The sequence below is a fragment of the Pseudonocardia yunnanensis genome (genome assembly GCF_039534065.1).
Taxonomy (GTDB): Bacteria; Actinomycetota; Actinomycetes; order Mycobacteriales; family Pseudonocardiaceae; genus Pseudonocardia; species Pseudonocardia yunnanensis.
Genome location: NZ_BAAAUS010000043.1, coordinates 209,114 through 439,799 on the forward strand (window position 1 = coordinate 209,114; position 230,686 = coordinate 439,799).

Below are 230,686 nucleotides of genomic sequence, written 5' to 3' on the forward strand. Positions count from 1 at the left end.
GAGGGGGGTACGCCCGGGCCGGTCCTGGACGGGCGGCGCGGTGGCCGCCCTGGTCGGATGGGGTCAGCCCCCGCTGCCCGTGTCCGGCTTGTCGTCGACCACCGCGCCGGTGGCCGCGTCGAGCGTCAACGGCTGTGCCTTGTCCTTGCCCGTGAAGTCGAACATGTTCGACAGGTCGCCCGCGCGGTCGTCGTACGACGAGTCACCGATCCGGCCCGTCGACCAGTTGTCCTCGATGAACTTCAGGATCGAGGTCTGGTCGGTGCGGGTGTGGTCGACGAAGTTCACCTTGCTGAAGGGCGAGATCACCTCGAGCGGGAGCCGCGGGCCGTAACCGCAGCGGTCGGCGTACCCGCCGGGCCCTGCCGCCGCGCCGGTGCAGATGGCCGAGTCCTGCGCCGGGTCGTTCGAGCCGCTGACGACCGCGTCGGCGTGGTCGTACCAACCGTCGGAGTCGTCGTAGGCCAGCACGATGGCGGTCGAGTTCCACTCGGGCGACTGCTGGATCTTGTTGACCTCCTCCACGACGAACCGCTGCTCGTCGATCGGGTCCGAGTTGGCAGCGTGCCCGTCCTCGTAGGCCGGGGCCTTCAGGAAGCTGACCGCAGGCATGCTGCCGGCCTTCAGCGCGTCGTCGAAGTCGGCCGTGTCGTACTGGTGGTTGGCCTGGTCGGTCTGCCCGATCGCATCCACGGAGGACGGCGGGAGGTGCTTCGGGTTGGCCGTCGACTCGTAGTACTGGAACGGCTCGTGGTGCGGGCTGTAGTCGACGACGCTGATGCCCCCGACGTTCTGGTGCGACTGTCCGCACACCGCGTATCCGTTGGCGTTGCCGGTGGGGCGGAAGCCGCCCTGGAACCAGCCCCAGGTGATCCCTTTGTCGTTCAGCAGGTCACCGATGTTCTTGCCGTCCTGGAACGCGAGGTTGTCGGTGGCCGTGTGGTTCTTGTCCGAGCAGTCGTCGTACGCCGGGTCGGGGTCGCTGGTCACGGTGCCGACCCCCTTCTCGTCCGGGGACATGACGAAGGAGTCCGACGTCGGGTCGTGCGTCACCGACGTGACCGCGTGCGTCCCGTGCGTCTGGCCGGAGATGAGGTTGATCGCCCCGGGCGTGGACGGACCGAACGTGGTGTTGTACGAGTTGTCGCTCATCGCGTAGTGCTGCGCGTAGTTCCACATCGCGGTGACGGTGTTGCCGTCGTAGTAGTCCATCACCAGGCCCGGCTGGCCGAAGAGGATCGGCTGGCCAGTGCACTTGTCGGCCTCGGTCTTCTGGACGAACATGTCCATCTTCCCGCCGTTGAACGCCGCCTGCTCGGCGTCGTACCCGTGGTTCTGGTCGCAGGTCAGAGCCTGCGCAGGCGAGAGGCGCTGCGGGTTGTAGGCGTTCGGGTTGTGCTCCAGGAGATCGGGTGTGAGCCCGTCGACCTTCGGGGTTTTCTCGTCGGCCGTGAAAGGAGTGCCGTCGGCGTTGGTGGCGTTGGGGTACGTGCCGAAGTAGTGGTCGAACGAGATGTTCTCGCCGAAGATCACCACGACGTGCTTGATCGGGGTGGCTGTGTCGTGCTGGTCGCCGTGGTCGCCGGCCGGTGGTGATGTGTCATTGGCGTTCGTCGGGGACGCACCGCACGCGGCGAGCACGACGACCGCGGCCAGCGCGAACGCACCGAGTAGTGAACGCTGCAGGCGCCACCTGCTGGCTCTGCTTCCCACTTGTCCTCCTGTTTCGGGAATTCTCCTGGGGGGAGAATCAGGCGAGCATTGCCCGGCCGTAGTGGTCCGTCGGGTCGGTCACGCCGGGCAATGCGAAGAAGTAGCCACCGCCGAACGGTGAGACGTAGTCGACGAGGGGCTCGTCGGCCAGCCTTTTCTGCACGGCCTCGAACTGGCGCCGGAGATCCTGCTGGTAACAGGTGAAGACGAGTCCCATGTCGAGGTTCCCGTTGCTGTCGATTCCGCGGTCGTAGTTCGTCGCGCGGCGCAGTATTCGGCTCGCATCGGTTTCCTGCGTGCGTGGGTTCGCCCGGCGGATATGGCTCGTCAACGGGATCACGGTGCCCACCGGATCGTCCGCGTACTTGGGGATGTCGGCCTCCGCCGCCCCGTCGAGCGGGGCGCCGGTGTCGCGACGGCGGCCGAACATGTTCTCCTGCTCGCCGAGCGACACACGGTCCCAGAACTCCACGAGCATGCGGATCACACGAACCACCTGGTAGCTGCCACCGGCGGTCCAGGCGGGCTCGTCCGGTTGCCCACTGCCCACCCACACCAGGCGGTCCATCTCGGCGGCGTCCTCCACATCGGGGTTCGCGATGCCGTCCTTGAAGCCCATGAGGTTGCGGGGGGTGCCGGACGGGCGGGGCGGCGAGGTGAACCCGTCCACGCGCCAGCGCAGTTGCATGCCTCCGCGGGTGGCGCGGGCGATGTCGCGCAGGGCGTGCGCCACCGTGTCGCGGGAGGACGCCGAGAGCGTCAGGCTCAGGTCGCCGTGGCACTGGGCCTGGTCGAGCGCGTCGTTGGGAAACATCGGCATCGTCGTCAGCCGGGCAGGCCTGCCGGCGGCGAGCCCGAAGCGGTCGTCGAAGAGCGACGCGCCCACCCCGACGATCACGGCCAGGTCGCCGGGTGGCACCACCGGCCCGAGCACGCCGGAGTCCGGCGGAGGTGCCGTGATGCCCAGCGCAGGCGGCTCGCCGCCCGCGGTGAGGAACCGGGCCCGATCGGTGACGGCGCGCAGCAGGTCGGTCAGTTCCGCCCGGTTCGCGGCGATGACGTCGAACGCCGCGACGGTGCCCTCCTCGGCCGGCGGACGAAGGATCGCCGCCTGACGGGGGCCGTGGAACGGCACCGCCGGGACCCCGCCGTCGCCATCGGCAGCAGCGGCCACTCCGCCTCCGGCCACGGCGGCGGCCGTGAACCCGGCCCCGACCAGCGCCCGGCGCAGGAACGAGCGGCGCGGCAATCCCGCGCTCACGAGACCCGCCTCGGTGCGACGATGCCGGCGATCGGTGCGAGCTGTTCGGCCAGCTCCGCGATCGTGCCGTCGATCTTCTCGCGCTCGCCGCGGTCGACCGCACCGACCGGCGTCCAGGTCCCGTCGGGACGGCGGGCGGCCTGCACGGCCGCGGTGGCGCGGTCCAGCCACGAGTCCACTGTGGGGAGCGCGGGCATCCGCGGCTGGAGCACGGGCCGCAGCACGTCCAGCACGGTCCGAGTGCCCTCGATGTTGGCGAGAGTGGTGGCGAGGGTGGTGCCGCTGCCGTAGTCGGTGCGGCCGCTGACCTCGAACTGGAGCGCGTCCTCCATGATCTCGTGGGCGCGCAACGCCATGTCGTTCGGATCGATCTGCGCGGCAGGGAAGGTCTGCCGGAGGTCACGTACGTCGGCGTCGAGCCGGTCGGCCACTGCGGCCAGCGCGCCCATCGGTTCGTCGTGCCAGAGCCCGAACTCCAGACGGTGGAAGCCGGTGAACCCGGGATCCGCCGTGCCGCCCGCGAGACCGGCGGTGGTGCCGTCGATCGCTGTGGCGGCGTCGCCGAAGGCGCCGTAGGCGGCACCGAGACGCTCGTAGGACAGGTGGGCCGTCAACCAGGCCGTCTCGCTCGCACCGCGGTCCCCGCGATGGACGGCTTCGGTGAGCAGGCCGGAGTCGCGGACGAGCGCGTCGATCCCGGTGAGCACCTGCGCCTCGTAGGCCTTCGTGGGGCCGTAGAGGTCCTCCTGCGTCACCGGCACGACGGCGGGGTTCGACGGCAGGCCGCTCCCGCTGATCCGGACCGTCGGTCCCACCACGGCGTCGGCCTCGTCCGGGATGCAGCGGAAGGCGTACTCGCCGTCGCCGAGGCTCACCGGCAGGGCCCGGGTGGTGCCGGAACCGACCCCCTCGACCTCACCGACGACCGCGCCCGTGGCCGGTTCGATCAGATCGACGGTGGTCGTGACCGCGCCGGTGTTGTGCACCTGGAACGTCTGCGGCCCCGGCCGGGGACGGGTCCAGTCCTGGCCGCACGACGACCGCGACACGGAGACCACCGGATCGGACGTCGGGGGCGGGGCGGGCGAGGCGGAGGGTGCGGGCCACAGCGTGGCTGCCCCGGTCACGACGAGTGCGACCACTGCGAGCCCGGCGAGCGGCCAGCGGGCCTCTCGTGAGGCAGGCACCGTCTTCTCCTGCTACTCGTTCGGTCCGGCGAGAGCGGTATGGAGCGGAAGAGCGTGCGAAGCGAACCCGCCGAGTGTCCAGCGGGCCTCTCGTGAGGCGGGCACGGTCGTTCTCCTGCTACTCGTTCGGTCCGACGTGAGCAGTATGGAACGGAAAAGAGCGGGAAAACGGGGAATAAGACGCTTTCCCTGCGAGTTCACGAATCATTCTACTCCGGGTCGACGACAGGTCGTCAATCCGCAGTACGGTTGCCTGCAATATCTTGTTTCGTCCGTATCGGGTATTTACTCCGCTTTTCCTGTGATCATCCGAATCGGTTCATCAGGTCCATCACCAGAAGTACGAAGAACAGTGCCGACGCTGCGGTGAGCATGATGTTCGACAGCCATCCGGAGCGGCCCTCCGGGGCGACGAGCTTCGAGTTGAGCAGCATGAGCAGGGTGCCGCCGAGGAACGGCATGAAGGCGGCCCCCATCACGCCGTAGACCAGCGTCAGGGTGAAGGGCCGGTCGAAGAACAGCAGCGCCATCGGCGGCAGGGTGAGCCAGAGCAGGTACGCGCGGAACGGGAGGCTCTTCTCGGCCGCGGCGGCCTGGTAGCCCGTGGAGGTGACACTGGCGGCGGCCGCGCCGGGAGAGTCCGCGCTCGCGCCGATCCGGGCCTTCGCCCCGTGCGGCAGTCGGATCGTGCGCGTCCAGTCGGTGAACAGCAGGCTGACCCCGTTCCACGTGCCCAGCAGCGACGTGCTGGTGACGGCCAGGAAGCCGACGAGGAACAGGATCCGTGCCCATTCGCCGTACCGGGCGCCGAGTTCCGTGCCGAGGGTGAGCAGCCCCGTGTCGCTCTCGGTGAGATCCTGGCCGAGCAGGATCTCCGCACCCACGATGAGCATGGCGATCACGAAGATCGCGGTCATGATGTAGCCGATCGCGTTGTCCAGCCGCATCGTCGCGAGCCAGCCGGTGCCCTTCCAGCCCTTCGCGATCATCCAGTAGCCGTAGGCCGCCATCGTGATCGTGCCGCCGACCCCGCCGATGAGGCCGAGCACGTAGATCAGTGACCCCTCGGGAAGGCGGGGGACCAGCCCGTTCGCGAGCTCGCCCAGGTCGGGGGAGACGAGGAAGGCGATCGACACCACGGAGACGAACTTGATCAGGACCAGCACGGTCATGAACTTCTCGAAGACGTGGTAGCGCTGCGCCCACACGAGAACGAGGCCGACGACACCGGCGATCATCGCCCAGTACCGCACCGACAGCCCGCCGAACAGGGCGTTGAGCGGCAGGCCGACCGCGGACATCGCCGTGGCGCCGTAGACGAAGCCCCAGATGACGATGTAGATGCCGAAGAAGACGGTGGCCCAGTACCCGAGCCGCCGCCAGCCGTCGAGCAGGGTCGCTCCCGAGGCGAGGTTCCAGCGGCCCACGCCCTCCCCGAGTGCGAGCTTCAGCGCCGCCCCGAGGACGGCGGCCCAGAGCAGCACCGTGCCGAAGCGGGCGCCGGCCACCATCGTGGCGACCAGGTCACCGGCACCGACACCCGTGGCCGCGGCGAGGAGACCCGGTCCGACCTGTTTGACCCTGGCCCCGAATCCAGTAGGCGGTGTCGTCGTTGTGGCGATGTCGGATGCCATGCGCGCCCTCTCCATGCCGGAAGTTCTCGTCAGGAGGTTTTGGGACGAACGTACGGGTCTGAAGCGATCGCGACCAGGGCCGAGACCGGTCACAGCCCGCACGCGCCCGGTAGCGGCCGCGCGACTAGATTTCTCGGTGTACAAGCAGTACAGGCACGACGGGGAGTGCGGTCATGGCGAGCATCGAAGAGGTCCGAGCCGGTATTGCGCTGGCCAACGACAAGGCCTCCGAGAGCCTCGGTGCACTGCAACAGGCGCACTCCTCGCTAGAACAGGCACAAGGCGCGCTGCTGCGGGTCACCGAGGGCAGCGCGCAGGCCGATGTGTCGGAGGCGAACGGGCTGCTGGCCCAGGCCGTCGGCAGCATCAGCGATGTGCAGCAAGCAGTTCACGCAGCGATCCAGGCCTCCGAGGGCGTTGCGAACCGTCTGTGACGATGCCGTGAGTAGAACGCCGTGAACGAGATGACGCCCGACACCGGGGCCGATCGCGATGAGTGAGCTCGGCGAGATCCGTGCCGCCCTGGCCGGCGTGGCCGCACAGATCACCAGCGCCTACGAGCAGGCCGGCATCGCACGCACCCGGATCGCCGACGCCGTCGCCGTGCTCTCGGAGCTCGGTGAGCAGCACTCCGAGCCGTTGGTCCCCGACGAGCTCCGGCGCGCCGCCGACGAGCTGGAGCGCGGGCTCGGGCTGATCTCCACGGGCGCCGCGGTCGTCTCCGACATCGACGCACGGCTGTAGGCCGGCGTGGCACGTGGGCTGAACCGGCGCCAGCAGCGGATCACCGAGGCCTTCGACGCGCTGTGCGACGCGGTGGCGTCTGCACTCGGCGCGGCCGAGGGCCGCCGCGAGTCCACCATCCGGGCGCACGCCGAGGCCATGGTGGAGATGTGGCTGCGCACCGAAGGTCTCGACGCGGTGCAGGCCGACGCCGGGATGCGACCGCTGCTCTCCAACCCCGCGTTGTCCGGCCCCCTGGAACGCGTCCGGGCCGACCGCAGGGAGGCGTTCGCCGGGTGGCTCGACGACGGGCCGCGGCAGCTCGCCGACATCCTCCAGGAGGCCGCGCCCGGTGCGGCAGGCCTCGCGCCCGAGCACTGGCTCGCCCGGGTCGGTGGGGTTGACGGCTCGGGACCGGTCCCTTCCTTGTGGTCGATCGGCACCGGCCGGATCGAGGACGCGGCGCCCGTCGACTTCCCTGTGGCGGTTCCGCTGCTCGACGAGTCGCACCTGCAGGTGAGCTCCGGGCATGACGGCCGTGCGCGCGCGGAGGCGCTGGTGGAGGGCCTGCTGCTGCGCGTCATGAGCTACTTCCGGCCCGGGATCGTTCAGCTGCACGTGTGGGACGTCGGCCAGTTCACCGGAGCCCTGCCGGGGCTGTACCCGCTGACCCGCACCGGCCTGCTCACGGTGCACGACCCGGCCATGCTGCCGCAGCTGCTCGACGAGCTCTCCGACCGCATCCGGCGGGTGCACACCCGCCTGCTCGTCGACGGTCATCCTTCGCTGCGCGCCCTCGCCGAGTCGACGGGCGCCCGCAACGAGCCCTGGATCGTCGCCGTGCTCGTCGGCAACCGGGCACCACTGAAGGACGACGAGCACCGCCAGCTGCAGCGGGTGGCCCGCGGCGGGCTCGCCTGCGGGGTGCAGCTGGTGCTGCTCGACGTGCCGATGACGATCAACGCGCCGGTCGAGAGCGTGCGCGTGGACGATGCCGGCACGGCGGTGTCGTCGATGACCGGGCCGCACGTCGCCGTGGATCTGGAGCCGCCGTTGCCGCCTGCCGAGGTCACGCGGGCGAGCCACGCCATCGCCGACGCGTACGAGGGCTGGCGCAGCCGGATCGGCACCTTCGCCGACGTGCTTCCGCCGCCCGCGCAGTGGGGGAAGACCCCTTCGGTGTCGAGCCTGCACGCGCCCGTCGGGTTCGCCGACGGGCTGCCCGTGGAGATCGCGCTCGCCGACTCCTCGCCGCACGCGCTGATCGGCGGTCCGAGCGGCTCGGGAAAGACGAACCTGCTGCTCACGATGATCAGCGCGCTGGCCACCCGGTACGACCCCGACGAGCTGGAGTTCTACCTGCTCGACTTCAAGGAGGGCGTGTCCTTCGCGCAGTTCGCACCCGGTCGCCGGGACCGCACCTGGCTTCCGCACGCCCGGCTCGTCGGGGTCAACATCAACACCGACCGCGAGTTCGGCCTGGCGCTGCTGCAGTTCCTCGCCGACGAGATGCGCCGCCGCGCCGAAGCCGCGAAGGCGTACGAGGTGACCAAGCTGGAGGAGCTGCGCGCGGCCGATCCCGAGGGACGCTGGCCGCGCATCGTCGCCGTGATCGACGAGTTCCAGTACCTGTTCGCCGAGCGCGACGCCGTGACGCGGGCGGCGACGCTCCTGCTCGAGGACGTCGCCCGGCGTGGGCGATCCCAGGGGATCCACCTGGTGCTGGCGAGCCAGGACGTGTCGGGCATCGAGGCGTTCTGGGGCCGTCCGGCGATCTTCGAGCAGTTCGTGCTGCGGATCGCCCTGCCGCGGGCCCGCCGGGTGCTCGCCGAGCTCAACGACGCCAGCCTCGACCTGCCGCGCTGGCACGCGGTGATCAACCACGAGTCCGGGATCAAGCACGGCAACGAGATCGTCCGGCTCCCGGACGCCTCCGGGCAGGGCGCGTCGGCCGGCGAGGCCGCCACGTCGAGCGTCGGAGCGGTGCAGCGCGTCCTGCACGAGAGGTACGCCGAGGGCCGCCCGCAGCCGCGTCTGTTCGACGGGAGCAGCTCACCGCGGTTCACCGACCTCGCGGCCGGCCTTCCGCGTGACGGCGTTCCCCGTGCACTCGTCGGGCAGAGCATCGACGTAGCAGGGAGCGCGGCCGCCGTCGGGTTGCCGGATGCACCGGGCCGCAACCTGGGCGTGCTCGCGGCCGTCGGGCGCGAGGCGGTGCGGGTGCTCGGGGCGGCGGCGGCCTCGCTGGCCGGGCAGTACCCGGCGGACGGGGTGGACGTCGTGGTGGCCCCGCTGGTCGCGGAGGCGGCGGAGCCGGCAGCGCGGCTGGCCGATCGGATCGCCGCGACCGGTACGCCCGTCGAGATCGTCGGGCTCGACGGCGTGCGCGCCCGGGTGGAGGAGCTCGCGAAGGATGTCACCGACCGGCTGAGCGGCCCGGCGCCCGGCCGTCCCGTCGTGCTGGTGCTCTACGCCGCCGACGCGGCCGACACCGTGCTTGAACGGGAGGGCACCGAGGCGATGCGCAAGCTGATGCGCTTCGGGCCCGAGACCGGCGTGCACGTGCTGGGGTGGTGGCGCAGCGTGCAGCGGTTGCGGGCGTTGCTGATGATGAGTGCGTCCGTCGACGACCTCGGGGCGTGGGTGGCGCTGGACGTCCAGGGCTCCGAGGTGCAGGCCCTCGTCCCCGGGATGTTGGTCAACTGGTCACCCCGGCCCGGCCGTGGGTTGTTCTTCGACCGCGCCCAGCATGCGGCGCCCGAGGTGGTCATCGTCCCGTCCCTTCCGGAGGCCGAGTGAGCGCCGCACGCGAGTACAAGGAGGTCGTCGCGGGCATCACCGCCGCCGCCGCGGCACTGCACGAGCGAGACCGGGGGCGCGCAACGGATCTGGCCAGGGAACGAATCCGCCTCCATGCCGAGATGCTGGGGGCGGGGGAGCGGGCCTCGCTGACCAGGTTCGCCGTGGAGCTGCACTGGGAGGCAGCGCTCGAGGCGCTGTGGATGGAGTCGTGGATGAAGCTGCGGCCGCGCCCGGGCCCCGACCCGCACGCCGACCCGGCCGATCTCGACCGGTTCGACGCCGAACTCGAACGGCGTTCCGCCGACCTGCTCGACGCGGTCCGGCGCCGCCGCTTCGGCCTACCCCCCCTGCGCTGACCCGACGCCCGCCGCTTCTCAGCTCGCGAGGACCACCAGCACCTGGCCGTCGTCGAGGGATTGCAGCAGCACGAGGCGGTTGTCGCCCGAGGCGACGAGCCCGGCGGCGGTGTCGGCGTCGACCGTCCGCTTCCCCTGGACCTCGAACTCGGACGGGTCACCCGAGGCGTTGGTGAGCTGGATGGTGCTGCCGCGGGAAAGACCGACCGTGCCCGCGGTTGCAGGCAGCGTGATCACGGTGGTGCCGCCGGTGCGCATCACCGACGCCGTCCCCGCCCGGGTCGGCGCGACCATCGGCCCTCCCGCCTTCGCGGCGACGAGACCGAGCGTCGCGCCGTCCGGCAGGCCGACGGTGTTGGGCGTCGGAGCCCCGGCGGCCCCGGTGGTGTCGTCGTCACCGGGCGGCGTGGTGGCCTGCGCCGGTGTGCTGGCGGGCGGCGGGGTGGTGGTGCGGTCGGCTGTCTCCGGCGCCCGGGTGGTCGACGTATCGGCACGTGGTGTGCGTGTCGGCGGATCGGTCGTGGCCTGCGCCGGTGCGCTGCTCGGTGGTGCGCTGCCCGGCGGCGTGGTGGCCCGGGCGCCCGACTCCGAGGGTGCGCCGGCGCCCGGGGTGCTCGTGGGCGGTGTGGTGGTGGCCTGCGCCGGTGCGCTGCGGGCGAGGTCGCCGGTCGTCGGCGGGGTGGGTTCCGACGGCCTGGCCGTCGGTGCGCCGGCGCGATCGGCCGTCGGTGGTCTGGTCGCCGCATCGCCCGAGGGCGGGCCGGCGGGTGGAGCACTCCCGGACGTCGCGGTGGCGCCGGCGGCCGTGCCCTGCTGCGCGGCGGGCCCCCGCGGCGGCTGCGCCGCGGAACCGGTCGCGGCAGGACCGGTCGGCGGCGGCTGCGACACGGAACCGTCGGGGGCAGCAGCGGACGTCGGTGCGCCCGGAGCCGGGGCGGCGACGATGGTGGAAGGAGTGGGCGCCTGCGTGCCGGGCGCGGGAGTGGCCGGGACGTCGTCCGGCGCGGGCGGAGCGGGGAACTCGGCGGGGCCGGGTGGCGCGTCCGGTGCGGGCTCGGGCGGGACGTCGAACGGGAGGTCCGGCGCCTCCAGCAGCCCGGGCGCGTCACGGCCCGCGGCAGGACGGGTGGCGCCGAGGTAGTCGTCACCGGGATAGCGGACGAAGGCTGTACGTACCGGCTTGCCGAAGGTCGGAGCGTTGATCATCCGGCCGTTGCCGAGGTAGAGCCCGACGTGGTGTACGCGCTCCGGCACTCCGTAGAACACCAGGTCACCCGGCTCCAGCGGCGCGTCCGCCGGCACGTGCGGGCCGGCGTAGTACTGCGTGTGGGCGGTACGGGGCAGGGAGATGCCTGCCCAGTCGTAGGCGGCCGTGGTGAGGCCCGAACAGTCGAAACCCGCCTCACCGGAGAGCGGTCCGTCCCCGCCCCATACGTAGGGCAGACCGCGTTGCACCAGCGCGAAGGCGATCGCGACCGCAGCCGCAGTGCCGGGCTTGGCCGTGGTGGTGATCCTCGGTACGTCAGGAATGCGGGCCGCGGGCGGCTGTGCCGCGGTCGGCACGGCGACGGTCGCCGGATCGCCCAGGTCGGCGATCGTCAGGCCGAGAACGATCGGGCCCGTGCGGCCGGGGTTGGCCCCGCCGAACTTCCGGCCGAAGGATGCGGGCCGCACCGGTGCGGTGACCTGCGCCTGAACGGCGTCCTCGACTGCTGCTGGGGCTGCGACGACGTCCTGGGCCGGGAGACTCACCAGGACGACACCGACGAGAGCGAGGACGGCGGCGGCGACGGCGGGCCACCGGGGAATGCGGTGGCGCTCGTTCGTCACGTCGTCACCTCCATGCCCGGTAGGTAGTCCGATCGTGCCTCTCGCCGCATCCGTGCGCTAGATGAGCGCGACGAACCACCCGGGCGTTCGCCCAGCCGTCACCGAGGCGAAAGGAGGACCATGGAAGCGTGATCTTCACCGATGCGCGCGAAGTCGCCAGGATGCTGAGGGCCAAGGAAGTGTCTGCCCGCGAGGTGCTCGCGGCGCACCTCGCACAGATCGAGCGCTGCAACCCCGAGGTCAACGCGATCGTCACCCTCGTCGCCGAGCGCGCGGCCGAGGAGGCGGCGGCCGCTGACGAGCGACTGGTCCACGGCGAGGAGATCGGGCCGCTGCACGGCCTGCCCGTCGCGCACAAGGACACCCACGACACCGCCGGGATCCGCACCACCTACGGGTCACCGCTGCTGGCCGACAACGTGCCCGCGCGCGACGCCCTGGTGGTGGAGCGGATCCGTTCCGCGGGTGCGATCACGATCGGCAAGACCAACGTGCCGGAGTTCGCCGCCGGGAGCCACACCGTCAACCCCGTCTTCGGGGTGACGCGCAACCCCTACGACCTGAGCCGATCGGCCGGTGGGAGCAGCGGGGGCGCCGCGGCCGCGCTCGCATGCGGGATGCATGCGCTCGCCGACGGCGGTGACACGGGTGGGTCCCTGCGCAATCCCGCCTCGTTCAACAACGTGGTCGGGTTGCGCCCTTCATCCGGCCGCGTGCCCGTGTGGCCGACCGCGGCGCCATGGTCGAGCCTGGCGGTGACCGGGCCGATGGCCCGCACGGTCTCCGATGTAGGGCTCCTGCTCAGCGTGCTGGCCGGACCCGACCCGCGCGACCGGTTGTCCCTCGACACGCCCGGATCGGAGTTCGCCGCCGAGCCGCCCACCGACGTCCGGGGTCTGCGTGTCGCCCTGGCGCCCGACCTCGGTGGCGAGGTGCCGGTGGATCCGGACGTACGCGCGGTGATCGAGAAGACCGCGAGCGTGTTCGAGGGGCTCGGCTGCTCCGTCGAACCTGCCTGCCCCGATCTCACCGGCGCCGACGAGGCGTTCCGGACGTTGCGGGCGTGGCTGTTCGAGCTCACCTACTCGGCGTTGCTCGACGAGCATCCCGACGACTTCAAGGCGACACTTCGCGAGAACATCCTCATCGGCCGGGGGCTCACCGGCCCGGACGTCAGCCGTGCCCACGCCCGGCAGGCGGCGCTCCAGGAGCGCATGCGGGAGTTCTTCGACCGCTACGACGTGCTGCTCGCACCGGTGAGCCAGGTGCCGCCGTTCCCGGTGGAGGCGGAGTACCCCACGGAGGTGGCCGGCGTGCCGATGCACGACTACCTCGAGTGGATGGGCTCGGCCTACCTGATCTCGGTGACGGGCTGCCCGGCGTTGTCCGTGCCTGCGGGGTTCACGCCGGGCGGTCTGCCCGTCGGTGTGCAGATGGTCGGCCCCTACCAGGGGGAGGCGGGGCTGCTGCGGATCGGGCGGGCGTTCGAGCAGGCCACGGGTCACGGGCTGGTCCGGCCCGCAGTCGCCGTTCCCACACTCTGACCCTCTGCTTACCGGGTCGCGGAACCGCACGTCACGGTTCCGCGACCCGGAGGGCCGGGGAGCGGACATCTCAGGCTGAGAACGGCTTTGTCCAGGCGGAGGAACATCCCGAGGCGGACGACCAGCGCCCGAAAACGGGGTGAGTCGCGCACTCAGATCGGGCGACCCGCGGAGGATAGGCAAAGCAGGTCGCGGTGGGCGTGCAGAGCGGCCAGCAGTTTCTCCACGTCCTCGGCCGTGTTGTAGCAATGCGGCGAGATCCGCAGGTTGCCGGCGCGCGACGACGTGACGATGCCGTCGTTCTCCAGCCGCTGCACGAGCTGCTCGACATCCGTGGACGCAACGGCCACCAGCGGGCCGCGGCGGGCCGGGTCCTTCGGGGTGGCGACCACACCGCCCATGGCGACGACCTCGTCGATCAGCCGGTCGTTGAGCCCGCGGACGTGCGCGGCCGTCGCTTCGATGCCGATCTCCAGCATGAGCTCGACTCCGGCGATGGCCGCGTACACCGCGGGGATCGGCGGCGTACCCGCCTCGAACCGCCGTGCGTTCGCCGCCGGCCGGTAGCGGTCGACGCGCATCGCGAAGATGTCCTCGTCCGCGAACCACCCCGTCGAGGTCGGCACGACGTGAGCGGTGGTCGAGGGGTTCGCGTAGAGGAACCCGATCCCCGGCGAGCCGAGCAGGTACTTCAGCGCGCCACCGGTCACGAAGTCGACTCCCAGGGCGCCGACGTCGATCGGTACCGCGCCCACGGACTGGTACGTGTCCAGCAGGACGAGTGCGCCGCGTTCGTGGGCGAGCCGCGTGATCGCCTCGACGTCCAGCAGGCTTCCGTTGAGATAGCAGACGTGGGTGATCGACACGATCGCCGTGCGCTCGTCGATCGCCTCCGCGAGCCGGTCGAGCGAGAGCGTGTTGTCGTCCTCCGCGGGAACGTGCACCACACGCGCGCCCCGCCGCTCCTGGGCGTGCCAGATCTGCCCGATCGTCGGGAACTCCAGCTCGGTGGTGACCACGGTGTCGCGCTCGCCGAATTCCAGCGCTGACGCCAACGCGCTGACGCCTGCCGAGACCGAGGTGGTGACCGCGACGCTGTCCGCGTCGGCGTGCAGCACCCGGGCGAACGCGCTGCGCGCATGCTCGCTGCGCTCGACCCAGTGGCTCCACAGTGAGCCCTCGGCCTCGAGCCCGGCCAGGTAGTCGCCATAGGCGGCTCGCACCGCGTCCGAGAGTGCTCCCTGCGAGCAGCTGTTGAGGTAGACCCGGTTCTCGAAGATCGGGAACCGGTGCCGGATCGTCTCGGCGAGAGTTCTCTCGCCGGTCACGCTGCTCATCTCGTGCCTTTCCACTGCCGACCTCAGCCGATCCGCCCCGAGCCGACCACCAACTGCCTGCGCACCGAGAGCGCAGCCTCCCGATGAACCTCGCGTTCTGCCGCCAGGTTCTCCCGGGTGCGTTCCGGGCACCAGTGCAACCGGCCTGCCGCGAGCGTGCAGGCGGGCCGGTGTAGAACGTCGATGCTCTCGGTGGGGTCGCCGGGGACGGCGACCACGTCGGCCGCCAGCCCGGTGGCGAGCTGCCCGGTCACCGCGCCGAGTCCGCACGCCGCCGCCGCTCGGTGCGTAGCCGCTGCGATGATCTCGCGGGTGGACATCCCGGCGTCGGCAAGGACGTCGAGCCCGTCCGCGTAGTTCTCGAACGGGACGAGGCCGATACCGGCGTCGGTGCCGGCGACCAGCTCGATGCCGGCCTCCCGCATCGCCCGCAGGTTCGCGATCAGAGCATCGCGCTCGTCCCACGGGCAGAAGTAGGGGTCGGGCAGGCAAGCGGTGTTCATCGTGGGACAGACGACGATCCCGCGCTCGGCGATCCGCCGCGCGATCTCGGCGTCGAATCGGGTGCCGTGCTCGGTGACCCAGCCGCAGTGCTCGATCATGTCGACCCCGGCTTCCACGGCGCGGCGGATGCCCTCCACCCCGAGTGCGTGCGTGGTGACAGGCATGCCGAGCCGGTGCGCTTCGTCGACGCAGGCCTGCAGCTCCTCGACGGTGTAGCGGGCGTGCCACGGGCGGCTTCCGGCGGTCATGAACCCGCCGGTGGACATGATCTTGACGACGTCGGTGCGCTGCTTGGCCCGGATCCGGACCTCCCGCACCACCTCGAGTGCGCCATCGGCTTCCCCACCCATCGCCCAGGCGTGCCCGGCGGTGACGGTGATCGGCGCGTTGGCCACCTGCAGCCGCGGGCCGGGGACGAGGCCGTCGCGCACGGCGTCGCGGATCGTGGTGGCCACGGCGCCGCGGCAGCCCAGGTCGCGGGCAGCGGTGACTCCGGCGTCCAGCAGCCGGCGGGCGCTGTTGATCATCCGGCACGCCAGCTCGGCGTCGGTGGCGGTCAGCTCGCTGTCCGTGGACGAGACACTGCCATCCATCGCCAGGTGGACGTGGCAGTCGATCAGGCCTGGCATCAGTGTGCGGTCACCCAGCTCCACCAGGCGGACGTCCGGCGCGGCTTGGCGGGAGACCTCGGCCCACGGGCCCACCGCGGCGATCCGGCCGTCCACGGCCAGCACCGCCCCGTCCTCGATCACGGGGGCGTCCGCACGCGGCAGCAACCTGTCCGCTCGCAGGAGGACAGGCTCTGGTCCGCTCCCAAAGTCGCTCATCGAGCGACGACGTTAGATATGGATTCAACCTCAGTCAACGATGTTCAAGCACATTGACAAGCTTGGATCATGGTTGCAGTCTTCTTGACCATCGCCAACGGGCGTCCAGCGCGTGCGACCGAGGGAGATCACCGTGCCCAGTACGTCCGACGAGCTGCCACCCACGCTCGGCGCGGTGCCGAAACCGGGCCGCCGCTGGTACCGCCTGCTCCTCGTGCTGCCGTTCCTATGGTGCATCGCCGCGGTGCCGTGGGCAGGCCACGTGCCCTACGCGTTCGGGCACGTGCCGTTCCTGCTGGTGTGGATGGTGGCGGGAGTGCTGATCGGTAGCGCCGCGATCGGCGTCGTCTACCTGTTGGACGCTCGCCACGGCCACCTCGAAGAGGCGTAGGAGCACGCATGACGTACTTCATCGCGCTGCTGGTGGGCGTCGGCTCGATCGTGGTGGGCGCCGTGCTCGCCGCCCGAGGCAAGCGGCTCGACATCGCCGAGTGGGCGGTCGGTGGCCGCAGCTTCGGGAGCTTTCTCTTCTGGTTCATCCTGGCCGGGGAGACGTTCACGACTTTCGCGCTGCTGGGGGCGTCCCAGAGCGTCTACGTCGACGGGGCGGCCGGTTACTACGTGCTGGGCACCGTGGTGCTGACCTCCGCGATCGGCTACTGGGTGGTGCCCAAGATCTGGCGGGCAGGCAAGACCCACGGCCTGATGACCGAGGGCGACTACTTCACCGCACGGTTCGACGCTCCATGGCTGGGCGCGGTACTGGCGTTGTTCGGCATCGTCGGGCTGCTGCTCTACTCCGAGGTGCAGCTGACCGGGCTCTCACTGGTGCTGCAGACCCTCTTCGGCCAGGGCCTCTCGGCCACCTGGTACGTCGTGATCGCCGGGCTCGCCGTCGTCGTGTTCATCTTCACCGGCGGAATGCGCAGCGCCGCGTTCGGCGCCGTGGTCAAGGACATCCTGCTTCTGGTGGTTCTCATTGCCATCGCCTTCACCGCCGCCGAGGCGGCGGGCGTGAACGGCTGGGGCGGGATCTTCGACGCCGTCGCTCGCGAGCACCCGGCCGCGGCCACGCTGCCCGGGATGACGACGGGCACGGCGAGCAACGACTGGTGGTGGATGAGCTTCCTGCTGCTCACCCCCATCGGGGCCTTCGTCCTGCCCCACTCGTTCCAGGTGTCCTTCAGCGCCAAGGACGTGGCGACGGTCCGCCGCAACCAGATCGTCCAGCCGTTGTACTCGCTGTTCTACATCCTGATCATCGTGATCGCGCTGGCCGCGCTGTTGACGCACCCCGGGTTGAAGGGGTCGCAGGCCAACGGCTCGCTCCTGATCTTCGTCCGGGAGCATTCCCCCGACTGGCTGGTCGGCCTGCTCGCAGGCGCCGGCATCCTCGTGGCGCTCGTCCCCACCGCGGTGTTGCTCCTGACCTGCAGCACCCTCTTCACCCGCAACGTCTACGCGTTGGCCCGGCGCACCGCGACCGACCGGGAGCAGCTGCGGGTCAGCCGGATCGGCGTGGTCGTGCTCGCTGCTGTCGCCGTCGCGGTCACCACGACCCAGAACACCGCGCTGGTCAACATCATGGTGAACGTCTACAACGCGATCGGACAGCTCGCCCCGGCCCTGTTCCTCTCGCTGCTGTGGCGGCGGGTCACGGCGGTCGGCGTGCTGTGCGGGGTGGTCGTCGGCGCGGCCGGCATCGTGTTCCCACCGCTCAACGCCGCCCTGCTGGCACTGTGCCCGGCGGGCACCGTGATCGGACTGCCGGCCCTCGTCCTCAACATCGTGGTGACCGTGCTGGTGAGCCTCGTGACCCGGCCACCGGGTCAGGCGGCGATCGCCGTCGGCATGCCGGAGGCGGTGCTGGTGGCCGAGGTGCCGGCCGGAAGCAGCACGCTGCGAGGATGAGGCGGTGATAGGCACCCGGATCCGCGCGCTGCGCACAGCACGCGGCCTCACCGTCACCGAGCTCGCGCGCCGCGCCGAGGTGTCCACCGCGCTGATCAGCCAGGTCGAGCGGGAGCTCGCCGACCCCAGCCTCGTCACCGTGCGCAAGATCGCCCGCGCACTCGACGTCCCGCTGTTCAGCCTCTTCGAGGAGTCCGAACCCGAGGACGTCGCCGTGGTGAGGCGCGAGAGCCGGATGCGGGTGCAGTCGCCGGGCGGTGTCGCCTACTCCCGCATCTCCCCGGGACGGGGCCGGCTCGAGATGATGCAGGGCGTGCTCTCACCGGGAGGCGCGTCGGCCGCGGAACCGTGGTCGCACCCCAGCGAGGAATGCGCGCTCGTCACGGCCGGCAGGCTGGTGGTCGAAGTGGCCGGCACCGAGTACGCGCTCAGCGAAGGCGACAGCTGCTACTTCGACTCCCGCCTCCCGCACCGCTACGTCAACCCGTACGACGAGTCCGCCGAGTTCGTCATCTCGGTCACTCCGCCCGGCTACTGACCTCGCCGCGCGGGCCGCGAATCACACGTCGTGCGATCCGCGGCCCGGACGGCGGTTCAGTCGACGAGATCGTCGGCGTCGTCGCGGGCGAGGAAGCTCGCCAACCGCTCCACGGCGTCCTCGAACGCCGGGTTCTGGTCGACGAAGGCCCGGAGCCGGTCGGCCAGCCACTCGACGCTGATCTGCTCCTCGCCCCGGCGCTCGGAGAGCTCCTCGATGCCGCGGTCGGTGAAGTACACGGTCGGTCCTTTTCCGGTGCTCAGTCGGTGAGGGCCTCGTTGATCAGTGCCGTCTGCTCCACCTCGTGCACCTTCGACGACCCGGCCGCGGGGGCGGCCATCCGGCGCCGCGACACCCGCTTGAACCCGATGAGCCGTGGCAGCATCTCCGGCAGCACGAGACCGAAGAACGGCCAGGCACCCTGGTTGGCCGGCTCCTCCTGCACCCACCGGATGTCGTCGGCGTTGGGGTAGCGATCCAGCACCGCGGCGAGCTGACGGTCGGGCACCGGGTAGAGCTGCTCGATGCGCACGATCGCGGTGTCGTCGATCTCCCGCTTGTCGCGCGCGGCCGCCAGCTCGTAGTAGATCTTGCCGCTGCACATGAGCACCTTGCGGACGCCGGCGGCGGGCCCGTCGGTCTCGCGGTAGCGCGGGTCGTCGATCACGGAGCGGAACCGGCCGCCGGTGAAGTCGGACAGCGGGCTCACCACGGCGCGGTTGCGCAGCATCGACTTCGGCGTGAAGACGATCAGCGGGCGCCGCACCCCGTCCATCGCGTGCCGGCGCAGCAGGTGGAAGTAGTTGGCGGGCTCCGAGGGCAGCGCCACGGTCATCGAGCCCTCGGCGCACAGCTGCAGGAAGCGCTCGATGCGGCCCGAGGAGTGGTCCGGCCCCTGACCCTCCAGTCCGTGCGGCAGCAGCAGCGCGATGTCGGCGGTCTGGCCCCACTTGGCCTCACCCGACGAGATGAACTCGTCGATGATCGACTGGGCCCCGTTGACGAAGTCGCCGAACTGCGCCTCCCACGCCACGAAGGCGTTGGGGTTGGCCACCGAGTAGCCGTACTCGAAGCCGACGGCCGCGAACTCCGAGAGCGCGGAGTCGTAGGGCAGGAAGCGCTCCTGGTCATCGGCGAGGTTGCGCAGCGGGTAGTACTCCTCGCCGGTCTTGCGGTCGATCACCACCGAGTGGCGCTGCACGAACGTGCCGCGGCGGGTGTCCTGCCCGGAGAGCCGCACGAGCTTGCCGTCCATCGCGAGCGAGCCCAGCGCGATGAGCTCGCCGAACGCCCAGTCGACGCCGCCCTCGCGGGACATCTGGTAGCGCCGCTGCAGCACCGGCTTGACCCGCTGGTGCACGGTGAAGCCCTCGGGGAGTTCGACGTGCACGTCGCCGAGGCGGTGGACCACCTCGAGCGACACCGAGGTGTCGAGGTCGACGGGAACGGACTGCTCCTGCTCGACCGAAGGGCTCGGCGCGGCCGGCGTCTTCTCCAGCTCCCTGACCTCGTTGAACACGTGCTCGAGCTGGTTGGAGAAGTCGCGCAGCGCGTGCTCGGCCTCCTCCATCGAGATGTCGCCACGGCCGATCAGCGACTCGGTGTAGATCTTGCGGACGCTCCGCTTGGCGTCGATCACGTCGTACATCGCCGGCTGCGTCATCGAGGGGTCGTCGCCCTCGTTGTGGCCGCGCCTGCGGTAGCAGATCATGTCGATCACGACGTCGTTGTTCCACCGCTCGCGGTAGTCGACGGCCAGCTTGGCCACCCACACACACGCCTCGGGGTCGTCGCCGTTCACGTGGAAGACCGGCGCGTCGATCATCTTCGCCACGTCGGTGGAGTACTGCGACGAGCGCGAGTGCTCCGGGGCGGTGGTGAAGCCGACCTGGTTGTTGATCACGACGTGGACCGTGCCGCCGGTGCGGTAGCCACGCAGCTTCGCGAGGTTCAGCGTCTCGGCCACCACACCCTGCCCGGCGAACGCGGCGTCACCGTGCAGCATCAGCGGGAGCACGGTGAAGCCACCCTCGCCCTTGTCGAGCAGGTCCTGCTTGGCCCGGACGATGCCTTCGAGCACCGGGTCGACGGCCTCGAGGTGCGACGGGTTGGACGCCAGCGAGACGATGGTCTCCCCGTCGCCGAACATGCGGAAGTACTTGCCTTCGGCACCCAGGTGGTACTTGACGTCGCCGGAGCCGTGGGCCTGGCCGGGGTCGAGGTTGCCCTCGAACTCGCGGAAGATCTGGCTGATCGGCTTGCCGACGATGTTGGCCAGCACGTTGAGCCTGCCGCGGTGCGGCATGCCGATGACGACCTCGTCGAGCTCGTGCTCGGCGGCCTTGTCCAGCACGGCGTCCAGCAGCGGGATGACGGTCTCGCCGCCCTCCAGCGAGAACCGCTTCTGCCCGACGTACTTGGTCTGCAGGAACGTCTCGAACGCCTCAGCCGCGTTGAGCTTGCTCAGCACGTACTTCTGCTCGGCCGGGTTCGGCTTCTGGTGCGGGACCTCGATGCGCTCCTGCAGCCACGCGCGCTGCTCGGGGTCGGCGATGTGCATGTACTCGGTGCCGATCGTGCGGCAGTAGGCGTCGCGCAGGACACCGAGCACGTCGCGCAGCTTCATCCGTTCCGAGCCCGCGAAGCCCCCGACGGCGAACTCGCGGTCGAGGTCCCACAGCGTGAGGCCGTGCGAGAGCACGTCGAGGTCGGGGTGGCGGCGCTGGCGGTAGTTCAGCGGGTCGGTGTCGGCCATCAGGTGGCCACGCGTGCGGTAGGCGTCGATCAGCTCGATCACCCGGGCCGTCTTGTCGACGGCGCCGTCGGGGATGTCCTGCACCCAGCGGACGGGCTCGTAGGGCACCCGCAGGGAGCGGAAGATGTCGTCGTAGAAGCCGTCCTCGCCCAGGAGCAGCGCGTGCACCCGGCGCAGGAAGTCGCCGGACTCCGCGCCCTGGATGATGCGGTGGTCGTAGGTGGAGGTCAGCGTGATGATCTTGCTGACGCCGATCTCGGCCAGCCGCTCCGCGCTGGCGCCCTGGAACTCGGCCGGGTACTCCATGGCCCCGACGCCGATGATCGCGCCCTGGCCCTGCATGAGCCGCGGCACCGAGTGGTTGGTGCCCAGCGTGCCCGGGTTGGTGAGGGTGATCGTGGTGCCGCCGAAGTCCTCGGCCTGCAGGTTGCCGCCCCGCGCCTTGCGGACCATGTCCTCGTAGGCCGACCAGAACTGGGCGAAGTTCATCGCCTCGCAGCCCTTGATCGAGACGACCACGAGCGACCGCTGCCCGTTCTTGCCGGCCAGGTCGATCGCGAGCCCCAGGTTGACGTGGGCAGGCTGGACGACGGTGGGCTTGCCGTCCTCCTCGAGGAAGTGCCGGTTCATGACCGGGAAGTCGGCGATCGCCTTCACCAGTGCGTACCCGATGAGGTGGGTGAAGGAGATCTTCCCGCCCCGGGTGCGCTGGAGCTGGTTGTTGATCACCACGCGGTTGTCGGCGAGCAGCTTCGCCGGCACCGCACGCACGCTCGTGGCCGTGGGGACCGTGAGCGAGGCGTTCATGTTCTTGACCACGGCACCGGCGGCACCGCGCAGCGGCGAGACGCTGCCCTCGCCGTTGGTCGGGCTGGGCTTCGCGGCCTGGGAGGTGGTGCCGGCCGCCGGCTTGTCGCCACCCGTGGTCGCGGCCGAGCTCGTGGCAGGGGTCCGCTCGGCGGAGGTCCCGACGCCCTTCGCCGGGGCCGTGGCCTTCGTGGGCGGGGCGCTCTTGGTGGGGCTGCTCGCGGTGGCCGCGCCCTTGGTGGCAACGCCGTTGGGGGAGCTCTTCGCGGTGGCGGGCGGGGTCATCGCCGTGCGGTCGCCGCCACGACGGCGCTCGCTGGGCTCGGCGGGCTCGGTACTGGGAGCGGGCGGGGGGGCGACGGTGGTGGCCGATCGCGCGGCCGGACGGGCCTGCGCGCCGTTGCCACCGGGGCTGGTCTTCTCGTCACCGGGCCGGTAGTCCGCGAAGAACTCGTGCCACGCGGAGTCCACCGAGCTGGGGTCGTCGAGGAAGCGCTGGTACATCTCCTCGACGAGCCATTCGTTGGGCCCGAACTGGCCTGCTGTATTCGAGGTACTACTGCTGGACACGCTGAAGACCGCCTTGATCGGATCGCTTCGTCATCGCCGAGGACTGCACCCCAGGTTAGTCCTCTCGGATGAGGACCGGGTACCGCGCGCCCGGGGGAGACGGTGTACGAGTCGCCACTGCCCGTGATCAGCTGCGGGGGATATCGCCGGGCGCGTCGACCAGGCCTGTGCGCACCGCGGTGGTACTGATGACGGTGCCCTCGCGCAGTCCGCAACGCGAGTCGGTGCGGAGGGTGTCGCGTTCGCCTGCGAACTGGCCGTCGGCCGGGTCGATCAATAGCTCGGTGCGGGTCCGGCCCGCGTCATGGACGATGGCGAGGCACTGCACGCCGTCCACGTTCAGCACGTGCTCCTGCAATGTGACCTCGGGTAGGCCGGTGAGGGCGCGGTAGAACGCGGCCCGCAGCTCGGCAGGCACCAGCGCCGTGCGGAGCGTCGTGACGGCCGCGGCGAACGGTCCGAACCAGCTCCCGGGGTTGTCCTCCTGCAGGCGTGCGAGCAGCGCGGCCGGGTCGGTCGGGAGCCCGAGGATGAACTGCGGGGTGGGGGACTGCCAGCTGCCTCGCCGCGGCGTGACCGGGCCGCAGAACTGGTCGAACTCCGCGGGCTCGTCGGTGCGGAACTCGCCGTAGCGCGCACGGAACCGGCCGACGGGTGCGACGTCCCGCAGATCGAAGCCGTCCTCCGCGGCTTCCTGGGCGGAGCCCATCAGCCAGGTCTGCGCGCCGGTGAGCTCGCGGTCCAGCACCCACTCACGCTCCGGACGGGCCGGCACCCACTGCCGGATCCGATGTTCGGTGAGGTGCTGGTGCAGGCCGAAGGTTCCGAGCCACCACGCGTGCGTCTCGACATACCTGTACTGGTCAGGTGCCATCGATCGGTCGGACACGGCGATGGCTAGGTCGAGCACGCGCGCTCCTGCGGTCGTTAGGGGTGGTCGACACAGAGTGTGGCTTGGTGACCGTCCGTGGAAGGAATCGGCCCCCCTCGCTCAGGAGATCCATTCCTTGACCTGCGCGAGCAGCTTCAGTGGCTCGTTGCCGACAGGGTTCACGTGCAGGTGCGTGACGCCGGCCTCGCGCAGGGCGGCGATCCGCTCCTGCACGTGCGTCGGCGATCCGATGAGCGTGACCTTGTCGACGAACTCGTCCGGCAGTGCCGCGGCGGCCTCCTCCTTGTGGCCGTCGAGGTAGAGGTCCTGCACGAGCTTCGCCTCGTCGGCGAAGCCCTGGCGGCGGAAGACCGTGTTGTAGAAGTTGCGGCTGCGCGCGCCCATCCCGCCGATGTAGAGGGCGAGCATCCCGCGGGCGAGCCGGCGCGCGGGCTCGAACATCTCCTCCTCGAGGGCCAGGATCCCGCCCCCGGTGATCTGCAGCGGGCCGAGCTCGGGAGCGCGCTTGGCGTACCCGGCGTCCAGCGCGGGGCCGAACACCTCACGCAGCTTCTCCGGCATCAGCACGGTCGGCAGCCAGCCGTTGGCGAGCTCGGCCGTCATCTCGACGTTCTTGTCGCCCAGCGAGGCCACCCAGACGGGGATGTCGGCCCGGCGCGGGTGGTTGATCAGCTTGAGCGGCTTGCCCAGCCCGGTGCCCTGGTCCTCCGGCAGCGGGATCGGGTACAGCCCCTCGTTGGTGAGCCGCTCCCGGCGCCACACCTTCCGGCAGATCTCGATGATCTCGCGCGTGCGGGCGACGGGCTTGTCGTACGGCACGCCGTGGAAGCCCTCGATCACCTGCGGCCCGGACGCGCCGAGGCCCAGGATCATGCGCCCGCCCGACAGCGCGTCCAGGCCGGCCGCGGTCATCGCCGTCAGTGCGGGGGTGCGGCTGTAGATGGGCAGGATGCCGGAGCCGATCTGCACCCGCGCCGTCTTGGCGGCGAGGTACCCCATGAGCGACACAGCGTCGAAGCTGTAGGCCTCGGCGACCCAGACGACGTCGAGACCCGCCTGCTCCATCGCGACCACGGATTCCGCGTTGCGGATCGGGTCGTCGCCGTACTGGAGTTGAGTCGACAGCAGCATAGGAGTACCCAACACAGGGGTTACTGGTCAGTCAAGAAGCCCGTTCCGATCACACTTGCCGAACTGTCCGTGATGGGGCAATCCACGCACGGCGACGCGCTCGCCCGTTCCCCCGCCCGCGAGCCGCGGCTTCCAGTCTGCCCACCGTGGACGGGATCTTGATCGCCGGATTGGGGACGAGGGGCTGCACCGCCGCGGTTGTGGGGCCCGAGGTGGTGATCATGGCCGCGCGGGCGGCGAGTGCTGGCCGGCGTTTCCGGGGTGGCGGCCGGGTTTCGGGTCGTGATCGCCAGTTGGGGACCAGGGGCTGTACCTAGCGCGGCTGAGGGGCCCGACACGGTGATCATGGCCTCCCGGCGGCGGGTGCTGGCTGGCGTTCCGGGGTGGCGGCGGGCGGCGGGTGCTGGCCGAGCTGTCCGGGTTGGTGACCCGGGTTTCGGGTCTTGATCGTTGGTTGGGGACCGGGGGCTGCATCTGGCGCGGTTGTGGGGTCCGAGACGGTGATCATGGCCGCGGGCGGCGGGTGCTGGCCGGCGTCCCCACGCGGGTGGCCCTGGGTTTCGGGTCTTGATCATTGTTTGGGGGTCGGGGACCGTGCCAGGTGCCGTTGTGGGGCCCGAGATGGTGATCACGGCCGCGGGTGGGTGGCGGGCTGGCAGGGCTCCCCGGGTTGGTGTCCCGGGTTTTGGGTCTTGATCGCCAGTTGGGGACCGGAGGCTGTGCCAGGCGCGGTTGTGGGGCCCGAGATGGTGATCATGGCCGCGCGGGCGGCGGGTGCTGGCTGGTGTTCCGGGGTTGGTGTGCGGTTTCGGGTCTTGATCGCCAGTGGGGGGCCGGGAGCTGCACCAGGCGCGGCTGAGGGGGCCGAGACGGTGATCATGGCCGCGAGCGGCGGGTGCTGGTCGGCGGTCCCCACGCGGGCGGCCGGGTTTCGGGTCTTGATCACCAGTTGGGGACCGGGGGCTGCGCCAGGCTCGGTTGAGGGGCCCGAGACGGTGATCATGGCCGCGGGCGCAGGAGTTTGATCGGCGTCCCCACGCGGCTGGCCCGGGTTTCGGGTCTTGATCGCTGCTTGGGGACCGGGGACCGCGCCAGGTGCCGTTGCGCGTCCCCAGCCGTTGATCACTTCCCCGGCCGGCGAGCTGTCCGAGCGCGCGTCCAGTAGCGGCGCCGGGAGATGGCGGCCGCCGCCGTAGCCGACCGGCTCAGGCGTGAGTGCCCGCCTGCATCGGGGCGCCGCTCGCGGGCGAGCGCGTCTATGCGCGCTGCTGGTGGGCCCGGCGTCCCCGCCCCGACACGGCTACGAGCGCAGCGCTGTGTCCGACGTGCGGCTACGGCAGGTCGTGAGACTGTCGGGCCGTCGGGATAGAATCGAACACATGTTCGATTCGTTCTGTGTGCAGATCTTGTCCCGGCCGGTCTCGGGCGAGCTTCGGCGTCCGGGCGCTGCGGCAGGAGGAGCGCATGCGGTTCCTCCCCACTGCCGGGGAAGCCCGGCGACAGGCGCAGGCGCGTCGACCGGCGCTGCGCCAAGCTGTCGCCGTGTATCTGAGCTGCCCGGTGCAGAAGCCGGGCAGCCCGGCCTCACCGACGCGGTGAAGGCGTGATCAGGCGCGCAGGTGATCGTCCAGGAACTGGATGGTGCGGTCCCAGGCGACGCGGGCCGAGGCCTCGTCGTACATCGACGGCGCGTCCCAGTTGGAGAAGGCGTGGCCCGCGTCGTAGCGGTACACGGTGGCGTCCGGTCGCCCGGCCATCGCCTGCTCCACGGCCTCGATGTCCTCGGCCGGGATGAACGGGTCGCGGTCGCCGTAGTGGAAGAGGATCGGGCACTCGATCTTCTCCGCCAGGTCGAGCATGCCGCGGATGGCGGAGCCGTAGTACGACACCACCGCGTCGGGTCCGTGGCCGTCCACGCGGGAGTTGGCGGCGAATAGGTAGGCGAGCGCGCCGCCGAGGCAGAAGCCCACGCCGCCGACCTTGCCGTTGCAGGCGGGCATTGCGCGCATGTGGGCGAGCGTTGCGGTGATGTCGGACCCGGCGAGCTGGAAGTCGAGCTGCTGGACGCGCTCGACACCATCGGCCATGCCCGACTCGTCCTTGCGCTCGAACCTGGGCTCGATCCGCCAGAACATGTCGGGGGCGAGCACCAGATAACCGGCGGCCGCGAGCCGCTCCGCGAGCCCGCGGATGTTGTCGTTGATGCCGAAGATCTCCTGGAAGATCAGCACCCCCGGTGCCGAGTCGGAGTCCGGGACGGCGCAGAAAGCGTCGAAGACGCCTCCGTCTGCGGCGGTGATCTTCTCGTAACGGGTGCTGACCATGGACGGGAGCCTAACTAGGCTCCGGATGTGAGGTTCCGCGTCGTCCCGGCTGCATACGTCCTACCCCTGCGACGGGTCGGTGAGATCGACGAGGTGCTCCTGCAGCTGCGCCGTGGCACGGGCTATATGGACGGCCACTGGGCCGCGGCCGCAGCCGGTCACGTGGAGGTCGACGAGTCGGTGCAAGCGGCCGCCTGCCGTGAGGTCGCGGAGGAGATCGGCATCGCCGTCGAGCCCGCCGACCTCGTGCCGCTCACCACGATGCACAGGACGCAGGGCAACCACCAGGAGATCGACGAGCGGGTCGACTTCTTCTTCGCCTGCCGGAGCTGGACGGGTGAGCCGCGCCTGATGGAGGAGGCAAAGGCCGCCGACCTGCGCTGGTACAGCCTCGACGATCTGCCCGATCCTCTCGTGCCGCACGAGCGGTTCGTGCTGGCAGGGCTGCGGGGAGAGGACCTCCCCGCCATCGTCAGCTACGGCTTCTGACCGGCCGCCCTAGTGCCGAGGAAACGAGGTCGTCTTACCCGCCTCCGGCGCCCAGGCGGCGCCTCGCGGCGTTGTCGTCGGCGCCGATACAACAGCGGTATCGGCGCCTCCTCCGCCTTGCGATGCATCCGTCTGGACACCGGATCCGGGCAAGGAACCCCGTTTCCGCGACACTAGACCAGCCTGCGCTCCCGCCCCTCCCAGTACGGCTTGCGTAGCTCCTTCTTGAGCACCTTGCCGGTGAGGTTGCGCGGCAGCTCCTCGCGGGTCTCCACGGACTTCGGGCACTTGAAGCCGGCGAGCCGCTCACGGCAGTACTGGAGCAGCTCCTCGCCGTTGATCTCCATGCCCGGCGCCGCGACCACGATCGCCTTGGGGACCTCACCCCACCGGTCGTCGGGCACGCCGATCACCGCGACGTCGGCGACGTCCGGATGCTCGGCCAGCACCCGTTCGATCTCGGCGGGATAGATGTTCTCCCCACCGCTGATGATCATGTCCTTGATCCGGTCGGTAACGTAGACGTAGCCGTCGGCGTCGATGTGACCGCCGTCCCCCGACCGCAGCCAGCCATCGGACGTGATGGCGGCCGCGCTCGCGTCCGGCTTGCCCCAGTACCCGCTCATCAACTGTTCGGTGCGCACCCAGATCTCGCCCGGCTCTCCGGTGGACACGGGCTCACCGGTGGCAGGGTCGCGGATCTCGATCTCCACGCCGTGGATCGGCGTGCCGGCCGAGACGAGGCGGTGCGCCGCGGTCGGGTCGTCGTGGTCCTCGGGGCCCAGCGAGCTCACCACTCCGCAGGCCTCGGTCATTCCGTAGACCTGGTGCATCACGCCGGGAAAGAGCTTCAGGCAGGCGCGCATCACCGGCAGCGGCATCGGGGACGCGCCGTAGGAGAGGGCGACGAGCGAGGAGAAGTCGCGGTCGGCCACGCCCGGCACCTGGCTGATCGCCGCCAGCAGCGCGGGCACGAGGAACGTGTGCGTGATCCGCTCGGACTCGAGCATCTCCACCACAGCGGCCGGATCGGGGAGCCGCAACATCATGATCTGGGCCCCGGCGAGGATCGCGAGCAGTGAGTAGCTGGTGCCGCCGACGTGGAACAACGGCATCGCCACCTGCACCCGCGCATCGATGCCGATCTCGAAGTCGACGGCGACGTTGCGGGCATGGGCGAGCATGCCGCGGTGGGTGAGCATCGCGCCCTTCGGGAACCCGGTGGTGCCCGACGTGTAGAGCTGCACGAAGCAGTCCTCCGGGCTGGAGGGGTGCACCTCCGCGTCCGGCTGCTGGGCGGCCAGCCAGGCCTCGTATTCATCGTCGGGCCCGCCCACCCGGATCACGCGCTCGACGGTCGGCAGCCGATCGCGCACCTGCTCGACGGCCGCGGCGAACTCGGGCCCGACGAACAGGATGCGGGCCGCCGCGTCGTTGACGACGTAGACGATCTCCGGAGGGGCCAGGCGGAAGTTGACCACGGCGTTGGCCGTGCCGACCTGGGCGCAGGCCAGTGTGAGCTCGAGGCAGGACGGGTGGTTGAGGTCGAGGACCGCCACCCGGTCGCCAGGCAGAAGCCCCTCGGCCCGCTGTGCCGCCGCGTTCTGCCGTACCCGCCGCGCGAGCTCCGACCAGGTCCGGACGACGCTGGTGCCGAAGCGGATCGCGACAGCGTCCGGACGCTCCGTCTCCCATCGCGCGAGCGTCGAGGTGACATCGGTGAGCTGGCTGGTCATGCGGCCTCCCGGCGACGGCGACGAGGAGCGGGGCTGGGGATAGCGGAGAACAATCACAGCGGCGAGCCGCATGCTAGCCAGGAGTGAGCGCCGCGAGAACCCGATCGCAGGGGAAGCAGGGGGCCAGTCGGTGAGTGATCGCCCAGGCTGACTACGGTGACGACAATCGCCCCCCGTGTCGCCCCCAGCAGGCGCCGACCGCTCGGAGTCCCGGCATGAGTTCTCCACTGCAGGTCCCACGCATGCGTGCCACAGCGCGTCGGGTCAAGGCGGGAGGTGAAAGGTTCCTCGGCGGCGTGTTGCCCGGGGCGTCGTCCCGGAGACTGCGGGAGGCCGCGTTCGCCGATGACTGGGCCGCGGCCAACATGGAGGCCCGAGCGGCCACCGGGCCGCTGTGGGTCGTGCTCGGCGACTCGGTGAGCCAGGGGATCGGCGCCACCACCCGCGAGGTGAGCTATGTCGGCGTCGTGCACGAGTTGCTGCGCCGTCGCGACGCCTGGCGCGTGGTGAACCTGTCGCGCGCGGGCGCCGGGGTGGCGGACGTTCTGGGCCGCCAGCTGCCCGAGCTGGTCGCGCTCACGTCCGAGCAGCCGGCCGCGCTCGTGAGCTGTGTCATCGGCATCGAGGACGTCGCGCGTCGCACGCCGGGCCTGGACACCTCGTTGCGGCAGGTGATCGCCGCCCTGCCCGCAGGCTCCGTCGTCGGCACCATCCCGCGTATCGGACGCGGCGGGCCGAACCCGGCCCTCGACTCCGTGATCCGCGAGGAGGCGGCGCGCCACCAGCTGCGCATCGCCGAGCTGCCTTCGAACCCCGGCCGGGGTCGCGACCACACGATCCTCGGCGACGTCGGGCACTCCGCGTGGGCCAAGGCCGTGATCGCCGCGATCGACGGACCCCCCGCCGAGATCGCCTCGACCACCGACCCCGCCATCCCCGTGGTGCCTGCTGTGCCCGACCCCAACTAGCCCGCTCCGGTCGCATGAACGATCGGAGCGGCCGCATCACCGTCCATGAGCTGAGCAAGCAGTTCGGGTCGGTCGTCGCGGTGGACGGCGTGAGTTTCTCCGTGGAGCCCGGCGCGGTCACCGGCTTCCTCGGCCCCAACGGCTCCGGCAAGACCACGACCCTGCGGATGATCCTCGGGCTCGTCACGCCCACCGCGGGCGGCGCGCAGGTCAACGGCGGGCCGTACGCGGAGCTGCCCGAGCCGGCCCGGGTCGTCGGCGCGGTGCTGGAGGCGCAGGGGTTCCACCCGGCCCGCACCGCGCGCAAACACCTGTCGGCGTGCGCGGCCGCCATCGGGGTGCCGGACGCCGCCGTCGACCACGTGCTCGCCTCCGTCGGTCTCAGCCAGGACGCCGATCGCGCCGTCCGCGGCTACTCCTTGGGGATGCGGCAGCGACTCGCCCTGGCCGTGGCGCTGCTCGGTGATCCGCAGATCCTGATCCTCGACGAGCCGGGCAACGGGCTCGACCCCGAGGGCATCGCGTGGCTGCGGGCGTTCCTGCGGGGCTTCGCAGGCCAGGGCCGCACGGTGCTCGTGTCGAGCCACGTGCTCGCCGAGGTCGAACAGACCGCCGACCACCTCGTGGTGATCAGCAGAGGGCGCTGCGTGTTCCAGGGGCCGCTCGCGCAGCTGCGGGGATCACGCCGCGCGCGCGTGCTGGTGCGGTGCTCGGCGCCCGTGCAGCTGGCGGAGGCGCTGGCCCGCACCGGGATCCTGGAGATCGACACCCTCCCTGACGGACGACTCGGGGTGGCGGGAGCCGACCCTGTGCACATCGGGAACGTGGCGCTGGGCGCCGGTGTGGCGATCTACGGGATGGTGGAGGAGAAGATCGACCTGGAGCAACTGTTCTTCCAGCTCACCGCCGCCCCGTGGGGGGCGGGCTGATGGTCCGGCTGCTGCGTGCCGAGCTGCGCAAGGTGCTCTCCACGAAGCTGTGGTGGGCGCTGCTCGTGCCCGCGGTGCTGCTGTCGATCATCATCAACGTGTTCGGTGGGTTGTTCACCGCTGCCATCCCCGACGACGACGGCAGGCTGCCGCTCCTGATCGGGTCGCTCGCCTACGCGCTGGGCCTGACGGCCGTGTTCGCGGCCAGCTACGGCGTCGTCGCCACCGCGGGGGAGTTCCGCCACCGGACGATCACCACCACCTACCTGCTCGGCCCGCGGCGCGGGCAGGTGCAGCTGGCCACCATGGCCTCCTGCGCCGCGGTCGGGGCCGTCTACGGGGCGGTTGTGGCGGTGTTCGGTGTGCTGGCCGGGCTCGCGGGCGATGCGGGGACAGCGTTTCCCGGCGGGGTCGAACTGCTCGCGGTCAGCCTCATCGGCATGGCGGTGGCCGCACTCTGGTCGGCGCTGGGATCCGCTCTGGGCGTGCTGGTCGGCAACCAGGTGGGCGGGCTGGTCGGCATTCTCGTGTACCTGCTGCTCGGGGAACTGCTGATCTCCGGCCTGCTCAACAACTCCGACTCCGACACGCTCCCGCGACTCACGCCCTATCTGCCGGGCAACGCAGGCGACGTCGCGATCTACGACATCCCGGCTCACGTGCTCGGAGGCAACGAGATCGCCGGCACCGTGGTCGAGGGCCTCGCCGGTGTCACGGACCCACCGCCGTGGTGGGGCGCCCTGCTCGTGCTCGTGGTGTGGACGGCCGCGGTGGCGGCGACGGGATGGGTGGTAGGTCGCCGTCGCGATGTGACGTGATCTTCCGGGCGTTGACGCGAGAGTGTCGGCGACGCGACATACGGTGTGTTCGTGCTCGACACTGCTTCCCCCGGCTGGATCCGCCGGCTTGTCCGAGCCTCCTTCCGCCACCGCGGCATCGCGATCGGCGCATTGGTCGCATCGGTGTTCGGCGTCAGCCTGGACGCCATCGGGCCACTGCTCACCCGCGTGGCCGTCGACGACGCGGTGGTCGGGTCCACCGCCGTGCTCGGTGCGGTGGTGGCGGCCTACCTGGTGCTGGCCGCCTTCCGCTTCGGCGCGGCGTTCCTGCGCCGCTATCTCGGCGGCAGGCTCGCCCTCGACGTGCAGCACGACCTTCGCCGGCAGGTCTTCGACGCCGTGCAGCGCCTCGACGGGCAACGCCAGGACGCTCTGCGCACCGGCCAGGTCGTCTCCCGGGCCATCACCGACTTGCAGCTCGTGCAGTCGCTGCTGTCGATCGTGCCGCTCTCGATCGGCAGCGTCGTGCTGGTGGTGGTGTCGATCGGCGCGATGTTGTGGCTCTCGCCGCTGCTCACGGTGGTGGCGCTGGTGATGCTGCCCGGCGCCACGTGGATCGCGCTGCGCGCCCGCACGAAGCTGTTCCCGGCCACGTGGTCGGCGCAGCAGCGTGCCGCCGACATCGCCCAGCACGTCGAGGAGACGGTCACCGGCGTCCGGGTCGTCAAGGGCTTCGGGCAGGAGGGCCGCGAGGTCCGCGCGCTCGAACGTGCCGCGGTCCGGCTCTTCGGTGAACGCATGCGGGCCGCCCGGCTCACCGCCCGGCTCAACCCCACGCTGCTCGCGCTGCCCACGCTCGGCCAGGTCGGGGTGATCGGCTTCGGTGGCTGGCTCGCACTGAACGGCTCGATCAGCCTCGGTACCTTCCTCGCCTTCACCACCTACGTCGCGCAGCTCGTCGCCCCCGCGCGCACCCTCGCTGCGCTCGTCGTGAGCGCGCAGCTCGCGCGCGCCGGGGTCGAGCGCGTGTACGAGCTGGTCGACTCGCGCCCCGACGTCGTCGACCCGCCGGATCCCCGGTCGCTGCCCGAGGGCCCGCTGGCCGTCGAGCTCGATCACGTCCGGTTCGGCTACGGGCGGCGCGAGCCGGTGCTCGACGGCGTCTCGCTACGCGTCGAGCCGGGCGAGACCCTGGCTCTGGTGGGCCCCGCGGGATCAGGCAAATCCACAGTGGCGCTGTTGCTGCCACGCTTCTACGACCCCCAGGAGGGCGAGCTGCGGCTGGGCGGGGTGCCGCTGCCCCAGCTGCGGCTCACCGACTTGCGGCGTGAGCTCGGCGTGGTGTTCGAAGAGGCTTTCCTGTTCTCCGACACCATCAGGGCCAACATCGCCTACGGCCGTCCCGAGGCGAGCGACGAGGAGGTGCGGGCGGCGGCCCGGGCGGCGCAGGTCGAGTCGTTCGTGGAGACGCTGTCCGACGGCTACGACACCCTCGTCGGCGAACGGGGGCTGACGTTGTCGGGCGGCCAGCGCCAGCGCATCGCACTCGCCAGAGCCATGCTCACCGAACCGCGCGTTCTTGTGCTCGACGACGCCACCTCCGCCGTCGACACCGCCACCGAGGCGGCCATTCACGAGACGCTGCGCACCCTCACCGCCGAGCGCACCACGTTGCTGGTGGCCCACCGCCGTTCCACGCTCGCCCTGGCCGACCGGATCGCCGTGCTCGACGGCGGCCACGTGGTCGACGTGGGCACGGAGGCCGAGCTGCTGCAGCGGTGCGAGCTGTTCCGGGAGCTCCTCGCCGTGGGTGGGCCGTCGCTGGACGAGACGGCCGCCACCGCCGCGGCGAGCGCGCCCCCTGCGCCGTGCCTGCCACGGCACGTGGGTGCCACGCCGGAGCTCTGGCCCGAACCGGACGCCAGCGCTCCGGCGGCCGCCGCGTCCGGAGCGGCTCTCCGCGCTGCTGCCGCGATGGCCGGTGTGCCGGGGGGCGGTCTGCGCGCAGGAGGTGGCGCGGGTCGCGGCGGTGCAGGCCGAGGCGGTGGCATGGGAGGCGGCGGATCGGCCGCGATGGCGGGCGCCGTGCCCGCCACACCGGAGCTGCTGGCCGCGGTGCAGGCGCTGCCGCCCGCCACCGAACAACCCCGCCTCGGCAACCTCGACCCCGCCGCGCCCGACCCTGGCTTCCGGCTATCCCGGCTGCTGCGCCCGGTACGCGCGCTGCTCGTCCTCGCGATCGTGCTCGTGGCGCTCGACGCCCTCAACGCCCTCATGTTCCCGAGCGTCGCGCGCCTCGCCGTCGACGGCGGGATCTCCGCGCACTCACCGAACGTGCTGCTCACGGCCACGCTGGTGGGCATCGGGCTGGTGGCGATCGGATGGTTCGTGGTCGCCGCGCAGACCGTGGTGGCCTCGCGGGCCGGGGAGAGCCTGCTCTACCTGCTGCGGGTGCGCAGCTATGCCCACCTGCAGCGGCTCGGGCTGGACTACTACGAGCGCGAGCTGTCCGGCCGGATCATGACCAGGATGACCACCGACGTCGACGCGCTCTCGACGTTCCTGCAGACCGGGCTGGCGCAGGCGGTGGTCAGCCTGCTCACGATCGTCGGTGTGGCCGTGGCGCTCCTCGTCACCGATGCGGAGCTGGCCCTCGTTGCGCTCGCCGCGCTGCCCGTGCTGGTGATCGCCACCGTGGTGTTCCGCAGGTTGTCGTCGGTGGCGTACGCCGACGCCCGCGAAAAGGTCAGCATCGTCAACGCCGACCTGCAGGAGAACGTCTCAGGTGTGCGTGTCGCGCAGGCCTATGTCCGGGAGGAGCACAGCGCCACCACCTTCGGCGAGCGCAGCCTGGCCTACCGCCATTCACGGCTGCGCGCGCAGCGCTACATCGCCATCTTCTTTCCCTTCGTGGCGTTCCTTTCCGACGTCGCGCAGGCGGTGGTGCTGGGCGTCGGGGCGTCCCGCGTCGCGTCCGGTGAGCTCACACCGGGCGTACTCACGGCGTTCCTGCTCTATCTGGGGCTGTTCTTCGCTCCCGTGCAGCAGCTCTCGCAGGTCTTCGACGGTTACCAGCAGGCCCGTATCGGGCTCACCCGCATCTCGGGCCTACTGCGCACGCCCACTTCGGTGCCGCCCGAGCCCGTGGGTCGCCCGGTGCCGGTGCCCCCGCGGCTGCGCGGTGAGGTGGAGCTGCGCGACCTCGGGTTCTCCTACGCCGGGGCCGACCGGCCCGCCCTCGAACACGTGTCCCTGCGGGTTGCGCCCGGCGAGACGATCGCGCTGGTCGGAGCCACCGGTGCGGGCAAGTCCACTGTGGTCAAGCTGCTCGCCCGGTTCTACGACGCAGGCACGGGAGCGGTGCTCGTCGACGGGGTGGACGTGCGGAACTACCCGCTGGGCGAGTATCGGCGCAGGCTCGGCATCGTCCCGCAGGAGCCGCACCTGTTCACCGGCGACGTCGCCGCCAACATCGCCTACGCCCGTCCGGACGCCACACCTGCCGAGATCGAGGCCGCGGCCCGCGCGGTCGGAGCGTTGGATCTGGTGCGCAGCCTGCCTGCCGGGTTCCGGCAGGTGGTCGGGGAGCGTGGACAGGGGCTGTCGGCCGGGCAGCGACAGCTGGTGGCGCTCGCCCGAGCGGAGCTGGCCAACCCCGACGTGCTGCTGTTCGACGAGGCCACTGCCGCACTCGACCCTGCCACCGAGGCCGCCGTGCTCGCCGCGAGCGACCGCGTGACGTCCCGACGCACCGCGTTCGTGGTCGCACACCGGCTGGCCACGGCCGCACGGGCCGACCGGATCGTGGTGCTCGACGACGGTCGCATCGTCGAGACGGGAACGCATGCGGAGCTACTTGCCATGGGCGGCTATTACGCCCGGCTGTGGCAGGCGGGAGAGCTGGAGCCCGCGGCATAGCCCGAACCGCTGCACTCCGGACCCGGCATCACGCCCGTATTCCGGGCAGCCGCGGCCGGCTGGCCCGTCCGGAAACAGAAATGGCGGACGGCGCCCGGCCGGTCGGAAGCCGCGATTCCACGGAAGCGCTCGCAGGAGAATTCCCGAACGCGCTCGCCTGTGATTTCCGGGTACATTGTGCGACCCCGGTCGTGGGCAATGGCTACCCTCGGGATGGACGAATTCGGTGGGGTGTGTCCGACCAACGGCGGCCGGGGAATGCGGGAAGGGAACCCGGCATGACGGTGGAGCGAGGCGATCTCGTGGCTCTGACGGCTACGGAGGCCGCCCGGCGCATCCGAGCCCGAAGCCTGACGTCGGTGCAGCTGGTCACGGCCTGTCTCGAGCGGATCAAGGAGCGCGACCCCGATCTCCAGGCCTGGGTCGAAGTGGGTGCGGAGCCTGCGCTGGCCGAGGCCGCGGTGCGTGATGCCACGCCCCCACAGGGTGCGCTGCACGGCGTTCCGGTCGGCATCAAGGACAACGCCGACGCCGTGCCCTTCTTCACCCGTTTCGGCTCGCCGATATACCGGAACAACAAGCCCCGGCGGGATGCCGCACATGTGGCGAAGCTACGTGTCGAAGGTGCGGTGATTCTGGGAAAAACGGTCACCACGGAATTCGCCACCTTTCCGCCCGGTCCCACGCGCAACCCGCGGGCACCCGGCCGTACGCCGGGCGGTTCCTCCTCCGGCTCGGCGGCGGCGCTGGCCGATCATCATGTGCCGCTGGCGAGTGGGAGCCAGACCGTGAGCTCGCTCGTTCGCCCTGCTGCCTTCTGCGGCGTGTACGGCTGGAAGGCGAGCTTCGGTCGCCTGCCGCTGGAGGGCATGCTCGCCACATCCGACACCCTGGACACGTTGGGCTTCCTGGCGCGCTCGGTGGACGACTTCCTGTTGCTGCACGAGATCTTCCTCGGCGAACTGCCGGCGCCACCCGCCCCGACGAACCTGCGCGTCGGTCTGCATGCCGGTCCGACCTCGAACGAATGGCACCCGGAGATGCAGGGGCTGCTGGCCCGGGCGGGCGAGGAGCTGCGACAGGCGGGATTGTCGGTGGTCGACGTCGATCCCCTGCCCTTCTCGGTGGACGCGGGCATCGAGCGTCAGTGGCAGATCATGACGCACGAGATCGCGGCGCTGCTCGCACCGCGCATCCACGGTGAGGAGTCGCAGGTCACCGCCGCGCTTCTCGACATGCTGGAGGAGGGTCGTCGCGTCAGCGAGAAGACCTACGTCCAGGCCATGGAAGGTCGTGAGTCCGACCGGGCCGCCCTCGCCGGGGTGTGGGCGGACTGCGATCTCCTGCTCACCCCGGCGGCACTGGGCCCTGCCACGCCGGGCCTGGCCACCACGGGTAATGGCCTGTGCGGCAGGTTGTGGAGCTACCTGGCCGTGCCCAGCGTCGCCTGCCCGATGGGGGCAACCGAGGCCGAGAACCTTCCGCTGGGCCTGCAGACGATCGGCCCGGAGGGCCAGGATGGCGCCACGCTGCAGGCCACGAAGATCATCGCCGGCATCGTCGGTTCGCCCTTCGCTCCCTGATCTCACGAGCCGAACGGCCACCGTCGTCGAGCCGTACCGGGGCCCTGGGTCCCACGAACCGGTCGAATCCTGCCCGATGTCGGGCAGGAAAGTTGGGTTTCCACGCCTCTGCAGGGCACTATCTCCTCTCGTGCCCGCCGGACCATACGACGACCTGATCGCCCACCTGGTTCGTAGCACCCCGCTCAATACGAGTGAGGCGGCGCGGGTGGTGGCTGAGGTCGTCGGGTACTTCGCCGAGCAGTTGCCGGATTACGTCCGGCGGCGGCACGCGGAGCTGAAGAACCGCGGGCTCACGAACGACCAGATCTTCGCGGTGGTGGGTGCCGAGCTGGCGTCACGGCGGGTCGCGCCGCCGCCGCAGTCGGCCCGTCAGCTGCGGCGGATGGTCTACGGCTAGTCGACCGGGAGGAACTGTATGTGCGGCATCGTCGGTTACGTGGGGCCCCAGGACGCTGGTCCGATCCTGCTGGAGGGGCTCGGGCGGCTGGAGTACCGCGGCTACGACAGCGCCGGGCTCGCACTGAGTGCCAAGGGCGGGCTGAAAGTACGCAAGGTGAGCGGCCGGGTCGCCGACCTCGCGGCCGACCTACCGGCTCGGTTCAAGGGGGCGCCCGGCATCGGGCATACGCGCTGGGCCACGCACGGCGAGCCGAGCGAGGCCAATGCCCACCCGCAGCTGGACACAGCGGGTCGGATCGCGGTGGTGCACAACGGGATCATCGAGAACGCCGACGAGCTGCGCGCCAAGCTCACCGCCGACGGCGTCGAGTTCGCCTCACAGACCGACACCGAGGTCGTGGCGCACCTGGTGGCGGCGGCGTTCGCGGCGGGGGCGGGCGACCTGGAGCAGGCCGTGCGGCAGGCGCTGCGCCAGGTGGTCGGGGCCTACGGGCTCGCGGTGCTGGACGCGGAGCACCCGGACCGGATCGTCGTCGCCCGCAACGGCAGCCCGGTGCTGCTGGGCGTCGGGGAGAAGGAGATGTTCGTGGCGTCCGACGTCGCCGCGCTGATCGGGTACACCCGCCAGGTCGTCTACCTCGACGACGGCGAGCTCGCGACGATCACCGCGGGCGGCTACCGCACCTACACCCTCGACGACCGGTCCACCGCGAAGAGCCCGTCCACGATCGACTGGGACATCGTCGGGGCCGAGATCGGCGACCACGCGCACTACCTGATCAAGGAGATCCAGGAGCAGCCGAGGACGATCGAGCGGGCGCTGAAGGGCCGTATCGACGAGCGGTTCGCCACCGCCCACCTCGGTGGCCTCAACCTCACCGTGCGCGAGGCCCGGGAGATCCGCCGCGTGAAGATCCTCGGCTGCGGCACGGCGTGCTATGCGGGCGAGCTCGGCGCGCAGCTGATCGAGGACCTGGCCCGCGTGCCGGCCACGGCGGAGGCGGCATCGGAGTTCCGCTACCGCAACCCGGTGGTCGAGCCCGACACGCTCTACGTCGCCGTCAGCCAGTCCGGCGAGACGATCGACACGCTCGCCGCGGTGCAGGAGCTGCAGCGCAAGGGCGGCCGTGTGATCGGGATCGTCAACGTCGTCGGCTCCACGATCGCCCGCCAGGTGGACGGCGGCATCTACCTGCATGCCGGCCCGGAGATGTCGGTGGCCGCGACGAAGTCGTTCACCTCCACGGTGACCGCGTTCGCCCTGCTCGCGCTGCACCTCGGGCGCATCCGGGACCTCTCGCCCGAGCAGGGGCGCCGGATCATCGCCGGGCTGCTCGCGCTGCCCGGCCAGGTCGCGCGGATCCTCGAGCAGGAGGACGCGATCGCCGAGGTGGCCCGGGAGATCGCCACGAGCAACAGCGTGCTGTTCGTCGGCCGCCGCCGGGGATGGCCGGTGGCTCGCGAGGGCGCGCAGAAGCTCAAGGAGGTCTCCTACGTGCACGCGGAGGCCTACCCCTCGGCCGAGCTCAAGCACGGCCCGCTCGCGCTGGTGAGCCCCGAGCTGCCGACGGTCGCGGTGGTGCCCGACGACGACCTGCTCGAGAAGAACACCTCGACCTTGTCGGAGATCAAGGCACGCAAGGGGCCCGTGATCGCGATCGCCCACCGCGATCTGCCGTCCGACCTGGCCGACCGCACCCTGGTGATCCCGAGAAGCGAGCCGGAGCTCGACCCGATCCTGCTCTCGGTACCGCTGCAGCTCCTCGCCTACCACGCCGCGGTGGCACTGGGCCGAGACGTGGACAAGCCGCGCAACCTCGCCAAGAGCGTCACGGTGGAGTAGCTCCGGCGAGCCAGGGACAGGGCGCCACCGGCTCGATGCACATCGGCACGTGCGGGTGGCCGACGTAGGTCTCCACCGCGCCGTCGGTGTGCCAACCGAGGCGCTGGAAGAACCGCTCGTTGGCCACCTGCACGTGAGCGCGCATCAGCCGCGCGCCTCGCGCACCTGCGGCACCCACGGCGAACCGCACCAGCGGTGCGCCCAGGTTCGCCGTGCGGAACTCCGGCAGTACCGCGAGCCGGTCGCCCAGCCACTCGCCCGGTCCGGTCGGGTAGAGGCGAACCGCCCCGGCTGGGCGCCCGGCGTGCAGCGCGAGCACGTGGATCACGTCGGTGCGGGCGTCGTGGGCGTCCATGTCGGTTTCGGCGAAGACTCCCTGCTCCTCCACGAACACGACGTGCCGGATGCGGTGGTGCGCGGCGATCCCAGCGGCGTCACGGGCGGGACGGCAGTGCACCGGATCCACACCCACCAGCACGTTCACCGCCGGCACCGGGCGTACCCGCGACGGCCGGGACAGCGCTGGCGCACTCATTCCGGCCGCTTGCCGATCTGCAACAGCGGGGCACCGCTGCCGGTGGGACCGCACGGTGCGGGGGCGCCGGCGTGCTGCACGAGGTTCAGCGAGGAACAGGCCTGGCACCGGGCGCAGCCGGCGACGGCCGTCTCGGCGCCGAGCCCGCGCTCGGCGAGGAAACCGGCCACCTTGCGGTAGATCGGCTCGGTGTACTCGCGCGATGGAGCGGGCACGTCCTGCATGAGCGAGCCGGCCACGGGCCGCAGCGGCACCACGAACGGATAGACGCCGATGTCGACGGCGCGCTTGCACATCTCCACCGTCAGGTCGGGGTCCTCGCCCATGCCGAGGATGACGTAGGTGGAGACCCGGCCCTCGCCGAAGAGCGCGACGGCGTGCTCCCAGGTGCGGAAGTACGTCTCGATGCCGGTGCGGAACTTGCCGGGGGCGACGCGGGCGAGCACCGCCGGGTCGAACGACTCGACGTGGATGCCGAGCGCGTCGACGCCCATGTCGTGCACCTGGTTGATGGTCGTGAGGTCGCGGGGCGGCTCGAACTGCACCTCCACCGGCAGCCCGGCGGCCTCCTTCACCGCCTGGCCGCACCGGGCGACGTAGAGCGCGCCCCGGTCGGGCGCCACCGACGAGCCGGTGGTGAGGGTGGCGTCGACCGCGCCGTCCAGTTCCTTCGCGGCGACGGCCACCTCGGCAAGCATCTCCGGGGTCTTCTTCGCGATCGTGCGGCCGGCGGCGAGGGAAAGCCCGATGCCGCAGAAGCCGCACTGGTCGGAGTTGCCCCAGTAGTTGCACGCCTGCACGACGGTGGACGCGAGCGAGTCCAGGTGCAGCAGCGCGATGTGGTGGTACGGGATGCCGTCGGCGGTGGTGAGGTCGTAGAACCGCGGCCTCGCCGTGCCCGACACCGACGCGACCTTGGTGCCGTCGCGGTAGATGCCCTGGCCGTCGTCCTCCGCTCGCAACGAGTAGGGCGAGGACTCGCTGGGCGGCACGGTGACGGGCACGCCCTCGATCCACAGCATGCCCGAGTCCGACGGGCCGGCGCCGCCTTGGCGGGACGTCTCCAGACGGGTCTCCAGTCGCAGGCCCACACTCTGCAGTTCCATGATCAGCCCGGCCACCCCGAGGGTGGTGCCGTCGTCCACCGCGGTCATGTGGCCCCCGTCGTTCACTAGAGTGTGTGATCGTGTCCTATAGGAAACCTGCGCCCCGTGCCGTGTCAAGCGAGGGATCCGTGGTGCCACGGATGGAGCCGGCGGCGAACCCACGGTTTCGGTGTGACCATCGCCGCACGCAACCGGGCCATGCGGCGCGTCGCCTGCGCAACCTCGCAGGCCGGTAGGTGGGCGCCACTAGCGTGTTCCCCCATGCTGTCTCTGCTCCCCAGCACAGCTCGGACGCTGCTTGCCCGCACCGCTCGCGCCCAACGCGACGGCCGTGTCCCGTCCCTGGTCGCGGGTGTCGTCCGCGGAAGGGACCTCGTGTGGTCAACCGGACGTGGCGAGATCAGCGAGCCGCACGACGATGTCCAGTTCCGCCTCGGTTCGATCAGCAAGATCGTCACCGCCATCACCGTGCTGCGCCTGCGTGACGAGGGCCGGCTCAGCCTCGACGACCCGCTCGACCGGCACCTGCCCGGCACGCCGCTGGGCGGCCGGACCGTGGGCCAGCTGCTCTCGCACCTCGCCGGGGCGGGCTCGGAGAGTCCCGGGAACTGGTGGGAGCGCACTCCGGGCACCACGCTGAAGGGCCTCGGACTCTCCGACGCCGATGTGGTGCTGCCCGCGGCGCGCCGCTTCCACTACTCGAACCTCGGGTTCGGCCTGCTCGGCGCGCTCGTCGCCGAGGTGCGCGAGCGCGCATGGGAGGAGGTGGCCCGCGACGAGGTGCTGATCCCGCTCGGCATGAGGCGCACCACCCCTCGGCCGCGCGGGCGCGCCGCACAGGGCTATGCCGTGCACCCGTGGGCCGACGTGATGCAGATCGAGCCCGAGCACGACGCGGGGGTGATGGCACCCGCAGGCCAACTGTGGTCCACGGCTGCCGACCTCGCCCGGCTGGGTTCGTTCCTGCTCGGTGACACGCGCGGTGTGCTCTCGCCCGACACCGTCGAGGAGATGACCGTCCCGGCGGGCGTCGACTCGTCGGCCCTGACCTGGTCGGCCTACGGGCTGGGCGTGCAGGTCCAGCGGGTCGGCACCGACCCCGCCCGGCCGGGTCCGGTCCTGGTCGGCCACGGCGGTTCGATGCCGGGCTTCCTCGCCGGCCTCTGGGTGGACCGCGAGGAGTGCTCCGGGGCGCTCGCGCTGGCCAACACGACCGCAGGCATGGACAGCGGGCTGACGACAGGGCTGCTCGCCGACCTGCGCGCCGCCGAGCCCCGGATCGTCGAGCCGTGGAAGCCGAGCAGCTCGCCGGTGCCGCTGGACGTGCTCGGGCCCTGGTTCTGGGGCCCGACGCCCTACGTGCTGCGGGCGATCCCGGGTGGTCTGCTGCACCTGGGTGGCCTCGGCAGGCCGGGTCGCAGCAGCCGGTTCCGGGCCCGCCCCGACGGCACCTGGGTGGGTCTCGACGGCTACTTCGCAGGCGAGACCTTGCGGCTCGACGCGGAGGCGCTCAACCTCGCGACGTTCGTCTTCACCCGCACGCCCTACGACCCGGCCGCGCCGGTGCCGGGTGGCGTCGACGCGGCCGGGTGGGGTGTGCACCCCTAGGTCGCCACCTCGGATCGATCCGGGGCGTTCAGGGCGATCGGCAGGTGGGCCCGGGTCGACACCGCGATCAGCGTGGTGCCGGCCAGTGCGATGACGACGAGGCCGCCCAGCAGCACCGGGTATCCCACCACGCCGGAGAGCGCGGCGAGCACGGTGGGCAGCAGGAACCCGACGTAGGCCACGGCGTAGTAGACGCCGGTGATTCCGGCGAGCTCCGAGGGCGGCACGAGCCGCTGGATCTCCAGCAGCCCCGAGACCACGGCGATGCCGTATGCCACGCCGAGGACCACTGCGGCGAGGAGTGCCAGCAACGGCGAGTGCAGCTGCGCACCGAGCACGCTGACCCCGAGGCCGCAGCACATGATCACCATGGCGACCACGATGGCGCGCGCGTCGGTCAGCCGGTCGAGGCGCCTCGCGATCGGCTGCACCGCCGCCCCGGCGCCGAGCGTGCAGACGGTGAGCAGCGTGGAGTAGACCAGGTCCCAGTGGCCGAGCTGACCGCCCACGACCTGCGGCATCGTCGCGTAGGCCACCCCGGCGGCCCCGAAGACCCAGGGCGTCATCGGCAGGACGACGCGCAGGAACCGGGGATGGCGCACGGCCGGCACCCTGAACCCGGCCCGCCGAACGTTCGGGTCCGCCGGGGTGGCGTGGCGGTGACGGGTCTCGGGGCTGCGCAGCAGCAGGGGAAGCACCGCGATCGTCAACGCGAGGTGCACCACATAGGGCGTGACCATCGGCCATGGCCCCCATTGGGCGAGCACGCCGCCCACTCCCGCGCCGAGGCCGAAGCCCAGCGTCAGCGAGAGGGCAGCCCGGCGTGCACCCGTGCCGGGATGGGCGGACGGGTCGTAGGGAGCCTCGGACAGCTCCTTGGTCCACGTCGTGCCGACGGCCATCGCGATGGCGACCGCCACACCGGACACGAACCGGCCGAGGAAGATCAGCAGCGGGCCGGACTCGCCGAATGCCAGCAGCGCGCTCGCCAGCACGGAACACAGGACGCCCGCAATGAGCAGCGGCCTGCGGCCGAACCTGTTCGAGAGCCCGCCGACGATCAGCAGCGCAGGCGCCAGGCCGACGACGTAGGCGCCCAGGAACTCGTCGACCGTGAGCACCGAGTACCCGGCCGTCTCCCGGTACATCACCAGGAGCGGGGTGAACTGGTTGCCACCCCACCCGCAGCAGAACATCGCGGCGGCAACTGCGATCCATGAGCGTTTCATCGCCACGGCCCCCGCCGCGCCCCGCCCGGCCGCGTGCGCTCCGGCCGGTGGGTGCCGTCGAGGTGGGAGCGCAGCAGCTCCGCGAAGTACTCGGCGTCCCCGTCGGCGACGGCGTCGGCGAGCGCTTCGTGCTCGCGCAGCACGATCGCGACGTGCTGGAGGTTCGGGCCGAGGGCGTGGATGTTCATCCGCCGCTGGCGGTCGGCGAGCGTCGCGTAGAAGCGGGTGGTGATCGCGTTGCCCCCGTCCGCCACGATGGCCCGATGGAAGGCCTCGTCGGCCTCGGCGAAGGCGACGAGGTCACCGGCGTCGGCGAGATCGTGCTGCCGCTTCAGGATCGCGCGCAGCCCGGCGGCGGCCTCGGTCAGCGTCGCCGCGGTACCGATCCCACGCACCAGCCGGCGCACGGCGGCGGTCTCGAGCGCCTCCCGCGCGTCGAGCACGTCGTCGGCCTCGCCGGGCGGAACCGGCGCCACGACGGCACCGCGCTTGGGGATCAGCTGCAGCAGCTCTTCTTCCTGCAGGCGCAGGAAGGCCTCCCGCACGGGGGTGCGGCTCATCCCGAGCCGCTCCGCGATGTCGCCCTCGCTGAGCAGGTGCCCGGCCGGGAGCTCCCCGGAGAGCACGAGTTCCTTGGTGGCGAGGTAGGCCCGGACAGCTGCAGGAGGGTCCTTCGAGATCGGCGACATGCCTCGACAGTAGGCGTGAGATACAAGCTTGTATCTATGACGTTGCTCTATGACCTGCATCTCCGGGCGCAGCTCATCCCCGCCACCGAGTGGTGGATGCCGAGGTCAGGTCAGAAGTCGGACAGCAGCCGGGCGCGGCGCGACTCGATCCCCGGGCGGCGGGCGTCACCCGGCGCCAGCCGTTCCACGAGCCGGTCGTGCACCTCGATGTCGCCGCGGCCCAGCGGGTGTGCCGCGAACTCCGCGAGCAGATCGACGTCGTCGGCGTCGAGCACCGCGCGGCGCATGGACACCTCGAGCTCGTCGCGCAGATCCCGGATCTCCGGGGCGTCCGACCGCGGCAGCAGGGGCCCCGGGCACGAACGGAGGGCCTCGGTGGCCCGGCCTGCGCGCAGCGCGCGTCGTACCGCTGCGAAGTCGGCGTCGACGATGGCGTCGAGCCGGTACGGCCGGGTGCGCAGGACGTCGGAGCCGATGAGTGTGCGCAGCCGAAGGATCTCTCCGCGCACAGTGGTGGGGTTGCCGTCGTCGCCATAGAGCAGCAGCGCGAGCCGCTCGGCGGTGAGCCCGTCGGGATACAGGGTCAGCGCGGTGAGCAACTCGGCGGGCCGCAGCGTGAGCGGGATCGGCTTCCCGTTCAACAGCATGCCGGGCGAGCCGTGCCCCAGGAATCGCAGCGAGAGTGCGCTGCGGGTGGCCCGAGCGGCCGTCGGACGCGGAGCGCGCAGAAGGTAGCCCTCGGCGAGCGGCTCGACCATCATCTCGCGGCCGTCGTCGAGCAGGATCCGGTCGGCGCCCGGTGGGAGCGTGACGCGCTCGGGCCACAAGCCGTACGGCTCGCCCGCCACGATCCGGCCGGTCGAGGTGACCAGGGCACCGGTCCCGCCGCGCAGGCTCGTCAGGTGCGGCATGTTGCGCACGCGCAGCCGTTCGTCGGCGATGGCCAGGCGCACGCGCAGCTGGTTCTCGGCGAGCTGGGCGGTGGCCGACACGAGCTGCACCATCGCCGGGTGCACGGTGTGCAGGGGACCACTGATGTCGATCGCACCGAGGATGTCGCCGGTGTCGGGGTCGTGCACGGGGGCCGCGGCGCAGGTCCAGGTGTGGTAGGTGCGGACGAGGTGCTCCGCCGAGTGGATCTGTACGGGCGCGTCGACGGCGAGCGTGGTGCCCATCGCGTTGGTGCCGATCGCGTCCTCGGTCCAGCGCGTGCCCGGTGTGAGACCCACCTCGTCGGCCGAGTGCAACAGCCTGGCCGCACCCTCACGCCAGAGGATGGTGCCCTCGGCGTCGGTGACGAGCATGACGTGCATGGCCTCGTCGGCGATGCTCACGAGGGTGCTGTGCAGCAGCGGCATGACCTCGCGCAGCGGATGTGCCGCGCGTAGGTCGGGCAGGTCGGCATCGCCGACAACCACGGGTGGCGTGCGGCGGTCGGGGTCGACCTGCGCGGCCAGGCTACGTCGCCATGACTCCGACACGAGTGAGCGCGCGGGAACCGGACCGGACCCGCCCGCCAGCACGGCATCGAAGACCTCGTGGAGCAGGCGGGCGTGCTCGGCGGCGTCATGCACATCATGAGTCGTCATCAGCACTCCGAGCATCATCGCCCCAGGACCGGCTCATCATCACGCAGTGATCCGGATGGAGCAACACAGGCCCGTTGCGCGTGCAACGTCCAGGCAACGTGTGCGCCCATAACGTCACCTGACCATCGACGACGAGGGCAGAGAGGTATCCCGTGACGACGGACGCCGTACTCGACATCCGCCCCGCCGTGCTCGAACCCGCGGCGGGACGCTCACCCGCGCCACGGCGGACGGCGCGCATTCTCGTCGTGGACGGTGAGGGGATCGTGCGGTTCGGCCTGCGCCAGCTGTTCGCCTCCGACCCGCACCTCGCGGTGATCGGCGAGGCCGCCACACCGCGCGACGCGCTCGTGGTCGCCGACCGCTGCCCACCCGACCTCGTGATCCTCGACGTCGACCTCGGCCGGGGTGGCGCCGCGGGCGTGGAGCTCGCCCGGATGCTGCTCGAACGCCACCGGGGTGTGCGGATCCTGGTGCTGACCGGCTGCCGTGATCGCGAGATCATGCTGAGCGCCGTACGGCTCGGGGTGCACGGGTATGTGCGCAAGGGCGCCGACACCAACGACATCGTCCGCGCCGTGCACACGTTGCTGCGCGGCGAGAGCGTGTTCGACTCCGGTGGTCACAGCGCATCGGTCTCCCCGGACATCCCCCGTGACGACCGCCCGCCCGCCCGCGCATTCGGCAGCGCGATGCTCACCGAGCGCGAGAACCAGGTGCTCCGGCTGCTGGCGATGGGCATGTCCAACCGTGAGATCGGGCGCACGCTGGTGATCAGCGAGGCCACGGTCAAGTTCCACGTGCGGAACCTGCGGGACAAGCTCGACGTGCGCCGCCGCACGGAGATCGTCTACACCGCCACCCGCCAGGGCATGGTGTAGCGCTCGGCAACACGGCGGCACGCCATCTTGTCCACCATGGGCTGTGTCCGTTTACGATGCTGTACGTGGACGCAGCCGAGCGGGGTTCGTGGGAGCCGATCGTCGGTGCGATCGGGCCCAAGCTCCGTGAAGCCCGTCAGCAGCTCGGCCTGTCGCTGCAGCAGCTCGCGGCGCGGGCCGAGGTGTCGGCCGCGGCCATCCACAAGGTCGAGCGCGGCGACATGGTGCCCACGATCACCACGCTGCTCAAGCTCGCCGGTGCTGTCGGTCGGCCCATCGGGCACTTCGTCGACGACGGTGCACCGCCGGCCCCGGTCGCCACGTTGATCAGGGCCGACGAGCGCCCTTCGGCTCCGCCGGAGTGGGCGCCCGCGGCCGACGGCGTCGACGCGACAGCCATCGCCCTGCCGACGGCTCGCCTGCCGGCGAGCGGAGTGATCGCCGACGTGGATCCCGGGGGCGGCAGTGGTGACACCAGGCCGCAGCGCCCGGGGGAGGAGGTGCTGTTCGTGCTCGACGGCACGTTGCAGGTCGAAGTGGCGGGCGAGCGATATCGGCTGCGCACCGGCGACGCGCTGCACTACCCCACCGACCGCCCGCACCGCTGGCACAACGCGGAGGCGCTCCCGGCCCGCGCCGTCTGGTTCTCGGTGCGGTCGTGACGAGCGCACCGGAGACCGCATCACTCGCCGAGATCGTCGACGCCGTCCTGCGCCACCCGGGACTGCGGGCGAAGGCCGAGATCGGACTCGTTGCCGAAGCCCTCGGCGCGGAGGTGACGGGCGACGCCGACTGGCTGCGCGGCCCCGGCGACGACGGCGCAGTGGTGGACGCCGGCGGCTCCCGCGTGGTGGCCTGTGGCGAGGCGATCTTCCCCCCGTTCGTCGCCGCGGATCCGCACGGCGCCGGGTTCGCCGCGGTGCTCACCAACGTCAACGACCTCGCCGCGATGGGTGCCGAGCCGCTCGGCATCGTCGACACGGTGGCGGCGACGGAACCGGTGGCACGCGCGGTGCTGGCCGGGATGCGGGAGGCCGCGCTGCTCTACCGCGTGCCGATCATCGGTGGCCATCTCACCTTGCACGACGGACCGCCCGCGGTGTCGGCCTTCGGGGTCGGGCACGCGCCCGTACCGCTGTCCGTCACGCGTGCCGAGCCGGGCCAGTCGCTCGTGGTGGCGGCCGCGCTCGACGGCGAGATGCGCGCCGACTTCCCGTTCTTCCCCGCATTCCGCAACCGGGGTGAACGCTGTGCGGGGGACGTGCGGCTGCTCGCCGACCTCGCCCAGGCCGGCACCTGCGTCGCGGCGAAGGACATCAGCATGGCCGGGCTGATCGGGTCGCTCGCGATGCTGCTGGAGTGCGGCGGGCTGGGCGTACTGGTCGACCTCGACGCCGTGCCCGCCCCGGCCGGTGTGCCGCTGACCCGTTGGCTGAACTGCTTCCCGAGCTTCGGCTTCCTGCTGTGCGTGCCGCGCGGGCGCGAGGACGAATGCCTTGCGGCGTTCGCGCAGCGGGACCTCGCCGCCGCTGTGGTCGGAGTTCTGGACGACACCGGCGAGCTCGCGATCGGCTCGGGTGGCGAGCGGGCCACGGTGCTGCGGCTCGACGAGTTCCGGGTGACCGGCCTGCCTCGCTAGAAGGCGTACCTATCGATCCAGCGCCTGCGTGAGCTCGTCGAGGAAGGCGGCCACCGGCCCGAGCGTCATCAGGCCGCTCCCCGCGCCGGCGAGTTCCGCGGCAGCAGGGGCGAGGGCGTCGAGCGCACGCTGCATCGTGCCGCGTTCGTCCAGCGCGACGGCGGCTCGGGCGATCAAGCCCCACAGAGCTTCCTGGAGGTGATCTCGCGGCGGGTCGGGCAGCGTGCGCAGTGCCGTCGTCGCGTCGCCGAGGTGGCCGTTGGCGATCAACGTGAGCGGCCGGACCCAGGGCGTGTAGGGACCCCCGTCGATGTCGTCGTCGGCAGGCGCAGGGAGGCCGAGCCGGATGCGGACCGTGAGAAGGGCGAGGGGAAGCAACCCCCGCTCCAGACCGGGCATCCCGGCGCTGTCCAGGGCATGCGCCGCGCTGCGGTAGGTGGCCGCTGCCGACGCGAGGTCGTCGGCGTCCGCGGCGACCCGGAGCGCGCGGTGCCAGGTGGTGAAGACGGTGATCAGTGGTGATCCGTAGCGTTCCGCGAGACGGTCGGCCACGAGTGCGTGGACGTCGGCACCCGCGAGATCACCGAGACCGCTGAGTGCCTGCATGCGGATCAGCCGACCCAAGAGCTCGTAGGTCTCCAGTCCGTGCATGGTCGAGATCTCGATCAGCTCGGTGCCGATCGCGTCCCGCTGCGTGGCGAGTCCCGTGCGATGAAAGGTCTGCATGAACAGGCCGTTCAGGGCGAAGGCGAGCAACGCAGGGTCGCCCGACCGGCGGGCTCTCGTCACGGCCTCCTCCGCGGCGAGCCGACCGCGGGGGTCCGTCACGCCGCGCGATTCGAGGGCGATCGTGGCCAGCAGTCTCGTCCGCTCCGGTCCGGGTGCGCCGGCGGGAAGTGCGGCGAGTGCGCGTTCGGCCGCGGCGACGACGGCTGCCGCCTGTTCAGGGTCGTCGGAGCGGCTCCAGATCGCCGGGACGTCGTAGGCGCCGATGACGCGGGCGGTCAGATCGGCGTCCCCCAGCCCCTCGGCGGCGAGAATGCTCGCCATCCGCTGGTGGCGCGCGGCCACGAGCCCGCTGCCGCCGGTCACGGCGAGGCTGCGCAGGAGGTCGACGGTGGACCTGAGGCGAGCACGGGAGTCGACGGTGACCGGGCGGCTGTAGGCCGCGATCGTCTCGGACCAGACCTGACCGGCCGCTGTGCCGACGACGGGTGGGGCGTCGAGGTGGGCGGCCTGCCGGAGGATGTCGGTCTCCAGGTGGCGCAACCGGGGGCCGGGTGCGAGGCCGAGGTCCTCGCCCAGTCGCGAGCGGGCGCGACGGACGACCTCGAGCGCGTCCTTCTGCCGCCCGGCCCGGTACAGCGCGATCGCCAGGAGGCGCCACCCCTCCTCGCGCCACGGATGCTCGGCCGTATGAGCGTCCAGGTCGGGCACGACGGCGTCGACGTTCCCGACGTCGAGCAGCGCGCGGGCGCGGAGCTCGACGGCGCCCAGCCGCAGCTCGGCGAGTCGGGACCGCTCGGAGCGTGCCCAGAGATCGTCCGGCAAGTCGGCGTAAGCCGGTCCACGCCACCAGGTGAACGCTTCGTCGAGCACCTGCACGGCGCGGCTCGGGGGAAGGGCGCGGGCGGCGCCGACCGCATTCTCGAAGCGCCGGGCGTCGACCGAATCCGGCGTCGCACGCAATGCGTACCCGGAGCCCTCGGTGACGAGCAGCCGGGCGGGCGCGCGCGGGAGGCGATCGGGTTCGAGCACGCGACGCAGAGCGCTGACGAACGTCTGGATCACACCGGGGGCGTCCGCGGGTGGAGCGCTCCAGAGATCGTCGACCAATGTCGCGAGGGGAACGATGCGCCCACGCGCCACGATCAGCCGGGCGAGGACGGCTCGATGGCGGGGGCCCTTGAGGGGGATCGCCGCTCCGGCGTCGTCCCACGCGGTCACCGGTCCGAGGACGCCGAACCGGACCCGCACCCCGCCTCCGTCCCGTGCTGACCGGTTGCTCAGTCGTCCGGCCCAGGCTGGTGCCATCTCATCAGACGAGGAAAGGACCTCACGATGGCTCCGGTCATCCCCGGATTCACCCGCCGGCGTGTGTGCGTGGCCGACGGGGTCGAACTCTCCGTCGCGGTGGGCGGCACCGGCACTCCCGTCGTGCTGCTTCACGGGTTCCCGCAGACCCACCTGATGTGGCGCCACGTCGCCACCGACCTGGCGGCCGATCACACGGTCATCTGCCCCGACCTGCGCGGCTACGGCGACAGCGACAAGCCCGCCGAGACCGACCCCGATGTCTACTCGAAGCGGACCATGGCTGCCGACGTGGTCGCACTCGCCGCCGCACTCGGACACGACCGGTTCGCCCTCGCCGGACACGACCGCGGCGCCCTCGTCGCCGTTCGCGCAGGGCTCGACCACCCCGACGTCATCACCCACCTGGCCGCTCTCGACGTCCTGCCGACCCTGGACACCTGGGACGTCCTGCACGGCACCTCGGCCGCGGTCGCGTTCCACCTGTACCTGATGGCCCAGCCGCCCGGTCTGCCCGAGACCATGATCGCGGCGTCACCGGACGCTTTCTTCGGGCACTTCCTCGACATCTGGACCCGGGACCCTGCCGCCATTCCCGGCGACGTCCGCGAGGCCTACCTCGCAGCCTCGCGCAACGCCGTTCCCTCCATCGTGGCCGACTACCGCGCTTCGGCAGGGATCGACGTCGACCACGACACCGCCGACCGGCGCGCCGTCAACCTCCTCCGCATGCCCGTGACGGTGCTCCAGCAGGACTGGGGCGCGGCTCTGGCCTATGACGCCGCCGGCAGGTGGAAGGCGTGGGCGTCGGATCTGCACCACGCCACCGTCACATGCGGCCACTTCATGGCAGAGGAGGCGCCCTCCACCGTCAGCGCGATGCTCCGAGCGCTACTGAGCCGCTAGCTCGGCGTCGGTGGGGTGGGGCCGGCGGTCGCTCAGGCGCCGGCGACCCGCAGGTGCCGCCGCGGCTCCACCGGATCGAGCGTCGGGCAGATCCCGGAGCCGGCGGCGAGGCCCAGCACGGCGGGCTCACGGCCGGCCGCGGACGCGCCGCGCAGGGCCATGTCGGTGGCGAGCCCGAAGATCCACAGCATCCGGTCGGCGTCGTGCCAGCGGTGGCGCTCGGCGAAGTCGAGCCATTCGTGCGGCGGGATCGTCGTCTGCGGCGAGTACTCGAGCTCCGCCCAGGTGACGGCCGTCTCGAACAGGTCGACCATGGCGTCCGGGTCGGACTCCACCTGGAGAAGTCTGTCGTGGTGGACCCGACGTTCCGGATCGGGCCGGCACTGGCCGTGGCAGGCGAGCCGGGCGAGCCGCTCGGAAGGGCGTATCAGCGACACGGTGGCCTCCGCAGGAGAAATGGAGACCCCGATGCTGACCCTTTCACGATCCCGGCCGGTTGCCGACATGTTTCGCAATGGTGAAAACCCGGCACGGGTGTCAGCCGAAGAAGACCTCGGCCTCGGCGTAGAGGGCGGGATCCACCAGTTTCAGCTCCTTCGTCGCTTCCGACAGCGGGACGAGCTCGATGTCGGTGCCGCGCAGGGCGGTCATCATTCCCCACTTCTCTGCGTGGACGGCGTCGATCGCGTGCAGGCCGAACCGGGTGGCCAGCCAGCGGTCGCGGGCGGTGGGCGTGCCACCGCGCTGGACGTGCCCGAGCACGGTGGTGCGGGCCTCCTTGCCGGTGCGCGCCTCGATCTCGCGAGCCAGGTAGTCGCCGATGCCGCCCAGCCGGACGTGCCCGAACGCGTCCTTCTCGCCGGTGCGCAGCACCTCGTCGCCGTCCTTCGGCTTCGCGCCCTCGGACACGACGATGATCGGCGCGTAGTCGAGCTGGAACCGCGACTCCACCCACTTGCAGACCTGGTCGATGTCGAACCTCACCTCGGGGATGAGGATCGCGTTGGCGCCGCCCGCCATTCCGGAGTGCAGCGCGATCCAGCCTGCGTGGCGGCCCATCACCTCGACGATGAGCGCGCGGTGGTGCGACTCGGCCGTGGTGTGCAGCCGGTCGATGGCCTCCGTGGCGATGTTGACCGCGGTGTCGAAGCCGAAGGTGTAGTCGGTGCCCGAGAGGTCGTTGTCGATCGTCTTCGGCACGCCGACGACGTTGACGCCCATCTCGTGCAGCTTGGTGGCCACCCCGAGCGTGTCCTCACCGCCGATCGCGATCAGGGCGTCGACGCCGAGGTTCTGCAGGTTGCGCCGGATCTTCTCGACGCCGCCCTCGAGGGCGAAGGGATTGGTGCGCGACGACCCGAGGATCGTGCCGCCGCGCGGTAGGAGGCCTCTCACCGCGGGGATGTCCAGGGGCTTGGTCAGTGCCTCGAGCGGGCCCCGCCAGCCGTCCCGGAATCCCAGGAAGGTGTAGCCGTACTCCGGGACGCCCTTGCGGACGACTGCTCGGATGACCGCGTTCAGTCCGGGGCAGTCGCCGCCACCGGTGAGTACGCCGACGCGCATCAGCAGCTCTCCATCGATGCAGAAGCTCAGGGACGGCTCACGCTAGTGCCATCCCGCCGCGTTGTCGCGCCGCCACCCGGTCAGCCTGCTCAAGCATGCCGACGTGGGTGATCAGCTCGTCCCGACTGGTCCGGATCCGGGCCCGAGCGTGAACGGCTCAGGTTCCGGCGACGTGGTCGACGAGCCCGTAGTCACGTGCCTCCTGGGCGGTGAACCAGCGGTCCCGGTCGGCATCGGCGGTGATGGTCTCGACCGTCTGCCCTGTGTGCCGCGCGGTGAGCTCGGCGATCTCGCGCTTCATCTGGCCGAACACGCCTGCCCGGATCGCGACGTCGGTGGCGTTGCCCCCCACTCCGGCCGAGGGCTGGTGCATGAGGATCCTCGCGTGCGGCAGCGCGAACCGCTTCCCCGGCGTCCCGGCCGAGAGCAGGAACTGGCCCATCGACGCCGCGAACCCGACGGCCCAGGTGGCGACGTCCGGCGTGATCAGCTGCATCGTGTCGTAGATCGCCATCCCGGCCGTGACCGAGCCACCGGGAGAGTTGATGTACAAGGTGATGTCGCGGTCCGGGTCCTGGGCCGAGAGCAGCAGTAGCTGGGCGCTGATCCGGTTGGCGATCTCGTCGTCGACCTCGCGGCCGAGGAAGACGATGCGTTCTTCGAGCAGGCGGTCGAGCACGGGATCGAGGCCGGCGGGGACCGGTGGGGCGGCGCGCAACACGGGGCCGCGCAGCGCGGGCGGCAGCGGTTGAGGTGGCGGTGACGCGGGCCGGTGTGGCCGTTCGGGCTCGGGCGATGGTTGGGGGGCCGGAGGCTGCGGCTTCCGGCCCGCTCGGTGCTCGGGGGACGAGATCGACGGCGCCGAGATCAACATGAGGGGCTCCTCTCGCAGGTGGCTGCAACGCCTGACGGTAGGGCCATGCAGCGCCACGTCGGCCCGTGTTCGCTGGTAGCGGGATGTTCGCTGGGAGCGATGGCGTTTGACCGCTTCCGACGCGGGGTAGAGGGCCGCGTGCAGAACGACCCGCGGTCCGTCGACGCCGAGCACCAGCGTCCGTCCGGCGCGAGCGACGAACTGGTCGCGGCGGTGGGCAGGCTGAGCGAGGCGCTCGAGTACATCGAGCGCGTGCGAGGGCACCTCTACAGCCTCCACCAGCTCGTCGGCCACGCCGACAAGCTGCTCGACGACGTCGTCGAGGGGCTGCGGACGGCCGGGCAGGACCACCTGGCCAAGCAGGTGCAGGACGAGCTCATCGGCGCCAACGTGCTCGCGGGCCGTTGGACGTTCCAGGTCGTCGAGGAGTTCGACGACGGCTACTACGCCACCTTCAGGTCGGTCGAGAAGCGGATCCGCGACGAGACGATGCACGGCCGCAGGCACGTGTTCGAGGCGGAACTGAAGGAGCGGCGACGTACGCACGGCCGGCCGGGACACGAGGCCACCCCGGACGAGGCTCGCTGACGACGCCACTCTTTCGGAGTTGATTCACGGCGCGCATCAACCAGTCCTACCCGCGGCGCTCCGGACAGGTTCATCCTGCGGGTCATCTTCGTGCTTCCTCTCCTGGGTTCGATCACTTAGGTTCGTCGCATTTGTCCGATATCAGGAGGATGACCTGTGGTTCAGTCCTGCCCGGAGCCACCTGGCCCCGTCGCGCTGCCGATGCCCACCGAACGGCACGCGCGCAGGCAGGGCCTGACCTGCCTCTACCGGTGCGGGAACGCCTGCGCGCACGACGAGCCGAACCGGTCGGGCAACGAGTACTTCGGCGACGTCCTCGCCCGGGCGGTCACCCGGCGCGGCGTGCTGCGGGCCGGTGCGGTGCTCACCCTCGCCGCCGGTGCCGGCAGCGCGTTGGCAGGCAGCGCCGCGGCTGTGAATGTGGCGTCGCCCGCGGGGCCCGATGAGCTCCCGCGGGGGCTCTCCTACAAGCCGGTGACCCCGGGCACCGCCGACGCCGTCACCGTGCCGGCGGGCTACCGGAGCGAGGTGGTGATCCGCTGGGGCGATCCCGTCGTGCCCGGCGCTCCCGCGTTCGACTTCGAGAACCAGACTCCGGACGCCCAGGCCGGCCAGTTCGGCTACAACAACGACTTCTGCGGGCTCGTCCCCCTCCGCCGTGGCGGTGGCGAGAGCTACCTGATGTTCAACAACCACGAGTACACGATCGAGCCGCTGATGTTCCGCGGGTACGACCCGGACAAGCCGACGGAGGAGCAGGCCCGGGTCGGGATCCAGGCGCACGGGCTCTCGGTCCTCGTGGTGGAGCGCGACCGGCGCACCGGGCGGATCACACCCGTGCTCGACGAGACCTACAACCGCCGCTACACGGGCACCGCGGAGTTCGTGCTCGACGGCCCGGCGGCCGGCTCCGACCTGCTGAAGACCTCGGCCGACGACTCCGGCACGCGCGTGCTCGGCACGTTCAACAACTGTGCAGGCGGCGTCACGCCGTGGGGCACGTTCCTCACCGGCGAGGAGAACGTGAACCAGTACTTCGCGAACGCCGACGCCGTCGGTGACCGCGTCACGAGGGAACGCCTCGCGCGGTACGGCTTCCCGGAGGGCGAGTCGGAGCGCAAGTGGGAGCGGTTCGACCCGCGGTTCGACGCGGCGAAGGAACCCAACGAGCCGAACCGGTTCGGGTGGATCGTCGAGGTCGATCCCTACGACCCGCAGGCGCCGCCGGTCAAGCACACCGCGCTCGGCCGGTTCAAGCACGAGGGCGCCACGATCAGGCTCACCCCGGACGGGCACGCCGTCGCGTACATGGGCGACGACGAGCGCTTCGAGTACGTCTACAAGTTCGTCTCCGACGGGGTCATGAAGGACGGCAGCAGCCGCCGCGGCCGCGAGCACAATCGGTGCCTGCTCACCTCGGGCACGCTCTACGTCGCGAGGTTCACGGGGAACAGCCCAGCCGCCGAGATCGACGGCAGCGGCGCGCTCCCGGCCGACCGTGCGTTCGACGGGCGCGGTGAGTGGATCAAGCTCGCCGCGGGCGACCAGTCGTTCGTCGAGGGGATGACGGCCGAGGAGGTGTACGTCTTCACGCGCCTCGCCGCCGACAGGGTGGGCGCCACCAAGATGGACCGGCCCGAGGACGTCGAGCCCCACCCGCACACCGGCAAGGTCTACCTCGCGCTCACCAACAACACCGACCGCGGCAAGGCAGGCGCAGCGCGCACCGCCCCCGCCGACGAACCCAACCCCCGCACCAGCAACGCGCACGGCCACGTGATCGAGCTGGTCGAGGCGGAGAACGACGCCGAGGCGGAGAGGTTCGACTGGTCGATCCTGCTGCTCTGTGGCGACCCGAACGACCCGAGCACCTATTTCGGGGGCTTCGACAAGAGCCAGGTCAGCCCGATCACCTCGCCGGACAACCTCGCGTTCGACGGCCACGGCAACCTCTGGATCGCCACCGACTCCGGTCAGGCGCTGTCGATCAACGACGGGCTCTACGGGGTGTCGCTGGAGGGCCCGACCCGCGGCCGCGCCACTCTGTTCGCGAGCGTCCCGGTCGGCGGCGAGTGCTGCGGCCCGGTCATCTGCGACGAGTTCGTGCTGATCTCCGTGCAACACCCGGGCGATCTCGACGACGCGAGCCCGGAGTCGCCCAAGTCGGTGTTCCCTGACGGCCCCGGCACCCAGCCACGGCCGTCCGTGGTGAACATCTGGAGGGCGGGCGAGGGGGGCGGGCCCGGCCGCATCGGGCAGTAGCGGCCGGGCTGCGTTCAGCCGGCCACGTGTTCGCGGTGCTCGCTATGGGGTAGCAGACCGGCCGTGCCCAGGATGAGCATGATGTTGGTAGCCGCCCAACGATCTTCCGCGACCCACGTCCCGCCCTTCGACCACCGAACCGAACAACAGCTCGTCGATCGGGGTATCGATCATCGCGGTGCCCACCGACACCGCCCCGCGAGGGCTCGGCTCGCGGTCGGTCCTAGCTGCAGCGCTCGGCCACCGGGTCGCCGTCCGGCGTGCCCTTCTCGAACGAGATGTGCACGTGGTCGAGGTGGTTCTCGGTGGCGCTGCCCCGGTCGGACATGTGCTCCCAGCCGTCGCCGTAGTTCACCCGCTGCTCCCAGATCACGTAGCTGATCCCCAGCTCTTCCTGGTTGCTGAGTGCACAGGCGGCGATCCGGTCGCCGCGCTCGCCGCGGACCATCAGGTCGAGAGCGAGGCCACGCGGGTGATCCGAGACGCGGCCGCGCTGTCCCACACCGATGAGCCGTGGCTCGTCGTAGAGGCAGCTGAGGAACGCGGCGGCGTCGCGCACCCACGGCTTCACCCGGCCGAGGCCCTCGAGGTCGGCGGCGCACTTCGCCCTGGCGGCGCGTTCCTCATCGGCCCGGCGCGCCACGTCGGCGAGACCCGCGGCCTTGATGAGCGCGGAGACGTCCACCGGGGAGGGCTCGGGCTCGTCGGGTTCGCTCGTCACCGGGATGACGGCGCTGCGTGCGCGACTGATCGTGGTGCTGGGCTCGTCGCCCTGCTCCCCGTCGGCGGCGAGGAACACCACGGCCGACTCGTCGGCGGCGGCCGGGGCGGGGCCGGTGGTGATCGCGGCGGTCGGCACCACGATGGCGAGGGCGCCGCCCGCGGCAGCGGCGGCCGTCATGCCGTTGCGCACGGCGGCCTGGGTGGCTGCGCGGTGTCGCGCGCCGGAGCGGCGGGGCGATCCGGCCAGCGCACCGGGGAACGCGACCGTGGGTTCGGGCCGCGGGTGCGCGTACCGGACACCGGGGGAGCGGTGCCGAGACACGACCTGCCTTTCGGGATCGTGCGACCCGGGCGGCGTCCGGCTGGGGATCCGGTGGATCGGGGAATCCATGTCCGCTGGGGAGCCAGGTCACTGCTGATCCGCGACCGACACTAGCGAGCGATCACGCTCCGAGACGAATCTCTCACTCAGCGTGAGACGGACGTGGCGGGGGATGCGACGAGCGGGCGTGTCGGCAGGCCGATCAGCAGCCGCGGAGCCGGTCGCCGCCGCCTCCGCCGGACCCGAACGAGATGTGCACGTGGTCGAAGTGGTTGGCGGTGACGCCGCCGCGGTCCTCCATCGGCTGCCAGCCGCTGCCGAAGTTGATCCGTTGCTCCCAGATCACGTACGAGATGCCGAGCGCGTCCTTGTTCTTCAGGGCGCAGGCAGCCAGAGCGTTGCCCGTGGCGCGGTTGACCATGAAGTCGACCGCCTTCCCGCCCGGATGGTCGGAGGTGCCGGCCCGGCCGGCCACGCCGTACATGGTCGGCTCCCCGAACCGGCAGCCCAGGGTCTCGGCCGCGGAACGGACGAAGGACTTCACGGCACCGAGCCCGGAGGTGTCCATGCCGCAGTCCGGCGAACCTGACGCGGCGGCGGCGGTCTTCTCCGCGGCCGCCTGCTTCTCCCGGGCGGCGCGCTCCTCGGCGGCCGCCTGTTCGGCGGCCCGGTTGGCGAGCTGCTGCTCGATGAGCTGCACCGCCTTGACGAGCTCTTTCGCGTCGACCACGTCCGGGTCCGGTGGGACCGGCTCCATGGAGGAGCGCAACACCACGTCCTCCGCGCTCTCGACGGGGACGGACAGGGACATGGGCTGCGCGGCGGTGTCGACCACCACCGGAATCATGGACGCGGCCCCCACCAGGGAGAACGCGCCACCCGTGACGGCGACGACGGCGGTACCCCGCCGCAGCGGGGTGGAGACAGAGCCTTGCGCGGCGTGTGCCGGCGCCTGACGGCCGAGGGCCGTCAAGTGCGGGCTCTGTTGCGCGCGTCGGCTCCGGGGGGAGCGATGCCGAGCCACGACTTGCCTCCGGATCGACGGCTCCGGCTGGACGTCCGGTCGGGGGTCCGGCGGGTGGGGAGTCCCGTGTCCTGTTTGTGACCGTGCCGTCATCGATCCGAGAGGGAACGTAGGCAACCCGAGACGGACTTGGGCGTCGGCTCGCGGACGGATGGGGCGAATGTGCCCTCGGCAGCGACGAATGGTGCGAAACGCCGCTTGTGGGGGACGTGGGCCGTTCGTCGCGGCAGGGGGTGAACACGCAGAACTCGTTGCCTTCGGGATCGGCGAGGACATGCCAGCCGATGTCGCCGTCGCGCGGGCGCAGGAGGCGCGCGCCGTCGGCGAGCAGCGCGTCAAGATCGTCGCTGGTCACGTCGATGTGCACGCGGTTCTTGGCGGTCTTCGCGTCGGGGCTCGGGTTGACCACGAACCACTCGAAGGGGGCCCCGGGAACCTCGCCCACCGCCCAACTGCTCCCGTCGTCGGAGGTGAGCGTGCCGCCGAGCAACCGCGCCCACCACGTCGCCACGGTCCGCGGGTCGTTCGCGTCCAGGACCAGCTCGTAGAGCCGCTGGTCGGGTGGTTCGGCCCGGACGAAGGCGCAGAACTCCCCACCGTCCGGGTCGGCCATCACGGTCCACGGCAGCGTGTCGTCGAGCACCGAGGCGCCGAGCGCCACGAGCTCGGCGACGGATCCGGTGTGGACGTCCAGGTGCAGGCGGTTCTTCGCGGCCCTCGGTTCGGGAACCGCGCTGATCCACACCGTCTGCTGTGGGTCTGCGCCCGAGAGACGCACCACCGACTCGTGGTGCGGGTGGCTCTCGAGTCCGAGCGCCGCCGACCAGAACCGGCCCGCTCGCCCGAGGTCTCCGACGTCGAGGCAGAGATCCTTGTATGCGGCGAGCGGACCGGTGGTCATCGTCGAACGATAAAGCTTCCGATCGAGGTCAGCGCTGCTTGCGGTAGTGCACGGTCCGGTCGTTCAACGGCTGCAGTTCGCGCGCGTTGCCCTTGGGGAAGAGCTCCTCGAGGCCCTCGACGGACGAGTCCCTGACCGCACGGTGCCGGCGCAGCACCAGCCAGGACACTCCCTCGGTGTAGGGGGCGGTGGTCAGGGAGCCGTCGTAGCGGAAGGTGGAGAGGTCGTCGGGGAGCGCCGTGCTGAGATCGACGCTGACCTCCACCTCCTTTCCGCACTCTTCGGGGAGTGTGTGCAGCACGGCGTCCTGCACCGTGCCGCCACGCCCGCCGCCGGTGAGGAACAGGCCGACGACGAGCGTCTCCCCCTTGGGTCCACGGTGGACGAAGTGCTGCTCGACGGGGAAGTGGTGCCCGTCCAGCACGTGCTCGGAGGGCGTGTGGAAGTGGAACTGCAGCAGCTCGTAGCGCACGCCGTCGAGGTGCACCGCCGCGGCACCGGCCGGCACCTCCGCCTCCACCGTCTCCTCCGGACCGCGGGTGGTGCAGCCTGCCGGGTCGTCGGCGTCGCGGCTGATGTAGTGGACGCGCAGGTCGACGTGATCCGGGTAGTCGACGACGAGCTCGGGAAGCTCGGGAGCGTCGACGGCCGAGCGGGAGCGGATGGCGATCGGGGTCTGGTGGGGCTGGCCCGCCAGCGCTGAGGATGTGGACGAGGCGATCATCGCCGCCGCGGCGACACCGGGCACGCCGATCAGGAACGACCGTCGGGAGTGGGTCACGTTTCTGTTCCTCCAGATAGGTGAGGTTCGCCCTTGTTCGCCCGTTTGGAGGATACGCAAAGTGTACCCAGTGGCAGTGATCTTCCACCGGTTGGGGGACTCATACCCCTTCTGGCGTGTGGATCAACCGCCGGGGTAGCCGGCGCTTACGGGATCGCGATCCCGTGCCGACGCGCCGGGTGGAACGCCGATCACCCGCTTGTACGCGCGGCTGAACGCGGCCTCGGACCGGTAGCCCAACCGCCCGGCGACCTCGGCGACGGTGGCACCGTCCTCGGTGAGGAGGGTGCGGGCGGTCTGCATCCGCCACCGCGTGAGGTAACGCATCGCGGGCTCGTCGACGAGCTCGGTGAAGCGAGCCGCGAAGGCCGAGCGCGACATGGCCAGCTCGTTCGCCAGCGACGCCACGGTCCAGTCGCGGGCAGGGTCACGGTGGATCAGTGAGATCGCCCGTCCGATCTGCCGGTCGCGCAGCGCCCCGAGCCAGCCGCGCTGAGCCGCGGGGTCGGTCTCGATCCAGCTACGCAGGGCCTGGATGACGAGGATGTCCGACAGTCGCGTGATGATCGCCTCTCCGCCCGGCCGCATCTCGGCGGCCTCCACCGCGACCAGCCGCAGGGTGCTCTGCATCCACTCCGTCTGAGGGGAGGCCGACGGACTCAGGTGGATCACCACCGGCAACACGGGGAGGATGTGGTGCGCGGCCGGATGGTCGAGCCGCACGGCCCCGCACACCAATGTGGTCGCGGTGCCGCCGCCACCGTGCCGCAGGATCGCGTACCGGTTCTGGAACTCGTGTTCCAAGCCCGTCACGTCCGGCGTGATGACGCCCGATCCGCTGCGCAGCACGTGTCCCCGTCCGTTCGGCACGAGGGCCAGGTCGCCCTGCTGCAGCCAGCGCGGCTCGGCTCCCTCCACGTCCAGCCGGCAGCGGCCCGCGGTGACGACGTGGAACCACACGCAGTCGGCCCACGCAGGCATGGTGAGGCCCCACGGCTCGGTGAGCTCCGAGCGGCAGTAGAAGCTCCCGGTGACGCGCAGGAAGTGCAGCGCCTCCCCGAGTGGGTCCTCGGCATGGAGACGGTCATCGAACGGCACGGGCCGAGTGTGCGGCGCACGCGTGTCATCGTCCAGACGATCTGGACGAATGAGCATGGATCAACGACTCATGAGCATGGAAGGTCCTGCAGTCCTCCCCGAGAGTGGACGAACAAGCACAACGGACGAGGCGGAGGCAATCATGATCACGGTGATGGGGGCGACCGGGCAGGTCGGCCGGCAGATCACGCAGCGACTGCTGGAGGCGGGGGAACAGGTCCGCGCCATCGGCCGCAACCCCGGTGCACTGGCAGCGCTCGCCGCGGCCGGCGCCGAGACGTGGGCGGGTGACGCGGCCGACGCCGAGTTCCTGGCGCGTGCGTTCCGCGGGGCCGACGCCGTGCACACGATGCTTCCCTACGACCCGACCTCCGCGAACTTCCGGGCGGAGCAGCAGCGGTTGGGCGAAGCGATCGTCGCGGCTGTGGAGAGCGCGGGGGTCCGGCGTGTCGTGGGGCTGAGCAGTATCGGTGCCGACGCCCCTGCGGGCACGGGGTTCATCGCGAGCCTGCACGACCAGGAGCAGCGGCTGCGACGGCTGAACGGGATCGATCTGCTCTTCCTGCGGCCCGGCGTGTTCTTCGAGAGCATCACGGCCGTCGTGGACACGGCCAGGGCCCTCGGTGTCAACGCGGACGCCGTGGCGCCCGATGCGCCGGTGCCGATGATCGCGACCAGGGACGTCGCGGCCGCGGCGGCTGCGGTGCTCGTGGCCCGGGACTGGAGCGGAGTGCAGGTGCGTGAGCTGCACGGCCCGTGCGACCTGACCTATACCGAGGCCACGAGCATCCTCGGCGGGGCGATCGGTCTCCCCGACCTGCAGTACGTCCGGCTGCCGGATGCGGAGATGGTGGACGCGCTCGTGCAGGCCGGCTTCTCGCGGGACTGTGCCCAGCTGCACGTGGAGATGGGGCGGGCCCTGTCCGACGGGACGATCACACCTCTCGCGGCCCGCACCGCGGAAATCACATCTCTCACCCGATTCGAGGCAATTGTCGGGGATCTGGTCCAAGATCGGGTGGCATGATGATCGACGCACTGCTTCCGGGCGCCACCGTGGTCGCCGCCGTCGGGTCCGGGGTGATGGCCGGCCTCTTCTTCGCCTTCTCGGCCGCGGTCATGCCCGGTCTGCGCAGGCTGCGCCCGGAGGTCGGTGCGGCCGCCATGCAGGCGATCAACAGGGCGATCCTCAACCCGGTGTTCGGCGTGGTCTTCGGTGGAACACCGCTGCTGTGCCTCCTGCTGGCGGTGGCCGCGCCGTTCTCGGCTCTGAGCGGCACCGGGTGGATCGTGGCGGGTGCCGTGCTCCACATCGTCGGTTCCTTGGTGCTGACCATGGTGGCGAACGTCCCCCTCAACAACCGGCTCGACGCGGCCGACCCGGACAGCCCGGCCGGTGCCGCGGTCTGGGCCGACTACCTCGTGCGCTGGACCGCGTGGAACCACGTCCGCACGGTTCTGTGCGCCGCAGCCACGGCGGCACTCGCAGTCGCGGTGTGAATTGTCCAATCCATTGCGACCCCGGCACATTGGGACAATGGGTGGCAGAATTGCGCGGCCGATCTCCTGTTAGTCTGCTGATAGGGGATCGGCACGCGACGATTTTGTGAGGGATGAGCCCGGTTGACATGGTGTGCCGGAAAAGCGGAGTCGTCGATGAGTGACCGTTCCGGACTTGTGTCCCGCGCGGAAGCGCTCCGGCCGCTGCTTTCGAGCAACGCCGCGCAAGGGGCGGCCGATCGTCGGATCACCGACACCGGCATCAACGCTCTCGCGGAAGCCGGCCTGTTCAAGGTCACCCTGCCCGAGCGGTACGGGGGTCACGAGGCCGGCATCCGCACCTTGCTCGAGGTGGTTGCGGCGGTGGCGCACGGCGACGGCGCAGCGGGCTGGGTGGTGTCACTGACCAATACCTGCGGCTGGATCGTGGCACTGTGTCCCGGCCGCACCCAGGACGACGTGTTCGGGGCCGACCCGGAGGCACGGGTCTGCGGCTCCATCGCGCCGGCCGGCAGCGGCGTCGCCGTGGACGGCGGGGTGCGGCTGTCGGGGCAGTGGACCTACGTCTCCGGCTCGCTCCACGCGCAGTGGGCGCTGCTGGGGTTCAACCTCGTCGACGAGAGCGGCGAGATCGTCGACGTCCGGCTCGCCCTCGTCCCCGCGAAGGACTACGCGGTCTCGGACACGTGGTTCATGGCCGGGATGCGGGCCACGGGAAGCAACACGGTCATCGCGGAGAACGTGTTCGTGCCGGCGCATCGTGTGATGTCGCGGGCGAGCTTGGACGCGGGCGACTACCCCACCGAGTACGAGCACGAGGTGCCCTATCGCGCGGCCTGGTTCCCGATCCTCAGGATGGCGCTTCTCGGCCCGGTTCTGGGGATGGGGCGTGCGGCGCTCGAACACGTGCGGGACGCCGCGGGCACGAAGAGAATGGTCGGCACCACCTTCACCCGGCAGGCCGACTCCGCCGGGTTCCAGATGCAGCTCGCCGATGCCGCGCTGCGGATCGACACCGCCCACCTGCATGCGCGACGAGCGGCCGACGACATCGAGGAATACGCCGCCCGTGGGGAGCAGCCCGAGTTCCCGGCGCGGGCGCGGATGCGGGCGGACGCGGGTCTGGCCGCGAGCCAGGTGGTCGAGGCGATCAACATCCTGCTCAACGTGCACGGTTCCGCCGGCTTGGCCGACGCCAGCGCGCTCCAGCAGATCTGGCAGGACGCCAACGTCGCCGCGCGGCATGCGTCGCTGCTGCCCGGCATCGGCTACGAGGTCTACGGCAAGGCACTTCTGGGCATCACGAACGACGTTGCGACCACCGTCTAGGCCCGCGGCTCGCCTCCCTGAACCGCTGACCTGCTCCCCGTCCCGGCGATACGTGAGGAACGATCATGTGGTTGAGCTCGCGTGCCTCCATGGCGCGCACCATCGGACTGGCACTGCTCACGTCGGCCGTCGGTGTGGTGACCATGGCCGGCCCAGCGCACGCGATTTCCCATGGGGAGGAGGTGCCGAACGGGGCCTACCCGTTCTCGGTCTCGTTGTCGATGCCGAAGATCGTGCAATCCAACGGCACCTCGTACGCCAGTGCCTGTTCGGGTGCCCTGATCGCTCCACAGTGGATCATCACGGCGGGCCACTGCTTCCACGACGGTGATCGCAACCGCGTCAGCGGACCACCCCGCTACCCCGTCGCCGCCACGGTGGGGCAGGACACCTTGTCGGGCGACGACGGAACCACGCTCGATGTCGTCGACGTCGTGCAGGACGAGCACGCCGACGTCGCGCTCGCCCGGCTCGCGAAGCGGGTGCAGGGCGTGGAGCCGCTCCAGATCAGCGGTAGCGCACCGGCCCCCGGTGACATCGTCCGGCTGGTCGGATGGGGAGCGACGGACGCCGACGGCGACGTGACGAGCCGGCCCGACTACAAGCAGACCGGCGTGTTCACCGTGTCCCGGGTGTCCGACACCGAGGTGTTCATGAAGGGGAGCAGCCCCAGTTCGTTGACCACTGCGTGCTCCTACGACTCCGGTGCGCCCTACTTCAGCGAGGGCAAGGGCGGGTCGTACCAACTGGTCTCCACCGAGATCGGCGGACCCCCCTGTCCCCACGCGTCCGATGAGACCACGGCCCGTTCCGACGTTCTCCAGAGCTGGATCCAGGACGAGATCGCCACGGATCGAACGCAGTAGCCACCCCGCGAGTCGTCCCATTCCAGCGTCGCCTCTTTTCGGTGCACGGGTTTCCGGTGGAGATGCATGAGTCGCCCGGCCGGTTTTGCGCGAGTCGCCATGTCTCGGTGCGTCAGTCGCCCCTTTCGGGTGCCTGAGTCGCCTTTTTCAGGTGCGCGTGTTTCCTGGCTGGGTTGCGCGGGTCGCCATGTTTCGGTGCGCGAGTCGCCTGGCCTGCCGGCGATGTCGGCCACCCAACGGGAGTACGCGCGGGCAGCCCGACTACTCCCTGGGGTGCAGCCGCATCGACGACCAGGACGGGACGACTGCGCGCGTCCGGAACCGCACGATGCCTCCATGTCCGCACCGAGCGTCACTCCCGTGGGGCGGGCGCCGGTCACCCGCGTCCGTGTCCGTCTGACCGGACGGCGGCGCCGGGTGCTGCGCGCTGTGCACGTGGCCGTCGGCGTCGGCTGGCTCGGACTGGCCTGCGCGATGCTGACCCTCGGCCTCAGCGCCGCGCTCACCCGGGAGCCCGGCCTCGCCGGCGCCGCGTACACGCTGATGGGCTACGTCGGCACACGCACCATCGCGGGAATGGCGATCGCGACTCTGATCTCCGGCCTGGTGCTCTCCCTCGTCACTCCGTGGGGGCTGGTCCGGCACTGGTGGGTCGTCGTGAAGACCGTGCTCACGCTGGTCGTGATCGTGTCCGCCGTCGGGATCACGAACGGGTGGGTCGAGCGCGCCGCGGCGGCAGCCGATGACCCGGGTGGGCCTGCGGCATGGCTGGTGGTCACAGGTTCGGCGGGGCATCTCCTGCTGCTCGCCGCGGCCACCCTGATCTCGGTCGACAAGCCGTGGGGACGCATCCGGAAGGAACAGCGGTGACGCCAGCGATCAGGACCCGCCCACGGGCGCAGGCCGGCCGGGGGACGCGGCGGTCGCGCTCGCGCTGCGTGGTGGCCTCGACGAGGCGGCCGTCCGCGGTGCCGCTGGTGGCCAGGACGCAATGGAGGGCCTGGACACGCTGGTCTTCCCGCCGGTCGTGTCGATCACCCTGCTCGTCACGGCCACGGTGCTCGCCGTGGTCAAGCCGTGGGGCCGGATCCGCCGGTCCGCCTGACGTGCCGGCGGCGCCGGACCATGACGGCATCCCGAGGTCCTGGCAAGGTGGGGCGGCCTGACGAAGGGGGACTCGTGAACGCAGGCGCGGACGTCCCGTCCGAGATCCTCACTCCGCTGCGGGCCGTCTGCCTCGCCCTGCCGGAGACCCGGGAAGAGGCGGCGTGGGCCGGTGTGCGCTGGCGGGTCCGTCGGCAGACCTTCGCCCACGTCGTCACGATCGAGGCGGGATGGCCACCGGCATACGCCCGCGCGGCGGAGACCGACGGTCCGAGCACCGTGCTCACCTTCTGGTCCGGAGGGCCCGAGCTCGAGGTGCTGCGTCGCACGGGCCATCCGTTCTTCGGTCCACCGTGGGGGCCGGACGTCGTCGGCATGGTGCTCGACGAGAGCCCCGACTGGGACGAGATCGCGGAGTTGCTCACGGAGAGCTTCTGCAGGCGCGCACCCACGACTCTGGCCCGAACCGTGGTGCGCCCCGAGCCCTGAGCTCCGGTACCGCAGCGGGAGTACGGGAGCGTCGTCCCGCCGAAGGACGCCGAGGTGGGTCCCGATGGCTACGTTTGCCCGGTGTCGTTCTCGTCGAGGCCGTGGCACTGGTCCGCCATGGTGTGGGTTCCGGCCTCGGCCGCGCTGATCCTGGTGATCACCCTCGTCGGCACCCGGTTCGCCGCGTGGGACCAGCCCACCGCGCGCCCGCTCGACGCGCTCGGCGTCGCGCTGCTGGCGGCCGGTCCGGTGGCGCTCGCGGCTCGCAGGAGGTTCCCGTCCGCGGTGCTGATCGTGACCGTCGTGGTGGTCACCGCGTACCTGGCAGCCGGCTTCCCGTTCGGCCCGGTGTTCCTTGCCCCGCTGGTGGCCCTCTGCTCTGCGGTGCTCACCGGGCACCGCTGGGCGGCCTACCTGACGACCGCGGCGGCGGTGCTGGTCCTCGTCGTGGTGCACATGCTGCGCAACCCGGGTGCGCTCCCGCTCGTCGGCGCGGCGGCATGGGTCGCGGTGCTGGCCGCTGTGATCGCAGCCTGCGAGGGGTGGCGGGCCAGGCGGGAACGGCTCGTGCAGGCAGCGGCGGCCCAGGAGCAGGCCGCACTGCGCAGGCGCAGTGACGAGCGGCTCCGCATCGCGCAGGAGCTGCACGACGTGCTCGGCCACCACGTGTCGCTGATCAACGTGCAGGCCGGGGTCGCCCTCTACCTGATGGACGACGACCCCGAGCAGGCCCGCTCGGCCTTGACGGCGATCAAGCAGTCCAGCCGCGACCTGCTGCGCGAGATGCGGGCGACCCTCGGCGTGCTCCGCGGTGTCGACACCGAACCCCCGCACCACCCGGTGCCGGGGATCGCGGATCTCGACGCGCTCGTGGCTGACGTCCGGAGCGCCGGCCTGCCCGTGGAGATGGGGGTGGAGGGCGAGGTGGTCGATCTTCCGCCCGCTGTGGACCGCGCGGCCTACCGGATCGTGCAGGAAGCGCTGACCAACACCCGCCGCCACGCCGGCCCGGCCACCGCGACCGTGCTGCTGCGCTACGGCGCCGACGGGCTGACCGTGGAGGTCGAGGACGACGGGTCCGGGCAGGTGTGGGCGGGCGAGGACGGCGGAGGCAACGGAGTGGCCGGGATGCGGGAGCGTGCGCAGGCATTGGGTGGGTCGAGCGAGATCGGGCCCCGCCCGGAGGGTGGGTTCCGGGTGCGGGCGCACCTGCCGGTGCCGGCTGGGCGGGACACAGGGGTGGGACGATGATCACGGTGTTGCTGGCCGACGACCAGGCGCTGGTGCGTTCGGGCTTCCGCGCGTTGCTGGACGCGCAACGTGACATCGAGGTGGTCGGCGAAGCCGAGGACGGCGCCGTGGCCGCCGCGCAGGCGCGCAAGCTGCGTCCCGACGTCGTGCTGATGGACATCCGGATGCCTGTCCACGACGGCCTGACCGCCACCCGGGAGATCACGGCCGACCCGGCCCTCGGCGCCACCAAGGTGATCGTGCTGACCACCTTCACCGACGACTCCTACGTGTTCGACGCCATCCGCTTCGGTGCCAGCGGCTTTCTCGTGAAGGACAGCGAGCCCGCGGAGTTGGTGCAGGCGATCCGGGTCGTGCACGGCGGGGAGGCGCTTCTCGCGCCCGCCGTCACCCGCACACTGATCGCGGAGTTCGCCGCGCGCGCCCGTCCCGCACGCACCGACCGCAGGCTGGCCGCGCTCATCGCGAGCCTCACGCAGCGGGAGCGCGAGGTCGTCACGCACGTCGCCGCAGGGCGCACCAACGACGAGATCGCCGAGGTCCTGTTCCTCAGCCCGACCACGGCGAAGACCCACGTCAGCCGGGCCATGACCAAGCTCGGGGCACGCGACCGCGCCCAGGTCGTCGTCATGGCCTACGAGAGCGGCCTCGTCCGGCCCGGTTGGGACGGGTGATCGCGTGGGCCGGTGACGGCCCCGTGACGCGTCGTGCGGTGGTAGTGCTGTAGATCATGACCTCACTCGATCTGGCCGACGGCCGGAGCCTGGAGTACGTCGTCACCGGACCCGTGGACGGCATGCCGTTGGTGCTCCACCACGGCACACCCTCGGCGGCCGTGGTCTTCGGGCCGTGGCAGGAATCGGCGGCGAAGCACGGGCTCCGAATGGTGATGTACTCCCGCCCCGGGTACGCGCGGTCGAGCCCGCTGCCCGGGCGCGCGGTGGCCGACGCCGCCGGTGACGTCGCTGCGCTGCTGGACGCGCTGGGCGCCGAGCGCTTCCTGACGGTGGGCTGGTCGGGTGGCGGTCCGCACGCACTGGCCTGCGCGAAGCTGTTGCCCGAACGGTGCGGTGCCGCAGCCCTGATCGGCGGGGTCGCGCCCTACGGGGCCGACGGCCTGGACTTCATGAGCGGGATGGGCGTCGAGAACCTCGAGGAGTTCGGCGCGGCGCTCGAGGGTAAGGCGACGCTCACGGGCTATCTCGACACGCAGAGCGCCGCTCTGGCGCACGTGCAGGCCGACGACATGGCTGCCGCCTTCGGCGACCTGGTCTCCGACGTCGACCGGGCCCAGCTCACGGGCGAGTTCGCCGAGTACCTGGCGGAGTCGTTCCGGACGGCGTTGCAAACCGGTACGGCGGGGTGGCGCGACGACGATCTCGCCTTCGTGACGGATTGGGGCTTCCGGCTCGACGACGGCCAGGTGCCGGTCGCGGTGTGGCAGGGCGGTCAGGACCGGATGGTGCCCTACGCCCATGGCGAGTGGCTTGCCGAGCACGTGGCCTGCGCCGAGCCGCACCTGCTTCCGGACGAGGGACACCTGTCCCTTGCTGTCGGCGCGGTCGAGGAGATCATCACCGATCTCGTCCGACTCTCCCGCTGACGCTCCGGCGGGCACGTCCGCTGCGGGTTTCCCGAATGTGGTGTCCGTCCAATCGGCGGTTCCGAGGTCCCGTCAGTGGCGCTCCCGGCGCAGAGTTGGGGGCCGGCGCTGTCAGCCGGACCAGCAACGGGAGTACGGCATGCGCAAGTGGTGGCCTCTGACTGCGGTCGGTCTCGGCGCGTTCATGCTGCTGATCGACGTCACGATCGTGAATGTCGCGTTGCCGGACATGACGGCGGACCTCGGTGCGTCGTTCGGCGAGTTGCAGTGGGTCGTGGACATCTACGCGCTGACCCTGGCCGCGTGCCTGCTCGGCATCGGCGCGCTGGGCGACCGGCTGGGGCACCGCCGCGTGTACATCGCGGGGCTCGCGATATTCGGGCTGGCGTCGCTGGGCTGTGCCCTCGCGCCGTCGACGGCGTTGCTGATCACCGGCAGGGCTGTGCAGGGCGTGGGGGCGGCGGCGATGTTCGCTGCCAACCTCGCCCTGCTCAGCACCGCCTACCAGGGCCGGGACCGCGCAGTCGCCTTCGGCGTCTGGGGCGCCGTCAACGGGGCTGCCGCGGCGGCGGGCCCGATCATCGGCGGGTTGCTGACCCAGCACTTCGGCTGGGAATGGATCTTCGCGGTCAACGTGCCGGTCGCCGTCGTGGCCATCGTGATCACCTGGCGCGCCATCGCCCAGGACCACGGCTCGCGCTACCGCCGGCTCGATCTGCCGGGTCTCGCTGCATTCACGGTGACGGCAGCGGGGCTGACCTACGGTCTCATCCGCAGCAGCGAGGTCTCCTGGACCGATCCGCAGGTCTGGGCACCACTCGTGCTCGCCGTGGTGGCGTTGGGGGCCTTCATCGCCGTCGAGCGTCGCGCGGCCGCGCCGATGCTGGACCTCGCGCTGTTCCGCAACCGTACGTTCGTCGGCCTGGTCACCGGCGCGGCCCTGCTGTCGGCGGGGGCATGGGCGATGTTTCCGTACGCGTCCCTGTGGATGCAGAGCAGTCTCGCCCTCGGCCCGGTCGCGACCGGCCTGGTGTTCATGCCGATGAGCCTCGTGTCCTTCGTGGTGCCCCTCCTCATGGGGAAGTTCGGGCACGCGATCGCACCGCGCTACTCGGTGTCGCTAGGGCTGCTGTTCATCGCACTGGGCGCCTTCCTGCAGGCCCGGGTGCATCCCGATTCCGCGGCAACCGTGTTGATCCCCGGGATGGTGTGCATCGGACTGGGCGCGGGCCTGTCGCTGCCGCCGCTGTCGTCGGCGGTGATGGGAGCGGTGCCGCACGAGCGGGCCGGCATGGCGGGCGGCGCCCTGAACTCGGCCCGCCAACTCGGCCTCGCGATCGGGGTTGCGCTTCTCGGGGCCGTGTTCTCGGCACTGGCGCCCGGTGGCGTCACGGGCCCGAGCCCGTCCGTCGCGGCAGCACTCAACACGAGCTACGCGGTGGCGGGCGGCGTCGCCTTCGTGGGCGCGGCCCTGGTCTTCGCGCTCGTCCGCACGCCGCGACCGCGAACCGAGGAGCAACGGTCCGTGGCCGGCGGGCGGGCGGGCCGGTCGCATCAGCCGTAGCGACGTTCGTTCATGCGGCGTCGCGGAGGTGGGTGGACCACTTCTCCTCGACCCGGCCGAGCCGCCACACCGCGAGCGCCACCAGCCACGAGATGAAGAACAGCGCGACGATGCCGTAGCCGGCGTAGTCGAGGGGGATGGACGCGATCGCGGCGAGCGGACCGGAGCTGATTCCCGCCTGATCCACGATGACCGACACCAGCTCGATCGTTCCGATGATGAGTGCGACCGCCACCGAGATCGCGGTGATCGTGATGTTGTAGAACACCTTGCGGACCGGTTTGGCGAATGCCCAGCCATAGGCGAAGTTCATGAAGACGCCGTCCACGGTGTCCATCAGGCACATTCCGGCTGCGAACAGGATCGGCAGCACCAGAATCGCGTAGAAGGGCAGGCTGAACGCCGCGGCCCCGCCGGCCAGCACCAGCAGGCCGACTTCGGTGGCGGTGTCGAATCCGAGCCCGAACAGCACGCCCACGGGATAGATCTGCCACGGCTTGGTGATCGATTTGGTCAGGCCCCCGAGGAACCGGTTCATGAGGCCACGGTTGTTGAGCTGCTCCTCGAGCTCGTGCTCGTCGAAGTCGCCGCGGCGCATCCGTCGGAAGATCGCGACGATGCCGGCGAGGACGACGAGGTTGATGACGCCGATGACCCACAGGAACACCCCGGAGACGGAGGCGCCGATGATCCCGGTGATCGAATGCAGCTCGGAGGAGTCGTCCTCCACCTGCCCGGCGAGTGCCCTGACGCCGACCGAGAGGAGGAACGTCAGGAGGAACACGATCGTGGAGTGGCCGAGGGAGAACCAGAAACCGACGGAGAGCGGGTGGCGCTCCCCGTCCACTCGATCCGTCAGCAGCTTCCGAGTGGTGTTGTCGACGGCCGCGATATGGTCGGCGTCGAAGGCATGCCGGAGGCCGAAGGTGTAAGCCAGAACACCGATGCCGACCGTGTAGATCCCCGACTCACCCAGATCGAAGCGGGCGGGCACGACGAATGCGAACAGAACCCCGAAGCCGATGACGTGCAACAGTACGATGAAACCGCCCATTCCCAGCACGGAGCGCTGATCCTGACGGTTCAGAGCGCTGCTGATGCGCGCCCAGCGTGACGCCGCGGGGGAGACGCCTTCAATTGTCATGCCGGCCTTTCCGGACACGGGGGCGTGGGGAGTCGCGAGCGTGGTTCCGGATGGAGAGTGCTCGTCGGGGCCGAAGTTACGACCAGGCCCATCCTTCTGCAAGTAGTTGGTGATTGCCATCCCACTGCGGAATGGCGCGACTTTGGGCGACCTGACCAATAATGTGTGCTATTTCGTATTGGTCCTATAAGTCCTGTACGCGCCGGGCGTACCGGTCGCCAGTGCGGAGTAGTTGCCAGTAACTTGCAACAGATCCGGGTTGCTGGCAGCATCGACTGCACTCCGGTGATCGTTCTGGCAGCTCGACATCGGACCGGGTGCGGGGCTCGTCGCGTGCGGCGGGCTCCGCGCACTCTCCGTATCCGGAGCGTCAGCCGGCCACGCCGTGACTGACCGTGTGATCAATGGCGCGGGAAGCGCGGCAACGGCACTACCGGGGTTCTGTGCTGACGACTACCAGCCCCGGCGCCCCGTGGTGCGAGTCATGATCATCGTTTCGGGACCGGGAGCCGTCGATGGTGCGGCTGAGCGTTCCAAACTGGTGATCATGAAGTGATCGAGCCGCCTGGAGCGGGTGGTCGGCTCGGCGGAGGCGGAGGCGGGCTCCCAGCGTGGTCGCGGGGTGGGTTCCGTGTGGTGCGAGCCATGATCACCGTTTCGGGACCTGAAGCCGCCGCTGGTGCGGTTGGGCGGCCCCAATTGGTGATCATGAGTCGCCGGGGCCGGGGATCCGTGTGCGTGTAGCCAGAGGGGCGTCGGACCCCAGCTGGGTGTGGGCGCGACTGGCTCCACGCGTGGGCGCCCGGCGGCGCCCCGGTCGCGACCCCGCGGCCCGCCCTCCCTCTGGTGCAGCCATGATCGCCGTGTCGGGCCCTGGAGCCGTTGCTGGTGCGGCCGTGCGTTCCCAATCGGTGATCATGAGGGTGCGGCCGGGGCGGCGGGTGATCATGGTCTGCGGGTGCGCCTCCGGAGCGGTGTCGGGTTGCGACCGCGGGCTGGGAGCCCGTGCGCTGCAGATCATGATCGCTGTTTCGGGACCTGCAGCCGCTACTGGTGCGGCTTGGCGTCCCCAAACGGTGATCATGAGGCCCGCGAGCGGTGGCTGATCAGCGGCGCCGGGTGTGTACCGGAGAGGTGTGGCGGGGCTCGACCGTGGGCCTGAAGCTCCCCGCGTTGCGGGTCATGATCCCCGTTTCGGGGCATGTGACCGCCGATAGCGCGGCTGAACGCCCCCAACCGATGATCATGAGGGCGCCGCCCCGGCTCAGTGGACTGTCGACGGCTCGCGGGAGGCCGGTTGTGCGGCGCGATGGACCAGTGCGGCGAAGACGAGTGCCAATGCAGTCCAGAGCACGACGTGCCCGCCCAGCGAGGCGACACGGAATCCGTAGAGCACGGTGGCGGGGAAGTCGGGCGGGGTTTCGACGAAGGTTGGCATCAGGGAGGCGACCAGTCCCACCAGCACCACGTAGGCGCCCGCTGCGACGAGCACGGCGTTCCACCAGCCGAGGGTGGCGGCGAGTCGGCGGGACAGCGCCACGGCGGCCACTGCCAGGGCCACCGACACCGCGAGCAGGACGACGAAGAGCCCGGTGCGCACGCCGATGGTCTCCGGGAGCGTGGACGCGGGCGGGTTGAACGGGTACTTGAGGAACGGCACCAGCACCGCGGAGACGAACCCGACGAGCGCCACGACCACGGCCGTGCCGCGCGCGCCCAGCCGGCCGAGCCGGCCCTGGGCCGTGGCGTAGACCAGGGCGAGGATGCCGCCCACGGCGACGCCGTAGATCAGGTACGCCACCGCGAGTCCGATGTTGCTCTGCACACCCCGGCTGACCAGCTCCTCGCCGCCGTGCTCACCCGCCGCGTGGGCGGCGCCGTGCTCGAACGCGAGGCCGCCCTCGAGGGCCGGCTCGCCGAACACCCGGGCGAAGACGAACGCGATCAATCCGGCGACCACGCCGGCCAGCATCCCGCGGACCAGCAGCGACCTCACCATTGCAGCCTGCCGATCAGTGGCAGGGGAAGCCGAGCAGGTGCCGGCCGTCGTGGACGAACTCGTGCAGCATCTCGCCGGGGAACACCGACGTCGCCCCCTGGTCGAGGCCGACGAGGTAGAGCAGGGCCAACAGGATCACCCCACCGAACAGTGCCCACGGGGCGATCTCGCGCAGCGGGATCGGCGCGGGGACGACACCGGTGATCGACGGGCGTGCGGCGGCCTGCGTCATGGGTGGTCCTCCTTGGCCATCGTTTGCACATCTGATGAACTGATCAGGTGAGTGTTCTGCCGCCGTTGCGAGGTGTCAAGGTATGAGTCGCCGCGCCACGTTTCTCACCTCGGCCCCCACGGCTGCCACTGCGGCCGCCGCGTTCTCCGGCGACGAGCCGCTCGACGGGCGCGGCCGGGCCTGGGCCGAGGCGGGGCGGGGGCATTCGCCACGCGCCGACCGGGTGCGCCACGGGCCGGAACGGGCCTGCCGTGAGACCTGCTCCATCCTCGGTCTCGACGGCACGGTGGATCCGCTGCTACGGGACTGGGACCTGGCGTCGTGGTCCGGTCGGACGCTCGACGACGTGGCAACCGAGCGCCCCGACGACGTCGCCGCCTGGCTGACGGAGCCCGACGCCGCGCCGCACGGAGGAGAGGCGCTCACAGCGCTCCTGGCCCGCGTCCAGCGGTGGATGGCGGGCCTGCCGTCGGGACACACGCTCGCCGTGTGCGCGCCGGCCGTCGTTCGGGCCGCGGTCGTCACGGTGCTGGACGCTCCGGCCGCGGCGTTCTGGCGGATCGACCCGGGGCCGATGACGCTCACCGACATCCGTCACGGCGGGGATCGGTGGACGGTGCGCGCCACGGCCGTCCCGCTGAGCCGCGCGCCCTGAGCGCCGGGTGGCGGCATCACCGATGACCGGTCGGCACCATCCGGGACGCCACGGCCACGGATGGACTGCTCGCGTGACCTGCCCGGTTCACCTCAGCGCTGAGCCGCCGCCACCGCGGACGTCAGGGCGTCGGTGCTCATACCCACGTCCGTGCCGTTGACCTTGATGGTCGGCGTGCCGTTGACGCCGGCTCTGGACGCGTCGTCGGTGACCGACTTCGTCCAGTTCGCGTAGTGGTTGTCCTGCACGCACTGCGCGAAGTCGCCTCCCGCCCCTGCCTGCTGCCCGAGCGAGACCAGTTGGCTCTCGGGAAGGCCGTCGCCGTTCTCGGGAGGCTGGTTGGCGTAGAGGAGCGTGAGGTACTGCGGGAACACCTTCGCGTCGGCCGCGCAGGCGGACGCCGCTGACGAGCGACTCGAGTACTGGGTGGAGGAGAAGCGGTCCAGGAAGGCGACCGGGTGGTAGACCACCTTGGCCTGCCCCGCGGCGACGAGCTTGTCGATCGTGGGGCCGGCCTGCGTCTCGTATTGCTTGCAGATCGGGCACTGGAAGTCGAGGTAGATGTCGATGGTCGCGGGAGCGCTCGCCTGCCCGACGGTGATGCTGGTGCTCGTCCCGCCGGCCGGGACGGGGACGTCACCGGAGCCGCGCTGGGCGCGGTAGATGCCGAACCCGACGGCGCCTGCGAACAGGACGAGCACGACGACGGCGATGATGATTCCGGTGGACGGCCCGCGGCGTGCAGCAGCCACGCTGCCGCGCGCCGGGCGGTTGCGCCGGCTCGCGCTGCCCGATGGCATCAGGCGGTCTCCTTCCGGGCCGTGAGCAGCCCGTCGAGGGCGATCCGGCTCCGTGGCCGGATCACGAGCAAGAGCGAGATGAGCAGGAGCGCGCCGTCGCGGGCGAGTTCCCAGCCGTAGGTGGGGTCCGCGCCGGCGGCGAGCTCGCCGCCCGAACCGAAGCATCCGCAGTCGATCCGGAGCCCCCGCGCCCATGCGGAGGCGATCCCGACGACGAACGCCGCCATCAGTACCGACGATACGACTGCCGACGCCCGGATGCCGACACCGACGACGAGCAGGATGCCGAGCAGGATCTCCACGAGCGGGAGACCCGCGCCGATCACCTGTGCGGCGATCTCGGGCAGCAGCCGGTACGCGCGCACCGCTCGTACCGAGGCGTCCAGGTCCGTCACCTTTGCCACACCTGCGGCTATCCACACGCCGCCGACGATGAGACGACCCACGGTGAGCAACCAACCGACAACGGGCTCGCCGGACGACCGGAGGGAGCGGCCGGGCCGCTCAGTGGGATTCGACACGTCTGTCATGCCGCGCGACGACCCGTCGGTTCCAGCCCTCGCCCGCCGCGACCGTCGGGCCCGCGTACGGGGATGAGTGAGCCGAAGAGGTGGCCGGGGACGGGGGAACGACCTGCTTCGCCGCCTGAACCCGCGGTTCTGCCGCCGTCGTCGCGCTGGAGGATTCTGAACACGAGCAGTAGCACCAGTCCGATCACGACGACGCCGTGCCCGACCAGCCGGCTCGGGTCGACCCGGCCCTCGACCAGGTCCGGAACGCTCAACGCGGTGAGCACGCCGACGAACGCGGCGATCATGGGAACGAGCCCCGCGCTGGGCCGGAACCGGCCCAGCGCCACCCAGCCGAACGCGACACCGAGTGCGAGGTTCCAGGCCGCGCTCTCGTGTGAGAAGTGGGCTGCGCTGGCGCCGCTCAGTCCCATGCCGGGCATCGCGACGTGGGTCTCGTCACCCCCGGTGGCAACGATGCTCGCCCCGGCGAGGCTGAGCTGCCCGAGCGCGACCACACCCAGCCCGCCGCGGACGACGTCGAGGGCCCACCGTCGTCTGCGCGCGTGGCGCCTGTGCTCCGTGGCAGCTTCCTCCCGCACCGGCGCAGCGTCCGTCCACGCCACGAGCAGCGCGGGCGTGAGGTCGGCGACCTCCTCCACCGCCCGGGTGCGCGCCAGCCGCGTGATGTGCGCGGCATCGTCGACGAACGCGCGGCACGCGGAGCAGGTCGCCAGGTGCGTATCCGCTCGCTCCGCTCCGGCGGCCCCGCCGGGCGGATCCTCCCCGTCCAGCCGGGCAGAGACCGCCTCGCGACACTGCCGGCAATCGAGGTCGGATTCCTGGCTGCCCGATCGCCAATCCGTTCCCATGCACACAATGGTCGCTGCCGAGGGCCGCGTGGTTCCCGTGAGACACGCCATCTACGGTGCGAGGCGTGGCGGATCGGGCGGACGACAGCGAGATCACCGCATGGGCGCTGGCGGCCGGACAGGGCGACGCCGACGCACTTGCGGCGTTCATCCGTGCCACCCAGCGTGACGTACACCGCTTCCTGAGCCATCTGAGCGGCCCGGCCGATGCCGAGGACCTGCGTCAGGAGACGTATCTGCGAGCGCTGGGATCGCTGCACCGCTTCGCGGGAGAGGCGCCCGCCCGCACCTGGCTCCTGTCGATCGCCCGCAGGGCCGCAGCCGACGCGGTGCGCCGCGCACGGCGCCGCCCGCGGACCGACGGCATCGAGACGTGGGAGACGCTGGGCGACAACCCGATGGTGGTGCGCGGCCCCGCCGAGGGCGAGATCCTGCTCCGCCTCCTGGTGGCCGCGCTGGACCCCGACCGACGGGAGGCCTTCGTGCTGACCCAGGTGCTCGATCTCAGCTACGCCGAGGCAGCGGAAGTGTGCGGCTGCCCGATCGGCACGATCCGGTCGCGCGTCGCGCGGGCCCGGGAGGACTTGGTCGCGGCGCTGCAGACGCATCCGCGCAGGCGATACAGCGGCAGCTGAACCGGAGCTTGACCCTCCCACCGTGTGAGGCCCTCTACTCGGAGCCGTCATGTTCACCATCGGAGACTTCGCCGAGCACGGCCGGGTGTCGGTCCGTATGTTGCGTCACTACGACGCCATCGGGTTGCTGCGTCCCGCGTACGTCGATCCGGCCAGCAGCTACCGCTACTACCAGGCCGAGCAGCTCACGCAGCTCAACCGCATCGTCGCGCTGAAGGAGCTCGGCTTCGGGCTCCACCAGATCGGATCGATCGTGCACGACGCCGTGAGCGCGGAGGAGCTACGCGGGATGCTGCGGCTACGGCGGGCGGAGCTCGAGACGGCCGTGGCCGAGGCAGCTGCCCGGCTGGCCATGGTCGAGGCGAGGCTCCGGACGATCGAGAGCGAGAACCTCGTGCCCACTGACGCCGTCGTCGTCAAGAGCCTTCCTGTCCTACGCGTGGCCGAGCTGACCGGTACCAGCGGGAGCTTCGACCCGCGGGAGCTCAGGCCGGTCGTCGACGCCCTCTACGACGAACTGCGCAGCCACCTGGACGCCGCCGGCGTGGTGGCGGCCGGGCCGGCCGTCACCCGGTACGAGGACGTGCCGGGCAGCGGCGCGGTCGTGGTGCACGCGGGGCTGCCGGTCGCGGCGGACGTCGACCGTGCCGGAGCCGCGAACCTGGTCGTCCTGGCCGGGGTCGCCCGCGCCGCCACCATCGTGCACTGCGGCTCCCCGGACGACGTGCTGCCCACCGTGCAGGCGCTGGCCCGATGGCTCGACGCCAACGGTCACCGCATGACGGCTCAGCACGCGCGTGAGCTCGCGCTCGCTTGTCCGCCGGACCACGCAGAGTGGGTGACCGAACTCCAGGTCCCCATCGACGTAGCGCGATGACGGACCCGGATCCCTCAGGCCTACGCCACGATCAGGTAGAGCCCGTACAGGACGATCGCGGCAGCGGCGGTGAGACAGATTCCGGCGATGGCTGTGCTGCTGCCTACGCCGATCCGGGCGGAGGGTCCTTCGGCGCTTGCGCTCTCCCGGGCTGACAGCGCAACCAGAGCGAAGGACACCAGCACCACGACCGCGACAGCGGCGGCGAAGGACACGACGAAGACGACCAGAATGGAATCCCAGGCGATGTGCATGGTGGGCTCCTCCCGCTATGCGGCCGTGGCAGGCGCGGGCTGCGGTGCCGGGACGTCGTTGACGTTGTGGGCGTTGACCGGACGGAGGCGGGACGCAGCGTAGATACCGGCGGAGATGGCGATTCCGACAACGGCGACGACGATCGTGCCCACGGTGCCGCTACCGGCCACCCACGCGGCGACGGCTCCCATGATGGCGGCCGCGGGCAGCGTCATCACCCAGGCCGTCACCATCCGTCCCGCCACTCCCCACTGCACCGATGCCAGCTTCCGGCCCGCGCCGGCACCGAAGATCGAGCCGGTGCAGACCTGCGTGGTGGACAGTGCGAAGCCCAGGTGCGCCGAGGTCAGGATGACGGCGGCGCTCGAGGTCTCGGCCGTGAATCCCTGCGGGCTCTGGATCTCGCTGATGCGCTTGCCCATGGTCTGGATGATGCGCCACCCGCCGAGTGCGGTGCCCACGGCGATCGCGACGGCGCACGCGAAGATCACCCAGAACGGCGGAGCCGAGTTGGACGGCAACGTGCCGGCGGTGATCAGGGTGAGCGTGATGATTCCCATCGTCTTCTGCGCGTCGTTGGTGCCGTGGGCGAGCGCAACCATCGAGGCCGAGACGACCTGCGACGCCCGGAATCCACGTTTAACTGTGGCTTCCTTGGCCCGGCGCGTGATCCGGTAGGCGAAATAGGTGCCGGCCAGGGCGATGACGCCGGCGATGATCGGTGAGAGGACGAGGGGGAGCAGAACTTTGCTGATCACGTTCGCAAATTGAATGGCATTCGATCCGGCCGCCACCCAGGTGGCGCCGATCAAACCGCCGAACAGGGCGTGCGAGGAACTGGACGGCAGGCCGAGCAGCCAGGTCAGGAGGTTCCACAAGATGGCGCCGACCAGGCCGGCGAAGATCACCACCGGAGTGATCTGCGTGTCGTCGACGAGCCCGCTGGAGATCGTTTTGGCGACCTCGACCGACAGGAATGCGCCGATGAAGTTGAGGATGCCGGCAAGGATCACCGCGACCTTCGGACGCAGGGCCTCCGTCGCGATCGAGGTCGCCATCGCATTGGCGGTGTCGTGGAAGCCGTTGGTGAAATCGAAGATGAGCGCGGTTATCACGACTGCGATGACGATTGTCGACATGGCGCGCCCTTCGTGGATCAATGCCGTTTGCCGGGGTTTGGCGAACGGTACGGCGGGTAGGTTAACGGGACGTGAACACGCGGCGAACGGACGTGGCTGTGCGCGGTGGGCCGACGCTACGGATGATATTCCGTCGTATGCCGAAAGGTATTGCGTTCAACGACCCGCAATGGATCACGGGCTGAGGCGTGGAGATGGACTGTCATCGTGTTGGCAATCACTGTGGCCCAGCCCCCATGAGAGTGCGCTGTGCCTACTCCTCTGTCGTCACGGCCTGCGGGCATCCGCTCTACCGGTTGGCGGGAACCCGCACTGGGTGCCAGCCCGGACCGCCGACCCTCGCCGGGCCGATCACTGCAATGCTGAACGAGTGCCGCGACGTGCCTGATTGCCGATGACGACGAGCGCTTCCCCCGGATCGCTCGATCCCCTATGCGGCTGGAACTGCAGTCTCGGTGGCACTGTGACGGAGCGGATGTCGCTCGCTCGGCGGGCGGTGAACGGATCCGAGAGGTCTTGGTGGCCTGACGTGCCCTGAGATCTCGGTCATGAACTACCGCCTCTCCGCGGTCGAGGGATCATGATCGAGTTGCCGTATCGGACACGCGGGAGGTCTCCTGCCGTGCGGCGCGGACTCCACTGCGGGTGTTCCGCTGAAATTCTCCCAATTTCGCGAAAGGGTTTTGCTGCGTATGGCCTGATGTCCGAATCATCGTTCGATGCCTCTCGGTCAGGCGTCCATAAATTCGCGAACCGGGGAGGAGGTGAGCTGCGGGTGATAACCGGACAATTGATGGAACGAGATTCGTCTCATTTGCTTGTCAGTAAATTTGCTCAGTACGCTGAGCGTCTCAGTACGGGGGAAATCAATCATCGATGGATCGTGAAGGGATCTCTCATGGCCGATGCAGTCGAGGGGGCCGGTCGCGCGCGGACACCAGGACGTCGGAAACCGCCCGGACCCGGAGAATCGGCACGTCCCTCGCCTCAGGCGCGACGGGCCGCGGCGGCGAGTCTCATCGGAACGACCATCGAGTACTACGACTTCTTCCTCTACGGGCTGGCCGCGAGCGTGGTGTTCGGCCCGCAGTACTTCCCGTCGTTCTCCCCGGTCGCGGGCACCCTGGCGGCGCTCGGCACGTTCCTCGCGGGATTCCTGGTCCGCCCGGTCGGCGCGCTGGTGTTCGGCCACTTCGGTGATCGGATCGGCCGCAAACGGCTGCTCGTGGTCTCCCTGCTCACCGCTGGTGGCGCCACCTTCGTGATCGGATTGCTGCCCACCTACGCCACCATCGGCGTCGCCGCCCCGATCCTGCTCGTGGCATGCCGAGTCATCCAGGGATTCGGCTTCGGTGGGGAATGGGGCGGTGCGGTGCTCATGGCCGTGGAGAACGCCCCGCCCCGGCGCCGCATCGTCTACGGCTCACTCCCACAGATGGGAAACCCCGCCGGGCTCATCCTGGCCACCGTCATCCTGCTCGCCTTCACCACCTTGCTGCCCGCCGACCAGTTCCAGGCCTGGGGCTGGCGCATCCCGTTCCTGCTCTCGGCCGCCCTGATCATCACCGGACTGATCATCCGCGTCCGGCTGCGGGAAAGCCCCGCATTCACCCAGGTCCGCGCAAATCGCACCCTCGCCCGGTTTCCAATCGCCGAACTCCTGCGCGCCCACCCCCGCGAACTCGTGCTCGGCACGTTGGTGGTCACCGCCTCGCCGTCGGTCGGGCTGCTGCTCTACGTCTATCTGATCCCCTACGGCCAGCAGGTCCTGCACCTGCCGGTCACCACCATGCTCATTCTCGCCGGCATCTCCGGAATCGGACTGATCCTCGGCATCCGCACGTCCGCCGTCGCCGCCGAACACCTCGGAGTCCGCCGCCTGAGCGTCTGCGGTCTGCTGGCCATGGCCGCCTGGGCGATCCCGTTCTTCCTGCTCTTCGACACCGGCTCACTGCCCGCCGCAGTGATCGCCTTCGCCGTGTTCGGCCTCGCCGTCGGCGTGGCCAACGGGCCCCAGGCCACGTTGCTCGCCGAGCTCTACCCGATTCAGGTCCGCTACAGCGGCGCATCCCTGGCCCTGCAGCTGGCCGGCGTGCTCGGCGGAGTCATCGCCCCCGTTGCCTCCACGGCCCTGCTCGCCGCCACCGGCAACGGCCTCTACATCGGGGTCTGGGTCATCGGCATCTCGCTGATCAGCCTTGGCTCGCTGGTCTACCTCCACACCGGTGCCGGCGTCGACGCCGGCGAGCTGGGCGCCGCACTGCCCGGTGCCGCGTAGCAGTAGCGGCGGGGCGCGGTCAGTGAATGCGCGCTTCCTGCGGTCCGAAGGCGGTGAGGAACCGGTCACGGAAGGAGTCCATGCGCCAGACCGGAGCCTGTGGGCCCGGCTTCAGACCGTCCTGCCAGTCCCATCCGGAGATCCGATCCATCACGGTCTTGTCCCGGGCGACGATCGTGATCGGGACGTCGTGGCTCGCGCCCTCCCCGGTGACGAGCGAGAGGGGCTGGTGGTCGCCGAGGAAGACGAGGACCGTGTTGTCGTCTCCGTACTTCTCCAGGTAGGAGACGAGGGTGTTGATCGAGTACTCGATCGACTGCCGATACGCGGCGCGCACGGCCTCGGTGCCCTTCGCCCACACGGCGTCGCGTGGGCCGGCGCCCGCGGCCAGTGCCGTGTAGACCGAGCCGTCGCCGACCTTGTCCCAGTCGATCACCGGCGGGATGAACGGCCAGGGTGCGTGGCTGGAGACGGTGGCGATCTCCGCCATCACCGGCGGGTGGCCCGGCTTCGCGAGCTCCGCGCGTTGCAGGGCCGCGAGGGTGTACTGGTCGGGCACGGTGGCCCAGCCGAGGTCCGGACCGTGGTAGGCGAGCCTCGGGAAGTCGTACACCTCTTCGTGGCCGTAGAACTTCCCTTCCGGCCAGTCACCGGTGGTGCCCGGCATGACGGCGACGGTGCGCCAGTTCGCACGATGGAAGGCGCTGGTGAGGGTCAGGCGGTCGCTCGAGATGAGGGTGTCGTAGCGCTGCTGGTTGTCCACCCAGAGGCCGGACAGGAACGTGGCGTGGGCGAGCCAGCTGGATCCGCCCGACGTCGACGAGGTGAGGAAGGCGCTGCGGGCGCTGAACCCGGCCGCGGCGAGCCGGCGGGTGCCGTCGTCGAGCACGGCGTCGACCTGCGGCGCGAGATCAGGGTCCTCCACGGCGCTGCGCCCGTAGCTCTCGACGAAGGCGAACAGCACGTTCTTGCCGCGCAGCGCCGTCAGAAGCTGGTCGGGTGGGGTGTTCCGGAAGGGGTCCGCGGCCACCTGCTCGGCGAACGCCTGCTGGTCGAGCAGACCCGCCCGTACCTCGACGGCATGGTCGTAGGCGAGGCCCGCGGCGCTCGTGCCGGCGAGCGGCACGCCCGGGACGATCTGCGTGCCGAGCAGCGCGCAGGTGATCCACGCCGCAGCGAACACCGTGACGGTGCGGGCCGCGATGATCTTGCGCCGCACCACGAGCCCGGACAGGCGCAGCACGGCCATCGTCATGAGGACGAGCAGGACGACCGCGAGAACAACGGCCGCGATCACGGTGCCGACCGCCCCGATCTCACCGAGCGAGCCCTTGACGAAGTCGAGGCCCGCGCCGACCAGCGGCCAGTCGATCACCGGGTTGAACGGCCGGGCGAGCACCGCGTTGAAGCCCATGTCGATGATCTTCAGGATGGTCAGCAGGCCGAGGGCGACGCCGGCGAGCGCCGCTACCGGCCGCCGTACCCGCGCCGGCAGGACGAGGACGAGCGCGACACCGACGAGCGCCTCCACCGGGATGCGCACGAACGAGCCCGGCGTGAGGCCACCGAGCTGGTTCGGGACGACGAGGGCGGCGAACACGAGCACTGCGGCCAGTGCCGTGAGAACTCCCGCCACTACCCGGCGGCCACCTCCGCGGCGGCCGGCTCCTGGTGCCGCTTCCCCGCCGCGACCGCCGGCCTCGTCCGCTCCGCCGTCGTCGTGTGAAGGCGAGCCTGCGGGGTCGTCATCCGATGTCAGGTCGTCCGGCAATGAACTTTCCTTCTGTGCGCGTGTGGGTCAGACCGATTGGCGTCGCGGCTCCGGTACCTGGGGGACGTCGGCGTGACGCCACAGCCACACCACATCCCGCCCGAACGACCAGACCAGTGACGCCAGCGCCGACGACACCACCACGATGGCGAGCGGGAGCAGCAGGACCTGGCTCGCGGCCACGACGAGGGCGATTCCCTGCCACGCGGCCACGGTCTTGGCGGAGTACCTCGTGGGCAGAGCCGACCGCATCCACGGCGCCATCCAGCTCGCCGCGACGAATGCATAGCGCATGACGCCGATGGCGAGCACCCACGGCCCCATGAGCGTGGCGACGTACACGCTCAGCACGAGGACGAGGAACGCGTCGACCTCCATGTCGAAGCGGGCGCCCAGCGCGGAGACCGTACCGCTGCGCCGGGCGACCTGGCCGTCGACCGCGTCGAGAGCGAGCGCCGTGGCGGCCAGGGCGACGAGGAGCGCCACAGGCGTGTGGCTGCTCCGGAACAGCGCATCCGCGACGATCGCGGTGACGGCCCCGACGAGCACCGCTCTCGTCAGTGTGACGAGATCGGCCGGCCCGAGCCTGGTGGCTTCGGCCCGGCGAACTGCGCCGGTGAGGAGCCCGCATAGCCCCACGATGTACGCGAAACCGGCGGCCAGACCGGTCGGGCCGAGGCCGGCGCACGCCGACAACGTGACGAGCAGGACGACATGCGCGCCTGCCGCCACGGCCTGCTGCTGGGTGGTCTGCGGCCGGGCTACGGTCGTCATCGAGCCTGTGTACACACCTCTCAGCACGGATCCCACGCGGTGGGGGTTCATCACCAATTGGAGGGATGCGTGGATCGCATAGCGCGCGCCTTTTGGCTTCGCGCCCCGGGCGAGGGTGAAATTCGCCCGATCGAGGTGCCCCGGCCCGGACCCGATGACGTGGAGGTCCGCACGTTGTACTCGGGGGTGAGCCGCGGCACCGAAACACTCGTGTTCCGCGGTGGTGTGCCGGAGAGCCAGTTCGCGGCGATGCGGGCCCCCTTTCAGGACGGTGAGTTCCCCGCGCCGGTCAAGTACGGCTATCTGAACGTGGGGGTGGTCGAGCACGGGCCTCCTGCACTGCTGGGCCGCACGGTGTTCTGTCTCTATCCCCATCAGACCCGCTATGTGGTGCCGGCCGCCTCCGTGACCGCATTACCCGACGACGTTCCACCCAAACGGGCGGTGCTCGCCGGCACGCTCGAGACCGCGGTGAACGCGCTGTGGGACGCGGCCCCTCTGGTCGGCGACCGCATCGCCGTCGTCGGGGCCGGGATGGTCGGCTGCAGCGTCGCCGCGCTGCTCGCGCGCTTCCCGGGGGTCAGGGTCGAACTGGTCGACGTGGACCCCGCTCGTGCTGCTGTCGCCGAGGCCCTCGGGGTGGGGTTCGCCACGCCGGACAAGGCCGCCGGGGAGTGCGACCTCGTGGTGCACGCCAGCGCCACGGAGGCGGGGCTCACGCGGTCACTCGAACTGCTCGCCGACGAGGGCGAGGTCATCGAGATGAGTTGGTACGGCGACCGGCCGGTGCGCGTGCCGCTCGGTGAGTTCTTCCACCCACGCCGGCTGGTGATCCGCAGCAGCCAGGTGGGGGCGGTCGCGCCCGCACGGCGTGCGCGCCGCAGCTACGGAGACCGGTTGGAGCTGGCATTGCGCCTGCTCGCGGACCCGGTGTTCGACACGCTCGTCACGGACGAGACGCCCTTCGAGGAACTGCCCCGGCTGATGTCCGCTCTTGCCGGCGGTGAACTCCCCGGGCTGTGCGTCCGTGTCGTCTATGAGCACGACTAGGCATTCCTGGGAGGTTCGGTCTTGTTCGGCATCACCGTTCGCGATCACGTCATGATCGCTCACAGCTTCCAGGGCGAGGTCTTCGGCCCTGCACAGCGCCTGCACGGCGCGACGTACGTGGTGGACGCAACGTTCCGCCGGCGCGATCTCGACGCAGACAACATCGTCGTCGACATCGGGCTGGCCACCAACGAGCTCGGCGCGGTTCTGGCCGACCTCAACTACCGCAACCTCGACGACGAGCCCGCTTTCGCCGGTGTCAACACGTCCACGGAGTTCCTCGCCAAGGTCATCGCCGATCGGCTGGCCGAGCGGGTGCACGACGGCGCTCTGGGGGAGGGCGCCCGCGGCCTCGCCGGGATCAGCGTGGTGCTGCACGAGTCGCACGTCGCCTGGGCGAGCTACGAGCGATCGCTGTGACGACCGGGGGCCGCACGGCCCTGCGCCCCGTGCACGTCGTCGTTCCGAGTGACATCCACGACGTCGCCGTGCCGAGCGGTGGCAACGCCTACGACCGCCGCGTCTGCGGCGGCCTGCCGGCCACGGGCTGGCAGGTGCACGAGGTTGCCGTCGCCGGAGGGTGGCCCCGGCCCGACGATGCTGCGCGGGCGTCGCTGGCCCGAACGCTCTCCGCACTGCCCGACGGCGCCGTCGTGCTCATCGACGGGCTCGTGGCCTGCGGCGTCCCGGACGTCGTGGTCCCGGAGGCCCGGAGGCTGGCACTCGTCGTCCTGGTGCACCTGCCTCTGGGCGACGAGGTCGGGGCGGGGCCCGCGCAGGCGGCGGAGCTGGCCGCCCTCGAGCGCGAGACCCTGCACGCCGCGAGCGCCGTCGTCGCCACCAGCCCGTGGGCGGCCCGCCGGATCGTCGCGCAGCACGAGCTCCCCGCAGATCGGGTGTACGTCGCCGCCCCGGGCACGGATCCCGCGCCGCTCGCCCCGGGCACGGATGGCGCGAGCCGCCTGCTGTGCGTCGGGTCGGTCACGCCGACCAAGGGCCAGGACGTGCTCGTCGACGCCCTCGCCGCCGTCGCCGATCTGCCGTGGAGCTGCGACCTGGTCGGGCCGCTGCGCCGCGACCCGGCGTTCGTGGCTGCGCTCCGGGGCGCCATCGACGGCCACGGGCTCGGCGAGCGGGTCCGGCTCACCGGCCCGCGAACGGGCACGGAGATCGCCACGGACTACGCCTACGCCGACCTCCTGGTGTTGCCGTCCCGCGTCGAGTCCTACGGGATGGTCGTGACCGAGGCGCTCGCCCGGGGGATTCCTGTACTCGCGGCGTCCACCGGAGGGGTGCCGGAGACCCTCGGTTACGCCCCGGACGCATCAGTGCCGGGAATCCTGGTACCCCCCGAGGACGGCCCGGCGCTCGCCGGGGCGCTACGGCGGTGGTTCGGCGAGCCGGCGCTGCGGGATGCACTACGCCGCTCGGCTCGCGAACGGCGAAGCACGCTGCACGGGTGGGAGGTGACGTCACGATGTCTGGCCGGAGTGCTGGAGCAGCTGAGTGGGACGCCCGGCTGAGCGTTCCCGGATCACCCGTGTGCGCCCCCGACTGGCTGACGTTGCGCGAAGGCGCCGACTCTGCCGCCCGTTCGTCCGAGCTGGTCGAGCGGCTCCGCTCCCACCTGGAGACCACCGTCCCGGCGGGTGAAGAGGCGATCATCACCGACCTCGGGTGCGGCACCGGCTCGATGGGCCGTTGGCTCGCCGGGCGGCTACCCGGTCCGCAGCTGTGGATCCTGCGCGACCGCGACCCCGTGCTGCTCGCCCGTGCAGCCGCGGACATGCCGAGCGGGGCCGCCGACGGCCTTCCTGTCAGGGTGCGGACACGGCAGGGCGACTTCACCGACCTGCGGGCCGCGGAGCTCGCGGGGACGTCGCTCGTCACCACGTCCGCCGTGCTGGACCTGCTCACGTCCGAGGAGATGGACGCGCTCGCCGCCACGTGTGTCGAGGCCGGATGCCCCGCGCTGCTGACGCTCACCGTCATGGGGCGCGTCGAGTTCGTTCCGTCCGATCCGCTCGACGCCGAGTTCGCGGCGGCCTTCGACGCCCACCAGCGGCGCTCGGAGGGCCGCAGGCGACTGCTGGGACCCGACGCGGGTCGTGCTGCCGCCGATGCCTTCGCGAAGCGGGGCGCGACGGTTGCGACCCGGCCCAGCCCGTGGCGTCTGGGTTCCGGCCGAGCCGGTGGCACCGAGCTGCTGGAGGAGTGGCTACGAGGCTGGATCAGCGCTGCCTGCGAGCAGGAGCAGGGCCTCGAGCGGCACGCCGCGGACTACCTGCGTCGCCGTCTCGACTCCTGCGCAGCCGGTGAGCTGAGCGTCGAGGTCGGCCACGTCGACGTGCTCGCGATCCCGTCGGGCAGGTCGTGATGCACAAGCTCTGGCGATATCTGCGGGTGCTCGTCGGCGTCGGCATCCTGGCCGCTCTCGCCGTACGGCTCGGCACCGCCGCTGTCGTCGACGGGCTGCGGTCGATCGGGCCCGGTGCGGTGCTTGCCGCGCTCGGAATCGGCCTGCTGACCACGGTGTTCAGTGCGTGGCGCTGGTGCCTGGTGGTGCGTGGTCTCGGCATGCGGTTGCCCTTGGCCACGGCGGTCGCGGACTGCTACCGGGCCGTGTTCCTCAACTCTGTGCTCCCCGCGGGCGTGCTCGGCGATGTCCACCGTGCGGTGAGCCACGGCCGCCAGTCGGGCGACGTCGGGCGTGGTGTCCGCGCGGTGGTGCTGGAACGGTCCGCCGGTCAGGTGGTTCTCCTGGTCGTCGGCGCGGGTGTGCTGCTCGCCCAGCCGACCCTGCTCGCGGCCGTGGTCGAGCGCCTCGCTCCCGGGTTCGGGCTCGTCGCGGGGCTGGTCGCGGCCCTCGCCGTCGTCGTCGTGCTCGGGGTCTGCGCGGCGCGCGTGCCGCGAATCCGCGCTGCACTGCGCACGGCCCGCGCGGACACCCGCGCCGGACTGCTCACCCGGGGCACCTTGCCCGGGGTGCTCCTGCTCTCGGCGGCGGCGCTGGTCGGCTATCTCGTGCTCTTCGTGGTCGCAGCACGGGTTGCGGGATCCGAGGCCACGATCGGCCAGCTGCTTCCCCTGCTGATGGTGGCGCTGCTCGCCATGGCTCTACCGCTCAACATCGGCGGCTGGGGGCCGCGGGAGGCCGTCAGCGCGGTCGCGTTCGGGGCGGTGGGATTCACCGCCGCACAGGGGCTCACCGTCGCGGTCGTGTACGGGGTGCTCAGCCTCATCGCGTGCCTTCCCGGCGTCGGAGTGCTGCTGCTGCGAGACCCGATCAGCAGGCGGCTGCGTCAGCGCGCGGAGGTGACCCCTGCCGCACCCGCAGGTGACACCTGTGCCGAAAAGGACGTCCAGCCGACTAATGTGGCGGGGGTGCTGATCCTTGTCCGGCACGGACAGACGGAGGCCAACGCTCGTGGGCTGCTCCTCGGCCGGGCCGATCCGCCGCTGAACGAGTCCGGGTATCGCCAGGCGCAAGCACTGGCCGAGGCACTTCCCCGGGCCAGTCGCATCGTCTCCAGCCCGCTCCGGCGTGCGCGTGACACCGCCGCCGTGCTCGCCGGCACCGCGCCCGGCGCCACGGACGCCGGCGACGTGGAGGTCGACGCGCGGTGGATCGAGATGGACTACGGCGACCTGGACGGACGGCCTGCCACGGCGCTCGACGAGCGGTCGTGGTGGACGTGGCGGCAGGACCCCGACTTCGTGCCCGCCGGTGGCGAATCCCTCGCGGACGTCTGCACCCGGGTGCACGAGGCCTGCGCCGAACTGGCCGACGACGCCGCGAGCGGTGACGTGGTGGTGGTCAGCCACGTCTCCCCGATCAAGGCGGCCGTCACCTGGGCGCTGGGGGTGGGCGACGAGGTGGGCTGGCGGATGTTCCTCGGTGACGCCGCGATCTGCCGGATCGACACCAGCGGCCGGGTGCCGCTGCTACTGGCCTTCAACGACCCGTGCCCCCTCGACAAGAACGTGCGGGCTGAACGCTGACGACTCGACCCGCCGCCGTTCCGGCCTCGGCGGGCCGGGCGAGGCGGGCGTAGACGTCGCCGGAGCGGCCCAGCGGCCGGTAGCGCTCGAGCAGCTGCACCAGCCCGGCCGCGTCGAGCCAGCTGTCGCCTGCGAACCGCATGGTCTCGATCGGCGAGTAGTTGTACTCGTAGCCGCCCGCCGGTGCACCGAGCCGTTCCACGAGGTCCAGAGCGGTGAGCGCGGCGTCGTGTGCAGGCGGGAGGTACTCGAAGGACAGGGCGCGCAGCGGCCGGGTGAGCCCCGCCAGCACCTCCACCTCGAAGCCCTCGACGTCGATCTTGCAGAAGGCCGGCTCGCCGTGCGCCGCGATGAGGTCGTCCAGGGTGGCGACGTCCACCTCGACGGAGCGATCCCACCGCACCCAGGAGAAGCTCTGGTCCGTGGTGACCGACTCGATCCAGTCGGGTGACATCGACGAGACCGTCGGCGTGGCGGTGGAGATGCCCAGCCGTGCACGTCCGGCCCGCGCGCCGACGGCCTCCGGCAGGATGGTGACCCTGCGGTCACGGCCGAAGAAGAGACGCAGGACGCGCAGGCAGTCGGGCTGCGGCTCCACGGCGATCACCCGCGCTCCCAGCTTCCGCCACGCGCGCACCCGGCTCCCCACGTGAGCGCCGATGTCGAATCCGACGTCCCCCGGTCCGAGGAACTCGCCGTAGAACCGCACCATCCGTCGGTGCCTGCCCGGCACGCCGTGGTACATGGCAAGGGATCGCACGATCCCCCGAACGCGGCGGAGCATGCGGTGACCCTACTCGGGGCAAGTTCCTCCAACGATCCAGAACGGGCTACCCCGCCACATAGCCCCAGACAGCCGCCGAACCCGAGTGCCCGGCGAGAACCGTGAAGGCGATCGCGACCAGGCCCGAGGCCGCGGACAGCGCGCCGACGAGCCGGATTCCCGAGCCACTCGGCCGGCGGCTGAGCACGGCCGCCACGATCGCGAGCACCGCGAACGGCCAGGCCGCCACCATCGTGAACAGGCCGAACTGCCCGTGCTGCGCGATCACCGGCGCGAACTCCGCGGTGACGTCGATCGCTGCCTCGAGCTGGTCGCCGGCAAGCTTCGCCAACGTTGCCGCCGCGGCACCCGCCAGCGCTCCGGCGGCGACGAGCAGCCCGTACGGCCGGATCCACGCGGGTCGAACTGCGAGGCAGACGGCGCCGAGCGCGGCGAGCGGGATGAGGACCACCACCGCGTGGACGAGGAGCGGATGCGCTGGGACGCCTGCGATCGTGATGAGCACGGCAGCATGGTGGACCATCGCGGCTGATCAGGGGAGTCAGCGCCACAGCCGGGGGCACGTCCTGCCGACGGCCGGTGTCACCCTGTGTCGGGGCGAGCCGGCCACGGGGGCCCGCCGACGAGCGAACCGATGATCAAGCCGGACCGTCGAGCAGTCAGTCCCGTGCCGGTGGCTCGCCTGCGCGTTCGAGTCCGGCGGGCCGCCGGTTCCGCATCGCGCGGGTGCCGTCCGTCCGGCCGGAAGACCGTCGCCCGGGCCGGCCGGCGAGCTCGGAGCCCACCTCGCCCCGCTCGCGCGCGATCTCCTGCCGAAGCGCGGCAAGGATTCGCTCGGCACTGCCGCCGTCGCCGAACAGCTTCTTCATGGTGTCCCGCTGACGGAACCGCAGAGGGTCGGGGGTGCCGCCGACGAACTTCTCGGCCAGCTCGCGCACCTCCCCGACGGTGTGCACCGTGTGCACGCCTCTGATGACCTGTCTGCCGATGGCGTTGAAGGGACGGTGCCCCTCGCGCTCGAAGAAGATCACCGGCTTGTCGAAGAGCTGATACTCCACCAGCATCGACAGCCCGTCGGTCACCATCACGTCGGAAGCGGCGAGGGTCGGGCCGTAGTCCGCCTCGGACAGCACCGCGGTGTTGGGCAGTGCATCCCACTCCCGCATCCAGGCGTCGAACTCGGAGCGGCAGACGGGGGAGGCGTCCGAGTCGAAGAACGGCAGCAGCGCCGGGTGCGGCATGAACACGAACTGCGTGTCGGCGCAGCGCTCGGCCCACGCGAGCATGTCGCCACGCATGAGGTGGAAGGCGCCGAAATCCGTCCAGCCCTGCGCGATGGTGTGGTGCGCGGACCAGACGATGCGTCCGGGCCGAGCGACACCGTCCGCCGTGCCGTACACCGGCCAGTCGGGCGGTGCTGTCCGCAGGTGGTCGGCCTTGGGGTGGCCGACCACGCGGAACTGCGCCCCGCCACGCGCGCCGTCACGGACGGCCGTCTCGAGCATCATCTCGTTGGTGCAGAACACCAGCCAGGCCGCGCGGTGGTACTCACTGTCGACGGCGGTGTTGGACGCTCGGTGGTCCGGGACGTTGACGACGATGTTCATCGTCTCGTAGGGGACGAGGCAGGTGCGGGCGAAGCCGAGCCGCTCGGTGCCCAGCTCGTCGGGGATGTCGGCGTCCCACTGGGACTGCCGGAAGATCACGTCGGGTTCGATCGCCTTGATCAGCCGGAGGACGTCACGAGGGGCGCCGTCGGCGAAGCGGAGATGAGGCACGCCCCGGGAGGAGAGGCCGCGGTGCACGTCCTCCTCACCCACCAGGCCGTCCGACCCGGCGAACCGGCGGGGGATGGACGCGACGATCGGCTCGAAGTCCTTGCTGGCGGCCATCGCCTCGACGAGCGCGTGGTAGGCCTCCCAGGCGCCGAAGACATGCACGAGGAACAGCACACGGGTGGGCCTGCGCCGGAAGGCGGTACGGCGGGCGGCGACGTCGACGGAGTCGCGCAGCTCGACGACCCCTTCCCGGGACTCGCCGACGGTCGCGATCACCTGCGCGAGCCCCGACTGCACCTCCGCGGCGTCGTTGCGGTGGGCGTGCAGCTCGGCGTCGATGGCCCCGAGGTGCCGTTCGAGCGCATCCATCCGGGGTGGCAGGTCCTTCGCCCACCGCAGGAGGGCGCGGGCCGTAGCGATCCTGGCCCGGAGAACTTCGCTCCGCTTCCGTACGCCCATCGTCGCCCCTGTTCGCGTTCGGCACTTGCCGCCGTCGTGCGGGGCCGTCCTGTCCGGACGTTCGGCGGGTGAGGGGCCTCACCGGGCGTTCGGACGATGAACGGCAAGAGCCCGCCTCCTGGCTCACAGGTGACGAGCACGTGAAACCGTGCCACTACGGTACGGGGGACGTGATGCACGCATCGGACGGGATGTGCCCATACGGATCGACGTGGATGCGCGACCCGGACCCTGCACCACCGCTCTCGATCATCCGGGTGGTGCTGGGTGAGGCCGCTGGAAGGGCCGTGACCAGCGGCAACGCTTCGGGCGTCGCACTGCACGCCTTCACCGATATCGACCGCCGCCCCGACGCTCGAGGCGCCCGATCGGCAGGCGTTCCTGCGTGAGTTGACGATCTTCACGGTCGAGCGCACGGGCATCGGCCCCGCGAGCCAGGTGCTTGATGTCGGATGCGTGTTCGGTCCGGAGAGCTTGCGCCACCGGAGTGGGCGGCTGTTCGCAGCGATCGGCTACGACCTGCTCACCGGCACCGCCGTCGAACGTCGACCATCCACTCGAACGTGTGGTCAGCCGTTCGGTCCGGCGCTCGGCGAGTCAGGCGCGCGGGCGCCAGTGCCACCGCCCGCCGTCGTCGTGGCGTTCCCAGATGACCGGCTCCCCGACCGGGGCGAGGACGTCGGCGAGCCAGAACGTGGCGTCGGGATCCCAACCGGCGACGACCGTCGCGCCGCCCTCGACCTCCAGGGCCCGCCCGGGCGCGACGAGGTAGGCCGCGACGCTCAGGTGAACCGCGTCGTGGTCGGCGGCGACGGCCTGCCAGTCGGGGACGAACCACCTGACCGCCCGCCCGGTGGTCCGCCACCAGTCGTGGCGGCGCGACCTGGTCACCTCAAGCGGATACCGGTCGACCAGGTCCACCCAGGCCTGCGGCCCGGACACCTCGTACACCCGTGGGGTGCGGACGGGCCGCAGTGGCTGCACGCGGCCCTGCCACCAGTCCGCCTCGTCCTCGACCAGCATCAGCCGCGTGGCGCCCAAGCCGGGCAGCGCACGTGTGGTCGCGACGACACGCCCAGACGCCGGTGTGGACCACCAGCGCCCGCTGTACGGCGCGGCCGGGTCGGCCGACCGTTCCTGCGCCCTGCGCTCGTCCTCCAGCGTCTCCCGCCGCCATTCCCTGAGGCCCTCGGCTGCCCCGGTGACCTGCGGCGGGTCCGTCGTGTGCCGGGCCGTCCACTGCACGTGGGCCTGAGCGTTCTCGGCGAGAGGCGATGCCCACCACCGCCACGTCGGCGACCCCACCACGGCCTGGGCCACCGGACGCAATGCGGCGACGACGACCGGGTCGGTGAGCAGGACGTCCTCCTCGTCGGGGGCCTGCCAGTAGCGGGCGTGAGCCACCGCGTCGGCGAGGCACGTGAGCAGGGTGTGCTCGTCGACGTCGCTCACCGCCGTGTCCGCCAGGGCGTCGACCAGCCGCTGCTGCCCGGCCTCCGAGGGGTTCCAGGCGGCCTCGTAGTACAGCCGCCTCAGGCCGTCGTGGTTCGCGCACGCCACCTCGGCGCAGAACCGGCGACCGCGCGGGCCCGACAGCACCGCTGCCACCTCGTCCACCCGGCGAGGGTAGTGACGCCGCCGGGGTGTCTCACGGGCCGGCATGGATGTGGGCTGCCCACACCGACGGCGCCAGTGGCTGGGCCGCCCTCAGCTCGCGCACCACGGAGTGCAGTGCCTCTGCCGGAGGGTCGCCCCGACGGTGCCGGTCGTAGAAGCCCTGCGTGAGCCGGGCGGCCGTGGCGTCGAGTACCGGCCAGAGCGTGCCGACGACGTGCCGGTAGCCGGCCAGCTGGAACGCGGAGGCGATGTGGATGGCCTCGTCGGGCAGCTGTTCGCTGCCGCGTGCGGTGGAGCACGCGGACAGGAAGGCGAGCTCGGCGTCCTGCAGCCGGAGCTTGCTGATGTCGCGCACGGCGAGGGAGCGGTCGTACAACAGCAGCCTGCTGTCGGACGGGCTGAGCGGATCACTGATCGCGTGGCAGGCGAAGTGGGCCCATCCGCAGTCGGCGAGCGCGGCGAGAACGGCGTCGTACCGGGCTTCGGCGTCCACGAGGTGGACGGCGCGCCCCGGCTCGCGCACCAGCGCGCGTGCTTCGGAGACGGTGGCGGGAAGGGACTGCTGGTCCGGGGTCTCGGCCAGGGCGACGGCGAGGAGCGCGGGATCGGGCGCCGCGGGCCGGGAGCGGGCGTGCAGCAGCGCCCGCAGGGTCGGCGTGTAGGACGACACGACCCGGTCCAGCACGGCGCGCCCGCGCCCGTCGTGATGGCCGGCTGCGTGTAGCGGCAGGAAGTTCAGCATCCCCGTCGGGGACCACCAGACACGCGGCCACGGCGCGCCCGCACGGGGGCTTCCGGTGTACCCGAGCGCGTCGAGCACCGGTCCCGCGATGACGTCCCACAGCCACGCGAGGGTCTCGCGCACGACCGCCTGTCCCTCCATGCGCTGGACGAGGTCACCGGTCTCCACCAGCTCCAACGCCTGCAGGAAGGCGCCCGTCCTGTCGGCGACGTCCGGTGCGTCGAGCGCAGGCAATGCAACCACCCGCACCCCGTCCGGCCTCGCCACGAGGGCGTCGCATCGGAACTCGCTGACGTTCACCGTGATCACGGGGCCGAGCCGCGCCGCCGGGAGAAGATCGCCGATCGACGGTGGAGTGCCGAACCGTTCGAAGCCCGGGACCGCGCGGACCCGCCGCAGCGTGGCGTCCCACCGCCCCGACAGTGCGTGCCGGGTGTCGAGCACGACGGCCGGGTCCTCCTCGGTCGGCAGCGGTTCGCCCACCGCGTCCAGCTCCTGGATGAGCTGCTGTACCTCGGCTGCCAGTTCGGGTGCGGTGGCGTGCAAGTCCGTGAGCTCCGTGCGTGACTCGAGGGCGTAGGTCAACAGCACGCCACGTCCCTGCTCGAGGGCGGTCAGCGCCCCGGCCGCGTCGCCCGCCTGCACCGCACAGGCCGCCGCGTTGACATGCACGCCGTCGATCCTGGCGAGCTGGTGCTCGGCGTCGGCGCGCGTGAGGTTCCGGGGTGCTACGCGGGGGAGAAGGTGGACGCCCTCCGTGAAGGCCGCGGCGGCGCTGTCCCAGTGCGACAGCGCGGCGGCGACCCGACCCCAGACGCGGCACGCGCCGAGCCGGACCGATGGCGGGGTCGTGGGCAGGCGTGCTGCGGTCTGCGCAACTCCGGCCGCCTCCCGCAGCCGTCGTCTGCTCGGTCTACCGGTCGATACCAGGGCGACGGCCAGGTTGACGAGCCGAATTCCGCGTCCGGGATGGTCGTCGGGAGTGCAGGTGACGGCCTCACGTGCGGCCAGAACCGCGTCTCGTCCCGCACGCCGGCTCCCGGAGACCGCACTGAGCTTGAAGAGCGATGCGGCAAGGTTGCTCAGCCGCATGCCCCGGTGCGGGTGGCCGGGTGGAGCGAGCTCGATGGCCCGGCGCTCCAGGGCGATGGCCTCGACGAGGGCCGATCGCTCGCCGCTGCGCTCGAACTCGCGGCCGAACGCCATGGCGAGATTCGTCAGCCGGATCCCGAGCCCGGGGTGGTCGGGCGGCGTGGCCGCGACGACCGTGCGACCGGTCTCGATCGCCTCGTCGAGACTCGTCACCTCGCGAGTGCGGCTGTAGTGCTCGATGAGCTGCACGACGAGATTGCCACGCATCTGCAGCCCGGCCCGATGATCGGCAGGGAGCACGAGCAGCGCCTCTCGGGCCGTCGCGATCGCCGCCTCCAACGTGTCGAGGTCGGCGGAACGGGAGTACCGGGCCCGCAACGCGGCGGCCAGATTCATGAGGCGCGTGCCCCGCGAGACCGGGGAGTCGGCCGCGCGCACGGCGGCGCGCAGGGTGGCGATCGACTCGTCCAGCTCGGAGTCGCGGCCGAAGCGGATGTGGTGCATACCCAGGATCTCGCCCAGCGCGGTGACCATGCGTGCGTGGTCGGCCGGGTACTCCGCGAGGGCCCGTCGGGCGAGGGGAAGCGCCTCGTCGAACTGCTCGTCGAGAGCGAGCAGCTGGGCCAGCTGGGCCAGCCGTTCGCCCTGGCCCTCGGGCGTCTCCTCCCCGGCGGTGACCGCGCGGCGCGCGGCGTCGATCGCGTCGGACAGGCCGGCGCCGGTGCGTTCGTGGCGCAGTCGCCTCACGACGGCGAGGTTGTGCCACGCGCGCGCCATCGCCTCCGCGGGCTCGCCGCTCGCGAGTACAACCTGAACGGCCGCCTCTGCACGCTCCATCGTGTCGGCCTCCGGCGTCATGACGGCAAGGTCCACCATGACCGCGCTGTACTGGAAGCGGGCCTGTGCGTGGGCGGACCGGTCGAGCCCGGGTACGTGCAGTACGTCCTGCAGGATGTCCACCGCCTCGGTCAGCGGCTTCTGCTCGCCGGTGATCGAGGAGCGCATCCTGAGCAGGGACGCCAGGTCGACGCAGCGGTCGTGGCGGTCGGAAGAGGGCTCGATCAACGTGAGCAGACGGCGATGGACGTCGATGGCCTCGTCGACGAAGCCGGGCTCGGGTTTCCAACCGCAGCGCTGCCGGAGCATGCGGGCCAGATCGGCCAGCCACATCGGCAGCAGGGCCCGGTTGACCGGTTCGGCCGCGATCGACCCGCGCAACGTGGTCATCGCGCGGTCGAGCATCACCCGGTTCTCGGCCCGGTCCAAGGGGTGCTCGGTGTCGTCCGGTCCAGGCTCGCCGGGGTCCGGGGGCTCGAACAGAGCCATGCCGTCCAGGATTCGAGTTCCCTCCGCCGCCGACGGAGCCGCCGCCGCCATCTCTCCGGTCGCCTCGACGAGGCGGGCTCGGACCCCGTCGTCACTGCCTCTCGCCCACTGACGGAGGAGCGCGGCGGCGCGGACCGCGAGACACATGTAGTGGTCGGGATCATCCGGGCCCGACGCGGCCGCCGCATCCTCCGCCACGGCGGAGGCCAGGTCGAACTCCTCGTCGTCGAGCGGGGCGACGGCGTCGAGGAGCAGCGTGTCGCGCAGCGCCGAGAGCGAGGCCTGGCGCGCGTGCTCGGCCGGGGGCAGTCCGCGGATGGCGTCGCAGAGGAGCCGGACGGCCTCGCCGGTCGCCGTGGGGTCGCCGCCGAGGGCGAGAGCCAGCCCCAGGTGGGCCGTCCGCGCCAGGTGGAGGGGATCGTCAGGCGTGCTGGCGAGCAGAGACCCGCGGGCCGTTTCTGCCACCTCGGCGGCGAAGCGGGAATCCACGGCGCGATCGGTGTGCGGGCGCCCGGCGCCCACGGAAAGGAGGCCGACAGCGAGGTTCAGCGCCTCATCGCGGTCGGTGGGTTCGGCGTCGCGGAGAGCCCGTCGGAGCACGTGCACCGCCTCCAGCAGGAGAGCCGGATCCTCGTTCCGCTCCGCCGTCAGCACCAGGCCCCGCCCCAGCAGGAGCAGCTGCGGCACGAGGTCCGGACCGGTCGCAGGGAAGAGGCGGCATGCCTCTCGCGAGGCCTCGACCGCGTGCTCCAGATCGCCGCTGTCGCCGCCGGCCTCGTGGCGGCGGTACAGGACCTCGCCCAGCAGCGACAGGTAGGCAAACCGCTGCGGGTCATCGCGGGGGCTCCCTGCAACCGCGGCGTCCAGGCTCTGCACCGCCGGGTCGTAGAACACGGGTCGGTCGAGCCCGGCCGCGAGCGAGGCGAGCGCGAAACCGCAGTCGAAGTAGCGCCCGGCCTCGCCCGTCTCCGGGCTCCGACGGATGTCGATCTGCTCGGCCAGCTGGGCGGGAAGCAGCGACCGGTCCACGAAGTACAGCGGCGTCAGCAACAGCTCGGCGATCTCACCCGACGAGCGGCCTGCCTCGCCCATCGCCGACCAGCGGTTCCAGTGCACCATTCCGGCGAGGTACTGCAGGTGCATGTCGGGACTGCCCGGAATCCCGATGAGGTCCAGCAGCCGGTCAACGTCCGCGAGTGCCTCGGGGTCGGTCACCGCCGTGGCGTCACCGGCCGCCGAGGCGTCGACCCGGGCGGCCGCGCGCCGCATGAGGTCGTCGCGAGCGCTCACGTCCTCGTGATCCACAGGGCAGATGCTGCCAGGATGATCCGGATGAATGCGGACGATCACCTCGCGGCCTTCTGCAGGACGTTGCCTCAGCTACGGGCAGCGGCCGGTCGGCAGGGTCTCTCCGACGAGCTCGCCGCCGTCCTCGCCGATGTGCGGGCGGGTTCGCCCGTCGCGGACCTGCTGCCGCGCCTCGGGATCCCGGCCGATGCACTGAGAGGCGGCTACCAGTCGGTGCCCGGGCTCCGCGGGCGGCCGACCGGCGAGGTGTACGCCTGCCCCTGGGAGGCGTGCGACCGCGCCGTGCGGCGGCAACCGGGAGGACCCGTCCCGGACGAGCGCTGCTGGGTGCTCGACGAACCCCTGCGCCCGGGTCGCGCATGACGTCCTTCTTCGGGGAGCTGGGCAAACGGCTCGCCGAGAAGTGGATCTCGCTGCTGCTGTTGCCCAGCCTCCTGCTGGTCGCGGTCGCCGGCGTTGCTGCCGCGCTGGGCCAGTCGTCGGCGCTGGACGGCCGTCGGCTCGCCACCGCGGTGGACACCTGGTTCCGGGCGGTGGGCGCGCTCCCCGTGGCGTCCCAGGTTCTTCTCCTGGGGGTGTTGCTCCTGGTGTGCAGCGGTGTCGGGCTCATCGTCCGTGCGCTGTCGGGCCTGATCCAACGGCTGTGGCTGGGCGCGTGGGGACGCCCGGCGCGGCTCGTGAGCGATCGGCTCGTGGAACGGCGCCGGAGGCGATGGGACTCGGCTGACGCCGCCGCGTGGACAGCGGATCAGGAGGGCGATGTCGAGCAGTTACACCGCAGCGCGGCCCGTCGTAACGCGATCTCCTTGTCCCGGCCCTCCCGCTCCACCTGGATGGGCGATCAGCTCGCGGCTGTCGAGGCCCGCGTGTACCACCAGTACGGCGCCGACCTCGAGTCGTGGTGGCCGCGGCTCTGGCTCGTCGTCGACGACTCGACGAGAAGCGAGCTGAGGGCGGCGCGGTCGGTGTTCGACGCCGCCGCGCTGCACGCCGGCTGGGCGGTGGGCTACCTCGTCGTCGCCGCCTTCTGGTGGCCGTCCGCCGTGATCGCGGCCGGGGTGTGGACCACGGGCTGGCTCCGCGGCCGCGCTGCCGTGCAGACCTACGCCACGCTGATCGAGTCCGCAGTGGACGTGAACAAGAGTGCCCTCGCCCGCCGTCTCGAACTGCTGGAGGACGAGGAGCGCTTCGGCACCGCAGTGGGGCACCGGGTCACCGACATTTTCCGGAAGGCGACCTGACCCACCGTGCCGTCCCATCGTCGTCGTCGGCCTGCGCGGCGCGCATTTGACGGAGCGTGATCTTTCCGCCAGGGTCCTGGCGCACCCCGCGCCCGCCGGGCGATGGTCCGATGCCTGGAGGTCCGCGGTTCCGCGCAGTCTGATCGTCGTGTCATCGGTCGTGGGCATCGCCGGCGTAGCGGTGGCCGTGGCGCTCGCCCCGTACGACCTGTCGAGCAGAGCACTCGTGGTCGCCATGGCCTGCTGCCCGCTGCTGGCCGCCCTCGCGGCGCTCGTCCGGAGGACCCGTGCGCTCGGCGCCGCGATCGTCGTCGCAGGCATCGTCATCGTTGGCGTAGGCGTCGCGACCACGGTCAGCACCGACGCGCTGCACCTGTTCAGCCTGGACTTCCCACTGACCCAGGTGGCCACCAACGCGGCGACGGTGCTGGCTCCCCTCGGGCTGGTGGTGGTCGGCGGTGTGCTGGTCGTGGCCGGGCTGGCTGCTCTGCTCCGGGACCGGTTGCTCGGCGTGATAGCCGCGGCGATCACGGTCGTCACCGCACTGCTGTACGCGATCGCGCTGCTCGGACTCGCCGTCCAGCCCCTGGCGTATCGCGGCGGAAACGTCCAGCGCGTCCCCATCGTGGCAGCGGCGGTCGTCGGCGTGGCCGCATTGGTGCTGGTGGTCGTCGTCACCCGCTGGTGGTCTCTGCCGGCCCGCGCGAACGGCCCCCAGCCCGAAGCGCCCGCGGTGGCGTCCACCTCTGGCAGGCGAGCGGCCCGGTGGAGCCTCGTGGGCGCGATCCTGCTGGTGGGGACGGGTGCCGGCTGGGCCGGGTACTCGCAGTTGGGCAGCCGCCTGGAGCTCGCGGACCTGTTCCCCGACCCGGCCCTCGCCGCCTGCGTCCGCGGAGCGGTCGACGGCATGAGCGGCGATCGCGTGTCGGAGCGGGAGCTGAACAGCGTCTTCCACCTGACGTGCAACGGCGACCTTGCACAGGGCGGGCGGATAGCGGTCCTGGACGGGCTCGACCACCTGCCGAACCTGGTGGACCTGGACCTGTCGGGCAACAACGTCGGGGAGCTGTCCGCCCTGGTGCAGGCGCCGCAGCTGACCGCCCTGACACTGACGAACAACGCCGTTCGCGACCTGAGCCCACTGGCCGGCCTTACCTCGCTGCAGGAGCTGGGCCTGTCCGGCAACGAGGTGACGGACATCGCCCCGCTCGCCGGACTGACTCAGCTCCGCTTTCTCGGGCTGTCGGGAAACGCCGTCACCGATCTCAGGCCGCTGGCGTCGCTGGCCAACCTCACCGAACTCGACGTCAGCGACAACCAGGTCGCCGACGTCACCCCGCTCGCGGGGCTGTCCCGATTGGACAGGCTGCGGCTGGGGCGCAACCTCATCGCCGATCCGAGCGCGCTTCAGGCACTGCCGGCCCTCACCACATTGGACGTGTCCGGCAACCGCATCCGCGACGCGGCCACGCTGGCCGGATGCCCAGCCGTCAAGGAGCTCTCGATCGGCGGCAACCCCCTGGCCGACGTCGGCCCCCTCCGTGACATGCCCGCGCTGGAGGGCGTCGACCTGTCGGAGAGCGATCCCACCCGGGTCACGGGCATCGAGGCTCTGCGCGCGAAAGGGGTGTTCGTCGGCGGGCTCGCGTGACAGTGCTCAGCTGACGGGGGCGCCGAACCACCTGGGCAGCTGGTCGAGCAGATCCCGCTGGTCTTCACCGACCCACGCCACGTGGCCGTCCGGCCGCAGCAGCGCCGCGGGCACGTCCAGTTCCTCGCTGACGTCGACGACGTGATCGACCCGATCTGCCCAGCCCGCCACCGAGAGCCGCCCGGTCTGGTCGAGCAGCAGTCCGCGGCCGCCGTGCGTCAGCTCGTAGAGGCGCCCCCGCTTCAGCCCGACGTCCCGCATCCGCCTGCCGAGCAGTTCGTGTCCCTCGCCGAAGTCGTAGCGGACCCCGATCGCCGTGAGCTTCTCGATCAGATAGCGGTTCACCTCCTCGAAGTCCATCAGTTCCGACAAGAGCCTGCGGACCGCCTGCGGACCCGGCTCGGGGGACAGCAGCTCCATCTGCGCGCGGGTGTTGTTCAACACGTCGGCGGCCACTGGGTGCCGCTCGGTGTGATAGCTGTCCAGCAGCCCCTCCGGCGCCCACCCGTCGACCTCGGCGGCCAGTTTCCATCCGAGGTTGAACGCGTCCTGGATGCCGAGGTTGAGGCCCTGGCCGCCGGTCGGCGGATGGGTGTGCGCCGCGTCGCCGGCCAGCAGCACGCGGCCGGTCCGGTAGCGCTCGGCCTGCCGGGTGGCGTCGCCGAAGCGGGAGAGCCAGCGCGGCGAGTGCACGCCGAAGTCGGTGCCGGCGAACACCCGCAGCTGTCGCTTGAACTCCTCGAGGGTCGGCGGGACCGAGCGGTCGTCGGCCACCCCCTCGGCGGGCACGACGACGCGATACACCCCATCCCCGGAGGTCCCGAGGCCGAACCGCTTGTGGGTCTTGCGGACCTCGGTCACCACAGCGGCCACGTCCTCGGGCGGAACGGCCACCTCCATCTCGCCCAGCAGCGTCTCCACCTTGGAGGGCTCGCCGGGGAAGCCGACGCCGAGCAGTCCGCGCACCGTGCTGCGGCCGCCGTCACAGCCGACGAGGTAGCGGGAGCGCAGCCGCGTTCCGTCGGCCAGATCAGCGGTCACCCCGTGGTCGTCCTGGCTCAGCCCGACCACCTCGCAGCCACGCCGGATCTCGGCGCCGAGTTCGGTGGCGCGCTCGGTCAGCAGGCGCTCGGTGATGGGCTGCGGGATGCCGAGGACGTACCCGTGTGCGGTGTCCAGCCGGTCAGGCGACGGCTTGTCGATGCCGGCGAAGAAACCACCGACCGGGAACTGCCGGCCCTGCGCGAGGAACCGCTCCAGCAGCCCGCGCTGATCCATCACCTCGATGCTGCGCACGTGCAGGCCGAGCGCGCGGACATGCTTGGTCGGCTCCGGCTCCTTCTCCAGCACGACAACGTCCACACCGTGCAGCCGCAACTCGCCGGCCAGCATCAATCCGGTCGGTCCACCGCCGGCAACGATCACGTCAACCATGAAGCCCCCCATTCGACACACCTTGTTCTCGTCAGTTGCTCCGAGCGGTTCGGTGCGCACCCGTACTTCCCGAATCCCTGATATCCGCAGGTCCTGGCTTCGGCCGGAGATTCTGCGGCACGACCCGGGTCTTGCCGCAAGACCCCCAGTGCGCTATACGTTGAGAGTGGCGGGGGGTGCCAACTCCCTGCCTTTGCCTTTGGTCGCCCGCTGTCGGCGGGCGAGCCGCGAACAGCCACCGCCGCACCGAGGCGCGGCCCTCGTGGCCAGCGCCGTGCGGTCAGCAGGTAGGTCGGCGCCGGCGAGGTATTTCGCGGGAATTGGTCACGTCAGCTGTGGCAGGACCTGGTCGGCGAAGAACTCCCAGTGATCCACGTCGTACTGTTGCGGCGTCTGGAGGTAGATGCGGGTGAGCCCGGCTTCCGCGAATTTCCCTATGCGGTCGACCACTTGCCCGGGAGAGCCGACCAGTCCGTGTTCCAGCATGTAGGACAAGTAGGACGGGTTGGCTCCGGCGTCGCAGCGGCGGGTGATTTCGGCGTCATCGCGGCCGCAGACCAGCAGCAGGAGCGCGGATCGACGCAAGGTCGAGGGATCGCGGTCGATCTTCTCGCACGCGGCATTCAGGCGGGCAGTCTGCGGTGGTATCACCTCGAGTGCGGGGAAGTCGAAGTTGAACTCGTCGGCGTATTGCGCGGCCAGCCGGGGAGTCTTCTGCGGTCCGCGTCCGCCGATGATGATCGGTGGCCGCGGACTCTGCACCGGCTTGGGTAACGCAGGCGAGTCGATCAACTCGTAGAACTTGCCCTGGTAACTGAACGTCTCGCCCTCGGGGGTCTCCCACAGGCCGGTGATCACCGCGAGCTGTTCCTCGAACCGGTCGAAGCGTTCGCCGACGTCGGGGTACGGGATGCCGTAGGCGCGATGCTCGGGCTCGTACCACGCAGCACCGAAGCCGAAGTCCACGCGCCCGTCGCTCATCTGGTCGACCTGGGCGACGGTGATGGCCAGTGGGCCCGGGTACCGGAACGTCGCGGCGGTCACCAGGGTGCCGAGCCGGATGTGCCGCGTTTCTCCGGCCAGTGCTCCCAGCGTCACCCAGGCGTCGCTGGATCCAGGCAGCAACCCGGCGATGTCTCCCACCGCCCGATAATGATCAGAGCGGAAGAAACCGGCGAGTCCACAATCCTCAGCAGTCTTCGCGGTCGCGACGAGATCTTTGTGGGTCGACCCCTGCTGAGGGTTGGTGAAAACGTGGCATTCCATGCGGTGAGTACCTCTCGGGGATCGTATACCGATGAGCGCATGTGGAGCCGGTGGACTTGCTTCCTCCGGCGCGCTCCGACAGTAACAGTCCCGGGAGTGCTCTATCGCCGGTCGACGCCTATTCGAGGCTCGGCGACCTCGCGCTCAACATTCTCGCTGAGGGTTGAGCTGTCAGTGTCAAATCTGTTGGTCTTTCTGCCATTACTACTGGAACCCCGGACGAAACGAAACGGCGACGGAAAAGCGGTTACGCCCGTGCGTAGTGATCATCGGTGGCGAACGCCCTGGCGACGGCGAGGCTGTCCTCGTAGACGTGGTGACGCGTGATCAGCCCGTGCTCGACCGTCAGATGTAGAGCGAAGGCAGCGACGTAGCGGCGGCCGGTCGGCTTCGCGGTGTTGTGGAATTTGCCCAGCACCATTGCGTCGGTCCCGTCGACGAGCACCGCGCCGACCGTCGCGGAGCTCTCGTCCGGAACGTGGTGCTCGGCGATGAGACGGAAGTGGTCGGCCACCCCTGCCCGGGTGGAGCGGTGCCGGATCCAGGGCACGGTCTGCGAATAGTCGTCATCGGGCCAGTCGAGCATCCAGTCCACGTCGTCGGCGTAGAGCTCCGCGATCTTCTCGGGGTCGCCGGCCGCAACGCGGCGGAGCAGTTCGTCGACCGTCTCCCGGGTGTCCATGTGAGCAGCATCGCCGGGCAGCGCGGATGGGTCGATGACCTCCGGGGTAATGCCGGACCGGCGATCGGTCTCTAGCAGGAGAGCCGATGATCAGGCGGGTTGGGCGCTCAACCAGCGCGACACTGCCTGGGCGCGGTTCGCGGCGTTGAGCTTGTGCAAGATGCTCGAAACATGCGTCTTCACCGTGCCAACGGTGATCATCAGTCTCCGGGCGATCTGGTAGTTCGTCTCCCCAGCGGCCATCAGGCGTATGACGTCCACTTCGCGACGGGTGAGCTCGGGGTGCGCACTCATCCCGGGGCCCGAGGCGTTCGACGCGACGACGGTGGGCGTCGTCGACCATGATCGTCCGACGGTGCACCGAACCGCCTGCAGCTGCTCGAGCAGCAGCAGCCGGCTCAACTGCGCGGCCAGACTCTCCGCTGCCACCGCTAGCGTGACGCACTTCTCGCGGTGCACCGGCCGCCCCTGGAGGTAGCAGTCGACGTGCACCATGCCGATCACCGTGCGCTCGACGGTGATCGGGGCGACGCCGTAGTTCTCCGACCGGGACATCGCGGCGATCGGCCGGCAGACCCTCGGGTTGGTCTGGACCTCGTCGACGACGAAGGTTCTGCCCGAGTCGACCACGTCGGTCTCCACCACCGACTCCAGGGTCGTGGGCTGGTCCCGGCCGGCCTGGAGGATCGCTGCCGCCCACTGCGGATCGCGCCGGACGAACATCGACTCCGGCACCCAGATGCCGTTGTCGATCCGGGACACCAGCACCCGGTCGAACCCCAGGCGGGCGATCGCCTCCGGGGCCTGCTCCACCAGTGCCCGCGCCGACGAGGTCGTCCGGAACTCGGTGATCGCATCGAGGAGCGCGCTCGTGCCTGAGATACCGCGATGTGCACTCTGTCCGTCTACGTCCATGTCCCCACTCGGATGGTTGGGCCGAGCCACGGATGCTCTGTAGCGGATCAACTTACGTGAGCATCCGGCCCGCGGGCGGGCCTCTGCCGAACGACGGATGTGCCGTTGCGCGTCGACCCGGCATCGTGGGCCGGTAGCCGATCACGGAGGCCCACGATGAAACTCGCCACCGAGGTGCCCTGGCAGGACCGCCGATTCACGATCCCGCTCGAGCGCATCCGCCGGTGCGAGCGGTTCGGGTTCGACGCGGTGTTCACTGCCGAGGGCGTTGGCAACGACGGGCTCACCCCGCTCGGCTATCTGGCGGCGGTCACGGAGCGGCTTGTCCTCGGCACGCACATCGCCACCGTGACCGCGCGGCCGCCCACCGTGCTCGCCCAGGCGCTGGGCACCATCGACGCGATGGCTGGAGGCGGTCGGGTGATCGCCGGCGTGGGCGGCGGTTTCCCCAGCTCCTGCGAGGGCTGGCACGGCCGGCCGTGGGGCAGGCCAGTTCGCCGGATGCGTGACTACGTCGACGTGCTGCGTCAGGTGTTCCGCACCGCTGGGTCCTACGCAGCGGACGGTGAAGCGATCGAAACCACCGAGCTGTTCGCCGAGCCGACCCGGGCCAGGCTGGGTGACACCGTCCACTGCCAGAGCACGGAGATCAGCATCCCGTACGCCGGGGAGGGGGCGCTGGGCGTGCGGCCGTGGGTCAGCGCTCTGGAGCGCGGGCCCGAGCCGCCCGTCGTGCTGGCCGCCGTCGGACCGCAGATGATCGCACTGACCGCCGAGATCGCCGACGGCTGGTTCCCCTGGGGATTCGCACCGGGGATGATGCCGACGTTCGAGCCGTTGCTGGCGGCCGGCTTCGAGCGCGCCCCCGGCAAGCGCCGCGAGGACTTCGACATCTGGGCGCTCGTCGACCTGGTGGTCAGCGACGACGTCCGGTCGGGGCTCGACCGGTTCAGGCCGTACGTGGTGGAGTGGGCCGAGCAGATGCGCCTCCAGACCGAGGCGCTGGGCTTCGCCGGACTCTGTGATCGGTTGATCGAGCTGACGGGAGCGGGCCGGTACGACGAGGCGTTGGCCGCTGTGCCGGACGAGTTCGTCGACCAGGTGTTCCTCGTCGGCTCGCACACTCGGATCGCCCAGCGACTCACGGCCTGGTTCGAGTCCGGCGCGACAGGGCTGATCTTCCGGTACGGCCCGCAGGTGCAGGTCGGCCGGCATGCCGACCTTGTCGAGGACCTCGACGTGTGGGAGACCATCGCTCGCGCTGCCCGTCGAATGTGAGGCCCCGTCGCCTGCGTCACCGTCGACCGCATGATCAATGAATTGAATAAATCGACCGGTCGATCCCTTACGTGCCCTTATGTGCTGGGCTGGGTCGATTGTCATGGGACCTGTAGGTATTCCGTCGGCAAGCATGGATGATCCGCCCTCGGTCGCGGCATGCGGGTAGGGTGCGATGTGTCACACCGGACATCATTGCGACGTTGGTTGGCGTCTTTCGGCTGTCGTCGGCAGCTTTGCCTCGATATTACATATCGAGCCAAGTGGTCAATCAACTTGCAACAATCCCATAGGTTCCTACTGTGCATGGAGAAACGGCTCATGGAAGTAGGTAATGACACCTCGTGCTACGTGACCGGCTCCCAGGGGCCGGCAAGCCACAACAGCATGAATTATGTGGTTGCGTACTCACCGGACAACGGTGGCAGGGCGGCGCTCGCTGCGGCGCGCCTGTTCTCCTCCGCGGACGTGTTGCTGACCGTCTGCACGATCATCCCGGAGGTGGGAGGCCGCCCGAACACTGCAGCGAGGACTGCGGAATATGCAGATTCCCTGTGGAGGTCCGCGGCGGAGGGGCTCGACGAGGCCAAAGCGTTCCTCGGGGACGAGGTGAATGCCGTGTACATCACCCGCACCGCGAGCTCACCGGCTCAGGGGATCCTCGGGCTGGCTTCCGAACTCGACGCCGGCATGGTGGTCCTCGGCGCGGCCGGCGGCGGACCGTTTCGCCGGTTCTCCACCGGGGGTGTCACCGGCGACCTACTAGGCGCCACGCAGGTGCCGATTGTGCTCGCCCCGATCGGCTATCACTCGGAACGCCAGGTGCGGCTGCAGCAGATCATCTATGGGTACGCCGAGCCGAGGCCGTCACAGGCCGTGGTCGGCGTGGCGGCCCAGCTCGCGTTGCGTCACGGACTGACCCAGCCAATTCTGGTCACCGGCGTCGACGGGGACCGTCTCGGGACGATGCATTGGGAGCAGGGAGAGGTGCAGCTCATCGGTTCCATGGGGCCAGGCGTGAGCGGAACCACCCATCACACCGACGCAATCAGAATCATGTGCAACGTGCCCGTGCCGACGGTTGTGGTGCCCGTTCGCGACTACGCGTCGAGCGAGCAGAGGTTGTCGGCGTACCACTGCCTCACGTGCGAAATTGAGGGCCGCGACCTCGATCCCGAGCCGGCCTGCTGGAGTTGCGGGGGCCCGACCGTCGTCACCAGTCGGCCGCTCCTGCACACCTCCGGCCCATTGCCGGACAAGTCGGCTGTGACCCCGCGCAATGGGCGCCGGCCATGAATGTGACCTGCGCGGTTGAAGTTTCTCGGCGCGAGGCCATGTGGCTGTCAGTCAGCTGGTTCCGTAATAGCCGTAGTTGGCCGGACACAACAAGATCGGCCCCTCACCCGTTGACTCAGGTGAGGGACTGATCTCGGGGTGATCCGGATGGTGCCCCCGGCAGGGTGCGTCAGGCGTTCACGGGCGAGCAGCAAGCGGTGCCCTCGACGGCCTGCCCCTCGCCGGCGTTGTCCTGGCTCGGGGTCCCGCACTCGCACGCTGCCGCCGCGGACACGCCCACGGGGTGGATCGATGTGGCGTCGGGTGCGTCTGCCTTGACCGTGTAGACCTCCCAGGGTTCCTTGCCAGGGCCATGGACCCACACCTTGTCCTGCAGCGCGTAGCAGCAGGTGGTGTCGTCCTCGACCTGGGTGAACAGCCCCAGGTCGGACAGCCGGCCGGTGGCTTCGCGGACCTCGTCAGTGGTCTCGACCTCCACGCCCAGGTGGTCCATCACGGTCGGCTGGTCCGGCTCGCCTTCGATGAGCACGAGCTTCAGCGGCGGTTCGGCGATCGCGAAGTTCGCGTAGCCGGGACGGCGCTTGGCCGGCTCGACGCCGAAGAGTGACCGGTAGAACGCGATGGACCCTTCGAGGTCCGACACCCGCAGGGCGAGCTGAACTCGGGACATGATGACGACCCCTTCTTGTTTCGACGTCTGTCGAGACAGAGGTTGTGCGCTATCTCGACGGCTGTCAAGGTAGAAGCATGTCGAAACAGGAGCGGACGCTCGTCGAGCTGGCTGAGGTGGTGGGGTGCTGTTCCCCGCTGGTTCGCGAGCCGCTCTCGGCCGAGCAGTCGACGGAGCTGGCGCGGCTGTTCAAGGCGATGGGCGACCCGGTCCGCCTGCGCCTGCTCTCCCTCATCGCGTCACATGCCGGTGGGGAGGCGTGCGTGTGTGAGCTGACCGACGTGTTCGACCTGTCCGGCCCGACGATCAGCCACCACCTCAAGGTGCTGCGGGAAGCCGGGCTGATCTCCGGCGAGCGACGGGGGACGTGGGTCTACTACCGGGTCCACCCCGAGGCGCTCGGCCGGCTCTCCGCGGTTCTCGTCCCGACCGAGGCGGCGGTCGGTCAGTGAGCGTGCAGACCGGCTCGGCACCCGTCGTCGCGAAACTCTCCACTCTGGACCGGTTCCTGCCCGTCTGGATCCTGGCTGCGATGGCGGTCGGCCTGCTCGCCGGACGGGAGATCCCCGGGCTCGGACCGGCGCTCGATTCCGTCTCGGTGGCTGGGGTGTCGTTGCCCATCGCCCTCGGGCTGCTCGTGATGATGTACCCGGTGCTGGCCAAGGTGCGCTACGACCGGCTCGACACCGTCACCGGCGACCGACGGCTCCTGGTCACCTCGCTCCTGCTCAACTGGATCATCGGCCCGGCGGTGATGTTCGCGCTGGCCTGGCTGCTGCTGCCGGACCTGCCCGAGTACCGCACCGGGCTGATCATCGTCGGGCTTGCCCGCTGCATCGCCATGGTGATCATCTGGAACGACCTCGCCTGCGGCGACCGCGAAGCAGCGGCCGTGCTGGTCGCGCTGAACTCCGTGTTCCAGGTGATCGCCTTCGCCGCTCTGGGCTGGTTCTACCTCGACGGACTCCCCGGCTGGCTCGGGCTCCCGCAGACCGATCTCGCAGTGTCGCCCTGGCACATCGCCGGCTCCGTGCTGGTCTTCCTCGGCGTCCCGCTGGCCGCCGGCTACCTGTCCCGCCGCCTCGGCGAACGCACCCGCGGACGGGCTTGGTACGAAGCCCGCTTCCTGCCCCGGGTCGGCCCGCTCGCCCTCTACGGGCTGCTGTTCACGATCGTGATCCTCTTCGCCTTGCAAGGCGACGCCATCACCACCCGGCCCGGGGACGTGGCCCGGATCGCCCTGCCGCTGCTGGCCTACTTCGCGATCATGTGGGCCGGCTCCTTCGCCCTCGGACGCCTCGTCGGGCTGGGCTACGAACGCACCACCACGCTCGCCTTCACCGCGGCCGGCAACAACTTCGAACTCGCCATCGCGGTCGCGATCGCCACCTTCGGCGTCACGTCCGGACAGGCCCTCGCCGGAGTCGTCGGCCCGCTGATCGAGGTCCCGGTGCTGGTCGCGCTCGTCTACGTCTCCCTCGCCGCCCGCCGCCGCTGGAAGGAGCGCTCATGACTCCCGAGGTGCTGTTCGTCTGCGTGCACAACGCCGGCCGCTCCCAGATGGCCGCCGCCCTCCTCGATCACCACGCCGGCGGCCGCGTCATCGTCCGCTCCGCCGGCTCGGCACCCGCCGACACCATCAACCCGGCCGTTCGTCAGGTCATGGCCGAGATCGGCATCGATCTGTCCCGCGAGCAGCCCAAGCTCCTCACCACTGACGCCGTCCAGGCCTCCGACGTCGTGATCACGATGGGCTGCGGCGACGCCTGCCCGGTCTTCCCCGGCAAGCGTTATCTCGACTGGCAGGTCCCGGACCCCGCCGGTAAGAGCGCCGACGAGGTTCGCCCCATCCGCGACGAGATCGACGCGAGAGTGCGCGCCCTGCTCGCTCGGCTCGTCCCGGAACCGACGGTGTAGCCATGTCCGCCTCGCCCGCCCGACATGGTCGAGCTGGTGCCCAGGCACGACCGGGCAGGCGGTCCGAGCCCGTGTACCAACCGTCATGTCGTCCGATCCCCCGGGTGGGCAGGGTGTCGGCCTGTGCCATGGACGAGCCTCGCGTAGGTTGCCACGCACGCCCAGGCCAGAACGGCGATGACGAGGAACGCCAGGTACACGCCGTCGTATCCGATCTGAGCGGCGAGCGTCGCTGCGGCGACGGGAGCCAGGAGGCCTGCGATGCCCCATCCGGTGAAGACCACGCCGTAGGTGCTCCCGAACCGTTCGCTGGGGACGACATCCGCGGTGGCAGCCGGGATGAGCGTGGAAAGCGCGCCGTACTGGGTTCCCAGCAGGAACAGGGCGCCGAGCGCGATCGGCCCACTCACGCCCACGGCCAGGGGGAGACACGCGAGAAGAAGCAGGGCGGAGTTGCCGTGCAGCGCTGTGGACCGTCCCACTGAATCCGACAGGGGCCCGGCGACGAGTCGACCGACGAAGTTGCCGACGTTGAGCAGCGTCACCGCGAGTGCGACTGCACTCGGTGTCCCAGCCAGGTTCCCGGCCTGTGCGAAGGCGGCGAGAGCAGGTGCGCTGCTCAGCGCGAACGTCAGCCATAGGGCGACGATGGGCCTGCTCGGGCGGGTCCTGCGGGTCCGGCGCCGCGATCGACGCGGGCCGGCCGCACGTCCGGGGACGAGAGCAGCCGCGGCGATGAGGACGCCGCCGAGCACCCCGGCCAGCACGACGAAGGTCCAGAAGCGTCCCACCGCGATGAGCAACACTGCGGCCACCGGGGCGAGGACGGCCGTGCCGACCGCGTAGGCGCTGACCACGAGGCCGAGCGCCAGGCCGCGTCCGGATTGCACAGTGCCGGCGACGCGGACGGCGGTGGCGTACCCGAGCCCGGTCGAGCCGCCGAGCAGGATACCGAAGGCAAGAACCAGTGTCGGTAGCGATGCCGCGGCGGCGCTGCCCAGAAGGCCGAGCACGGTGCCGCCGCCGGTGACCAGGGCCAGGCGCCGGGGCGAGACCGAGTCGGCGACCCGCCCGCCGACCAGGACCCCGACCATGAAGGCGGCCAAGCCGACGGAGAAGACGCTGGCCAACTGGGCATCGCCGACCCCGAGATCCCGACGCAGGGCCCCGGTGAAGACGTCCCAGGCGAACAACGGACTCACGGCGAGGTCGAGCAGTACCGCGCCGGCGAGCGCACGCCATTTACTCACCGCGGGCCGGTCGGACGGGTTGGCCGGAGCGGTAGCGGGCTCTGTGCCTTCCTGGCGGCCATCGTCTCTGGTGGCCATCGGCGTGTCCCTCCGGCTCGACCGATCGGCATGGCCTGTACTGATTCGCAGTCTCCCATTACGGCGCGTCTGTGTGTTGTACCCGCTGGGCGGGCCGGAAGTCCCCCAACGAGCTCCGTCAGTCGGGTAGAGCCCCCCGGCCCGTGCGCCCGGCAGTTCGGCCGGCCCAGTCGCTCCCGGCTGAATGCCCATGATCTGCGGAATGAGACGGAAATCGAGGCGGAAGGGCTCGCTCGGACGGTCGATCGGATCAATCGGCTAGGTCTACCTCGTCAGGTGCTTCGGCTGTGGTTGCGTGCGTGTCGGGACGTCCCACCATGGTCGCCCTTGCTACTTTCCGATTCGCCTGAATCGCTGTTGGAAAGATTCGCGCTTGCAGGTGGACGAGAGGACACGGACCATGAACGGCTTTTCGCGTCGCGGAATGCTCAAGGCGACCGCGGTTGCCGGCGCGGGCGCGGTTGTCGGGGCCGGTGCGGTCGTCGTTTCGGGTGTCGCGGCCTCCGACGCTCCGGGCGCGAGCGACGTGAGCAGGGAGTCCGAGGCCGTGACGACGTGCTCACCGGCGGAGCTGACCGGCCGCATCGTCCGTCGCAACGACCCCGACTACGCCGCCGCGAGCCTCGGCTGGGACGAACTGTTCGTCCACTACCCACTGGTCATCGTCTACGTCCAGAACACCCAGGACGTGGTGAACGCCCTCACCTGGGCACGGCAGCACGACGTCGCGCTGCGGGTGCGCAGCGGCGGCCACAGCCTCGAGGGCTGGTCGAACGTGGACAACGGCATCGTGATCGATGTCAGCGAGCTGAAGTCGGTGCACATCGACACCCTCGCTCGTACGGTGACGGTCGGCGCCGGGCTCAACCAGCTGGAAGCGGTGACCACGCTCGCCGAGAAGAACCTCGGCGTGACGACCGGCACGGAGGGCAGTGTGGGCCTGGCCGGTGCGACGCTCGGCGGCGGATTCGGCTTCCTCACCCGGTACCTCGGTATGGCCTGCGACAGCCTCGTCGGCGCCGAGGTCGTCGTGGCGGATGGCGCCGACTGCGCCGGCGTGATCAAGGCGGGCCTGGAGCAAAATTCCGACCTGCTGTGGGCGCTGCGCGGGGCGGGCAACGGCAACTTCGGCATCGTCACATCACTCACCTACAAGGTGACTCCGCTCCAGAGCGTCGCCTATCTGCAGGCGACGTGGGACGGCATCGGCGACCTGCACGGGGTCTTCGACACCTGGCAGCGCACAGCGCCGGTGGCCGACAACCGCCTGGGCACCCAGCTCGAGATCCACCGGAACCAGATCCTGTTGTTCGCGGTGCTCGCGGAGGGGACACCGGCCGAGGCGAATTCGATGCTGGCCCCGGTCCTCGCGGTCGGCAACCCCAAGGTCACGGTGCAGGTCGGCAACTGGGGCGACGTGTATTCGGGATTTCAGATCCCGACCGAGAACGAACCCGCGAACTGGAAGTTCTTCTCGCAGTTCACCCAAGAACCGTTCCCGGACGGGGCGATCAGCATCATCGCCTCGTTCATGAGGGACGCGCCCACCGACGACAGCAACTTCTTCACCCAGGCCTTCGGCGGAGCGGTCAGGCAGAGTCCCCGCGGCGACACGTCGTTCCCCCACCGCGACGCGCTCTTCTACTCCGAGCCGGGCGTCGGCTGGGGCACCCGCGGCGTACCGGGCAGTGGCGACAACCTGACCCCGCAGGCCCAGGCATGGATCGCCGAATTCAGCCAGGCGCTGCGGCCCTACGTGAACGGCGCCTACGTCAACGTCCCGAACGTCGGAATGCAGGACTGGGCGACCGCATACTGGGGTGCCAACTTCGACCGGCTGCGCAAGATCAAGGCGAAGTACGACCCTCGAAACGTCTTCCAGTACGAGCAGAGCATCCCGCCCGCATGACCGACCGCAATATTGGGCTCGCGCGTCGCCCGCCTCCCCGGAGGTCAAAGATCAAGCTGAGCGTTCAATCCTCGTAGTTATGCCCGGATCCCCTGTCCGTGCTTCACGCAGCAGTTCGAAGCCACGTTCGCCGATCATCACCGACGGGGCGTGAGTGAAGGCGCGGGGCAGATCCGGCATCACGGACGAATCGATGACGTGCAGGTTCGCCACCCCGTGCACCCGAAGGGTGGGATCGACGACGGAGTCCGCGTCCCGTCCCGCTCGGCAGGTGCCCACTGGGTGGTTCATCGAGGCGATCAGCTCACGCGCGGAGTCGAGCAGGGCGGCGTCGTCGGTCGCGGCGGGCACCCCCAGCGGGCCCACCGAGGCTCCGAGAGTCGGGCTGGCGAAGATTTCCAGCACATGGCGTGTCCCGGCCACCATGGTCCGGCGATCGCGCGCGGTCTCCAGGTAGCACGGATCCAGAAGCGGCGCTGCCCGCGGGTCCGCCGATGCCAGCCGAACGGTGCCGCGGCTCTGCGGGTTCAGCAGGGTGACCAGGCATGTCACACCAGGGTCCTGGCCGCCGGTCATGTCGAACAGCATCGGGGTCGCCAGGATGTCGGGTGCGGGCGCGTCCTCCGTGCAACGGATGAATGCCGCGGCCTGCACCAGCGCCGCCAGCGGACCGCGGCGCTCCCGCGCGTAAAGCTCTTTGGCCTCGTCCGATTCGAGGTGCTCCAGCAGGGTGGTGCCCCGCCTCAGCGGCCAAGAGGCCATGTTCATCGGGTGGTCCTGAAAGTTGCCGCCCACGCCGGGCAGATCGAGCGCGACCTCGATGCCCTGCTCGCGCAGGTGGTCAGCGGGACCGACTCCGGACAGCATGAGCAGCTGCGGCGTGCGGATGGCTCCGGCGGAGAGCACCACGGTGCCTGCCCGGTAGCTGACGTCCCGCCCCTGGCTGTCCTGCCCGGTGATACCCCGTGCCGCACCATTTTCCAGGACCACTCGCTCGACCAGGAAGCCGGTGTAGAGCGTCAGGTTCGGCCGCGCCAACGCGGGGCGCAGATACTCCCGGGCCCCGCTACTTCGCTCGCCGTCGCGCACGTTGCTGTAGAGCAGGCCCACGCCGTCCAGTTCGGCGCCGTTGAAGTCACGATTCAGCGGCAGACCGTGCTCGACCCCGGCTGTGATGAACGCCAGCGACAGCGGATCAACGTCCTTCGGTGTGGTCACGGCGATCGGGCCACCGGTTCCGTGCAGCGCCGAAGCGCCCAGCTCGTTGTCCTCAGTGCGGCGGAAATAGGGCAAAACGTCGTCCCACGCCCAGCCCTCCATGCCGCGCGCTGCCCACCCGTCGTAGTCGGCACGGTGCCCGCGACACCAGGCCGTGTAGTTGATCGTGCCTCCGCCGCCGAGCACGCGGCCGGCCGAGATGTCGATTCGACGCCCACCCAGCTGTGGCTGCGGCACCGTGGAATCGCACCAGTCAGCCGACCCCCGCCAGGTGCTCAACGCGCCGGTGGGCACCGACATGATCGGATCGTCGTCCGGCCCGCCGGCTTCCAACAGCAGCACCCGCACGGCCGGGTCCTCGGTAAGCCTGGCCGCGACCACACAACCGGCTGCCCCCGCACCGACGACGACGTAGTCGAACTCTTCTGACGAGGTCATGGGATGATCTCCTTGCGATCAACGGATTCAGACAAAATTCACAACGCATCGGCGGCGTGGCCGTCCGTCCATGTATGAACGGCCTCGGCCGCTGTGCATGTCGCTCTCCGGTACCACCAGCTTGCCGCTGACGAAGTCGTTCCGGGTCCGGCCACCGAGCAAGCCCCGCCTCGTGCCGGATCGGAAGCCCGGGAACGCTGCACTGACCACGAGCCTCGGTGATCGAGCCGTTCCCGTTCAGCCCAAGATGAAGGGGTCCCGCGTGCCGCCGGTCAGTTCCACCCAGACAGCCTTGGTCTCCAGATAGGCGTCAACGGCCTCGGCACCGTTCTCGCGCCCGATTCCGGACTGCTGGTACCCACCGAACGGCACGTTGGGCGCCACGACCCGGTAGGCGTTGATCCACACCGAACCGGCCCGCACCCGGGCCGCGACCCGGTGACCACGGTGCACGTCCTTGGTCCAGACCGCTCCGGCGAGGCCGTACGGAGTGTCATTGGCCAGCTTGATCGCCTCGTCCTCGTCGGTGAAGGTCACCGCGGACAGGACCGGGCCGAAGATCTCTTCGCGGAACACGGTGCTGGCGGGCGTCACGGACAACACCGTCGGCGAGACGAAGTAGCCACCGAGCCGGTCATCTGTGGCACCGCCATAGGCAACCGTGGCGCCCTCTTCCCGAGCGACCTCCAGGTATCCGACCACCTTCTCGAACTGCGGCCGGTTGGCGACCGGACCCATCTCGGTGTGCTCGTCGAACGGGTCGCCGAGCCGGATCGCGGCGGCCCGCTCGGCCACCCGCCGGACCAGCTCGTCGTGCACGTCGACGTGGCAGATCAGCCGGGAACCGGCCATGCAGCTCTGCCCGGTGGCCGCGAAGACGCCCGCGACGAGGCCGTTGGCGGCGGCGTCCAGGTCCGCGTCCGGGAATACGATCTGCGGCGACTTGCCACCGAGCTCCAACGTGGCCGGGATGAGCCGGTCGGCGGCGGCACGGGCGACCGCCCGGCCGGTGGCGGTCGACCCGGTGAACGCGACCTTGTCGACTCCCTCGTGGGCGACCAAGTGCTCGCCGACTTTCCGGGACAGGCCGGTGACGACGTTGACCACCCCAGCGGGGAAGCCGGCCTGGCCGATCAGCTCGGCAAAACCGAGCGTCGACACGGGGGAGTGCTCGGACGGCTTGACCACGACCGTGCAGCCCGCGGCCAGCGCGGGCGCAAGCTTCCAGGTCATCAGCAGCAACGGCGAGTTCCAGGGCGTGATCGCCGCGACCACGCCGACCGGCTCACGCCGCGTGTAGACGAGGTAATCGGGGTTCGGAGAGGGGATCTGCCGACCCTCCAGTCCCTGCGCGACACCGGCGAAGTAGTGGTACCAGCCGCCGATCGCCCGGAGCTGACCGAGCATCTCGCGGTAGAGCTTGCCTGAATCCTGCACCTCCAGCCGGGCAAGCCTGTCGGCGTCCTCGGTGACGAGGTCACCGAGGCGGCGCAGGCAGGCCGCCCGGGCAAACCCCGTCATGCGGCCCCACTCGCCGTCCAGCGCAGCCCGGGCCGCGGCGACGGCCGCGTCGACATCCTCGGCTGATCCGTCCGGGACGTCCGCCCACGGCTGCCGGGTGTAGGGGTTCTCGCTCTGGAAGGTGACGCCGGAAGCAGCCTCAGCCGGCTGCCCGCCGATCAGCATCGGAAAGTGCGCAAGTTCGGTCATGGTCGCCTTACTTTCGATTCGGTAGGAGTGGAACTCAACCCGCATCGGCGAAGCAGGTGCCCGAAGCGCTGGGCCTTCGCCGCCAGAAACGGGTGCTTTCGGGATGTGACTCGAGAATCAGCGCAAACCGCTCGACCACCCGCGTCCCAAAAAGGACGCACGACCCGCAACGCCGTCACAGCCTCAGTCAGAAAGTTCCCGGCGAACGGCCCGGGTGAGCACCCGACGGTTCTTCATCGCCTCTTTTCTTCCAGGCAGGGCAACCTCGTTACGGCGGCGCCGACGGGCGGCACCGTGTGCGGTCACCGACCGGCTGTGTGGCCGGCCGGCCTGGGCATCTACTAATCGCCGGAGGCATCACGCAGCTTCTGCACCCGGCCGGCAGCCAGGTCCAGGATGCGTTCGCGGGCGGCGCGCAGCGCCCGTTCCGCGCTGACCGGGTCGATCCGGCCGGACGGGCCAGCCAGGGTCAGTGCGGTGGTCTTGAAATCGAGTTGGTGCTGCAGCGGGATCGACACCGCGTCAATCCCGTCGACGAATTCGCGACGGGTGAACGCGACGCCGGATTCCGCGATTCCCGCCAGGTATTCCTCCGACGGCAATTCGATGCCGCGGCGCCGCAGATCGTGCCGCTGTTCCTCGGTGACGGCGAACGCCAGCAGCACGTGGTTGGACGCGCCGACCTTGAGTGGAATCCGGGTGCCGACGCGGATATCGGCGTTCAGTACCTGATCGCTTTCCGCCCGCTGGATGATCAGGCCGCTGTCCCGGTGCACCGCCGCGATCGTCGCGGTTTCCCCGGTCACCGCCACGAGCCCTTCGAGGACGTTCTGGATCTTCTGGCCGAGCCCGGCGTGCTGGAGCGCGGTATTGCCTACCCGGACCGCGAGCAGGCTCAGTCCGTACCGGCCCTGCCCGTCCTGCTCCACCCAGCCGGACGCGACCAGCGTGGCCAGCTGCTTGTGGACGGTCCCGCGCGAGCTTCCTACGACGCGCGCGAGTTCGCTCACGCCATACGGCCGGTCCAGCGAGGCCAGGGTTTCCAGCAAGGCGAGGGTCTTCTGCGTCGAGCTGAGAATGTTTGCCGGACGGTCTTCGTGGTTTGTCATCGGTTCGAATACAGCGTCATCGTCCACGAGACACACTGTAGGTCGACCAGCTCGACGCGGCAACGCCGCACGGGGCCGGACCATCCCACCGATCGACGTGGAGCAGATCGAGCTGCCACATCACGCGGCGCCCGCGGCCACCAGATCGTGCGTCGTGCCGTAGCCCGTGGAAGTCAGGTGTCCGAACCAACCGACGGTGAACGAGCGGAGGACGAAGTGCGTCGTCGGGTCGGCCGGGCACTCGGCCACGGGGACGGGCAAGTAGCGGAACTTGGGCGTGTATTGGCCGTGGATGGTCGCCAACGGTCGGTGCAGGCCGGACTTGGTCGGACACGACAAGATCGGCCCCTCACCTTGTTCGTGCTGGTGAGGGGCCGATCTTGTGATGATCCGGATGGTGCCCCCGGCAGGATTCGAACCTGCGCTCCCGCCTCCGGAGGGCGGTGCTCTATCCCCTGAGCTACGGGGGCCCGTTCAACGTTGCAAACCCTAGCGCACGCCCTGGGCTAGCTCGGCAGCGGCTGCCCACCTCGCTCGGCGAGGAGCTGACGCAGGTAGCCGGCCTCGGTGGTCTGGGAGCTGAGCATCTGTGCGGCGAGGTTGCGCACCTGCGGCATCGAGGCGTGCTGGGCGCCGTACTGCAGCATCGTGGCGCCTCCCTCGTGGTGACGCAGCATCAGCTGCAGGAACATCACGTCGAGCTGGTGGCCGGTGGCCGCGCGCAATCCGGCCAACTCCTCGGTGCTCGCCATGCCCGGCATCGTGGCGACGCCGCCTGCGGGCATCGCGGTGCCCATGTGGGAGTGGTCTGCGGGGCCGGTCATCCAGGCCATGTGGCCGCCGACCGGCAGTGCCCCGGCGCCCCACAGCTCCAGCCAGCCCTGCATCCGGCCGATCTGGGAGGTCTGGGTGGCCTCGATGTCGGACGCGAGCTGGAACAGCGCGGGGTCGGTGGTGTGGTCGCGCTCCCAGGCCGCCATCTCGACGGCCTGCTGGTGGTGCACGGTCATGTCCTGCGCGAACCCGACGTCGACGGAGTCGGCGGTGGGTGTGGCCGGAGTGGGGGCCGAGCCGGGGAGGCCGGCGAGCAGGCCGCCCGCCGCCCCGAGCAGGAGCAGGGCCACCGCGGCGGCGACGATGAGCAGCGGACGCACCCACCGGCCCTCATGCGGAGGCGGGTCCGCAGGTGGCGGGGCGTCCATGGTGCCGGCGGTCGGAGCGGTCGGGGTGCTCACCCGAACCATCATGAACCGCCGTCGGGGGCGACGCCCGCTCCCGGTGTGGTCTCAGCCTGCGAGCCCGGCGTGCCGGGGGCGGGGGCGGGGACGAACGGAGGCGGGCTGTCCTGGGAGAAGCCGCCGCTCACTCCGACCTCGTTGCAGCTCGCGCCCGGCTCGGGGTACGTGTACTGGTTCAGGCGCAGCGCGGCGATGAACTGGTCGATCCGCGGGTCGGCGGCGTCCGACAGCTTGAGCTGGTGGCCCCACGACTGCACCGAGATCGGCTGGTCGAGCCCCGGGTAGGGCGACATCAACGTGTAGGGCTCACCGTCGACCTTGCTCCGGAGGGTCTCGAGCGCGTCGCCCGTGACCTGGTCGGGGTTGTACGCGATCCAGACCGCGCCGTGCTCGAGGGAGTGCACGAGGTTCTCGGTGCGCACCGCCTCCGGGTAGACGGCGCCGTTGCACGCGGCCCACACGGCGTCGTGCGCGCCGCCGAAGGGCGGGCTGTGGGTGTACGCGACCTGGGTGTCGCGGCCGACGTGCTGGCCGCCGGGGTACCCCTGCACCACCACCCCGGGGATCTGCTTCGACGGGTCCTGGTTCTCCGCTGTGGGCGTGAACGGGGCGAGTGCTTCGGTCTTCGCCTGGTTCTGCTGGTTGCGCAGGAAGGCGTAGCCGAACACCCCACCTGCGAACAGGACCACCACGAGAACGGCCGCGATCAGCCCCCACGGGGTGGACTTGTGGCTGACGACGGGCGTGCGCGTGCGCGAGCTACGAGACGCCTTGCTCTTGTTGCCGCTGACCATGATCCGTCCAGAACATCGGGGCTGGGAAAGGAGGCGCGGGCGTCACCCGGACGGCCCTTGCCGGAGGGCAAGTGTAGGAGTGAGGCGGGAGTAAGTGGCGAGCGCCACCTCCTAGACTGGGTCGGGTGAATCCCGCCCTGCTCGCCGACCTGGTCCGCTCGACCGCGTCCGAGGTACTCAAGGACCGCGGTCTGGACCTCGCGGCGCTGCCCGACGACGTCGGCGTCGAGCGTCCGCGCAACCCCGAGCACGGCGACTACGCCACCAACGTGGCCCTGCGTACCGCGAAGAAGGCCGGCGTCCCGCCGCGCGAACTGGCCGGCTGGCTCGCCGACGCCCTCGCCGCCCGCGACGGCATCGAGAGCGCGGAGATCGCCGGGCCCGGCTTCATCAACCTCCGGCTCGCCGCCGACGCACAGGGCGCGATCGTCGGCGACGTCCTGCAGGCGGGCGACGCCTACGGCACCGGCGACGAGCTCTCCGATCGGAACATCAACCTGGAGTTCGTCTCCGCCAACCCCACCGGGCCGCTGCACCTCGGCCACACCCGCTGGGCCGCCGTCGGCGACGCGCTCGGCCGGGTGCTCGCCGCCCGGGGCGGCAAGGTCACCCGGGAGTACTACTTCAACGACGCCGGCGGCCAGATCGACCGCTTCGTCGACTCGCTGATCGCCGCGGCGAAGGGTGAGCCCACCCCGGAGAACGGGTACGGCGGCGCCTACATCGGCGAGATCGCCGCCCAGATCACCACCGCCGAGCCCGGAGTGCTCGACCTGCCCGACGCGCAGCGTCGCGAGGAGTTCCGTCGGATCGGCGTCAACCTCATGTTCGACGAGATCAAGCGGGCTCTGCACGCGTTCGGCACCGACTTCGACGTGTGGTTCCACGAGAAGTCCCTGCACGACTCGGGCGCGGTCGGCGCCGCGGTGCAGCGGCTCAAGGACTCGGGCAACCTCTACTTCTCCGACGGTGCGTGGTGGCTGCGCTCCACGGACCAGGGCGACGACAAGGACCGTCCGGTCATCAAGAGCGACGGCCGGCCCGCCTACATCGCGGGCGACCTCGCCTACTACCTGGACAAGCGCAAGCGTGGCTTCGACCTGTGCATCTACATGCTCGGCGCCGACCACCACGGCTACATCGCGCGGCTGCGGGCGGCCGCGGCCGCGTTCGGCGACGACCCGAACACCGTCGAGGTCCTGATCGGCCAGATGGTCAACCTGTTCCGCGACGGTCAGCCGGTGCGGATGAGCAAGCGGGCCGGCACCGCCGTGAGCATGGACGACCTGGTCGACGCCGTCGGTGTCGACGCGGCGCGCTACACGCTGATCCGGTCGTCGGTCGACTCCACCCTCGACATCGACCTGGACCTGATCGTTCGCCGCAGCAACGACAACCCGGTCTTCTACGTGCAGTACGCGCACGCCCGGCTCGCGTCGCTGGCGCGCAACGCGGCCGACCTCGGCGTCACCGTGCCCGAGCAGCCAGACTTCGGCCTGCTCGACCACCCCCGCGAGGGCGACCTGATCCGCACGATCGGCGAGTTCCCGGCCGTGGTCGCATCGGCCGCCGAGCTGCGCGAGCCGCACCGGGTGGCGCGCTACCTGGAGCAGCTGGCGAGCGCGTACCACAAGTTCTACGACGCCTGCCGCGTGCTACCGATGGGCGACGAGGAGATCTCCGACCTGCACCGCAACCGGCTCGCGCTGTGCGTCGCAGCCCGCCAGGTGTTCGCCAACGGCCTCTCGCTGCTGGGTGTTTCCGCACCGGAGCGGATGTGAGGGCGCACCCGGCCGGGCCCCTGCACGCCGGCATCCAGGCGCCCCCCGAGACCGCCGGTTCCCGGCCGCTCGACGCCGCAGGGCTCGACGAGCTGGCCCCCGTGGTGTGGCCGCGCAACGCCGCTCGCGGTGACGACGGCGCGCTCCGGATCGCCGGGGTCGACGTGCGTGAGCTGGCCGAGACCTACGGCACCCCGCTCTTCGTCGTGGACGAGGACGACTTCCGGTCCCGGGCCGCCGAGTTCGCCCATGCCTTCGGCGCGGATGCCGTGCACTATGCGGCCAAGGCGTTCCTGTGCACCGAGGTGGCCCGCTGGGTGGCCGAGGAGGGGCTCAGCCTGGACGTGGCCAGCGGCGGCGAGCTCGCCGTCGCGCTGCGCGCCGGTTTCCCCGCCGAGCGGATCGCGATGCACGGCAACAACAAGTCCTTGGACGAACTCGTCGCCGCCGTCGAGGCCGGGGTCGGGCGCGTGGTGCTCGACTCGTTCCACGAGATCGCCCGCCTGGACGCCATCTCGCGCGACCGTGGCGTCGTCACGCCGGTGATGATCCGGGTGACTGTCGGGGTCGAGGCCCACACCCACGAGTTCATCGCCACGGCGCACGAGGACCAGAAGTTCGGGTTCTCCATCGCCGGTGGTGAGGGGAGCGACGCCGCTGAGGCTGCGCGGCGCGTGATCGGGTCCACGGGGCTGCGGCTCGTCGGGCTGCACAGCCACATCGGGAGCCAGATCTTCGACACCGAGGGTTTCCGGGTCGCCGCCCACCGCGTGGTGCGCTTCCACGCGCAGCTGCACAAGGAGCACGGCGACGAGGCGCTCGAGTCGGTCACCACGCTCGACCTCGGCGGTGGCTTCGGCATCGCCTACCGCGCCTCCGAGGAGCCGCTGAACGTGACGCAGCTGGCCGACGAGCTGCGCTCGATCGTCAAGCACGAGTGCCACGAGGCCGAGCTGGATGTCCCGGAGATCGCGGTCGAGCCGGGGCGCAGCATCGCAGGGCCCGGCACCGTCACGCTCTACGAGGTGGGCACCCTCAAGGACGTGCCGCTCGACGGCCACGCCTCGCGTCGCTACGTGAGCGTCGACGGCGGGATGAGCGACAACATCCGCACCGCCCTCTACGACGCCGTGTACGACTGCCGGCTCGTGTCGCGGTCCTCCCGGCTCGACGGCAGCGGCGAGGCGGCCCTGTCCCGGGTGGTCGGCAAGCACTGCGAGAGCGGCGACATCGTGGTGCGCGACTGCTGGCTGCCCGCCGACGTCGCGCCCGGCGACCTGCTCGCGGTGGCCGCGACCGGGGCGTACTGCTACTCGATGGCGAGCTCCTACAACCGGCTGCCGCGGCCCGCGGTCGTCGCGGTGCGGGACGGGCAGGCACGCGTCCTGCTCCGCCGGGAGACAATCGAGGACCAGTTCCGGCTCGAGGTCTCCGGGTGAGGCCGCCCACCCGGACTTCGTCCACGGTCCGTCACCCGCGATGATTCGGGCTTGTGACGACCGCAACGCCGTGATGACGAGAAAGCTGTGACGGCGGGGACAATGGCACGACCGACAAGCGTGTGACGGGAAGAGGGCTGTGACAGGAAAAGCGCTGTGACACCGATCCGCGTCGCGATGCTGGGCTGCGGCACCGTCGGCCGTGAGGTGGTGCGGCTGTTGCGGGAGCATGCCGACGAGCTCGCGGCCCGTGCCGGGGCGCCGGTCGAGCTGGCCGGTGTGGCCGTTCGTCGCCCCCACAAGCACGCCGACCTGGGCGATCTCCTCACCGACGACGCCGCGCGCCTGGTCACGCGCGACGACGTCGACGTCGTCGTCGAGGTGATCGGCGGCATCGAACCCGCTCGCACACTGCTGCTGGAGGCGCTCAAGGCCGGCAAGTCGGTGGTGACGGCCAACAAGGCCCTCCTCGCCGACGACGGCCCCGCGCTGGCCGAGGCGGCCGACGCGTCCGGGGTGGACCTCTACTACGAGGCCGCTGTTGCCGCGGCGATCCCGCTGCTGCGCTCGCTGCGTGAGTCGCTGGCAGGCGACCGGATCACGCGCGTCGCCGGGATCGTCAACGGCACCACCAACTTCATCCTCTCCGCGATGACGGCCTCCGGGTCGAGCTTCTCCGAGGCGCTGGAGGAGGCCACGCGGCTCGGTTACGCCGAGGCCGACCCGAGCGCCGACGTCGACGGCTACGACGCCGCGTCCAAGGCCGCGATCCTCGCCTCGCTCGCGTTCCACACCCGCGTCACGGCCAATGACGTGCACTGCGAGGGGATCCGCTCGGTCACGGCGTCCGACATCACCGCCGCGGCGGGGATGGGATGCGTGATCAAGCTGGTGGCGATCTGCGAACGCACCCCGCCCGACGGCGACATCCCCGAGTCGGTCTCCGCGCGCGTGTACCCGGCGATGATCCCCGCCGCCCACCCGCTGGCGTCCGTCGACGGCGCGTTCAACGCGGTGTTCGTCGAGGCAGAGGCGGCGGGCCAGATGATGTTCTACGGGCAGGGGGCCGGTGGCGCGCCCACGGCCAGCGCCGTGCTAGGCGACATCGTGGCGGTGGCGCGCAACCGTGTGGGCGGCGGGCGTGCTCCCCGCGAGTCCGCCTACGCCAGCCTGCCCGTTCGCGCGATGGGGAGCGTGCGCACGCGCTACCACGTCAGCCTCGACGTCGACGACCGCGCCGGTGTGCTCGCGGCGATCTCCGGCGAGTTCGCCCATCGCGGCGTGAGCATCGCTGCCGTCCGGCAGACCGGCGGCGGCAACGGTGGAGCGGCGGCGCGCCTCGTCGTCGTCACGCACGCAGCGCCCGAGGCGGCCCTCGCCGCCACGGTGGAAGTGCTTGCCGGCCTGGACGCCGTGCGGGCCGTCGACAGCGTGCTCCGGGTCGAGGACCTGGGCCGGAAGGGTGTTGCCGGGTGAGCTCTGTGACGAAAGCGACCCGGTGGCCCGGCGTGATCGAGGCCTTCCGGGAGCGGATGCCCGTCGAGCCCGGCTGGACTGTGGTCACGCTCGGTGAGGGCGGCACGCCGCTGCTGCCGGCTCCGCACCTGTCCCGGCGCACCGGCTGCGAGGTCTTCCTCAAGGTCGACGGTGCCAACCCGACGGGTTCCTTCAAGGACCGCGGGATGACGGTGGCGGTCACCGACGCGCTGGCCCAGGGCAAGAAGAGCGTGCTGTGCGCGTCCACGGGCAACACGTCGGCATCGGCCGCCGCCTACGCCGCGAGGGCCGGTCTGACCTGCGCGGTTCTCGTGCCGCAGGGCAAGATCGCGCTCGGCAAGCTGGCCCAGGCCGTGGCGCACGGCGCCCGCATCCTGCAGATCGACGGCAACTTCGACGACTGCCTCGAGCTCGCCCGCAAGACGGCGGCCGACTACCCCGTGGCCGCGCTGGTCAACTCGGTGAACCCCACCCGGATCGCGGGGCAGGCGAGCGCCGCCTACGAGATCTGCGACGAGCTGGGCCGCGCCCCCGACGTGCACTGCCTGCCCGTCGGCAACGCCGGCAACATCACCGCCTACTGGGCGGGCTACCGCGCCTACCGCGCCGACGGCCTGATCGGTGCGGCGCCCCGGATGTTCGGCTACCAGGCGGAAGGCGCCGCTCCGCTCGTGCACGGCGCCCCGGTCCGGCATCCGGAGACGATCGCCACAGCCATCCGGATCGGCGCACCGGCGTCCTGGGCGGCAGCCGTCACAGCCCGTGACGAGTCGGGCGGGCAGTTCGCTGCGGTCTCCGACGACGAGATCCTCGCGGCGTACCGCCTGCTGGCTGCGCAGGAAGCCGTGTTCGTGGAGCCGGCATCCGCGGCGAGCGTGGCCGGACTCCTGCAGTCGGTGGGCAACGGCACGCTGCCGCGCGGGTCGCTCGTGGTGTGCACCGTCACCGGCCACGGTCTGAAGGATCCCGACACGGCGCTGCTCGCGGCGCCCGAGCCCACCGTGGTGCCCATCGACCCGGGTGCCGTGGCCGACGCGCTGGAACTGCGATGAGCGTCGGTGCCCGTGCCGGAAAAGTGACATTCATGACTTTTTCGGCTGCTGCGGGTGCCGCGCCGCCGAGGTTGCGCTGATGGGCAGGCCCGGCGAGGTCCGAATCCGCGTGCCCGGCTCCTCGGCGAACCTCGGGCCCGGGTTCGACTCGTTCGGCCTCGCGCTCGGGCTCCACGACGACGTCGAGGTGTCGGTCACGTCCGGCGGCATCGACGTCGAGATCGAGGGGGAGGGGGCCGGTCAGGTCCCCTGCGACGAGGCGCACCTCGTGGTGCGTGCCATGCGTGCCACGTGGAACATCGTCGGGGACGCCCCGCCCGGCCTGCGAATGCGGTGCCGCAATTCGATTCCCCATTCCCGCGGGCTGGGTAGTTCGGCGGCGGCCGCGGTCGCGGGTGCCGCTGCGGCCGTCGTGCTCGCCGGGCGTGACCTGGAGCTGGAGCGCGAGACGGTGCTGCAGGTCACGGCCGGGATGGAGGGCCACGCCGACAACGCGGCGGCCAGCCTCTACGGCGGCTTCGTCGTCGCTTGGGAAGCTGCCGGGAATATTGCCGAGCGGTTTCACGCTGTAAGACTCGAGACGCATCCGGGGATCCACCCGGTTGCACTCATCGCGGGAAGAGAATCGTCCACCAGCGCCACGCGAGGGCTTCTGCCCGAGCACGTACCGCTGCGGGACGCGGCCTTCACCGGCAGCCGCACCGCGCTCGCCGTTCTGGCGTTCACCCAACGGCCTGACCTGCTGCTGCCGGCCACCGAGGATCGTCTGCACCAGAACTACCGGCGTCCGGCTTACCCGGAGTCGTCCCGTCTGGTGGACGCGCTGCGCGAGCGGGGAGTCCCCGCCGCGATCTCCGGCGCCGGGCCGTCCGTGCTGGCACTGACGGCCGACGGGACTCTGCCCGAGGGCCTGGACCTGCACGGGTTCAGGGCCGTCGCACTGCCTGTCGATGACGTCGGGGCCACGGTCGAGATCGGGTAGTCCCATTCCCACGGCTGCCGTCCGGCGCGTCGAGCAGGGGGGTTGTTGCCGCACCGAGGGGTGAACGTCTACTCTCGGCACCGCAACGGCGATCCACGCGTCATCCGTGTGGCCACTCGAGCCGGAATCTTCGTATCCGTTGGATCACTTCTGATTTCGACCCGGGCGGCCTTCAGTCGCGACCGTCGCGCCGATCGCCGCCCCTGCCTGTCGGGGCGGCCGCGCTCCCGCGATCCGTTGACCGACATGTCGTCCGGCGCACCGTCCGGGCGAGTGTGTGAATCCCGCTGACCAGTGGATTTTGGTCAGGAAGGACATCAGTGAGCGAGACCGATCTCGTCAGCACCGAGACAGCCCCTGCACCGCGTAAGCGCGGTGGACTGACCGGCATGGTGCTGGCGGAGCTCCGCCAGCTCGCCGGGGAGCTCAACATCCCCGACACGGCCGGCATGCGCAAGGGCGACCTGATCGCCGCCATCAAGGAGAAGCAGGGCGGCGCGCCCGCCCGCAAGCCGGCCGCCGCGCAGCTCTCGCTGCCCGACAACTCCGTGCCCGCCGCTGCCGGCACGGACGCTCCCACGGTCGCCGACGCTGCCAGCACCAACGGAGCTGCGCAGGCCGAGGTCACCCCGGCCGCCGCCCCGCCCACCCGGCGTCGTCGCACCGCGTCGCGCCCGGCTGGAGCGCCCGACGTCACCACCGCTGTGGAGGCGCCGGCTGCCAACGGCAGCCCGGTCGCGAACGGCGGCCCCGTGGTGACCGCCCCGGCCGTCGACGCGGCACCCGTGGCCGAGGCGACCAACGGCGCCGCGCCTGCGATCGACAGCACGCCCGCCCCGAGCACCGCCCCGGCCGAGGCCCCCGCGGCCGACGCCGAGAGCGACACGGGCAGCCGCCGCAGCCGGCAGAGCCGCCGCAACCGCGGTGGCGAGCAGAGCGGCGAGACCGCGGCCGACTCCTCCTCCACCACCACCGGCGAGAGCCAGGTCGAGGAGCGTCAGTACAACCGCACCCGCGAAGGCCGCGACGAGCGCGGGGACAACCGCGGCGACACGCGCCCCGACCGCGGCGAGAACCGCAACGACCGGGCCGAGCGCAACGACCGGGGCGAGAACCGCAACGATCGTGGCGAGAGCCGCAACGACCGCAATGACCGCTCGGACAACCGCCCGGACGGCAACCGGTCGGGGGGCCGTCCCGACAACCGTTCGGACAACCGCTCCGACAACCGCGGTCCGCGCGACAACCGGCCCGACGAGGACGAGGACGACGGCGACGGCCGTGGCCGGCGTGGCCGCCGGTTCCGGGACCGCCGCCGGGGCCGCGACCGGGAGCGCCCCGGTAGTGGCCAGGGTGGTCAGGGCAATGTCGACACCGAGGTGCGCGACGGCGACGTGTTGCTACCCGTCGCCGGCATCGTCGACATCCTCGACAACTACGCGTTCGTGCGCACCACCGGCTACCTGTCCGGCCCCACGGACGTCTACGTGTCGCTGTCGATGGTCCGCAAGTACGGCCTGCGCCGCGGTGACGCGATCACGGGCGCTGTGCGCGAGCCCCGCGAGGGCGAGCAGTCGCGGCAGAAGTTCAACCCGCTGGTGCGCGTCGACTCGATCAACGGCCAGGACCCGGAGAGCGCCCGGAACCGGCCGGAGTTCACCAAGCTCACCCCGCTCTACCCGAACGAGCGGCTGCGCCTGGAGACCGAGCCGCACAAGCTCACCACGCGCGTGATCGACCTGGTGATGCCGGTCGGCAAGGGCCAGCGTGCGCTGATCGTGTCCCCGCCGAAGGCGGGCAAGACCACGATCATGCAGAACATCGCCAACGCGATCACCACCAACAACCCGGAGTGCCACCTCATGGTCGTCCTCGTGGACGAGCGGCCGGAGGAGGTCACCGACATGCAGCGGTCGGTGAAGGGCGAGGTCATCGCGTCCACGTTCGACCGGCCGCCGACCGACCACACCACGGTCGCGGAGCTGTCGATCGAGCGGGCGAAGCGCCTGGTCGAGATGGGTCACGACGTGGTCGTGCTCCTCGACAACATCACGCGCCTCGGCCGGGCCTACAACCTGGCGGCGCCCGCGTCGGGCCGGATCCTCTCCGGTGGTGTCGACTCCACGGCGCTCTACCCGCCGAAGCGGTTCCTCGGCGCGGCGCGCAACATCGAGGACGGCGGCTCGCTGACGATCTTCGCCACGGCGCTCGTCGAGACCGGGTCCACGATGGACACGGTGATCTTCGAGGAGTTCAAGGGCACCGGCAACGCCGAGCTCAAGCTCGACCGCAAGATCGCCGACAAGCGCGTGTTCCCGGCCATCGACGTCGGTGACTCCGGCACGCGTAAGGACGAGCTGCTGCTCTCGCCCGACGAGCACGCCGTCATGGTCAAGCTCCGCCGGGTGCTCGCGGCGCTGGACGACCAGCAGGCCATCGACCTGCTGCTCACCCAGCTCCGTAAGACGCGCACCAACATCGAGTTCCTGATGCAGGTGGCGAAGAGCACCCCCGGCACCGACGACTGATACACCCGACCACCCGGACCGCCCGCGGGAATCCGCAGGCGGCCCGGGTGGTTGAATGAACTGTCACGCTCCGGTTCCGGTTCACCCCGCGATTCGCGGGGACCCGGCGCCATATCGAGAGGAACCAACGTGCGCTCCGGCATTCACCCCGAGTACGTCGAGACGCAGGTCACCTGCGGCTGCGGCAACCAGTTCACCACGCGCAGCACCAAGACCAGCGGCACCATGTCCGTCGAGACCTGCTCCGCTTGCCACCCCTTCTACACCGGCAAGCAGCGGATCCTCGACTCCGGTGGTCGCGTGGCCCGCTTCGAGGCCCGCTACGGCAAGCGCGCCGGCAAGAAGTCCTAGCGTCGTCGACGGCGCCCACCTCTCATGGTGGGCGCCGTCCGCATGTTCGCAGCAGCAGGGGAGATCGCGAGACGGACGGGAGGGGCGATGAGTACACCAGCAGTGGAAGCAGTGCTTGCGGAGCACGCTGAGCTGGAGCTGCGGCTCGCCGACCCCGACGTCCACGCCGACGCCGCCACGGCGCGCAAGCTCGGCCGTCGCTACTCGCAGATCGGCCCGATCGTCGCGGTCGCCCGTGAGCTGGCCTCGGTCCGCGAGGACGAGGCCGCGGCGCGTGAGCTCGCCGCCGAGGACCAGAGCTTCGCCGCCGAGGCCGACACGCTGGCCGCCCGGATCCCGGGTCTGGAGCGGCGCCTGGCAGAGCTGCTCGTGCCGCGCGATCCCCACAACGGCGACGACATCGTGCTCGAGGTGAAGTCCGGCGAAGGTGGCGAGGAGTCGGCGCTGTTCGCGGGCGACCTCGTGCGGATGTACCTGCGCTACGCCGAGCGCCGCGGCTGGGCCACCGAGATCCTCGACGCCGTGCCGTCCGACCTGGGCGGATACAAGGACATCACGCTCTCGGTCCGGTCCCGCGCACCGGAGGCCGACGGGGTCTGGTCGGCGCTGAAGTTCGAGGGCGGCGTCCACCGCGTGCAGCGCGTGCCGGTCACCGAGTCGCAGGGCCGTGTGCACACCTCCGCGGCCGGCGTGCTCGTGTACCCGGACACCGGCGACGACGCCGCCGTCGAGGTCGACGAGAACGACCTGCGCATCGACGTGTTCCGGTCCTCGGGCCACGGCGGACAGAGCGTCAACACCACCGACTCGGCCGTGCGGATCACGCATCTGCCCACCGGCATCGTCGTGAGCTGCCAGAACGAGCGGTCGCAGCTCCAGAACCGGGCGCGGGCGATGGAGGTGCTGCGGTCGCGGCTGCAGGCGCTGGCCGAGGCGGAGGCCGCGGCCCAGGCCTCGGCGGATCGTCGGTCGCAGGTGCGCACCGTCGACCGGTCCGAGCGGATCCGCACCTACAACTACCCGGAGAGCCGGATCTCCGACCACCGCGTCGGCTACAAGGCCCACAATCTCGCCGCCGTCCTCGACGGCGATCTCGACGATCTCCTGGCCGCGCTCGCTGCGGCCGAGCGCGCGGAGGCGGTGGGCGCGTGAGGTCGCGGTCCACCACGGCCCACCCGCAACCGGGGGGAGGGGGCGCGGCGTGACCAGGCAGCCGTTGCGGCTGGCGATTCTGGAGGCCGAACGCACGCTCGCCGCTGCGGGGATCGACTCGCCGCGCGTCGATGCCGAGCTTCTCGCCGCCCATGTCGTCGGCGTCGACCGGGGCCGGTTGCTCCTCCAGCCGCTCGTGGACCCACCGGTGGTGGAGGAGCTGCGGCAGCTCGTGGAGCGGCGTGCCGCCCGCGAACCGCTTCAGCACCTGCTCGGCACGGCCGTGCTAGGTCCGGTCACCGTTGCGGTCGGGCCCGGAGTGTTCACCCCACGCCCCGAGACCGAGCTGCTGCTCGAATGGGGTCTGCACGCGATCGCCGGTATCCCGTCTCCGCTGGTGGTGGACCTGTGCACGGGGTCGGCCGCGCTCGCGCTCGGTGTGGCCGCGTGCCGTCCGGACGCCGTGGTGCACGCCGTCGAGGCCGATTCCGTCGCGCTGACATGGGCGCAGCGCAACATCTCCGCCCACGTCAACGGCGGTGGCACCCCGGTCACGCTCCACGCGGCCGACGTGCGCTGGACCGACCTCCTCGTCGAGCTCGAGTCGCACGTCGACCTGGTGTTGTGCAACCCGCCCTACGTCCCCGACGGCACGCCGCTGCCGCCCGAGGTGGCCGGCTGGGACCCACCGGACGCCGTGTACGGCGGACCAGATGGCCTGGAGATCATTCGCGCGGTCATCGCCGGATCGGCCGGGCTGCTGCGCTACGGCGGCTGCCTCGCCATCGAGCACGACGACACCCACGGCGAGATCGTGCCCGCGCTGCTGCGCCGCCGCCGGGTGCTCACCGACGTCGAGGAGCACCACGATCTCGCCGGCCGTCCCCGTTTCGCCACCGCGCGTCGCCGCGGCGCCGGCGCCTCGTAGGCTCCGGTCGTGGCAACCACCTACGACTGCAGCGACCCGGACGCCCGCGTCGAGGGACTCGCCGCCGCGGCCCGCACCGTCCGAGCCGGTCGGCTGGTCGTGCTCCCCACCGACACCGTCTACGGGATCGGCTGCGACGCGTTCAGCAGCGCCGCCGTGCGCTCGCTGCTCGCGGCGAAGAGGCGCGGTCCTGACATGCCCGTGCCGGTGCTACTCGGCTCCTGGTCCACCATCGACGGGCTGGTGCTCGGGGTGCCGAAGACGGCGCGTGACCTGATCGAGGCGTTCTGGCCGGGCGGGCTGTCGATCGTGCTCCCGCACGCACCGTCGCTCGACTGGGACCTCGGATCCACCAAGGGCACCGTGATGCTGCGGATGCCGTTGCACCCCGTGGCGCTCGAACTGCTGCGCGATGTCGGCCCCATGGCTGTGTCCAGCGCGAACGTCTCGGGCTCGCCGCCCGCGGCCTCGGCAGACGAGGCGCAGACCCAGCTGGGTGACTCCGTCGCGGTCTACCTCGACGGCGGGCCCTCCGGTGAGCCCATCGCCTCCACCGTGGTCGACCTCACGGGCGACGACCCGCGGGTGCTGCGCGAGGGCGCTGTCAGCACGGCCGCTGTGGCCGAGGTGCTCGGCCGCGAGGTCATCACGGTGTAGCCGCCGGCCGGACCTCCTCCTGGGGGAGGCCGACCATCGTGGCCAGCCGCTCCACGGCGTCGTCGAAGTAGCGCTCATGGTCGATCACCACGTTGTTGGTGTGCCCGAACAGCTCGAAGCTGATCAACCCGAACAGCGTCGTCCAGGCGAGGAGCGCGCGGGCGGCGATCGACGGGTTCGGCTCCTCGGTGGACAGCCCGAGGCGTTCGACGAGGCCGGGTTCGACGGCCGAGTCGGCGCCCGTCGCGTCGGCAGCGGGATCGACGGTGCCGGCTTCGATGCCATCGGCGATCACCCGGCTCAGCGCCTCGCCGACCCGGGCGGCAGGCCCGATCGTCGATTCGGGGGCAGCGTATCCCGGGACCGGCGAGCCGTAGATCAGGGCGTACTCGTGCGGATGGACCCGCGCCCACTCCCGCGTGGCGGTGCAGACGGACCGGAAGCGTGCACGGAGGTCGGCGCGGGGTACGAGGCGCTCGGCCTCCTCGGCGTCGGCGCCGAGCGCGTCGTAGGCGTCGACGATCAGGGCGGTGAGCAGTTCGTCTCGGCTGGGGAAGTACCGGTAGACCGCGGACGAGGCCATGCCGAGCTCGCGGGCGACGGCCCGTAGAGAGAGTGCGGCGGCGCCATCGGAGGCGAGGTGCCGACGGGCGACGTCGACGATCTCGCGGGTCAGTTCGGCGCGCACGCGGGCGCGGGTACCGGCTGCGGTCATCGGCCGAGTTTGACATGACGAGAGAGCGTCGGCAACAAGAGAGAGCGCCGCTCTTGACCAATGATCCCCTCGTGGTGAACACTCGACCGGACAGAGAGCAGTGCTCACATTTCGGAGGATCCCATGGCTCAGCACGTCATCGTCGGCGCGGGCACGATCGGGAGCGCGGTCGCGCTCCGCCTCGTCAGCGAGGGGCACAGCGTCCGCCTGGTCAGCCGCGGCGGCTCCGGACCGGAGCATCCCGCGATCGAAAGAGTGGCCGCCGACGCGACCGACGCCGAGCGGCTCACAGCGATCGCCGGCGGCGCGACGGCCCTCTACAACTGCGCGAACCCGCCGTACCACCGCTGGTCGACCGACTGGCCCCCACTCGCTGCCGCGCTCCTGACTGCCGCGGAACGATCCGGCGCCGTGCTCGTGACGATGGCGAACCTGTACGGCTACGGCCCGGTCGACGCCCCCATGTCCGAGGACACCCCGCTGCGCTCGGCCCCTGGCACGAAGGGAGACATCCGCAATCGGATGTGGATCGACGCGCTGGCGGCACACGAGGCAGGGCGAGTCCGTGTGACGGAAGCGCGGGCGTCCGACTTCTACGGTCCCGGCGTCCGCGCGACCGGCCACCTGGGGGAGCAGTTCGTCCCCCGGCTCCTGGCCGGGCGGAAACCCCGGGTCATGCAGGGTGAGGTGGACGCTCCGCACTCCTGGACCTACGTCGGCGACATCGCTCGCACCATGGTGACACTGGCAGGCGACGAGCGAGCCTGGGGCAGGCCGTGGCACGTCCCGACCGATCACCCGGCGTCGCTGCGCGAGGTGTCGGCGCGCATGGCGCGGATCGCGGGCGTCCCCGATCCCGGTGTGCAGGTGCTGCCGCGGGTGGCGGTCCGGCTCGGCGGGCTGGCCGTTCCCTTCCTGCGGGAGCTTCCCGAGGTGCGCTACCAGTTCGCCTCGCCGTTCGTGGTCGACTCGAGCGCGGCGCAGAACACGTTCGGTCTCACTCCGACACCGTTCGACGACGGCATCGCCACCACCGTCGCGTGGTGGCGCGCAGACGTGCGGGCCGCAGCCTGAGTCCCAGGTAGGAACGGGTACCGTTGGCTACCGTGACCGAGCAGAGCACCCCGTTCTGGGGCCCGGACTTCGACGCGCTGCAGCACCAGGACCCCGAAATCGCGGGAGTGGTGCTCGACGAGCTGAGCCGGTTGCGCGGCGGGCTGCAGCTCATCGCGAGCGAGAACCTCACGAGCCCCGCCGTGCTCGCCGCCCTGGGCTCGACGCTCTCCAACAAGTACGCCGAGGGGTACCCCGGCCGGCGCTACTACGGCGGCTGCGAGGTCGTCGACCGCGCGGAGGAGATCGGCAACGCCCGCACCCGCGAGCTGTTCGGTGCCGACCACGTCAACCTGCAGCCGCACTCCGGCGCATCGGCGAACTTCGCGGTGTACGCGGCCTTCACGCAGCCCGGCGACACCGTGCTCGCGATGGACCTCAAGCAGGGTGGCCACCTCACCCACGGCAGCAAGGTCAGCTTCTCCGGCAAGTGGTTCAACGCCGTGTCCTACACGGTGCGCGAGGACTCGGAGCTGATCGACTACGACCAGGTGCGCGACCTGGCCCGCGAGCACCAGCCGAAGATGATCATCGCGGGCGCCACGGCGTACCCGCGGCTGATCGACTTCGCCGCCTTCCGGGAGATCGCCGACGAGGTGGGCGCGAAGCTCATGGTCGACGCCGCCCACTTCATCGGCCTGGTGGCCGGTAAGGCGATCCCGTCCCCGGTTCCGTTCGCCGACGTGGTCACGGCCACCACGCACAAGGTGCTGCGCGGCCCCCGCGGCGGCATGATCCTCGCTCGCGCCGAGCACGCGAAGGCGATCGACAAGGCCGTCTTCCCGTTCTCCCAGGGCGGTCCGCTCATGCACGCCATCGCCGCGAAGGCCGTGGCCATGAAGGAGGCCGCGCAGCCGGAGTACCAGGCGTACGCCGCGCAGGTGATCGCCAACGCGCAGGCCCTGGCCAAGAGCCTCGAGGCGGAGGGCATGCGCGCCGTCTCCGGCGGCACCGACACCCACCTGGCACTGGTCGACCTGCGGCCCATCGGTGTCACGGGCGACCAGGCCGAGACCCGTTGCGACGCTGCACGGATCACGCTCAACAAGAACGCCATCCCCTACGACCCGGCCCCGCCGCTGAAGCCGTCGGGTCTGCGGGTGGGCTCGCCGAGCGTCACCACACAGGGGATGGTCGAATCCGACATGGCGGAGATCGGCGCCCTGCTGGGCCGCGCCGTGCGGGCCGAGCACGGCACCTCGGCGGGCGACGCCGAACTGGCCGACGTGGCCGAGGCGGTCAGCACCCTGGTGGCGCGGGCTCCCGCGTACCCGCGGCCCTGATCCCCGCCGACTTCCCGAGAAGACCGTCGTGGTCCCCACGTTCGTCCTGCCGATCCGGGAGTACCTCCTCACGGGGCTGACGGCGGCCGTGGTCACGTTCCTGCTCGTCGGCCCGGTTCGGGTGCTCGCGCTGCGCTTGGGCGCCGTTGCGTGGCCGCGGGGGCGAGACGTCCACGTCACGCCCACCCCGCGCTGGGGTGGGCTGGCGATGCTCGGCGGTGTGCTCGCCGGCGTCGGGATGGCCTATCAGCTGCCCGCGCTGCGGCTCGCGTTCGACAACAACGCCTACGAGATGGTCGGCGTCTTCGGCGCCGCCGTGCTGCTGGCCGCCGTCGGTGCCCTCGACGACCGCTACGAGCTCGACGCGCTCACGAAGTTCGCCGGTCAGACCACCGCGGCCGGCATCCTGGTGATCTTCGGCGTGCAGTGGACGGTGTTCTACGTCCCGTGGGGTGGCGGTGGCACGGGCATCTCCGGGTCGCTGCTGATCCTCGGCCAGGAGCAGGGCGTGGTCCTGACCGTGCTGGTCACGGTGGCGCTGGTGAACGCGATGAACTTCGTCGACGGTCTCGACGGGCTTGCGTCGGGCATCGGCCTGATCGCCGCCGCGGCCACGGGCCTGTTCGCGATCGGGCTGGTGCAGCGGGTGGGCAACGACCCGTCCGCGTACTCGCCCGCTCTCATCGCGGCCGTGCTCGCCGGCGCGTGCCTCGGTTTCCTGCCCCACAACTTCAATCCGGCCCGGATCTTCATGGGCGACTCGGGGTCGATGCTCATCGGCCTGCTGCTCGCCGCCGCCACCACGAGCGCCTCCGGGAAGATCTCGATCATCGGCGCCGACGGGAGCGATGTGCTGGCGTTGTTCGCGCCGCTCTTCGTGCTCGCGGCGGTGGTGTTCGTCCCGCTGTTGGACCTGCTCATGGCGGTGGTCCGGCGCACGCGCAAGGGCATGAGCCCGTTCTCGCCCGACAAGATGCACCTGCATCACCGGCTGCTCGAGATCGGCCACAGCCAGCGGCGAGCTGTGCTCCTGATCTACCTGTGGGCGGGAGTGCTGGCGTTCGGAGCGGTGGCGCTGGCGCTGATCGACGACCCGTTCATCGTGTTGTGGGCGGTGGGGATCGGCCTGGTCGTGGCCGTGCTCGCCACCGCGATTCCGAGAGTGAGGGCCAGATGACCGATCCCGACCCACCGGTGAAGGACGCTCCACACGTCGCGTCCGTGTTGAAGCTGGCGGCCGCGATGCAGCGCAATGCCGTGATCCTGGCGGTGATCGTCGCCGTGGCGTCGATCGTCGTGGCCACGCTGATGCGCGGAACGTCGGGGGCGATCGGTGCGGTGGTCGGCTCGGTTGTCGCAGGTGGCCTGGGCTGGCTCGGCACCTTCGTGATGTCGAGGACGGCCAGGGCGGCGCCGGCCGGGGTCATGATCGGCGCCATGACCGCCTTCACCGGCAAGGTCGGATTCCTGTTGGTGTTCCTGTTGTTGTTCCGGGGCACCGAGCTGTTCGACAACCAGGCTTTCGCGTTCACGATGCTGGCCGTGACCGCGGCGTGGATCATCGGCGAGGTCGTCGGGTTCGTGCGCACACGCATCCCGGCCGTGGATCTCTGAGCGTCACCGGATCGAGTGACAGCGGAGTGTGACCGGAATCTCTCTGAGGTGCCGGTCACTCCCCGTTAAGCTTCTACACGCGATAGAGCCACGTCGGCGTCGCTTCCGGGACACCGGAGCGGGCGTCGACGCGACAGGGGGCCGTCCGCCGAGGTCATCCCTGGTAAACCAGCGCTAACTCTCCTGATATGGTCCTCTGCGATGGAGCCAGGCCAGTCGCGCGGAGGCGGCAAGCAACCGCCGCCCCCGGGTGATGCTTGGACCGCTCTGTCCTACCTGCTGTCCGGATTCTTCCTGTTCGGGGGGATCGGGTGGGGGTTGGACGCACTGTTGGGTACTCGAGCGTTCACGCCGATCGGACTGCTGTTCGGCGGGGCGGCCTCGATGTACTTGATCTACATCAGGTACGTTAAGTCCTGATCGTCACGATTCTGCCGACCCGGGCCACCCGGTCGACGGAACCGGAAGGAGCATTGGGTGACCATCCTGGCCACCGCCCCACCACCTCCAGGCCCCAATCCGGGTTTCGAGGCACCGGGTGTCGCCGACTTCCAGCTACCGCCGGTCTTCGGATCCGTCACCAAGCCGGTGCTGGAGCTCGTTCTCGCCGCGATCATCGTGTTGGGGTTCTTCCTCTGGACGGTGCGGGGAGGAACCCAGCTCGTCCCGAGCAAACGGCAGTTCCTCGGCGAGTCCTTCCACGGCATCGTGCGGAACAGCATCGCGCGCGACAACATCGGGCCGGAGTTCCTGAAGTTCGTCCCGTTCCTCACCACGCTGTTCGCCTTCATTCTGGTGAACAACCTGTTCGGGATCGTGCCGTTCATTCAGTTCCCCACGTTCTCGCACCCCGGCATGCCGTACGCGCTCGCCGGCGTGGTCTGGCTGCTCTACAACTACGTCGGACTTCGCAAGCACGGTTTCGTCGGCTACATGCGGGTGTCGACGTGGCCGCCGGATGTGCCGTGGTGGGTGCGCATCATCCTCACGCCGATCGAGTTCCTCTCGAACATCCTGCTGCGGCCCGTCACGCTGTCGCTGCGACTCTTCGGCAACATGTTCGCCGGCCACCTGTTGCTGCTGGTGTTCATCCTCGGCGGTGAGTACATGCTGCTGCACTCCCAGTCGATCTTTCTCCAGGTCCTCTCCCCGGCCGCCTTCGGGCTCGGCATCGTGTTCACGTTCTTCGAGGCCTTCATCCAGGTCGTGCAGGCCTACATCTTCACGATCCTGACGGCCTCGTACCTCGGCGCGGTACTCGCCGACGACCACTAGGTCGCCCCGCTCCCACGAACTGACGGGTCCGCGGGACGTACCGCGGACCGGACGGAAGGAAAAGTTCAATGATCACCGGCAACCTGAACGTCATCGGGTACGGCCTCTCCGCCATCGGCCCGGGTATCGGCGTCGGCATCGTCTTCTCCGCGTTCATCAACGGTGTCGCCCGCCAGCCGGAGGCCCGCGGCCAGCTGCAGGGCATCGCGTTCATCGGCTTCGCCCTCTCCGAGGCGCTCGCCATCCTGGGCCTCGTGCTCGCGTTCGCGTTCTAGTCACACGTCGAGCGCCCACAAGGCGAGGAGACACATCTCATGACATATGTGATCGCTGCGGAGGGGCCGAGCCCGCTCGCTCCCCATCCGGTCGAGATCATCGTCGGCCTGATCGCGTTCTTCCTGCTCTACTGGCTCCTGCGGAAGTACGCATTCCCGCAGTTCGAACAGGTCTACGCCGAGCGCAAGGACAAGATCGAGGGCGGGCTGAAGCGGGCCGAGGAGGTCCAGCAGCAGGCCGACGAGCTCAAGCGGCAGTACGAGGAGCAGCTCGCCGGGCTGCGGGCCGAGGCCGCCCGGATCCGCGACGACGCACGCGCCGAGGGCCAGCAGATCAAGGCCGAGCTGCGGGCGCAGGCCGAGGAAGAGGCCACGCGCATCCGTCAGCGGGCCGACGAGCAGATCGCCGCGCAGCGGGATCAGGTCGTACGCCAGCTCCGTGGGGAGATCGGCGGCCTGTCCGTGCAGTTGGCGCAGCGCATCATCGGTGCGTCCCTCGCTGACGACGCGCGTCGCTCGGCCACGATCGACGCGTTCCTCGCCGAGGTCGACGGCCTCGCCGAGCAGCGTGAGACCACTTCGGCGGGCGGGGCGAGCTGATGGCTGCCGTCCTGGCGGCGGCCAGCCGGGAGTCGCTGGCCGCGGCGATGCAGCGGCTCAACGCCTACGTGGACACCGCCGACGCCCGCGCGTTGAACACGATGGGCGACGAGCTGTTCGCGTTCGCCCGGCTCATCGCCACCGAGCGGTCGCTGCGGCGCATCCTCGCCGACCCGTCCACGCCTGAGCAGGCCCGGATCGGGCTCGTCGGGCAGGTGCTCGGCGGGAAGCTGGGAACGCCGACGCTCGACTTCGTCAAGGGGCTCGTGACCTCTCGCTGGTCGCAGTCGTCCGACCTGGTCGAGGCGGCGGAGGCGCTCGCCCGCCAGGCCACGCTCGCCGTGGCCGAGAAGGACAGCACACTCGACAACGTCGAGGACGAGCTGTTCCGGTTCGGCCGGATCCTCGACCGCGAGCCGCAGCTGAACTCGCTGCTCTCCGAAGAGAGCACGCCTGCCGAGGGACGCCTCCGCCTGCTGGAGCAGGTGCTCGGCAACCGGGTCTCCCCGGTCGCTGCGGCGCTGCTGCGCCAGACCGTGCGTCTGCCGCGTAGCAGGCACCTCGATGTGGTGGCCGAAGAGCTGGCGGAGCTGGCGGCGGCCCGCCGCGACCGGTCGGTCGCGCGGGTCACCGCGCCGATCGCGCTCAGCAGCCAACAGGAGCAGAAGCTCACCGACTCGTTGAGCCGGCTCTACGGGCGGCCGATCTCCCTGCAGATCGAGCTGGACGAGAGCCTGCTGGGCGGACTGGTCGTGCAGGTCGGCGGCGAGGTCATCGACGGCAGCGTCGCGGGCAAGCTGGCCGCCGCCCGCCGCGCACTGCCGAGCTGACCGCCGGCCCAGAGACTGTTTAACCGACCGAGATGAAGGAACAGACGACAGCCATGACAGAGCTGACGATCTCCTCCGAGGAGATCCGGAGTGCGATCTCCAGCTACGTCTCCTCGCTGGAGACGGAGACGTCCCGCGAAGAGGTGGGGCACGTCTCCGACGCCGGCGACGGCATCGCCCACGTCGAGGGCCTGGCCTCGGCGATGACGAACGAGCTCCTCGAGTTCCACGGTGGTGTGCTCGGTGTCGCCCTGAACCTCGACGTCCACGAGATCGGCGCGGTGATCCTGGGCGACTACGCCCACATCGAGGAGGGCCAGCCGGTCAAGCGCACCGGCAACATCCTCTCCGTGCCGGTCGGCGACAACTTCCTCGGCCGCGTCGTCGACTCGCTGGGCAACCCCCTCGATGGGCTCGGTGACATCGAGGCCGAGTCGCAGCGTGTGCTCGAGCTGCAGGCCGCATCGGTGATGGAGCGGCAGAGCGTCAGCGAGCCGCTGCAGACCGGCATCAAGGCGATCGACGCCATGACGCCGATCGGCCGCGGCCAGCGCCAGCTCATCATCGGCGACCGCAAGACCGGCAAGACGGCGGTCTGTGTCGACACGATCATCAACCAGAAGCAGAACTGGGCCACCGGCGACCCGAAGCAGCAGGTGCGCTGCATCTACGTCGCGGTCGGGCAGAAGGGCTCCACGATCGCCGGCATCCGGCAGTCGCTGGAGGACGCGGGCGCGCTGGAGTACACGACGATCGTCGCGTCCCCGGCCAACGACCCGGCCGGCTACAAGTGGATCGCTCCCTACACCGGGTCCGCGCTCGGGCAGCACTGGATGTACCAGGGCAAGCACGTCCTGATCGTCTTCGACGACCTCTCCAAGCAGGCCGAGGCCTACCGCGCGATCTCGCTGCTGCTGCGCCGCCCGCCGGGCCGTGAGGCCTACCCCGGTGACGTCTTCTACTTGCACTCCCGCCTGCTGGAGCGTTGCGCGAAGCTCTCCGACGACCTGGGCGCCGGATCGATGACCGGCCTGCCGATCATCGAGACCAAGGCCAACGACGTGTCGGCCTACATCCCCACCAACGTCATCTCGATCACCGACGGCCAGGTGTTCCTGGAGTCCGACCTGTTCAACCAGGGCGTCCGGCCGGCGATCAACGTCGGTATCTCGGTCTCCCGCGTCGGTGGTTCGGCGCAGGTCCGCGCGATGCGCCAGGTGTCGGGCTCGCTGCGGCTCGACCTGTCGCAGTACCGCGAGCTGGAGGCGTTCGCGGCCTTCGGCTCCGACCTGGACGCGGCGTCCGCAGCGGCGCTGGGCCGTGGTGCCCGCCTCGTGGAGCTGCTCAAGCAGCCGCAGTACCAGCCGCAGCCGGTGGACGAGCAGGTCCTCTCGATCTTCCTCGGCACGCGCGGACACCTCGACTCGGTGCCGGTGGGCGACATCCGCCGCTTCGAGCAGGAGTTCCTCGACCACGTGCGGCGCAACCACGAGGGTATTCTCGGCGAGATTCGTGACACCGGAAAGCTGTCCGACGAGCTCGCCGAGCGCATCACCGAGGTCGTGAAGGAGTTCAAGAAGAACTTCACGGCGTCGGACGGTTCCTCGGTGGCGCCGAAGGAAGCCGAGGCCGAGGCGCTCGACGAGGACGAGGTCGACCGCGAGAAGGTCAAGGTCAACAAGCCCGCTCCGTCCGGCAGCTCCTCAGAGTAGGCGGAGAACGACAATGGCGGCACAGATTCGCGTGCTGCGGCGGCGGATCCGGTCGACGCAGTCCATCAAGAAGATCACTCGTGCCATGGAGCTGATCGCGACCTCTCGCATCGCCAAGGCACGCGCCAGAGTGGAAGAGGCCAAGCCGTACGCCGAGCAGATGACGGCGGTGCTCACCGAGCTGGCCAACAACTCGGCGCTCGACCACCCGCTTCTCGTCGAGCGGGAGAACGCCAAGCGCGCCGCGGTCCTGGTGGTCACCAGCGACCGCGGCCAGGCCGGCGGCTACAACGCCAACGTGCTCAAGGAGGCGGAGCAGCTTCAGTCGCTGCTGCGTGAGCAGGGCAAGGAGCCGGTGCTCTACGTCATCGGCCGCAAGGGCGTGAACTACTTCCGGTTCCGCCGCCGCGAGGTCGAGGCCTCCTGGACCGGGTTCTCCGAGCAGCCGCGCTACGCGGATGCGGCAGAGGTGGCCCGCACGCTCGTCGCGGCGTTCATGGCCGGCGCCGGCAACGGTGGCGCCGACCAGGCCGCGGAGAGCACCGACGGTGCCGACGCGGAGAACGCCGCCGCTGACGTGCAGGCGGTCGACGAGCTGCACCTCGTGTACACGCAGTTCAAGAACATGGTCACGCAGACGCCGCAGGCGCGGCGGATGGCGCCGATGGAGGTCGAGTACGCCGGTAGCGAGACCGAGCGGCTCGTCGAGGGCGAGACCATCGGCCGCACGGCGGAGGACACCGCGGTGCAGGCCGCGACCGAGGTCCGCTCGCTGTACGAGTTCGAACCCGACGCCGACACCCTGTTCGATGCGCTGCTGCCCAAGTACGTCGGGGCCCGGCTGTTCGCGGCGCTGCTCGAGTCGGCGGCCTCGGAGTCGGCGGCCCGCCAGCGGGCCATGAAGGCTGCCACGGACAACGCGAACGAACTGATCCGTACCCTGACGCTGGAGGCCAACCAGGCTCGTCAGGCTCAGATCACCCAGGAGATCAGTGAGATCGTCGGTGGCGCCGACGCTCTCGTCAGCGCAGGAAGTGAGAACTGATGACCGCCACCGCTGATACCGGCACCCCATCCGCGTCGACCCAGGGCAGGACCGGGCGGGTCGTGCGGGTCACCGGCCCGGTCGTCGACGTCGAGTTCCCGCGCAACGAGGTACCGGAGCTCTACACCGCGCTCACGGTCGACGTGAAGATCGGTGAGCTCGACCGGACGCTGACCCTGGAGATCGCCCAGCACCTCGGCGACAACCTGGTGCGTGCCATCTCCATGCAGCCCACCGACGGCCTGGTCCGCGGCCAGGAGGTCACCGACCTCGGCCGTCCGATCTCGGTGCCGGTCGGCGACCAGGTCAAGGGGCACGTGTTCAACGCGCTCGGTGAGTGCCTGGACGAGCCCGACCTGAAGATCACCGGCGACCTGTGGGGCATCCACCGTCCGGCGCCCTCCTTCGACAAGCTCGAGGGCCGCACCGAGATGCTGGAGACCGGCATCAAGGTGATCGACCTGCTCACCCCGTACGTGCAGGGCGGCAAGATCGGCCTGTTCGGCGGCGCGGGCGTGGGCAAGACGGTGCTCATCCAGGAGATGATCACCCGTGTCGCCAAGAACTTCGGTGGCACCTCGGTGTTCGCCGGCGTCGGCGAGCGCACCCGTGAGGGCAACGACCTCATCACGGAGATGACCGAGTCCGGCGTCATCAACGACACCGCCCTGGTCTTCGGGCAGATGGACGAACCTCCGGGCACGCGTATGCGGGTGGCCCTGTCTGCGCTCACCATGGCGGAGTACTTCCGCGACGAGCAGGACCAGGACGTGCTGCTCTTCATCGACAACATCTTCCGGTTCACGCAGGCGGGCTCCGAGGTGTCCACGCTGCTCGGCCGCATGCCGTCCGCGGTGGGCTACCAGCCCACACTGGCCGACGAGATGGGCGAGCTGCAGGAGCGCATCACCTCCACCCGTGGTCGGTCGATCACGTCGATGCAGGCGATCTACGTGCCCGCCGACGACTACACCGACCCGGCGCCTGCCACCACGTTCGCGCACCTCGACGCCACCACGGAGCTCTCCCGGCCGATCTCCCAGAAGGGGATCTACCCGGCCGTGGACCCCCTGACGTCGACGTCCCGGATCCTCGACCCGCAGTACATCGGCGAGGAGCACTTCCGGGTCGCCAACGAGGTGAAGCGGATCCTGCAGAAGTACTCCGACCTGCAGGACATCATCGCGATCCTCGGTATCGACGAGCTCTCCGAGGAGGACCGCCAGCTCGTGGGCCGCGCCCGGCGCATCGAGCGGTTCCTCTCGCAGAACCTGCTGGTCGCCGAGCAGTTCACCGGCCAGCCGGGCTCCACGGTGCCGCTCAAGGAGACCATCGAGGCCTTCGACAAGATCGCCAAGGGAGAGTTCGACGACGTCCCGGAGCAGGCGTTCTTCCTCTGCGGCGGCCTCGAGGACCTCGACAAGAACCGCAAGAAGCTCGAGGGCTGATCGGTGGCTCCAGCACGAGCGAGGAGTACGCATTGGCCGAGATGAGAGTCGAGCTGGTCGCCGTCGAGCGCCGGATCTGGTCGGGTGACGCCAACTTCGTGCTCGCCCGCACCACCGTCGGCGAGATCGGCGTCCTGCCCGGGCACGAGCCCACGCTGGCGCAGCTGGAGGAGGCCGGCATCGTGCGCATCGACGGCACGGACGGCAGTTCCACCACGCTCGCGGTGCACGGCGGCTTCCTCTCGATCACACCGGAGAGCGTCACGGTGCTGGCCGAGTTCGCCGAGCGGGCCGAGGAGATCGACGTAGCGCGGGCCCGCGCCGCGCTGGACCGGGCGAACACGTCCGAGCCAGACGGTGCGGCCGCCGCGGCACGGGCAAACGTGCGGCTGAAAGCCGCCGGCGCGGCTGAGTAGCAGGAGCCGCGTTGGGGGCGATGGCACTGGGCGTCGGCATCCTGCTGCTCATCGCCTGCCTCGGCCTCACGTACCTGGCTGTTCGGCGTGTACGACTCATGCGGGGCGGCGGCGTGGACGTGTTCCTACGCCGCCGCCCCGCTGCCGGTTCCTGGGCCGGGTCCGGCGACGGAGCCGGATGGCACTTCGGTGTCGGGCGTTACCAGGGCAACCAGCTCGCCTGGTTCCGCCTGACGTCCTTCCGCCCCGGCCCCACGGTGTTCGTCGACCGCACGGACCTGGAGATCGTGGACCGGCGCACCCCGTCGAGCACCGAGGTCTACCTTCTCCCGCCGTCCGCGTCCGTGCTGCGTTGCCGTGTGCGCGGCACTGAACTGGAAATCGCGATGGCCCAGGGCGTCCTCACGGGCTTCCTGTCGTGGCTCGAAGCCACACCGCCCGGCCGCACGGGCTACCGACAAGCCTCGTAGGCCCCACGGGTGCCGTGCGCCCCGGTTACCGGTTATCTCCTGAGCCGCCCTGCGGGCCACCGGGCTGCCACAGCACGTCACCATCCGGGTTGGCCGCCCGGCCGAGGATGAACAGCAGGTCCGAGAGCCGGTTGAGGTACTTCGCCGTGAGCGGGTTGGTGTGCTCGGCGTCGACCTCGAGCAGGGCCCAGACCGAGCGTTCGGCCCGCCGGGCGACCGTCCGGGCGACGTGCAGATACGCCGCTCCCGGGGTGCCGCCCGGAAGGATGAACGAGTCGAGCTTCGGCAGCCCCTCGTTGAACTCGTCGCACCAGCCCTCCAGCCGGGCGATGTAGTCCTCGGTGATGCGCAGCGGCGGATACTTCGGGTTTTCGACGATCGGGGCGCACAGATCGGCGCCCACGTCGAACAGGTCGTTCTGCACCTGGCTCAGGGGAACCAACAGCTCGTCGGTGAGCCCGCCGACCGTGACGGCGACACCGATAGCGGCGTTGCACTCGTCGGTGTCGGCATAGGCCGCGAGCCGCACGTCGGTCTTGCGCACACGGCTGAAGTCGCCGAGCGCGGTGGTGCCGTCGTCGCCGGTCTTCGTGTAGATCCTGGTCAGGTGCACCGCCATGAACGCAGCTTAGTGTCGAGGAAACGGGGTCGTCTTACCCGTCTCCGGCGCCCAGGCGGCGCCTCGCGGCGTTGTCGTCGGCGCCGATACAACAGCGGTATCGGCGCCTCCTCCGCCTTGCGATGCATCCACCTGGGTCACCGGATCCGGGCAAGGAACCCCGTTTCCGCGACACTGGGCGCCGCTGCAGCGCTGCGCCGTCATGCGGCCGTCATGCGTTGGCCCCGGAGTCGACGAGCAGGGCCGCGCCCGTGATCGTGCGCCCGTCCTCGCCTGCCAGGTGGGCGACGGTGGCCGCGACGTCGTCGGCGGACTGGAACCGGCCGAGCGCGGTCTGCGCCCGCTGGGCCTCGGCATGGGGTGCGTCGGCCGGGTTCATGTCGGTGTCGGTCGAGCCGGGGTGCACGGTGTTGACGGTGATCCCGCGGGGGCCGAGCTCACGGGCGAGCCCACGGGTGAGGCCGGTGAGCGCCGATTTGGTCATCGCATAGAGCGTGATGCCGGGCCGGCCCACGAACTCGGCCAGGTTGCTGCCGATGTTGATGATCCGCCCACCCCGGCCGAGGTACGGGGATGCCGCCTGCGCGGCGACGAAGGCCGCCCGGATGTGCACGGCAATGGTTCGGTCGAGCTCCTCGGCGTCGACCTTCTCGAACGGGCCGAAGGGGAAGATCCCCGCGTTGTTGACGAGAACGTCGAGGCGCCCGAGTCGCTCGACGGTCGCGTCGACGGCGGCCGTGACGGCCGTGGGATCGGCGCTGTCCGCGCGGATCGCGACGCCGCGTCGACCCAGGCTCTCGATCTCGCGCACCACCGCCGTGGCGCGCTCCTGCGCGTTCACGTAGGTGAGTGCTACGTCGGCGCCGTCGCGGGCCAGCCGCAATGCGATCGCGGCACCGATACCGCGGCTGCCGCCGGTCACCAGCGCCACCCGGCCTCTGAGGTCGCTCATCAACGTCTCCATTCTGTAGTGATTGCTAAAGAAGTCTGACGCGTGCGGGCGGGGCTGGTCAAGAGGTATTTTGAGGGATCGCTACAGAAAGGGTGCCGATGACGGAGCGAGGACGTCCCCGCGGCTTCGACCGGGCCGAGGCGCTCCACCGCGCGATGGAGGTGTTCTGGGAGCACGGCTACGACGGCACGTCCATCGGCGAGCTGACCGCTGCGATGGGGATCCGCCCACCGAGCTTGTACGCGGCGTTCGGGAGCAAGGAGGCCCTGTTCCGCGAGGCCGTGGCGCTCTACGAGGAGCAGGAGGGCGAGCCGACGCTCCGGGCGATGTGCGACGAGCCCACCGCGGCGGCCGGCGTCGAAGCACTCCTGCGGGCCAACGTGCTCGCCTACACCGACCCCGACAAGCCGACCGGCTGCATGATCGTGCTGGCCGCAACCACGTACACGCCCAGCACAGCAGGGATCCGCGACTTCCTCACCGAGCAGCGGCGGTCGGCCACGGCGGCGGTGCGTGACCGGCTCGCCAGGGGCCAGGCCTCCGGGGACGTGCCGCCCGGCGCGGACATCGACGCGTTGGCAGCGTATGTGAGCACCGTGCAGTTCGGGATGTCGCTGCAGGCCCGTGACGGCGCCACCCGTGACGAGCTGTCCGCCGTGGTGGACCGGGCGATGGTGGCCGTCGAGCACCTGGTACGGCCGACCGCGTAGCGCTCGGGGCCACCGGATAGCGTCGGCGTTCGTGGCAGAGCATTTCGCGGTCAACGGGGGCGCCCGGCTCGCCGGCGCCGTCGACGTGGTCGGAGCGAAGAACAGCGTGCTGAAGCTGATGGCGGCGGCGCTGCTGGCGGAGGGCACCACGACACTCCGCAACTGTCCGGAGATCCTCGATGTCCCGCTCATGGCCGACGTGCTGCGCAGCCTCGGCTGCACCGTCACCGTCAAGGGGGACACGGTCACCATCGACGTTCCGGCGGAGCCGGGCGCGCAGGCCGACTACCGGTCCGTGTCGAAGCTGCGGGCGTCGGTGTGCGTACTCGGTCCGCTCGTCGCCCGGTGCCGCCGGGCGATCGTGCCGCTCCCCGGTGGTGACGCCATCGGCTCCCGCCCGCTCGACATGCATCAGGCCGGCCTGCGCAAGCTCGGCGCCACCACCGAGATCGAGCACGGGCGCGTGGTCGCCCAGGCCGACGAGCTGCGCGGCGCGCAGATCTGGCTCGACTTTCCCAGTGTCGGCGCCACCGAGAACATCCTGATGGCCGCCGTGCTCGCCGACGGCACCACGGTGATCGACAACGCGGCCCGCGAGCCGGAGATCGTCGACCTGTGCACGATGCTCCAGCAGATGGGCGCCAAGATCGACGGCGTCGGCACCTCCACGCTCAGCGTGCTCGGCGTCACCGGTCTGCAGCCCGCCGAACACCGCGTGATCGGCGACCGCATCGTGGGCGCCACCTGGGCGTTCGCCGCGGCGATGACTCGCGGCGAGGTGACGGTGCGCGGCGTGGACCCCCACCACATCGACCTGGTCCTCGACAAGCTGCGCACCGCAGGCGCCGACACCGTGGTCGGCAACGAGGAGTTCACCGTCCGGATGGACCAGCGCCCCACGGCCGTCGACTTCGTGACGCTGCCCTTTCCGGGATTCGCCACCGACCTCCAGCCGATGGCGATCGCGCTGTCCGCTGTCGCCGAGGGCACCTCGATGATCACGGAGAACGTGTTCGAGGCCCGGTTCCGGTTCGTCGACGAGATGGTGCGGCTCGGCGCGGACGCACGCACCGACGGCCACCACGCCGTGGTGCGCGGCGTCGACCGGCTCTCGAGCGCGCCGGTGTGGGCCAGCGACATCCGGGCCGGAGCGGGTCTCGTGCTCGCCGCACTGTGTGCCGACGGGCAGACCGAGGTGTGGGACGTCGAGCACATCGACCGTGGCTACCCGCGGTTCGTCGAGAACCTGCGCGGACTCGGTGCCGACATCCAGCGCGTCGAAGGCGAACCGAACCGGTAGCCCACCCAGGGTGGAACCGGGGGTCATCCCCACCCCGGTTCAGGGCGCTGCCCGGATGGGTCGGGCGGGCCTGCCGCACCAGGCTGTGATGGTGATCAATGACTGGCTCGGTTCCTTCTTCGCAATGATCGACGCACTGCCTGCTTGGCAGCTCTACGGCGTCGTCGGCCTGATGCTCGTCATGGAGACGTCGGTGCTGATCGGGCTGGTCACGCCCGGCGAGGTGGTCCTGCTCGCTGCGGCCACCACCGTAGGCAGCGCCGGTGAGTACGCGGCGCTGGCCGCCGTCGCCGCGGGCGCGAGCATGGTCGGGCAGAGCGGTGGATATCTGCTCGGCAGGCAGTTCGGTCCGCGGATCAGGGTGAGCCGGGCCGGCCGATGGATCGGGGAGCACAACTGGGTGCGCGCCGAGGCGGTGCTGCGGGGCGGTACCGGGCGCGCGATCGCCGGCTCACGGTTCCTCGCGGTGGCGCACTCGCTGGTGCCCGTGCTGGCCGGGACGCTGCGCATGCCCGTGCGCCGGTTCGCGGTCTACACGGCGCTGGGAGCCGTGTTGTGGGGCGTGGTCTACGTGGGGCTGGGCAGCGCGGCTTCGGCGGCGCTGCGACACGCGGCTCATCTCGTCGGGCCGAGCGTGACGGGAGTGGCGGTTGCCGCGGTGCTCGCCGTGGTGGTCGTCCGGATGGTGCGCAAGCGCCGGGCGGAGTCCGCCGCCCGCGCGTCGCTGCTCCAGGAAACGGGTAGCCGGTGAACCGCATGCGATAGCGGGCCGTGCGACGGTGCGCCGGTCCCACGGAGAGGATCAACCATGACGAGTGCCGCCGAGTCGACGAGCCGGTCCGCCCGGCAGGCCGCGAACAGCCGGGCTGTGAAGATCGGCGCACGGCTGGGCATCGGCGCCTACGGCGTCACCCACATCCTGATCGCGGTGCTGGCCCTGCAGGTGGCGTTCGGCAACCGCGGGGAGCGGGCCGACCAGACCGGCGCCTTCCAGGACCTCGCGCAGCAGCCGTTCGGTCAGGTGCTGCTGTGGGTGGTGGTCATCGGATTCGTTGCCGTGGTGCTGTGGCGGCTCGAGCAGGCGATCTGGGGCTTCGCCTACGAGTCCGACCGTACGAAGAGGCTGCGCGAGCGAGTGACGAGCGCCGGCAACGCGCTGGTCTTCGCGGTACTGGCGGCGCTGGCTGCGATGACGGCAGCGGGAAGCGGCGGTGGCGGCGGTGGCGGACAGGGGGCCACCGCGGGGGTGCTCGGGCTGCCCGGCGGGCAGCTCATCGTCGGCGCGGTCGGGATCGGGATCGGCGTGGTCGGCGTGGTCAAGGTCGTCGAGGGAGGCCGGAAGAAGTTCCTCGAGGACATGAGCGTGCCGGCGAACCGTGCCCAGCGGGCGACCGTGGAGCGCACCGGGCAGGTCGGCTCGGTCGCCAAGGGGATCACGATCGTGCTCATCGGGCTGCTCGTGGTGATCGCGGCGGTCCGGTTCCGGCCCGAGGAGGCATCCGGGCTGGACGTCGCACTCAAGACGCTCGCCGCCCAGCCGTTCGGGCCGTACCTGTTGGCCGTGATCGCGATCGGGCTCGCCGCCTACGGCGTCTTCTGCTTCTTCGACGCGCGGTACCACCGCGTCTAGGTCGGTCAGTCCAGCGCGCCCCGGCTCAGCACGACGCGCGCGTCGACCGCGTCGGAGTGGAACACCAGCAGCCGGTAGCCCCCGCTCGTCCGTCCGATGGTGGCGCGGATACCGGCCCCGCCGAGGCGGGACCGGAGCACCTGGGCGGCGGACTCCGTAGGGACGCGGGTGATCTCCTCGAGCAGCCCGTCGCCGGTGGGGTCGTCGGGGTCGGGGATGTGTGGGGCCGGCTGGTTGCGTCCCGTGCCGAACGTCCAGCGGAGAGCGAGAAGGAGCACGACCATCATCAGCAGGGCGCCGATGAGGGCGACGACCGGTGCACCGTCGACCATGCCGGACATTGTGCGCCTCTGACGCCGCGAGCGCGCCCCGCAGAGCTGGATCGATACGACCCGACTATCGGGTGTGATGCCGCTCCGTCCAGCCCGCTTGAAAAGCTACGCGCCAGTAGGCTTGGTGGGTCCGCAGGCCGGATCCACGACGCGGAGGTGTCCGGTGCCTTACCCGACCGACCGTGAGCGCGACCGTCCCTGGGTGATCAGGACCTACGCGGGCCACTCCTCCGCCGAGCGGTCCAACGAGCTCTACCGGCGCAACCTGGCCAAGGGCCAGACGGGCCTGTCGGTGGCGTTCGACCTGCCGACGCAGACCGGCTACGACCCCGACGACGAGCTGGCCAGGGGCGAGGTCGGCAAGGTGGGCGTGCCGGTGAGCCACATCGGGGACATGCGCGCGTTGTTCCGCGACATCCCGATGGGCGAGGCCAACACCTCGATGACGATCAACGCGCCGGCCATGTGGCTGCTCGCGCTCTACGTGGCGGTGGCCGAGGAGCACGGGGCGGACAGGGCGACGCTCGCCGGCACCACGCAGAACGACATCGTCAAGGAGTACCTCTCGCGCGGAACGTACGTGTTCCCGCCTGCGCCGAGCATGCGCCTGATCACCGACATGATCGCCTGGTCGGTCGCCAACATCCCGAAGTGGAACCCGATCAACATCTGCAGCTACCATCTGCAGGAGGCCGGGGCCACCCCGCCCCAGGAGCTCGCCTACGCGCTCTCCACGGCGATCGCGGTGCTCGACGCCGTGCGCGACTCCGGTCAGGTTCCGCAGGAGAAGTTCGGCGACGTGGTCGCACGCATCTCCTTCTTCGTCAACGCGGGTCTGCGGTTCGTCGAGGAGATGTGCAAGATGCGGGCGCTCGCCCAGCTCTGGGACGAGATCACACAGGAGCGCTACGGCGTCCAGGATCCCAAGCAGCGGCGTCTGCGCTACGGCGTGCAGGTCAACTCGCTGGGGCTCACCGAGGCCCAGCCGGAGAACAACGTCCAGCGGATCGTGCTGGAGATGCTCGCCGTCACCCTGTCCCGCGGGGCCCGGGCGCGCGCGATCCAGCTCCCGGCCTGGAACGAGGCGCTGGGGCTGCCCCGGCCGTGGGACCAGCAGTGGGCGCTGCGCATGCAGCAGGTGCTCGCCTACGAGACCGACCTGCTGGAGTACGAGGACCTCTTCGACGGCAGCCACGTGGTCGAGGCGAAGGTCGCCGAGCTCGTCGACGGCGCCCGTGCCGAGATCGAGCGGGTGCAGGAGATGGGCGGGGCCGTCGCCGCCGTGGAGTCCGGCTACATGAAGGGCCGGTTGGTGAGCTCGCTGGCCGAACGACGGCGTCGGATGGAGTCGGGCGAGGACGTCGTCGTCGGTGTGAACCGGTTCGACACCACCGAGCCCAGCCCACTGCAGGCGGCCGGTGCCGCCGCGATCGAGACGGTCGACCCGGCCACGGAGGCCGCCGCCGTGGAGGCGATCCGGGCCTGGCGGGCGGGCCGCGACGCAGGCGCCGTCGAGAGCGCGCTGGCCGTGCTGCGGGATGCGGCCAAGACCGACACCAACCTGATGGACGTCTCGATCGCCTGCGCCAAGGCGGGGGTGACCACGGGGGAGTGGGCCGGCGTCCTGCGTGAGGTCTTCGGTGAGTTCCGGGCACCCACCGGGGTGTCGGGCGCGATGGCGGGCGGTGAGGCGTCCGCCGAGATCACCGCCGTGCGCGAGCGCGTGCGGGCGGCGGGGGAGGCGCTCGGCTCCCGGTTGCGGATGCTCGTGGGCAAGCCCGGGCTCGACGGCCATTCCAACGGCGCCGAACAGGTGGCCGTGCGTGCGCGCGACGTCGGCTTCGAGGTGGTCTACCAAGGCATCCGGCTCACGCCTGCCCAGATCGTGGCGGCTGCCGTGCAGGAGGACGTGCACGTCGTCGGGCTGTCGGTGCTGTCCGGCTCGCACCTGGAGGTGGTGCCGGCGGTGGTCGAGGGACTGCGCGCGGCCGGTGCCGACGACGTGCCGGTGGTGGTCGGCGGCATCATTCCGCCCGAGGACGCAGCGGTGCTGCGGGAGCGCGGCGTCGCTGCGGTGTTCACGCCCAAGGACTACCGGCTCACCGACATGATGGACGAGATCGTGACACTGATCCGGAAAGTTCATCAGCTGCCCGAGTGACGCCTTGATCGGTTAATTGTCCGATTTGCCCCGACTGACTTACGGAATCGTTACCGAGCGCGGCGTTAATCTGTTGCTGATCACCCGATAGTGTGCATCAACCCGGGTGCCCGACCCCGAATCGGAGCACCCGGAGCAGCAACGTGAGGTGGATGCATGCCGGTGCGCCGATGACGGCCCCCAGCGACGTACCCGGCTCGGCGGTCCACGCTGAGCCCGAGGCCGTCACGGTGGGCATGGGAACAACGATTCAGGGACGGTCGCTCGGTGCGATCGCATGGCGGCGACTACGCCGCGACAAGGTCGCGCTGGGTGGGGCGGCCGTAATTGTGCTGCTGATACTCGTCGCGATCTTCGCGCCGCTCATCGTTGCATTACTCGGGCACCCGCCACTCGACTTCCACTACGAGAAGATCGATCCCGACCTGCAGGTGGCCAACGGGCCCCTCGGCGGGATCAGTCACGACTTCCTCTTCGGCGTCGAGCCCGTGAACGGGCGGGACATCTTCAGCCGGGTCGTCTACGGCTCGCGGATCTCCCTGCTCATCGCATTCCTCGCCACCCTGCTCGCGGTGCTGATCGGCGCCGTGCTCGGCGTGGTGGCGGGCTACTTCGGCGGCTGGGTCGACACGCTGATCAGCCGGACCATGGACGTGTTCCTGGCGTTCCCGATCCTGTTGTTCGCGCTCGCCCTGGCCGGGATCATCCCGGACCACGCCTTCGGCCTGGAGGGTGACGCCCTGCGGATCGCGCTCATCGTGGCGATCATCGGCTTCTCCAGTTGGCCCTACATCGGCCGCATCATCAGGGGTCAGGCGCTGTCGCTGCGCGAGCGTGAGTTCGTCGACGCCGCGCGCAGCCTGGGCGCTCGCAGCCCGCGGATCCTGTTCACCGAAATGATGCCCAACCTGGTGGCGCCGATTCTCGTCTATGCGACGCTGCTCATTCCCACGAACATCCTGTTCGAGGCCGCCCTGTCCTTTCTCGGGGTCGGTATCAGGCCGCCAACGCCGAGCTGGGGCGGAATGTTGTCGGACGCGACGCACTGGTTCCAGATCGCTCCGAACTTCATGATTTTCCCCGGGCTTGCCATCTTCGTGACGGTGCTCGCCTTCAACCTGTTCGGCGACGGCCTCCGCGACGCGCTCGATCCGCGGTCGCGGTAATTCATCCCATTTCCCGGCACCACCGGGACCTCCCCGACGAGAAGTAGGCGGAAAGCGTGAGAAATAGGAGAGTGGCGGCTGCCGCGGTCATCGCGGTCGCGGCCCTGGCCCTGGCGGCCTGCGGAGGCGGTAGCTCGGGCGGGAGCTCGTCGAGCGGTGCTGGGAACGACGCCGGCGGCGTCCACAACGTCTCGGACGTCACGGGCGGCACGATCCGGTACGCGAACGGCGGTGACTGGGACTCGCTGGACCCGGGCGACACGTACTACTCGTACTCCTGGAACTTCGCCCGCCTGTACGTCCGCTCGCTGGTGATGTTCAAGTCCGCGCCGGGCAAGGAGGGCGCCACGCTCGTGCCCGACCTCGCGGAGTCGCTCGGCAAGCCCAGCGACGACTCGAAGACGTGGACCTACACGCTGCGGCAGGGTGTGAAGTTCGAGGACGGCACGCCGGTCACCAGCAAGGACGTGAAGTACGCGGTCGAGCGGACGCTGGACAAGACGACCTTCCCCAACGGCCCGACCTACTTCAACGACTACCTCGACCTGCAGGGCTACACCAGCCCGTATGCGGACTCGGACCCGAACAAGCTCGGGCTGAAGGCGATCGACACCCCCGACGACCGGACGATCGTCTTCCACCTGAAGCAGCCGTTCAGCGGGTTCGACTACTTCGCCCAGATGCCGAGCACCGCGCCGGTGCCCGTCGCGAAGGACACCGGGTCGAAGTACAAGGAGCACGTGGTCTCCACCGGCCCGTACATGTTCGATACCAACGAGCTCGGCAAGAGCTTCTCGCTGGTGCGCAACCCGAACTGGGACCAGGCGACCGATCCGAACCGCAAGCCGTTGCCGGACCGCATCGAGGTCTCGCTCAACGTCAACGCCGACGACATCGACAACCGGCTGCAGTCCGGTGACCTCGACGTCGCGATCGAGGGCACGGGTGTCGGGCCGTCGGCTCAGGGCAAGATCCTTGCCGACCAGACGCTCAAGGCGAACACCGACTCGGCTCTGAACGCCCGGCTCTGGTACACCGCGCTGAACCCCGACGTCGCGCCGCTCGACAACATCCACTGCCGCAAGGCGGTCGAGTACGCGACCGACAAGACCGGCTACCAGCGCGCGTACGGCGGCTCCACCGGTGGCGACATCGCGAGCAACCTGCTCCCTCCGGTGATCGCCGGTGCCCAGCAGTTCGACCCCTACCCCACCCCGGGCAACGCGGGTGACGTGGCGAAGGCCAAGGACGAGCTCGCCCAGTGTGGCCAGCCGAACGGCTTCACCACGGGCGTCTCCTACCGGGCGGAGCGGCCGAAGGAGAAGGCCACGGCCGAGGCGCTGCAGCAGTCGCTCGCGAAGGTCGGCATCAACCTGGAGATCAAGCCCTACCCGCTGACCGACTACGGCAAGCTCTACGCGGGCAAGCCGGACTTCGCGAAGGCCAACAACCTCGGCCTGATCGTCTACGGCTGGGCCGCCGACTGGCCCGACGGCTACGGCTTCCTCGCGCAGATCACCGACAGCCGGGTGATCCGCGCTACCGGCGGCAACAGCAACTTCGGTGTCAAGGACCCCGAGGTCGACGCGATGCTCGACAAGGCGGTGACCACCACCGACACCGCTGCGCGCGAGAGCATGTGGGTCGACATCGACAAGAAGGTCATGGACGACGCGTACATCGTGCCGGGCATCTGGGCCAAGGGTCTGCTCTACCGGCCGAAGAACCTGACCAACGTGTTCATCACCGACGGCTACCAGATGTACGACTACCTGGCGCTGGGCACCACCCGCAAATAGGTGCTCCCCGGCGTAACGACCTGAGGTAGGTGAAGGCACGTGGTGTGCCGGTGGTCCGCACCTGACCGGTGTGGGCCACCGGCCACCCAGCCGTAAGTGATGGCCATCTACATCGTGCGGCGGCTGGTCGCGGCGGTGATCCTGCTGCTGATCGTCACGGCCGCCGTGTTCGCGATCTTCTTCCTGGTGCCACGGATCGCCGGTGCCACTCCCGAGGATCTCGCGTCGCGCTACGTCGGCAAGACCGCCGACGCGGCGGCGATCCACGAGATCGCGGTGAAGCTCGGGTTCACCGACTCGATCTGGGTGCAGTACGGCCGGTTCCTCAAGGGGCTGGTGGCGGGTGCCGACTACAGCACCGGTCCGACCACCGTGCACTGCCCGGCGCCGTGCTTCGGGTACTCCTTCCTGACCCAGAACCCGGTGCTGCCCGACCTGCTCGACCGGCTACCCGTGACGCTGTCGCTCGCCGCGGGTGCCGCACTCATCTGGGTGGCCGCCGGTGTCGCGACCGGTGTGGTGTCGGCGCTGCGGCCCGGCAGCATCTTCGACAGGGCCGCGATGGGCGTCGCGCTCGCCGGGGTGTCGCTGCCGATCTTCTTCACGGGGCTGCTGTCCCTGGCGGTCTTCAGCTACGCCCTCGGCATCACCGCGCCCGGTGGCAGCTACGTGCCGATCGAGGAGAACCCGCTGGAGTGGGGCTACGACCTGCTCCTGCCGTGGATCACGCTGGCGTTCCTCTACGCCGCCGGGTACGCGCGGCTGACCAGGGCCGGGATGCTCGACACGATGGGTGAGGACTTCATCCGCACCGCCCGCGCGAAGGGCCTCCCGGAGCGGACGGTCGTGGTCAAGCACGGCCTGCGGTCGGCCCTCACCCCGATCCTGACGATCTTCGGGCTCGACCTCGGGCTGCTCCTGGGCGGCGCGATCCTCACCGAGAGCACCTACTCACTACCCGGGATCGGCAAGTACTCGGTGGACGCCGTGGTCAACAACGACCTGCCGAAGGTGCTCGGTGTCGTGATGATCGGGAGCATCTTCATCATTCTCGCCAACCTGGTGGTGGACCTGTGCTACGCCGTCGTCGACCCACGGGTGCGGTATTCGTGACCCTCGACGCAGCTGTACCCGCGGAGGCGGAGTGACCGAGAACGTGCTGGCAGACGGACTGCCACCGATGCCACCGGAGAGCGTCGACGGGGCGCGTGCATTCCTGGACGTGCGCGACCTGCGGGTGCACTTCCCCACCGACGACGGCGTGGTCAAGGCCGTGGACGGGCTGTCGTTCAGCCTCGAGCGGGGCAAGCGGCTGGGCATCGTCGGCGAGTCCGGCTCCGGCAAGAGCGTGACCAGCCTGTCGATCATGGGCTTGCACAAGGCCGGCGCCGCGAAGATCTCCGGCGAGATCTGGCTGGGCGGCCAGGAGCTCGTCTCCGCCGGACGGGAGCAGGTGCGCAAGCTGCGCGGCCGCACGATGGCGATGATCTTCCAGGACCCACTGTCGGCGATGCATCCCTACTACTCCGTCGGCCAGCAGATCGTCGAGGCGTACCGGCTGCACCACGACGTGAGCAAGCGGGACGCCCGGGCCCGAGCCGTGGAGCTGCTGGACCGGGTCGGCATCCCGCAGGCGGCGCGGCGCTTCGACGACTACCCGCACCACTTCTCCGGCGGGATGCGCCAGCGCGCGATGATCGCGATGGCGCTGTCGTGCAACCCGGAGCTGCTCATCGCCGACGAGCCGACCACCGCTCTCGACGTCACGGTGCAGGCCCAGATCCTCGACCTCATCCGCGACCTGCAGGCCGAGTTCAACTCCGCGGTGATCATCATTACGCACGACCTGGGCGTGGTCGCCGAACTGGCCGACGACATCCTGGTGATGTACGGCGGGCGCGCGATCGAGACCGGCACGGCGGCGGACGTCTTCACGACACCGGAGCACCCCTACACGTGGGGGCTCCTCGGTTCGCTGCCCCGGTGGGACCGGGAGCGCACCGAGCGGCTGATGCCGATCCCCGGTAGCCCGCCGAGCCTGATCAACGTGCCCGCCGGCTGCGCGTTCCACCCCCGGTGCGCCTATGACGAGCTCACCGGCGGACTGGCCACGACCGTGCGCCCGGAGCTGCACGAGGTGGGCACGAACGGACACCGGGTGGCCTGCCACCTGCCCGACGAGCGCAGGCGGCAGATCTTCGACGACGAGATCAGGCCGAAGCTGTGACGACCGACCGGACGGGTACCGAACCGATGATCACCGAACCGGCCGCGGGGCCGGCGCACGCCACGGAGGCGACCCCGGCCGAACGGGAGACGCTCCTGCGCGTGTCCGGGTTGCAGAAGCACTTCCCGGTGCGCCGGGGCCTGCTGCAGCGCCAGGTCGGCGCGGTGCAGGCCGTGGACGGCCTGGACTTCGAGGTGTTCCGCGGCGAGACGCTGTCGCTGGTCGGCGAGTCGGGCTGCGGCAAGACCACGACGGGCCGGCTGCTCACCCGGTTGATCGAGCCGACCGGCGGCACGATCGTCTTCGAGGGGCGCGACATCAGCCACCTCCCGCAGGGGGCGATGCGCCCGCTGCGCCGGGAGATCCAGATGATCTTCCAGGACCCCTACTCGTCGCTGAACCCGCGGCACACCGTGGGCACGATCGTCGGGGCGCCGTTCCGGATCCAGGGTGTGGAGCCGCCCGGCGGAATCCGCAAGGCCGTGCAGGAGCTGCTGTCGCTGGTCGGGCTGAGCCCCGAGCACTACAACCGCTACCCCCACGAGTTCTCCGGCGGCCAGCGCCAGCGCATCGGCATCGCCAGGACGTTGGCGCTGCGACCGAGCCTCATCGTCGCCGACGAGCCCGTGTCGGCCCTGGACGTGTCGATCCAGGCGCAGGTGGTGAACCTGCTGGAGGATCTGCAGGACGAGCTCGGCCTGACCTACGTCTTCATCGCGCACGACCTCTCCGTCGTGCGGCACGTGTCGGACCGCGTGGCCGTGATGTATCTCGGCAAGATCGTGGAGATCGGGGAGAGCGCCGCCGTCTACACCCGCCCGATGCATCCGTACACCGTCGCGCTGCTCTCAGCGGTGCCGGTGCCCGAGACGCAGCGGCGGGACAAGCGGGAGCGGATCCTGCTCAAGGGCGACGTGCCCAGTCCGTTGAACCCGCCACCGGCGTGCCGGTTCCACACCCGCTGCTGGAAGGCGCAGGAGATCTGCGGCACCACCGAGCCGCCGCTCGTGGAGCTGGCGCCCGGTCAGCAGGTGGCCTGCCACTTCCCGGAGAACGTGCCCGCGTAGGCGCGTCAGCGGCCGTTCTCCTCGTCCTCGCGTTCGCCGCGCCGCCGGAAGAACGCGAGGCCGGGGATGCCCTGGATCGCCTGGCGCATCTCCTTGAGCTGTTCGAGCAGCTCGTGGACGTCCGGGCCGACGCGGTCGAGCGTGGTGAGGATCGGCATGATGTCGTTCTCCATGTGCTCCGTGAGCTGCGGGAGCTGGTCGATCAGCCGGATCGCGGCGTGCACCTCCTCCTCGGAGAACTCGTCGACGAAGCGCCGGGCGAGCGGCGCCACCTGCTGCGCGATCGGCTGGTAGACGGCGAGCAGCTCGGTTGCCCCGTCCGCAGCGCCGGACGCCTGCTCGACGACCGTGCCGGCGCGGTCGGCGACCGCGGTGGCCTTCTCGATCACCACGCCCGCGCTGTCGGCCACGGCGCCCGCCCCCGCCACGAGCTCCGCGGCGCCGTCGGCCACCGTGCTCGCCCGGGCGACGAGCCCGGCGGCGTCGTCGGCGACACCTGCGGCCCGCGTGACGAGTTCGGCGGCGCCATCCGCCGCGGTGCGCACCTCGACGAGCAGCGGGTCGACCCGACGGACGAGGTGATCGGCGTCGGTGAGCACCGTGTCCACCCTGGCGACGGCCGTGCGCACGTTCACGAGTACCTCGTCGACCGAGCCGACCAGCACGTCCGCCCGGTCGACGATCCCCTCCACCCGGTCGGCCACCGCGGCGATCCGGGCGACGAGGGCCTCGGCATCGTCGAGCAGGGCGGACGCCCGCTCGGGCAGTGACGCGACGACCTCGACGGCTTCCTCGGTCCACCCCATCACCGCCCTGGCTCCGGTGATGACGTCGGATGGGCCGACCCAGACGGGGAGCCCGGCGATGCGCAACATGCGGCGATCCTCGCGCACAGGAGCACGTCCGGCTCGCTCGGATCGATGTTCCCTGCCGCCAAGAGTTCGTATTGCTTTCGCGTAACGAGTCGAATGAGTGCGCCACTGTGCCCAGTGCGTTCGGGGGTGGTCACCTACGTTCGGTTGATGACCGGGCGCCAATGAAGGCGACCGGCCCGCTCGATCCGGAAAGGAACCACCATGACGCAGCGACCCTGGAGCAGGCGCGATTTCTTCCGTCGCACCGCCGCAGCAGGTGCGGTGGCACTCGGCGGAACAGCGGCACTATCCGCCTGCACCAGTACGAACGCCGGTGGCGGCAGCGTGCTGGAGAACGCGCGCAACAGCGGTTCGATCCGCATCGGCATCGCCGGTGAGGAGCCCTACGGTTTCACAGGAACGGACGGCCAGGTCACGGGCGAATCTCCCGAGATGGCCCGCGCGGTGTTGCAAGCGATCGGCATCGGCAACGTGGAGGCCGAGCAGGTGGACTTCGGTTCGCTGATCCCGGCGCTCAACGCCCGCCGGTACGACATGGTCTGCGCCGGCATGAACATCACCCCCGAGCGCTGTCAGCAGGCCGCCTTCTCGAACCCGGACTACACGGCGCTCACCGCCTTCCTCGTACCGCGGGGCAACCCGGAGCAGGTCACGACGTTCCAGAACATCGCGCAGAAGAACCTGAAGCTCGCCGTGCTCGGCGCTGCAGTGGAGCAGGGGTACGCCGAGGCCGCGGGCGTCCCGGCCGCCAACATCAGCCCCTTCGACGACCAGAACGCGCTGCTGCAGGCCGTCACCGCGGGCCGGGTCTACGCCGCGGCGCTCACCGACATCTCGCTGAAGTGGCTCGCGGGCAAGAATCCGCAGGCGGCTGTTGAGGTCACCCCGGGCTTCCAGCCCACCGAGAACGGCCAGGAGGTCGTCTCCGCGGGGGGGTTCGTGTTCCGGCAGGCCGACAACGACCTGCGGGAGGCGTTCAACACCGAGCTGCAGAACCTGCATGCGAGCGGGCGCTGGGTGCAGATCGCCTCGCCGTTCGGGTTCTCCGAGGCCAACCTCCCGCCTGCCGGGCTGACCACCCAGCAGCTCTGCGCGGCCTGAGCCGCCCGTGGACAACGTAGGAACCTTTCTGTCCGTCATCGCCCAGGGCCTGCCGGAGACGGTGATCGCCACCGTCGGCGGGATCGCCCTGACGATCGTGCTCTCCTTCGCTGCCGGACTCGCTCTCCTGTCGCCGAGGCGATCGGTGCGGGTGATCAGCCGGATCTACGTGGAAGGGCTGCGCGGCACCTCCGAGGTCGTGCAGCTGTTCTGGATCTTCTTCGCACTCCCCGTGCTCGTCGGTTTCGAGATCGTGCCCATCTGGGGCGGCGTGCTCGTGCTCGGTCTCAATCACGGCGCGTACGGCGCCGAGATCGTGCGCGGGGCGATCCAGTCGGTGCCCCGGGCTCAGTACGAGGGTGCGCTCGCGCTCAGTCTCTCTCCCGCACAACGAATGTTCCGGGTGATCCTGCCGCAGGCCGTGGTGGAGATGATCCCGCCGTTCAACAACCTTTTCATTCAGTTGCTCAAGAGCACGTCGCTGCTGTCGTTCGTGTTCATCAGCGAGATCACCCGGCAGGCCACGCAGATCCTCGTGCCGCGATTCAACCCGCAGGTGCTGGAGATCTTTCTGCTCTTGCTTCTCGTCTACCTCGTGCTGTCACTGATCATCACCGCGGTGATGCGTTTGCTGGAACGCAAGGCCGCGGCCCGGCTCGGGCGGGGCCCCTCGCAGCGGGCCAGACGGGCCGCCGTCAGGGGGGCGGTCTGATGCCGCAGCAGGTCTGGGACTGGAACTACGCGTTCTCGATCCTGCCCGCGCTGCTCGAAGGGCTGGGCCTCACGCTGCTGGCGACGGTGCTCGGCTCGATCGTCGCGATGATCCTGGGATTGCTGCTCGCGGTGCTGCAACGCGGCCCAAAGCCGCTCGCGGTGGCCGTGCGCGGGTTCGTCGAGTTCGTGCGCAGCACACCGCTGCTCGTGCAGATCTTCTTCCTGTTCTTCGTGCTGCCGCAGTTCGGCATCGTGCTCAGCGCGCTGACGGTCGGCGTGATCGCGCTCGGGGTGCACTACGCCTGCTACACGTCGGAGGTCTACCGCGCAGGCATCGAGGCGGTACCGCGTGGGCAGTGGGAGGCGGCCACAGCCCTCAGCCTGCCCCGGTCGCGGGTCTGGACCGGCGTGGTGCTGCCGCAGGCGATCCCGCGGGTCGTGCCGGCTCTGGGCAACTACGTCATCTCGATGTTCAAGGAGGTGCCGCTGCTCACCGCGATCGGACTGCTCGACGTCGTCGGCCGGGCGCAGGAAGCGGGCGACACCTACTTCCGCTACGTGGAGCCGTACACGATCGCGGGGCTGCTCTTCCTGCTGCTGAGCTACCCTGCCTCCCTGCTGGTACGGAGATTGGAACGCCGTGTCGGAACCATCTGAGCCGATGATCGTCTTCGACCGCGTGGAGAAGCGGTTCGGCGACAACGTGGTGCTCTCCGACCTGAGCTTCACGGTCGCCCCCGGCGAGCACGTCACGCTGATCGGGCCGTCGGGTTCGGGCAAGACGACGATCCTGCGGCTGCTCATGAGCTTGGAGTCGGTGAACGACGGAACGATCACCGTCGGAGGACGCTACCTCTCGCACATGGAGAAGGGCGGCAAGCTCGTCCCTGCCGACGAGAAGCACAGCCGTGAGGTGCGCAAGCACATCGGCATGGTGTTCCAGCAGTTCAACCTCTTCCCGAACATGACGGTGCGCGGCAACCTCATCGAGGCGCCCACCCGAGTGCTGGGCCTGTCCAAGGACGAGGCGAACGCCCGTGCCGAGGAGCTGCTCGACCTCGTCGGTCTCCGGGAGAAGATCGACGAGCACCCGTCGCGGCTCTCCGGAGGGCAGCAGCAGCGGGTGGCCATCGCGCGGGCGCTCGCGATGCGGCCGGACGTCCTGCTGCTGGACGAGGTGACCTCGGCGCTGGACCCCGAGCTGGTCGCCGGCGTGCTCGCCCTGCTGCGCGACATCGGCACCACCACCGACATCACCATCCTCTGCGTCACGCACGAGATGGGGTTCGCGCGCGACTTCTCCCACCGCGTGATGATGTTCGACGGTGGAAAGGTGATCGAGGACGCGCCACCCGCGCAGTTGTTCACCGACCCGGAGCAGCCGCGCACGAAGGAGTTCCTGAAGGCAGTGCTGGAACGGGGGTAAACCGGCCTCCCTGCGCGGCCGAGCGGCACGCCCGTCCGATAGGTCGGTACGGACGCGCCGCTCGTCCGTCGGGATCGGGTTTTAGCGAGCTGATTCCGAGATCGCGTCGGACTGAAGATCGGCCGGCTTGACGAACAATCGAGGGCATGAATACGCTGTGACTCCTGCTCGAAGTCATCAGCCTTTGCGGAGCGCGACTCCTGAGCGGATCGACAGGATCCGGGGAGATCGAAAAGATGGATTGCAGCGCGGCAGAGGTCACGGAACCGATCGCCGGTACAGCGCGATGGAGAATTGAGCAGCCGGCCTGGCGTCATTGCGGCGGGTTGATCCATCGGGCGGTTGGGGGTATCGGCTCTACCTGACCACCCGAGGTTTTCCATGTCCGAGGACGAGGCCGAGAGGCTGACCAGACGTCGTTTCATCGCTCTGTCCGGCGCTGCCGGGGCAGGCGCTCTCCTCGCCGGAGGTCCGGCCGAGAACGCCTGGGCACAGTCCCTGCTTGCCGACTGCGGCGGTCTGAACGACACCGATTACCTGTGGGTGTCAGCCAAGGAATGTGCCGCTGGAACCAAAAAATGCCTGTTCACAGCGAAGGACTACGCGCTGGTGAAAGGCGCCCGGACGACGGGTCCGACAACCAATAACAACCTGCTCGTACCTACCGCTCGCAGGCAGGGCATCGAGTGCCCGCTGATCTGGCAGCCGCAGGAATGGAACTACTGGAAGAGCGCGTGGGAGCACGCTCTCAGTGGGCCCACCAAGGTCGTTAATCACGCCAACATCGGGCTGGGTATCAACTCGGTTGCAGCTCGGCAGCAAAAACAGTTGCACATTCACATCGCCGGAATGCAGCCGGTGGTGCAAGCCGAGCTCAAGAAGGCCGACGCTAGTATCACGACGGACCCGACGAAGTGGGACGCATCCCGGGTGACGATCCAGGGCGTCAAGTATCGTGTACTCCGCCGCAATGATCTGAACGCGAACCTGTTCAAGCTTGCCGTGGACAACGTGGCGAAGAACAACATGAGTGAGCAGACCATGCTGGTCACGAATCGGGATGCAGGTGGCTTCTACATCCTCAACAGTCAGCGGGGTGGCAACCTCATGGGCACCGATGCGTGCGACCCGCTGCTGGTCAAGAAGTGAGCCCCGTTCTCTCGGTGGCATGTGCGCGCCCTGGTGGGTTCAGCGGCGGCGGGATTCGTGGGCGAGGATCGCGAGCTGGATGCGGTTGGTCAGGTCGAGCCTGGTCAGGGCGCTGGAGATCGTCGCCTTGATGCTCGACGTCGACAGGTGCAGCCGCTCGGCGATCTCGGCGTTGCTCAGCCCTTCGGAAACCGCGTGGGCGACCTCGCGCTCGCGGTCGGTCAGAAGGTTCATGCGAGCGACGGCGTCGGAGTCGCCGGACGTGTCCGGGCCGGGTCGGCCTGCCGCCATCGCGATCACGCTGCGGGTGACGCTGGGCGAGAGCACGGGGTCGCCCGCAGCCGCGCGGCGCACGGCGTCGACGATCTGGGCGGGCGGCGTGTGCTTGAGCAGGAAGCCCGCGGCGCCCGCGCGCAGTGCGGCGAGCACGGTCTCGTCCGCGTCGAACGTCGTCAGCATCACCACGGCGGGACCGCCGACTGCGGAGCCGGTCCGGCGCCCCAGCGCCGTGGTGGCGGTGATGCCGTCGAGCACCGGCATGCGCACGTCCATCAGCACGACGTGCGGGGCGAGCCGGCCCACGGCGTCGACCACGTCCGCGCCGTCCGCTGCCCCGCCCACGACCTCGATGTCGCCCGCGCCGCCCAGCATCATCGTGAGCCCGCTGCGGACGAGGGGGTCGTCGTCGACGACGAGCACGCGGATCCGGCCGTCTTCGCTCATCGCGGCCACGGCATGCTCGCGCGCAACCGGAACTGCCCGTCCGCGATATCGCGGGTGAGCTCTCCACCGTGCAGGGCGACCCGCTCGGCGAGCCCCGTCAGCCCTGATCCAGCTCCTGGGATCTCGCTCGTCGTGACCCCGACGGGCACCGGGTTGCCGACCTCCACCACGACCTCACCGCCCGGTTCACCCCTGACCAGCACATCGACCGCGGCGCCGGGGGCGTGCTTGCGGGCGTTCGTGAGGCCCTCCTGCACCATCCGGTAGACGGTGCGCTGGAGCTGCGGACGCAGCGCGGTGAGGTCGTCGGCGAGGTCCGCGTGCACCTGCTGGCCGCTGCGCCGCGCCTCGTCCACCAGCGCGGGAAGGCGGTCCGTCGTGGGTTGCGGGGCGGCCCGGATCTCCTCCCGTTCGACGTCGGCTGTCGCGTCTTCGTGACGCAGCAGGTGGAGCACCTCGCGGAGCTCTTCGAGCGCCTGGTTCGCGTTGGACCGCACGACGCTCACCGCACTGTGCACCTCGGCGGCTGTCGGTGGCGGCGCTGTGCCGGCCTCCGCCATGGCGGTGCGGTACTCGAGGGCGCCCGCGTGCACCGACAGCAGGGAGATCCGGTGCGCGAGCACGTCGTGCATCTCCCTGGCGATCCGCTGCCGCTCGGCGTGGCGGCTCTCCTCCAGTTGCCTCGCGTGCTCGCGCCGCTCGGCGTCGGCGCGCAGTCGCAGGGCCAGCACGAGCTGGCGCCGGGCGCGGACGCCGAGCCCAGCGGTGATCACCAGCGCCGTGCCCAGCAGGATCACGATGATCCACGGGGCGGGCGGGCCGAACACGGGCGGGAAGTACGTCGTCATGTACGGCAGGCCGAGCACCACCATGCCGAAGCTGATCGGCACCGCGTACTTCCAGCCCCGGTGCAGGGCGAGGGAGAACAGCAGCAGGAACACGGCGCCGGTCGCCGTGTTGGACATCGACGCTGCGACGGCGGCCAGGATCCCGGTGGCCACCGGGAACCGCCGCCGCCACCACAGCGCGAGACAGGCCACTCCGCCGAGGAGCGGATCGACGATTCGGAGCCAGGTGGGCAGGCCGAACATGTCGGGCAACATCACGAGCGTGTGCTCGGAGGCGCCGACGACCACGGCCACCAGGCACATCACGAGATCGACGCCCCAATCGCGGGGCGTGCGCCGGGCCGAGCCGCTGATGGAGCGGTGATCCGGGTCGGCCGCGCGGGCCAGCTCGCCGGGCAGCATCCAGCGGTCCACCGGGGGCGCGGGGGGCCGGGCGGTGTCGACCATGAGACGAACTGTACGGAAGGGACGTATGCCCGATAGATGTGGTTTTCCGGCCGAATCGTGGTCGATCGGTCAGCGGCACTGGCCGATCGGCCGCAGATCGCGGCACGGCGGACGGGCAGCGTTGCGCCCATGCCGATCGACTCCCCGACTGCCCTCCAGATGGAGGGGCTCACCAAGGTCTTCTCCGGGAAGCCGGCCGCCGACCATGTGAGCCTGTCGGTGCCGGTCGGCTCGCTGACCGGGCTCGTCGGGCCGAACGGTGCGGGCAAGACCACCTCGCTCGCCATGACCGTCGGCCTGCTGCGCCCGGACTCCGGCACGGCCGCCGTCCACGGCATCGACGTCTGGACGGATCCGACCCGGGCGAAGGCACTGCTCGGCGTGCTGCCCGACGGCCTCGCGCTCCCCGAGCGGCTCACCGGCGGCGAGCTGCTCACCTACTGGGGGCTGCTGCGTGGCATGTCCGCCGACGTGGTGCGGGCCAGGTCGGCGGAGCTGATGCGCATCCTCGAGCTCGACGAGGTCGAGGACCGCGGTGTGCTGGTCATCGAGTACTCGACCGGCATGCGAAAGAAGATCGGGCTGGCCACCGCGCTTCTGCACGCGCCGAAGGTGCTGGTGCTCGACGAGCCCTTCGAGGCGGTCGACCCGGTCTCGGCCCGCGTGCTGCGGGGCATCCTGCGCCGTTTCGTCGCCGCCGGGGGGTCGGTGGTGATCTCGTCGCACGTGATGTCGCTGGTGGAGGACCTCTGCGACCGCGTGGCCATCATCGCGGCAGGGCGGGTGCTGGCCGCCGGAACGCTCGCGGAGGTGCGGGGGACCTCGACGCTGGAGGACACCTTCGTCCGGCTCGTCGGGGAGCGCGAGATCGGGGAGGGGGAGCTGGCGTGGTTGGCGAGCTGATCCGGCTCAAGCTCACGATCCAGCGGCACTCGCTCAGCTGGAAACGGGTGCTCGGCCTCGTCCTGGGCGTTGCCGCCGCGCTCGCCACCTGGCTGGCCGTGCTGGTCGCGGCGCCCGCGGCCCGGTCGGACGTCCTGCTGTTCGTGCTGGCCGCCTGGCTGGTCGGCTGGCTGGTCGGACCGATCCTGACCTCGGGGGCGGCCGTCCTGCGGCCCGAGTACTTCACGCTCCTGCCGCTTCCCCGGCAGTGGCTCGGGCTGGGACTGCTCGCATCGGTGTTCGTCGGCGTCGGCGCCGCCGTCACCGGCGCGGCGATCCTCGCGCTGGTCGGGTACGCGGTCGTGACGGCCTGGCCGGCCGTCGTGTCGATCGCCGTGGCCGTCGTGACCGCCGCGGTGGGGGGCGTGCTGCTGCTCGTCTTCGTCGTGGCGCTCTCCCGGGTGGTGTACGCGCTGCTCGGCGCGGCGATGCGCACCCGGATGGGCGTCGAGATCGCGGCGATCCAGTACGGGCTGATGCTCTCGTCGATGTTCGTCGGGTGGCTGATCGTCTCGCCCGTGATCAGCGCTGTGCCGGTGTTCCTGCGCGAGGGCTTCGGTGGGTCGGGGGTTTCGGGGGTGCTGAGCCTGTTCCCCAGCAGCTGGCCCTTGCTCGCCGTCGACGCCGCGGTCTCCGGCGACTACGCGTCGGCGGCGGGGCTGATCGGTGCGCTCGCGCTGGTGACGGCGCTGGTGGTGGCCGCGGCCGTCGCACTGCTGACGCCGTACGTGGGCAACCGCACCGTCCGGCGCCGGGGGCGGCCGTGGGGGAGCCGGGTGCTCACCCGCGGCCGGGTGCTTCCCGGCACCCCGCTCGGTGCCGTGGTGGGCAAGGAGCTGCGCACCTGGTGGCGGGATCCGTGGCGCAGCCTGGAGGTCCGCTCGTCGATCTGGTTCGGGATCTTCGTCGCGATCTACGGTGTGATCGCCGGGATCCCGCAGCTAGCCGGTCTGGCCGGCATCGCCGTCGCGCTGATGGTGGGGCTCAGCGGGGCGAACCTGTTCGGCCAGGACGGCACCGCACTCTGGCAGCTCGTCGCGGCGCAGAGTCCCCGGGCGGTCCGAGCAGACATCCGCGGCCGGCAGATCGGGCTGGTGGTGGCGCTCGGCCTGCCCGCGTTCGGTCTGTCGTTTCTGATGATGGCGCTGACCGGGGTGTGGGACTTCGCGGTGCCGGTCGTCGCCGGCCTCCTGGCGACCCTCGGGGTCGGCAGCGGCATCGCGGTCGTGATGTCCGTCGTCGGAGTGACGCCCGGTGTCGACCCGCACCGGCGGGTCAACGCAACAGACGCCGGTGAGAACAACTTCTCCATCAATGTGGCGCTCTGGTCGATTCTGACGCTTGTCGGGCCCACGGTCGCGGTGGCCGTACCGCTGGTCGTCGGCGGACAGGACCAGCCGGCGTGGCTCGTCCTCACGGCCCTCGCCGTGGCGATCGTGAACGGCCTGGTGGCGGCCTGGTTGTGCGGTGCCGTGGCGGCCCGGCGCCTCGAGACCCACCTGCCCGAGACCTTCGCCCGGCTGCGTTACCCGGGCACTGCCGCGACCAAGGGGCGCGGCGGCGGGCTCCTCGGCTACCTGTCCGGCCAGGCGGAGAGCTCGGCGCTCGCGGCCGCGGCTGCGGCCAAGGGGGAGAAGCCGGCACCGCGGAAGACGGAATCCGCACCACAGAAGGAGCGAGTGGGATGACCGCGTCTGGACCGGTTGCGAGCGCGGGGTACGGGGGCACTCCGCAGTCGGAGCGCAAGCTCGCCCCCGACCTGGCGCGTGGGGTGATGCTCCTGCTGATCGCGATGGCCTATGCCGGGGTGTACGCGGGGGTCGCGTTCGGGGGCCGGCTTCCGGAGGGCACCTCGGTCGCCGACACCGTGGCGCGGTTCGTGGTGGTGCTCGTGCTGGACAACCGGGCGTTCCCGATGTTCGCGGTCCTGTACGGCTACGGGCTGGCCTGGATGGTGGCCCGGCGGCGTCGGTCCGGCGCGGCGGATTCCGAGATCCGCAGGCTGTTGCGTCGCCGCAGCCTGCTGCTCGTCGCCTTCGGCTCGGTGCACGCGTTGCTGGTGTTCCCCGGGGAGATCCTCGCCTCCTACGGGCTGGCCGGGCTCGTGCTCGGCTGGCTGCTGTTCCGGTCCGACCGCGCCGTCGCGCGCACGATCGCGGTGCTCGTGCCCTGCTACGTCGTCACCGTGACGGCGGCGATGGTCTCCCTGGCGGCGGCCCCCGACGTCGCGGGGTACGCGGTGCCGGGGTACATCACGGCCGCGGACTGGTCGATGCGGCTGGCCGGCGTTCCGTTCACTCCGATCTTCATCGCTGTGGCCTACCCGCTGCTCCTGCTCGTGGTGCTGGGCTTCCGCGCCGGTCGCAGCGGGTTGCTCGACGACCCGTCCCGTCATCGCCCACTCCTGATCCGCATCGCGGTCGGCGGGATCGCCACGTCGGTGCTCGGCGCGCTGCCCGCAGCCCTGATCGCGATCGACGCCGTCCGCCCTGACATCGTGTCCACCGGCGCCCTGCTCGCGCTGCAGGTGCTCACCGGTGTGCTCGGCGGGGCGGGCTACGCGGCGGCGTTCGGTCTGCTCGCACTTCGCCTCGACGAGCGGCGGGGCCCGATCACGCGCGCCGTCGTCGCAGTGGGCCAGCGGTCGCTGACCTTCTACCTGTTCAACTCGGTGCTCGTCGCGGTGGTGCTGCACCACGACCTGCTGGCTGTGGGGGATCGGGTCGACAGCATCGGGGCGCTGGCGGTCGCCGCCGCCGTCTGGCTCGTGGCCCTGGCCGTGGCGGCGTGGATGGACCGCACCGGCCGTCCCGGTCCGGTGGACGCGCTGCTGCGCCGGCTCGTGAGCGGCAGCCGGCCGCATGATCAACGCGCAGTGGATCAGCCGCGACCGTGACCACGTGCGCGTTCGGCGGCCGGTACGTCAGTCCGTCCAGACGGGCGCGCGCTTCTCCAGGAACGACGCCATGCCCTCCCGTGCACCCGGGCTCTGCGACAGCGCCGCCATGACCTCCACGGCGATCGCGTAGGCGTCGGCCTCGGGCCGGTCCAGCTGGGCGTAGAGCGTCTGCTTGCCCACGCCCTTGCCGAATCGGCTGCCCCGGGTGGCCCGCGCGAGCAGGTCGTCGACGCGGGTGTCGAGCTCGGCGTCGGGCACCGCGTAGTTCACGAGTCCCCACTCGGCGGCGGTGGCGGCGTCGATCGCGTCGCCGGTGAGGGCCATCTCCATCAGCCTCTTGCGTCCGACGCTGCGGGCCACCGGCACTGCCGGGGTGTGGCAGAACCAGCCGGCCTTGCCGCCGGGAAGGGCGAACGCCGCCGACTCCGCGGCCACGGCCAGGTCGCAGGACGCCACGAGTTGGCAGCCTGCAGCCGTCGCGATCGCCTGCACCCGCGCGATGACGACCTGCGGCACCGACTCGATCGTGCGCATGAGCTTCGTGCACAGCTGCAGGAGTTCGCGGACGCCTGCCAGGTTGCGCGCTGCGACGTCGCCGAAGTCGTGTCCTGCAGAGAAGGCCTTGCCCTCGGCCCCGAGCACGATTCCCGTGGCGTCGGACGCAGCGGCGCTCTCGAACGCGTGGAGCAGCTCCCGCAGATGCGTCTCGGTGAGGGTGTTGCGCCGCTCCGGCCGGTTCATCGTGATCCGGACCGTGTCCCCGTCCTGCTTGACCAGCAGGTGCTCGTAGTCGGCCATGCGCCAACCGTAGTCCGGACCGCGCGTCGCGTCAGGGTCGTGACAATTCCCGCGAAACGGGCTTGTCGCCGATTCGCGGCGGGCGTAGCGTGACCGCTTGACCGGATCGGCAGATCTGGTCACCGCGTCAGACGGTCATAGCGTCACGAGTAGGAGGTGAGGGTGGCCGATCCGGATTTCGCGAGCCCCCGCATGGAGCGGGTGCTCGACACCGCGGCAGACCTGTTGGTGCGGTGGGGATACCAACGGGTCACGATCGACGATGTCGCGCGGCATGCCGGGATCGGCAAAGGCACGGTCTACCTGCATTTCCACAACAAGGAGGCGCTCTTCCTCACCGTGCTGCTCCGAGCGCAGCACCAGGTCGTCGCGTCGACGGCCGAGCGGATGGCTGCCGACCCGGAGCAGCTGTTGCCCTCCCGGTTGGTGAGCTCGCTCTACCGGGTGCTCAGTGAGGATCCACTGGCACGCGCGCTGTACCTGGGCGACGCCGAGGTGCTCGGTCGGCTGGCGCACGAGGCGGCGGACACCCTCGGTGCACTCGTCGGACGCCGCCAAGAGGTGCTCACCGAGCACCTGCGGCTGCTCCACGCTGCCGGGTGCCTGCGGTCCGATCTCAGGCCCGAGGCGCTGCTGTACATGCTCTCGGCGATCGGCGCCGGGTTCTTCTTCGTGGGCGGGATGCCGGGGGGTACTCCCGATCTCGACGTCGAGACCCGCACCGATCTCCTCGAGCGAGCAATCGCCGCAACGATCGAGGTGCCCGACCCGCCGGCCGTCGAGCTGGAGCGGCTGGCCCCCGTCGTCGCGGAGCTCTATCGATCACTGATCGAGGACATCGATCACGAGGTGCGCCGCCGCGTCCGGTGACCCGGGCGGGGTGGTGCTGGGAAACGGAGTCAACGATGACCGCATCTGTCGAGCCGAACATCATGGACCCAGCGCTGATCGCGGATCCGTACGGCGGCTACAACCGGCTGCGGGAAGAGGCGCCGGTGCTGCGGGGACGTACCCCGGACGGCAGCCCCGCCTGGTACGTCACACGCCAGGAGGACGTGCGGACGGTGCTGGGCGACCCCCGCTTCGTCAACAACGCGACGTCGGTGCCGGGCGTCAAGGTCGACAGCGTTCGCGACAAGATGTTCGAGATGGTGGGCATCCCGCCGGAGTACGCCCGCTTCCTCAAGGACACCATCCTCGACTCCGACGGTGAGAGGCACACGCGCCTGCGCAAGCTGGTGTCGCGCGCGTTCACCGTGCGGCGCGTGAACGACCTGCGCCCGCGCGTCGAGGAAATCACCGCGCGGCTGCTGGACAAGTTCGTGGAACCGGTGGACTTCATGGCCGACTTCGCATATCCGCTGCCGATCACCGTGATCTGCGAGCTGGTGGGCGTGCCCGAGGCCGACCGGCCGTCGTGGCGGGAGTGGGGTGCGGCGCTGACGACGATGAGGCCCGACGTCGTGGGTGTCGCCGTGCGGGACATGGTCACTCACGTGCAGGACCTGATCGCGCGCCGCCGTGCCGAACCCGCCGACGACCTGCTCACCGCGCTCGTCCACGTGCGCGACGAGGAGGGCGACCGGCTCAGCGAGGACGAGCTCGTGACCATGGTGCTCACGCTCGTGATGGCCGGCCACGAGACCACGGCACACCTGCTCGGCAACGGCTTGGTGGCCCTGCTCGAGCACCCCGACCAGCTCGCCCTGCTCCGCTCGGACCCGTCGCTGTGGCCGGGCGCGGTGCACGAGCTGATGCGCTGGTGCAGCCCGGTGCAGGTCACGCGGATCCGCTACGCCACGCAGGACCTCGAGATGGGCGGGGTAACGATCCGGGCGGGCGACCCGGTGCAGGCGGTTCTCGTGTCCGCCAACCACGACCCGCGCGAGTACACCGACCCCGAGCGGCTCGACGTCACCCGTCGTCCGGCAGGGCGGGGCGAGGGCCACGTGGGCTTCGGGCACGGCTTCCACTACTGCCTCGGCGCCGCCCTCGCGCGGCAGGAGGGTGAGGTGGCGCTGCGCGCCGTAGTCGAGAGGTTCCCGAATTTGGCGCCGACCTCGTCCGAGCACGAGTGGGTACAGGCACCCGGCATGCGCCGCCTGGCCCGCCTCCCCCTGCACCTGGGCTGACCTGGGCTGACGGGCTTGGCACACACCTTCCCGCTGCTGCACACAGCGCCGGCCGTCTGTGCCGGGACCGGAAGGTGTGTGCCGTGTCAGGCCGTTGCGGGGATTGCTATCGCCGATTCCTGTTCCGGCACCACCCAGACCGGTTCGCCGTGGCCGAGGCCCTTCTTCTCCCGGTACATCCGGGAACGGAGCACGGTGTCACCCACGCGGACGTGGTAGTCCCAGCAGTCACCGCGGTAGATGCTGAACTCCACCGTTCCCTGCCAGCCCTGCCCTGCGGAGTTCTTGCGGGACAGCACGAGGCACTCCGGGCGGACGAAGACGTTCACCTCCGTGCCGGGTGGGAACTGGCCTGCCGCCAGGCAGATCAGACGGCCGTGGCCGAGTTCGATCTCGGCACGGTCGTCCGTCCGGGAGATCACCGTGCCGGGCAGGCTGTTGGAGATGCCCATGAACCGGGCGGTGAACTCCTCGCGCGGCCAGGCGTAGATCTCCTGGGCGGGGCCGCGTTCGACGATCCGGCCCTTGTCCATGACGACGACCTCGTCGGACACGGCGAGCGCCTCGTCCTGGTCGTGGGTGACGAACACGGTGGTGATGCCCAGGCGCTGCTGCACCGCGCGGATCTCGTCGCGGACGCGGTCGCGCAGGCCGGCGTCGAGGTTGCTCAGCGGCTCGTCCAGCAGCAGCACCTCGGGCTCGCGGGTCAGCGCCCGGGCGAGCGAGATGCGTTGCTGCTGCCCGCCGGAGAGCGCAGGTGCGGGCCGGTCGGCGAGGTCGGCGAGGCCGACCATCTCCAGGGCAGCCATCGCGCGCTCGCGTGCCTCCGCCTTCGGCAGGCGCTTCTGGCCCGAGCGCAGCGGGAACATGACGTTCTGCACGGCCGTCATGTGGGGCCAGATCGCGTACGACTGGAAGACCACGCCGATCGGGCGCTGGTGCACCCCGACGAACACGCCCTCCGCGGGAGCGCACACCACGCGCCCGCCGATCCGGATCTCTCCGGCGTCCGGCCGCTCCAGGCCGGCGATCAGCCGCAGCGTGGTGGTCTTGCCGCAGCCGCTCGGCCCCAGCAGGGTCACCAGCTTGCCGTCCGGTACCTCCAGGTCGACGCCGTCGACCGCATTGCGGGTGACCGCCCGCCCCTCGAAACGTTTGACCAGTCCACGGATCTCGATCACGGGACGCTCCTTCGCGTGCTCAGCTCGACTGGCGGTTGAGCCCGGTTCTCCTGCCGAGAAGGCGAACCAGGACGACGATCAGGGCGAGGAAGACGACGATGCAGACGCCCAGTGCAGCCACGATGGGATAGCTGCCGTTGGACCACTCCTGGTAGATCGTCACCGACACCACCTGGGTGTCCTGCGTGTAGAGGAAGATCGCCGCCGAGATCTCCCGGAACGCGACGATCACCGTGTAGAGGAACGCCGCCAGCAGCGACGGGGCCAGCAGCGGCACGTAGATCTGGCGGAAGGTGCGCAGCCAGGACGCTCCGCTGGCGGCGGCCGCCTCCTCCAGTTCGTCCTTGATCTGCGCCATTCCCGGCACGATGTAGCGCATGCCGTAGGGCAGGCCGATCGTGACGAACGCGATCACGAGAATCGTCAGCGTGCCGTACAGATGGAACGGCAGAGGCGCCGTCAGGTACCAGTACAGGATGCCCACGCCCATCACCACGCTCGGCACGGCCAGCGGCACGGTGGCCAGTCCGTCGAGCAGTCCGCGGCCGCGGGCCCGGGTCTTGACGGTGATGTAGGCGACCAGGGCGCTCAGCACGGTGACGATCGCACCGGCCAGCACGGCCGTGATGAGGCTGTTGCGCACCGAGGACGTCAGCGCCGGGGTGTGCAGCACCTGCTGGTAGTCGGCGAGCGTCAGGTGGTGCAGGGCCGAGATCGACGGCGGCTCGTAGCCGGGCAGCAGCGACGACCACACCAGCATCAGCAGCGGCAGTGCCACCGCGACGACGAAGAACACGACGAACACCGCGAGCCCGAGCCATCGCCAGCGACCCAGGTCGGTGACGGTGGGCCGGAAGCCCTTGCCGGTGATGGTCTGCGCGGCGGCGCCCGAGCCGGACAGTCGCCGGGAGAGCCACAGGCCGCCGCTGGAGACGGCGAGGATGAAGATCCCGGTGACGCCCACGGTGCCGTAGTCGGTGGGGAAGGTCTGCAGGGCGGAGTAGATCCGGCTGACGAAGACGAACGTGTGCCCGGGCACGCCGATGAGCTGCGGCACCTCGAACGTGGAGATCGTCTGCACGAACATCAGCAGCGCGGCCGACAGGATCGCCGGCCGGATCATCCGCAGGGTGATCATGCGGAACACCCGCAGCGGAGGGGCTCCGGACGCCTGTGCCGCCTCCTCCAGCGACGAGTCCATGTTGGAGAACGCGGCGGCGCCCATCAGGAAGGCGACCGGCGTCACGTGCATCGACTGAACGAGGACCATGCCGGCGAGCGAGTAGATGTTGAACGCGGGCAGGTGCACGGCGCGCAGCAGCACGTTGAGAGCCCCGGTCTGCGGGGCGAACAGCAGCGCCCAGGCGACGGTGTTGAGGATGCCCGGGATGATCAGCGGGATCATGGCCGCGATCTGCGCGAAGAACTTCGCCGGTGTGTTGGTGCGTGCCACGAGGTAGGCCAGGCCGAACCCCAGCACGGTGCACAGCGCGGCGGTGGCCCCGGCGTAGGCGAAGGAGTTGCCCACCAGCCTCCAGAAGGAGGCGCTGCCGAGGGTCTCGCTGTAGTTGCGCAGGGTCCATTCGACCGGCCCGGTGGACAGGAAGGAGGACTGCAGGCTCGCGATCGCCATGGTCAGCGCCGGTACGACGGCCAGGTAGGCCACCACGACCGCGACCACGGCCAGCAGGATGTGTCGCGGGTCGCCGAACCAGGACAGGACGCTTCGAACGCGGTTCTTCGGGCCGCGGGATACACGCGTGGTGCGGGGCTGCGCGGTGCGCGACCCGATGGTCAGGCTCATTGCATTTGCCGTCCTTGCAGGTGAGGAGTAACCGGGGTGGCGTGGCCTGTCAGACGGCGTGCAGAGCCTCCTGGTACTCCTCGAGCAGGTGGTCGTAGGTGTCGGCGCTGATCACGGGCGTGGACCAGGCAGGCGTCCAGTTCGAGGGGTTCCACACGCTCGTGTCGTTCTGCGCGGACTCGCTGAGGGAGACGTGGTTGGAGACGTCCACGACCTCCTGCTGCCCGTCGTTCGACATGATCCAGTCGATGAACAGCTTGGCGGCGGCCGGATGCGGCGCGTTCTTCGCCAGTTCCGCCAGCACGCCCGCCGAGGGCAGCGGGTCGGTGTTGCTGAACGCCATCCGCTCGGGGGTCTCCTTCGCGAGCGACGCCGCCTTGTAGCCGTAGGCGTTGATCGCGGCGACGGGCTCACCCGCCTGCACGTCGGTGAGCGACTGAGTGTGGCTCTCCGCCAGCCGCGGGTCGTTGTTCCCCAGCGCCTTCACCAGCGCGAGAGCCTTGTCGTGGCCCATCGCGGAGATGAGGCCCTCGTACCAGTTGATCGCGTTCGGGTCGATCGAGAAGCGGCCTCTCCAGGCGGGGCTCGTCAGATCCTCGATCGAACGCGGCACGGAGAGGTGCCCGGCCGCGAGAGCCTGCGGGTTGTAGGCGATGGCACTCGTGTTGACGTAGACGACGTTGCGGTAGCCGTCCGGGAGGCTCTGCAGCTGCTCGGGCAACGTCGGGGTCTCGGGCACCCGGTAAGGAGCAAGCGTGCCCACCTGGATGAGCTGGTAGACGGGTTCGGAGTCGGCCGTGATGACGTCGGCGTTGAACTTGCCGCCGCGCTGCTCGGTGACCAGTCGGGTCGGCAGCTTGTCGGCGGACAGGCGCAGCGCATCGACCTTGACCCCTGGGTAGTTCTTCTCGAACGCGGCGATCACGTCGTTGACGTCGTCGTCGGCGAACGTCGTGTACCAGAGCACCGAGCCTTCCTGCCGCGCCTCGGCCAGGAGCTGCGCGGGCTGTTGGGCGGGAGCCACCGCCGTGGTGGTGGTGGCCGCGGGCCCTGCGCATGCGGTCAGTAGTGCGATCAGGAGAAGCGCCGGCGTGAGGCGGGCGGGGATGCGAGGTAGCGGGGGCAGGTGCAGGTCGTGCATTCGGTCCCTCCGGATTGTGGCTGATCGGTTGCCGTCCGCCGGTGGAGGACGGGCTCTGCGGAGGAGGTCAGTAGCCCTGTGGGCGCAGCACGAGACAGCAGCCCAGGGATATCAGCACGGTGACGAACATCAGCCCGAATCCGGCGGTGTAGGAGCCGGTAGCGGCCAGCAGGATGCCCACCAGCGCCGGCAGCGCCGCACCCACGAGGTTGGTGATCGAGGCGAACACGCTGGAGGAGTACTCGGACTGGTGCGTCGGCATCAGGCTGTGCAGCAGGGACCAGTTGGTGACCACGCACCAGGCGTTGCCGGCGAGCCCGAGGAAGATGAAGAAGCTGTCGACGCCCGCGTTGGAGAACAGCACCGTGCCCGCGATGCCGACGCCTTCGATGACGAAACCCCATGCGGCCCAGCCGGCGCGTCTGACCGTCCGGTCCGATGCGCGTCCCACCAGCACCATGACGACGATCGACAGGACGTTCGCCACGGTCAGCACGATGCCGATGTCACTGAGCTCGACGTGGCGCTCCTGCTGCAGGTAGAGCGGCGCCCACGTCACCAGCCCGTAGAAAGGGGCGTTGGTGCCGACGTACATTAGCATCGTCAGCCAGTAGCGGTAGTTGCGGAACGGCGACTCGGGTCCCCGTTTCGGTACCACCGTCGTCGACTCGAACCGGCCTTCGACGATGTGGTTGACCTCTTCCGCGCTCACGCCGTGCGCCTTCTCGGGCTGGTCCTGGAGCAGGGCCAGCACGACGCAGAACGCGAACACGGCGGCGATCAGCGCCTGCGTGAGGAAGGTGGCGCGCCAGCTGAACGCCGTGAGCATCGTCGTCGTGAGGACGCTGCCCAGTGCCGAGCCGACGAAGATGCCCGAGAGCCAGGACGCGTTCGCCCGCGCCCGTTCGTTCATCGGGAACCAGCGGGCGGTGAGGGTGTGTGCCACCGGGTAGAAGCACGCCTCGCCCACCGCGAGCAGGATGCGCGTGCCGTACAGCTCGCCCAGGCTGTTGACGAACGGCGGGAGCGCGAGCGCCACCACCCAGATCCCGGTGCCGATCAACATCGATGTGCGTGGGCCGAGCCTTTTGAGGATGAATCCCCAGGCGAAGAGCGCGATTCCGTAGGCGTAGAGGAACAGGCTGGTCAGCCAGCCGACGGAACCGGGATGAACGTCGAGACCGAACTGATGGCTGAACGCCCGGTCGGCGACGATGACGCCGATCGAGGACTTGCTGAGCTGCGCCACCGAGAAGGCGATCAGCAACGGCAGGCTGACGTGCAGCCACCTCTGCATGTGGCGGCCGCGCAGGGCAGCGGGAAGCCACTCCCTGCCCGTTCCGGGGCGGACGTCCGTTTCGGGTGTCATCGGGATCCTTGCGTGCGGGGTGCGTCGTTGAACTCGGCGCGCTCATGAACTCGGCGACGCTCCGTGTGAAATGTGCGGCGGAACCGGAATGCGAGATCGATGGGGAGGAATCGACATTCCTCAAGCACCGGCATGCGATCCGACGCGACGGCCACCCAGGTGGTGGGGTGGGGGCCGGTTCAGCTCTGTGGGCTCCGGGGGGCGCGGCCGATGAACAGGCAGCTGTAGAACGCCTTCCAGGCGACGTCCACGTCGCTCACGCCCGCGGCTCGGTAGCCGTCGAGATGATCAGCTTCGCTGGGTAGTGGGTAGTTGTGGTGGTGGGAGGGGGTGGCCGCACGGGGTGCGGAGAACTTCTTGCGCACCGCGCGGTAGCGCTTGTCCCACATCTCGTCCTCCGGGCCGATGTGGTCGAGGTTGACCAGCCAGCCGCCCGGGGCCAGCAGGCTGCCGGCCTCCCGGTAGAAGCCTCGGAGCTCCTCGCCTGCCAGGTGGTGGCTGGCCCGCGAGGTGACGAGCACGTCGACCTGGTCAGGTACGCCGGCCGCGCGTAGCGCTGTCATGTCGCCCACCGTGAAGTCGACGCGGTCACCGAAGCGGGCGAGATCCGTCCGGGCGCGTTCCAGCATCGTGTCCGAGACGTCCGTCCAGACGCCGTGCGCGTCGGGGAAGGCGTCGAGCAGGACGGACAGGAACTTGCCCGCTCCGCTGGCCACGTCCACGATCAGCCGCGGTTGCGGGGTTTCCTCGGCCACCAGTCGGGCCGCCATGTGCCGTGGCAGTTCGAGCAGGTCCTGCGGGCCCTGCGGGTCGGCGCCCAGCCAGGCCTGCGCGAACTCCGCATCGGACCACACCGCCGCGGCGGAACGGCTTTGTTCCGGCATCTCGTCTCCTTTGTCAGAGAAGGGGGTCAGGAACGGGCGCCGGCTGGTCCGTCGTACTCGGGCGCGTTCTCCAGGAACACGGTGCTGTTGTAACCGAGCTGCTTGAAGAGCCGGTTCTGGGCGGACACGAAGGTCAGCGGTTCCCCGTCGGCGGCGAAGTGCTGGGCCACCGTGTTCTGCGGGACGTAGAGCGTGTCGCCGGGCTTGAACTCGTGCCGCGTGGGCTCGTTCGCGATGCGGGCGTAGTACTTCTCGGAGAGCTCGGCCGCAACCTCCCAGTGGAGGCTGTACCCGGAGCCGGAGCGGACGTAGAGCACCTCGTCCGCCATGTGCCAGCGCTCGCCGGAGCGGCTGCCCGCGGGGATCTCCAGCACGTAGGCGTCGACACTGAAGGTCCGCACGTCGTCGCCGGGCCGGGACATCACCCGCACCTTGCCGAGCGGGGTCGACTCCCACTGCGTGTCGGCCGACTTCACGACCTTGCGGCGCTTCTCCACGTCCGGGGTCCACAGCTGCGACCAGTCCATGCGCGGGCCGAAGCGCTCCTCGTCGTCGACCGGGCCGCTGCGGCCCTGCTGGAGCAGGCCGAGGTACATCCACATCGACTTGGCCTTGAAGATCAGGCAGCGCGCGGTCTCGTCGTACGGGTTGAAGTGCCGGTGAATCGAGTCCGTGTGGACGATGACCAGGTCGTCCTTCTCCCAGTCGTAGCGCTGGTCGTCATGGATTTCGTAGCCGGCGCCCTCCAGGATGAAGAAGGCCGCCTCGTTCTGGTGCCCGTGGCCGTGGTTCGAGGTGCGCGGGGGCAGTTCGACGAAGTGCACCTGGAGGCTCTGCGTGAGGAAAGGATCGTCGCCCGGTCCGATCCGCCACCATGTGCGGGACTCCTGCGAGTCGCCGGAGTGTGCGACCTTCGCGTCGTCGACCACGACCGAGTCGTCCCGTACCCGTGGCGCGTCGAGCTGGCGGCGCCGGAACTCCTTGAGCCCGTACGTCTCGGACGTGATGCCGCGCAGGAAGACCCTGCCCTTCGTGTCGCTCATACCGCCCTCACAGATCCCGGCCCGAGTCCGCACTCATCGGCCCCGGCCGTCGCTCATCCGACAGTGCCGTAGCGGCGCTGTATCCACCCGTGCAGCGAGCCCGGCCCCACCCGGTGGGCGGAGGCCCTGAGCAATGTGAACAAACCGGGCCGACGGAATGGGCCCAGGACGGATTCGAAGCGGTCCTGACCCACGGCCGGAACATCCACTGCTTCTGGTGGTACGGCCAAGGTTCTGCGGCTCCGACACAACCCGGGCCTCCATTGGCCTAACAGTTATATCAATAGCCCTCAACGCGGGTCAATGGGCCGGAAGGACGCCTTGGGGATCACCACGTTTTACGCTGATTCGGCGGCTGCACGTGAGACCCGCGCGGACGGCGCCGGGAGGACAATGCCTGACGGGTCGATCGCGGCCGCGGCGAAAGGATTGAAAAGGGCGAGACGGGCAGAAAAGTGCAAACCGCCCGCTCGGTTGATCAACCGGTGCGGCCAGGCCGCCGGGGGTCCTCGCTGAATATCAGGGACTTGATGGTGACCGGCACGGTATTCGACGGAAAGCGCACCCGGCCGATGTCGATGTAGTCGAAGTCCCGCAGGCTGAGCCCGTCGACGACCAGGATGTCGCCCGCGACGCCGAGTTCGTCGGTGAGCAGCCGGCCGAGTGTCATGGCCACGTCCCCGTCGAGCATCACGTACACGGGCCGCCCGAGTGCGGTGCGGTGGGCGAGCCCGTCGCGGATCCCCCGCGCGAGCGCCACGACCCGCTGGTAGCTGGGCAGCCCGCTCCACCCCATGGCCAGTGCCACGTCGGCGGTCTCCGGGACGTCGAGAGCGACCAGATGACGCCGGACCGCGTCGGCGACGGCGTCCGAGTCGACCGTCTCGCCGAGCTGGTAGGCGGGCTTCACCACCTGCAGGTTGCGGCGGGGCAGCAGCGAGTCGGGGTCGGTGATGAAGCCGGTGTTCCCGCTGAGCTGCACGCTGTACTCGGATGCACCCAGCGCGGTGGCGCGGATGCACTCCCCGGCGGGCAGCAACGGGAACGGCAGCTCGCCCGAGTCGATCCGGCGGCGCAGGGCTCGGCCCAGTGGGAGACCGAGATCGCCGAACCGCCTGGTCTCGCGGTCGTACACGTACTCGGCGACCCCGCCGGAGAACATCACGCCGTCGATCGGGCCGAGCTCGCCGATCGGTTCGGTCAGGTACAGCCGCTCGATCTCGGCGGGCAACGCGGCCCCGGCGGCGACAGCCGTGATGAGTGCGTCCGCCATGGTCTCGGCGACCTTCTCGATCTCGTCGGCGCGCGCGACATCGCCGAGCGCCCAGTCGTACCCGGCGCGTGCGGCGTGGTCGCGGCCCGCGGGGTCGAGCCGCACGACGCGGTCGTCGGCGTCCACGACCTGGAGCCGGCCGCCGATGTGGACGGCCGCGGTGCGCACGACCTGCCCGCGGTCGAGCACCGCGAGCTTGGTGGTGCCGCCGCCGATGTCGATGTTGAGAATGCGGGTGCCCGTGTCGTACGAGGTCTGCGCGGCGCCCGAGCCGTAGGCGGCCAGCATGGCCTCCATGTTGTGGCCCGCGGTCGCCGTCACCAGTTCACCGCCGCGCTCGGCCAGCACGCCCGCGATCGCCTCGGCGTTGCTGCGGCGCAGGGCCTCGCCGGTGAGGATCACGACGCCGGTGTCGATGTTCTCGGGGTCCACCCGTGCGGTGTTGTAGGCGCGATCGATGATCGAGCCGAGTGCCTCGGCGTCGATGCGCTCGGCGCTCGCGTAAGGGGTCAGCTCGACCGGCGAGCGGTAGTCGGTCTGCCTGCGCACGACGATGTAGCGGCTGGTCAGCTCCTCGCTGATGCGGCGCAGGTGCAGCGTGGAGAAGACGACCTGGGTGCCGGAGGAGCCGATGTCCATCCCGACGCTGCGCAGGGTGACGTTGTCCTGCTGCCAGATCGGGTTGTCCTCGAGCGGGCTGAGCGGCTCGTCGTCGTGCACGTGGTCGTCGCCCGGCGCGTAGAAGGACGAGTAGACCGTGTCCGACTCGTGGCCGTGGCCGTGGCCGTGGCCGTGGCCGTGCGGGGCGGCGTCCGTCACGCGCGTACTCCTCGTCGTGTCGCGAGCGTGGCCGTGCGGCCCGCCTGGGGAGCAGGCGGGCCGCACGGGATGCCCGTACCCCGGTGCCTAGGGCTTCGGGGCGAGCGTGGGAAGTTCGGCCTCGTAGACCGCGTCCATGTTCGGTTCGATGCCGTACTTGGCCAGGGCTTCGCGGAACAGTTCGCGGACCACGGGTGACTCGTCGGCGTAGTCGATCTGGTCGCCGCCCAGGCGCTGGCTGATCCACGCCTTGGGCACGCCCTGGGCGTTGCGGATGGAGACGCCTTCGTGCTTGAACGCGAGGTAGCGGCTGGGCTCCTCGCCGGTGTTGAAGTGCTGGTGGTACCACATGTTCGGTGGGACGATCAGCGCGCCGGGGCCCCATTCGTAGCGTCGGGGCTCTTCGCCCTCGGGCCACATGAGGCTGTAACCGGTGCCGGACAGGATGATCACGTGGGCGCCGGGGCCGTGGCGGTGGCCCTTCTTGTACGTGCCGACGGGGAACTGCGAGATGTGGCTGTTCATCGATCCGCGCGCCATGTTGAAGCGGATGTGCCCACCGCCTGCGCCGCGTTCGGCGGCGTGGACCAGGGGCAGGTTGACCGCGTCTGCCACGAAGTTGGTGTCGAGCAACAGGCCTTTCTGCTCGCCCTTGGGGGCGAAGTAGTCGGGCTCGCCGTTGAAGCGTTTCGGGAAGTCCTTGGCGGTGCCGAAGACGAACTCGACGTCGTCGTAGAGGTTGATGACCGGGGGCATGTTGGTGGAGGCGACGAACCGGGCGGCCTTCTGCCCGGAGCCGTTGAAGTGCTGGTGGTTGGCGTTGAGCGGGATCGCGAACAGCGATCCGGGCTGCCATTCGAAGGTGACTTCGGCGCCGTTGTCGTTCCAGACCTTGGTGGAGCCGTGCCCGTCCAGGACGAGGATCATCTCCTCGAACAGTTGCCGCTGGGGGGCCAGGGCGGCGCCTGCGGGGATCTCGCAGACGTAGCAGTCGTTGGAGGTGCGGGTGGCCTCGTGGTTGATGAACACCCCGCGCCCACCGCGACGGTCCCAGGGTTTGAGATCCACGGTGCGCAGGTCGGGCACGTAGTGGGCGGCGATGATCTCCAGGCCCTCGTTGGCGACCCACCGCGTGTAGGGGGAATCCTTCTCGGTGGCGAACTTCGCCGCCAACGTGTCGTCGACGATCGCGTCCCCGGCCATGCAGCAGACCTCCGCTTCGAGTTCAAGCTATTGGTATGACCATAAGGCCGATATTTCCGCCATGTCAACGCTGCCCCTGCGGAAGGGCGGCGAGCATGTGGTGCTATGCGTCCGCTCGGACCGTCGGTGCATCGTCGGCGGCCTCCGGACGCCTCCAGCGCCGCAGCGTGGGGTTGGTGGCGGCCAGTACGGCCACGACGAGGGCGCAGGCGAGACCGCCGGTGACCGCGGCGACTCCGGCCGACGTGAGGCCGGCGACCGCACCCGCCCTGGCGTTGCCGATGCCCGGCCCGCCGACGCCGACGACGTTCTCGACGGAGACGATGCGACCGAGGTAGTGGTCCGGTGTCTCCAGCTGAACCAGGGACCCGCGGGAGATGACGGAGATCGTGTCGGCTGCTCCGGCGACGGCGAGGCAGGCGAGGGTCGGGAGCAGTGTGTCCGCGAGGCCGAAGCCGGCCAGGGCTACGCCCCAGACACCCGCGGCCGTGAGCTGGACGAGTCCGGCCCGGGGGATGCGCGCCAGGATGCCCGAGGTCAGGCCGGCGGTGATCCCACCGACCGCGATCGCCGAGAGGAAGAGGCCGAGTGTCTGTGGATCCCCGCCGAACCGTTCCTCGTTGAGCACCGGGAAGAGCGCGATGGGCATGGCGAGCACGGTTGCCGCCAGGTCGGTGGCGATGGAGCCGCTCAGGGCCGGGCGCCGCAGGATGAAGCGCCATCCGTCCCGGCTCGCCCGCAGGCCGACGGTCGTGGTTCCCCCGGTGGGCCGCATGCTCGGCAGCCGGGCCACCCCGTACAGGGCGAGCGTGATGGCTGCGGCGTCCACGGCGTAGGCCCACGTCAGTCCTGCGTGGGCGAGTACCAGACCGGCGACGGCGGGCCCCACCAGCATCGCGATCTGGAAGCTGACGTGGTTCAGCGCGATGCCGGCGGGGACCTGGCCGGGTGGGAGCAGCCGGGCCACGAATGTGCGCCGGGCCGAGGACCCCAGCGCTCCGCACGCCGTCTGTGTCGCCACCAGGATCAGGACCAGTGGCAGGGAGTGCGCACCGAGACCCGCCTGGACGGCGAGCAGTACCGCCGCGACGGCCGCGCCGATGCTGGTGACGGCGACGAGCCTGCGCCGGTCCATCGCGTCGGCGAGGACGCCGCCGAGGAGTCCGAAGACGATGGTCGGGACGGCGGTGGCGACCCCGATCGCACCGACCCACACAGCGCTCTGCGTGAGCTCCCACACCTGGTACAGCACCGCGACCACGGCGACCTGACCGCCGAAGCTCTGTGCCATGGTGCCGGCCCAGATGCGGCGGAAGGCCGGATGTGATCGCAGCGGGCGGGTGTCGAGGACGCTGTCGATCAGTCTCACGCCCGGGGCTCCCGATCGTCGCCGGGAGCTGATGGGTGGTCGAGCTGCTGCCTGAGGCGCTCGAGGAACGAGCGTTGTCGCAGCGCGGCGACGATGTCGTCGACCACGCGGGTCAGGGGGTAGGGGATCTCGGCCTCCAGCTCCACCCATGCGCGTTCGGTCGCGCGCCATTCGTCCTCGAGGAACGGCACCAGCGCGCGGCCCCGTTCGGTGAGCGACACCGTGCGCGTGCGGGCGTCCGAGCCGGTCGAGGTGTCGACGAGTCCTTCACGGCGCATCGCGGTGACGGTCTGGCTCATCGCCGAGTGCGTGACGTCGATCTGCTCGGCGAGCTCCTTGACCGTCATCGGACCGCGGTGGCGCAAGCGGATCAACGCCATGCTGAACCGCGGGCGCACCCCCGCGACCCCGTGCTCCGTGTACAGGCGCCCGATGTCGGCGTCCATCTCCGACAGCAGGTCCTTGAGTGGCCGGATCGCGCTCTCCAGCGTCGGGTCGGCCGGATCTCCGGGAGATGTCACAGCGCTAATGTAACAGCGCTTATGGAATCTTTCGCGGGCGGTCCGGGAGAAGATCGCGCAAGATGAGGGCCGGGACAACCAGGAGGTAACAGGGTGGGCTTCGCCTTCGGCATCTTCGACTCGTTCGATCTCGGAGACTCCACGCCGGGTGCGGTACTCGCGAGCCGGCTGGACCTCGCCGTGGCGGCCGAGGCGGCGGGAATCGACCACTACCACGTCACCGAGCACCACGGCACGCCCCTGTCGGTGTGCCCGTCACCGAACCTCTTCCTCGCCGCACTGAGCCAGCGAACCTCCCGGATGCGCATCGGGGCGCTGGTGAACGTGCTGCCGACCTACGACCCGCTGCGCCTGGCCGAGGAGATCGCCGTCCTCGACCAGCTCTGCGCGGGTCGGCTCGATCTCGGCGTCGGCCGTGGGGTCAGCCCCTACGAGCTCGCCTACTTCGGTGTCTCCGACGAGGACTCCAGGGCGCTCTTCACCGAGACGCTCGACGTCGTCACCACCGCTCTGGCGACCGGGCGCATGGTCCATCGAGGCGAGCGTCTGCGCGACTACGACGTCGAGTTGTCGGTGCGTCCCGTACAACAGCCGCACCCACCGCTCTGGTACGCCTCCAGTAACACCAACAGCGCGGAGTGGGCCGGCCGGAGCGGCATCAACTTCGTCGGCCGGTGGAACGGGGGCTCCTTCACCTCCGCCGCGGACACGTACTGGCGTGCCTGGGAGTCCGGCCCACGGCCGCATGGCGGGACGCCGCGGGTCGGGATGGCCGCAACCGTCTACATCGACGACACCGATGCCGGGGCTCTGGACCGCTATCGCAAGGCCAACGACGTCTTCGTCCGCGAGCTCACGAAGCTGTGGCACGACCACGACGACCACCGTGTGGATGCCCAGTTCGACACCGACGCGGGGCTTCGCCGCGGCGCGGCCCTCGTCGGCTCGCCGGAGACCGTCCGCGATCTCCTGCTGGAGCAGGTCGAGCGCGCGGACGTCAACTACTTCGAGGTGACCCTCGCCTTCGGTGACCTCACGCCCGCCGAGAGCGCCGCGAACCTGGAGGCCTTCACCGAGGTGGTGATGCCTGCCGTGCGCGCAGCCACGGCCGGCCGCCCCTACGCCGGATCGTGAAGAGGTCGACGTCACAACTCAACGTCGGTGCGCTGTACAAATACTGTGGATCAACGCTGGGTAGCGGAACGATGACGCAGTGGAACCATCGGCGAATACGGACAAATAGGATCATCCACACTGGTTGCTCGGTTCTACTAGCCCGGACGGACCAATTTTCCGTCCGCGCGGTTACGCACAGTTGTGGAAAATCCGCGTTAGCAGAGGTATGCGGCTTCCGACCGTTTAAGGAAATTTTAATGATATGATTCACGCCACGTTTCGGTTGCATTGTGCGTCGAGCTACTTTCCGGCCGTGGAATCAAGCGTTGTGCCCATAAGGGGCACTCAGGGTTCGGGTCGGGCACGACTTGCGCCCCGAAGAGAGCGCTGCCGGAAACGCGGGTTCGGGACAGCCGCTCGCCGACGGTTGGCACCACGCCAGCGGTGAACAATGTCATCAACTTCCCTGTCCGGTGCTGCCCGCCGCACAGGTGGAGTGCTCTTCACGACGTCGAGTTGTCGGCAATCGGGAGAATCTGTCTCGACTGCGGCACGATTACGAGTCCGGATGACGAACCCGCTGGCACGGATGCAACGGTGATACCCCTAGAACGGCGCTCCACGATTCGACGCCCGCCCGCTTAGCGGGGCGGTAGCGGGATTCCAAGGAAAGCGCTGCTCGAAACCATTTACCACGAACTCGAATCCGAGAACCTCGAGCATCAAGTCTCCGCCCGGCGGAGGGCGGATCTCGCGGCGATCGCCGCGCCGGGATACCTGGTCCGCTGGCCGGCGGGGCCGCGTCATGATCGTTGCGAGTGCCGGGTTGTCGCCCTTGTGGGGGCGGGTCGGCGGATCTCGCGGTGATCTTAGGCGCGTTGATCGTTCCCAGGTCCGGGTTTTCGCCCCGTGGCGGGCGGATCGGCGGATCTCGCGGCGATCATCGCGATCGGACCCTGGGTCCGGTGGCGATCCAGCCGGCCCGTGATCATTCCGAGATCTGTGGTTGCGCCCTCCGGAGGGCGCATGGCCCGATCTCGCGGTGATCTTGGTGTCGCGGTAATGATTGGTCAGGCCTAGTACGACTTCGGCAATCCGAGTGAGTGCTGGGCGATGTAGTTGAGGATCATCTCCCGGCTCACCGGGGCGATCCGTGCCGCGCGCACCGCGCCGATCAGGGTGCCGACGCCGTACTCGACCGACATGCCGTTGCCGCCGTGTGCCTGCACAGCCGCATCGACGGCGTTGATGGCGGCCTCGGCGGCGGCGTACTTCGCCATGTTCGCCGCCTCGCCCGCGGCCGCCTGGTCGCCCTCGTCGTAGAGCCAGGCCGCGCGGGTGGTGGCGAGGCGGGCGAGCTCGACCTCGACGTGTGCCTTGGCCAGCGGGTGGGCGATCGCCTGGTGGCTGCCGATCGGCGCCTGCCACACGGTGCGCTCCCTGGCGTAGGCGGCGCCCTTGCGCAGGGCGTAACGCGCGAGTCCGTTGATGTACGCGGCCACGGTGATCCGCTCCGGGTTGAGTCCGGCGAACAACGCCGCCAGCCCGGCCTCCTCCCCGCCTACGAGAGCGTCGTCGGGCACGAAGGCGTCGTCGAAGTAGACCGTGAACTGCTTCTCGGGGCTGTGGATCGCCATCTCGATCGGCTGGTAGGTCATCCCCGGCGTGTCGGTGGGCACGACGAACATCGCAGGTCGCAGCGTCCCGGTGGCCGTGTCCTCGAGGCGGGCCACCACGAGCGTCGCGTCCGTCTCGTCCACGCCGGAGATGTAGTACTTGGTGCCGCTCAGCCGCCATCCGCCGCGGTCGGCGTCGCGCCGGGCGGTGGTGCTGATCCGGTGGGAGTTCGATCCCGCGTCCGGCTCGGTGATCGCGAACGACATCCGCACGGAACCGTCGGCGAAACGGGGGAGCCACCGTTCCTTCTGGTCGACGGTGCCGGACCGAGCGATCACCGAGGCGGCGATCGCGGGCGATACCACGATCAGCAGCAACGGGCAGCCCGCCGCGGCGATCTCCTCGGCGACGATCGTGAGCTCGACCATCCCCGCACCGCCGCCGCCGTACTCGGCCGGCACGGCCACGCCGAGGTAGCCGGCCGCGGCGGCGTCGGCCCACAGCTCGGTGGTCTTGGCGCCGGTGCGCGCCTTCTCCATCAGGTAGTCGTGCCCGTATCTCGCCGCCATCGCAGCCACGGAGGACCGCAGCAGCCGTTGCTCGTCGGTCTCACGAAGGTCCATGCACCGGTGCCTTTCCCGTCGTCGGGTGTCGTTGCGGGCGATCTTGCCGTGCCCGTCGTCGGCGCCGGTCGTGCGGCTGCAGGAGCAGGTAGGTGGCGAGGCTCTGCGCGTCGGTCATCTCGTCGGTGCGAGCCGTCGCCTCGAACTCGCCCGGTGCGGCAGGAGCTACTTGCGGCGCAGCGTGATGCCCAGTTCGCGGGTCAGGTGCACCTCGATGAACTCGCGCAGGTAGGTCTGGCGCGACAGCTCCGCGAATTGTGCGGTCATCACCGGGTCGACCTTGTCGGTGAGGTGGACGATGCGCCAGTTGTTCAGCGGCCGCTGCTCGGTGCCCGCGACCGAGTGCTCGACGTGGAAGAGTGGCTGACCGGTGCCCGCCCTCACGGTGCGGCCGTCCGGGGTGTCGAATGAGGCGGCGCCGATGAAGAACGCGCGCCGCTGTTCCTCGTCGAGGTGAACGTATTCGATGATCGTCCCGTACGTCGCGGGGTCGAGCCACAGTCGCTGCTCGGTGACGCGGACGAAATCGACCGCTGGGCCCGTTGTCGGCAGGCCGAAGGTTTCCAGGCTGCCTGGCTTGACCACGTTCGGGAGGTAGATATCGGGAGCGGCGGCCTTGCGCTGCTCCATGTCCCACAACATCGATGCGGTGTAGACGAAGCCGGGGGGGTCGGTCTCGTAGTGATCGGCGAGCACCTGGTTGACGTCGACCGACGCCAGGTCGATCGCGGTCCGGCCCGGTGCGTGCCACTCCCGCTCCAGTTCGTCCAACGGTGTGCTTGTCGACGATGCCATCTGGTCCTCCACGGTGCGCAGCTCGAAGTTAGTAAAAATTTATGACTAACTGCACGCTAGCCGCCGCATGCCCGTGCGGCAACGGTCCCCGCTCGCCGAGCTCAGCGCGTATCGGACGGCGTCGACATGGGAGTGGAAACCGGGGGCGACAGGTTTGGCCCTCGGACTACCGACGAGGTGATTCGGCTCCGTTCAAGCCCCGATCGTGCAGCTGCAGGAGCAGGTAGGCGGCGAGGCTCTGCGAGTCGGGAATCTCGCCCGAGCGGGCCATCGCCTCGAACTCCTCGGCGGTGAACCACGCGGTGCGCATGTCCTGCTCGGTGTGCTCGCGCTGAGCGGGGCCCTCGGTGAGATCGGTCGCGAGCCAGACCGTGCCGGTCTGGCTCGACATCCCGGGCGCCACCTCGAGTCTGCCGATCAGATCCATCCGGCCGGCGACGAGCCCGGTCTCCTCGCGCAGTTCCTGCACGGCGAGCTCGGCGGGGTCGATCTCGGCACGGTCGGGGGCCGTGCCGGCGGGGAACTCCCAGCGGCGCCGGCCCACCGGGTAGCGGAACTGCTCCACCATCTGTAGACGGTCGCCGTCGCGGGGGATGACCAGGGCGTATGTGGGCTTGTCGATCACTCCGTAGATGCCGTTGGTTCCGTCCGGGCGGCGCACGGCGTCCTCACGGACCGTCATCCAGCTGTTGGCGTAAACCTGGCGGCTGCTGAGCATCTCCACGGGGACACGGTGCAGGGTGCCGGGATCGGGCACGATCCCGGGGTGCGCGCGTCCCGCCTGGTCACCCTGCTGTTCACCCTTCAGCGCCTGCGCGAGGCCACGGCAGGGGAGCTGGCGCGCGAACTGGAGGTCTCGGAACGGACGATCTATCGCGACGTCGCCGCGCTCTCCGCGGCAGGTGTGCCGCTCTTCACCGAGCAGGGCCGGGGTGGGGGCATCCGGCTCGTGGACGGCTGGCGCACGCGGCTCGACGGGCTGACGGCCCAGGAGGCGGCTGCGCTCTTCGCTGTCGGCGCCCCGCAGGTACTCGCCGAGCTGGGGATGAGTGCCGCTCTGGCCGGCGCGCAGGCCAAGCTGCTCGCCACCCTGCCGGCGGAGATGCGGGAGCACGCCCGCACCGTGGCCGAGCGGTTCCATCTCGATGCGCCGGGCTGGTTCCACACACCGCATCAGGTGACCCAGCTGGCCGCCGTCGCCGAGGCGGTGTGGGGGCAGCAGCGGCTGCGCATCTCGTACCGCCGACGAACCGATGTGGTCGACCGGACGATCGAGCCGCTCGGCGTGGTTGTGAAGGCGGGGACGTGGTACTTGGCCGCGCGGAGCGTCAGCGGAGCGCGCGTCGATTCAGCGCGGGGTGACGCCGTGTTGACCTACCGGGTCGACCGGATCGTGGCCGCGGAGCCCACCGGCGAGGGCTTCACCCGACCGGACGGGTTCGACCTCGCGACGTGGTGGGCGGACTCGACGAACCGGTTCGCGAGCCAGATGCTGCGCGTCACGGTGCGGCTGCGGCTGGGACCGCGCGGGCTGAAGATGCTGTCGCACGTGACCGACACGGACGCGGCGGTGCAGGCGATCGCACGTGCCGGCCCGCCGGACGCCGAGGGCTGGCGCGAGGTCGAGCTCGACGTCGAGGAGATCGTGGTGGCCGCGTCGCAGCTCACGGGCCTGGGCGGGGAGGTGGAGGCGCTCGACCCACCCGAGCTGCGCACGGCCCTGGCCGCCGCGGGCGCTGCCCTCGCGGAGCGCAACGCTCCTCGGTGATCGTTACGAGATCGATGGGCCGGCCCTGTGGCGCAACGCTCCCTTGTCAATTATTGACAGAGCGTCCGGGCGGTCGTGAGCATCGTTGTCATGGAGACGACCACGGCGCGCGGGACCGGCAGTCCCCGTCGTGCCGTCGTCGCGGGCACGGTGGGCAACTTCATCGAGTGGTACGAGTTCGGCGTCTACGGCTTCTTCGCCACGATCATCGCCGCCAACTTCTTCAGCCCGGACGGGAGCGCCGGGCTGGAGAGCCTGGTCAAGACCTACGCCTCGTTCGCTCTGGCCTTCTTCTTCCGTCCGATCGGCGCGGCGTTGTTCGGCAGGGTCGGCGACCGGATCGGCCGCAAGCCCACCCTGGTGCTGGTCCTGCTGCTGATGACCGGGGCCACCTTCCTCATCGGCGTGCTGCCCACGTACGCCACGATCGGGGCAGCGGCGCCGTGGCTGCTCACGCTGGTCCGGGTGCTGCAGGGCCTCTCGGCGGGTGGCGAGTTCGGCGGCGCGGTCTCGGTGATGACGGAGTTCGCCCCCACCGGCCGGCGCGGGCTCTACGGGTCCTGGCAGTCGTTCACGGTGGCGCTCGGCCTGCTCGCCGGGGCAGGGCTCGCGGCGATCCTGGGTGCCGTGCTCAGCGCCGACCAGCTCACGGCGTGGGGCTGGCGGATCCCGTTCCTGCTCGCGCTGCCGCTGGGGCTGGTGGCGCTCTGGCTCCGCCTGCGGCTGGAGGAGACGCCCTCGTTCCGGCGAGCGGTGGCCGTCACGGGCGAGGCGCCTGCCCGGCCGGGTGCGTGGCAGACGACCCGGGCGATCGCGGTGGGGGCCGCGCGGCTCATGGGCTGGTCGGCGGCGGGTTACACCTTCCTCGTCGTGATGCCGGCGTACCTGCAGTCGTCGCTGGGAGCGTCGTTCCAGCAGGCGCTGGTGGCCACGGTGGTGGCCAACGCCGGGTTCGCGGCGACGATCCTGCCGGCAGGCCTGCTCAGTGATCGGATCGGCCGCCGCCCGGTGATGCTCGCCGGAACCGTGCTGATCGTCGTACTGGCACTGCCGCTGCTCAATGTGCTGCAGAACAAGAGCAGCGGCCCGCTCCTGCAGGGACTCGCGGTCCTGGTGGCAGGCGGAGCCGTCGGCCTGATCGCGGGGCCCGGGCCTGCGATGTTGTCGGAGATGTTCCCCACCGGGGTCCGCTACACGGGCCTCGGCCTCGCGTACTCGTTGTCGAACGCGGTCTTCTCGGGCTCGGCAGGCCTGATCATCACGGCGTTGATCGCCGGAACGTCCGATGTGGACATTCCGGCGTACTACGTGATGGCCACCTGCGTGGTGAGTGCCGTCGCCCTCGCCACGCTGCGCGGAGACGACCACCGCAGGCCGTTGGGGGAGTCCGCGTGAGGGTGATCGGGTTGATGTCCGGGACGTCGTTCGACGGGATCGACGCCGCGGCGGCCGATCTCGACCTCGACGGCGACCGGATCGTGCTGCGTCCGCTCGGCGGGCTCGGCGTGCCCTACCCCGACGAGCTGCGTGTGCGGATCGCCGCGGTACTGCCCCCGGCCGTCACCACGATCGAGGACGTCTGCCGGCTCGACACCGGCATCGGCCAGGCCTTCGCCGAGGCCGCAGCCACCGCGAACGACCGGCTGTGCGCCGGGCGCGCGGAGCTCGTCGTCGCGCACGGGCAGACCGTCTTCCACTGGGTCGAGGGCACTGCCGTGCGCGGCACGCTGCAGATCGGCCAGCCCGCCTGGATCGCAGAGCGCACGGGTTGCGCCGTGGTGGCCGACCTCCGCAGCCGCGACGTCGCCGCGGGCGGCCAGGGCGCTCCGCTGGTCAGCGCCGTCGACGTGATGTGGCTGCGCGGCCGCCCCGGCGCTCCGGTCGCGCTCAACCTCGGCGGCATCGCGAACGTCACGGTCGTCCCGCCCGGCGCCGACGCCATCGCGTTCGACACCGGTCCGGCGAACGCACTGCTCGACATCGCCGTGTCCGAGCGCACGGACGGACGGCTCACCTGCGACGTCGACGGGGCCATGGCCGCGAGGGGACGGGTGGACGCCGGACTGCTCGATCGCCTGCTCGCCGAGCCCTACTACGCGCGGCGCGCGCCGAAGACCACGGGCAAGGAGCTCTTCCACCGCGACTACCTCGACGCGGCGCTTGCCGGGCTCCCCGCCGTCGCCGACGACGACCTGGCCGCCACGCTCACCGCCCTGACCGCCCGCACCGTCGGCGATGCCGTCCGCTCCGTCGGTGGCACCGAGGTGATCGCTGCGGGGGGTGGCACCCGCAACCCCACGCTGATGCGTGCGCTCGCGGCCGAGCTGCCCGGCGTCCCGGTCCGCAGCTCGGACGAGCTGGGGCTTCCGGCGGCGTGGAAGGAGGCCTACGCGTTCGCATTGCTGGGCTTCTGCACGGTGCACGACATCCCCGCCACCGTGGCGAGCTGCACCGGCGCCCGGCACCCGAGCGTGCTCGGTGCGGTGCTCCCGGGCCGGGCGGGGTTCCCCTGGCGGCCGCGACCCGATCGGCTGCCCCGAGTGCTCGAGATCGCGGAGGCCGCATGAGCAGCCTCGCCGCCCGGATCCGCGCCGTGCTCCCGGAGCTGTCGCCCGCCGAGGCCAGGGTCGCCGCCGTGCTGGACGCCGACCCCACTGCAGCGGCCCGGCTCACGATCACCGAGCTGGCCGGGCAGACGTCGACGAGCACCGCGACCGTCGCCCGCATCGCGCGCCGTCTCGGCTATCCGGGCTACCCGGCGCTGCGGCTGGCCCTGGCCGCGGTCGGCGGAGGCACGGGCGCCGCGCTGCCGTTGGACTCCGACGTCGCCGACGACGACCCGATGCCGACGGTGCTGCGCAAACTCGCCGCGTTCGAGAGCGAGCAGCTCACAGGCACTGCCGAGCTCGTCGACGGCGACACGCTGGAGGCGGTCGTCGCGGCGATGGCAGGCGCCAGGCGGATCGACGCCTACGGGATCGGGGCCTCCGGGCTGGTCGCGCAGGACCTTGCGGCGAAGCTGGGCCGGATCGGGTTGCTGTGCATCGCCCATCCCGAGCACGACGCAGCAATGGTCAGCGCAGCCCTGCTCCGCCCGGGCGACGTCGCCATCGGTATCTCGCACTCCGGCGGCACGGCGGGCGTCGTGCGTCCCGTCCAGGTGGCTCGGGCCGCCGGCGTGGTGACCGTGGCCGTCACGGGTGCCTCGCGATCCGTGCTGGCCCGCGCCGCGGACCACACGCTCCTCACCGCGGGCCGCGAGCTCGGCTTCCGTTCCGCGGCCATGGGCAGCCGGACGAGCCAGCTGCTGGTGGTCGACACCCTGTTCGTCGGCGTCGCGCGGCGCACCCCCGGAGCGCGCGCCGCACTCGAAAGCACGTACGAGGCGGTCTCCCCCCGCCGGCGCGATCGCCCCCGACCCGACACGAACGGATGTTGATGGACCTGCAGTCACTCACGACCGAGTCCGCGCTCCCCGAGAGCGCAGACCTCGACCGGATGCCGGTCGCCGACCTGCTGGCGCTGATGAACGCCGAGGACCACAAGGCCCCCGCTGCCGTTACCGCAGCCCTGCCGCAGATCGTGAAGGCCGTCGAGCTGATCGTCGCGGCCAGGGCGCGCGGCGGACGGCTGATCTACCTGGGTGCAGGCACGAGTGGCCGGCTCGGGCTGCTCGACGCCGTGGAGTGCCCACCGACCTTCGGCACCGGACCCGGCGATGTCGTCGGGCTCATCGCCGGAGGCCGGCAGGCGGTCGGCACGGCTGTCGAGGGCGCCGAGGACGATCCCTTGCTGGGCGTCGAGGACCTGCGCGGCATCGACCTCCGTGCCGCCGACGTCGTCGTCGGCCTCACGGCGAGCGGCCGTACGCCCTACGTTCTGGGCGGACTCGACCACGCGGCGTCCGTCGGGGCGTCGACGGTGTCGGTGGCTTGCAACATCGGTGCGCTGGTCAGCAGCCACGCGGACGTCGCGATCGAGCTCGCCACGGGCCCCGAGGTGCTCACCGGTTCCACCCGGCTCAAGGCAGGCACCGCGCAGAAGCTGGTGTGCAACATGCTCTCGACCGCCGCGATGGTGCAGGGCGGCAAGGTGTTCGGGAACCTCATGATCGACGTCAGGCCTACCAACGCCAAGCTCGTCGACCGGGCCCGCCGAATCGTCGCCGCCGCGACCGGCGCGAATGCCGACACCGCCGCCGCCGCGCTGGATGCGGCCGGCGGTGACGTCAAGGTCGCGGTCGTGATGCTGCTCGCCATGTGTTCACGCCAGACGGCGATCGACCGGCTAGCCCGCGCCGACGGACGGGTTCGCCCCGCCGTCGACGGGCCGTGAGCCAGTTGTCGCCCACATTCGGCCGGCCCTCGCAGGGTTGAGGGGTCCTGCGAGGGCCGCGTCTTGTAGGCGCACTAGGGTCGCCGGAGTGCGTCTCGTCATCGCCCGCTGCCAGGTCGACTACGTAGGTCGGCTCACCGCGCATCTGCCGATGGCGCCGCGCCTGCTGCTGGTCAAGGCGGACGGGTCGGTGAGCATCCACGCCGATGACCGCGCCTACAAGCCGCTCAACTGGATGAGCCCGCCGTGCTGGCTCGAGGAGCAGCCCGGCGTGTGGACCGTGCGCAACAAGGCCGACGAGTCGCTCGTGATCACCATCGACGAGGTGCTGCACGACACCGAGCACGAGCTGGGCGTCGATCCCGGGCTGGTCAAGGACGGTGTCGAGGCGCACCTGCAGGAGTTGCTGGCCGCGCACCCCGGCACGTTGGGTGAGGGCTTCACGCTCGTGCGGCGCGAGTACATGACCGCGATCGGTCCGGTCGACCTGCTGTGCCGAGATGCGGACGGCCGCAGCGTCGCCGTGGAGATCAAGCGCCGCGGCGAGATCGACGGCGTCGAGCAGCTCACCCGGTACCTGGAGCTCATGAACCGCGATCCGCTGCTCGCGCCGGTGGCAGGTGTGTTCGCGGCTCAGCAGATCAAGCCACAGGCGCGCACGCTCGCCGAGGACCGCGGAATCCGGTGCGTCACGGTCGACTACGACGCGCTCCGCGGGATCGAGAGCACCGACCTGCGCCTGTTCTGAGCGCGGGGCGAAATTGTCGCCATCATCCGTCTAGATGGTGCCGGTGAAGATCGCCGGGTCGCCCATGATCACGGGCCGTACCTCGATCTGCACCTCGGCAGGATCCCGCCCGATCGAGAACGCGGCGGGGAAGGTGATCGACTTCCCGGGCAGCACCGTTCCCGCGGGCTGCATGCCGAGGCCCCGTTGGCTGTCGAAGATCTGTGTGGCCTGCTGCCCGCCGTGTCTGCCGTTGACGGTGATGAGGGCTGCGTCGATCGGCTTGTCGGTGCCGTTGGTGACGGTGATGTCGACCTTGATGGCGCGGTCGCGGATGTGTCCGGCCGCGTAGGTCGACGGCTTGAACGTGACAGGGGTGGCGACGAGGACCTTGGTGCCGTCGTCGAACGTGACCGCCTGCCCGAGCCGCGCGGTCGAGCCGTCGACCCGGTTGGCGGATGCTCCGATGACGGGTGCCGGTCCGGACAGGCGCTCGAACAGCTGGTTGGTGGCTCCGAACACGATGGCGATGCCCCAGATCCCGAGGGCGAGCGCGCCGATGCCGACGATCAGACCGAACACGGTGGTCCTGCCGTTCGAGGCGCGCCGGTAGCGGTAGCGCGACCAGCCGACGAGGGCGAGGGGAACGGCGACGAGGCCGCAGATGACGGCGATGAACCCGGTGAGCGGCACGAGTCCGAAGAGGATCCCGATGGGGGCGATGATCGCGGCGGCGAGGCCGGGACCGTTCTTCGGAGGCGGCGGGGCGTACCGCGGCGGGTAGTAGAGCTGCTGGGGCGGGTAGTAGTGCTGCTGGGGTGGGTAGGGCTGAGGCATGGGGGAGCTCCGCGGCGGGTCGGAATGGTCGGGCACTCAACCGTCGCTCAGAGTATCGATGACGTTACAGAGAGTTGAAGAGGCGGGGCCGTTCGGCAGACGACGTGTTGTCGCCACTGCTCTTTCACGAGGGAGCATTCGGCGTACCGTGCGACGGTCCGTCACCCGTGCGCGGTTAATCGCGTGACCGCCGCGGCGCCCGGCTGCGCCCTGTGCGGCGTGCGGTCGTACCCCTACTCTGGAGTAATGACCGCCACCGACACGCCTCTCCCCGGCGTCAGCGGCACTCCGACCACGTTCGAGTCGCTCGACCCGCGGACCGGCGATGTGGTGGGTACGCATCCCGTGCACGACGCCGATGCCGTGACGGCTGCCGTGGCGCGGGCGGAGGACGCTGCGCAGTGGTGGGCGGCCCTGGGCTTCGCCGAACGCCGCCGCAGGCTCGGTGAGTGGCGCAAGGCGCTCGTGCGCCGCATCGACGACCTCGCCCGCATCGTCACCGAGGAGACGGGCAAGCCGATCGACGACGCCCGGCTGGAACTGGTGCTCGCGATCGACCACCTGGACTGGGCAGCGAAGCACGCCGAGAGGGTGCTGGGGCGGCGCATGGTCTTGCCCGGGGTGCTGATGAGCAACCAGGCCGCGAGCGTGACCTACCTGCCGATCGGGGTGGTCGGCGTGATCGGCCCCTGGAACTACCCGGTGTTCACCCCGATGGGCTCCATCGCCTATGCCCTCGCGGCGGGCAACGCGGTGGTCTTCAAGCCCAGCGAGCTGACGCCCGGTGTCGGGGTCGCCCTGGCCGACTCCCTGGCCGAGATCGTCGACGGACGCGCGCTGTTCCAGGTCGTCACGGGCTTCGGAGAGACCGGCGCGGCCCTCTGCCGGGCCCCGGGAATCGGCAAGATCTCGTTCACCGGTTCCACCGCCACCGCCAAGCGTGTGATGGCCACGTGCGCCGAGAGGCTCACTCCCGTGCTCATCGAGTGCGGCGGCAAGGATCCGATGATCGTCGACGCCGACGCCGATCTGCGCGCAGCCGCCGACGCCGCTGTCTGGGGTGGCATGTCCAACGCGGGTCAGACCTGCGTGGGCGTGGAGCGGGTCTACGTGCTCGACGCGGTCGCCGACGAGTTCATCGCAAAGGTGGTGGGCACCGCGCGGACCCTGCGGTCGGGGTCGACCGGCGACTACGGGCCGATGACCTTGCCCGCCCAGGTCGAGGTGGTGCGCCGGCACGTGGAGGACGCGCTCGGTCGCGGCGGGCGCGCCGTGGTCGGCGGGCCCGAGTCGGTGCAGCAGCAGTTCATCGAGCCGGTCGTGATCGTCGACGTCCCCGAGGACAGCACCGCCGTCACCGAGGAGACGTTCGGGCCGCTGCTGGTCGTCAACCGGGTGCCGGACGTGGCCGAGGCCGTGCGCCGGGCCAACGCCACCGGCTACGGCCTGGGCGCCACCGTGTTCTCGAAGAACAGCGGCGAGGAGATCGCGGCGCAGTTGCGGTGCGGGATGGTGGCGATCAACGGGGTGATCTCGTTCGCGGGCGTGCCGAGCCTGCCGTTCGGTGGCGTGGGCGACTCCGGCTTCGGCCGCATCCACGGGGCCGACGGGCTGCGCGAGTTCACCCGTCCGCAGGCGGTCGCGCGCCAGCGGTTCCCCCTGCCGATACCGGTCACGAGTTTCCGCCGTACCTCGCGCGGGATGAAGGCGCTGTTAGGGGTCGTCCGGCTGCGGCACGGCCGGTAGCCCGCTGGGGTCGGTGAGGTCACAGCGGAGCCCGCGTAGGGCTCTGGAGTGCGAGGATCCGGTAATTGTCCGCGGAAACGGGAGGTGGACGGGTGGCACGCGAGTTCCGGACGGTCGGCGTCGTCGGTCTGGGCACGATGGGTGCGGGCATCGTCGAGGTGTTCGCGCGCAACGGCCTCCGCGTGATCGCCGTCGAGATCGACGACGAAGCGGTCCAGCGCGGCCGCGAGCACCTGAAGACATCCACCGGGCGGGCCGTCGGACGCGGCAAGCTCACCCAGGAGGACGCCGACGCGCTCCTCGGCCGGATCACCACCACCATCACGTTGTCCGACCTCGGCGACGCCGACCTCGTGATCGAGGCGGTGCCGGAGCACATCCACCTCAAGGCTGCGCTGTTCGCCGAGCTGGACCGGGTGTGCCGCCCCGACGCGATCCTCGCGTCCAACACCTCGTCGCTCTCGATCACCGAGCTCGCGGTGCGCACCGGGCGTCCCGGCAAGGTCATCGGGATGCACTTCTTCAACCCGGCCCCGGTGCAGAAGCTCGTGGAGCTGGTGCGCACGGTCGTCACCGAGCACGACGTCGTGGACGACGTGAAGGCGTTCGCCGCCACGCTCGACAAGGTGCCGGTCGTCATCGGCGACCGCGCCGGGTTCATCGCCAACGCGCTGCTGTTCGGCTACCTGAACCACGCCGCCCGGATGTACGAGGCCCACTACGCGAGCCGTGAGGACCTCGACGCCGCCATGCGGTACGGCTGCGGCTACCCGATGGGCCCGCTGGCCCTGCTCGACCTGATCGGGGTCGACACGAGCTACGAGATCCTCGACACGATGTACCGGGAGTCGCGCAACCTGATGCACGCGCCCGCCCCGGTGCTCCGGCAGATGAGCACCGCAGGCCTGCTGGGCCGCAAGACCGGCCGCGGCTTCTACACCTACGCCAAGCCGCACAGCTCGGAGGTCGTGCCCGACGCGCTCACCCCGTCCGGCACGGTGGCCCCCGACACCGCCGTGCGCGACGTGCAACGTGTCGGCGTGGTCGGCACCGGAACCATGGCCACGGGCATCGTCGAGGTGTTTGCCAGGGCCGGGTTCGACGTGATCGTGCGTGGGCGCTCGCAGTCCAAGGTGGACGGCAGCGTGGGCGGCATCCGCAAGTCGCTGGACAAGGCCGTCGTGCGTGGCCGGATCACCGAGGACGACCGCGACGCCACACTGGCCCGGATCACCGGCACCATCCACCTGGAGGACCTCGCCGACGTCGATCTGGTCGTGGAGGCCATCGCCGAGGAGCTCGACGTCAAGCGCGCGGTGTTCGGGGCACTCGACGAGATCTGCAAGCCGGGCGCGATCCTCGCCACCACCACCTCGTCGCTGCCGGTGGTGGAGTGCGCGGGGGCCACCAGCCGGCCGCAGGACGTCGTCGGGTTGCACTTCTTCAACCCGGCGCCGCAGATGAAGCTCGTCGAGGTGGTCTCGACGATCACCACCGACCCGGAGGTGGCGGCCTCGGCGCGGGTGCTGTGCGAGCGGTTGGGGAAGGTGCCGGTGTCCTGTGGCGACCGGGCCGGGTTCATCGTCAACGCTCTGCTGTTCCCGTACCTCAACGACGCGGTGAAGATGCTCGAGGCCCACTACGCCACCGCCGACGACATCGACGCGGCCATGAAGACCGGCTGCGCGCTGCCGATGGGGCCGTTCGAGCTACTCGACGTGGTGGGGCTCGACGTCTCGCTGGCCATCCAGCGCTCGCTCTACCAGGAGTTCCGCCTCTCCGGTCTCGCGCCGGCGCCGTTGCTCGAGCACCTGGTCACAGCGGGCAGGCTGGGCCGCAAGACGAGTCACGGATTCCGGGACTACGCGGCGCGCTGAGGCCGTTCGGACAACCGTGCCCAGATCCAACCGTCCGCGGCGCGCCGATCACGTTCCGCTGCGGTCGGCGACGCACACACGTGTCGAAAGTGCGGCGGACGGTGAATGGTTCGTGCGCAGTGTGCCGGGTTCTTCGTCGGCGAAGACATACCGCTGCCCCGGCTGCGATCACACGATTCCGGGTGGGACGCCGCATGTCGTGGCGTGGCCTGCTGCGGAGTTCGGGTCGGTGGAGGAACGCAGGCACTGGCACGCGGCCTGCTGGTCGGCGCGGGATCGCCGTGGCCCGGGCCGGCGGAAGTGGCGCTGAGCGCCGGGACAGGGTCGAGGAATCCCCGTCCAGCCGGAACCATGTCTTGAACGCAACTATTCCGGCAGCCGTGACGGGTCCGCGTGGAACTGTTGTTCGCCGCGCAGCAGCCCCGTTCGGCCGAAAGGGGTCGTCGAGCGGCATGGCCGGGGACGGACCCGGACGGCTGGACGGTCTCCGGCCCGCAACAACCCTGGCACCGACCAGGGCGGCCGCGCCCGAGCGGGTCGTCGTCGAGGCGTTCACACCCGGGTTGCCGCGCTCACAGGTCCCGGGCTACGTGGCGCGCTGGGGGCGTTCGGGCAATCGTGCTCGGATCCAACCGTTTGCGGCGCGCCGATCACGCTTCGCTGCGTTCCGCGACGCGTCCGCGTGCCAGGAGTGGGCAGCTGTTCCCATGGATTCCTGCTAATACTGTAATTCACCCGGGAGAGTGAACCTCGGATTCGGTTCGCCGACTTCCTCGAATTCTGTAGGACAATCTGCGGTGCCGCGATCAGACGTGCTTCGCCACAGTTTTCATCGCTGGCGAAGGCGGTGAAATCAGCCCCGTCGGCTAGGCCGTTCCGGTGTTCTGGCGCGCGATTCCCAGCGAATTGTCACGTGCCGGATGAGCTGTCCAGGTAGATCTGTGCCAGAAATCGTTGACGTCTTGCGCAATCAGGATCCCGGCCGCAATCTGAACATGCGGCTTCCACGCCTCCCGCAGTGGGCAAGCACCGGGGGCCGCCCCTCGGAAGAAGGGGGCACGTGATGGGCAACGAAACATTGTTGACCATGGTGGCGGTGGCCGGTATCGCCGTGCTGCTGGGGATCGCGCTGATCATCGGCCGCGGGGACATCACGGCCCGTTCCGGGGCCTGGAAGAGGATCGCCGCCGCCCGGCATGCGAACTGGCTCCACGAGCAGGACCTCCGGTCGATGCTCGACCAGCCCAGGTGCGCCGAGTGCCCGATGAACCGGATGTGGCCGTGACGGCTCCGGCCCCGGCGCCTGCCGCTCAGCGGTGGCCGGCTGCCGCCTGAGGGCGCGGGCGGGGGCGCGGACGGCCGTTCGCCAGGGTGTCGGTCCCATCGGCGTCGCCGCTGTCGCCGACGGGACCGGCCTCCGCATCGGTGAGGGCCCGGCCCGCGACGGACTCACGCTGGCTGGGCACCACACGGCCGTCGGGTCCGACGGGGGCTCGTTCCGGGGTGGCGGTCATCCTCTCGAGAGTGCGATCGAGCAGCACACGCGCGTCGCTCAGTTGATCGCTGATCCGCTTGCGCAGCTCGATGAGCTCTTCGAGGCGCTGTTCGGCATCGCCGACGACGGCGCGACCCATCTCCTTGGCCCTGAGCTCCTCCTCGCGGAAGCGTTGCGCGGCCAGCTCGCGCAGCTCCTCGGCCTGGCGGTGGGCTTCCCTCCGCTCGGCGGCGATCGTGGCGAGCGCCTCTGCGCGTCGCTGGTCGAGGGCCAGGGTGAAGTCCTCCTCGGCCGTCGTGCGCCGTGTCTCCGACTCGGCCCAGGCGCGTGCCAGCTCCTGCTCGGCCGACTCCCGCTCGGCGGCGAGCGCCTGCTCCACCTCGCGCTGGTGCGCCGCCAGCTGCTCCAGCGACGTCCTGCGCTCGGACTCGAACTCGGCTCGTGCGATGGCGAGTTCCGCGGCCAGCCGCTCCGACTCGGCCCTGGCCGCACTCAGTGCCGCGTCGGCCTCGGCCTTCGCGGTGTGCACGGTGGCCTCGGCGTTGGCCCTGGCGTTGCTGACGGTGGCCTCTGCCTCGACTCTCGCGCTGCTCAGCGTCGACTCGGATTCGGACCTGGCCGCGGTCAGCGTCGATTCGGATTCGGTCCTGGCGGCGGTCAGCGTCGCGTCGGCTTCGTTCCTGGCGCTGGTCAGCGTCGCTTCGGCTTCGGCTCTGGCGGCGGTCAGCGTCGCGTCGGCTTCGTTCCTGGCGCTGGCCAGGGTCGTCTCGGCTTCGTTCCTGGCGCTGGTCAGGGTCGCTTCGGCTTCGGATCTGGCGCTGCTCAGGGTCGCTTCGGCTTCGGTCCTGGCGGCGGTCAGCGTCGTCTCGGCTTCGGTCCGGGCCGCGTCGAGGCCCGACTCGGCCTCGGCCTTCGCTGTGGCGACGATCTGCTTGGCTCGGGCCTCGGAATCCGTGAGGCGCCGGGTGACCTCGCTGGCGGCCCCGCTGAGCATCTCGGTGACCTCGTCCTGGGCCAGCCGGAGCATCGCGCGCATCCGCTCGCTCATGCCCTGTACGTTCTGGCCCGGGCTCACGAGCGTGCGCACCTGTGCCCGCAGTTTCTCCGCGCGCACCCGGGATTCATCGAGCTCGCGAGCGAGCTGGCCCGCCTGCTCGAGCGCGGCGTTTCGGTCCGCGACGAGGATGCTGACGTGCGCGTCAAGAGTGCGCAGGTGGGTGTCGACCTGGCCCTGGTCGTAACCCCTGCGGACGACCTCGAAGCCGGCTTCGGTAGAGGGCGGAACAGGGTCTCCGGGCATGTTGGTCACCGTACCGGGGAGGTTCCGCGGCAGGGCGATGCGCGGGCATTGTGGTGAACCGCCTCACTCCACCGGGCGAATGGTGAGGAGATCACACCCCGCGGAAGCGATTGATCGCGTCGAGGTGTTTCGCCCGCTTCTCCTGGTCGGTCACCCCGAGCCCTTCGGATGGGGCGAGCGCCAGCACCCCGACCTTGCCCTGATGGCTGTTGGTGTGGACGTCCAGCGCAGCCTGACCGGTTTCGGCCAGGGGGTAGACCTTCGAGAGCGTGGGGTGAATGAGCCCTTTGTCGATCAATCGGTTGGCTTCGAACGACTCGCGGTAGTTGGCGAAGTGCGAGCCAATGATCCGCTTGAGGTTCATCCACAGGTACCGGTTGTCGAACGTGTGCTCGTACCCCGAGGTGGACGCGCAGGTGACGATCGTGCCGCCGCGGCGGGCGACGTAGACGCTCGCTCCGAACGTCTCGCGCCCGGGGTGTTCGAAGACGATGTCCGGGTCGTCGCCGCCGGTCAGCTCACGGATCTTCGCGCCGAACCGTTTCCACTCCGTGGCGTCCTGGGCGTGCTCGTCCTTCCAGAACCGGTACCCCTCCGCGCTGCGGTCGATGATCAGTTCCGCGCCCATCCTCCGGCAGATCGCCGCCTTCTCCGGGGACGAGACGACGCAGACCGGGATCCCGCCGCCGTTCAGCGTGAACTGCGTGGCGTACGAGCCGAGGCCGCCGGAAGCCCCCCAGATCAGGACGGTGTCGCCCTGCTTCATGTCGGCTCCGTTGCGGGAGACGAGCTGCCGGTAGGCGGTGGAGTTGACCAGGCCGGGGCTCGCCGCCTCCTCCCATGTGAGGTGGCGTGGCTTCGGGAGGAGCTGGTTGGACTTGACCAGCGCCAGCTCCGCCAGGCCACCGAAGTTCGTCTCGAAGCCCCAGATGCGCTGCTGGGGGTCCATCATCGTGTCGTTGTGCCCGTCAGGGCTCTCCAGCTCCACCGACAGGCAGTGCGCCACCACCCGGTCGCCTGCCTTCCACAGGTTGACGCCGTCACCTGCGCGCAGCACCACGCCCGCCAGGTCGGAGCCCACCACGTGATACGGCAGGTCGTGGCGCTTGGTGAGCGGCGAGAGCCGCCCGTAGCGCTGCAGGAAGCCGAACGTCGGCATCGGCTCGAAGATCGACGTCCAGACGGTGTTGTAGTTGATGGCGCTGGCCATCACCGCCACGAGCACCTCGCCAGGGCCCGGCTCCGGAGTCGGTACCTCGTCCAGGTGCAGGCTCTTGCGTGGGTCCTTCTCACGCGTCGGGATGTCGGCGAACATCTCGGTCTCGTCGGCGTGCACCGTGATGCCGCGGTAGAACTCGGGCACCTCGAGGTGGCCGATGGTGTCGAGCTGCTCGGCGAGGATCGCGTCGAGGATCTCCTGCACGGCTGCCTCCATTGGCTCGAGTCGCGCCGGGTGGTATCCCAAAAGTTACTGCGCAGTATGGTAGCCGTCGCAGGTGATCGACGGGAGCGACCAGCGCCACTTCCACTCAGTGGGTGGTGTCCGCCGCCGGTTCCACCAGCTCGACGAGCACGCCTCCTGCGTCCTTCGGGTGTACGAAGTTGATCCGTGAGTCGGCCGTGCCCCGGCGCGGTTCGTCGTAGAGCAGGCGGATGCCCTTCTCACGCAGGGCCGCGCACGTGGCGTCGATGTCCGCCACGCGGTAGGCCATCTGTTGGATGCCCGGGCCGCTGCGCTCGAGGAACTTGCCGATCGCCGAGTCCGGACGCAGCGGGGCGAGGAGCTGCACCGCGGCCCCGGCGTCCCCGGGTGCGGACAGCATGGCCTCGCGCACCCCCTGCTCCTCGTTGGTCTCGACGTGCGTGGCGACCAGCCCGAAGGTGTCGGCGTACCAGGCGATGGCCTCGTCCAGGTCCGCTACCGCGATCCCGACGTGGTCCACTGCGACGACCGTGTGCTCTCCCATGGGTTGGGAATGTAACCCGGCGGGGCCGTGACGTGCGGTTTGTGCGGGGAGTCACCATCGGGGACAGTCGCCGACAGGGATCATCGGTGGTAGCGCGGGTATCGTTGTCCCGCGCCGTCGGAGCTGCTGGAGGTAGTCGTGTCCGGATCCGTGATCGTCGCAGGTGCCCGTACCCCCATGGGGAAGTTGCTGGGCAGTCTGAAGGACTTCAGCGGGGCCCAGCTCGGCTCGTTCGCGATCAGGGCGGCCCTCGAACGCGCCGGTGTCGCCCCCGAGCAGGTCCAGTACGTGATCATGGGGCAGGTCCTCACAGCAGGAGCCGGTCAGATCCCGGCTCGTCAGGCCGCCGCCGGCGCCGGCATCCCGATGGATGTCCCGGCGCTCACCATCAACAAGGTGTGCCTGTCCGGGCTCGACGCCATCGCTCTGGCCGACCAGCTCATCCGCGCGGGTGAGTTCGACATCGTGGTGGCAGGCGGTCAGGAGTCGATGACGCAGGCTCCGCACCTGCTGCCGAAGTCCCGTTCCGGGTTCAAGTACGGCGACGTCACGATGATCGACCACATGGCCCACGACGGGCTGTTCTGCGCGTTCGACCAGGTCGCGATGGGTGCGTCCACCGAGAAGTTCAACTCCCGCTACGAGCTGACGCGCGAGGAGCAGGACGAGTTCGCCGCCCGGTCCCACCAGCTCGCGGGCAAGGCCGCGGCCAACGGCACCTTCGCCGAGGAGATCACCCCGGTCGAGGTGCCCCAGCGCAAGGGCGACCCCGTGGTCATCAGCGCCGACGAGGGCATCCGTCCCGACACCACCCCCGAGGGCCTGTCCAAGCTGCGGCCCGCCTTCTCCTCGGACGGCACGATCACCGCGGGCTCGTCGTCGCCCATCTCGGACGGTGCCGCCGCCGTGGTGGTCATGAGCAAGGCCAAGGCCGAGGAGCTCGGGCTCGCCTGGATCGCGGAGATCGGTGCCCACGGCATGGTCGCCGGGCCGGACGCGAGCCTGCACGAGCAGCCGGCCAACGCGATCGCCGCTGCATGCGCCAAGGAGGGCATCACCGCCGCCGACCTCGACCTGGTGGAGATCAACGAGGCGTTCGCCGCGGTCGGCGTGGTGTCCACGAAGAAGCTCGGCATCGACCCGGAGAAGGTCAACGTCAACGGCGGTGCCATCGCGCTCGGCCACCCGATCGGCATGTCGGGCGCCCGCCTCGCGCTGCACCTCGCGCTCGAGCTCAAGCGCCGCGGTGGTGGCACCGGGGTGGCTGCGCTGTGCGGCGGCGGTGGCCAGGGCGACGCTCTGATCGTCCGCGTGCCGGCGGCGAGCTGACCCCACCGGCATGGCACGCCGGGCGGCGGTCACCGATCTGGTCGATCGGGCCCGGCGCGGCGAACACCTGGCCGTCGCGCGGCTGATCTCCCTGGTGGAGGACGGCGTCGGGACGTCCGGTGGCGGGCAACTACGTGAAGTGGCCGCCGCGCTCGCCCCGTACGGCGGCCGGGCCCACGTCGTGGGCCTGACCGGACCTCCCGGAGTCGGCAAGTCGACGTCGACGTCGGTGCTGGTACGTGCGTTGCGAGAGCAGGGCCGCCGGGTCGGCGTCCTCGCCGTCGACCCGACCTCACCCTTCTCCGGCGGTGCGCTGCTGGGTGACCGGGTGCGGATGGGGGAGCACGCCACCGACGACGGCGTGTTCATCCGCTCGATGGCCACCCGCGGCCACCTCGGCGGCCTGGCATGGGCCACCCCCCAGGCCCTGCGCGTGCTCGACGCAGCCGGCTGCGACGTGGTGCTCGTGGAGACCGTCGGGGTGGGACAGTCCGAGGTGGAGGTCGTGTCACTCGCCGACACGACGGTGGTGCTGCTGGCGCCCGGCACGGGCGACGGCATTCAGGCGGCCAAGGCCGGGATCCTGGAGGTGGCCGACGTCTTCGTGGTGAACAAGGCCGACCGCGACGGCGCCGACCAGGCGATCCGCGACCTGCGGCACATGCTCTCCCTCGGGGAGCGTCCTGCCGAGGGCGGCTGGACCCGCCCGGTGATACGCACCGTGGCCACCCGCGGCGAGGGCGTGGACGACCTGGTCGCGGCACTCGACGCCCACCGACACTGGCTCGACGAGGTGGGCGAGCGCCAGGGCCGGCGGATCGCCCGGGCCGAGGCGGAGATCCAGGCCATCACCCTGGAGCAGGTGCGATCCCGCATCGGCGACTTGCGCGGGGTGCACGGGCTCCGCGAGCTGGCCCGACGGGTGCTGGCCGGCGACCTGGACCCCTACCGCGCCGCCGACCAACTGACGGGCAGCGTGGGGCCGGTTGAGGCGGCACTTGGGGGGAACGAGCCGCAGCCGTGATCGACGTTTCGGGGTCGGCGCCGCGGACGCGGCTCCTGGTCGCGGGCGGCGTGATCATTGTTTGGGGAGCGTTGGCCGTGTTGGGCGCGGCTGGGCGCCCCGAACTGGTGATCATGGTGGGGACGCCGCCGGTGTGGGGGCGGTAGCTGCGGCGGGCGGGCCTCGACGGGCACGTTCAGTGCCACCTCGAGCCGGCGGGCGGGTGTGCTGTCGCGTGATCATCGTTCGGGGAGCGGTGGCCGTGCTGGGCACGGCTGCGCGTCCCGAATCGGTGATCATGGCGGGGAGGGTCGGCTGCGGGCCGGTGTGGGCGCGGTAGCTCGAGCGGGCCGACTCACTGGGGGTGCCGACCGGTGATCACCTGCGGCCGAGGGCGGCTCGGGGTGGCGTGATCATCGTTTCGGGGGCGGTAGCCGTGCTGGGCACGGCTGCGCGCCCCGAACCGTTGATCATGGTGCCCGGTCACGGAGGGCGCACCGTGGCGATCAGTGTCTCGGACCAGGCGCCGTGCTGGGCCGCTCCTGCGCGTCCCCGCCGGTGATCATGGTGGGGACGGCCACCGGTGCGGGGGTGATGGTGGCGGGGGGCCGGCCAACGTGGTGCCGACCGATGATCACCTCACTCGCGCGGGCGATGGCGTGTCGGCATGATCATCGTTTGGGGGGCAATCGCCGTGCTGGGCGCGGCAGTGCGTCCCAAACTGGTGATCTTGGTGCCGCGGGTAGCTGTTCCGGGGCCGCCTCTGCGTCCCCAACCGGTGATCATGGCGTCGCCGGTGCCGGCGTTCGTGGTTGTCGGTGGTTCGGGAGCCGCCACCGGGCCGCCGGCCGCGCCGGGCGACCTGGCAGGACAGCGGCGGGGCGTTCACGAGCGGGTGCGGAGCGCGGCGAGCCGGGCGCCGACCTGCTCCGAGCCGATACGAAGGGCGAGCTCCCTGGCCCGGCGCGCGTGCTCGGCCGCGTCGTGTGGCCGGTGGGCCGCGAGCGCGAGTGCGAGGTCGGCGTGGACGGCGGCGCGGTGGCGGGCTGATCGGGGAGTGGAGGCGAGTGCCCGCTCCAGCGGTCCGACCGCCTCCGCATCGCCGAGCGCGACCAGGGCGCGCCCGTGCCATCGGTGCAGGTCGGCCAGCTCGAGGACGGGGCCGCCCGGCAGGGCGACGATGTCGACCCGGGTGTGCTGCAGCCGGCGTGCGGCTGCGGTGATGGCCTCGTGAGCGGCGGGGGCGTCGCCCGCGGCGGCGCTGGCGACGGCGCGTGCGGCGTCGAGGCGCACCTGGGCGGGGTCGCAGGTGGCTGGACCGGCGAGGTCCAGCAGCTCGACGGCGGTGGCGGGCTCGCCCACGTCCACCAGCACAGCGGCCTGACCGGCCACGGCATCGGCCTCCGGGACGCCGGCCTCCCGCGCCGCGGTGCGGGCGCGGTGATACCGGCGCCAGGCCTCGTCGGGGCGGGCGCGGTCGAGCTCCTGGGCGCCGGCCAGCGTGGCTGCCCCGGCCAGCACGGCCGCGACCTGGGCCCGCCGGTCGGGAGTCAGGGTGTGGATGAGTGTCTCCTCGAGTTGCTCGACGAGCGCTCGCACCAGCTCGCCCGCTCCGGCTGCGCCCAGCTCGTCGTCGAGCCTGCCGGCGATGGCGAGCTGCTCCCACCACAGCTCGAGGCCGGTGTGGTCGACGGCAGCGGCCGCGGCGATCGCCGACCGGAGCCGATCGGACGCGGTGGTGGTGGCATCGGCTGCGGGTGCCACCGCGATTCCGAGGTCGTCCGGTGTGCGGTCGTACAGCTCGGCCAGGAGGGTGCGGTAATGCGGCTCGGGCAGGGCGTGGCCGTTCTCCCACCGGGAGAGCAGGGTCTTCAGGCTCGCCGCAGCCGCAACGGGTGTGCCCGTGGCGCGGCCCAGCGCTGCGAGCTCCCCGGCCGCGTCGGCCTGGGACCAGCCCCGCGCCGCCCTGGCGGCACGCAGACTCATGCACCCGCCCGTGCCGGTGATGGCGGCAGGCCGGCGAGCGGCCATGTGGCCGGGTCGCCGGCAATCCGGCTGCCCTCCGCGACGGCGATGGCGCCGGTGTGCCGCTCCGGTGAGGTGGTCTCCACGTCGATGAAGGTGCCGACCGACGCGCCACTGAAGGCCACCTCGCCGCAGAAGGTGGCGTGCTGGAAGGAGATCCCTCCCTCGAACCGGGCGTCGCGCATGTCCACGCGGCCCAGAAAGGTGGCGCCGGAGAACAGTGCGGGCTTGCTCGCCTGAAGGCTGCCGAGCCGGGTGACGCCGTAGAACCGCGTGCGCCGTGCTGTGAGCCGGCCGATCCTGCGGCCCTCCAGCCGGAGGTACTCCAGGCTCGCGCCGGTGAGATCGAGGTGGTAAGCGCGTGGGTCGTGGTTCATCCCCCACGGGAGCAGGTCGGTGATCAGCCGTTGGGCGGTGAGCCGCACCTGGCGCTCCCGATCGGCGTCGGGTGCCTCGTCGGTGGTGGCCTGCTCGGGATCGTCCGCCTGCTGGGTGTAGCTGGGGTGTGAGAAGGGCCTGCGCAGGTACGCGCACAGGACGTCGAGCACCGTCTGCTTGTAGCGGGGGCTGGAGTCGGCGAGCCACGCCAGCGCGTGCAGGGCGCCGACGCGCACCTGGTCGGCCTCGTTGCCCAGGAGCTCCACCGACCGCGCGAAGCGCTCGTCGGCCGCCTTGTCGCTCTCGAGCTGGTGGCGCGCCTCCTCGGTGCGGCGCCTGCGGTCGTTGAGCCACAGTGCGTACAGCGCGACGACGGCGCCGCCTGCGAGGCCGCCGGTCTTGATCGCCTCGGCCTTGGACGCAGTGGGTTCGACCAGCAGCAACACGACGGTGGTGGTCGCCGTGACGAGGATGGCCGCGAGCACACTGGCAGCCAGCAGGACACGACCTCGCACGTGAGCTCCTCGCCGTTGATCTCTCCGTCGCCGTCCAGATTGTCGGGGTCGGCACCTACTGTCAACGCTGTTGCCGCAACCCGCGTCAACAGCGTCGGAAGGGGATGGCCATGGATCTCACCACGTGCTCGGTCTGCGTGATCGCGGGATCGGCCGGTGGGGCCGTCAGCGGCTACTACGCGGCAGGAGGGCGGGGTGTCCGTCGCCCCGGCCGCCGGGCGGCCACCAGGTCCACCCACGGCCGCACGATGCGGTCGTGGCCCGGGGCGCGCCGGCGCCACCGACGGAGGCCCGGAGGGTGACGCGACGCCCGCGGGCGGCGGCACTGCCGACCTGACGCGCGAGGGCGGTGGCGCGTCAGTCGAAGTCGCCCGCTGCCCTGCGCACCTTCGCCAGCAGCTCGGTCAGCTGCGCCTCCTGCTCCGCGCTCAGGCCGCTGAGGCCGAAGTCGATCTCGGTCACCGACTTGGTCGCGTCCTCCTGCAGGGCGGAGCCCGCCTGGGTGATCTCCACGAGCGTGGCCCGCCGGTCGGTCGGGTGCGGGATGCGGCGCACCAGCCCGTCGGCCTGCAACCGGTCCACGATGTTGGTCACGCTCGTGGGGTGCAGCTGCAGCCGCTCGCCCATCACCCGCATCGGCAGCCGGCCGACACGGGAGAAGGTGAGCAGCACCAGCGCTTCGTACCGGGCGAAGGTGAGGCCGTGCGGGCGCAGCGCCCCGTCCACGGCGGAGAGCAGGATCTGTTGCACCCGCATCACGCTGGTCACAGCAGCCATGGTGCGGGCGGGGCCGATTCGCTCGTCCCAAATCTCCGCGGCCCGCAGGATCGGGTCGAACGGCAGCGGATCGCGGGTGGCCATGACCGGCGACGCTAGCAGTGACGTGCTCGGCCGGGGTCGCGGTCGGCCCATTCGCTACGGCAGGCTGTCGTTCATGCTCTTCGCATTCAGTATCGCCCCTGCCGGGGGCGACAGCGGCACCGACAGCGTGAGCGAGATCGTCGCGGAGGCGGTCCGGGTGGTGCGGGAATCCGGGCTGCCCAACGAAACCACGTCGATGTTCACCACCATCGAGTCCGAGACCTGGGACGAGGGCATGGACGTGGTGAAGCGAGCCGTCGAGGCGGTGCAGGCCCACGCTCCCCGCGTGAGCCTCGTGTTGAAGGCCGACATCCGGCCGGGCCACTCCGGACAGTTGAAGGCAAAGGTGGATCGGATCGAAGAGGCACTCCACAAGGAATGACACTCGAAAGGCCGGACCACCGGGTCGGCGCACGGGCGCCCGCCCGCCGACCCGGTCGAGGGCGGATCAGCGCATGGCAATGGCGAGGGTGAAGAAGAAGACGCCGACCAGAATGGCCGCCGCGCCGAGCGTCATCGCGATCTTCGCCTGCTTCGCGGACACGGGGCGACGCACGGCAGCGGCACCAAGGCCGAGCGCGGTGATGCCGCCGATCCACCCGAGGATCGACACCGGGCTGACGATCAGAGCGATGATGCCCACGATCAGCGCCGCCTTGCCGAGCGTCGGGCTCTCGCTCTTCGCGGTCCTGCGGCGGGCGTCGTCGAGGAGGCGTTCGGCAACGGGGTTCTTCGTGCTCATGCGGGTTCCTTCGAGGGGAGGCGGCGTGCCGCGACGGGTGGGATTGTCGGCGGGGAGCGACCATTGATCACTCGTACCTTCTCAACGATTGCCGGGGTGGCCGAGTTGTTCTGCCAGTCCGGTGACCAGCGCTCTCCCGTTACCTCTCGGATCGCCTTTTCCGACTCCAGAGGGTGACCACCGACGACCGGACCGGTGAATGATCGTGCGAAATCGAGTGCATCATCGAAACAGTGAGGACTGAGATGGCCGAGCGGGTAAGTGCAGAACCTGATCACCGGTCGCGCCGGATGTGGAGGGCGCTCGAGCCGGTGCACACGATCACCTACTTCGCGCCCGAGCCCCAGGCGGCGTGCGAGGCGCTGGGCACCACGGGCTACTGGATGAGCTACTTCGCGCTGCGGGCCTCTCCGCTCGGGGCAGCCCCACCCGAGATCGTGGCGGCGCTGTTCTACAACTTCCACCCTGGGCTGGTGGCCAAGGTCGTTCCTGCCGTCTGGGAGTTGGCCCCGCCCGAGCGCTTCCAGGCCATTCGCCTGGAGACGGTGGACGCGGCCCTGCGGCGGCTGGTCGGCGCGGAGCTGCTCGGTTCCCCGGGGCTGGCCGAGGCGGCCTCGATCGCCCGCGAAGCCGCGGTCGCGGCCCCCACGGCCGGCCGGGCTCTCGCGGCGGCCAACGCCGCGCTGGAGTGGCCGGAGGAGCCGCATCTCGTGCTGTGGCAGGCCCAGACGGTCTTGCGCGAGCACCGCGGCGACGGGCACGTGGCCGCGTTGCTCACGGCAGGCTTGGATCCGGCGGAGGCGCTCGTTCTCTTCGCCGCCGACCACGAGATCGAGTCAGAGTGGTTGCGCAAGCGCAGGGGCTGGTCGGAACAGGAGTGGGCGGAGGCCGTCGGCCGGCTCACCGAGCGCGGGCTGTTCGACGCCGATGGGCTCACCGCGACCGGCCGTGCGGTCCGCGACGAGGTCGAGGCCCACACCGACGAGCTCGCCGACGCGCCCGTGGCGGCCATCGGCGACGCAGCCGAGAGGCTGGTGGAGCTGGCTGCGCCACTGGTCACCGCGATCATCGATGCCGAGGGATTCCTCCGCGCAAACCCGATGGCGCTTCGCCCGCTGGTGTCCTCGGGCTGAAGCTCCGGTCGAAGCGGACGGTCGCCGACTCCGGTGGCAGGATGAGTCTTGTGTCCCGACCCGATCCCCGTCAGGCGGCCAGAACGGCCGCGCTGTCGTCCGCCATGGCAGGTGCGGTCGACCTGTCCGCCCTGAAGGCCCGCTCGGAGGCCGCTGCCCGCTCGCAGCAGACGCAGGCGTCCGGGGGTGCGGAAAGCGCAGACGGAAGCCCCTTCGTCATCGACGTCACCGAGCAGAGCTTCCAGGCCGACGTCCTCGAGCGGTCGTTGCAGGTGCCGGTCGTCGTCGACCTCTGGGCCACCTGGTGCGGCCCGTGCAAGCAGCTCTCGCCCGTGCTCGAGCGGCTCGCCGAGGCCGGCAACGGCGCCTGGGTCCTGGCCAAGGTCGACGTCGACGCCAACCCACGGATCGCCCAGGCGTTCGGCGTCCAGTCCATCCCGATGGTGGTCGCCGTCGTCGGGGGCCAGCCGGTGGATGCGTTCAACGGAGCGCTGCCGGAGCCTCAGGTCCGCCAGTGGATCTCGGCGCTGCTCGACGCGCTGCGCGACCGGATGCCGGCCATCGCCGAAGCGGAAGCGGGGGCGGCCGCCGGAAACGGCGCACCGGCCGAGGAGCCGGAGGACCCCCGTTTCACCGCCGCCGAGGATGCACTCGAACGCGGCGACTACGCCGCGGCGGAGGAGGCCTACCAGCAGATCCTCGCCGTCGAGCCGGCCAACGAGCAGGCCGCGGCGGCGTTGTCGCAGGTGCGGTTCCTGGCCCGCGCGGAGGCCGCCGACCCCTCGGCCATCGCTCGTGCCGATGCCGCACCCGACGACATCGACGTGCAGCTCGCCGCGGCGGACGCCGAAGCGGCCTCCGACCGCGTCGAGGACGCCTTCGCGCGGCTGGTGAGCACGGTCGCGCGCACCTCGGGTGACGAGCGCGACCGGGTGCGCGAGCACCTCATCGGGCTCTTCGAGCTGTTCCCGCCGGACGACCCCCGGGTCACCGCGGCTCGCCGGGCCCTCGCCCGCGCGCTCTTCTGAGCACGCGCACTCGCTGTAGTCCTCGCAGAGCCGGCGGGCCCTGCGAGGACCAGGCGCGGCGCGCGGCTCGCTAGGCGGCGGCCACCACGTCGATCTCGGCGAGGATCCGGGTGCGCAGCTCGTCGGAGCAGAACGCCACACGTGCTCCGGTCCTCGCGATCTCGGCCAGCTCCGGAATGCCCATGCCGAACGCCTCGTGGCACAGCAGGTACTCCGCGTCGAGGTCCGTGTGGAACATCCCGGGATCGTCGGTGGCCAGTGTGACCGGCACCCCGGCGGCGACCAGCGCCGGTAGCGGGTGCTCGGCGAGCGACGGGGCGGCACCCGTGCGCAGGTTGGACGTCGGGCACACCTCGAGAGCGATGCCGTGCTCGGCCAGGTGGGCGAGCAGGTGCGGATCCTGGGCCGCCGCGATGCCGTGCCCGATTCGCTCGGCGCCCAGTTCGGTGATCGCGGCCCAGACCTCGCCCGGCCCCACCGTCTCGCCGGCGTGCGGCAGGCTGTGGAGCCCGTCGGCCACGGCCCGGCGGAACGCGGGCGCGAAGTCGGCGCGGCTGATCCCCAGCTCCGAGCCGCCCAGGCCCACCCCGATCGTGCCGTCCGGGCGGTGGCCCACGGCGAAGTCGACGGTCTCCTCGGCGCCCGCCGGGCCCAGCACGGCGTCGGCGTCGAAGATCCAGCCGATCTCCACCCCGTGCTCTTCCCGGGCGATGGCGCGGCCGTCGGTGAGGGCTTGTGCGAGGTCGTCGTAGCTCGTGCCGGCCAGACGATGGCGGACCGGGGTGACCTGCACCTCGGCATACCGGACGGTGCGGGCGGCGAGGTCGGCGGCGAGCCCGGTCACCAGCGTCACGACGTCGTCGGCGGTGACCAGCAGGTTCACCCGGCGGTAGACGTCGAGGAAGTGCGGGAAGTCGGTGAATGCATAGAACTGGCGCAGCGCCTCGAGTTCGGTGGGCACCCCGCCTTCGGGGTGCCTGCGCGCGAGAGCGAGCACCGTGTCGAGCGAGGCGGAGCCGACGAGGTGCAGGTGCAGCTCGACCTTGGGCAATGCGGCGACGAACGACGCCACGGTGGACGTGGGCATGAGCAGGGGACCTCCCTGGACGAGGGGGTGCGGCGGACGGGCGCGAACGGCCCGCGTCACCGGTCGGCGTCGCCCCTGTCGTAGCACTCGCCCGTAGAGCGGTCGTCGCAGCAGCGCCGTCGCGACGAGATCCGCATCAGCAGCCTCCCCTCGGCCTCTCGCAGCGTCAAGCGTCGACCTTGCCTTCAGCGGCGCGGGAGACAGGAGTCCGGGCCGTCGAGCAACCCGCCGCGGAACCGCGCGACGCGGTCGAACCCGTGCTCGGCCGAATCCACGCCGCCCTCGGAGTCGCGGGCGGCCCAATCGTGGGTGAGAAGCACCTGTACGGCTTCGTCGAGGTCGCCGGGGGAGAGCGTGAACCCGCGGCCCGGCTCCATGAGCGCAGCGGTGTAGGCACCGGTCAGGCACACCGCGGCCGCACCGGCGGGCAGCCCCACCGTGGCCAGGCCGAGCGCACCGAGCAACGCGATGCCGTAGCGGCTCGCCACCAGCGTGATGCCCGCGAAGTCGCCCACCTCCCGATGCACGGCGGCGAACGCCCCGCGGTCGATCGACAGCCCGCCGCCGACCGTGCAGAACCGCACCGGCCCCTGGGCCGTCCGACCGTGCTCCGGGCAGCCCGCGTCGCCAAGCGGCGGCACGTTCCAGCCCGGCGCCAGCGGGCCGAACCATCCGACGGCGTCTTGCTGCACGGCATCCAGCAGCAGCGGCAGCGGAAGGTCACCGCGCCGGGCCCGATCGGCTGCGGAACCGAACCGGCGCTGGGTGAACGCCCGGTTCTCCGTGGTCATCGCCGCGCAGCGGGCGGCCCCGTCGCGGAAGCCGTCCTGGAACGCGGAGACCCGGTCGAACGCATTGCCGTGCGCGCTGTCGTCGCCCGGTTCGACACCGAGCGGGTCGCGGAAGCCCACGAGCGCGAGCAGCGCGTCGTCGGCTACGGGGGCGTCGCTGGCCAGCCCGCCGACGGGCTGGAGACCCGGCTGTGCGAGAGCGACACCCGCGTAGCAGTCGGCCATCGTCTCCAGCAGGATCGCCGGGTATCGCCGCGGTTCCCGGGACTGCGCCTCGTCGATCCCGAGGCGGGTCTGCACGGCATGCCCCACCTCGTGGGCCAGCGCGACCGTCACTCCGGCGCTTCCGAACCGGCGCTGCAGGTCGGGCACCAGGGTGTCGGCGTCCCAGACGACGGCGTCGGCGGCGGGGCAGTAGAACGCCTGGCCGACGAGATCGGCCACCCGGTCGACGCACGGCGGTGCAGGTGCGGCGGCATCCGCCGTGTGGACCGGCTCGAACCTCGCGATGTCGGTCCACGCCCGGCCGAACGCAGCCGGGAAGACGCTGCGCCAGATCTCCTGGAGTGCGGCAGTGGCATCGGTGGCGACATCGCCCGTGGCCGACGGGCTGCGAGGGGAGGCGGCAACCGACACCGCCGGATGGTGTGGCGCGGGACGGGCATGACCCGGAACCGCCTGCGTGCAACCCGCGACGAGAACGCCCGCGACGGCGAGAAGGGCCGCTGCCGGCGGTCGCCGCCGGGACGGAACGCGCACGACGATCATCATCGTCATTCGAGTGGTGCGGGGGAGCGGTTCCGCGGAATCCGGACGCGCGGGATAGCGTCAGTCACCGTGTCGTTGATGAAGGAGCACCCCGAGCGCAGGGCCGAGGCCGTGCGGTGGGGGATCGCCGGGCTGCTCGTGGTGGCGTCGATCGTCACGACGGTCGTGCTCTACGTCCGCCATCCCGACGCGCTGGTGACGTTGCTGCCGTCCACGGACATGCGCGAGCTACACGTCGACTTCGACACCTTCTGGCACTCCGCGGTGGCGGCCACCCACGGCGCCGACATTTATCACACCGGTGCCAAGCTCACGAACCTGAACCCGCCGCTGCTCACGGTGCTGCTCACGCCCCTCGCCGGGTTGAGCTCCCTAGTGGCATACCGGATCTTCGTCGTGTTCACGCTGCTCATCGTCGTGGCCGCGGTGCTGGCGGTGGCCCGTGAGCTGCGCCTGGGGCGTGGTGTCACCACGCTGGCCGTGCTGGCCGTGCTCTGTTCCTCACCGTTGCACGGCACGCTCGTGCTCGGTCAGATCTACCCGTTGCTGCTCGCCGGTCTCGTGGCCGGTTGGATCGCCGAACGGCGGGGCCGGCCGGTGCTCGCCGCCGTGCTCTTCGGGATCACCGTGGCGCTCAAACCGTCGCTCGCGCCACTGCTACTGCTCCCCGCGGTGCAGCGGCGCTGGGTGCCGTTGCGCGCCGGGCTGATCTCGGCCGCAGTCGCCACGCTGCTCGGAGTGCTGGTCGCCGGGCCGTCGAGTGGGTTCGAATGGCTGCGCATCGCGGTCACGGAACCCGTGCCCGACACGGTGGACAACGCCTCGCTGCCCGGGCTCGCCGTGCGGTTCGGGGTGCCGTCCGTGCTGGGCACGCTGCTCGGCGCGGTCGTCCTCATCGGCACGCTGACCTGGATCGGGCGCCACCGCGAGCGCATCGACCCGGCCGGCACGGCACCGTTCGCGGTGGTCGCCGCCGGGCTGCTCGTCTCCCCGATCTCCTGGCACAACTATCTGATGCTGCTGTGGCCGGGCGTGCTCGTGCTGATCGCGCTCGGGCGGACCGCCACCGCGACCGTCGCGCTCGCGGTGATCGTGATTCCGGTGTCGTGGAACGCGGAGTGGCCGCCCCACGGCCTCTGGCCGGACGTGGCGCGGTCGCTCTACTGCGCGATCCTGCTCGGCTACTGGGTCGCTTTGCTCGGGTCGACGCCGTTGCGTCCGCTCGTCGGCGTGCTCGGCTCCGCCGGCTCGGCGAGATCCGACGGCCCGGCGGGCTCGGAAGCGGTGGCCACGGGCTCGACCTCCACCTGCGGCTCCCCGTCGACGTCGGCGCGAACCTCCACCTCGACCTCGGGCACGGGCGGCGCCACCTCCGGTGCATCGTCGGTGACCGGGGCCGCTGGAGCCTGATCGACCACGTCCTCCTCGGCAGGCACGGCATCCGCGATCGCGACGGGTGCGGCAGCCGGGACGGATGCCCGCGCCGCCGCTTTGCCTCTGCGCACCGCGCCCTGGAACGGCTCGGGAACCAGCCACAACACACCTGACGGCGGGAGCTGCAACGTCGCCGACGCCGGTCGGCCGTGCCACACCGACGGCTCGGCCTCCACGGCGCCGAGGTTGCCCACCCCCGAGCCGCCGTAGATCTGGGCGTCGGTGTTGAGCACCTCGCGCCACCGGCCCGCGAACGGCAGCCCCACCCGGTAGTCCGGCGTGGGGGTGCCCGAGAAGTTGGCCACGCAGGCGAGCACGGTGGGCTTTCCGTCGGCATCGACCCCGTGCCGCAGGAAGCTCAGGACGTTGCCCGAGGCGTCGTTGGCGTCGATCCAGGAGAAGCCCTCGGGGGTGGTGTCCTTCGTCCACAGGGCAGGGGTGGCCCGGTAGGTGCGGTTCAGGTCGCCGACGAGCGTCTTGATGCCCTGGTGCAGGGGGTCCTCGAGCAGGTCCCAGTCGAGCGAGCGCTGCTCGGACCACTCCCGCTCCTGGCCGAACTCGCCGCCCTGGAACAGCAGCTGCTTGCCCGGGTGGGCCCACATGTAGGCGAGCGTGGCGCGCAGGCCGGCGGCCTTGTTCCAGGCATCCCCGGGCATCCGCGTCCACAGCGAGCCCTTGCCGTGCACCACCTCGTCGTGGGAGAGCGGCAGTACGAAGTTCTCGCTGAACGCGTACATGAGCGAGAAGGTCATCTGGTTGTGGTGGTAGCCCCGGTAGATCGGGTCGCGCCCGACGTAGTCGAGCGTGTCGTGCATCCAGCCCATGTTCCATTTGAAGCCGAAGCCCAGCCCACCGAGGTGGGTGGGGCGGGAGACGCCCGGCCACGCCGTGGACTCCTCGGCGATCGTGACGACCCCCGGGTACTTGCGGTACACCGTCGCGTTCATCTCCTGCAGGAACGCGACGGCGTCCAGGTTCTCCCGGCCGCCGTGCACGTTCGGCAGCCACTGGCCCTCAGGGCGCGAGTAGTCGAGGTAGAGCATGCTCGCCACGGCGTCGACCCGCAGGCCGTCCACGTGGAACTCCTCGAGCCAGTAGAGCGCGTTCGCGACGAGGAAGTTGCGCACCTCGATGCGCCCGAAGTCGAACACGAGCGTGCCCCAGTCGGGCTGCTCGCCGCGCCGCGGGTCGGCGTGCTCGTAGAGCGGCGTGCCGTCGAACCTCGCCAGCGCCCACTCGTCCCGCGGGAAGTGCGCAGGTACCCAGTCGACGATCACGCCGTAGCCGTGGCGATGCAGGTGATCGACGAAGTACCGGAAGTCGTCGGGTTCGCCGAACCGTGCGGTCGGCGCGTAGTACGACGTGACCTGGTAGCCCCACGACCCGCCGAACGGGTGCTCGGCCACGGGCAGCAGCTCGATGTGCGTGAAGCCGGTCTCGTCGAGGTAGTCGACCAGCTCGTGGGCCATCTCGCGGTAGGTGAGGCCCTGGCGCCACGAGCCCAGGTGCACCTCGTAGACGCTCATCGGCTCGACGTGCGGCTGGCGGAGCTCACGCGCCGTCATCCACTCCTCGTCGCCCCACTCGAAGATCGACTCCTCCACGATCGACGCCGTGGCGGGCGGGATCTCGGTGCGGAACGCCATCGGGTCGGCCTTGTCGCGCCACCGGCCGTCCTTGCCGAGGATGCGGAACTTGTAACGCACGCCGGGGCCGATGCCGGGGACGAAGAGCTCCCACACTCCAGTGCTGCCCAGCACACGCATGGGGTGTGCCCAGCCCGACCAGCCGTCGAAGTCGCCGGTGACGCGAACGCCCTGCGCCGTGGGCGCCCAGACGGCGAAGCTCGTGCCCGTGACCGGGCCTGCGGGGGTGTCGTAGCTGCGCACGTGCGCGCCGAGCACGTCCCACAGCCGTTCGTGGCGGCCCTCTCCGATCAGGTGCAGGTCGATCTCGCCGAGCGTCGGCAGCCAGCGGTACGGGTCGTCGACGATGTCCACACGCTCGCCGTAGCGCACGGCGAGGCGGTAGTCGGCGGGCGGGCCCGGCACGATGCCCGAGAACAGTCCGGCCTCGTGCACCTTGACCAGGGGGTAGCCCTCGCCGCCCTCGCGGACCACGTCCACCTCGTCGGCGTGCGGACGCAGCACGCGGATGACAGTGCCGTCGGGGTGCGGGTGTGCGCCGAGCACGGAGTGCGGGTCGTGGTGCGCTCCACCGAGCACGCGGTCCACCGTTTTGGGTTCCGGCGGATACGCGTGGGCGATCGCGCTGGTTGTCGACGACGCGGCGTTCGAGGCAGGACTCTTCGAGGTCGAGTTCGTCGTCGCTGCGCTGATCGTCCGGGTCTGGTTCTCCTCACGATCCACCCGCGCACCCTATTGTGCTGCAGCGTTCGCTGCCGACCCTGGCTCGACCATCCGGTGTACCCGGCCGGAACCGACCAGCAGCCCGTAGGTGATCTCCGTGCAGGCGCCCGGTCGGATCAGCCGACGCTCCTGGTGCCGCCGCGCTCGGACACGGTCTCGGCGGTGAGCCGGGCGATCGAGGCCACCGGGATCTGAGCCCACGACGGGCGGCTGCGGATCTCGTAGAGCACCTCGTAGACGGCCTTGTCCAGCTCGTAACCGCGCAGCAGCACGCCCTGGTCGCGGGGGTCGGAGCCCGCCCGGAGCGTGTAGCCGTCGCAGAACGCCGACCGGTTGCGCTCGGCCCACTCCTTGGCCCGCCACGCCATCTGCGAGTCGTGGTCCGGGTTGGTCAGGTCGCCTGCAGGCTCCCACTGCGAGAGCTGGTGGAAGGCCGCGTAGTCGAACGAGCGCAGCATCCCGGCGATGTCACGCAGCGCCGAGTCGGGCTTCACCCGCTCGGCGAGCGGTGCGGCCGGCTCCCCCTCGAAGTCGATCACGAGCCAGCCGAAGGGTGTGCGCAGCGTCTGGCCGAGGTGCAGGTCGCCGTGCACGCGCTGGGTGGGGATCGATCCCTCCAACGTGGCGACCGCGTCGTAGACCTCCCGGATCGGCTGCACGTACGGCTCCAGCGTGGGCACCTGCGCGACCACGGTGGAGAGCCGCTCGTGCCATGTGGCCGCCAGTGCCCGCGGGTCACGCTCACTCGTGCCGAGGGCCCGGCGCAGCTCGGCGTGCACCACCGCAACGGTCTCTCCGAGCCGTGACGCCTCGGCCGCGAAATCGCCACCGACCTCGTCGGCGCGCAGATCGCCCTCGGCCAGCAGGTCACGCACGCTCGCGAGCGCCATCGACCAGCCGTCGGCCGAGTTGGCGGCGAAGTCCTGCAGCATGCCGAGCGTGACCGGCTCGCCGTCCAGCACGCCTTCGATCGCCCCCTGCAGGGCCGCGACCTCCCGGCTGCCCACCGACCGCAACGCGCGGTGAAGCTCCAGGTCCGGGTTCACGCCAGGAGCCATCCGGCGGAACAGCTTGAGGATCGACTGGTCGCCCCACGACACCGACGTGTTGGACTGCTCGACGCCCATGACACGCCCGATCGCGCCCTCCGCGATCTTGGCGCCCGGCTCGGGGACGAACCGCACGTCACCGACGGTGAGCCCGCTGCGTACCGCCTCGAGCAACCACTCGGTGACCGTGGGATCCCACAGCCCGTCGTAGGCCATGGAGTTGCCGACCTGTCCGATGCACGCGTGCTCCAGCTCGCCTCGCAGGTGTTCACGGCGGGCGACGAGAAGCTGGTAGTGCTGCACCGGGGAGTCGTCGTCGAAGGCGACGGCGAGCAGCACGAGGTCGAGGAGTGGTTCTTCCTCGGTCAGGAGCGGTGTCACGCTGGTCAGTGCCACCTGCCGGACCGGTCGGCCCTTTGCGGCGAACCAGCGCTGCTGAGGCAGCCACTGGGGCAGCAGGGACGGAAGCTCCTCGGCCAGACTCACGCAGACTCCTCCGCAGGGGTGATCGAGAACCAGTAGAAGCCGTGCCCTGGCAGCGTCAGCAGATAGGGCAGCTCACCGATCCGCGGGAACGGAACTCCTCCGGTGAGCTCGTGGGGGGCGCACCCCTGCCACGGCGACAGGTCCAGCTCGACGGGCTGCGGGAACCTCGACATGTTGTTCACGCACAGGACGACGTCGTCGCCGTAGCTGCGCACGTAGGCGAGCACCGATGGGTTGGTGCCGCCGAGCTCCTGGTATTCGCCCACGCCGAACGCGTGGTGGCGCTTGCGGACCTCGATCATGTGCCGGTTCCAGTGCAACAGCGACGTCGTGGAGTTGACCTGCGCCTCGACGTTGACGGCCTGGTAGCCGTAGAGCGGGTCCATGATGATCGGCAGGTACATCCGCCCCGGGTCGCACGTGGAGAAACCGGCGTTGCGATCGGGCGTCCACTGCATCGGGCTGCGCACCGCGTCGCGGTCGCCGAGCCAGATGTTGTCTCCCATACCGATCTCGTCACCGTAGTACAGAACAGGTGAGCCGGGCAGGGACAACAGGAGCGCCGTGAACAGCTCAAGCTGGTTGCGGTCGTTCTCCAGCAGCGGGGCCAGCCGGCGGCGGATCCCGATGTTGGCCTTCATACGCGGGTCCTTGGCGTACTCCGCGTACATGTAGTCGCGCTCTTCGTCGGTGACCATCTCGAGCGTCAGCTCGTCGTGGTTGCGCAGGAAGATGCCCCACTGAGCCCCGGACGGGATCGATGGCGTCTGGGCCAGGATCTCCGAGATCGGGAAGCGGTTCTCCCGGCGCACCGCCATGAAGATGCGTGGCATCAGCGGGAAATGGAATGCCATGTGGCACTCGTCGCCGCCGACCGCCGTGTCGCCGTAGTACTCCACCACGTCCGACGGCCACTGGTTGGCCTCCGCGAGCAGTACCCGGCCCGGGTACTCGTCGTCCATCACCTTCCGGCAGCGCTTGAGGAAGGCGTGCGACTCCGTCAGGTTCTCGCAGTTGGTGCCCTCCCGCTCGAACAGGTACGGCACCGCGTCGAGCCGGAAGCCGTCGATCCCGAGGTCCAGCCAGAACCGCAGCACCTCGAGCATCGCTTCCTGGACAGCCGGGTTGTCGTAGTTCAGGTCGGGCTGGTGGGAGAAGAAGCGGTGCCAGTAGAACTGACCGCGCACCGGGTCGTAGGTCCAGTTCGACGTCTCGGTGTCGACGAAGATGATCCGGGCGTCGGCGTAGCCGGAGTCGTCGTCGGCCCAGACGTAGTAGTCGCCGTAGGGGCCCTCGGGGTTGCGCCGGGACTCCTCGAACCACGGGTGCGTGTCGGACGTGTGGTTCATGACCAGGTCCGTGATCACCCGGATGCCCCGCTTGTGCGCCTCGTCCAACAGCACGACGAAGTCCTCGACCGTGCCGAACTCGGGAAGCACCGCCCGGAAGTCGCGGATGTCGTAGCCGCCGTCGCGCAGCGGCGAGTCGTAGAAGGGCGGCAGCCAGAGGCAGTCCACACCCAGCCACTGCAGGTAGTCGAGCTTCTCGGTGAGCCCGCGCAGGTCTCCCGTGCCGTCGCGGTTGGAGTCGGAGAACGCTCTGACGAGCACCTCGTAGAACACGGCCCGCTTGAACCAGTCGTGGTCGACGTCGAGCGTCCGAGCGTGGTCGTACTCGTCGGAGGAGTTCTCGATCAGCTGGTCATCTGAGGGGATTTGGGCGGCAGCGGCCGAGGTGTCGATGGACATAGGGGTATCGCGTTCCTACCGGGCGGGGACGGATGGCGGGAGGAGCACCCGGCCAGTCTTACCGGGCGAAGGGCCCGCGCGCAGAACGTGGCTCGGTAGCTGGGGTGAGAGTAACTGTTGCACCGGGCGCGGCAACGACCGCGCTCGTCTTCGGGTGCGCTGTGCAGGTGAAGTTCTGGTAACCGATCGCCGACGAACTGCTACCGATTTCGAGCAGGCCGAACAGGGCCCAACTGAAACGATCTTGAGCGCCCGGACGGGCCCGACACGCGCGCAAAAGACGCCGTCGCGCGCCCGGATATTCCGGGCGCGCGACAGACGCTGAGTGGATTCCGGCGGCGGCCTACGCCGTCGGCCGCTCCACGCGGAAGATGTGCGCGACGTGGGCCAGGGGGTCCAGCCGGACGTAGTTGAACTGGCCCCACTGGTAGGACTCGCCGCTCACCTCGTCGTGCACCGTGACGGTGTCGTCCCAGTCCACGCCGAGTGCCGGCATGTCCAGCGACGTGGTGCCCTCCTGCGCGAACTTCGAGTCGAGCGTGCACACCACGAGCACGGTGTCGCCCGTGGCCGGCTCGGTCTTCGAGTAGGCGATGAGCGCGTCGTTGTCGACGGTGTGGAAGTGGATGTCGCGCAGCTGCTGCAGCGCCGGGTGCGCGCGCCGGATCTCGTTGAGCCGCGTGATGTAGGGCTCCAGCGACTTGCCGCTCGCCGCGGCCCCCTCGAAGTCGCGGGGGCGCAGCTCGTACTTCTCCGAGTTGAGGTACTCCTCGCTCCCCGGCTTGGCAGGCTCCCACTCGTACAGCTCGTAGCCGGAGTAGACGCCCCACGTCGGCGCCATCGTGGCGGCGAGGGTGGCCCGGATGGCGAACATCGAGGGGCCACCGGTCTGGAGTGACTCGTGGAGGATGTCCGGGGTGTTGACGAAGAGGTTGGGCCTCGCCTCGTCGGCCCGCTCCGCATGCATCAGCGCGAACTCGGTGAGCTCGGCCTTCGTGGTGCGCCAGGTGAAGTAGCTGTAGGACTGCGTGAACCCGAGGCGGGCCAGCCCGAACAGGCGCGCCGGGCGCGTGAACGCCTCAGCGAGGAAGAGCACGTCCGGGTAGCGGGACTTCACCTGCCAGATCAGCCAGTGCCAGAAGTTCGGCGGCTTGGTGTGGGGGTTGTCCACACGGAAGATCCGGACGCCGTGCTCGACCCAGTGCAGAACGACGCGCAGCGACTCGGCGTAGATCCCGGCCGGGTCGTTGTCGAAGTTGATCGGGTAGATGTCCTGGTACTTCTTCGGCGGGTTCTCGGCGTACGCGATGGTGCCGTCGGGCCGGACGGTGAACCACTCCGGGTGCTCGGCCACCCACGGGTGGTCGGGCGCGCACTGGAGCGCGAAGTCCAGCGCCACCTCCATGCCGAGGTCATGGGTGCGCGCCACGAATGCGTCGAAGTCGTCGATCGTGCCGAGCTCGGCCTCGATCGCGTCGTGCCCGCCCTCCGCCGAGCCGATGGCCCACGGCGAGCCGACGTCGCCGGGCCCCGCGTTCACGGAGTTGTTGCGGCCCTTGCGGTGCACCGTGCCGATCGGGTGGATCGGCGGCAGGTAGACCACGTCGAAGCCCATCGCGGCGACACGGTCGAGCTCCTTGGCCGCCGTGACGAACGAGCCGTGCACGGCGCGGCCGGTCTCGTCGCGACCACCTGTGGAGCGGGGGAAGAACTCGTACCAGGAGCCGAAGAGCGCCCGCTCCCGGTCGACGTAGATCTGCTGCGGACGGCCCCGGGTGATCAGCTCACGGATCGGGCGCTCCGTCATGATCGTCTGGACCGCCGGGAACAGCGCGGGCGCGACCCTGGCGTGGAGAGGCAGCGCGGTGTCGCGCAGGGCGTTGGCGGCGCCGAAGAGCAGGTCGCGGTGGTTGCGCTCGCCGGGACGACGGCCCACTCGCTGCAGCAGCCGGGCACCGACCTCGAGATCGTTGGCCAGCTCGTCGGGGCCCTGGCCGGCATCGAGCTTGACGGTGACGGCGTGGCGCCATGTGGACCACGGGTCGCTCCAGGCGTCGACGCGGAAGGTCCACAGGCCGGACTCGGGCGCGGTGACGATCGCCGCGAAACGATCGGTGCCGGTGCCCGTGGGGGTCATACGGACGTGGTGGGCGGGTTCGCGACTGCCCACCTTCTTCCAGACCACGTTGGCGGCGACGGCGTCATGACCTTCCCGCCACACCGTGGCGCCGATAGGGATCACCTCGCCGACCACGGCCTTGCTGGGATGGCGGCCACCGCTCACCGAGGGGCTGACGTCATCAATTCCCAGCCGACCCGTCATCGTCGGCTCACCCCCCAGCTGCACGCCCATCGCGGAAGTCACAAACCTATCTACCCGTTATGGCCCAGGTCAGAACGGGTCGCTGCCGTTCACGTGATCGTGACCTGATGTCCGCCGTACGGACGAAGCCGCGTCGGCGCGGCGTCTCGGTCGCCCCCCGCCGCGGGCCGCGCGGCGGAAGGCCTCACAACGCTTGACCGATCACGGAATCCATTCATCTATGGTTCCCGCCGTGAGAGCTCTCCGGCGATTCACCGTACGCGCCCAGCTGCCAGCGCCGCTGGCACCGCTACAGGCCCTGGCGACCAATCTGCGGTGGAGTTGGCACGCACCGACGCAGGACCTCTTCGCCGCCCTCGACCCGGACGCCTGGGAACGGGCGGGACACGACCCCGTGCGGCTGCTGGGAGAGATCTCCTCGGCGCGCTTCGGTGAGCTCGCCAAGGACGCCGACACCGTCGTCACGGTCCGGGAACTGGCCGACGATCTGGAGAGCTACCTCCAGGAGCCGCGCTGGTACCAGATCGAGCGCGAGGACGACCCCAGCCTGCCCGCGGCCGTCGGCTACTTCTCCATGGAGTTCGGCGTCAGCGAGGTCCTGCCGAACTACTCCGGTGGGCTCGGCGTGCTCGCGGGCGACCACCTCAAGGCCGCCTCCGACCTGGGCGTTCCGCTGATCGGGGTGGGGCTGCTGTACCGGTCGGGGTACTTCCGGCAGTCCTTGTCGCTGGACGGCTGGCAGCTCGAGCACTACCCGGTGCTCGACCCTCAGGGCCTCCCGCTGCAGCTGCTCACGGACGCCGACGGGCAGCCCGTGCTCATCGACGTGGCCATGCCGGCGGGGCGCACCCTGCGGTCCAGGGTGTGGCAGGCGGCCGTCGGCCGCGTGCCGCTCCTGCTGCTCGACTCCGACATCGAGGAGAACGAGCCCGACTACCGCAGCGTCACCGACCGGCTCTACGGGGGCGACCAGGATCACCGCATCCGGCAGGAGATCCTCGTCGGCGTCGGCGGGGTGCGTGCCGTGCGCGCGTTCTGCGCGGTCACCGGCCACGCCGAGCCCGAGGTGTTCCACACCAACGAGGGACACGCCGGCTACCTGGGGCTGGAGCGCATCCGTGAGCTGCTGGCCCGTTCGGAAGCCGGTGCGCAGCCACTCACCTTCGACGAGGCCGTCGCCGCCGTCCGCGCGGGCACCGTCTTCACCACCCACACCCCGGTGCCCGCCGGCATCGACCGGTTCCCCGTCGACATGGTGCAGCACTACTTCTCCGACACCCTGCTCCCCGGGGTGCCGATGGACCGGATCCTCGCGCTGGGCGCCGAGGAGAACCCGAACATGTTCAACATGGCGCACATGGGGCTGCGGCTGGCCCAGCGCGCCAACGGCGTTTCGCAGCTGCACGGGCGGGTCTCGCGCAGCATGTTCGGCGGGCTCTGGGAGGGCTTCGACGCCGACGAGGTGCCGATCGGCTCCGTCACGAACGGCGTGCACGGCCACACGTGGGAGGCCAGGGAGGTCACGGCTCTGCTCGGCGACCCCGGCCCCGGTGCAATGGCCGGACAGCCGTCGCACGAACCGGTGTCCGACGAGACGCTCTGGGAGCTGCGCGGCGCGTTGCGTGCCCGGCTGGTCTCCGAGGTTCGGCGCCGCGTCCGGGAGGCGTGGCTGCAGCGCGGGGCGTCGACGCCCGAGCTGGGCTGGACCGACCAGGTCTTCGACCCGGAGGTGTTGACCGTCGGGTTCGCCCGGCGCGTCCCCACCTACAAGCGGCTCACCCTGATGCTGCGCGACAAGGATCGGCTGCGTGACCTGCTGCTCGACCCGCACCGCCCGGTGCAGCTCGTCGTCGCAGGCAAGAGCCACCCCGCCGACGACGGTGGCAAGGCGCTCATCCAGGAGGTCGTCCGCTTCGCCGACGACCCTGCGGTGCGGCACCGCATCGTGTTCCTGCCCGACTACGACATGTCGATGGCCCGCTACCTCTACTGGGGCTGCGACGTGTGGCTGAACAACCCGCTGCGCCCGCTGGAGGCGTGCGGCACGTCGGGGATGAAGTCGGCGCTGAACGGGGGGCTCAACC

At 70.6% G+C, this 230,686-nt stretch carries 199 protein-coding genes, 1 tRNA gene and 3 pseudogenes (1 of these 203 only partly in view); 113 read left to right on the forward strand and 90 right to left on the reverse strand.

Features of this window, described 5'->3' with window-relative positions; translation table 11 throughout:
- Positions 1–63: 63 nt before the first annotated feature.
- From ABD743_RS34505 to ABD743_RS34520, 4 genes are all read right to left on the reverse strand, one after another.
- On the reverse strand, positions 64–1,713 hold the full coding sequence (locus tag ABD743_RS34505) for a phospholipase C (RefSeq protein ID WP_344727299.1): 1,650 nt from the start codon (positions 1,711–1,713) through the stop codon (positions 64–66).
- A 37-nt stretch (positions 1,714–1,750) separates the two neighbouring features.
- Entirely contained in the window at positions 1,751–2,974 is a 1,224-nt protein-coding gene (locus ABD743_RS34510; protein WP_344727301.1) for a Dyp-type peroxidase, read from the reverse strand.
- Entirely contained in the window at positions 2,971–4,161 is a 1,191-nt protein-coding gene (locus ABD743_RS34515) for an EfeM/EfeO family lipoprotein (RefSeq protein ID WP_344727303.1), read from the reverse strand. The genes ABD743_RS34510 and ABD743_RS34515 overlap by 4 nt, the downstream gene beginning before the upstream one ends.
- A gap of 305 nt (positions 4,162–4,466) precedes the next feature.
- Positions 4,467–5,795 carry an Nramp family divalent metal transporter gene (locus ABD743_RS34520; protein WP_344727304.1) on the reverse strand — a complete coding sequence of 443 codons (1,329 nt, stop codon included), beginning with the start codon at positions 5,793–5,795 and terminating at the stop codon, positions 4,467–4,469.
- Positions 5,796–5,968: 173 nt separating this feature from the next.
- Between ABD743_RS34520 and ABD743_RS34525 the strand changes: the two genes are divergently transcribed.
- Genes ABD743_RS34525 through ABD743_RS34540 form a run of 4 tightly spaced genes read left to right on the forward strand, consistent with a single transcriptional unit; the run spans position 5,969 to position 9,676 of the window.
- A complete protein-coding gene (locus tag ABD743_RS34525) occupies positions 5,969–6,229 on the forward strand; it encodes a hypothetical protein (protein WP_241035757.1) in 261 nt (86 codons plus the stop codon).
- A gap of 58 nt (positions 6,230–6,287) precedes the next feature.
- Positions 6,288–6,539 carry a hypothetical protein gene (locus ABD743_RS34530; RefSeq protein WP_344727306.1) on the forward strand — a complete coding sequence of 84 codons (252 nt, stop codon included), beginning with the start codon at positions 6,288–6,290 and terminating at the stop codon, positions 6,537–6,539.
- A gap of 6 nt (positions 6,540–6,545) precedes the next feature.
- Positions 6,546–9,317: an FtsK/SpoIIIE domain-containing protein gene (locus ABD743_RS34535; protein WP_344727308.1), complete on the forward strand. Its 2,772-nt coding sequence runs from the start codon at positions 6,546–6,548 to the stop codon at positions 9,315–9,317.
- Complete coding sequence (locus ABD743_RS34540) at positions 9,314–9,676, forward strand: hypothetical protein (RefSeq protein WP_344727310.1); 363 nt, start codon at positions 9,314–9,316, stop codon at positions 9,674–9,676. Before ABD743_RS34535 ends, ABD743_RS34540 begins: the two co-directional genes overlap by 4 nt.
- A gap of 1,116 nt (positions 9,677–10,792) precedes the next feature.
- On the opposite strand, the pseudogene ABD743_RS44635 reads toward ABD743_RS34540, so the two are convergent.
- Positions 10,793–11,170 (reverse strand): annotated as a pseudogene (locus ABD743_RS44635) (C40 family peptidase); the annotation flags it as partial.
- Between the two features lie 464 nt (positions 11,171–11,634).
- Between ABD743_RS44635 and ABD743_RS34550 the strand changes: the two are divergent.
- Positions 11,635–13,050: an amidase gene (locus tag ABD743_RS34550; RefSeq protein ID WP_344727314.1), complete on the forward strand. Its 1,416-nt coding sequence runs from the start codon at positions 11,635–11,637 to the stop codon at positions 13,048–13,050.
- A 152-nt stretch (positions 13,051–13,202) separates the two neighbouring features.
- On the opposite strand, the gene ABD743_RS34555 is transcribed toward ABD743_RS34550, so the two are convergent.
- Together ABD743_RS34555 and ABD743_RS34560 are read right to left on the reverse strand one after the other, a co-directional pair.
- Complete coding sequence (locus tag ABD743_RS34555) at positions 13,203–14,387, reverse strand: aminotransferase class V-fold PLP-dependent enzyme (protein ID WP_344727316.1); 1,185 nt, start codon at positions 14,385–14,387, stop codon at positions 13,203–13,205.
- A 23-nt stretch (positions 14,388–14,410) separates the two neighbouring features.
- Entirely contained in the window at positions 14,411–15,643 is a 1,233-nt protein-coding gene (locus ABD743_RS34560) for a metal-dependent hydrolase family protein (protein ID WP_344727318.1), read from the reverse strand.
- 208 nt (positions 15,644–15,851) lie between these two features.
- Here ABD743_RS34560 and ABD743_RS34565 point away from each other — a divergent pair, with 208 nt between their 5' ends.
- Genes ABD743_RS34565 through ABD743_RS34575 form a run of 3 tightly spaced genes read left to right on the forward strand, consistent with a single transcriptional unit; the run spans position 15,852 to position 18,167 of the window.
- Positions 15,852–16,109, forward strand: a complete 258-nt coding sequence (locus ABD743_RS34565) for a DUF3311 domain-containing protein (RefSeq protein ID WP_344727320.1) — start codon at positions 15,852–15,854, stop codon at positions 16,107–16,109.
- An 8-nt stretch (positions 16,110–16,117) separates the two neighbouring features.
- Positions 16,118–17,629, forward strand: coding sequence for a sodium:solute symporter family protein (locus ABD743_RS34570; protein WP_344727322.1), 1,512 nt, complete (start codon positions 16,118–16,120; stop codon positions 17,627–17,629).
- A 4-nt stretch (positions 17,630–17,633) separates the two neighbouring features.
- Positions 17,634–18,167 (forward strand): helix-turn-helix domain-containing protein, encoded by a 534-nt coding sequence (locus ABD743_RS34575; RefSeq protein WP_344727324.1) that lies wholly within the window; start codon positions 17,634–17,636, stop codon positions 18,165–18,167.
- 56 nt (positions 18,168–18,223) lie between these two features.
- Here the strand turns inward: ABD743_RS34575 and ABD743_RS34580 are convergent, their stop codons facing one another.
- From ABD743_RS34580 to ABD743_RS34600, 5 genes are all read right to left on the reverse strand, one after another.
- Positions 18,224–18,406, reverse strand: coding sequence for a DUF6104 family protein (locus tag ABD743_RS34580; RefSeq protein ID WP_344727326.1), 183 nt, complete (start codon positions 18,404–18,406; stop codon positions 18,224–18,226).
- A gap of 20 nt (positions 18,407–18,426) precedes the next feature.
- Entirely contained in the window at positions 18,427–22,233 is a 3,807-nt protein-coding gene (locus ABD743_RS34585; protein ID WP_379659184.1) for a multifunctional oxoglutarate decarboxylase/oxoglutarate dehydrogenase thiamine pyrophosphate-binding subunit/dihydrolipoyllysine-residue succinyltransferase subunit, read from the reverse strand.
- A gap of 193 nt (positions 22,234–22,426) precedes the next feature.
- Positions 22,427–23,209 (reverse strand): hypothetical protein, encoded by a 783-nt coding sequence (locus ABD743_RS34590; protein ID WP_344727330.1) that lies wholly within the window; start codon positions 23,207–23,209, stop codon positions 22,427–22,429.
- An 81-nt stretch (positions 23,210–23,290) separates the two neighbouring features.
- The gene (locus ABD743_RS34595) at positions 23,291–24,322 is read right to left on the reverse strand and encodes an LLM class F420-dependent oxidoreductase (protein WP_344727332.1); all 1,032 of its coding nucleotides are present in this window, start codon (positions 24,320–24,322) and stop codon (positions 23,291–23,293) included.
- Positions 24,323–25,929: 1,607 nt separating this feature from the next.
- Positions 25,930–26,646 (reverse strand): dienelactone hydrolase family protein, encoded by a 717-nt coding sequence (locus tag ABD743_RS34600; protein WP_344727334.1) that lies wholly within the window; start codon positions 26,644–26,646, stop codon positions 25,930–25,932.
- Between the two features lie 27 nt (positions 26,647–26,673).
- Between ABD743_RS34600 and ABD743_RS34605 the strand changes: the two genes are divergently transcribed.
- A complete protein-coding gene (locus tag ABD743_RS34605) occupies positions 26,674–27,135 on the forward strand; it encodes an NUDIX domain-containing protein (protein ID WP_344727336.1) in 462 nt (153 codons plus the stop codon).
- A 173-nt stretch (positions 27,136–27,308) separates the two neighbouring features.
- Here ABD743_RS34605 and ABD743_RS34610 read toward each other — a convergent pair whose 3' ends face one another.
- On the reverse strand, positions 27,309–28,871 hold the full coding sequence (locus ABD743_RS34610) for a long-chain-fatty-acid--CoA ligase (RefSeq protein WP_344727338.1): 1,563 nt from the start codon (positions 28,869–28,871) through the stop codon (positions 27,309–27,311).
- A 215-nt stretch (positions 28,872–29,086) separates the two neighbouring features.
- On the opposite strand from ABD743_RS34610, the gene ABD743_RS34615 reads away from it, so the two are divergent.
- From ABD743_RS34615 to glmS, 7 genes are all read left to right on the forward strand, one after another.
- A complete protein-coding gene (locus tag ABD743_RS34615) occupies positions 29,087–29,839 on the forward strand; it encodes an SGNH/GDSL hydrolase family protein (protein ID WP_344727339.1) in 753 nt (250 codons plus the stop codon).
- A gap of 14 nt (positions 29,840–29,853) precedes the next feature.
- A complete protein-coding gene (locus ABD743_RS34620; RefSeq protein WP_344727341.1) occupies positions 29,854–30,768 on the forward strand; it encodes an ABC transporter ATP-binding protein in 915 nt (304 codons plus the stop codon).
- Positions 30,753–31,586 carry an ABC transporter permease gene (locus ABD743_RS34625; protein WP_344727343.1) on the forward strand — a complete coding sequence of 278 codons (834 nt, stop codon included), beginning with the start codon at positions 30,753–30,755 and terminating at the stop codon, positions 31,584–31,586. Before ABD743_RS34620 ends, ABD743_RS34625 begins: the two co-directional genes overlap by 16 nt.
- A 51-nt stretch (positions 31,587–31,637) precedes the next feature.
- Positions 31,638–35,465, forward strand: a complete 3,828-nt coding sequence (locus ABD743_RS34630; protein WP_344727345.1) for an ABC transporter ATP-binding protein — start codon at positions 31,638–31,640, stop codon at positions 35,463–35,465.
- 278 nt (positions 35,466–35,743) lie between these two features.
- Positions 35,744–37,048, forward strand: a complete 1,305-nt coding sequence (locus ABD743_RS34635) for an amidase (RefSeq protein ID WP_344727347.1) — start codon at positions 35,744–35,746, stop codon at positions 37,046–37,048.
- 130 nt (positions 37,049–37,178) lie between these two features.
- Positions 37,179–37,448, forward strand: coding sequence for a hypothetical protein (locus tag ABD743_RS34640; protein ID WP_344727349.1), 270 nt, complete (start codon positions 37,179–37,181; stop codon positions 37,446–37,448).
- Positions 37,449–37,466: 18 nt separating this feature from the next.
- Positions 37,467–39,293 carry a glutamine--fructose-6-phosphate transaminase (isomerizing) gene (glmS, locus tag ABD743_RS34645; RefSeq protein WP_344727351.1) on the forward strand — a complete coding sequence of 609 codons (1,827 nt, stop codon included), beginning with the start codon at positions 37,467–37,469 and terminating at the stop codon, positions 39,291–39,293.
- Here glmS and ABD743_RS34650 read toward each other — a convergent pair.
- Together ABD743_RS34650 and ABD743_RS34655 are read right to left on the reverse strand one after the other, a co-directional pair.
- The gene (locus ABD743_RS34650; RefSeq protein WP_344727353.1) at positions 39,280–39,828 is read right to left on the reverse strand and encodes an MSMEG_0567/Sll0786 family nitrogen starvation N-acetyltransferase; all 549 of its coding nucleotides are present in this window, start codon (positions 39,826–39,828) and stop codon (positions 39,280–39,282) included. The genes glmS and ABD743_RS34650 overlap by 14 nt on opposite strands.
- A complete protein-coding gene (locus ABD743_RS34655; protein ID WP_344727355.1) occupies positions 39,825–40,982 on the reverse strand; it encodes an MSMEG_0568 family radical SAM protein in 1,158 nt (385 codons plus the stop codon). Before ABD743_RS34655 ends, ABD743_RS34650 begins: the two co-directional genes overlap by 4 nt.
- A 213-nt stretch (positions 40,983–41,195) precedes the next feature.
- On the opposite strand from ABD743_RS34655, the gene ABD743_RS34660 reads away from it, so the two are divergent.
- Positions 41,196–42,542: a serine hydrolase domain-containing protein gene (locus tag ABD743_RS34660; protein WP_344727357.1), complete on the forward strand. Its 1,347-nt coding sequence runs from the start codon at positions 41,196–41,198 to the stop codon at positions 42,540–42,542.
- Here ABD743_RS34660 and ABD743_RS34665 read toward each other — a convergent pair.
- The 3 genes from ABD743_RS34665 to ABD743_RS34675 all read right to left on the reverse strand — a co-directional run bounded on the left by ABD743_RS34665 (position 42,539) and on the right by ABD743_RS34675 (position 46,049).
- Positions 42,539–43,771: an MFS transporter gene (locus ABD743_RS34665; protein WP_344727359.1), complete on the reverse strand. Its 1,233-nt coding sequence runs from the start codon at positions 43,769–43,771 to the stop codon at positions 42,539–42,541. The two genes, ABD743_RS34660 and ABD743_RS34665, sit on opposite strands and share 4 nt — an antisense overlap.
- Positions 43,768–44,460: a GntR family transcriptional regulator gene (locus ABD743_RS34670; protein ID WP_344727361.1), complete on the reverse strand. Its 693-nt coding sequence runs from the start codon at positions 44,458–44,460 to the stop codon at positions 43,768–43,770. The genes ABD743_RS34665 and ABD743_RS34670 overlap by 4 nt, the downstream gene beginning before the upstream one ends.
- Before the next feature lie 110 nt (positions 44,461–44,570).
- Complete coding sequence (locus tag ABD743_RS34675) at positions 44,571–46,049, reverse strand: GAF domain-containing protein (RefSeq protein ID WP_344727363.1); 1,479 nt, start codon at positions 46,047–46,049, stop codon at positions 44,571–44,573.
- Between the two features lie 152 nt (positions 46,050–46,201).
- Here ABD743_RS34675 and ABD743_RS34680 point away from each other — a divergent pair, with 152 nt between their 5' ends.
- The 3 genes from ABD743_RS34680 (at position 46,202) to ABD743_RS34690 (ending at position 48,569) form a co-directional block, all read left to right on the forward strand.
- Complete coding sequence (locus ABD743_RS34680) at positions 46,202–46,930, forward strand: LuxR C-terminal-related transcriptional regulator (protein ID WP_344727365.1); 729 nt, start codon at positions 46,202–46,204, stop codon at positions 46,928–46,930.
- Positions 46,931–46,995: 65 nt separating this feature from the next.
- A complete protein-coding gene (locus tag ABD743_RS34685; RefSeq protein WP_344727367.1) occupies positions 46,996–47,592 on the forward strand; it encodes a cupin domain-containing protein in 597 nt (198 codons plus the stop codon).
- Entirely contained in the window at positions 47,589–48,569 is a 981-nt protein-coding gene (locus tag ABD743_RS34690) for an AIR synthase related protein (protein ID WP_344727369.1), read from the forward strand. The genes ABD743_RS34685 and ABD743_RS34690 overlap by 4 nt, the downstream gene beginning before the upstream one ends.
- A gap of 9 nt (positions 48,570–48,578) precedes the next feature.
- Here ABD743_RS34690 and ABD743_RS34695 read toward each other — a convergent pair whose 3' ends face one another.
- Positions 48,579–50,546, reverse strand: coding sequence for an AfsR/SARP family transcriptional regulator (locus ABD743_RS34695; RefSeq protein ID WP_344727371.1), 1,968 nt, complete (start codon positions 50,544–50,546; stop codon positions 48,579–48,581).
- Between the two features lie 84 nt (positions 50,547–50,630).
- Between ABD743_RS34695 and ABD743_RS34700 the strand changes: the two genes are divergently transcribed.
- Positions 50,631–51,509 carry an alpha/beta fold hydrolase gene (locus ABD743_RS34700; protein WP_344727373.1) on the forward strand — a complete coding sequence of 293 codons (879 nt, stop codon included), beginning with the start codon at positions 50,631–50,633 and terminating at the stop codon, positions 51,507–51,509.
- A gap of 32 nt (positions 51,510–51,541) precedes the next feature.
- Here the strand turns inward: ABD743_RS34700 and ABD743_RS34705 are convergent, their stop codons facing one another.
- The 3 genes from ABD743_RS34705 to ABD743_RS34715 form a co-directional block, all read right to left on the reverse strand.
- The gene (locus ABD743_RS34705) at positions 51,542–51,946 is read right to left on the reverse strand and encodes a hypothetical protein (protein ID WP_344727375.1); all 405 of its coding nucleotides are present in this window, start codon (positions 51,944–51,946) and stop codon (positions 51,542–51,544) included.
- A 100-nt stretch (positions 51,947–52,046) separates the two neighbouring features.
- Positions 52,047–53,072, reverse strand: coding sequence for a 6-phosphofructokinase (locus tag ABD743_RS34710; RefSeq protein ID WP_344727377.1), 1,026 nt, complete (start codon positions 53,070–53,072; stop codon positions 52,047–52,049).
- 157 nt (positions 53,073–53,229) lie between these two features.
- On the reverse strand, positions 53,230–53,946 hold the full coding sequence (locus tag ABD743_RS34715; protein WP_379659166.1) for an ATP-dependent Clp protease proteolytic subunit: 717 nt from the start codon (positions 53,944–53,946) through the stop codon (positions 53,230–53,232).
- 99 nt (positions 53,947–54,045) lie between these two features.
- Between ABD743_RS34715 and ABD743_RS34720 the strand changes: the two genes are divergently transcribed.
- Together ABD743_RS34720 and ABD743_RS34725 are read left to right on the forward strand one after the other, a co-directional pair.
- Positions 54,046–54,534, forward strand: coding sequence for a hypothetical protein (locus tag ABD743_RS34720; RefSeq protein WP_344727378.1), 489 nt, complete (start codon positions 54,046–54,048; stop codon positions 54,532–54,534).
- A gap of 201 nt (positions 54,535–54,735) precedes the next feature.
- Positions 54,736–56,796 (forward strand): PhoX family protein, encoded by a 2,061-nt coding sequence (locus ABD743_RS34725; protein ID WP_344727711.1) that lies wholly within the window; start codon positions 54,736–54,738, stop codon positions 56,794–56,796.
- Between the two features lie 223 nt (positions 56,797–57,019).
- Here the strand turns inward: ABD743_RS34725 and ABD743_RS34730 are convergent, their stop codons facing one another.
- The 5 genes and pseudogenes from ABD743_RS34730 to ABD743_RS34750 form a co-directional block, all read right to left on the reverse strand.
- Positions 57,020–57,910, reverse strand: a complete 891-nt coding sequence (locus tag ABD743_RS34730) for a VldE C-terminal domain-containing protein (protein WP_344727380.1) — start codon at positions 57,908–57,910, stop codon at positions 57,020–57,022.
- 133 nt (positions 57,911–58,043) lie between these two features.
- Positions 58,044–58,814, reverse strand: a complete 771-nt coding sequence (locus ABD743_RS34735; protein ID WP_344727382.1) for a VldE C-terminal domain-containing protein — start codon at positions 58,812–58,814, stop codon at positions 58,044–58,046.
- 298 nt (positions 58,815–59,112) lie between these two features.
- Positions 59,113–59,766, reverse strand: a pseudogene (locus ABD743_RS34740) (VOC family protein); the annotation flags it as partial.
- Between the two features lie 28 nt (positions 59,767–59,794).
- Complete coding sequence (locus ABD743_RS34745; protein WP_344727384.1) at positions 59,795–60,547, reverse strand: carbonic anhydrase family protein; 753 nt, start codon at positions 60,545–60,547, stop codon at positions 59,795–59,797.
- Between the two features lie 123 nt (positions 60,548–60,670).
- Positions 60,671–61,645, reverse strand: coding sequence for an AraC family transcriptional regulator (locus tag ABD743_RS34750; protein ID WP_344727386.1), 975 nt, complete (start codon positions 61,643–61,645; stop codon positions 60,671–60,673).
- A gap of 142 nt (positions 61,646–61,787) precedes the next feature.
- Between ABD743_RS34750 and ABD743_RS34755 the strand changes: the two genes are divergently transcribed.
- From ABD743_RS34755 to ABD743_RS34800, 10 genes are all read left to right on the forward strand, one after another.
- Positions 61,788–62,672: an NAD(P)H-binding protein gene (locus ABD743_RS34755; RefSeq protein WP_344727388.1), complete on the forward strand. Its 885-nt coding sequence runs from the start codon at positions 61,788–61,790 to the stop codon at positions 62,670–62,672.
- Positions 62,669–63,145 (forward strand): anthrone oxygenase family protein, encoded by a 477-nt coding sequence (locus tag ABD743_RS34760; protein ID WP_344727390.1) that lies wholly within the window; start codon positions 62,669–62,671, stop codon positions 63,143–63,145. Before ABD743_RS34755 ends, ABD743_RS34760 begins: the two co-directional genes overlap by 4 nt.
- A 156-nt stretch (positions 63,146–63,301) precedes the next feature.
- Positions 63,302–64,474, forward strand: a complete 1,173-nt coding sequence (locus ABD743_RS34765; RefSeq protein WP_344727392.1) for an acyl-CoA dehydrogenase family protein — start codon at positions 63,302–63,304, stop codon at positions 64,472–64,474.
- An 89-nt stretch (positions 64,475–64,563) separates the two neighbouring features.
- Positions 64,564–65,340: a S1 family peptidase gene (locus tag ABD743_RS34770; RefSeq protein ID WP_344727394.1), complete on the forward strand. Its 777-nt coding sequence runs from the start codon at positions 64,564–64,566 to the stop codon at positions 65,338–65,340.
- Positions 65,341–65,676: 336 nt separating this feature from the next.
- The gene (locus ABD743_RS34775) at positions 65,677–66,210 is read left to right on the forward strand and encodes a hypothetical protein (protein WP_344727396.1); all 534 of its coding nucleotides are present in this window, start codon (positions 65,677–65,679) and stop codon (positions 66,208–66,210) included.
- Between the two features lie 309 nt (positions 66,211–66,519).
- Positions 66,520–66,933: an MmcQ/YjbR family DNA-binding protein gene (locus ABD743_RS34780; RefSeq protein WP_344727398.1), complete on the forward strand. Its 414-nt coding sequence runs from the start codon at positions 66,520–66,522 to the stop codon at positions 66,931–66,933.
- An 81-nt stretch (positions 66,934–67,014) separates the two neighbouring features.
- Positions 67,015–68,184 (forward strand): sensor histidine kinase, encoded by a 1,170-nt coding sequence (locus tag ABD743_RS34785; RefSeq protein WP_344727400.1) that lies wholly within the window; start codon positions 67,015–67,017, stop codon positions 68,182–68,184.
- Positions 68,181–68,858 (forward strand): response regulator transcription factor, encoded by a 678-nt coding sequence (locus ABD743_RS34790; RefSeq protein WP_344727402.1) that lies wholly within the window; start codon positions 68,181–68,183, stop codon positions 68,856–68,858. Before ABD743_RS34785 ends, ABD743_RS34790 begins: the two co-directional genes overlap by 4 nt.
- A gap of 56 nt (positions 68,859–68,914) precedes the next feature.
- Positions 68,915–69,787 carry an alpha/beta fold hydrolase gene (locus ABD743_RS34795; protein WP_344727405.1) on the forward strand — a complete coding sequence of 291 codons (873 nt, stop codon included), beginning with the start codon at positions 68,915–68,917 and terminating at the stop codon, positions 69,785–69,787.
- Between the two features lie 139 nt (positions 69,788–69,926).
- Complete coding sequence (locus tag ABD743_RS34800) at positions 69,927–71,351, forward strand: MFS transporter (protein WP_344727408.1); 1,425 nt, start codon at positions 69,927–69,929, stop codon at positions 71,349–71,351.
- A gap of 10 nt (positions 71,352–71,361) precedes the next feature.
- Here the strand turns inward: ABD743_RS34800 and nicT are convergent, their stop codons facing one another.
- The 3 genes from nicT to ABD743_RS34815 form a co-directional block, all read right to left on the reverse strand.
- Entirely contained in the window at positions 71,362–72,495 is a 1,134-nt protein-coding gene (nicT, locus tag ABD743_RS34805) for a Nickel transporter NicT (RefSeq protein ID WP_344727411.1), read from the reverse strand.
- A 1,264-nt stretch (positions 72,496–73,759) separates the two neighbouring features.
- On the reverse strand, positions 73,760–74,494 hold the full coding sequence (locus tag ABD743_RS34810; protein WP_344727413.1) for a CbtA family protein: 735 nt from the start codon (positions 74,492–74,494) through the stop codon (positions 73,760–73,762).
- A 13-nt stretch (positions 74,495–74,507) separates the two neighbouring features.
- A complete protein-coding gene (locus tag ABD743_RS34815; RefSeq protein ID WP_344727415.1) occupies positions 74,508–74,726 on the reverse strand; it encodes a CbtB domain-containing protein in 219 nt (72 codons plus the stop codon).
- An 82-nt stretch (positions 74,727–74,808) separates the two neighbouring features.
- Here ABD743_RS34815 and ABD743_RS34820 point away from each other — a divergent pair, with 82 nt between their 5' ends.
- The gene (locus tag ABD743_RS34820; protein ID WP_344727417.1) at positions 74,809–75,381 is read left to right on the forward strand and encodes a histidine phosphatase family protein; all 573 of its coding nucleotides are present in this window, start codon (positions 74,809–74,811) and stop codon (positions 75,379–75,381) included.
- Positions 75,382–75,473: 92 nt separating this feature from the next.
- On the opposite strand, the gene ABD743_RS34825 is transcribed toward ABD743_RS34820, so the two are convergent.
- Genes ABD743_RS34825 through ABD743_RS34835 form a run of 3 tightly spaced genes read right to left on the reverse strand, consistent with a single transcriptional unit; the run spans position 75,474 to position 77,562 of the window.
- Positions 75,474–76,181 carry a DsbA family protein gene (locus ABD743_RS34825; RefSeq protein ID WP_344727419.1) on the reverse strand — a complete coding sequence of 236 codons (708 nt, stop codon included), beginning with the start codon at positions 76,179–76,181 and terminating at the stop codon, positions 75,474–75,476.
- On the reverse strand, positions 76,181–76,702 hold the full coding sequence (locus ABD743_RS34830; protein ID WP_344727422.1) for a MauE/DoxX family redox-associated membrane protein: 522 nt from the start codon (positions 76,700–76,702) through the stop codon (positions 76,181–76,183). The genes ABD743_RS34825 and ABD743_RS34830 overlap by 1 nt, the downstream gene beginning before the upstream one ends.
- A 5-nt stretch (positions 76,703–76,707) precedes the next feature.
- Positions 76,708–77,562 (reverse strand): zf-HC2 domain-containing protein, encoded by an 855-nt coding sequence (locus tag ABD743_RS34835; RefSeq protein WP_344727425.1) that lies wholly within the window; start codon positions 77,560–77,562, stop codon positions 76,708–76,710.
- A 65-nt stretch (positions 77,563–77,627) separates the two neighbouring features.
- Between ABD743_RS34835 and ABD743_RS34840 the strand changes: the two genes are divergently transcribed.
- The gene (locus ABD743_RS34840; protein ID WP_344727427.1) at positions 77,628–78,197 is read left to right on the forward strand and encodes a sigma-70 family RNA polymerase sigma factor; all 570 of its coding nucleotides are present in this window, start codon (positions 77,628–77,630) and stop codon (positions 78,195–78,197) included.
- A 49-nt stretch (positions 78,198–78,246) separates the two neighbouring features.
- Positions 78,247–79,074, forward strand: coding sequence for a MerR family transcriptional regulator (locus ABD743_RS34845; protein ID WP_344727429.1), 828 nt, complete (start codon positions 78,247–78,249; stop codon positions 79,072–79,074).
- Between the two features lie 20 nt (positions 79,075–79,094).
- Here the strand turns inward: ABD743_RS34845 and ABD743_RS34850 are convergent, their stop codons facing one another.
- Positions 79,095–79,328 (reverse strand): hypothetical protein, encoded by a 234-nt coding sequence (locus tag ABD743_RS34850; RefSeq protein WP_344727431.1) that lies wholly within the window; start codon positions 79,326–79,328, stop codon positions 79,095–79,097.
- 15 nt (positions 79,329–79,343) lie between these two features.
- Positions 79,344–80,468 carry an inorganic phosphate transporter gene (locus ABD743_RS34855; protein ID WP_344727433.1) on the reverse strand — a complete coding sequence of 375 codons (1,125 nt, stop codon included), beginning with the start codon at positions 80,466–80,468 and terminating at the stop codon, positions 79,344–79,346.
- A gap of 898 nt (positions 80,469–81,366) precedes the next feature.
- Here ABD743_RS34855 and ABD743_RS34860 point away from each other — a divergent pair.
- Entirely contained in the window at positions 81,367–82,746 is a 1,380-nt protein-coding gene (locus ABD743_RS34860; RefSeq protein WP_344727435.1) for an MFS transporter, read from the forward strand.
- A gap of 19 nt (positions 82,747–82,765) precedes the next feature.
- Here the strand turns inward: ABD743_RS34860 and ABD743_RS34865 are convergent, their stop codons facing one another.
- Together ABD743_RS34865 and ABD743_RS34870 are read right to left on the reverse strand one after the other, a co-directional pair.
- A complete protein-coding gene (locus ABD743_RS34865) occupies positions 82,766–84,382 on the reverse strand; it encodes a sulfatase-like hydrolase/transferase (RefSeq protein WP_344727437.1) in 1,617 nt (538 codons plus the stop codon).
- A 162-nt stretch (positions 84,383–84,544) separates the two neighbouring features.
- Entirely contained in the window at positions 84,545–85,291 is a 747-nt protein-coding gene (locus tag ABD743_RS34870) for a CDP-alcohol phosphatidyltransferase family protein (protein WP_344727438.1), read from the reverse strand.
- Positions 85,292–85,369: 78 nt separating this feature from the next.
- Here ABD743_RS34870 and ABD743_RS34875 point away from each other — a divergent pair, with 78 nt between their 5' ends.
- The 5 genes from ABD743_RS34875 to ABD743_RS34895 are packed head-to-tail and all read left to right on the forward strand — an operon-like array spanning position 85,370 to position 90,343.
- Entirely contained in the window at positions 85,370–86,341 is a 972-nt protein-coding gene (locus tag ABD743_RS34875) for a zinc-dependent alcohol dehydrogenase (protein WP_344727713.1), read from the forward strand.
- Between the two features lie 21 nt (positions 86,342–86,362).
- Positions 86,363–86,761, forward strand: a complete 399-nt coding sequence (locus ABD743_RS34880) for a 6-pyruvoyl trahydropterin synthase family protein (RefSeq protein WP_344727440.1) — start codon at positions 86,363–86,365, stop codon at positions 86,759–86,761.
- Positions 86,762–86,781: 20 nt separating this feature from the next.
- The gene (locus ABD743_RS34885; RefSeq protein ID WP_344727714.1) at positions 86,782–87,864 is read left to right on the forward strand and encodes a glycosyltransferase family 4 protein; all 1,083 of its coding nucleotides are present in this window, start codon (positions 86,782–86,784) and stop codon (positions 87,862–87,864) included.
- Between the two features lie 17 nt (positions 87,865–87,881).
- Positions 87,882–88,718: a class I SAM-dependent methyltransferase gene (locus ABD743_RS34890; protein ID WP_344727442.1), complete on the forward strand. Its 837-nt coding sequence runs from the start codon at positions 87,882–87,884 to the stop codon at positions 88,716–88,718.
- Positions 88,718–90,343: a histidine phosphatase family protein gene (locus ABD743_RS34895; protein ID WP_344727444.1), complete on the forward strand. Its 1,626-nt coding sequence runs from the start codon at positions 88,718–88,720 to the stop codon at positions 90,341–90,343. The genes ABD743_RS34890 and ABD743_RS34895 overlap by 1 nt, the downstream gene beginning before the upstream one ends.
- Here the strand turns inward: ABD743_RS34895 and ABD743_RS34900 are convergent.
- From ABD743_RS34900 to ABD743_RS34910, 3 genes are all read right to left on the reverse strand, one after another.
- Positions 90,297–91,127 (reverse strand): FkbM family methyltransferase, encoded by an 831-nt coding sequence (locus ABD743_RS34900; protein ID WP_344727446.1) that lies wholly within the window; start codon positions 91,125–91,127, stop codon positions 90,297–90,299. The genes ABD743_RS34895 and ABD743_RS34900 overlap by 47 nt on opposite strands.
- 46 nt (positions 91,128–91,173) lie before the next feature.
- On the reverse strand, positions 91,174–91,632 hold the full coding sequence (locus ABD743_RS34905) for a DUF2231 domain-containing protein (protein WP_344727448.1): 459 nt from the start codon (positions 91,630–91,632) through the stop codon (positions 91,174–91,176).
- Positions 91,633–91,786: 154 nt separating this feature from the next.
- A complete protein-coding gene (locus ABD743_RS34910; protein ID WP_344727450.1) occupies positions 91,787–93,364 on the reverse strand; it encodes a hypothetical protein in 1,578 nt (525 codons plus the stop codon).
- A 215-nt stretch (positions 93,365–93,579) separates the two neighbouring features.
- On the opposite strand from ABD743_RS34910, the gene ABD743_RS34915 reads away from it, so the two are divergent.
- Positions 93,580–93,753 carry a hypothetical protein gene (locus ABD743_RS34915; protein WP_344727452.1) on the forward strand — a complete coding sequence of 58 codons (174 nt, stop codon included), beginning with the start codon at positions 93,580–93,582 and terminating at the stop codon, positions 93,751–93,753.
- A gap of 208 nt (positions 93,754–93,961) precedes the next feature.
- Here ABD743_RS34915 and ABD743_RS34920 read toward each other — a convergent pair whose 3' ends face one another.
- A complete protein-coding gene (locus tag ABD743_RS34920) occupies positions 93,962–94,981 on the reverse strand; it encodes a hypothetical protein (protein WP_344727454.1) in 1,020 nt (339 codons plus the stop codon).
- Between the two features lie 31 nt (positions 94,982–95,012).
- Positions 95,013–99,446 (reverse strand): CHAT domain-containing protein, encoded by a 4,434-nt coding sequence (locus ABD743_RS34925; protein WP_344727456.1) that lies wholly within the window; start codon positions 99,444–99,446, stop codon positions 95,013–95,015.
- A gap of 27 nt (positions 99,447–99,473) precedes the next feature.
- Between ABD743_RS34925 and ABD743_RS34930 the strand changes: the two genes are divergently transcribed.
- The 3 genes from ABD743_RS34930 to ABD743_RS34940 all read left to right on the forward strand — a co-directional run bounded on the left by ABD743_RS34930 (position 99,474) and on the right by ABD743_RS34940 (position 102,341).
- The gene (locus ABD743_RS34930; RefSeq protein WP_344727457.1) at positions 99,474–99,812 is read left to right on the forward strand and encodes a hypothetical protein; all 339 of its coding nucleotides are present in this window, start codon (positions 99,474–99,476) and stop codon (positions 99,810–99,812) included.
- Positions 99,809–100,690: a hypothetical protein gene (locus ABD743_RS34935; protein ID WP_344727458.1), complete on the forward strand. Its 882-nt coding sequence runs from the start codon at positions 99,809–99,811 to the stop codon at positions 100,688–100,690. The genes ABD743_RS34930 and ABD743_RS34935 overlap by 4 nt, the downstream gene beginning before the upstream one ends.
- A 148-nt stretch (positions 100,691–100,838) precedes the next feature.
- Positions 100,839–102,341, forward strand: a complete 1,503-nt coding sequence (locus ABD743_RS34940) for a leucine-rich repeat domain-containing protein (protein ID WP_344727460.1) — start codon at positions 100,839–100,841, stop codon at positions 102,339–102,341.
- A gap of 6 nt (positions 102,342–102,347) precedes the next feature.
- On the opposite strand, the gene rox is transcribed toward ABD743_RS34940, so the two are convergent.
- The 4 genes from rox to ABD743_RS34960 all read right to left on the reverse strand — a co-directional run bounded on the left by rox (position 102,348) and on the right by ABD743_RS34960 (position 106,638).
- Entirely contained in the window at positions 102,348–103,775 is a 1,428-nt protein-coding gene (gene rox, locus ABD743_RS34945; protein WP_344727461.1) for a rifampin monooxygenase, read from the reverse strand.
- A 324-nt stretch (positions 103,776–104,099) separates the two neighbouring features.
- The gene (locus tag ABD743_RS34950) at positions 104,100–105,041 is read right to left on the reverse strand and encodes an LLM class F420-dependent oxidoreductase (RefSeq protein ID WP_344727463.1); all 942 of its coding nucleotides are present in this window, start codon (positions 105,039–105,041) and stop codon (positions 104,100–104,102) included.
- Positions 105,042–105,288: 247 nt separating this feature from the next.
- Positions 105,289–105,723, reverse strand: a complete 435-nt coding sequence (locus ABD743_RS34955) for a nuclear transport factor 2 family protein (RefSeq protein ID WP_344727465.1) — start codon at positions 105,721–105,723, stop codon at positions 105,289–105,291.
- Between the two features lie 90 nt (positions 105,724–105,813).
- On the reverse strand, positions 105,814–106,638 hold the full coding sequence (locus ABD743_RS34960) for a response regulator transcription factor (RefSeq protein ID WP_344727467.1): 825 nt from the start codon (positions 106,636–106,638) through the stop codon (positions 105,814–105,816).
- A 156-nt stretch (positions 106,639–106,794) separates the two neighbouring features.
- Here ABD743_RS34960 and ABD743_RS34965 point away from each other — a divergent pair, with 156 nt between their 5' ends.
- Positions 106,795–107,916: an LLM class flavin-dependent oxidoreductase gene (locus ABD743_RS34965; protein WP_344727469.1), complete on the forward strand. Its 1,122-nt coding sequence runs from the start codon at positions 106,795–106,797 to the stop codon at positions 107,914–107,916.
- 306 nt (positions 107,917–108,222) lie between these two features.
- On the forward strand, positions 108,223–109,212 hold the full coding sequence (locus ABD743_RS34970) for a universal stress protein (RefSeq protein WP_344727471.1): 990 nt from the start codon (positions 108,223–108,225) through the stop codon (positions 109,210–109,212).
- A 169-nt stretch (positions 109,213–109,381) separates the two neighbouring features.
- Here ABD743_RS34970 and ABD743_RS34975 read toward each other — a convergent pair whose 3' ends face one another.
- Positions 109,382–109,882: an ArsI/CadI family heavy metal resistance metalloenzyme gene (locus ABD743_RS34975; protein ID WP_344727473.1), complete on the reverse strand. Its 501-nt coding sequence runs from the start codon at positions 109,880–109,882 to the stop codon at positions 109,382–109,384.
- A gap of 77 nt (positions 109,883–109,959) precedes the next feature.
- Between ABD743_RS34975 and ABD743_RS34980 the strand changes: the two genes are divergently transcribed.
- The 3 genes from ABD743_RS34980 to ABD743_RS34990 are packed head-to-tail and all read left to right on the forward strand — an operon-like array spanning position 109,960 to position 111,799.
- The gene (locus ABD743_RS34980; protein ID WP_344727475.1) at positions 109,960–110,334 is read left to right on the forward strand and encodes an ArsR/SmtB family transcription factor; all 375 of its coding nucleotides are present in this window, start codon (positions 109,960–109,962) and stop codon (positions 110,332–110,334) included.
- The gene (gene arsB / locus ABD743_RS34985; protein ID WP_344727477.1) at positions 110,331–111,395 is read left to right on the forward strand and encodes an ACR3 family arsenite efflux transporter; all 1,065 of its coding nucleotides are present in this window, start codon (positions 110,331–110,333) and stop codon (positions 111,393–111,395) included. The genes ABD743_RS34980 and arsB overlap by 4 nt, the downstream gene beginning before the upstream one ends.
- Entirely contained in the window at positions 111,392–111,799 is a 408-nt protein-coding gene (locus ABD743_RS34990) for an arsenate reductase ArsC (protein WP_344727479.1), read from the forward strand. The genes arsB and ABD743_RS34990 overlap by 4 nt, the downstream gene beginning before the upstream one ends.
- Before the next feature lie 83 nt (positions 111,800–111,882).
- On the opposite strand, the gene ABD743_RS34995 is transcribed toward ABD743_RS34990, so the two are convergent.
- Complete coding sequence (locus ABD743_RS34995) at positions 111,883–113,127, reverse strand: MFS transporter (RefSeq protein ID WP_344727481.1); 1,245 nt, start codon at positions 113,125–113,127, stop codon at positions 111,883–111,885.
- Positions 113,128–113,527: 400 nt separating this feature from the next.
- Between ABD743_RS34995 and ABD743_RS35000 the strand changes: the two genes are divergently transcribed.
- Positions 113,528–115,036 carry an FAD-binding oxidoreductase gene (locus tag ABD743_RS35000; RefSeq protein WP_344727483.1) on the forward strand — a complete coding sequence of 503 codons (1,509 nt, stop codon included), beginning with the start codon at positions 113,528–113,530 and terminating at the stop codon, positions 115,034–115,036.
- Positions 115,037–115,087: 51 nt separating this feature from the next.
- On the opposite strand, the gene ABD743_RS35005 is transcribed toward ABD743_RS35000, so the two are convergent.
- The 7 genes from ABD743_RS35005 to ABD743_RS35035 form a co-directional block, all read right to left on the reverse strand.
- A complete protein-coding gene (locus tag ABD743_RS35005) occupies positions 115,088–116,692 on the reverse strand; it encodes a GMC family oxidoreductase (RefSeq protein WP_344727485.1) in 1,605 nt (534 codons plus the stop codon).
- A 237-nt stretch (positions 116,693–116,929) separates the two neighbouring features.
- Positions 116,930–118,402 carry an aldehyde dehydrogenase gene (locus ABD743_RS35010; RefSeq protein ID WP_344727716.1) on the reverse strand — a complete coding sequence of 491 codons (1,473 nt, stop codon included), beginning with the start codon at positions 118,400–118,402 and terminating at the stop codon, positions 116,930–116,932.
- A 341-nt stretch (positions 118,403–118,743) separates the two neighbouring features.
- Entirely contained in the window at positions 118,744–119,538 is a 795-nt protein-coding gene (locus tag ABD743_RS35015; protein ID WP_344727487.1) for an IclR family transcriptional regulator, read from the reverse strand.
- Positions 119,539–119,631: 93 nt separating this feature from the next.
- Positions 119,632–119,850 (reverse strand): hypothetical protein, encoded by a 219-nt coding sequence (locus ABD743_RS35020; protein ID WP_344727489.1) that lies wholly within the window; start codon positions 119,848–119,850, stop codon positions 119,632–119,634.
- 56 nt (positions 119,851–119,906) lie between these two features.
- Positions 119,907–119,981, reverse strand: a tRNA-Arg gene (locus ABD743_RS35025).
- A gap of 36 nt (positions 119,982–120,017) precedes the next feature.
- Positions 120,018–120,755, reverse strand: a complete 738-nt coding sequence (locus ABD743_RS35030; RefSeq protein WP_379659182.1) for a DUF305 domain-containing protein — start codon at positions 120,753–120,755, stop codon at positions 120,018–120,020.
- The gene (locus tag ABD743_RS35035; RefSeq protein WP_344727493.1) at positions 120,755–121,543 is read right to left on the reverse strand and encodes a thioredoxin-like domain-containing protein; all 789 of its coding nucleotides are present in this window, start codon (positions 121,541–121,543) and stop codon (positions 120,755–120,757) included. The genes ABD743_RS35030 and ABD743_RS35035 overlap by 1 nt, the downstream gene beginning before the upstream one ends.
- A gap of 125 nt (positions 121,544–121,668) precedes the next feature.
- On the opposite strand from ABD743_RS35035, the gene argS reads away from it, so the two are divergent.
- The 10 genes from argS (at position 121,669) to ABD743_RS35085 (ending at position 133,910) form a co-directional block, all read left to right on the forward strand.
- On the forward strand, positions 121,669–123,324 hold the full coding sequence (gene argS, locus ABD743_RS35040) for an arginine--tRNA ligase (protein ID WP_344727495.1): 1,656 nt from the start codon (positions 121,669–121,671) through the stop codon (positions 123,322–123,324).
- Positions 123,321–124,763: a diaminopimelate decarboxylase gene (gene lysA / locus ABD743_RS35045; protein ID WP_344727497.1), complete on the forward strand. Its 1,443-nt coding sequence runs from the start codon at positions 123,321–123,323 to the stop codon at positions 124,761–124,763. The genes argS and lysA overlap by 4 nt, the downstream gene beginning before the upstream one ends.
- 156 nt (positions 124,764–124,919) lie before the next feature.
- Positions 124,920–126,239 (forward strand): homoserine dehydrogenase, encoded by a 1,320-nt coding sequence (locus ABD743_RS35050; protein ID WP_344727499.1) that lies wholly within the window; start codon positions 124,920–124,922, stop codon positions 126,237–126,239.
- Positions 126,240–126,295: 56 nt separating this feature from the next.
- Positions 126,296–127,312 carry a threonine synthase gene (thrC, locus tag ABD743_RS35055; RefSeq protein ID WP_344727717.1) on the forward strand — a complete coding sequence of 339 codons (1,017 nt, stop codon included), beginning with the start codon at positions 126,296–126,298 and terminating at the stop codon, positions 127,310–127,312.
- Positions 127,313–127,391: 79 nt separating this feature from the next.
- On the forward strand, positions 127,392–128,294 hold the full coding sequence (gene thrB, locus ABD743_RS35060; RefSeq protein WP_344727501.1) for a homoserine kinase: 903 nt from the start codon (positions 127,392–127,394) through the stop codon (positions 128,292–128,294).
- A gap of 389 nt (positions 128,295–128,683) precedes the next feature.
- Positions 128,684–130,822: a transcription termination factor Rho gene (gene rho / locus ABD743_RS35065; RefSeq protein ID WP_344727718.1), complete on the forward strand. Its 2,139-nt coding sequence runs from the start codon at positions 128,684–128,686 to the stop codon at positions 130,820–130,822.
- Between the two features lie 129 nt (positions 130,823–130,951).
- Positions 130,952–131,173: a 50S ribosomal protein L31 gene (gene rpmE / locus ABD743_RS35070; RefSeq protein WP_344727503.1), complete on the forward strand. Its 222-nt coding sequence runs from the start codon at positions 130,952–130,954 to the stop codon at positions 131,171–131,173.
- Between the two features lie 87 nt (positions 131,174–131,260).
- Positions 131,261–132,325 (forward strand): peptide chain release factor 1, encoded by a 1,065-nt coding sequence (gene prfA / locus ABD743_RS35075; RefSeq protein ID WP_344727505.1) that lies wholly within the window; start codon positions 131,261–131,263, stop codon positions 132,323–132,325.
- A gap of 49 nt (positions 132,326–132,374) precedes the next feature.
- Positions 132,375–133,253, forward strand: a complete 879-nt coding sequence (locus tag ABD743_RS35080) for a N5-glutamine methyltransferase family protein (RefSeq protein ID WP_344727507.1) — start codon at positions 132,375–132,377, stop codon at positions 133,251–133,253.
- A gap of 9 nt (positions 133,254–133,262) precedes the next feature.
- On the forward strand, positions 133,263–133,910 hold the full coding sequence (locus tag ABD743_RS35085) for an L-threonylcarbamoyladenylate synthase (protein ID WP_344727509.1): 648 nt from the start codon (positions 133,263–133,265) through the stop codon (positions 133,908–133,910).
- Here ABD743_RS35085 and ABD743_RS35090 read toward each other — a convergent pair.
- Entirely contained in the window at positions 133,900–134,625 is a 726-nt protein-coding gene (locus tag ABD743_RS35090) for a TetR/AcrR family transcriptional regulator (protein WP_344727511.1), read from the reverse strand. The two genes, ABD743_RS35085 and ABD743_RS35090, sit on opposite strands and share 11 nt — an antisense overlap.
- A 123-nt stretch (positions 134,626–134,748) precedes the next feature.
- On the opposite strand from ABD743_RS35090, the gene ABD743_RS35095 reads away from it, so the two are divergent.
- The 13 genes from ABD743_RS35095 (at position 134,749) to ABD743_RS35155 (ending at position 146,706) form a co-directional block, all read left to right on the forward strand.
- Positions 134,749–135,699: an NAD-dependent epimerase/dehydratase family protein gene (locus ABD743_RS35095; protein WP_344727512.1), complete on the forward strand. Its 951-nt coding sequence runs from the start codon at positions 134,749–134,751 to the stop codon at positions 135,697–135,699.
- A gap of 32 nt (positions 135,700–135,731) precedes the next feature.
- Positions 135,732–137,021, forward strand: coding sequence for a serine hydroxymethyltransferase (locus tag ABD743_RS35100; RefSeq protein ID WP_344727514.1), 1,290 nt, complete (start codon positions 135,732–135,734; stop codon positions 137,019–137,021).
- A gap of 28 nt (positions 137,022–137,049) precedes the next feature.
- Positions 137,050–138,198: a glycosyltransferase family 4 protein gene (locus tag ABD743_RS35105; RefSeq protein ID WP_344727516.1), complete on the forward strand. Its 1,149-nt coding sequence runs from the start codon at positions 137,050–137,052 to the stop codon at positions 138,196–138,198.
- A complete protein-coding gene (locus tag ABD743_RS35110; protein WP_344727518.1) occupies positions 138,195–138,635 on the forward strand; it encodes a Cg1360 family ATP-synthase-associated protein in 441 nt (146 codons plus the stop codon). Before ABD743_RS35105 ends, ABD743_RS35110 begins: the two co-directional genes overlap by 4 nt.
- 477 nt (positions 138,636–139,112) lie before the next feature.
- On the forward strand, positions 139,113–139,910 hold the full coding sequence (atpB, locus tag ABD743_RS35115) for a F0F1 ATP synthase subunit A (protein ID WP_344727520.1): 798 nt from the start codon (positions 139,113–139,115) through the stop codon (positions 139,908–139,910).
- A gap of 68 nt (positions 139,911–139,978) precedes the next feature.
- Positions 139,979–140,185: an ATP synthase F0 subunit C gene (gene atpE / locus ABD743_RS35120; RefSeq protein ID WP_241035860.1), complete on the forward strand. Its 207-nt coding sequence runs from the start codon at positions 139,979–139,981 to the stop codon at positions 140,183–140,185.
- Positions 140,186–140,224: 39 nt separating this feature from the next.
- Entirely contained in the window at positions 140,225–140,785 is a 561-nt protein-coding gene (locus tag ABD743_RS35125) for a F0F1 ATP synthase subunit B (RefSeq protein ID WP_344727522.1), read from the forward strand.
- Positions 140,785–141,615 (forward strand): F0F1 ATP synthase subunit delta, encoded by an 831-nt coding sequence (locus tag ABD743_RS35130; RefSeq protein WP_344727524.1) that lies wholly within the window; start codon positions 140,785–140,787, stop codon positions 141,613–141,615. Before ABD743_RS35125 ends, ABD743_RS35130 begins: the two co-directional genes overlap by 1 nt.
- Positions 141,616–141,668: 53 nt before the next feature.
- Complete coding sequence (atpA, locus tag ABD743_RS35135) at positions 141,669–143,327, forward strand: F0F1 ATP synthase subunit alpha (RefSeq protein WP_344727526.1); 1,659 nt, start codon at positions 141,669–141,671, stop codon at positions 143,325–143,327.
- A gap of 13 nt (positions 143,328–143,340) precedes the next feature.
- Positions 143,341–144,372 carry a F0F1 ATP synthase subunit gamma gene (locus ABD743_RS35140; protein WP_344727528.1) on the forward strand — a complete coding sequence of 344 codons (1,032 nt, stop codon included), beginning with the start codon at positions 143,341–143,343 and terminating at the stop codon, positions 144,370–144,372.
- Positions 144,372–145,820: a F0F1 ATP synthase subunit beta gene (gene atpD, locus ABD743_RS35145; RefSeq protein WP_344727530.1), complete on the forward strand. Its 1,449-nt coding sequence runs from the start codon at positions 144,372–144,374 to the stop codon at positions 145,818–145,820. The genes ABD743_RS35140 and atpD overlap by 1 nt, the downstream gene beginning before the upstream one ends.
- Before the next feature lie 32 nt (positions 145,821–145,852).
- Positions 145,853–146,236 carry a F0F1 ATP synthase subunit epsilon gene (locus ABD743_RS35150; RefSeq protein ID WP_241035866.1) on the forward strand — a complete coding sequence of 128 codons (384 nt, stop codon included), beginning with the start codon at positions 145,853–145,855 and terminating at the stop codon, positions 146,234–146,236.
- A gap of 20 nt (positions 146,237–146,256) precedes the next feature.
- Positions 146,257–146,706, forward strand: coding sequence for a DUF2550 domain-containing protein (locus ABD743_RS35155; RefSeq protein ID WP_241036028.1), 450 nt, complete (start codon positions 146,257–146,259; stop codon positions 146,704–146,706).
- A 25-nt stretch (positions 146,707–146,731) separates the two neighbouring features.
- On the opposite strand, the gene ABD743_RS35160 is transcribed toward ABD743_RS35155, so the two are convergent.
- Positions 146,732–147,325, reverse strand: a complete 594-nt coding sequence (locus tag ABD743_RS35160; RefSeq protein WP_344727533.1) for a cob(I)yrinic acid a,c-diamide adenosyltransferase — start codon at positions 147,323–147,325, stop codon at positions 146,732–146,734.
- A gap of 211 nt (positions 147,326–147,536) precedes the next feature.
- On the reverse strand, positions 147,537–148,277 hold the full coding sequence (locus tag ABD743_RS35165) for an SDR family NAD(P)-dependent oxidoreductase (RefSeq protein ID WP_344727534.1): 741 nt from the start codon (positions 148,275–148,277) through the stop codon (positions 147,537–147,539).
- A gap of 98 nt (positions 148,278–148,375) precedes the next feature.
- Here ABD743_RS35165 and ABD743_RS35170 point away from each other — a divergent pair, with 98 nt between their 5' ends.
- Genes ABD743_RS35170 through ABD743_RS35185 form a run of 4 tightly spaced genes read left to right on the forward strand, consistent with a single transcriptional unit; the run spans position 148,376 to position 151,917 of the window.
- A complete protein-coding gene (locus ABD743_RS35170; RefSeq protein ID WP_344727536.1) occupies positions 148,376–148,987 on the forward strand; it encodes a TetR/AcrR family transcriptional regulator in 612 nt (203 codons plus the stop codon).
- A 31-nt stretch (positions 148,988–149,018) separates the two neighbouring features.
- Entirely contained in the window at positions 149,019–150,287 is a 1,269-nt protein-coding gene (gene murA / locus ABD743_RS35175; RefSeq protein ID WP_344727538.1) for a UDP-N-acetylglucosamine 1-carboxyvinyltransferase, read from the forward strand.
- A 10-nt stretch (positions 150,288–150,297) separates the two neighbouring features.
- Positions 150,298–151,038 (forward strand): DedA family protein, encoded by a 741-nt coding sequence (locus ABD743_RS35180; protein WP_344727540.1) that lies wholly within the window; start codon positions 150,298–150,300, stop codon positions 151,036–151,038.
- 57 nt (positions 151,039–151,095) lie between these two features.
- Positions 151,096–151,917: a DUF1206 domain-containing protein gene (locus tag ABD743_RS35185; protein ID WP_344727542.1), complete on the forward strand. Its 822-nt coding sequence runs from the start codon at positions 151,096–151,098 to the stop codon at positions 151,915–151,917.
- Positions 151,918–151,922: 5 nt separating this feature from the next.
- Here ABD743_RS35185 and ABD743_RS35190 read toward each other — a convergent pair whose 3' ends face one another.
- On the reverse strand, positions 151,923–152,249 hold the full coding sequence (locus ABD743_RS35190) for a hypothetical protein (RefSeq protein ID WP_344727544.1): 327 nt from the start codon (positions 152,247–152,249) through the stop codon (positions 151,923–151,925).
- Positions 152,250–152,412: 163 nt separating this feature from the next.
- Here ABD743_RS35190 and ABD743_RS35195 point away from each other — a divergent pair, with 163 nt between their 5' ends.
- The 6 genes from ABD743_RS35195 to ABD743_RS35220 all read left to right on the forward strand — a co-directional run bounded on the left by ABD743_RS35195 (position 152,413) and on the right by ABD743_RS35220 (position 160,669).
- Positions 152,413–154,410, forward strand: coding sequence for a protein meaA (locus tag ABD743_RS35195; protein ID WP_344727546.1), 1,998 nt, complete (start codon positions 152,413–152,415; stop codon positions 154,408–154,410).
- Between the two features lie 170 nt (positions 154,411–154,580).
- Entirely contained in the window at positions 154,581–155,576 is a 996-nt protein-coding gene (locus tag ABD743_RS35200; protein WP_344727547.1) for an ABC transporter permease, read from the forward strand.
- Between the two features lie 56 nt (positions 155,577–155,632).
- Positions 155,633–157,375, forward strand: coding sequence for an ABC transporter substrate-binding protein (locus ABD743_RS35205; protein WP_344727549.1), 1,743 nt, complete (start codon positions 155,633–155,635; stop codon positions 157,373–157,375).
- Between the two features lie 99 nt (positions 157,376–157,474).
- Complete coding sequence (locus tag ABD743_RS35210) at positions 157,475–158,488, forward strand: ABC transporter permease (RefSeq protein ID WP_344727551.1); 1,014 nt, start codon at positions 157,475–157,477, stop codon at positions 158,486–158,488.
- Positions 158,489–158,519: 31 nt separating this feature from the next.
- Complete coding sequence (locus tag ABD743_RS35215) at positions 158,520–159,602, forward strand: ABC transporter ATP-binding protein (protein WP_344727553.1); 1,083 nt, start codon at positions 158,520–158,522, stop codon at positions 159,600–159,602.
- Between the two features lie 26 nt (positions 159,603–159,628).
- On the forward strand, positions 159,629–160,669 hold the full coding sequence (locus tag ABD743_RS35220; RefSeq protein ID WP_344727554.1) for an ABC transporter ATP-binding protein: 1,041 nt from the start codon (positions 159,629–159,631) through the stop codon (positions 160,667–160,669).
- Between the two features lie 5 nt (positions 160,670–160,674).
- Here ABD743_RS35220 and ABD743_RS35225 read toward each other — a convergent pair whose 3' ends face one another.
- The gene (locus tag ABD743_RS35225) at positions 160,675–161,544 is read right to left on the reverse strand and encodes a hypothetical protein (protein ID WP_344727556.1); all 870 of its coding nucleotides are present in this window, start codon (positions 161,542–161,544) and stop codon (positions 160,675–160,677) included.
- A gap of 201 nt (positions 161,545–161,745) precedes the next feature.
- On the opposite strand from ABD743_RS35225, the gene ehuB reads away from it, so the two are divergent.
- The 5 genes from ehuB to ABD743_RS35250 all read left to right on the forward strand — a co-directional run bounded on the left by ehuB (position 161,746) and on the right by ABD743_RS35250 (position 165,934).
- Positions 161,746–162,645 carry an ectoine/hydroxyectoine ABC transporter substrate-binding protein EhuB gene (gene ehuB / locus ABD743_RS35230; RefSeq protein ID WP_344727557.1) on the forward strand — a complete coding sequence of 300 codons (900 nt, stop codon included), beginning with the start codon at positions 161,746–161,748 and terminating at the stop codon, positions 162,643–162,645.
- Between the two features lie 7 nt (positions 162,646–162,652).
- Positions 162,653–163,357, forward strand: a complete 705-nt coding sequence (ehuC, locus tag ABD743_RS35235) for an ectoine/hydroxyectoine ABC transporter permease subunit EhuC (protein ID WP_344727559.1) — start codon at positions 162,653–162,655, stop codon at positions 163,355–163,357.
- Entirely contained in the window at positions 163,357–164,016 is a 660-nt protein-coding gene (ehuD, locus tag ABD743_RS35240) for an ectoine/hydroxyectoine ABC transporter permease subunit EhuD (protein ID WP_344727561.1), read from the forward strand. Before ehuC ends, ehuD begins: the two co-directional genes overlap by 1 nt.
- Before the next feature lie 4 nt (positions 164,017–164,020).
- Positions 164,021–164,785, forward strand: a complete 765-nt coding sequence (gene ehuA, locus ABD743_RS35245; protein ID WP_344727720.1) for an ectoine/hydroxyectoine ABC transporter ATP-binding protein EhuA — start codon at positions 164,021–164,023, stop codon at positions 164,783–164,785.
- 381 nt (positions 164,786–165,166) lie between these two features.
- Complete coding sequence (locus ABD743_RS35250; RefSeq protein ID WP_344727563.1) at positions 165,167–165,934, forward strand: CDP-diacylglycerol diphosphatase; 768 nt, start codon at positions 165,167–165,169, stop codon at positions 165,932–165,934.
- A gap of 39 nt (positions 165,935–165,973) precedes the next feature.
- On the opposite strand, the gene ABD743_RS35255 is transcribed toward ABD743_RS35250, so the two are convergent.
- Positions 165,974–166,657 (reverse strand): response regulator, encoded by a 684-nt coding sequence (locus ABD743_RS35255; protein ID WP_344727565.1) that lies wholly within the window; start codon positions 166,655–166,657, stop codon positions 165,974–165,976.
- Positions 166,654–167,952, reverse strand: coding sequence for a sensor histidine kinase (locus ABD743_RS35260; RefSeq protein WP_344727567.1), 1,299 nt, complete (start codon positions 167,950–167,952; stop codon positions 166,654–166,656). Before ABD743_RS35260 ends, ABD743_RS35255 begins: the two co-directional genes overlap by 4 nt.
- Before the next feature lie 129 nt (positions 167,953–168,081).
- Between ABD743_RS35260 and ABD743_RS35265 the strand changes: the two genes are divergently transcribed.
- Genes ABD743_RS35265 through ABD743_RS35275 form a run of 3 tightly spaced genes read left to right on the forward strand, consistent with a single transcriptional unit; the run spans position 168,082 to position 171,790 of the window.
- Entirely contained in the window at positions 168,082–168,855 is a 774-nt protein-coding gene (locus tag ABD743_RS35265; protein ID WP_344727569.1) for an ABC transporter ATP-binding protein, read from the forward strand.
- Positions 168,840–170,582: a hypothetical protein gene (locus ABD743_RS35270; protein WP_344727571.1), complete on the forward strand. Its 1,743-nt coding sequence runs from the start codon at positions 168,840–168,842 to the stop codon at positions 170,580–170,582. Before ABD743_RS35265 ends, ABD743_RS35270 begins: the two co-directional genes overlap by 16 nt.
- The gene (locus ABD743_RS35275; protein ID WP_344727573.1) at positions 170,579–171,790 is read left to right on the forward strand and encodes a DUF418 domain-containing protein; all 1,212 of its coding nucleotides are present in this window, start codon (positions 170,579–170,581) and stop codon (positions 171,788–171,790) included. Before ABD743_RS35270 ends, ABD743_RS35275 begins: the two co-directional genes overlap by 4 nt.
- Before the next feature lie 27 nt (positions 171,791–171,817).
- On the opposite strand, the gene ABD743_RS35280 is transcribed toward ABD743_RS35275, so the two are convergent.
- On the reverse strand, positions 171,818–172,591 hold the full coding sequence (locus ABD743_RS35280; RefSeq protein WP_344727575.1) for an enoyl-CoA hydratase-related protein: 774 nt from the start codon (positions 172,589–172,591) through the stop codon (positions 171,818–171,820).
- 162 nt (positions 172,592–172,753) lie between these two features.
- Between ABD743_RS35280 and ABD743_RS35285 the strand changes: the two genes are divergently transcribed.
- Positions 172,754–173,461 carry a TetR/AcrR family transcriptional regulator gene (locus ABD743_RS35285; RefSeq protein ID WP_344727576.1) on the forward strand — a complete coding sequence of 236 codons (708 nt, stop codon included), beginning with the start codon at positions 172,754–172,756 and terminating at the stop codon, positions 173,459–173,461.
- A gap of 35 nt (positions 173,462–173,496) precedes the next feature.
- Complete coding sequence (locus ABD743_RS35290; RefSeq protein WP_344727577.1) at positions 173,497–174,723, forward strand: cytochrome P450 family protein; 1,227 nt, start codon at positions 173,497–173,499, stop codon at positions 174,721–174,723.
- An 86-nt stretch (positions 174,724–174,809) separates the two neighbouring features.
- On the opposite strand, the gene ABD743_RS35295 is transcribed toward ABD743_RS35290, so the two are convergent.
- From ABD743_RS35295 to ABD743_RS35340, 10 genes are all read right to left on the reverse strand, one after another.
- Positions 174,810–175,904, reverse strand: a complete 1,095-nt coding sequence (locus tag ABD743_RS35295; RefSeq protein WP_344727578.1) for an ABC transporter ATP-binding protein — start codon at positions 175,902–175,904, stop codon at positions 174,810–174,812.
- A gap of 19 nt (positions 175,905–175,923) precedes the next feature.
- Positions 175,924–177,708 carry an ABC transporter permease gene (locus ABD743_RS35300; protein WP_344727580.1) on the reverse strand — a complete coding sequence of 595 codons (1,785 nt, stop codon included), beginning with the start codon at positions 177,706–177,708 and terminating at the stop codon, positions 175,924–175,926.
- 49 nt (positions 177,709–177,757) lie between these two features.
- Complete coding sequence (locus ABD743_RS35305) at positions 177,758–178,849, reverse strand: ABC transporter substrate-binding protein (RefSeq protein ID WP_344727581.1); 1,092 nt, start codon at positions 178,847–178,849, stop codon at positions 177,758–177,760.
- Between the two features lie 67 nt (positions 178,850–178,916).
- Positions 178,917–180,218, reverse strand: a complete 1,302-nt coding sequence (locus tag ABD743_RS35310) for an MFS transporter (RefSeq protein WP_344727582.1) — start codon at positions 180,216–180,218, stop codon at positions 178,917–178,919.
- A gap of 179 nt (positions 180,219–180,397) precedes the next feature.
- Entirely contained in the window at positions 180,398–181,102 is a 705-nt protein-coding gene (locus ABD743_RS35315; RefSeq protein ID WP_344727584.1) for a class I SAM-dependent methyltransferase, read from the reverse strand.
- A gap of 26 nt (positions 181,103–181,128) precedes the next feature.
- Positions 181,129–182,145 carry a cupin domain-containing protein gene (locus tag ABD743_RS35320; RefSeq protein WP_344727585.1) on the reverse strand — a complete coding sequence of 339 codons (1,017 nt, stop codon included), beginning with the start codon at positions 182,143–182,145 and terminating at the stop codon, positions 181,129–181,131.
- 478 nt (positions 182,146–182,623) lie between these two features.
- Entirely contained in the window at positions 182,624–184,237 is a 1,614-nt protein-coding gene (locus tag ABD743_RS35325; RefSeq protein ID WP_344727586.1) for an ethanolamine ammonia-lyase reactivating factor EutA, read from the reverse strand.
- A gap of 87 nt (positions 184,238–184,324) precedes the next feature.
- Complete coding sequence (locus tag ABD743_RS35330; RefSeq protein ID WP_344727588.1) at positions 184,325–185,440, reverse strand: cupin domain-containing protein; 1,116 nt, start codon at positions 185,438–185,440, stop codon at positions 184,325–184,327.
- A 103-nt stretch (positions 185,441–185,543) separates the two neighbouring features.
- Positions 185,544–186,809: an MFS transporter gene (locus ABD743_RS35335; protein WP_344727589.1), complete on the reverse strand. Its 1,266-nt coding sequence runs from the start codon at positions 186,807–186,809 to the stop codon at positions 185,544–185,546.
- On the reverse strand, positions 186,806–187,330 hold the full coding sequence (locus ABD743_RS35340; protein WP_344727590.1) for a MarR family winged helix-turn-helix transcriptional regulator: 525 nt from the start codon (positions 187,328–187,330) through the stop codon (positions 186,806–186,808). The genes ABD743_RS35335 and ABD743_RS35340 overlap by 4 nt, the downstream gene beginning before the upstream one ends.
- Positions 187,331–187,423: 93 nt before the next feature.
- Here ABD743_RS35340 and ABD743_RS35345 point away from each other — a divergent pair, with 93 nt between their 5' ends.
- Entirely contained in the window at positions 187,424–188,464 is a 1,041-nt protein-coding gene (locus ABD743_RS35345; RefSeq protein WP_344727591.1) for an LLM class flavin-dependent oxidoreductase, read from the forward strand.
- A 1,058-nt stretch (positions 188,465–189,522) separates the two neighbouring features.
- On the opposite strand, the gene ABD743_RS35350 is transcribed toward ABD743_RS35345, so the two are convergent.
- From ABD743_RS35350 to ABD743_RS35360, 3 genes are all read right to left on the reverse strand, one after another.
- Positions 189,523–190,686 (reverse strand): acyl-CoA dehydrogenase family protein, encoded by a 1,164-nt coding sequence (locus tag ABD743_RS35350; RefSeq protein WP_344727593.1) that lies wholly within the window; start codon positions 190,684–190,686, stop codon positions 189,523–189,525.
- A gap of 165 nt (positions 190,687–190,851) precedes the next feature.
- Positions 190,852–191,481 (reverse strand): hypothetical protein, encoded by a 630-nt coding sequence (locus ABD743_RS35355; protein ID WP_344727594.1) that lies wholly within the window; start codon positions 191,479–191,481, stop codon positions 190,852–190,854.
- 166 nt (positions 191,482–191,647) lie between these two features.
- Entirely contained in the window at positions 191,648–192,205 is a 558-nt protein-coding gene (locus ABD743_RS35360; RefSeq protein ID WP_344727595.1) for an NUDIX domain-containing protein, read from the reverse strand.
- Between the two features lie 42 nt (positions 192,206–192,247).
- Between ABD743_RS35360 and ABD743_RS35365 the strand changes: the two genes are divergently transcribed.
- From ABD743_RS35365 to nucS, 6 genes are all read left to right on the forward strand, one after another.
- Positions 192,248–193,249, forward strand: coding sequence for a helix-turn-helix transcriptional regulator (locus tag ABD743_RS35365; RefSeq protein WP_344727597.1), 1,002 nt, complete (start codon positions 192,248–192,250; stop codon positions 193,247–193,249).
- Positions 193,250–193,339: 90 nt separating this feature from the next.
- Positions 193,340–194,644 (forward strand): MFS transporter, encoded by a 1,305-nt coding sequence (locus ABD743_RS35370; protein ID WP_344727599.1) that lies wholly within the window; start codon positions 193,340–193,342, stop codon positions 194,642–194,644.
- On the forward strand, positions 194,641–195,816 hold the full coding sequence (locus tag ABD743_RS35375) for an anhydro-N-acetylmuramic acid kinase (RefSeq protein WP_344727600.1): 1,176 nt from the start codon (positions 194,641–194,643) through the stop codon (positions 195,814–195,816). The genes ABD743_RS35370 and ABD743_RS35375 overlap by 4 nt, the downstream gene beginning before the upstream one ends.
- Positions 195,813–196,688: a MurR/RpiR family transcriptional regulator gene (locus ABD743_RS35380; RefSeq protein ID WP_344727602.1), complete on the forward strand. Its 876-nt coding sequence runs from the start codon at positions 195,813–195,815 to the stop codon at positions 196,686–196,688. Before ABD743_RS35375 ends, ABD743_RS35380 begins: the two co-directional genes overlap by 4 nt.
- Positions 196,688–197,584, forward strand: coding sequence for an N-acetylmuramic acid 6-phosphate etherase (gene murQ, locus ABD743_RS35385; protein WP_344727604.1), 897 nt, complete (start codon positions 196,688–196,690; stop codon positions 197,582–197,584). The genes ABD743_RS35380 and murQ overlap by 1 nt, the downstream gene beginning before the upstream one ends.
- An 88-nt stretch (positions 197,585–197,672) precedes the next feature.
- Positions 197,673–198,332, forward strand: coding sequence for an endonuclease NucS (nucS, locus tag ABD743_RS35390; RefSeq protein ID WP_344727605.1), 660 nt, complete (start codon positions 197,673–197,675; stop codon positions 198,330–198,332).
- A 30-nt stretch (positions 198,333–198,362) separates the two neighbouring features.
- On the opposite strand, the gene ABD743_RS35395 is transcribed toward nucS, so the two are convergent.
- Positions 198,363–199,148 carry a hypothetical protein gene (locus ABD743_RS35395; RefSeq protein ID WP_344727607.1) on the reverse strand — a complete coding sequence of 262 codons (786 nt, stop codon included), beginning with the start codon at positions 199,146–199,148 and terminating at the stop codon, positions 198,363–198,365.
- A 246-nt stretch (positions 199,149–199,394) separates the two neighbouring features.
- Here ABD743_RS35395 and ABD743_RS35400 point away from each other — a divergent pair, with 246 nt between their 5' ends.
- The 3 genes from ABD743_RS35400 (at position 199,395) to ABD743_RS35415 (ending at position 204,056) form a co-directional block, all read left to right on the forward strand.
- Positions 199,395–200,894, forward strand: coding sequence for an aldehyde dehydrogenase family protein (locus ABD743_RS35400; RefSeq protein WP_344727608.1), 1,500 nt, complete (start codon positions 199,395–199,397; stop codon positions 200,892–200,894).
- 92 nt (positions 200,895–200,986) lie between these two features.
- Positions 200,987–202,771 carry a 3-hydroxyacyl-CoA dehydrogenase family protein gene (locus ABD743_RS35405; protein WP_344727610.1) on the forward strand — a complete coding sequence of 595 codons (1,785 nt, stop codon included), beginning with the start codon at positions 200,987–200,989 and terminating at the stop codon, positions 202,769–202,771.
- Between the two features lie 1,063 nt (positions 202,772–203,834).
- The gene (locus ABD743_RS35415) at positions 203,835–204,056 is read left to right on the forward strand and encodes a hypothetical protein (protein ID WP_344727612.1); all 222 of its coding nucleotides are present in this window, start codon (positions 203,835–203,837) and stop codon (positions 204,054–204,056) included.
- Between the two features lie 25 nt (positions 204,057–204,081).
- Here the strand turns inward: ABD743_RS35415 and ABD743_RS35420 are convergent, their stop codons facing one another.
- From ABD743_RS35420 to mce, 3 genes are all read right to left on the reverse strand, one after another.
- Positions 204,082–205,566 (reverse strand): coiled-coil domain-containing protein, encoded by a 1,485-nt coding sequence (locus ABD743_RS35420; RefSeq protein WP_344727613.1) that lies wholly within the window; start codon positions 205,564–205,566, stop codon positions 204,082–204,084.
- Between the two features lie 91 nt (positions 205,567–205,657).
- The gene (gene ccrA / locus ABD743_RS35425) at positions 205,658–207,001 is read right to left on the reverse strand and encodes a crotonyl-CoA carboxylase/reductase (RefSeq protein ID WP_344727615.1); all 1,344 of its coding nucleotides are present in this window, start codon (positions 206,999–207,001) and stop codon (positions 205,658–205,660) included.
- 94 nt (positions 207,002–207,095) lie between these two features.
- Entirely contained in the window at positions 207,096–207,533 is a 438-nt protein-coding gene (gene mce, locus ABD743_RS35430) for a methylmalonyl-CoA epimerase (RefSeq protein ID WP_344727617.1), read from the reverse strand.
- A gap of 138 nt (positions 207,534–207,671) precedes the next feature.
- Between mce and ABD743_RS35435 the strand changes: the two genes are divergently transcribed.
- From ABD743_RS35435 to ABD743_RS35445, 3 genes are read left to right on the forward strand one after another with little or no spacing between them, the layout of a single operon-like run.
- Positions 207,672–208,862, forward strand: a complete 1,191-nt coding sequence (locus ABD743_RS35435; protein ID WP_344727619.1) for an acetyl-CoA C-acetyltransferase — start codon at positions 207,672–207,674, stop codon at positions 208,860–208,862.
- A gap of 10 nt (positions 208,863–208,872) precedes the next feature.
- The gene (gene meaB / locus ABD743_RS35440; RefSeq protein WP_344727620.1) at positions 208,873–209,886 is read left to right on the forward strand and encodes a methylmalonyl Co-A mutase-associated GTPase MeaB; all 1,014 of its coding nucleotides are present in this window, start codon (positions 208,873–208,875) and stop codon (positions 209,884–209,886) included.
- Positions 209,883–210,032, forward strand: coding sequence for a hypothetical protein (locus ABD743_RS35445; protein WP_344727621.1), 150 nt, complete (start codon positions 209,883–209,885; stop codon positions 210,030–210,032). The genes meaB and ABD743_RS35445 overlap by 4 nt, the downstream gene beginning before the upstream one ends.
- Before the next feature lie 718 nt (positions 210,033–210,750).
- On the opposite strand, the gene ABD743_RS35450 is transcribed toward ABD743_RS35445, so the two are convergent.
- The 3 genes from ABD743_RS35450 to ABD743_RS35460 form a co-directional block, all read right to left on the reverse strand.
- Positions 210,751–211,851, reverse strand: coding sequence for a helix-turn-helix transcriptional regulator (locus tag ABD743_RS35450; RefSeq protein WP_344727623.1), 1,101 nt, complete (start codon positions 211,849–211,851; stop codon positions 210,751–210,753).
- Complete coding sequence (locus ABD743_RS35455) at positions 211,848–212,783, reverse strand: pentapeptide repeat-containing protein (RefSeq protein WP_344727625.1); 936 nt, start codon at positions 212,781–212,783, stop codon at positions 211,848–211,850. The genes ABD743_RS35450 and ABD743_RS35455 overlap by 4 nt, the downstream gene beginning before the upstream one ends.
- A gap of 357 nt (positions 212,784–213,140) precedes the next feature.
- Complete coding sequence (locus tag ABD743_RS35460) at positions 213,141–213,644, reverse strand: MarR family winged helix-turn-helix transcriptional regulator (protein ID WP_344727627.1); 504 nt, start codon at positions 213,642–213,644, stop codon at positions 213,141–213,143.
- Between the two features lie 73 nt (positions 213,645–213,717).
- Here ABD743_RS35460 and ABD743_RS35465 point away from each other — a divergent pair, with 73 nt between their 5' ends.
- On the forward strand, positions 213,718–214,026 hold the full coding sequence (locus ABD743_RS35465) for a thiamine-binding protein (RefSeq protein ID WP_344727723.1): 309 nt from the start codon (positions 213,718–213,720) through the stop codon (positions 214,024–214,026).
- A 66-nt stretch (positions 214,027–214,092) separates the two neighbouring features.
- On the opposite strand, the gene ABD743_RS35470 is transcribed toward ABD743_RS35465, so the two are convergent.
- Complete coding sequence (locus tag ABD743_RS35470; RefSeq protein ID WP_344727628.1) at positions 214,093–214,386, reverse strand: hypothetical protein; 294 nt, start codon at positions 214,384–214,386, stop codon at positions 214,093–214,095.
- Positions 214,387–214,676: 290 nt separating this feature from the next.
- On the opposite strand from ABD743_RS35470, the gene ABD743_RS35475 reads away from it, so the two are divergent.
- Entirely contained in the window at positions 214,677–215,519 is an 843-nt protein-coding gene (locus ABD743_RS35475; RefSeq protein ID WP_425567040.1) for an SCO6745 family protein, read from the forward strand.
- 41 nt (positions 215,520–215,560) lie between these two features.
- Entirely contained in the window at positions 215,561–216,547 is a 987-nt protein-coding gene (locus ABD743_RS35480; protein ID WP_379659161.1) for a tetratricopeptide repeat protein, read from the forward strand.
- Between the two features lie 70 nt (positions 216,548–216,617).
- Here the strand turns inward: ABD743_RS35480 and add are convergent, their stop codons facing one another.
- Together add and ABD743_RS35490 are read right to left on the reverse strand one after the other, a co-directional pair.
- Positions 216,618–217,634 (reverse strand): adenosine deaminase, encoded by a 1,017-nt coding sequence (gene add, locus ABD743_RS35485; protein ID WP_344727630.1) that lies wholly within the window; start codon positions 217,632–217,634, stop codon positions 216,618–216,620.
- 185 nt (positions 217,635–217,819) lie between these two features.
- Complete coding sequence (locus tag ABD743_RS35490; protein WP_344727632.1) at positions 217,820–219,061, reverse strand: neutral zinc metallopeptidase; 1,242 nt, start codon at positions 219,059–219,061, stop codon at positions 217,820–217,822.
- Positions 219,062–219,412: 351 nt separating this feature from the next.
- Here ABD743_RS35490 and ABD743_RS35495 point away from each other — a divergent pair.
- Positions 219,413–220,174, forward strand: a pseudogene (locus ABD743_RS35495) (glycosyltransferase family 87 protein); the annotation flags it as partial.
- A gap of 200 nt (positions 220,175–220,374) precedes the next feature.
- Here the strand turns inward: ABD743_RS35495 and glgB are convergent.
- The 4 genes from glgB to ABD743_RS35515 form a co-directional block, all read right to left on the reverse strand.
- Positions 220,375–222,894: a 1,4-alpha-glucan branching protein GlgB gene (gene glgB, locus ABD743_RS35500; RefSeq protein WP_344727726.1), complete on the reverse strand. Its 2,520-nt coding sequence runs from the start codon at positions 222,892–222,894 to the stop codon at positions 220,375–220,377.
- A 218-nt stretch (positions 222,895–223,112) separates the two neighbouring features.
- A complete protein-coding gene (locus ABD743_RS35505) occupies positions 223,113–224,531 on the reverse strand; it encodes a maltokinase N-terminal cap-like domain-containing protein (protein WP_344727634.1) in 1,419 nt (472 codons plus the stop codon).
- Positions 224,528–226,279, reverse strand: a complete 1,752-nt coding sequence (treS, locus tag ABD743_RS35510; protein WP_344727635.1) for a maltose alpha-D-glucosyltransferase — start codon at positions 226,277–226,279, stop codon at positions 224,528–224,530. The genes ABD743_RS35505 and treS overlap by 4 nt, the downstream gene beginning before the upstream one ends.
- A 343-nt stretch (positions 226,280–226,622) precedes the next feature.
- Positions 226,623–228,602, reverse strand: a complete 1,980-nt coding sequence (locus ABD743_RS35515) for an alpha-1,4-glucan--maltose-1-phosphate maltosyltransferase (RefSeq protein ID WP_344727636.1) — start codon at positions 228,600–228,602, stop codon at positions 226,623–226,625.
- A gap of 232 nt (positions 228,603–228,834) precedes the next feature.
- Here ABD743_RS35515 and glgP point away from each other — a divergent pair, with 232 nt between their 5' ends.
- A protein-coding gene (gene glgP, locus ABD743_RS35520) for an alpha-glucan family phosphorylase (RefSeq protein WP_344727638.1) crosses the window boundary here: on the forward strand, positions 228,835–230,686 show its 5' portion. The gene runs 713 nt beyond the window's last position; only the first 1,852 of its 2,565 coding nucleotides appear in the window; its start codon is at positions 228,835–228,837; its stop codon lies off the right edge, out of view.

What these genes read in the sequence shown, in the direction of transcription:
- ABD743_RS34520 (WP_344727304.1), bottom strand. Translation starts at nt 5,795, where the DNA reads ATGGCATCCGACATCGCCACAACGACGACACCGCCTACTGGATTCGGG.
- ABD743_RS34525 (WP_241035757.1), top strand. Translation starts at nt 5,969, where the DNA reads ATGGCGAGCATCGAAGAGGTCCGAGCCGGTATTGCGCTGGCCAACGAC.
- ABD743_RS34530 (WP_344727306.1), top strand. Translation starts at nt 6,288, where the DNA reads ATGAGTGAGCTCGGCGAGATCCGTGCCGCCCTGGCCGGCGTGGCCGCA.
- ABD743_RS34555 (WP_344727316.1), bottom strand. Translation starts at nt 14,387, where the DNA reads ATGAGCAGCGTGACCGGCGAGAGAACTCTCGCCGAGACGATCCGGCAC.
- ABD743_RS34570 (WP_344727322.1), top strand. Translation starts at nt 16,118, where the DNA reads ATGACGTACTTCATCGCGCTGCTGGTGGGCGTCGGCTCGATCGTGGTG.
- ABD743_RS34585 (WP_379659184.1), bottom strand. Translation starts at nt 22,233, where the DNA reads ATGTACCAGCGCTTCCTCGACGACCCCAGCTCGGTGGACTCCGCGTGG.
- ABD743_RS34595 (WP_344727332.1), bottom strand. Translation starts at nt 24,322, where the DNA reads ATGCTGCTGTCGACTCAACTCCAGTACGGCGACGACCCGATCCGCAAC.
- ABD743_RS34600 (WP_344727334.1), bottom strand. Translation starts at nt 26,646, where the DNA reads ATGGTCAGCACCCGTTACGAGAAGATCACCGCCGCAGACGGAGGCGTC.
- ABD743_RS34610 (WP_344727338.1), bottom strand. Translation starts at nt 28,871, where the DNA reads ATGACCAGCCAGCTCACCGATGTCACCTCGACGCTCGCGCGATGGGAG.
- ABD743_RS34615 (WP_344727339.1), top strand. Translation starts at nt 29,087, where the DNA reads ATGAGTTCTCCACTGCAGGTCCCACGCATGCGTGCCACAGCGCGTCGG.
- ABD743_RS34620 (WP_344727341.1), top strand. Translation starts at nt 29,854, where the DNA reads ATGAACGATCGGAGCGGCCGCATCACCGTCCATGAGCTGAGCAAGCAG.
- ABD743_RS34635 (WP_344727347.1), top strand. Translation starts at nt 35,744, where the DNA reads ATGACGGTGGAGCGAGGCGATCTCGTGGCTCTGACGGCTACGGAGGCC.
- glmS (WP_344727351.1), top strand. Translation starts at nt 37,467, where the DNA reads ATGTGCGGCATCGTCGGTTACGTGGGGCCCCAGGACGCTGGTCCGATC.
- ABD743_RS34650 (WP_344727353.1), bottom strand. Translation starts at nt 39,828, where the DNA reads ATGAGTGCGCCAGCGCTGTCCCGGCCGTCGCGGGTACGCCCGGTGCCG.
- ABD743_RS34655 (WP_344727355.1), bottom strand. Translation starts at nt 40,982, where the DNA reads ATGACCGCGGTGGACGACGGCACCACCCTCGGGGTGGCCGGGCTGATC.
- ABD743_RS34660 (WP_344727357.1), top strand. Translation starts at nt 41,196, where the DNA reads ATGCTGTCTCTGCTCCCCAGCACAGCTCGGACGCTGCTTGCCCGCACC.
- ABD743_RS34665 (WP_344727359.1), bottom strand. Translation starts at nt 43,771, where the DNA reads ATGAAACGCTCATGGATCGCAGTTGCCGCCGCGATGTTCTGCTGCGGG.
- ABD743_RS34670 (WP_344727361.1), bottom strand. Translation starts at nt 44,460, where the DNA reads ATGTCGCCGATCTCGAAGGACCCTCCTGCAGCTGTCCGGGCCTACCTC.
- ABD743_RS34675 (WP_344727363.1), bottom strand. Translation starts at nt 46,049, where the DNA reads ATGACGACTCATGATGTGCATGACGCCGCCGAGCACGCCCGCCTGCTC.
- ABD743_RS34700 (WP_344727373.1), top strand. Translation starts at nt 50,631, where the DNA reads ATGGCTCCGGTCATCCCCGGATTCACCCGCCGGCGTGTGTGCGTGGCC.
- ABD743_RS34710 (WP_344727377.1), bottom strand. Translation starts at nt 53,072, where the DNA reads ATGCGCGTCGGCGTACTCACCGGTGGCGGCGACTGCCCCGGACTGAAC.
- ABD743_RS34715 (WP_379659166.1), bottom strand. Translation starts at nt 53,946, where the DNA reads ATGTTGATCTCGGCGCCGTCGATCTCGTCCCCCGAGCACCGAGCGGGC.
- ABD743_RS34720 (WP_344727378.1), top strand. Translation starts at nt 54,046, where the DNA reads ATGGCGTTTGACCGCTTCCGACGCGGGGTAGAGGGCCGCGTGCAGAAC.
- ABD743_RS34725 (WP_344727711.1), top strand. Translation starts at nt 54,736, where the DNA reads ATGCCCACCGAACGGCACGCGCGCAGGCAGGGCCTGACCTGCCTCTAC.
- ABD743_RS34730 (WP_344727380.1), bottom strand. Translation starts at nt 57,910, where the DNA reads ATGGATTCCCCGATCCACCGGATCCCCAGCCGGACGCCGCCCGGGTCG.
- ABD743_RS34755 (WP_344727388.1), top strand. Translation starts at nt 61,788, where the DNA reads ATGATCACGGTGATGGGGGCGACCGGGCAGGTCGGCCGGCAGATCACG.
- ABD743_RS34760 (WP_344727390.1), top strand. Translation starts at nt 62,669, where the DNA reads ATGATGATCGACGCACTGCTTCCGGGCGCCACCGTGGTCGCCGCCGTC.
- ABD743_RS34765 (WP_344727392.1), top strand. Translation starts at nt 63,302, where the DNA reads ATGAGTGACCGTTCCGGACTTGTGTCCCGCGCGGAAGCGCTCCGGCCG.
- ABD743_RS34770 (WP_344727394.1), top strand. Translation starts at nt 64,564, where the DNA reads ATGGCGCGCACCATCGGACTGGCACTGCTCACGTCGGCCGTCGGTGTG.
- ABD743_RS34775 (WP_344727396.1), top strand. Translation starts at nt 65,677, where the DNA reads ATGTCCGCACCGAGCGTCACTCCCGTGGGGCGGGCGCCGGTCACCCGC.
- ABD743_RS34790 (WP_344727402.1), top strand. Translation starts at nt 68,181, where the DNA reads ATGATCACGGTGTTGCTGGCCGACGACCAGGCGCTGGTGCGTTCGGGC.
- ABD743_RS34795 (WP_344727405.1), top strand. Translation starts at nt 68,915, where the DNA reads ATGACCTCACTCGATCTGGCCGACGGCCGGAGCCTGGAGTACGTCGTC.
- ABD743_RS34800 (WP_344727408.1), top strand. Translation starts at nt 69,927, where the DNA reads ATGCGCAAGTGGTGGCCTCTGACTGCGGTCGGTCTCGGCGCGTTCATG.
- nicT (WP_344727411.1), bottom strand. Translation starts at nt 72,495, where the DNA reads ATGACAATTGAAGGCGTCTCCCCCGCGGCGTCACGCTGGGCGCGCATC.
- ABD743_RS34810 (WP_344727413.1), bottom strand. Translation starts at nt 74,494, where the DNA reads ATGGTGAGGTCGCTGCTGGTCCGCGGGATGCTGGCCGGCGTGGTCGCC.
- ABD743_RS34815 (WP_344727415.1), bottom strand. Translation starts at nt 74,726, where the DNA reads ATGACGCAGGCCGCCGCACGCCCGTCGATCACCGGTGTCGTCCCCGCG.
- ABD743_RS34820 (WP_344727417.1), top strand. Translation starts at nt 74,809, where the DNA reads ATGAGTCGCCGCGCCACGTTTCTCACCTCGGCCCCCACGGCTGCCACT.
- ABD743_RS34825 (WP_344727419.1), bottom strand. Translation starts at nt 76,181, where the DNA reads ATGCCATCGGGCAGCGCGAGCCGGCGCAACCGCCCGGCGCGCGGCAGC.
- ABD743_RS34835 (WP_344727425.1), bottom strand. Translation starts at nt 77,562, where the DNA reads ATGGGAACGGATTGGCGATCGGGCAGCCAGGAATCCGACCTCGATTGC.
- ABD743_RS34845 (WP_344727429.1), top strand. Translation starts at nt 78,247, where the DNA reads ATGTTCACCATCGGAGACTTCGCCGAGCACGGCCGGGTGTCGGTCCGT.
- ABD743_RS34850 (WP_344727431.1), bottom strand. Translation starts at nt 79,328, where the DNA reads ATGCACATCGCCTGGGATTCCATTCTGGTCGTCTTCGTCGTGTCCTTC.
- ABD743_RS34855 (WP_344727433.1), bottom strand. Translation starts at nt 80,468, where the DNA reads ATGTCGACAATCGTCATCGCAGTCGTGATAACCGCGCTCATCTTCGAT.
- ABD743_RS34860 (WP_344727435.1), top strand. Translation starts at nt 81,367, where the DNA reads ATGGCCGATGCAGTCGAGGGGGCCGGTCGCGCGCGGACACCAGGACGT.
- ABD743_RS34870 (WP_344727438.1), bottom strand. Translation starts at nt 85,291, where the DNA reads ATGACGACCGTAGCCCGGCCGCAGACCACCCAGCAGCAGGCCGTGGCG.
- ABD743_RS34895 (WP_344727444.1), top strand. Translation starts at nt 88,718, where the DNA reads ATGCACAAGCTCTGGCGATATCTGCGGGTGCTCGTCGGCGTCGGCATC.
- ABD743_RS34900 (WP_344727446.1), bottom strand. Translation starts at nt 91,127, where the DNA reads ATGCTCCGCCGCGTTCGGGGGATCGTGCGATCCCTTGCCATGTACCAC.
- ABD743_RS34910 (WP_344727450.1), bottom strand. Translation starts at nt 93,364, where the DNA reads ATGGGCGTACGGAAGCGGAGCGAAGTTCTCCGGGCCAGGATCGCTACG.
- ABD743_RS34915 (WP_344727452.1), top strand. Translation starts at nt 93,580, where the DNA reads ATGCGCGACCCGGACCCTGCACCACCGCTCTCGATCATCCGGGTGGTG.
- ABD743_RS34930 (WP_344727457.1), top strand. Translation starts at nt 99,474, where the DNA reads ATGAATGCGGACGATCACCTCGCGGCCTTCTGCAGGACGTTGCCTCAG.
- ABD743_RS34935 (WP_344727458.1), top strand. Translation starts at nt 99,809, where the DNA reads ATGACGTCCTTCTTCGGGGAGCTGGGCAAACGGCTCGCCGAGAAGTGG.
- rox (WP_344727461.1), bottom strand. Translation starts at nt 103,775, where the DNA reads ATGGTTGACGTGATCGTTGCCGGCGGTGGACCGACCGGATTGATGCTG.
- ABD743_RS34950 (WP_344727463.1), bottom strand. Translation starts at nt 105,041, where the DNA reads ATGGAATGCCACGTTTTCACCAACCCTCAGCAGGGGTCGACCCACAAA.
- ABD743_RS34955 (WP_344727465.1), bottom strand. Translation starts at nt 105,723, where the DNA reads ATGGACACCCGGGAGACGGTCGACGAACTGCTCCGCCGCGTTGCGGCC.
- ABD743_RS34960 (WP_344727467.1), bottom strand. Translation starts at nt 106,638, where the DNA reads ATGGACGTAGACGGACAGAGTGCACATCGCGGTATCTCAGGCACGAGC.
- ABD743_RS34965 (WP_344727469.1), top strand. Translation starts at nt 106,795, where the DNA reads ATGAAACTCGCCACCGAGGTGCCCTGGCAGGACCGCCGATTCACGATC.
- ABD743_RS34970 (WP_344727471.1), top strand. Translation starts at nt 108,223, where the DNA reads ATGGAGAAACGGCTCATGGAAGTAGGTAATGACACCTCGTGCTACGTG.
- ABD743_RS34975 (WP_344727473.1), bottom strand. Translation starts at nt 109,882, where the DNA reads ATGTCCCGAGTTCAGCTCGCCCTGCGGGTGTCGGACCTCGAAGGGTCC.
- ABD743_RS34980 (WP_344727475.1), top strand. Translation starts at nt 109,960, where the DNA reads ATGTCGAAACAGGAGCGGACGCTCGTCGAGCTGGCTGAGGTGGTGGGG.
- ABD743_RS34990 (WP_344727479.1), top strand. Translation starts at nt 111,392, where the DNA reads ATGACTCCCGAGGTGCTGTTCGTCTGCGTGCACAACGCCGGCCGCTCC.
- ABD743_RS34995 (WP_344727481.1), bottom strand. Translation starts at nt 113,127, where the DNA reads ATGGCCACCAGAGACGATGGCCGCCAGGAAGGCACAGAGCCCGCTACC.
- ABD743_RS35000 (WP_344727483.1), top strand. Translation starts at nt 113,528, where the DNA reads ATGAACGGCTTTTCGCGTCGCGGAATGCTCAAGGCGACCGCGGTTGCC.
- ABD743_RS35005 (WP_344727485.1), bottom strand. Translation starts at nt 116,692, where the DNA reads ATGACCTCGTCAGAAGAGTTCGACTACGTCGTCGTCGGTGCGGGGGCA.
- ABD743_RS35010 (WP_344727716.1), bottom strand. Translation starts at nt 118,402, where the DNA reads ATGACCGAACTTGCGCACTTTCCGATGCTGATCGGCGGGCAGCCGGCT.
- ABD743_RS35030 (WP_379659182.1), bottom strand. Translation starts at nt 120,755, where the DNA reads ATGGTTCGGGTGAGCACCCCGACCGCTCCGACCGCCGGCACCATGGAC.
- ABD743_RS35035 (WP_344727493.1), bottom strand. Translation starts at nt 121,543, where the DNA reads ATGGTCAGCGGCAACAAGAGCAAGGCGTCTCGTAGCTCGCGCACGCGC.
- thrC (WP_344727717.1), top strand. Translation starts at nt 126,296, where the DNA reads ATGCCCGTCGAGCCCGGCTGGACTGTGGTCACGCTCGGTGAGGGCGGC.
- thrB (WP_344727501.1), top strand. Translation starts at nt 127,392, where the DNA reads ATGGGCAGGCCCGGCGAGGTCCGAATCCGCGTGCCCGGCTCCTCGGCG.
- rho (WP_344727718.1), top strand. Translation starts at nt 128,684, where the DNA reads ATGGTGCTGGCGGAGCTCCGCCAGCTCGCCGGGGAGCTCAACATCCCC.
- prfA (WP_344727505.1), top strand. Translation starts at nt 131,261, where the DNA reads ATGAGTACACCAGCAGTGGAAGCAGTGCTTGCGGAGCACGCTGAGCTG.
- ABD743_RS35090 (WP_344727511.1), bottom strand. Translation starts at nt 134,625, where the DNA reads ATGACCGCAGCCGGTACCCGCGCCCGCGTGCGCGCCGAACTGACCCGC.
- ABD743_RS35095 (WP_344727512.1), top strand. Translation starts at nt 134,749, where the DNA reads ATGGCTCAGCACGTCATCGTCGGCGCGGGCACGATCGGGAGCGCGGTC.
- ABD743_RS35110 (WP_344727518.1), top strand. Translation starts at nt 138,195, where the DNA reads ATGACCGATCCCGACCCACCGGTGAAGGACGCTCCACACGTCGCGTCC.
- atpE (WP_241035860.1), top strand. Translation starts at nt 139,979, where the DNA reads ATGATCACCGGCAACCTGAACGTCATCGGGTACGGCCTCTCCGCCATC.
- ABD743_RS35125 (WP_344727522.1), top strand. Translation starts at nt 140,225, where the DNA reads ATGACATATGTGATCGCTGCGGAGGGGCCGAGCCCGCTCGCTCCCCAT.
- ABD743_RS35130 (WP_344727524.1), top strand. Translation starts at nt 140,785, where the DNA reads ATGGCTGCCGTCCTGGCGGCGGCCAGCCGGGAGTCGCTGGCCGCGGCG.
- atpA (WP_344727526.1), top strand. Translation starts at nt 141,669, where the DNA reads ATGACAGAGCTGACGATCTCCTCCGAGGAGATCCGGAGTGCGATCTCC.
- ABD743_RS35140 (WP_344727528.1), top strand. Translation starts at nt 143,341, where the DNA reads ATGGCGGCACAGATTCGCGTGCTGCGGCGGCGGATCCGGTCGACGCAG.
- atpD (WP_344727530.1), top strand. Translation starts at nt 144,372, where the DNA reads ATGACCGCCACCGCTGATACCGGCACCCCATCCGCGTCGACCCAGGGC.
- ABD743_RS35155 (WP_241036028.1), top strand. Translation starts at nt 146,257, where the DNA reads ATGGCACTGGGCGTCGGCATCCTGCTGCTCATCGCCTGCCTCGGCCTC.
- ABD743_RS35160 (WP_344727533.1), bottom strand. Translation starts at nt 147,325, where the DNA reads ATGGCGGTGCACCTGACCAGGATCTACACGAAGACCGGCGACGACGGC.
- ABD743_RS35165 (WP_344727534.1), bottom strand. Translation starts at nt 148,277, where the DNA reads ATGAGCGACCTCAGAGGCCGGGTGGCGCTGGTGACCGGCGGCAGCCGC.
- ABD743_RS35170 (WP_344727536.1), top strand. Translation starts at nt 148,376, where the DNA reads ATGACGGAGCGAGGACGTCCCCGCGGCTTCGACCGGGCCGAGGCGCTC.
- ABD743_RS35185 (WP_344727542.1), top strand. Translation starts at nt 151,096, where the DNA reads ATGACGAGTGCCGCCGAGTCGACGAGCCGGTCCGCCCGGCAGGCCGCG.
- ABD743_RS35190 (WP_344727544.1), bottom strand. Translation starts at nt 152,249, where the DNA reads ATGGTCGACGGTGCACCGGTCGTCGCCCTCATCGGCGCCCTGCTGATG.
- ABD743_RS35200 (WP_344727547.1), top strand. Translation starts at nt 154,581, where the DNA reads ATGACGGCCCCCAGCGACGTACCCGGCTCGGCGGTCCACGCTGAGCCC.
- ABD743_RS35210 (WP_344727551.1), top strand. Translation starts at nt 157,475, where the DNA reads ATGGCCATCTACATCGTGCGGCGGCTGGTCGCGGCGGTGATCCTGCTG.
- ABD743_RS35220 (WP_344727554.1), top strand. Translation starts at nt 159,629, where the DNA reads ATGATCACCGAACCGGCCGCGGGGCCGGCGCACGCCACGGAGGCGACC.
- ABD743_RS35225 (WP_344727556.1), bottom strand. Translation starts at nt 161,544, where the DNA reads ATGTTGCGCATCGCCGGGCTCCCCGTCTGGGTCGGCCCATCCGACGTC.
- ehuB (WP_344727557.1), top strand. Translation starts at nt 161,746, where the DNA reads ATGACGCAGCGACCCTGGAGCAGGCGCGATTTCTTCCGTCGCACCGCC.
- ehuD (WP_344727561.1), top strand. Translation starts at nt 163,357, where the DNA reads ATGCCGCAGCAGGTCTGGGACTGGAACTACGCGTTCTCGATCCTGCCC.
- ehuA (WP_344727720.1), top strand. Translation starts at nt 164,021, where the DNA reads ATGATCGTCTTCGACCGCGTGGAGAAGCGGTTCGGCGACAACGTGGTG.
- ABD743_RS35250 (WP_344727563.1), top strand. Translation starts at nt 165,167, where the DNA reads ATGTCCGAGGACGAGGCCGAGAGGCTGACCAGACGTCGTTTCATCGCT.
- ABD743_RS35255 (WP_344727565.1), bottom strand. Translation starts at nt 166,657, where the DNA reads ATGAGCGAAGACGGCCGGATCCGCGTGCTCGTCGTCGACGACGACCCC.
- ABD743_RS35260 (WP_344727567.1), bottom strand. Translation starts at nt 167,952, where the DNA reads ATGGTCGACACCGCCCGGCCCCCCGCGCCCCCGGTGGACCGCTGGATG.
- ABD743_RS35265 (WP_344727569.1), top strand. Translation starts at nt 168,082, where the DNA reads ATGCCGATCGACTCCCCGACTGCCCTCCAGATGGAGGGGCTCACCAAG.
- ABD743_RS35275 (WP_344727573.1), top strand. Translation starts at nt 170,579, where the DNA reads ATGACCGCGTCTGGACCGGTTGCGAGCGCGGGGTACGGGGGCACTCCG.
- ABD743_RS35280 (WP_344727575.1), bottom strand. Translation starts at nt 172,591, where the DNA reads ATGGCCGACTACGAGCACCTGCTGGTCAAGCAGGACGGGGACACGGTC.
- ABD743_RS35290 (WP_344727577.1), top strand. Translation starts at nt 173,497, where the DNA reads ATGACCGCATCTGTCGAGCCGAACATCATGGACCCAGCGCTGATCGCG.
- ABD743_RS35300 (WP_344727580.1), bottom strand. Translation starts at nt 177,708, where the DNA reads ATGAGCCTGACCATCGGGTCGCGCACCGCGCAGCCCCGCACCACGCGT.
- ABD743_RS35305 (WP_344727581.1), bottom strand. Translation starts at nt 178,849, where the DNA reads ATGCACGACCTGCACCTGCCCCCGCTACCTCGCATCCCCGCCCGCCTC.
- ABD743_RS35310 (WP_344727582.1), bottom strand. Translation starts at nt 180,218, where the DNA reads ATGACACCCGAAACGGACGTCCGCCCCGGAACGGGCAGGGAGTGGCTT.
- ABD743_RS35315 (WP_344727584.1), bottom strand. Translation starts at nt 181,102, where the DNA reads ATGCCGGAACAAAGCCGTTCCGCCGCGGCGGTGTGGTCCGATGCGGAG.
- ABD743_RS35320 (WP_344727585.1), bottom strand. Translation starts at nt 182,145, where the DNA reads ATGAGCGACACGAAGGGCAGGGTCTTCCTGCGCGGCATCACGTCCGAG.
- ABD743_RS35330 (WP_344727588.1), bottom strand. Translation starts at nt 185,440, where the DNA reads ATGGCCGGGGACGCGATCGTCGACGACACGTTGGCGGCGAAGTTCGCC.
- ABD743_RS35350 (WP_344727593.1), bottom strand. Translation starts at nt 190,686, where the DNA reads ATGGACCTTCGTGAGACCGACGAGCAACGGCTGCTGCGGTCCTCCGTG.
- ABD743_RS35355 (WP_344727594.1), bottom strand. Translation starts at nt 191,481, where the DNA reads ATGGCATCGTCGACAAGCACACCGTTGGACGAACTGGAGCGGGAGTGG.
- ABD743_RS35370 (WP_344727599.1), top strand. Translation starts at nt 193,340, where the DNA reads ATGGAGACGACCACGGCGCGCGGGACCGGCAGTCCCCGTCGTGCCGTC.
- ABD743_RS35380 (WP_344727602.1), top strand. Translation starts at nt 195,813, where the DNA reads ATGAGCAGCCTCGCCGCCCGGATCCGCGCCGTGCTCCCGGAGCTGTCG.
- murQ (WP_344727604.1), top strand. Translation starts at nt 196,688, where the DNA reads ATGGACCTGCAGTCACTCACGACCGAGTCCGCGCTCCCCGAGAGCGCA.
- ABD743_RS35395 (WP_344727607.1), bottom strand. Translation starts at nt 199,148, where the DNA reads ATGCCTCAGCCCTACCCACCCCAGCAGCACTACTACCCGCCCCAGCAG.
- ABD743_RS35400 (WP_344727608.1), top strand. Translation starts at nt 199,395, where the DNA reads ATGACCGCCACCGACACGCCTCTCCCCGGCGTCAGCGGCACTCCGACC.
- ABD743_RS35415 (WP_344727612.1), top strand. Translation starts at nt 203,835, where the DNA reads ATGGGCAACGAAACATTGTTGACCATGGTGGCGGTGGCCGGTATCGCC.
- ABD743_RS35420 (WP_344727613.1), bottom strand. Translation starts at nt 205,566, where the DNA reads ATGCCCGGAGACCCTGTTCCGCCCTCTACCGAAGCCGGCTTCGAGGTC.
- ccrA (WP_344727615.1), bottom strand. Translation starts at nt 207,001, where the DNA reads ATGGAGGCAGCCGTGCAGGAGATCCTCGACGCGATCCTCGCCGAGCAG.
- mce (WP_344727617.1), bottom strand. Translation starts at nt 207,533, where the DNA reads ATGGGAGAGCACACGGTCGTCGCAGTGGACCACGTCGGGATCGCGGTA.
- meaB (WP_344727620.1), top strand. Translation starts at nt 208,873, where the DNA reads ATGGCACGCCGGGCGGCGGTCACCGATCTGGTCGATCGGGCCCGGCGC.
- ABD743_RS35450 (WP_344727623.1), bottom strand. Translation starts at nt 211,851, where the DNA reads ATGAGTCTGCGTGCCGCCAGGGCGGCGCGGGGCTGGTCCCAGGCCGAC.
- ABD743_RS35460 (WP_344727627.1), bottom strand. Translation starts at nt 213,644, where the DNA reads ATGGCCACCCGCGATCCGCTGCCGTTCGACCCGATCCTGCGGGCCGCG.
- ABD743_RS35465 (WP_344727723.1), top strand. Translation starts at nt 213,718, where the DNA reads ATGCTCTTCGCATTCAGTATCGCCCCTGCCGGGGGCGACAGCGGCACC.
- ABD743_RS35470 (WP_344727628.1), bottom strand. Translation starts at nt 214,386, where the DNA reads ATGAGCACGAAGAACCCCGTTGCCGAACGCCTCCTCGACGACGCCCGC.
- ABD743_RS35475 (WP_425567040.1), top strand. Translation starts at nt 214,677, where the DNA reads ATGTGGAGGGCGCTCGAGCCGGTGCACACGATCACCTACTTCGCGCCC.
- ABD743_RS35480 (WP_379659161.1), top strand. Translation starts at nt 215,561, where the DNA reads ATGAGTCTTGTGTCCCGACCCGATCCCCGTCAGGCGGCCAGAACGGCC.
- add (WP_344727630.1), bottom strand. Translation starts at nt 217,634, where the DNA reads ATGCCCACGTCCACCGTGGCGTCGTTCGTCGCCGCATTGCCCAAGGTC.
- treS (WP_344727635.1), bottom strand. Translation starts at nt 226,279, where the DNA reads ATGTCCATCGACACCTCGGCCGCTGCCGCCCAAATCCCCTCAGATGAC.
- ABD743_RS35515 (WP_344727636.1), bottom strand. Translation starts at nt 228,602, where the DNA reads ATGACGGGTCGGCTGGGAATTGATGACGTCAGCCCCTCGGTGAGCGGT.